This window comes from Halomonas sp. CnH100-B (assembly GCF_024124605.1).
Classification (GTDB): domain Bacteria; phylum Pseudomonadota; class Gammaproteobacteria; order Pseudomonadales; family Halomonadaceae; genus Vreelandella.
Genome location: NZ_JAMXRX010000003.1, coordinates 113,139 through 343,824, shown reverse-complemented (window position 1 = coordinate 343,824; position 230,686 = coordinate 113,139). Strand labels below are relative to the sequence as shown.

Sequence of the window (230,686 nt, the reverse complement as noted above, 5' to 3'; positions counted from 1 at the left end):
CAGCGTGACGACACGCATCGGGTTATCAGCAACCTCCACGTCGCCGTAGGCCGTCTCCAAGATGCGCGCTTGGGCAGTACCCACCAGCAAACCGCCGATCAACATTCCCAGTAAACCGCGCTGCAGTAACGTGTGTCGCATATGACTCTCCGGTGAAACGCTATGCCTAAATGATCCTCGCCGCTGATAATAACGATTCTCAAAAACACTTGCACCTATATTCCAACGAATCTCCCGTTGCATGTCCTGCAACGCTGGGTGGAACGGCACATGGCGCTTCTAACTCCATGGGCAGCTCAGCGTCTCTCTGCCAGCGATCGTTCCACTACTAGCAACGCCTTGTTCGATAAAACCATCTCGCAAGTGGGAACTTTTCTTCTTAGAATCCGCAACTCATTTGATAATCAGTTTCATTAACAAACAAGATTCATATCAGGGGATCGCCATGCCACGCTTTACTCGCACCACCCTCGCGAGCGCCATCGCGCTTAGCGTTACTGCGGTGGCTCATGCCCAAGAAGCCACCCAAAGCAGCACACCGCTCAACAATATGGTGGTCACCGCCGCCGGTTATGAGCAAACGCTGAACAATGCCCCTGCGAGTATTGCCGTGATTACCCGTGAAGAGCTGGAGCAACAACAGTTCTCTAACATCGCCGAGGCGATTGCCGATGTGCCGGGGGTCGATGTGCGCGCCGGGACGGGCAAAACCGGCGGATTGAACATCTCCATCCGCGGCATGCCTAGCGACTACACGCTGATTTTGATCGATGGCCGCCGCCAGAACACCTCAGGTAGCGTCACGCCGAACGGCTTTGGCGAAACCTCCACCAGCTTCATGCCGCCGCTCTCTGCCATCGAGCGTATCGAGGTCATTCGTGGCCCGATGTCGACGCTGTATGGCTCGGACGCCATGGGCGGGGTCATCAACATCATTACGCGCCGCATTGGTGACGACTGGGCGGGCTCGGTGAGTGTCGAAAACACCTTCCAGGAAGATCGCGATGCGGGCAACCGCTCGGCCATCAATCTCTACAGTGCCGGGCCGCTGGTAGAGAACACGGTCGGCCTGCAAGTACGTGGCCGCCTGTTCGACCGCGACAGCTCCGAACGCATGATCGAGAACAGCGCTGGTCGCGACCCGCGCCCTTCTGAAGCGCGCATTTACTCCATCGGCGGGCGTTTGAACGTCACCCCGGATGAAGCCAACGAGTTGTGGCTGGATGCAGAGCGCGCTCGTCAGGTGTACTCCAACGACGATAACCGCCTGGGTACCCAGGATGGCACCGACCGTGCCGGTCAGCCTTCGCCGGGCCGGGTCAACGGCTATAGAGACGAGCTGCGCTTCAACCGCGACCAGATCGCTATTGGCCACACCGGCCACTACAGCGCAGGCACCTGGGAAAGCAGCGTAACGCGTAACTTCACCGAAACCCTCGGCCGCACGCTGCCAGCAGGCAGCGCCCCGGATTACGGCTATGAAGCCCAGGGCGGTGAAGATCGCCTGCTGGAAAACCGCGATATTATCGTCGACACCAAATTTGTAGCGCCTTTAGGTGACCACATGGCCACTATTGGCGGCCAGTACATCGATGCCGAGCTGCAGGACGGCACCGCAGGCGATATTACCTTCGAGCAAACCAGCTGGGCGCTGTTTGCCGAAGATGAATGGATGCTGCGCGACGACTTAGCGCTAACACTAGGTGGCCGCTATGAACACCACGATGCTTTCGGCGGCCACTTTAGCCCACGGGGTTACTTGGTGTGGAACACCACGCCCGAATGGACGCTGAAAGGCGGCGTGAGCCGTGGCTACAAAACGCCGAGCCTGAACGACCTGCATAGCGGTATAAACGGTTTTGGCGGCCAGGGCACTACGGTCAACATTGGCTCGCCGGACCTAGAACCCGAGAAGAGCACTAACTACGAAATTGGCGCTATTTACGATAACCAAAGCGGCTTCTCGGCAGGGGCGACGGTGTTCTACAACCGGTTCACCGACCGTATCGCCGATGCGGCCGACATTCCTAACTGCCAGTTTGTGGATGGTAATGGCAATACGCCCAACGCCGGGCTGGCGAACTGCCTGAGCGTCGGCAACTTTACTCAGCAGGAGAGCTTTGGCCAGCTGACCAATATCGACGAAGCCGAAACCCGTGGCGTCGAGCTGAATGCCAGCTACCAGCTAGCGCCGGCATGGCGGGTCAGCGGTGGCTACACCTTCACCGATTCCGAAATCACCTCGGGGGCCAATGAAGGCCAGGTGCTGACCAACACGCCTGATCACAAGCTGACCGCTGATCTCACCTGGGCGATCAACGACCGCTGGAGCACTACGCTGGAAGGTGAGTACTACTCTTCCCGCGAGCGTTTCGTGGGCGAGGTAAGCGGTGAATCCGCCTCGCTGGTAGAGCAGTTGGGCAACAAGCTGGATGGTTACGAGCTGTTCAACCTGCGCAGCTCCTACCGCTTCAGCGACAACGTGCGCCTGACCGGCACCATCTACAACCTGTTCGATAAAGACTTCACCGGCGCGGATACCTTCGTGCACAACGGCGACACGCTGCTGGCTTACCGCTTTACCCAAACCGGCCGTTCCACCGACGGCGTAGCGCTGGATGGCCGCAGCGTCTGGGTCTCTGCCACTTACGACTTCTAACGCTTGAGGTTTCACTTACTGTTTCAATGCTGACTTGCTGCCCCGGCTACGCGCCGGGGCTTTTTTATGACGTGCTGTTCGTGACGTGCTTTGCGTGAAGCGCCACTACTGTAGCTTTCCTCTATGGCGATCATTCATGGTTTTAATCTATGTCAACGCATGCGCTTGGGTAGTATGGGCAAGGAACGTGACTTGCGCGCCTACGCCTTGACCACCCTTCACCTAAGTGAGGATACGACCTGTTATGACGGTGCCTATACTTGCCCGCCCGCTTCCATTAGCTCGCTTAGTGCTGCTACTGGCTTTTTCACTCGTTGCTGGCGACGCGCTGGCCCAATCGGCCCCACGGGTCGAACTGGCGAGTGTCCACCGTGAGCCCATTTATCAAGAGCTCAACCTAGTCGGCACGGTGAACTCCCTGGAGGATGCGCTGCTCTCCTCGTCGGTGGCCGGGCTGGTCGCGGCGATTAACGTAAACCCGGGCGACCGAGTCGATGCAGGCGACACGCTGGTGGCTCTTGATGATGATTTGGCACGCTACGAGCTCGCTGGGGCAGAAGCAGCGGCGGAAGAAGCGCGGGCCGCGCTTAGCGAAGCGCAGCGCCTGCTGCGCGAGGCGGAATCGGTCGGGGCGGGACGCAACATCGCCGCCACCGAAGTGAGCGCTCGGCGCAGCGCGGTAAGCGTCGCCAACGCCGCACTTTCCCGCCTGAACGCCGAACGATCACGGCTCGAGGCGCTACTGGAGCGCCACATCCTGACGGCACCGTTCAGCGGCGTGGTCAGCGAGCGAAGCGTCAATCTGGGCGAGTGGGTCACGCCAGGCGACAGCGTCGCCCGGTTGGTCAACCTAGACGCTCTGCGCGCTGATTTTCAGGTGCCCGAGGCGTTCTATACCGCCTTGGAGGAGAACGCCACACTCACATTGTCTGCGGGCGAGCAGAGCGCCGACGCCCGCATCGCCACCCTGGTGCCAGTCAGCGCCAGCGGTGCGCGCACGTTCCTGCTACGCGCCGAGGTGCCCGAAGCGCTGCCGTTCTACCCTGGCAATGCGGTCGACGCCGTGGTGCACGCCGCCACCGGGCGCGATGGGCTCACCGTCGCTCGGGATGCGCTGAGTCGCTACCCGGATGGCCGCGTAACGGTGTGGGTCGCCGTGCCTGATGACACCGGCACGTACCAAGTGCGCGAACAGCGGGTCGAGGTCGGCATTAACTTTGCTGAGCGCGTCGAAATCACCAGCGGGCTTTCCGGCAACGAGCAGGTGGTGATACGCGGCAATGAAGCCTTGGTGGAAGGCGTAAACGTCGAAGCCGTCTCGGAGGGTAGCGAATGATGTTTGCTGCCCTGCTGCGCCAGCAAACGCTGGTGACCGTGATTGCGCTGATTTTCCTGCTGCTGGGCATCGCCGCGACGCTGCGCATTCCGGTGCAGATGATTCCGGATATCGAAGCGCGCACCATCACCGTGGAGACGCGCTGGGCGGGCGCGACGCCCCAGGATATCGAAAAAGAGATATTGATCGAGCAGGAGCAGTATCTGCGCAACGTCCCCAATCTCACCCGCATGACGGCGGTGGCGGAAAGCGGCAGCGCCGAGATCGAGCTGGAGTTTCCATTTAGCGTGGACATGACCGCCGCGTTGATTCAAGTGAACAACGCGTTGAGCCAAGTCTCCTCCTACCCCAATAACGTCGACCAGCCCCGGGTGGTGTCGGCGGCGTTCTCCACCGATGCGTTTTTGCGTTTTCACGTTGGCACCCTGCCCGGCAACCCCAAGGCGCTGGATATCCAGCTGATGAGCGACTTCATCGAAGACCGCGTGCGCCCGCGTTTAGAGAGCATCGAAGGGGTCTCGGAAGTCGGTGTGAACGGCGGCGCCCAGCGCCAGCTACAAGTGTTGGTCGACCCCGCCGCCCTGGCCCAGCGCGGCGTCTCGCTGCTGGAGCTGCGCGAGGCGATCACCCAGCGCAATCGGGATATCTCCGGCGGCGAGCTGGACGCGGGCAAGCGGCGTTACCTGGTGCGCACGCTGGGCCGGTTCGATAGCGCCGAGGCCCTGGCGCAGCTGGTGGTGACGCGTGAAGGCGATAGCATCGTGCGGCTGGCCGACGTGGCGGAGGTTCGCCAAGGGCAGTCGCGGCTCAACCAGCTGTCGTTCTTCAATGGCGAGGCGGGGATCGGGATGGACCTGCGCCGGGAGAGCGGCGCCAATGTCATCGACATCAAATACGCAGTACAAGAAGAACTGGCAGCGATCAACGAGACCGTGCTCCGCCCTGCCGGTATGGAGATCGTCCTCACCGCCGATGACGTGCGCTACGTAGAAGCCTCGGTGAGCAACGTATGGAGCAACCTGCTGCTCGGGGCCGCCTTCGCGACCCTGGTAATGTACCTGTTCTTGCGCTCGGCCCGCGCCACCTTCATCGGCGTAATTGGCATTCCGTTCTGCACCATTGCAGCCTTCGTCGGCCTGATGCTGACCAGCCGCACCATCAACGTGATCTCCATGGCGGGCATTGCCTTTGCCATCGGCATGAGCGTGGATAACAGCATCGTGGTGCTGGAGAACATCGAGCGCTACCGCCGCCAGGGGCTGGACCGCATCGAATCGGCGTTGCGCGGCGTGCAGGAAGTGTGGCCCGCCACGCTCGCCTCCACCGCCACCACCATATTGGTATTCCTACCCATTCTGTTCATCGAAGAAGAGGCCGGGCAGCTCTACTCCGATGTGGCCATTGCGGTATCGGCGGCAATTTTTGCCTCCATGCTGGTGGCGGTCACCTTGGTGCCTTCGCTCTGCTCTCGTTTCAATTTTTCGATGCATCACGCCTCTAAACTCGACGGCGCTCTAGCGTCCGGCGACGAGCGACCTTCACGGCTGGGCGCACTACTTGAGCGGCTGATGGCGACCCCGCTGCGCCGCGGGGTGACCCTAGTGCTGACGCTGCTGATGAGTGGCTGGACGATACTCGTTCTGACACCACCCGCCGAGTACCTGCCCGAAGGCGAAGAGCCCAAAACCTTTGCCCGCATGAGCCCGCCTCCTGGCTACAGCCTGCAGGAGATGGCTGGTATTGCCGAGCAGGTTGAAGCGTACTTTCTACCCCATGTGCAGGCGGAGCCGGATGCCTTTTTAGCGGGCGATACCGAGGTGCCGCCGCTGGCTTACATGAACATGCGTGTGGCCCCCACGCAGCTTTTCATTGTTGCCGAAGCGGTCGACTCTTCGCATATCGAAGCATTGATGGAGGCACTCACGAACTACTACGAGCGCTTCCCCGGCATGCGCGCCTTTGCCTCGAAAGGCTCGATTATTTCCAGCAACGATGGCGGCACGCGCAGCATCAACCTGGATGTGGCGGGCCCGGACCTAGCCACGGTGTACGGCGCTGCCAATACGCTTTACCGGGAAGCCCAAACGCAGTTTGGCAATCCGCGTATTCAAAGCCAGCCTTCGTCGCTGTCGCTCGACCAGCCCTTGATTCAAATTCGCCCTAACTGGGCCAGGGTCGCGGAGCTGGGAATTTCCGCCGAGGCGGTGGGTTTTTCGGTCTCTGCTCTGGGGGAAGGGGCGTATGTGGATGACTTCTTTTTAGACGATGAGAAGATCGATATTTACCTCTATGGCCCGCAGGCGTCGCTGCCGTTAGACCAACTGCCAAACCTGCCGCTGCATACTCCCGATGGCTATACGCTGCCGCTATCGGCGGTGGCGCGTATCGATGAAACCATGGATACCAGCGTGATTCGCCGGGTAGACGGCAGCCGCACGGTAACGCTGAACGTGATTCCGCCTGCCAGCATTGCATTAGAGGCAGGCGTCGAGCAGGCCGAGGCGATGCTGGAGCGGCTGCGCCAGGAAGGCGTGTTGCCCTCGACGGTGGATGTTTCGATTTCCGGCGCCAGCGACCAGCTAAACGCCACCCGTGAGGCGCTTACCGGCAACTTCCTGATCGCTATCGTGATCGTTTACCTGCTGCTGGTGGCGATCTTCTCCCATTGGGGCTATCCGCTGCTGATTCTGACGTCGATACCGCTGGGCGTGGTGGGCGGCATCATGGGGCTGGCCGCCATGAACGGCGTGGGCAGCCTACTGCCATTGATCGGCGTAGCACCGCTCAGCCAGCCCTTCGATATGATTACCATGCTGGGCTTTTTGATTCTGATGGGCACGGTGGTCAACAACCCGATTTTGGTGGTCGACCAAGCCAGACGGCGCTTGCATGACAAAACGCTCAGCGTTCAGGAAGCGGTGTCTCAGGCGGTACAGACCCGACTGCGTCCCATCGCCATCACCACGCTGACCACCCTGTGCGGGCTGTCACCGCTGGTCTTTCTACCCGGCGAGGGCACCGAGCTGTACCGCGGCGTGGGGGCCATCGTGCTGTTTGGCCTGTTAGGCACGGCCATCGTCACAGTGACGTTCCTCCCTGCGTTGATGATCAGCGTGCTCAATATCACCGAGCGCTGCTCTGCTCGCTCGCAGGCATGAAAAAACGCGGCCACTTGGCGGTGGCCGCGTCCATTGACGACTTGCAGGATGATGAACGACGTTCGCGTTATTTAGAAAGCGACGTTCAGGCCCAACCATACCCGGCGGCCGTCATCCACGTAGCCATACTCATCGTAGGTGATGCGCTCGTCGAACAGGTTGTAGATTCCGGCATTCACCGTGGTGCTATCGTTGAGCTGATAGCCGATACCGGCATCCACGAAGGTGTAAGACGGCGCGACGATGGCGCTTTGCGAGGGCCCGGTGGTGGGCTGGCTCTCTTCTCCCCGGTAGGTCACTTTGGTCCACTGGCTAAGCCGTGCGTTCACGTCCCAATCCAGCGAGGCCGACACCTGATGGCGGGGCAGCTGGGTCAGCGGCTCACCGGCGTACTCGCCGCTTTTCTGTTCGGAATCGGTGAACGTGTAGCTGGCGGTCAGCGCCAGCGTATCGCTCAACGGTGCGCTCAGGCTGGCCTCGACCCCTTGGGTCACTGCGTCATCGATGTTGACGCGATACGTCGGGTCGCTGCCAAACTGATTCGCTCCATCGCGGCAAATATCGGTCGGGCAGGCAATGCGAGTGATTTTGTCTTCGAAGTCGTTGTGGAACAGCGTCAGGCTGCCGTTCAGGCCTGCGTCGTTACCGTAAAGCAGCGCGATCTCTTTGTTGAGCGAGGTTTCCGGCTCGAGATCCGGGTTGCCGTAAATATTACCGCCACGGCTGATTTGCCCCCAGTCCGGGGTAATTTCCCGCAGGTTGGGGGAACGGTAGCCGGTGGATACGCCGCCTTTCAGCGTCCATTCCGGTGTCATGTTCCATACGCTGTAAAGGCGCGGGCTCAGGTGGCTGCCGTAGTTGTCGTCATCGTCCAAGCGCAGCCCGCCGGTCAGTGCCCAGGCGTCGGTCAGCATCCACTCGTCTTCCACGAACAGCGCCCACTGGCTGTTTTCAATTGTCTGCCGGTCGGAGATTTGGTTGGTCGAGCTATCGTCCAGCGACTCCTCTTCCCAGCTCGCGCCGACGCTGAGCATGTGCATACCCAAGGGAATCAGGGCGCTGGTTTTCGCGGTGGTGTTGGTAATCTCGATATCCCGAGACTGGTTTTCGCTGCGCTCGCGCTGCACGAAGGTTTCGCTGGTGCCCCAATCGAAGCGTCCGCTGTGGGTCACCGCCACGTGGGTGTTGGTGTACTCGCCGATGCTGTCGGTGCAGCCACCACGGCAGCCGTCCACCGGCCCGGAGCGCCCCACCAGCGAGCGGCGGTCTTGCTCGGTAATGCCCGCTTCGGCGGTAAAGTCGTGATTGTCGCTAGCGGCCAGGCTTAGCCGTGCGGTCAGGCTTTGCAGGCTTTTTTCTTCGTAGCCGTACTCGATGTCGTCTTCGTCGCGCTCGGAGGTGCGGCCATAGAGCTGTAGCCCCAAGCGCTCGCCCACCAGCGGCCCGCTGAGGTAGAAGTTCGCTTGTCGGCTGTCGCCGGAGGCGCTGTCTTCCTGCAGCACCGTATCGAGCTGGATATTGCCGTGCCACGTATCCGCGACCTTGCGGGTAATCACGTTGATCACCCCGCCGATGGCATCGGAGCCGTATAGCGTTGACATCGGCCCGCGCACCACCTCGATACGCTCGATGGCCTGCAGCGGCGGCAGCCAATCCTGTTCAAAGCCCGCATCCCCATTGGGACGCGACTCTCGTGAGCTTTGCGGGCGTCCATCGACCAGAATCAGCGTGTATTGTGACGGCATGCCGCGAATGGAAATATCGTTGCCGTTATCGCCACGCCCGCCGCCAGTGACGACCACGCCCGGTACGTCGCGCAGTGCATCGGTGACGTTTTGGTAGTGACCACGCTCCAGCTCTTCACGGGAGATCACGCTGATCGAGGCGGGGGCGCTACTGATCTGCTGCTCGAAGCCGGAGGCCGTCACCACGATATCGTTAAGTTGGGGCGTTTCTTGAGCCACGGCTGCCCCGCAGGCGAGAGATGAAATAGCGCTGGCCAGCAGCGTACGGCGCAAACGAGAAGACATAGCGGGTTCCTTTGATATAAAGAGCACTTGCTTACAAATACGAATTATTAGCATTTATATTTTTGCATACTCTTTGCACAAAGGGGCGGGACGGTGCGTTCAACCAAGCGGAACACAAATGGCAATTATTTTCATTCAGCAAATTCGATGGCACAATAGCGTGACTCCGTTTCGCCAGTGGTCCCGACTATGTACGATTTTGATGAACTCGCCGCTTTTGCCGATGTGATGACCACCGGCAGCCTGACACGCAGCGCACAGAAGCTCGGGCTGGCAAAATCGACGTTGAGTCGCCGAATCAGCCAGCTAGAAGCCCGGCTAAACCAACCGCTGCTGCGTCGTCAGGCGAACCGTTTGATTCCCACCGAAGCGGGCCTGCTGTTTCATCAGTACTGCACCGAGCTGCTGGCCATGGCCGCCCACAGCCAAGAGGCGCTGGCGGAGCTGCGCGAGGAGATCAGTGGTAAAGTCACGCTCGAAGTACACGGCGCGCTGGCACGAGGCTGGATGGCAGGCGTCATGGATGCGTTCTTGACCCGCTACCCCAAGGTCGAGCTAACCCTGCATACCCGGGAGACGCCGCCCACCAAGATGCACAGCAACAGCGTGCACATTTGGCTAGGCGCCACCCATGAGTGCGGGCTGAATCAGGAGCGTTTGGGCCACCTCACCCGAGGCCTCTACGCCAACCCGCACTATTTAGCCCACGCAGGAACGCCGCAGCACCCTCAAGAGCTGGATGCGCATGCCTGGATCGACTTGTTGGATACTGCATCCAGCGGCCTACTGCTGCACCACGCCGAACACGCCGACTACCTGTTCAACGCACCCCGCTCGCGGCTCCGGGTGGATCTTACAGCGCTGCACATCGATGCCATCGCCTATGGCCAAGGGATCGGCCTGCTGCCCCACTGGGTGGTCGAGAAACGCGAGCGCCACCACCCTGGTGATCTGGTCAACTGCCTGCCCGGCTGGGAACCTGCTCCCCTACCCGTGACGCTGCTGTATGCCTACGGGCACCACTCCCGCCGGGTCAACGCGCTGCTGGACTTTCTGCGTGATCAGGTGCCCACCGCATGGCAAACCCGCACTGGCGCCGTGCGCACGCACTAGCGATTCACCTTGCCAGTTAGCCGCCTAATTACCCACAATAGGCGGCCGATGATCGTCAAGGAACGTTAATGCTCGCTGAACTCTTCGCCGTCATGGCCCCTGTATTGGCCGGTGCCGGGCTAGGCTTTCTATGGGTTCGCCTCGGCCAACCCTACCCCGTCGACTTTGTGACACGCCTCGTTTTCAATATTGGTACGCCCGCGCTGGTGCTGGCGTCGCTGTCTGGGGCAACGATCGATGCCAGCACGTTCGGTCAAGTCATGCTGGCTGCCGCCCTGGTGATCGTCGGCATGGGGGCCGCTAGTTTTGCCGTTGCCAAGGTGCTGCGCCGAGATTGGCGAGTGCTCATCGCGCCGATGATGTACCCCAACACGGGCAATATGGGGCTGCCGGTGGTGCTGTACGCCTTTGGCAGCGCGGGCTTTGCTTACGGCATTACGGTGATGGTGACGGTTTCGTTGTTTCAGTTCACCTTGGGGGCGGTGCTCAGTAGCCAGGGCAACCCGGTTAAAACTCTGCTCAAAACCCCGACGGTGTACGCCATCGCCATCTCCATGGCGCTGCTGCTGACCGATACCCCGCTGCCCCTATGGATGGCCAACACGGTCGATCTCATGTCGGGCTTCACCGTACCGCTCATGCTCATCACCCTCGGCGTATCGCTGGCTAGCATTCAGGTGAAAAGCCTGCGCTCTGGGGTTGGCTTTAGTCTCATCCGTATTCCGCTGGCCGCGGCGGCTGCGTGGCTCATCGCTGGCTGGCTAGGTCTGCCACCGCTGGCGCAGAACATTCTGGTGGTACAGATGTGCATGCCGGTGGCGGTCTTCAACTATTTATTCGCCCAACGTGCCCAGCGCGAACCGGCCTATGTGGCCAGCCTCGTGTTCTGTTCGACCTTGATGGCGCTGTTCTATTTACCGGCCTTGCTGGCGCTGCTGATGTAGCGCCGGGAACCCCCGCCCGTCGTTGGCAGTCACTGCTAGACTACTACTGACGTTGCGCCACTCGAGGACATACAATGCCAATGCGACACTCCCTGCCCGTTCGACCGCAAACGCCACACCCCCGCTCGCTCTGCCATCGCGCCGTTCGCTGGGTGGCCCCTTGCGTCACGGGGCTTCTGCTCGCCAGCGCAGCTCATGCGGACGTCGTTCACCAAGCATTAGACACCGAGCATCTAGCCCTCACCATCGAGCGCGTGGCCGACGGCCTCGACAACCCTTGGGCGGTGGCATTCTTGCCCGATGGCCGCTATCTGGTCAGCGAGCGCAGCGGGGGGTTGAACCTCGTCGACGCCGAGGGACGCATCGAGGCGTTGAGTGGCCTGCCCCGAGTCAGCCAAAACGGTCAGGGGGGCCTGCTCGATGTGGCGCTGCACCCTGAGTTCGGCGACGGCGAACACGATTGGATTTACTTCACCTGGAGCAAGCCAGAAGGCAGTCAAAGCCGCTCGGCGCTCTCGCGCGTCAAGTGGCAAGACGACGCTTTGGGCGAGGTCGAGCATTTGTTCGAGCAGGATCGCGCCTCCTCTCCCGGCCGGCATTACGGTTCACGCTTGGCGTGGCTCAAAGATGGCACGCTACTCATGAGCATTGGCGACCGCGGCGTCGACCCTTCCCGCGCCCAAGCCCGCGAGGACCACGCAGGCTCTACGCTGCGGCTCACCGAGACCGGCGACGTGCCAGATGACAACCCCTTCGTGGATGACGACGATACGCTGGATGAGATTTACACCCTAGGCAACCGCAATATTCAGGGCATGACCGTGCTAAGCAATGGCGAGCCCTGGGCCACCGAGCACGGCCCGCGCACCGGCGATGAGTTGAACCAGATCGTGCCTGGCAACAACTACGGCTGGCCGGAGGTGAGCCTGGGCAACGATTACGCCACCAACGAACCCATTGGCGTGGAATCCAAACCCGGCATGGAAGACCCGGTCTATCGCTTCGATGGGCGCTTTGCCCCTTCGGGCTTGGCCGAAGTGACCAGCGATGCCTTTGAGCCCTGGCAAGGAAGCCTGCTGGCGGGTGGCCTTGGCAGCCAAAAGCTGCTGCGCCTCACCCTCGACGAGGGCCAAGTGGCCGACGAAGAGCTGATTCTGGATGGCGAGATTGGCCGCATCCGCGACGTTCGCCAAGGGCCCGATGAGGCGATTTACTTGCTAACCGACGGCAGCCAAGGCAGCCTTTACCGCCTGACACCGACCCAGCGCTAATCTCGAGCCACCACCAGGAAGTACGATGCGACTACGTAACCTCATCATTTTAACGGTCATCGTACCGCTGTTCGTAATTCTGGTGGTGTTTAGTCTAGTGGCGATCAAATCGCTGGAAGACAACGTGCGCTCCAAGCTGCAAACCGAAGTCGAGATCATCACCCGCGCACTCAGCACCTCTCTGAGCTACGCAGTGGCCCGCGACAGCGCCACGCCGTTGGAAGAAGCGCTGCAATCGGCGTTTTCGTTTCACCGCATTTATGGCGCTTACGTATTCGACCCCCAAGGCCGAGAAATATACGGCCTGGGCCTGGGGAAAGATCTGTTCACGCCAGAAGAGATCCAACAGGTCATCGCCACCGACGACATGCACAGCAGCTACCGTCAGCAAGAGGGCTGGACCTACTACTCCGCGCTGACGCCCCTGCGCACCCAAGATGGCACCGTGCAGGGCGTGCTGCAGGTGAACCGCCTCAATACCGGCATCGAGAACTACACCGGGTTTATTAGCATCGTGGCCGTACTGGTCTTCGTGATTGGGGCAGCGGGCATCGTGTTCAGCATTTGGTGGGGATTTCGCCACTATATCGAGCGGCCGCTCAACCGCCTGCTGCGCGTCATGCTGCTGGTCGAAGATGGCGACCGCAGCCAGCGGGCCACGGCAGATGGCCCCACGGAGTATCGCCGCCTTGCGTCGGGCTTGAACGGCATGCTGGACGCCATGGCCGAAAAAGATCGCGACATCGATGCGCGACAGCGGCGCGAAATCGAGCTGGAAAAGCGTCTACGCAAGTCCAAAAAGCTCGCCGAACTGGGCGTGCTCGCCGCTGGGGTCGCCCACGAGATCGGCGCCCCTTTGACGGTCATCAATGGCCAAGCTCAGCGCTTGGCTCGCCGTCATACGATTGGCGACGATGAGCGGGCACGGCTTGGCCGCATTCGTGGCGAAGTGGAACGCATCGTCGAGATCGTCCGTCAGCTGATGGAACTTGGCCGACAACATAACGTGGAGAAAGGACACCAAGCGCTCGATCAGCTTATCATCAGTGCCAGTGAGCTGGTCGAAGAGGAGTTGGAACCACGAAATATCCATCTGGATATTGATCTTCCTACTCCGACCCCCCATTTATTGGTCAATGGTCAGCAAATCGTTCAAGTGCTGACCAATTTATTACGCAACGCCGCCCAAGCTCCCCAGGTCAGCCATATCCGTGTGCGCGCGCAGGCACACAGTGAAGAGTTGACCCTTTGGGTTGAAGACGACGGGCCCGGCATACCTGCATCGCACCATCATCAAGTGTTCGATCCATTTTTCACCACCAAGCCGGTGGGCCAAGGCAGCGGATTGGGATTATCGATGGTGCACCGCATTATTAACGACCACGGCGGGACGATTGGCGTATTTGACAGCGCGCTTGGCGGCGCTGGCTTTGAAATTACGCTGCCCCTTAGTGAAACCGCATCCGCTTGAGGACGACGTTTGTGACCCATCAGGAACACCTTTTACCGTTATTGGTGGTGGAAGATGACGCCGCTATCCGTGAGTTATTAGAGGAAGAGCTCAACGACGCGGGCTACGACACACTGGGTGTCCCCAGCGCAGAAGAGGCCATTGCTCTGCTGAGCCATACGCCGGTGGCCATGATGATTACCGATGTACGGCTACCGGGCATGACCGGCATTCAGTTACTTCAACAGCTCCGCCAGAGCGGCAGCGAGCTTGGCATCATCGTGATTACCGCATTTGGCACCATTGACCAAGCGGTTGAGGCCCTCAAGTTAGGGGCGGACGACTTTTTGACCAAACCTCTGGATTTAGACGCTATCCGCGAGGCCGTTTTTCGCGTACTGGAGCGCCAGCGTTTGTCCCTTTCCCATGATACGGAACTTAGCCATTTTCACGGCATCGTGGGCAAGAGCCCGGCCATGCAGTCGCTGTTTCACGATGCGTCGCGGTTGGCGAAAAGCGATGCGCCTATTTTGATTTTGGGTGAAAGCGGTACCGGGAAAGAGCTGCTGGCCCGAGCGATTCATCAGGAGAGCAGCCGCCACGATGCTCCGTTCGTGCCCGTGAACTGCGCCAGCATTCCTGCCGACCTGATGGAGAGCGAATTTTTTGGCCACGTGAAAGGCGCCTTTACCGGCGCTAACGAGGCCCGTAAAGGCCTGTTTCACAGCGCCCAGGGCGGCAGCCTGTTTCTCGATGAGATTGGCGAAATGCCGATCAATCTGCAGGCCAAGCTGCTGCGCGCCCTGCAAGAGAAAACCGTTCGCCCAGTGGGGGGCGAGCGCGAGGAGCCGGTGGACGTGCGCATCATTGCCGCCACTCACCGCCACTTGGAAAAAGAGATCGAGCAGGAGAACTTCCGAAGCGATCTGTTTTACCGCCTGGAAACGTTCTCACTGCGCATTCCACCGCTACGCGAGCGCGGCACGGATATCGAACACCTAGTCTTTGCGTTGATCGACAAACACGCGGAAGCCCAGGACAAACAGATCGAGCAGATCGAGCCGGAGGCCCTCAACAGCCTGTTGAACTACAGCTACCCAGGCAACGTACGCGAACTGGAGAATGCAATCATGCGCGCGGTCACACTAAGCGAAGCGGGCGTGCTGCAGCATCAGGACCTGCCCGAACGCCTACGCGAACAATCCAGCCAGCAAAAGAGCAGTGCCGACACCACGCCTACGCTCAGCGGTGAGGTGCTGCCCGGCACCCAGATCCCGGCACCCGCACCGGCCCGCTGGCCGAGCCTAGAAGAGGTCGAGAAGCGCTATATTCGCAAGGTGTTGGAAGCCACAGGTGGGAATAAACGGCGCACGGCCGAAGTGCTGGGGATTGCCCGCCGCACGCTCTACCGGCGGTTAGAAGATAGCGAAGAGTAATCCCATGCCGGTCGCCGTTCGACGACCGGCTTTTTAACGCCTACTCCGTGACGCCCTCACCGGGCGACTCCCGTGTCGCCTGGCCATCGTTCGCCATGGGCCCGGTATCCATGGGCTCTTGAGGTTCGTCTGCCGGTGCTTCTGAATCGGTGGTCGGTGCCTCTGAATCGCCGCACCCCGTCAGCACGCCTGCCATGAGCAGTGCGCTCAGCAGTAACGCCAACCCACGCGCGTTGCGTAATCGTGACATCATGTCGTTCTCCTTCCTTGATCATGGGCAAACAGCCGCCAAGGCAGCGACTGCTCCCCTAACCTTAGCGGCTGTCCGCGATCTTGCAAAACCGAGCGCCACCCGGCATGCACCGCCCGAAGGCAAAAAAAAGCCCCCGCGGGCGCGGGGGCGAAAAGGATGGTAAACCGCGTGGAGCAGCCGCAGGGAACAGACAGCTGGGTCGGCCTACCATCGTAGGGAGCGTTGACGACTATTGGCCGTTAGTCATGTCTTCCTCTTCATCGCCACTAGGGGCGTCATCGGTACCCGCTTCATCGGCACCGGGCATGGGGTCGGTACCTTCACCGAAACCAGGATTCTCTTCAGGATCGTTTGCGGACGCCGCCGATGTATTTTCTTCCGGCATGGGCGCCTGCTCATCAGGCATCGGCTCTTGCGCTGCTGCCGGGTCGTCACCCAGACCGGGGTCTTCGTTCATCGGCTCGTCTGCCATGGCAGGCTCGTTCTCAGCAGCAGGAGCGGTAGAGGTGGTGGCATCCTGCTCCAGCGTGTCGGGCTGCTGTGCCGGGGGCATCTCCTCGTCGCCATTACCACAGCCAGCCAAGGCTAGGGTGCTGACGGTTGCCGCTAACATACACAGCGTCAGTACACGTGGACGCTTACGCGGTTGGCTCACTTGCTTGTCCATAAGGGTTGCCTCCATTGACGACTAACGTGCTTGCGTCACTTGCCAAGCGTTTCTAAAACGATACTTTCACACTTCGTGCCAACATCCGCATAAAATAAATTTTAACTTTAAAAACAATATCTTAAAAACAAAACCAGGATGCCATCCGCTGTCATGACAGGGTCATAGGCGGGGGTTCAAAATGGCACATGTGGCGTAAATTGACGGGATGGACGGGAGCGTTGTGGCACATCCCGCTCACTTATGTATAATAATTTGTAATAATTTATCAAATATAATCTTAACTTCTACTTATGAACCGTTTTGTGTCGCTGCTTGCAGGAAGCACGTAAAGGCCGCAGGTAAGCGCATTGAGTAACGACACAAGGCTGCTCATTCAATCAAAAGGCACCGCTGATGGACGAGACACGCCCTGTCAAAATTCAGGTACGCGGCTTGAGCAAGGTATTTGGCAAGCAGCCCAAAAAAGCACTTGAGCTACGCGACCAAGGCCTCAAGCGCCCTGAAATTCTTGAAAAAACGGGCCAAACCCTGGGCCTTTCCAATATCTCCTTCGACGTTTACGAAGGCGAGCTACTGGTCATCATGGGCCTATCGGGTTCGGGTAAATCGACCCTGATTCGCTGCTTGAACCGCCTCATCGACACCACCGAAGGTGAGATCGTCATTGATGGCGAAAACATCCCAACGCTGGGCGAAAAGGCCCTGCTGGAGTGCCGCCGTCGCCACTTCTCGATGGTGTTTCAAAACTTCGCGCTCTTTCCTCACCGCACGGTTCAGCAGAACGCCGAGTTCGGCCTGGAAATTCGCGGCGTCGAAAAATCGGAGCGCCAGTCGATTGCTCATAACGCGCTGAAGCAAGTGGGCTTGGAAGGCTGGGAGGACGCCTACCCAAACCAGCTGTCGGGCGGCATGCAGCAGCGCGTCGGGCTTGCCCGCGCCTTGGCGAACGATGCCAGCGTTCTGCTGATGGACGAGGCCTTCTCGGCCCTCGACCCGCTGATCCGGAAAGATATGCAGCAAGAGCTTCTGCAGCTGCAAACCAAAATGCAGAAAACCACCGTCTTCATTACCCACGATTTAGATGAAGCACTCAATATCGGCGACCGCATCGTGCTGCTAAAAGATGGTGAAGTCGTACAAATCGGCACGCCGGAAGAAATCCTCACCAAGCCTGCCGATGACTACGTCCGCCGCTTTATCGAGGGGGTCGACCGCTCGCGCATTTTGACCGCCGAGAGCGCCATGCGCCCGGTGCGCACCACGGCACGGGACAGCGACGGCCCGCGAACGGCGCTGCACCGTATGCGCGATCACAGTATCGATTCCATTTACGTGACCGACCGTGACCGCCAACTGCTCGGGCTACTCGAAGCCGATGCGGCTAGCCGTGCCATCGAGGAAAAAGCCGAGACCATTACCCATCACCTGACTCAGGACTTCCGCAAAGTGCCGCCAGACGAGCCGCTGCAAAACCTCTTCGCCATGTTTAGCGAAAAGAGCTACCCGATTGCGGTGGTGGATGAGCAGCAGCGCCTGCTGGGCGTTGTGGTGAAAGGCGCGGTACTGGATGAACTGGCACGAGCAGGAGAGCAGTAATGGAGATCGCACGTATTCCTTTAGGTAGCTGGATCGAAAGCGGCCTGACGTGGCTGACCAGCGAATACTCCGTCGTGACGCGCGGCATTTCCCGCGTGACGCAAACAGGGATCAACAGCCTCAACGATGGCCTGATGTGGCTACCCGAGTGGGCACTGCTGGCGATCATTGCGCTGCTGTGCTGGAAACTCGCCAGCACTCGCTTGGCCATTGGTGCAGTTGCCGGGCTGGCGTTGATCTGGAATCTAGGGCTTTGGAACCCGATGATCGAGACGCTGACGCTGGTGGTGATTGCCACGCTAGTGGCGGTGGTCATTGCCTTGCCCGTGGGGATTGCCGCGGCGCTTTCCGAGCGGCTCTACCGACTGATCATGCCCGTGCTGGACTTCATGCAGACCATGCCCGCGTTCGTGTACCTGATTCCTGCCATTCCGTTCTTCGGGATTGGCTCGGTCTCGGCGATTTTCGCCACGGTCATCTTCTCCATGCCTCCTGCGATTCGTTTTACCACGCTGGGCATTCGTCAAGTGCCGACCGAGCTCATCGAAGCTGCCGACGCCTACGGTGCCACGCGGGGCCAAAAACTGTTCAAAGTACAGCTACCGCTTTCGCTGCCCACGGTGATGGCAGGCATCAACCAGACCATCATGCTGGCGCTGTCGATGGTGGTGATTGCGGCCATGATCGGTGCCGATGGCTTGGGTAGCGAAGTGTGGCGCGCCATTCAGCGTCTACGCCCGGGCGACGGCTTCGAAGCAGGGATCGCCGTGGTGATCCTGGCCATGCTGCTAGACCGCCTGACGCAATCGCTGCGCAAATCGCGCCGCTCATCATAGCGCTCGACGCTGCGTTGACCCGGGCACTTGAACCACCGGTCATGAGTGACCATGCTGAACGGGTCAACCGATCACTTAGGTTAAGACAAGAAAGACCTCTTCATACCGCAGTGGTGAGTGCCACTGCCCATCAACAGGGAGCAAGTGAATGAAAACGCATACGTTGAATCACCGCATCCGCCTCGCCTCTATGGCCCTGGTCGCCGGTACTGGCCTCGCCGCTGGCAGCCTGGCCCACGCACAGGACCAGGGCACGATCAACCTGGCCTACGTGGAGTGGTCGTCTGAAGTCGCCTCCACCAACGTCATGGCGGCGGTACTCGAGCAAGCAGGCTTCGAAGTGGAGCTGACGTCTCTGTCCGCGGCAGCAATGTTCCAAGCGCTCTCCACGGGCGATGCCGATGCCATCGTGGCCGCTTGGCTGCCCACCACCCACGCGGACTACATGGAGCGCGTCGGTGGCAATACCGAAGACCTGGGCCCCAACCTGGATGGCACCAAACTCGGCTTGGTCGTACCTGAGTACACCGATGTGGACTCCATTGCCGATCTGAACGACAACGCCGACAGCTTCAACGGCGAGATCATCGGTATTGACCCTGGTGCAGGCCTAATGGCACTCACCGAAGAGGTTGTGGATACCTATGACCTTGGGCTGGACCTGCGCAGCGGCAGCGGCGCCACCATGACAGCGGCCCTGGCCAGCGCCATCCAAAACGAAGAGGACGTGGTCGTCACCGGCTGGACTCCGCACTGGATGTTTGCTCGTTTCGATCTGAAATACCTCGAAGACCCGGAAAACGTCTACGGCGGTGCCGAGCAGATCCATACCGTGGTTCGTAGCGGCCTGGAAGAGGACATGCCCGACGCGTATGCCATCCTGGATGCCTTCGAGTGGACGCCCGAGCAGATGGGCGAAGTCATGCTGATGAACCAGGAAGAAGGCAGCGACCCCTACGACAATGCCAAACAGTGGGTAGAAGAGAACCAAGACGTGGTCGAGCAGTGGCTCAATAGCTAACGCCCTCTCACAAGCGTTTAATGACAGGGGGCTACGGCCCTCTGTTGTCGTTATAGTTATGTCGCTTTTTCGTGGTAATGTGCCCGCGCGTTGAATAAAGATTAAGCAACGTTTGCTACTGTTACTGATGTAATGCACGCCTGCTACCGCACCCATGGATGACCAGAGGGAAACCGCTGGTCCACCAACGTGCGTTTAGCGGTTTCTGTCCGACATGGAGAGGCTCCCGTGGATAATCCTGACTCTAAGCGTCCCGCTGATGAGCCGGTATCAGAAGGCATCCCCGCCCCTGATGGTCCGGCCAACCTGATCGATACCGATTACGTGATCGGTCAAGACAACATCACGACGAGTGCAATGGGCTTCAACCTTGACCTGCACGGCAAGGTATTCACCATTTCTGCGCTCATCGTGCTGCTGTTTGTGGTACTGACTCTTGCTCTGCAAGACATGATTGCACCGGTTTATGATGCCATCTTTGGCTTTTTGACCGGCAACCTGGCCTGGTTCTTCATTCTGGCCGCCAATATCTTCGTCATCCTCTGCCTGGGTTTGATCGTATCGCCCCTGGGTAAAATCCGAATTGGCGGGGCAGATGCCAAACCGGACTTTACCTACACCGGCTGGTTCTCGATGCTGTTTGCGGCCGGTATGGGCATCGGGCTGATGTTCTTTGGCGTCAACGAACCGCTGACGCACTTTGGCACCTCACTCGACGGTGGCGATTGGGCACCGTTGGCTGGCGCTGAAGGCGATACGGCGGGTGCGGCGGCACTCGGCATGGCGGCGACGATCTTCCACTGGGGTCTGCACCCGTGGGCGATTTATGCCGTCGTAGCGCTGTCACTGGCGCTATTCTCGTTCAACAAAGGCTTGCCGCTCTCCATGCGCTCGGTGTTCTACCCGCTGCTGGGTGAGCGCGTGTGGGGCTGGCCGGGGCACTTGATCGATATCCTGGCGGTCTTTGCCACGCTGTTTGGTCTGGCCACGTCGCTGGGCTTGGGCGCCACCCAAGCCGCTGCCGGTTTGACCTACCTGTTTGGCGCGCCGGAAAGCGACATCACGATGATTCTGTTGATCATCGGCATCACCATGATCGCGATCTGCTCGATCGTGGCCGGGGTCGATAAAGGCGTACAGCTGCTATCGAAAATCAACATTGCCATGGCCGCCGCGCTGCTGTTCTTCGTGATCGGTGTCGGCCCCACGCTGCTGATTGCCACTGGCTTCTTCGAGAACTTGGTGAACTACGTGGTTCACCTGCCGGCGCTATCGAACCCGTTTGGCCGTGAAGACGCGAACTTCAGCCAAGGCTGGACAGCCTTCTACTGGGCGTGGTGGATCTCCTGGTCTCCGTACGTCGGTATGTTCATCGCGCGGGTATCCCGTGGCCGTACCGTTCGTGAATTCCTGATCTCCGTACTGATCGTACCGTCGGTCGTTTCGGTTCTGTGGATGACGACGTTCGGTGGCACCGCCATCGACCAGTACGTCAGCCAAGGCATAGAAGCCGTGCGCGATGCGGGCGTGGATCTGCAGCTGTTTATCATGCTGGAGCAACTGCCGCTCTCGCAGATCACCTCGTTCATTGCCATCGTGCTGGTCATCGTCTTCTTTGTGACCTCGTCGGATTCCGGGTCGCTGGTGATCGACTCCATCACCGCAGGCGGCAAGGTGGATGCCCCGAAACCGCAGCGCGTGTTCTGGGCGATCATCGAAGGTGCGATTGCCATTGCGCTGCTGCTGGGCGGTGGTTTGACCGCACTGCAGACCATGGCCGTCTCTACCGGGTTCCCGTTCACCATCATTCTGCTGGTGGCGTGTTACGCCATCATCAAAGGCTTGATGAGCGAGCCCAAAGCGGTCTAACGATCTGCTTTACCTAGGTAAGACGCAAACGGGCAGCCCATGGGCTGCCCGTTTGCCTATCAGGGTGGAGAGATTCAAGCGTTAACACCACAGCGCTTTTAAGGGCGTGTCTGGCGTATAGCGATTGGCGATTTGCGCCTGCAAAAGCTCCGCGGTGGCCAGCGCGTCGACCAGCGCATGGTGCCCTTGATAGGCAGGCAAACCGTAGCGCTCACGACTGGCGTTGAGGCGAATCGATACCGGCGGCCGACCTAACCAACGGCGGAAACGAGCCCACAGAGTTTGACGATGCAGTCGCGCTTCCAGCGACATGGTATCGATCATTGGAAACAGCACCCCTTCGCCCCGGCGCGCCTTCACTGCCGCATCGAGAAAGGGGCGTTCGATGTTTCGAAAGTGAACCACCACGATACGCCCTGCCAGCACCGTCAACAGTTCATCCAACACGTCATCAAGGTCTGGCGCATCGGCGATCTCCGAGTGCGTGATGTGGTGATAAGCAATCGACGTCTCGTCCAGCGGCCGGGATGGCTTCACGACCCAGTAACGGCGTTGGGCCATGGGAATACGCCCCAACGTAAATGGTACGACGCCAATACTGACAATCGCATGGCGGCGCTCGTCGAGCCCAGTGGTTTCCATGTCCAGCGCCACCATGGGCACTTCCGACAAGGGGGTATCCGGGTGGGGTATGGGCGTGTGGAAAAAACGCTTCAACATCTCGTCTTGGGCCCGCTCGGCCCGGGCGGCCATATAGCTCTGCCAGTCGGCCTGGGTGACTTTTTGGCGCGGTCGTATGCCGTGCATATCAGCGCCCCTGCCGTTGGGTGGGAACGGGGTAGCGGAACTTCAAAAACTTCTGGGCATTGCTCAACACCTGAAACGCGTCTTTCAGGGTATGGCGTTCGCTATCTTCCACGTTCTCGGGCTCGATGTTGTTATCCGGCTCGCGCTCTTCCTGCAGGTCGATCATTTGATGGCGTATCCGCGACATGCACAAAAACTCGAACGCATAGTTCAGCTTGTCGCTGACACCCGTCGCCAGCAGCTGGGTTTTGCTGATGTCGTCCAGACGCTGGAAGGAGTTTTGCGCTTTGGAACCGCAGGCCAGTGCATGCACGCGAATCAAATCCACCATCGGTGCCGTACCGCGCCGCTTGAGATTGATGGAGTTATTGTGCTTGCCATCTTTCTCCATCACGAAGGTGCGGAAAAAGCCGAGGGGTGGGGTTCGATTGAGCGCATTGCGCGCCATGGCCGCCAGGAACAGCGGCGACTTGGGAGCGGTTTGGGCAATCAAATCCTGGAGCGTTTCGACGAACAAATCTTCCCCATAGATGCTATCCAGATCGAAAAAGATTGAGCTGTGCAGCAGTTTCTCGGGGGTTGGGTTCGCCATCCAGTCCTGAAAATAGCGCTTCCATACCGCCAGCGGCTGACGCCACTGGCGGTTGGTCGCCATCACGTCGCCCTTACAGTAGGTGTAGCCACAGGCGGCCAGACCATCGCTCACAAACGCCGCTAAGGCATGGAAGTACTCGTCATGCTCTTCGGGGACGAAGTCGTCAGAAAGAATCAGCGCATTATCCTGGTCGGTGACGATGCTCTGCTCATTACGCGCCATGGAGCCATTGACCATGTAGCAGTACGGCACCGGCGGCGGCCCGAGGGTATCTTCGGCCAGCTCTAGCAGTCGACGGGTGAAGCTGCGGCCGATGGTAGAGAGCGCGCTGCCCACCATTTGCGAGTTCGCACCCTCCTGCACCATGCGTACGAATGCCGCTCGAACGTCCGGTGCCAGCTTGGCCAGCCCCTGGGCGCTGGACTGGTTGAAGATATTGCTCACCAGATAAAGGCCGCTATGGGTTTCGTAGCGAATGATATCCGATAGGTGCACCACGCCTACCGGGCGCTGGCGATACAGCACGGGCAGGTGATGAACGTTGCTACGCAGCATGGTCAGCATCGCTTCATAGACCGAGGCATCGGACTGGATGGTAATGAGTCGTTCCGAAATCACCTCTCCGATGGGGGTCGTGGGCGATAGACCTTCGGCCACGACGCGCGTGCGAAAGTCGCTGTCAGTGAGAATGCCGCACATCTGCCAAGTTTTGCCCTCGCTATCCTGGAAGCTATAGCGGGGGTTATCGCTCCCCTCATTGATGACCAGCACCGCAGACGCTTGGGCGTCGATAATCTGTCGAGCTGCCTGCTGTACGCTGGTGGTGGATTCGACCATCACCGGGTAGCGAGTGACCAGTTTGCGAATGCGGGTCACCATCATGTCGTTCGACTTCTTCTGCTGCTCGGCGGCGGTCTCTAGCCGTGGACGCTCTAGCTCGACGAAATCGGCGAAGTCGTCATCCTCTTCGCATAGACGTTGAAACACTGCGTCGGGGATAAAGTAAATCAGCGTGTCTTCGATAGCCTTGGCGGGAAAACGCACCTTGTGGTTACGCAACAGGCTGAAGTGGCCAAAGATATCGCCCTCACCTAGGCGGTTATAGAGCTCGCCCTGGCGGCGATACACCTCAACCGCACCGCTGCGAATGTAGCAAAGCTCATTCAGCGTATCGTTCAGCGTCAGAATATCGCTATCCGTTTTGAAATAGCTGACTTCTACCTGCTCAGCAATGGCGTCCAGCAGCTCATCCGACAAACCATCAAACGGGGGAAATTGCCCCATGTGTTGGCGTATTTCTAATAACTCGACGTCCATACGCTCTCCTGCTGGGCGCTGACTCTATTGAACGGGCGGTGCTTTGACGAGAGTGGTGTCGTCAAGGGCTAAGTTTGTCGTGAACACTCGCCATGGACAACCCTTTGAAGGTGAAACGAAAGAGCGGGACGGACGGCCCGACACGAAAAAGCCCAGCGCACGAGCGCTGGGCTTTGGTCGACTTGCGGTGTGGCGGATACTTCGCACGTTAAGGAAAATCTGGCACTATCCGCATAGCCTTGGATGAAACATTCAACTCATGGCGTTTACGACTGGCTCGCCATTTCTTGAACGCGCTGCATCATTTCCGGATCTTGCTGGATGGATTGACCGATGGCGTTGAAGGTATCGACATCCAAGCCGCTGTCCTCGACGACTTCGATCATGCGGTCATTGGCTTCAGCGCGAACTTCCTGCTGTGCGGTTTCGTCTTCTGCTTCCTGCAGACGCTGTGTGTACTCTTGTGAGATCACGGCGATTTCTTGAGAAGCATCGGCGAACTGCTGTAGCTGCTGATCAGAAAAATCCTGAGCCGGGGCTTGCTGAGTGGCCATTGGATCTTGCGCTTGACCTTCAGCTTGTTGGGCGTGAGCGGTGCCCGCCATCAGACCCGTGGCGAGAAGTGCAGCAGAGAACAAAGCAGTCATACGTTGCATGGTAAGAAACCTCATTGGCGCGTTATGAATGTGCCCAGTGTGACGCGTCGTTTGGGCGCTGGTTCAATCTTTTATGTAAAACTCAGTAACAAAAAGAACAAAGCGTAAGTTATCTACCCCATGAATCATGCTATCCCAGGAGCACTATGTCTATTAATTTCAAAATGTTAGGAGAGAAAGACGCCGCCTCCCTTGGGCTGGCCGCCATGCCAGGGCTTTTCGTTCTGCTCTGGAGCACCGGCTTTATCGGCGCGAAGTTTGGCCTGCCCTACGCCGAACCTTTCACCTTTTTGTTCATCCGTTTCGTGCTCACACTGCTGCTGTTGCTGCCATTGACGTGGCTGATGCGCATTGCCTGGCCTTCATCACCTACGTTATGGAAACATATTGCGGTATCGGGTTTGCTGGTCCACGGCACCTATCTGGGCGGCGTGTTTTACGGCATTTATTTAGGCATGCCCGCCGGCTTGGCCGCCCTACTGGTTGGCCTACAGCCACTGCTCACGGCGGCCTGCGCGGGACCGTTGCTAGGCGAGCGGCTGACCAAACGACAGTGGTGTGGTCTGCTCTTGGGCTTACTCGGCATCAGTTTGGTACTGGGTAGCAAGCTGGAACTCGGCAGTACGCTTTTTAGCGGGTTCGGGGTTGGGGCGCTGGTGAGCGTGATGGCCGCCCTGATGGGTATTTCGCTGGGCACGCTGTACCAAAAGCGTTACTGCACCAGCATGCCGCTGCTATCGGGCGCGGTCATCCAGTACATGGCGGCGGGCGCACTGCTGGGGGTAGGTGCCCTGCTGTTCGAAAGCCGCGAGGTGGAGTGGAGCACGACGTTCATACTGACGCTTGGTTGGCTCGTGCTGATTCTGTCGATTGCCGCTATCCTGCTACTGATGGCCTTGATAAAGAAGGGGGAGGCTTCCCGCGTGGCGAGTCTCTTTTATCTCGTGCCACCGGTCACTGCGCTACAGGCGTGGTGGCTATTCGATGAGCGTTTGCCGCTGCTTGGCTTGGCAGGCATGGTCATCGCCATTATGGGCGTGGTCATGGTCGTGCGCCCCTCGACGACATAACCAATACGAAAAAAGACGAATCTTCCAGGGCTTGGAAAAATGACTGCACAACCTCACTGCGCCAGGGTCAACGGCGTCTGCAACCGGTGCGATACGCCGGTTCCCTTCGCCTTTACGATGGCCTTTCAACCCATCGTCGATGTCGCTCAGCGACAAGTGGTGTACTACGAAGCACTGGTTCGCGGCGTGAACGGTGAATCGGCGTTTTCGATCCTGGATCAAGTGACCGATGAACTCATGTATCGCTTCGATCAAGCCTGCCGCGTCAAGGCGATCGAATTGGCCAGCGAGCTGGGCATGAACGCGCGGCTGTCGATCAACTTTCTACCGAATGCCGTGTACGAACCAGAAGCCTGCATTCAGTCCACGCTCGAAACATCACACCGCGTGGGCTGGCCAGCCGAAAGACTCAATTTTGAAATTACCGAGACCGAGCGCGTGGTCGACCGCGCGCACATGCGTTCGATCATCGACTGCTACCGGCGAATGGGCTTCACCACATCGCTGGACGACTTTGGCAACGGCTACGCTAACCTGGATTTATTGACCGATCTTCGCCCCGATACGCTCAAAATCGACCGAGAATTGGTCATGGATTGCGACAGCAACGTGCGCCGTCAGGCCATCCTCAAAAGCATGGTGTCACTGGCTCGTACCTTGGGAACGCAACTTGTGGCCGAAGGCGTCGAGACCCGAGAAGAGTCTCGCTGCCTTCTGGCACTGGGTATTTCGGTGCAGCAGGGGTACTATTTTGCCCGCCCTCAAGTGGGCGAGCTCCCCACCGTGGCGCTAGAAAGATACGAGTAGCGCGGCGCTATAACCGTTCGAGGTAGGCAGTGCCGCCCAGGTTGCGCATCTGCTGACGAATCCACTGACTGCGACGCTCGACCTGGGCGTCGGGACGGGAGGCACTGCGGGTGCGCGGACTCGGTAGAATGGCAGCCAACAGGCTCGCCTGACGTTCGGTCAGCGCACTGCCTGAGGCACCGAAGTAGTGGCTGGCGGCCGCCTCCAGACCGAACACGCCGGTATCCCACTCGGCGACGTTGAGGTAGACCTCTAAGATCCGCTGTTTACCCCATAGCGTTTCGATCAGCAGCGTGAACCACGCCTCCAGCCCTTTGCGTATCCAGCTACGTCCACTCCACAAGAACACGTTTTTAGCGGTTTGCTGGCTCAAGGTACTGGCGCCACGCAGCCGCTCGCCGTCTCGGCTCGCTTCCCAGGCACGACGCATCTCGACGAAATCGAACCCGCGATGCTGGGGAAAACGCTGATCCTCGGCGGAGATCACCGCCAGCTTGGCATTGCTGGACAACTGCTCCCAACCACGCCACTGGCGCTGAATATCGATGGGCTCGCTGTTGATCCAGCTCTGCACTTTACGCTCGACCATCACCATGGAGCCAGGCGGGGGCACGAAGCGAAATAGCAGCACCAGGGCAACGGAGAGCACCACGAAGCCAAGCGCACCACGCCAGAGAAGACGCCATAACAGACGAAGAAAGCGGCGCAGCGCGCGATTGAGCATCTCGGAATCCTTAGCGTTTCATGAGGTGTTCCGCATGATAGCGCAAATGATCCTCGATGAACGAGGCGATGAAGAAGTAGCTATGATCGTACCCCGGCTGGCGACGCAGCGTCAGCGGATGGTCGTGCTCGTCACACACGGCTTCCAGGCGCTCCGGCATGAGCTGCTCTTCCAAGAACTGATCCGCTTCGCCCTGGTCGATGAACAGACGCTGGCGGGACGCCCCGTTGGCCACTAACTCGCAGGCATCGTACTGGCGCCAGCGCGACTGGTCGTCGCCCAAGTAGCTGGTAAAGGCTTTTTGGCCCCAAGGGCAATTCATCGGGTTCACGATAGGCGCAAAGGCGGAGACCGAGCGGAACCGGCCCGGATGGCGCAGGGCAAGAATGAGCGCGCCGTGACCGCCCATGGAGTGGCCGCTGATCGATTCGCGCCCGTTGACGGGAAAATGCTGGCGCACGACCGAGGGCAGTTCTTCGATCACGTAGTCGTACATACGGTAGTGCGACTTCCACGGCGCCTGGGTGGCATTCACGTAGAAGCCCGCCCCAGAGCCGAGATCGTAACTATCGTGCTCGCCGGGGAGATCGGTGCCACGCGGGCTGGTATCCGGACAGACAATCGCCACGCCTAATTCGGCGGCAATTCGGTGCGCGCCGGCCTTCTGCATGAAGTTTTCGTCGTTGCAGGTCAGGCCCGATAGCCACCACAGCAGCGGCACGCGCTCGTTTTCCGCTTGCGGCGGCAGGTACACGGCGAACACCATGTCGCAGTCCAGCGCCCGGGAGTAGTGGCGGTAGCGCTTGTGCCAGCCACCGCAGCTGCGGTTGGCCGACACCAGTTCTAAAGTTTCACTCATGCTCATGGGGCAGGCTCCTTAGAAGATGAAAACGCGGCGGGTCTCCCCTACCGCGTTCGTTTACCCGGTTTCTTAAGCTCGATGATACTCAGTAATGCAGCACGGTACGAATGCTCTTGCCCGCGTGCAGCAGGTCGAAGGCTTCGTTGATCTTCTCGAACGGCATATCGTGGGTAATGAAGTCGTCGATGTTGAGCTCGCCGTTCATGTAGCGCTCCACGTAGCCCGGCAGCTCGCTGCGGCCCTTCACGCCGCCAAAGGCGGAGCCTTTCCACACGCGGCCAGTAACTAGCTGGAACGGACGTGTGGAGATCTCTTCGCCAGCGCCTGCTACGCCGATGATGATCGATTCCCCCCAGCCCTTGTGGCAGCACTCTAGCGCCGAGCGCATGACGTTGACGTTACCGATACACTCGAAGGAGTAGTCGACGCCGCCATCGGTCATATCGACGATAACCTGCTGGATCGGGTCGCTGTAATCTTTCGGGTTGACGAAGTCCGTCGCGCCAAACTGCTTGGCCAGGGCGAATTTATCCGGATTGACGTCGATCGCGATGATCTTGGACGCTTTAGCCATCACTGCGCCCTGAATGACCGCCAACCCAATGGCGCCCAACCCAAACACGGCAATGGTCGACCCCGGCTCTACTTTGGCGGTGTTCAAGACGGCACCGATACCGGTGGTCACGCCGCAGCCCAGCAGACAGATTTTGTCCATGGGTGCTTCTTTGGACACCACCGCCAGCGACACCTCCGGCAGCACCGTGTACTCGCTGAACGTCGAGGTGCCCATGTAGTGATGCAGCATCTTGCCGTCTAGCGAGAAGCGCGACGTGCCGTCTGGCATGACGCCTTTACCCTGTGTGGCACGTACGCTGCCACACAGGTTGGTTTTACCCGAGAGGCAGAATTTACACTTGCCACACTCGGCGGTGTAGAGCGGGATGACGTGGTCACCCGGCTTTACGCTGGTAACGCCTTCCCCCACTTCTTGAACGACACCCGCGCCTTCATGGCCGAGTACCGCTGGGAAGTTACCTTCTGGGTCAGCGCCGGAGAGCGTATAGGCATCGGTGTGGCACACGCTGGTGGCGGCCATTTTGACCAGCACTTCTCCAGCCTTCGGACCTTCTACATCGATCTCCACCAGCTCGAGTGGCTTACCCGCTTCGAGCGCAACTGCCGCACGTGATTTCATGGTCACTCCTATGGATTCGCAGTGGGCGAGCACGCGGCGACGTGCTCGTCTAAAAAAGGGGGGGTGAGTTACTCGCTATCGCCAGAGACCGGCCCAAACTCGATGGGCAGCCAGCGGTAGCCTTCCTCGTCTTCGACGATATGACCAATGCCCGGGAACGGCATGTGAGCACCGGCCACCCAGTGCTTCTCATCGACCGCACTCTCTAGCACGGCTTCACGGGTGCGCACCGCCTGCTCAGGGTCGGAATCGAACTCGATGGCAACGCTGGGGTCGGCAAACTGCACGCCGTAGCTGTGGACGACATCGCCCCAGACCAACATGGCGTCGTCGTCACTGTTGAGCATAAAGCTCGCATGGCCCGGCGTATGACCGTGCGTATCCTGCGCGACGATACCCATCAGCAGCTCATCGCCCGGTGCAAAGGGGCTGAACTGGCCAGCCTCTTGATAGGGCGCCACGGCCTCTTGTGCCATGGTAAAGAAGGCACGCTCCTCCTCTGGAAGCGCTTGGGAGCGCTCTTCGTCCAACCAGAAGTCAGCGTCGCCTTGGCTGGCGCGCAGCTCGGCATTGGGGTAGACCGCCTCACCGTTCTCATCCACCAAACCGCACACATGGTCGGGGTGCAGGTGGGTCATCAAGATCGTATCGACCTGCTCCGGTGCATAGCCCGACGCGCGTAAATTCTGCTCGACTTGGCCCAGAGTGGGACCAAAGCACGCCGCCGACCCGGCATCCACCAGCACCAAGTTCTCACCGGTATGAAGCAAAAAGGCGTTCACGGCGGTTTGCATGCCGCTTTCGGCATCGATGAACAGCGCGTTGAGATGGCGCAGGATCTCATCCTGCTCCATGCCTTTCAGCAGCGACGTGTCCAGCGTGGTGTGGCCATCGTACAAAGCTGTCACCTCGACATCGCCCACCATCATACGGAACCAGCCCGGCGCCTGCTCTTGCTGCTGGGCAGGCACCTCGGCCTGAGCGGCAGCGACCCAGGCGGTGCCGATAGCAGCCACCAAAGCACGACGAGACCAGCGTGACGAGATCATCGACATAAGCAAGACACTCCATGGATACGCGAAAGAGACTAGCAGTGTAGGTCAGCTAGGCGAGAGGGATAAAGCGGGATACACTCACAAGATTATTGCTGCTGAGCAACAATCCATCCACTGAAGGGCGACGCATGCAGCGCTGGGATCGTATCGAAGCTTTCGTCGAGGTCGTCAGGCTGGGCACCTTTTCCGCCGCCGCTCGGCATCTGAAAGTCTCAACCTCGCACATCAGCCGTTTGGTGAGCCAACTCGAAAACCAGCTGGGTGTGCAGCTGCTCTACCGCACCACGCGGCAAATTCGTCTGACCGATGCAGGCGCGCTCTACGTGGAGCACTGCCGCCATCTATTCGATGGGCTGCGAGATGCCGAGCAGGCTATTAGCGAGCTTCAGGCCAGCCCCCACGGGCTGTTGAAACTCACCTCGGCCACGACCTTCGGCGAGCGCTACATCGCACCGCTGGTGAATGACTTTCAGCGCCTGCACCCCCAGTTGGAAGTGCATATGCACTTCACCAACCGGCCGGTCGAGCTGATCGAGGAGGGGTACGACATTGCCATCCGCATGGGTGTCCTCAAAGACTCTAGCCTGATTGCTCGGCGGCTCTGCGAGCGGCGGGAGTACGTGGTGGGGTCGAGCGCCTACTTTCGTCAGGCTCCCCGACCGCATACCCTTTCCGAACTGAGCCAACACCGCTGTCTGATCGGCTCTCGCCCTAATTGGCTCTTCGAAGTCAACGGCCAGCGTCGGGAAGTCAAGGTAGAAGGGTGTTGGAGCGGAAACTCCGGGCCTGCCCTTCTGGATGCGGCGCTAAAGGGGCTGGGGCTCGCTCAACTGCCGGATTACTACGTGGCACCTTACCTTGCCAGCGGCGAGTTGGTATCGGTGCTGGAACCGTTTCAGCACAACGATACGGCGGTTTGGGCGGTGTATCCTCGCCACCGCCATTTATCGCCTAAAATCCGCCAGCTGGTGGACTATTTGGTCGCCCGTATCACCACCCTTCTGCCGGCTACCTAACACTCGATGGCGTTGACTGCGAGGCCGCCTTTCGAGGTCTCTTTGTACTTATCCTGCATGTCACGGCCGGTATCGCGCATGGTGCGAATCACTTTATCCAATGAGACGAAGTGGTCCCCGTCGCCGTGCAGTGCCATGCGCGCGGCGTTGATCGCCTTCACCGAGGCAATCGCATTGCGCTCGATACAGGGAACCTGCACGAGCCCTGCCACCGGGTCACAGGTCAGCCCCAAGTTATGCTCCAGGCCAATCTCGGCGGCGTTCTCCACCTGCTTGGGCGTACCGCCCAACACTTCGGCGAGGCCCGCGGCGGCCATGGCACAGGCAGAGCCCACCTCCCCTTGGCAGCCCACTTCTGCGCCAGAAATGGAGGCGTTCTTTTTGCACAAAATGCCCATCGCGCCTGCCGCCAACAGAAAGTCCACGACATCGTCGTCGCAGGCGTCGGGCTCGAACTTTAGGTAATAGGCAAGGACGGCGGGCACGATGCCCGCTGCACCGTTGGTGGGCGCGGTCACCATGCGTTTACCAGCGGCGTTCTCCTCGTTCACTGCCAGGGCAAACAGGTTGACCCAATCCATGACCGTAAAGCTGGTCACAATGAGGCGCTGATGGTCGGGCGGAGTGAGCAGTTGCTGGTGCAGCGAGTGAGCGCGACGGCGGACGTTCAAACCACCCGGAAGCCGCCCAGTGGCCTTCAAGCCGTTATCGATACTCTGGCGCATGGCGTGCCAAATCGTTAATAGCGTTTGGCGAATCGTGGCTTCACTACGCCAAGCCTTCTCGTTTTCCAGCATTAGCGCGCTAATTCGCAGGCCGTGCCGCTGGCACAGCGCGAGCAGCTCATTGGCCGATTCGAACGGATACGGCAGCGCCGTTTTGTCCTCATCCAGCCCACCCCGGTCAGCGCAGGCCTGGTCCACGTAAAACCCGCCGCCAAGCGAATAATAGGTGTTCGTGCTGATCAGCGTATCGCCATGATACGCCGCCAGCACCATAGCGTTGGGGTGAAACGGCAAACAGGTGTCGTCCCACTCGATATCCCGCGCACGCTGAAACGTCAGCGACTGGCCGTGAGGCAGCGTCAGCGGCGTACCGTCATCCAGCGCGGTCAGCCGTGCGGCGATGGTATCCGGGTCGATCGCTTCCGGCGTTTCCCCCATCAACCCCATGACCACCGCGTTATCGGTACCGTGCCCCACCCCGGTAGCGGCCAGTGAGCCATGCAGCCTGACGACGAGACGAGTGATGTCCGGCGCAGTCAGCGCCATCACGAAATCCCTGGCTGCCCGCATGGGCCCCACGGTATGCGAACTGGATGGGCCGATACCAATCCGAAACAGATCAAACACGCTAATTGCCATAACGGTGCCCGCCCCTCAACGGTCCTACTGGGATAAACAGCGACCTGATACGTCGTCGCTTTGCATTTTCTCTCTTACCCCCACTTTGCAGCGTTATCGTCTGCCCGTCGAGCCATCGACAGAAGGTTAGACGTGCGAGCACAGAAAAGTGACGATATAATGAACATTCATTCCTGAATGTTTACTCCCGTCGCTTCCCCCCCGATAAGGATGTTGGTATGTCATCGTCTCCCCCCTGGGCGATCAGTTTTCGCACCGCCCTGCTTCGTGCCACGCTCTATACGCTCGCCATTGGCGGTATTGCCCAAGGTGGCTACCTCGAAGTGCTTTACCTGCCAGACGTGCGCTATACCGAGCTTGGCTTTACCGAGTTCACGCAAACGATGGTGCTGGCGAGCTGCTGTGCGCTGCTGGTCTATATCCGCCAAGTATTGAACGTATGGCCTACGGTGACGCTGCTATTACTAGCGTTTATCGCAGCCTCCCTGGTGCGCGAGCAGGACTACTTTTTGGATCACTATGTCGCCGAAAACACCTGGAAGTACCTCGTGGCACTGATCGTGTTACCCAGCCTTGCCTGGGTCATCCGGCATCGTCAGCGATTCCTGGATGAGTTTCGTTACTACAGCAATACGTTCGCTTTTGGCCTGTTTACGGCAGGTGTTCTGGTCACCTATATCTTTTCTCGTCTGTACGGTCGCCAAGAATTCTGGCGCGCCGTGCTAGCCGAACACTATATCCGTGACTTCAAAGATATCGCCGAAGAGGCCATCGAGCTACTTGGCTACAGTTTGATTCTGTTCGCCACCATCGAGCTTCTCTTTCTAGCACGACGCTTGCATCGCGCACGACTAACCCCCTAACCCTCGCTTCTTTATCGTTACTCAACGCCGCTGACTGACCGAGTCAGCGGCGTTTCATTTTTTACATCTCGCTATACGTAAAGCCATTTGCGCCTACTGCCCCATCAACGTAGTGTCGCGCGTAACACCTTAACAGGCATTTTTTGCTGAAAAATAACCTACCAACGATATAAACCTTATGACAAACCCACAAAATCGTGAAGAAAACCTGAAGCGCGGCGCATTTACCCGCTTCCTCGATAGCGTCGAGTGGCTGGGTAATCTACTCCCGCACCCGGTGACGCTGTTTGCCATTCTCTGTGTGTTAGTAGTGGTGGCTAGTGGCATCGCTGCTGCTCTGGGTGTTTCCGTGGCCGACCCACGCCCGGCTAACGAGGGCGAGTGGATCGCAGTGAACTCGCTCTTGAACGCGGAGGGGTTGCGCCGTCTCGTCACCGAGATGGTGACTAACTTCACCAGTTTTGCGCCCTTGGGCACGGTACTAGTCGCCATGCTAGGGGTAGGCGTTGCCGAACACTCTGGCTTACTCTCCGCCAGCATGCGCGCACTGGTGCTCAACCGCTCTCCCCGCATCGTGACCTATGCCGTGGTATTTGCGGGCATCATGTCGAACATGGCTGCCGAGCTTGGCTATGTCGTGCTCATTCCACTGGCGGCAATGATTTTCCACTCACTCGATCGTCACCCGCTAGCGGGCTTGGCAGCGGCGTTTTGCGGCGTCTCTGGTGGTTACAGCGCGAACCTGCTGATCGGTACAGTCGACCCGCTGCTCTCGGGTATCACCCAGGAGGCTGCACGCCTGCTCGACCCTACCTACTCCGTTGGGGCTGAAGCCAACTGGTTCTTCATGTTTGCCAGCACGTTCTTCGTCACACTGATTGGCGGCTTGGTCACCGAGCGGATCGTCGAACCCAAGCTGGGTAAGTTCGATTCTGCCTACGCCGATAGCGATATCGATCAGAACCGGATGGAGGGCCTGAGCGCGACCGAAAAACGGGCGCTGAAGGGTACCGGCCTAGCCACGCTAGCGCTGATAGCGCTGGTCGCCGTGATGGTCGTGCCGGAGAGCGGCATTCTACGCAATCCAGAGACAGGGCTAGTAAGCGGCTCCCCCTTCCTGCATGGTATTGTGGTCATCGTGGCGATTGCCTTCACCGTGCTGGGCTTTGTCTATGGCCGACTCGCGGGCACCATGCAAAACGATCGCGACATCGTCGATGCCATGGCCAAAAGCATGAGCAGCCTGGGGCTCTATATCGTGCTGGTGTTCTTTGCCGCTCAGTTCGTGGCGCTGTTCAACTGGAGCAACTTCGGCACCGTGACCGCCGTGGCGGGCGCTGACCTGCTGGACTCCCTTGGCTTGCGCGGCCCAGGCCTGTTTGCGCTGTTCATCCTCATGTGTGCCTTCGTCAACCTCTCGCTGGGCAGTGCCTCGGCGCAGTGGGCGGTCACTGCCCCCATCTTCGTGCCCATGCTGATGCTGATGGGCTACGCTCCCGAGGTCATTCAGGCGGCGTATAGGATCGGCGACTCCGTCACCAACTTGATTACACCGATGATGAGCTACTTTGGCCTGATTCTCGCGGTGGCGACCCGTTACCGTAACGACATGGGCATTGGCACGCTGGTGGCGCTCATGCTGCCTTATACGCTGTTCATGCTGATCGGTTGGAGTGTGCTGTTCTTTATCTGGGTGTTTATTCTTGGCCTGCCGGTTGGTCCAGGTTCTGCCACTTACTACACGCTCTAAGCTTTAAACGGCATAACATAAAAAGCCCGCCGTTCAGAGAACGGCGGGCTTTTCGATCTTCGTGGCGACTCTATTCACCACTCACTCTTCACTACTCGTGGCTTTACTCGTCCAGGAACGAACGCAACGGCTCTGAGCGGCTGGGGTGGCGCAGCTTGCGCAGCGCTTTGGCTTCGATCTGACGAATCCGCTCGCGGGTGACGTCGAACTGTTTGCCCACCTCTTCCAGCGTGTGGTCGGTATTCATGTCGATACCGAAACGCATCCGCAGGACTTTCGCTTCGCGGGCAGTCAAACCGCCCAGCACGTTGCGAGTCGCTTCGATCAAGCCTTCGCCGGTGGCCATATCGATCGGCAGCAGCATGGTGCCGTCTTCGATGAAGTCACCCAGGTGCGAATCGTCGTCATCACCAATCGGCGTCTCCATGGAGATCGGCTCTTTGGCGATCTTGAGCACCTTACGCACTTTGTCTTCCGGCATTTCCAGACGCTCGCCCAGCTCTTCCGGTGTCGGCTCGCGACCCATTTCCTGCAGCATCTGACGGGAGACGCGGTTGAGCTTGTTGATCGTCTCGATCATGTGGACCGGGATACGAATGGTCCGCGCCTGATCCGCGATCGAGCGAGTAATAGCCTGACGAATCCACCACGTCGCGTAGGTCGAGAACTTGTAGCCACGACGGTATTCGAACTTGTCTACCGCCTTCATCAAGCCGATGTTGCCTTCCTGGATCAGATCGAGGAACTGCAGGCCACGGTTGGTGTACTTCTTGGCAATCGAGATTACCAAGCGCAAGTTCGCCTCGACCATCTCTTTCTTGGCGCGACGAGCTTTTGCTTCACCAATCGACAGCTTGCGATTCACTTCTTTGAGGTCAGCCACCGAGAGCTGCACCATGTCCTCTTCGAAGGCAATCTTACGCTGAGAGCGGGCGATATCGGCACGCAGCGGCTCTAGGCGGTCAGCGTACTTGGGCTGCGCTTCTTGGAAGGCGTCCAGCCATGTCTGATCCGATTCGTGGCCCGGGAACGACTTGATAAACGTCTTGCGCGGCACCTTGGCTTTCTTGACGCACAGCTGCATGACCGCTTTTTCTTGGGCACGCACCTGTTCGACACTGATCCGCACTTGGCCAACCAGACGCTCGAAGTGTTTCGGCACCAGCTTGATCGGCGAAAACAGCTCGGCAAGACGCTCCTGCTCGAACTTCAGCTCGGCGCTGCCACGACCGTGTTTGGCCAGCGCGGCTTCCACCGCCGCATTTTGCTCGCGAATCTGTTCGAAGCGAGCCTTGGCCTCTTCAGGATCTGGGCCGCCTTCGCTAGCGGTGGTGTCGTCCTCATCGTCGTCCGCGTCGCTGTCGATATCGTCATCATCGCTCAGCTCGGTGTCGACTTCGGGCTCAGGCACCTCTGCTTCGGCAACCCCAGGAATACCTTCGTCAGGGTCGATAAAGCCAGAAAACAGATCCGATAGGCGCCCAGGGGCTTCTTCGTCCTGGGTGGCGTCGTAGGCTTCGAGGATCGAGGCCACCGCACCGGGCAGATACGCCAGTGCGGACATCACTTCCCGCGTGCCCTCTTCGATCCGTTTGGCGATCTCGATTTCGCCTTCACGGGTCAAAAGCTCTACCGTCCCCATTTCACGCATGTACATGCGTACGGGGTCGGTGGTGCGACCGACGTCGCTTTCCACGGCGGCGAGTGCCGCAACGGCCTCTTCCGCAGCGGACTCGTCCGTGGAGTGATCCGACATCATCAAAGTGTCTTCATCTGGCGCTTCTTCAACGACACTGATACCCATGTCGTTGATCATGCCAATGATGTCTTCCACTTGATCCGGGTCGGCGATATCCTCGGGTAGATGGTCGTTGACCTCGGCATAGGTCAGGTAGCCCTGTTCCTTGCCGCGCGCGATCAACTCCTTCAGACGTGACTGCTGCTGCGCATTTCCAGCCATAGAAACCCTATCTCGACGAAGAAGAATGAAACACCTGGGGCGCTGAATCGATTAAACTCAACAAGCCGAACAGTATAGCGTAAATAGCTGGATTTTTTCCAGCGAAACGTATTTGCGCGGTCATTCAGGTGTGTTAGGTTGTTCGGTTAGGCCAGCGCCTGGCGACTAACCCTGTATGTGGTGCTGAAGCGTGGTAATTCAACCCCGTAGTGCGAATTGCTTTGGCTAACGGCCGTCATGTGCGCTGAATCAGCTCCATCATCAGGCTCGCCAACCGCTGCCGCTGCGCCTTATCCAGCTTCTGCCCCGAGCGCTCCAGCGCCAATAGCGCATCGTACTCTTCCTGGGGTGAGCGCTTACGCTGCTTCTCTATCAAGTGTTCAACCAAACCGCTGAGTTCTGCTTCCCGAGTGCTTTTGGGAATCAGCAGCTCGCGCTGGGCCAGTTCGGCCAATACCTGCCCTTCATGGCTGCCCTGGAAGTGCGCCAGCACCACCTGTGGACTGCGATAGCGTCCGGCACGCAGTAGTGCAATCAACTCGCGGCACAGCGGGGCCTCTTCACTACTATCTGGCAGCCAATCCAGCGTCTCGGGCAGCGCCGTTACCAAACGCGGCTCATGCAGCAGTAGCTGCACGATCCGGCCCACCGTTGATAGCGTTTGCAGCGTTGTCCCTTGGCGACGGCCGCGAGCAGCCGGGCGGGAGGAGGCTTGCTCTGCCAGCATGGGCTCAGGCGCTGTCTCGTCCACTGGCGCCCATTGGGGGCTCGCCTGAGCGGCAGCCGTGCGTTTCTCCAACAGTGTTTGGAGCTGCGACTGCGCCAGCCCGCTGCGTTTGGCCAGCGACTCGAGCAGCAGCGATTTCAGCATGCCGTCTGGCACTTTGTTTAGCGCCTCCAACACCTGACTGGCAAAGCGCTCGCGCCCTTCCACCGTATTCAAATCGCGCCCTTGGGCGGCCTGCTCGAAGAGGAACTCCGACAGCGGCATCGCGCAGGTAACGCGATCTTGAAACGCCTCGCTCCCCTCTCGCCGTACCAGCGAATCTGGATCGTCCCCGTCAGGCAGAAATAGAAAACGCGCCTCACGACCGTCGATCATTTGCGGCAGAGCGGTCTCCAGAGCGCGGCTTGCCGCCTGACGACCCGCCCGGTCACCGTCGAAGCAGAACACCACTCGGCTCACCAGACGAAACAGGCGGCTCAAGTGATCTTCCGTGGTCGCGGTGCCCAAGGTAGCGACGGCGTTATGAATGCCGAATTGGGCCAGCGCCACCACATCCATATAGCCTTCGACCATCACCAGCTGCTCAAGTTTGCTGGACGCCTGGCGCGCCTCGTATAAACCGTATAGCTCTCGCCCCTTATGAAAGACAGGCGTTTCCGGTGAATTGAGGTATTTGGGCTGCTCATCGCCCATGACTCGGCCACCAAAGCCTAGCGTACGGCCACGCAAGTCGCGGATGGGAAACATTACCCGATCACGAAAGCGGTCATAGGTGCGCCCGGTATCTTCTCGATGGATCAGCAGCCCGTACTCGACTTGTACCGGCTCACCGATACCTTTTGCCGACAGGTGCTGTTTGAGCGCTTCCCAGCCACCCGGCGCATAACCGATACCGTAGGTGTCGATCACCTCCGGCGATAGACCGCGACCCTGCAGATAGCGCTGGGCACTCTGGCCCTCCTGCATTTTCAGCCGTTCACGATAGAAGCTGGCGGCCACTTCCAGCAGATTGACGCCCTCTTTACGCTTCTTCTCGCGCTGCTGGGCACGCGGGTCATCCGCTCCCTCACGGGGTACGTCGAGCCCTAGGCGTCCGGCCAACTGCTCTACCGCTTCGGGGAACGGCAGCTTGTCGTACTCCATCAAAAAGCGCAGCGCGTTGCCGTGAGCGCCACAGCCAAAACAGTGATAAAACTGCTTGTCGGCACTCACCGTAAACGACGGCGTTTTTTCTTGATGGAAAGGACACAAACCGGAGAAGTTACGGCCCGCTTTTTTGAGCTGCACGCGCTCACCGACCACTTCCACCACGTCAACGCGGCCAAGCAGGTCGTCAATGAAACGCTGTGGAATTTGGCCTGCCATGAACTGCGGGCATCCTCGCGCGAAGCGCTTATGGGCGGGTCTAACGTCATCAGGCAACGCGCCTGATCACCTTAAACCGCGCAAAACACACATCACAGAACGAAAAACAAACGGCCACCTAGTGGCGGCCGCTTGGCATCCCTCTTGAGATAACCGGCTAACAGCGCAGGCTATCCCCAGGTACGGATCAATAGAGCCGTTCGAAACGCTTACGCTCACGCTGCAATTTCTTAGCGTGACGTTTTACGGCAGCTGCCGCTTTGCGCTTGCGCTCAGCAGTCGGCTTCTCGTAGTGCTCGCGACGACGTACTTCAGAGAGAACGCCAGCTTTTTCGCAAGAACGCTTGAAGCGACGCAGGGCGACGTCAAACGGCTCGTTATCACGTACTTTTACAGAAGGCATTAAGCACTCACCTACCTTAAGGAGTCTTGAGTTCGGATAGTACGCACACCGAACACGACGGTGTACGACCCAGTTTTACAGCGCACAGTAGTCTAGTCGTGGTTGGCGATCTTTGCAAATGCTTACGCCCCTTCACTGCCATAATGCTAAACTAGACGGTTTCAAGCTTCTGCCTTACCACCTATACGAGTTCTTTTGCTATGCGCGTACTGGGCATTGAAACGTCTTGCGACGAAACCGGCGTCGCCATTTACGATACCGCGTGTACCGGTGGGCGCGGCCTGCTGGCCGATGCGCTGTATAGCCAAATCGCCATGCATGCGGAGTACGGCGGCGTCGTGCCGGAGCTGGCCTCCCGAGATCACACCCGCAAGTTGCTGCCGTTGATCGAGCAAGTACTAAAAGACGCCCAGCTCACCCGCCAAGACCTGGACGGTATCGCTTACACTGCCGGACCGGGCCTCGTCGGCGCCCTGATGGTGGGTGCCAGCACTGCCCACGGCATGGCCAAAGCGCTGAACATACCGGTGCTGGGCGTTCACCACATGGAGGGCCACCTGCTGGCCCCCATGCTGGAAGACGATGCCCCCGAGTTCCCGTTCGTCGCTCTTCTGGTCTCGGGCGGTCATACCCAGTTGGTGGAGGTACAAGGATTAGGGCATTACCAACTGCTGGGTGAATCGGTGGATGACGCGGCAGGAGAAGCCTTCGACAAAGCCGCCAAGATGCTTGGCCTTGCCTATCCTGGCGGCCCGCTGGTGGCCAAACTCGCCGAACAGGGCGACCCGAAACGGTTTCGTTTTCCGCGCCCGATGACCGACCGTCCGGGCTTGGACTTCAGTTTCTCTGGTCTCAAAACCCATACGCTAACGGCGATTCGCCAGCTAGAAGCCGCAGGTGAGCTGGATGAACAGTCGAAAGCCGATATTGCACGGGCCTTTGAAGAGGCCGTGGTGGATACGCTGGTGATCAAATGTCGCCGTGCGCTCGATCAAACCGGCCTAAAGCGCATCGTGATGGCAGGTGGCGTGAGCGCCAACACCCGCCTGCGTGAACGGCTAGCGTTGGAGACTCAAAAGCGCCAAGCCCGCGCTTATTACCCTCGCGGGCGTTTTTGTACCGACAACGGCGCCATGATTGCCTATGTCGGGGCGCAGCGCTTGGCGGCAGGCGAGCGGGATGACAACGGCGTGATGCAGGCCACGCCCCGATGGCCGTTGGATACCTTGAACGCCCCCGATTAATCGCCGCGCCTACCCACGCAGGTGCGGCTCGTCCCCTCGGCGCAAGCGGCGAATATTGAGGCCGTGTCGAGCCAGCACCAGTAGGCTAAAGCCCCCTACGACACTCACGTAACCGGGAGCCAGCCAGAGGCACAGCAGCGGCGCCAGCAGCGCACAGGCAAGCGATGCCGCTGCGGCAGTGCGCAGCCGCCACGCAAGCAGCGTCCAACCGAGCGCCGTCAGCAGCGCCACGCTGGGCACCAGCACCAGCAGCACGCCAAACGCACTGGACACCGACTTTCCCCCGCGAAAGCCATACCAAAGGGGGTAGCTATGCCCCAGCAGCACGGCGAGCCCCACGACTCCCTGGAGCCATACCGGCAGCGTTAGCCACTTGGCCGCCAGCACTGCGGGCACGCCTTTTAGCGCATCCAGCAGCAGCGTGGCGGCGGCCAGTCGCGGGCCATACAGGCGCAGTACGTTGGAAAACCCTGGGTTGTAGGAGCCACAAAACCGAGGATCGTCGACACCTGCCCAGCGGCACACGCTCACTGCCGCCAGCCAACTGCCGCTCAAGTAGCCGATCACTATCCATATCATGGCCTGCCCACCCTGGCATTGGCGGCCAACGCCGCTGCCTTACTGTCGTTTCTGGTCATCCTCAAGTACAATCGCCCGCTTGTTGACCCTGGGGGAAGGCCTGTGGACCGCATTTTGATCGAAGCACTCACCGTAGACACCGTCATCGGTGTGTACGACTGGGAACGCACGATAACGCAATCGCTGAGCCTGGATCTATCGCTGGCAACGGACATTCGGCCCGCAGCCGCCACGGATGATTTACGCTTGACGCTGGATTATGCCGCGATCTGCCAACGAATCCAGCAGTTCGCCGACGAGCATCAGTTTGCCCTGGTGGAAACCTTCGCGGAGCGTCTCGCGGCCTGCTTGCAACATGAATTCCCGATTCGCTGGCTGCGCATGACCGTCCGCAAGCCCGGTGCCGTCCCTCAAGCGGCCAGCGTCGGTCTGGAAATCACCCGCGGCACGCTGCCGGAGGCCACGTAGGACACGACGTTATGAATCTGGTGACCCTGAGCCTGGGCAGCAACATCAACCCCGACACCCATATCCGGCTCTGTCTGGATGCCCTGGAAGAGACGTTTGGCCCGCTGCAGATTTCGCGAATTTTTGAAAGCGAGCCGGTAGGCTTTAAAGATAGCCGTAACTTCTACAACCTGGTGGTCGCATTTTACAGTGATTGGTCGGTGAGCGACCTCCAAGCGTGGTCCAAAGCGCTCGAAATTGCCCACGGCCGAACGCCAGACATGAAGAAGTGCAGCCCCCGCGCGCTGGATATCGATTTACTGACCGTCGGCGATGCCTGCGGGATCATCGATGATGTCACCCTGCCCCGCGGGGAGATCACCCGCAATGCCTTCGTGCTTCAGCCACTGGCCGAGCTACTACCCAACACGCGTCACCCCGCCTGCCACACCTCCTATGCCACGCTTTGGAAACGCTTCACGTTGGGCGACCAGCGCCTTTGGCCCATTGATTTTCACTGGCGGGGCCGCTGGATTTCCCAAGCCGACCCGCAGCTTCGTGCGGCCATAGCGCGCTAACGCGACGCCCTTTCGCCTAGCGCACCTGCCACCGCCCTCTGGCGATACTGGCGCAGCGCGTCTCCCAAAGCGGCACCACGGTACCCTTCACCGAGCAGCGCCTGGGGGCTCACTGCCTGAGCTGCCTGCCATGCCGCCTCCAGCAGGGCTTGGTACTCAGGAGCCAAACGGCCGACGAGCTGCAACTGCGCAGCGACCTGCGCAGGTTTGCGCCAGCCATCCAAGCGCTCCAACCAGTGCAGCACTCGCTCATCGTTGAGCGGTACATCGAGTAGCGCTGTTGTCAGCGCGGTATGGCGGGCCAACTGCGCCACCGCGTTGGGTAGCCTCAGCCTGCCCGCTAACGCGTCGCGCTGCTCGTCACTGAGCACCGAGACCAGCAGCGCATAGCGCCAGTGGGCAAGCGCGGGTGAAGAGGTCTCAGGCGCGCTGGCTAGCGCGTCGAGGGCAGCGGCCAAGGTGTCGTCATCGTCAAGTTCCGGCCACCAAGTGGCGAGCGCCTGGCACTCGTTTAGCGTCGTGAAATAGCGCTCTGGATTGGTTTCTCCCAGCGCTTTTTCGGTCTCTACCCACACCCGCTCTGCGGCTAGGTGGCCAAGTTCGCCGCTGCCGCTGACGTGGCGCATCAGCGCGTGGGTGTCTGGGGCAATGGTAAAGCCCAGATGCGCATAGCGGGCTAAAAAGCGCGCAGTGCGCAGCACCCGCAACGGATCTTCGCTGAAGGCAGGCGATACGTGGCGTAAAAGTCGCTGCCGGATATCCTGCTGGCCGTGAAACGGGTCCGTCAGTTCCCCCTCGGGCCCCTGGGCAATGGCATTGATCGTCAAGTCACGCCGGGAGAGATCCTCCTCCAGCGTTACATCTGGGCTGGCATACACCTCGAACCCCCCGTAGCCGTGCCCGGATTTCCGCTCGGTGCGCGCCAGCGCATACTCTTCTGACGTATGGGGATGCAAAAAAACTGGAAAGTCGCGACCTACGGGCTTGAAGCCCCGCTGGCGCATGTCGTCCGGCGTTGCTCCCACCACGACCCAGTCGTGATCGACCACCGGCCAGCCCAGCAGCGCATCCCGCACCGCGCCGCCTACGCGGTATACCGACAACCCTTGGGTGAGCGCATCCTGTTGAAACACTTAACGACCTCCTTGCTGGCTAGGGACGCGGGTGCGCTCGCCGGTCTCCAGGTTCATCGCCGTCAAGGCCCCGCCCCATACGCAGCCGGTATCCAATCCCTCGACGTTGACCTTGGCGTGGGGAGTGCGCCCTTTCAGCGCGGCCCAGTGGCCAAACAGAAGGCGCAGATCATCCTGGCGTGGAAACTGAAACCAGGGAGCGAACCCTTCAGGGGCGCTATCGAGACCCTCTTTGGCCGCAAAATCGAGGCGCTCCTCGGCGTCGATGAAGCGCATCCGGGTCAACACATTGACGATACAGCGCAGGCGATCCATACCTTCCAAGTCGTCCCGAAAACGGTCCGGCTGATTGCCGAAAAGCTGGCTTAAAAATGCGCCTGAGTGCTCGCTTTGCAGCGCCGACTGCACTTCACCGCTTAGCGTCAGCGTCTGTTCGGCACTCCAACTGGGCAGCAGTCCGGCGTGGGCCATAAGCGTATTACCCTCATGCACGACCAGGGGCTGGCTCTGCAGCCAATCCAGCAGCGACTCCCGCTGGGAGGAGGCCAGAATATCGTCCAAGGTATCGTTCTTTTTCAACTTGCCGCCCCCACGAGCCACCACCAGCAGGTGAAAATCGTGGTTCCCCAGCACGCAGCGCACGGCGCTACCGAGGGCCTGAGCTTCTTGCAAGCAGGCAAGCGAACCGGGGCCTCGATTGATCACATCGCCCACCAGCCAGAGCGTGTCGTGGGTGGGGCTGAAATTCACAGCGTCCAGCAAGCGAACAAACTCGGCATGGCAGCCGTGCAGGTCGCCAATGACATAGGTACTCATGGGCATTCCCGACTAACAGAGTTCAGTGCAGTTGACGCGGCACCGCTAAACGAAACGGCGCAATGGGCACATCGAAGGCGCGCTGCGTGTAAGTATTGAGCAGCGTATAGGCACCTTCCATCACCCCGACCGGCGTTTGCAGAATCGCCCGACTGGTGTAGCGAAAACGCTGACCTGGGCCAATCAGCGGCTGCTGGCCCACCACGCCTTTGCCACGCACCTCTTGGCTATCGCCGCTGCCTTGAGTGATCTTCCAGTAACGCGCCATTAGCTGCACGCTGTGCGGGCTTTGGTTATGGACCGTTACGGTGTAGCTAAACACGTAGCGGGATTCGCTGTCGTTCGACTCTGCGTCACGAAACTCGGGCGTGACGCTGACCTCGATCTCCAAGCCACTCACGCCTCGTCGCCCCCCTGGCTGCCGTCGTCCGCAGTGGCCGCCTCGTTGGCCGCGACCTGATTGGCGATGGTGACGTACTCCGCCACCGTCAGAGTTTGCGGGCGTCGCGCCGGGTCGATGCCCAACGCTTCCAGCGTCTCGGCGCTGACTCGCCCTTTCAGGTTATTGCGCAGGGTCTTACGCCGCTGCCCAAAGGCCAGCTTGACCAGTTCGAACAGCAGGGCCGGGTCATCGGCGGTGTGGGGCAGGTGTTCATGGGGCGTGAGACGCACGATCGCGGAGTCCACCTTCGGGCGCGGCACGAAGGCCTCCGGTGGCACGATGAACAGCTGGTCCACTTGGCAGTAGTACTGCGCCATCACCGACAGGCGACCCCAGTCGGTGCTACCCGGCTCGGCGGCCAGGCGCTCCACCACCTCTTTTTGCAGCATGAAGTGCATATCGGCAATGGCGTTACCCATGCTCAGAAGGTGCACGATCAGCGGTGTCGAGATGTTGTAAGGCAGGTTGCCCACCACCCTCAGCGCCGGGCCATCGCCCTTGAGCTCGGCAAAATCGAACTTCAGCGCGTCGCCTTCATGAATCACGAACTCAGGGTAGTTAAAAAACTGCACCCGCAGGCCTGGAATCAGATCACGGTCCAGCTCGATCACCTCCAGCTTCCCCGCCGCTTCCAGCAGCGGCGCCGTCAGTGCACCTTGCCCGGGGCCAATTTCGACGAGACGGTCGCCTTCGCGTGGCCCGATGGCGCGGACGATACGCGAAATGATGCCGAGGTCACGCAGAAAGTTTTGACCGAAGCGTTTACGAGCACGGTGCTGCTGAGGCACTTGAGACATCTAACAGTGTTCCTTGGAGGGTTGATTCATGAAGCGGCCAGGGAGCTGGCACGCTGAGCAGCAAGGCGCTGCGCTAGGGCAAGCGCGACGCCCAGACTATTGGGGTCGGCAGTACCATGGCCCGCCAAATCCAGCGCGGTGCCGTGGTCCACCGAGGTACGCACCAGCGGCAGCCCCAGGGTAATGTTCGCGGCCTGACCAAAGCCGGCGTATTTTAGCACTGCCAAGCCCTGGTCGTGGTACATCGCCAGCACCGCATCGACTCCGGCTAGGCGACGCGGGGTGAACAGCGTATCGGCAGGCAGCGGCCCTTGGATATCCAGCCCGTCGGCACGCAACGCGTCGAGGGCAGGAATAATAATATCCAGCTCTTCGCGCCCCAAATGCCCCTCTTCCCCCGCATGGGGGTTGAGGCCGCATACCGCAATGCACGGATGCGAGATGCCGAATTGGCGCCGCAGGTCAGCGGCCAGTAAGCGGCTGATCTGGGTGACCCGCTCGAACGTGATGGCATCGGCCACGTCACGCAGCGGCAGGTGAGTCGTCACCAGCGCCACGCGCAAATCGCCGCTGCCTTGCCACAGCGGGTTCTTGGCATGCAGCGCGGCATCGGTCGCCAGCAGCATCACTACGTCATCCACGCCGCAGGCATCGCGCAGCCACTCGGTATGGCCGGTGAAGTGGGGAAAGCCCCCTTCGATGATGACCCCTTTATGTAGCGGCGCGGTGACCATCGCCGCGGCCTGCCCTGCTTGGCAGGCGTCTACGGCGATTTGCAGTGTCTCCAACACGTAGCTGGCATTGGCAGGATTGAGCACCCCAGGCGTGGAAGGCGCGCGCAGTGCGGCGGGCCACACCACCAAACGCCCTGGAGAGGATATATCCAAGCTACCCGGCGCGGCCTCGACGACCTCTACGGCCAGCCCGAGCAGCTCGGCGCGCTGGCGCAGCATCTGCGGGTCACCCACCGCCACCGTGTTGGCTAATTGCCCACGAGCGGCCAGCATCAGCGTCAGCTCTGGCCCGATGCCCGCAGGTTCACCGGTGGTTAACAGCAGCGGCCGCGTCATTAGAGACGAATATCCACGAAGGCCTGTTCGCGAATTTCACGCTGCCAGGTTTGCAGCTCTTCGTTGGCACGACGCTGGAAAATCGCTTGGCGCACCTGCTCACGACGGCTCTCTTCGGTCACGTCCTGGCGGCGACGCTCCAGCACTTCGATGACGTGATAGCCGAACTGAGAGCGTACTGGCTCGGAGAGCTGGTTCGGACTGAGAGACGTCATGGCTTCTTCGAACGCAGGCACCGTTTGGCCAGGGCGCACCCAGCCCAGGTCGCCGCCGTTCATGGCGCTACCACGGTCGTCACTGTACTCACGGGCCACCGACGCGAAGTCTGCGCCCTGCTGCAAACGCTGGCGAGCCTCTTCCGCGCGGGCGCGGGCTTGGTTCTCGTTACGCGTAGGCGTCAGCTCCACCAGCACGTGGCGGGCACGGGTCTCTTCGATAAACGCCTGCCCCTGCTGTTGGCTTGGCTGCTGGCTCAGGAAACGCTCCACATCGCGGTCGGAAACCGTGACGCGCTGGCTAATCTGGCGCTGCTGTACCTGGCGCATCAGCATTTCGCGGCGTACGTCTTCGCGCACGTCGGCCAGGGTAATGCCGTCGGCTTCTACCGCATCGGCAAACTGGTCCAACGTCATGTTGTTGGATTCGGCAATGCTGCGCAGCTGGCGGTTAAGTTCGGTGTCATCCACGCTCAGGTTGGCTTGGCGGGCCATCTGCAGCTGGATTTCATCCATGACCATGCGCTCCAGCACCTGCTGGGCCAGCTGATTACGCGGCGGCAAATTGCCGCCCTGAGCCGCTGCTTGCTGCTCCACCTGGGCAATGCGGTCATCCAACTCACTGCGCATGATGACGCCATCATTGACGACTGCGACGACGCTATCCAACTGCTGACGCTGGGCCGACTCGAAATTTTGCGCATGAACGGTCAGCGGAACCAGCGCCGCACCCGTGCCCAGGCAGAGCACCATCAGGCTGCCTGCGGACAGCTGGGTGGCTCGTTTCTTCAGCGCGCAGCTCAGCAAGGTCTTTCTGATCATCATAAAAAGTCTCTTTCAGTCGCTATTTTAAAGTGGTCGTTCATAGGGGCGTAGGGCGGTAGCCGGGAATCGCCTGTTCAAAGTAGCCGTCGGCCTCTTGACCCACGCCACCTAGACCACGAAACACGAAGCGCAAAAATAGCCCGCGGTCGTTGAAGTCATCGCCAACCCGCGCCGTATCGTTGTCGTCGATCCATTCACGCCATACCAGCTGTACCCCGTAGCAGCAGTCGTTCCACTGTAGGCCCGCGAGCTGTTCCAGGGGACGGTTGTTGGTTTGATCGTGCAGGTAGCGGCCAATCAAATCAATCCTTGGGCTCGCTTTCCACGCCAGCGAGAGATCCCACTCTTCGCGGCTGTAGTCGCGGAAACCGTCGTCGCCCGGCACCACGCTCGGATCGAACCCTTCGATCTCCCAACGGTAGCCAAGGTTCACTACGTGCCCTTCCGGGTGACGGTAGCGAACGTCCACGCTAGAGCGCTCGGTCTGCTCGCGTTCGTCATCGTAGAGCCATTCGTAGCCCGTACTCCAGCGATCCGATATTTGCCAATCCAGGCGAGTGACCAGCGGGGAGCGGTCGCGGGTGGCCTGATAGCGGCTTTCCGGATTCACCGAAGGGTCTTCACTGGGGCGCGCTGGCAGCGTGTCCGGGTCGCCTTCGCTATCGATGCGCCGCTCGGAGAAGTAGTAGCTCTGGCCGACGCCAAAGGTCAGACGATCACGCCCGGCACTATCTTCGATCAACCGTGATTCGACACCGAGCGATACGCGATTGAGATCCCCCACGCGGTCAGCCCCCGAGAAACGGTGCGGCGACCAGAGCTGATCCCATGAAAACGCCCGTTCACGGCTATCGAAATCGGGCAGCTGAGTCTGGTCGGTGCGCGGTACGTAGGCGTAGTTCACGCGGGGTTCGAGGGTTTGGCGATAATCGCGCCCGCCAAGCTCCAGTTCACGCTCGAAGACAAGGCCGCTGTCGATTGAGGTGATCGCGACGCTGCGCGAAGGCGATGTGGTGCGATCGGTCACTCGGTCGCCGTAATCCAGCTCGTAAGCCGTGTGCCAAAGCTCGGTGCGGGGTTCGATATAGCCCCAGGGCTGCTCGTAACGCCAGCCCACCGCCGGCGTGAGGTGCAGGCGCGACCCAATGGCCGCCTCACGTTCCGGCACCCGCCGCTCGTCCACGTCGCGCCAAAAATAGGTAGCGTTGGAGCGCCACTGCGTATAGAGGCCGTTGCCTAGCTGCCAATCGGAGTTGGCGGTCAGGCTGGGCAGGCGGTAAAACGGGCGATCGGTGTCGCTGAGCGGGTCTTCCAGGCGCTGAAAGCCCTGGGCCCGCGCATCGAGCTGCCAGCGTTCGCCGCGGTAATCGACCTGGGCCAGACGCTCCATACTGACCCGGTCGCTGTTGCCGAACTCGCCACCAAAGTCATCGAAGTAGCGCCCGTCGCTGGCCGCGCCGTAGCGCAGCCGGTAGTCGCTGCGCGGCGTGAGCCGTCCTGCATGCTGGGCGTCGATGTACCAGCGGTCGTCTCCCTCGAAGCGGTTATCACCGTTATTGGTGCCGCCGTCGCTATCGAGGTAGCCGCCCTCCACCAAGCCCTGACTCTCTTCGAGCAGGTAGCGGTATTCCCCATTGAGCAGCAGCCCCCGGTCCGACATCCAGCGCGGGGTAATGGTGGCATCCTGGTTCGGCGAAATGTTCCAGTAAAACGGCTGCGTATAATCGAAGCCATCGCTTGAGAAACTTACTGACGGCGAGAGCAGCCCCGTATGACGGCGATCATCGATGGGGAAACGCAGCCACGGCCAGTAAAATACCGGGACGTCTTTGACTTCCAGCCGCGCGTGGCGGGCAGTGCCGAATCCTGCCGCCTGATCGAGACGAATGTCGCTACCTACCAACTGCCAACTGTTAGCACCGGGGTCGCAGGTCGTGAAGGTGGCTTCCTGCAGACGGTACTGCTCCTCTCCGGTCTGTTGCAGCTCACGCGCCTGCCCACGCAGGTGCTGCTCGTAGAGCACATAGTGGCTGTTACGTAGCGAGGCGCGATCTTCGTTCAACATCAACGTGGCGTGTTCGCCGCGCACGAGGGCTTGACCATCGCGAATGGCGAGGTTGCCCTCGGCATCTACCCGCTGGCGATCTGCCGGGAGAAAGACACGTTCGGCCTCTAGCTCGGTATTGCCCCGGCGCAGTACCACATCGCCACGCAGCAGGGCTTCGCCGTCAGCGGCGTAGTCCACCTCTTCGGTTTCGACCGAAAGCGTTTCCGGGTTCTGTTCCGCTGGCAAGCGGTAGCCGGGCATCACATAGCGCCCCCGGCATAGCTGTTGCGGCGCTTCGTCTTGGCTCCAGGCCTGCCAGTCCAGCGCCTCTGCGGGCAGGGTTCGGTCCTGCGCCACCGCTGAAAACGAGGCGCCAGCGAGCAAACTGCCCAGCAGCGTATGCGCAACCGGTACGGTGCGCGAGATTCGCTTGCCCATGTTCGTTATCCTTGGCATCCAGAATCGGTATTATACAGCCCGCATGATGCCCGACCAGCAAGGAGCTTGCATGTCCTCTTCTCGGATCGACGCCCTCACTCAGTGGGCGGCGCAACAACACGGCCTTGATCACGCCACTCTTCGCCTCTCTGCTGCGGGCGGTGACGCCAGTTTTAGGCGCTATTTTCGACTAACGCTGCCGGATGGCAACACGCAAATCGTCATGGATGCACCGCCGGATCAGGAGGATTCCACGCCGTTTGTGGCCATAGGCCAGCGCTGGCATGCCGCCGGACTGCCGGTGCCCGCCATTCACGCCAGTGATCTGGACGCCGGCTTTTTGCTGCTGGATGATCTGGGCGATACGCCCCTGCAAGCCACCTTTACCGACCCGGCGCGCACGGAGGAGCACCACCACGCTGCGCTGTCGCTGATTGCCGAATTGCAAAACCGCGCCAACCCAGCCGCCCTGCCCGCCTACGACGCCGCCCTACTTGGCCGGGAGCTGGATCTTTTTCCCGAATGGTGCCTGGGCCGCTGGCTGTCGCTGCCGGTTCCGGATAGCTGGGAGGCGCTCCGCGGCACATTGATCGAGCGCGCCCTGGAACAACCGGTGGTGAGCGTTCATCGTGATTTCGATGCGATGAACCTGATGCTCCACCAGCAAACGCTTTACATGATCGATTTTCAGGACGCCGTGGCAGGTCCGCTCAGCTACGACGTTATTTCGCTACTGCGAGGCCGCTACTGCCGTTTCAGCCCTGACCAGTTTGCCACGTTTGTGAGCACCTTCTATCAGCAAGCCCGGCAAGAGGGTCGTTTGACCCGCTCGGTGAGCGAGGCCGCCTTTTTGGCCCAGTGCCACGCAATGGCCGCTCAGCGCTCGCTGAAAGTGCTGGGCATTTTTTGCCGGTTAACCCTGCGTGACAGCAAACAGGGCTACCTGGCCCGCCTGCCACACTTTTTAACCCACTTGGACGATAGCTTGGCAGCCCTACCCGAGCACGGTGACTTTGCCGACTGGGTCCGCGGGGTACTGCGCCCGGCCATTCTCCAGCGACTGGAGGCATCAGCGCCATGAAAGCGATGATCCTGGCGGCGGGCTTGGGCAAACGGATGCGCCCACTCACCGACCACTGCCCGAAACCGCTGCTGCCCGTGGCAGACAAGCCGCTGATCGTCCATCATCTGGAGCGCTTGAAGCGTGCGGGTATCGAGGAGGTGGTGATCAACGTGAGCTACCGCGCCGAGCAGATCATGGCCGCGCTAGGCGACGGCTCTGCCCACCAACTGCGCATTCACTGGAGCCAGGAGGCTAGCCCGCTCGAGACCGGCGGCGGCATTCAGAAAGCGCTGCCTCTGCTGGGCGAAGCGCCGTTTCTACTGATCAATGGCGATGTATGGTGCGACTACCTACCCAGTGCTGCCACGCTGGCAGAGGGCGACCTCGCCCACTTGATCCTCGTGGATAACCCTAACCACCACCCTGGCGGCGATTTTGCGCTCGACCGGGGCCGCGTTACGCAGACGGGCGAGTCACGCCTGACCTACTCGGGTATTAGCGTTCTGCGCCCTGACCTCGTCGCAAAAGAGCCACCAGGAGCGTTTGCACTGGCTCCGCTACTGAAGCGCGCCATGGCCGAACAGCGCGTCAGCGGTGAACATTACTGCGGCCACTGGGTCGATGTTGGCACCCCAGAACGGCTCACCGAACTGGAGCAGCACTTGGCTCAGGCTTGACCGCCATGACCAGCGCACGATGAAGCCGTGCGCTGTCGCCTAGAAATGTTATGCTGCGCGACTTACCTTTCGTCGCCAAGATGAGGAGAGCAACGTGAAAGCACGGGTAAAATGGACCGATGGTCGTCAGTTCGTCGCAGAATCGGGTAGCGGACACAGCGTTGTGATCGATGGCCCGCCCGACCACGGCGGTCGTAACACTGGCCCACGGCCGATGGAAATGCTGTTGATGGGCATGGGTAGCTGCACCGCCTTCGATATCTTGAACATCCTCGACAAAGCCCGCGCCGATGTCACCGACTGCGTGGCAGAGCTGGACGCCGAGCGCGCCGATGAGGTGCCGTCCGTGTTCACCAAGATCCACGTGCACTTCGTGGTGACGGGGCGTGGCTTGAAAGAGAAGCAGGTACAGCGGGCTGTGGAGCTCTCGGCAGAGAAGTACTGCAGCGCCTCGATCATGCTCGTCAACGGCGGCGTTGAGATTACCCACTCTTTCGAGATCGTCGACGCTTGAGCCCCACGCTGCGACACTTTCGCTCAGGTTCAAAAAAAGTAGTGTGGCCGGATGCAACCCGCGCCACGGGCGGGCATAATACGCCCGCTTGTTTTTCCCCCTACTGCGTAGTGCGGGGCCGCTCCATGCACAGCGGCTGCGTCAGCACGGTAACAAGTGTTTATCGGTTCCGGCGCTGGATCGTCGGGGTGTCTTCATCTGCCATAGGGAGGTTCGGACGTGTCAGATAATCTCCGACTCCACGGGTTCAACAACCTGACAAGCTCGTTGAGCTTCAATATTTACGACATCTGTTACGCCAAAACCGAGGAGCAGCGTGCGGCTTATATCGACTATATCGATGAGCTCTACAACGCCGAACGTTTGACGCAGATTCTCAAGGACGTGACCAATATCATCGGCGCCCACGTGCTGAATATTTCACGCCAGGATTACGAGCCGCACGGTGCGAGCGTCACCATCCTGATCGCCGAGCACGAGCTGGATGACCCCACGCCGGGTCAAACCGAGCCAGGCCCGGGCCCGCTGCCTGAAACCGTCGTGGCGCACCTGGACAAGAGCCACGTCACGGTGCACAGCTATCCAGAATCCCACCCGGACAACGGCATCAGCACCTTCCGATTGGATATCGACGTGTCGACCTGTGGTCATATCAGCCCGCTGAAAGCGCTGAACTACCTGATCCATAGCTTCGACTCCGACATCGTGACCATGGATTACCGCGTGCGCGGCTTCACGCGGGATGTGGACGGCAAAAAACTGTTCATCGACCACGACATCACTTCGATTCAGGACTACTTGGCAGAAGACACCAAGCAGGCCTACCAGATGATCGACGTGAACGTGTATCAAGAGAACATGTTCCACACCAAGATGCTGCTCAAGGACTTCGAACTGGATAACTACCTGTTCGGCACCTCGCGCCGCGACATCACCTTCGAAGAAGCGCGCGACATCGAAAGTCGTCTGCGCAAAGAGATGCTGGAGATTTTCTACTCCCGTAACTTCGACTGAGGCACGGCCTGCAGCCGCGTCGATGCCAATGAAAAGCTGCCCACGGGCAGCTTTTTTCTTACCTATACGGGCTAACGCTAGTAAACGCCCTCTTCACCCTCCGGGCGGGTCTTGAACCGTCGATGCAGCCACAGATACTGCTCTGGGTGCTTACGAATCGCCCGCTCGATAAAGGCATTCACCCGCGTGGCATCGGCCATTTCATCACCACTGGGGAAATCTTCGAAGGCAGGCAAACACTCGATGGTGTAGGTGTGATTATCCGGGTTGCGGTGGAACATCAGCGGCACCACAGGAGCGCCCGTCATGCGGGCGATTTTCGAGGTGAGACGAATCGTCGCCGCCTGCTGACCAAACAGCGGCGCAAAGACGCTGACATCGCGACCAAAATCCTGATCAGGTGAGTACCACACGATATGCCCCGCTTTGATGCGGCGTACCACGCCGCGCAAGTCATGGCGATCGATGGCTTGGCCAAAGATGCGTGAACGCGCACGGGTCATGAAGCGCTCGAACAGCGGGTTGTTATGGGGGCGGTAAACCACATCCGCCGGGAAAAACAGCGAGTGTAACGCCCCGCCTAGGTCCAGCGTCGAGAAGTGGATACCCACCACCAGCACGCCTTTGCCCTGGGCTTTGGCGCGTGCAAGGTGCTCTTGGCCGTGATAGGCCACTCGATGACGCAGCCCTTCGGCATCCCGACACCAGCCGGTTGCGGTTTCGACCAAACCAATCCCGTTGGCAATGAAGGTCTCTTTGACCAGTTGGCGCTGCTCATCGGCACTTTTTTCTGGAAAGCAGAGCGCGATGTTCGTGGCGGTGATGTGCCGACGACGCTTTACGAAGCGCCACGCCAGCAGGCCAATCGCTTTCCCCACCCAGAGCTTCACGCGCCAGGGGAGCCATGCGGCCACGTACATCAGGCCAATCGCCAGCCATGTCGGCCAGTAACGAGGGTGCGCAAAGGAGCGCGGATAAGACGCTTTAGACATACCGATAACCGTTTAAACGTGAGCCCCATGATAACGCCGTGGGGCTCTAGGCAGCACCCCCGTCAGCAGCGTATAGCTGATGGTATCGCAGTAGCGAGCCACTTCATCCACGGGCAACACGGCACCGTTGCTGGCCGCTCCCCATAGCACCACGTCACTGCCAATGGCCGCGTCAGGGACGTCGGTCACGTCCACCGTCAGCATGTCCATGGAGACCTTACCGGCAATCGGGCAGCGCTGGCCGTTGACCAGTACCGGCGTGCCATCGATGGCATGACGGTCATAGCCATCGCCATAGCCTGCGGCAACCACTGCAATGCGCGATGGGCGTGCTGCTTTCCAGCGCCCGCCGTACCCCACCTGTTCGCCGGTATCGAGTTCGCGCAGCGCGATGATCTCTGAGCGTAGCGACATGACCGGACGTAGCTGGCGGGTGATGTCGTTGGCCACTTCCAACGGGTCGCTGCCATAGAGCATCACGCCGGGACGGTTCCAATCCCCATGAGCGGCTGGCCACGCCAGCGTTGCCGGGGAGTTGGCCAAACAGAGCGGCGCTTTCAGCTCGGCCGCCAGTCCTTGCAGCACGCGCATCTGGCGGTTGAAGTAGCTGGGATCTTGCGCATCGGCATTGGCAAAGTGACTCATCAGATGCAGCGCCGTCACTTGAGGCGCATCGACCAGCCGCTGCCACACGCTGGGCGCTTGCTCCGGCGAGAACCCCAGCCGGTGCATACCGGAATCCACTTTCAGCCACACGGGAATTGGCTGCCGAGACGAATAGGCCAGCAGCGCCTCCACCTGCCAGACGCTATGGACGCTGATCCAGAGGCGGTGCTGGTCGACCAGCGCCAGCTCTTCAGCGCTGAAGATACCCTCGAGCAGTACGATGGGCGCTTGGATACCGCCTTCTCGCAGGCTCAGCGCCTCTTCGATGCAAGCCACGGCAAAGGCCGGCACGTCGGCTTCAAGCGCGCGAGCGCAGGCCAGCGCACCGTGACCGTAAGCATCGGCTTTGATCACGGCCACTGAGCGGCTTTGCGGGGCGCAGCGGCACGCCAGCTGATAGTTGTGACGCAGCGCGTCCAAATCAATATGGGCCACTAGCGGGCGCATAGCGTTCTCACTCTCCAATTGACTGTTTCATTGACTCTTTTCGTCACTCTGTCCGTCACGCGTTCATTCACTCAGGCTCCGATGGGCTGTGGCTCAGCAGGCTCGCCACATTGGGACGGTCAGCGGCCCAACAGCGGGGGGTGAAAAACCGTCTGCCCAAAAACAGCGCACCGAGTGGATAACTCGGTGCGCTATGGGTGTTGCCTTTGTTAACGTCGCTGAGCTCGGCCAGAATGGCTGACGTACCGCACGACCCTGGATTAACTCTCGAAAATCGCGTCGAGGGAGAGTCCCTGTTTTTCCAGCGAGCGGCGCAGCTTCTTTAACGCTTCTACCTGAATTTGGCGCACCCGCTCACGGGTTAGACCAATCTCCGCGCCAACCTCTTCCAGCGTCGCGGCTTCGTGGCCGCGTAGACCAAAGCGGCGTACCACGACCTCGCGCTGTTTTTCGCTCAGTTCATCCAGCCAATGGTCCACGTGCTCACGCACGTCGCCATCCACCAAACACGCTTCCGGACCGAGGACTTCGTCGTCAGTGAGCGTATCGATCAACGGCTTGTCGCTGTCACCGCCCATGGGGTAATCCACCGACGACACTCGTTCGTTGAGCCCCAGCATCTTCTTGACCGTCTCGACCGGCTTGTCGAGATGCTCGGCGATCTCCTCGGCGGTCGCTTCGTGATCCAGCTTTTGCGTCAGCTCACGAGCAGCGCGCAGATAGATATTGAGCTCTTTTACCACGTGAATGGGCAGGCGAATGGTACGCGTCTGATTCATTAGCGCACGCTCGATGGTCTGGCGAATCCACCAGGTGGCATACGTAGAGAAGCGAAACCCCCGCTCGGGGTCGAACTTCTCGACGGCACGGATCAAACCAAGATTCCCCTCCTCGATCAAATCGAGCAGCGTTAAGCCTCGGTTCAGGTAGCGCCTGGCAATCTTGACCACCAGGCGCAGGTTAGATTCGATCATCCTGGAGCGACCAAGCGCATCGCCCTTGCGTGCCAGGCGGCCGTAATACACTTCTTCTTCCGGCGTCAGCAGCGGAGAAAAGCCGATCTCGTTAAGGTAGATCTGTGTCGCATCCAAGCTTTGAGTCGATTGACGGTCTTCACGGCCCAGCGCTTTTTCAAACGCATCCTCCTCGGCCGTAACGTCGTCGTCGGCGTCGTCCAACGCCTCCTCAACTTCATCCAGGTCAATCTCCTGTAGGTCCTTCTCCAGCATACTCATGGTCATACCCCCGTGGTCTCGCCTATCCGCCATGTAAAAAAGTAAGGGTGGTCGCACTCCCTGTGCGCGTGCACCTTATTGTTATATGACGCCCTGGTTCAGCTATTCGGGTACTCCTAGCAGGCATCACTCTACACCTGCCAAGGGATGGCTAGCGAGATGGCAGATAGTCCAACGGATCTTGCGGCTGGCCATCGCGGCGCACCTCAAAATGCAGTTTGACGGCATCTGCATCGCTATCGCCCATCGTGGCAATGACTTCTCCTGCCTCGACGACATCATTCTCTTTGACGTTCAAGCTATCATTATGTGCATAAGCACTGAGAAACTGATCGTTATGTTTCAGTAGTATTAGGTTACCGTAGCCGCGCACGCCGCTACCGGCGTAGACCACGATGCCCGGGCCTGCAGCACGAACAGGTTGCCCCTTTTGCCCGGCGATATCAATCCCGGCGGTGATGCTGCCTCCTTGCCCAAATTCACCGGTCACTTGGCCATCGGTGGGCCAACGCCAGTCGATGTTTTCGGCCGGCGTGAAGGTCCGTGACGAACGATCGGTGCGGGCCGTCTGCGTAGGCTCAGCGGCAGGCGCTGGTGCGGCGGCCGGGGTCGGCTCAGGTTCCGGCTCTGGGGTAGGCTCGGGCGCGGGTTCTTGTTCCGGCTGAACGCTTGGCGTTTGAGGAGCTGCCTCCTCAGACGGCTCGGCAGCGGCAGCGACTTGTTGAGACGCCTCGACCGCCGTGCGCTCGGCACGCTCTGCCGTCAACCGCTGGTTGCGCTCGATGGCGCTCTCGTCCGGCAGCAGCCAGTCGAGCTCTTGGTCATTGCTCGCCACGGCGGTGGCTTGGGGCTGTAGCCCCGTGGCTACGGCACCGCTGGTGGCAGCGGGGGACCCGTTGCCGCCAGATGACGCCGCCATGCCTCCCGCGCCTTCCCGCAGCGCGATGGTTTGGCCGGGGTAAATTTGGTAGGGCGCATCGATATTGTTGATGGCGGCGAGCTGGCGATAGTCCAGATTGTGCTGCCATGCGATGCCGTAGAGCGTATCGCCCGCTTTCACCGTGTACTGCGGCGCGTTCTCCACCGCGCGCCGGGCGTCGCTCAAGTCGCGCACCTGGGGGGTGTTGGACTGCTGACTGGCACAGCCACTCACCGCCAGTGCGAGTACCGTCATCATGAAAACCTTACGCATGCAAACCCTACTCCTGTTCAACGCCGTGCTAGCGATCAATGGAATGACTGTCTGTTGAGTGATGCTGGGCATGAGTGGTCGCGCGACGGTTGAGTGCTACGACGAGTAGCGCGCCGACGACCATCAACGTTATCACGCCAGTTACCTGCGCCGACGCCCCTGTCAGCACGGCGTAATCGCTGGGTAACAAATAGCGGTAAGCCAGCGGAATCATCTGCCCATCAGGACCTAACTGGTAGCGTAACAGCTCCCGCCAGGGCCAGAGAACCGGCAGCGAGCCAATAATGAAGCCCAGCAGTAGCTGCAGCGTTGCGCCATGATACCGCCGTAGCAGCCATGACAGCAGACGCGACGAGAGCGCCAACCCCACCACACAGCCCATTCCAAACAGCATGATAATACCGATATCGAAGCTGCGAATAGCCCCCATGATGGTGCCGTAGAGCCCCATGGTCAGCAGTAAGAAGCTGCCCGACACCCCAGGCAGCAGCATGGCGCTGATCGCTATGGCCCCCGCCACGATGACGACCAGCGACTCGTTCCCCACCATCAGCACTAGCGGCATCATTCCCGGCAGCAGCTTTGCCAGCATCAAACCAATGAGCAGCGGCAGCAAGTACCACATTTTCCACCGCTCACCGGCTTGACCGACGACCAGTGCCGACGCGGCAACCAGCCCAAAAAAGAAGCCCTCCAGCAGCAGCGGATAGGCCTCCATCAGCCACAGCGCGAGATGGGCTACGCTGACCAAGCTCACCGCCACGCCCGACAGCAGGGGGATCAAGAACGCTACGTTCAGATGCCGTGCCAGCCCTGTCCAGCCGCCGCTGCGCCAGGCACCGAGAGCGCTGGGACCAAACTGCTTGATGGTATTGATGAGTTCTTCATAAATACCGGTGATAAAGGCAATCGTGCCTCCCGATACGCCGGGAACTGCATCGGCAGCGCCCATCCCGGCGCCTCTTAAAAACAGTCCTAGGGGTCGACGCTTCAATCCACCACTCCTTGCAATAAAGGTACGAAGCGCACGGGTTCTAGTCGGCGCTTTTCAAAGGCGGAGCCAATCCGCTTGATTTGCGTCAGCCACTGGCTACCGTCTGACGCTTCTAACGGTGCGATCATCACACCATCGGGACGTAACTGCTCGAGCAGCGCTTCCGGCAGCGTTTGCGCACAGGCGGTGAGCAGAATGACATCGAAAGGCGCCGCCTCCGGCCACCCCTCACCGCCATCCGCCACGGCCAGGGTGGCCGGTGCCTGCAGTCGCCACAACCGTTCGGCCGCGCGCTCGTGCAGCGTATAGATTCGCTCCAGGGAGTAAAGCGTTTCTACCAAACGCGATAGGATCAGGGTTTGATAACCTGAGCCGGTTCCCACCTCCAGCACGCGACGTGGCGAGGCGCGCAGCACCAATTCCGTCATTCGCGCCACCGTCAGGGGCTGCGAGAGCGTTTGACCGAAGCCGATGGGCAGCGCGGTGTCTTCATAGGCGCGGTGGGCAAGCGCTTCATCGACGAACAGATGACGCGGCTCGCTGGCCATGACGTCCAGCACACGCGGGTCGCTCACGCCCTGCTGCACAAGGCGCTCGATCATACGATCTCGGGTGCGCTGAGACGTCATACCACTACCGCGCAGCTCCCCAGGGGACAGATCAGGCAAAGGCATCCAACCAATCCTGCACATCGCGACGAGCCGGGTGGCGCGTTAAATCGGTTTGCAGCGGCGTGATCGATACATAGCCTGCTTCGATGGCGGCAAAATCGGTATCCTCGCCGTCATCCGCATTGGCGGCGACCGGCGCAATCCAGTAGCGCGTCCGCCCACGGGGATCCTGTACGGGTATCGGCTTTTCTGCTGGCCCGCGGTAGCCCAGGCGAGTGACCTTCACACCTTTGATCGCTTCCCACGGCACGTCCGGCACGTTCACGTTCAGGAGCGTGCGCGGCGGCAGCGAGAGCTGGTCGGCAGCGCCGATCAAGCTCGCGGCGAATTTGGCCGCCGTAGCAAAGTGCTGGGTGCCGCATAGCGACATGGCAATGGCCGTCATGCCGAGGTTACGCCCTTCCATTGCGGCGGCTACCGTGCCCGAGTAGAGTACGTCATCACCCAGATTGCTGCCGTGATTAATACCCGACATGACCAGATCCGGCCGCTCGTCCCACACGCCGTTGACACCCAGGTAGACACAGTCCGCGGGCGTGCCATCGACACTGTAAAAGCCGTTTTCTAAGGCGCTCAGCGACAGCGGACGCGACAGCGTGAGCGAATTGCTCGCGCCGCTGCGGTCTCGATCCGGGGCGACCACGCGAAGATGGGCGTGGGGCAAGAGCGCATCATACAGCGCGCGCAGGCCGGGAGCGTGAACACCGTCATCGTTGGAAAGCAGCAGTCGCCGCATCAGAATCTCCTTACCTCAGCATCATGCCGTATCGGGATGATGAATTAGTTCGCCAATCACCGCCGTGGCAAAGCTACCACGGGGCAGCGCGAATGAGAGTAGCACGGCCTCTTGCTCGAACGTGGCCTGGGGCGCGATCAGCCGGGCACGCAGCGCACGTTGGCCGCGTTTGACGCCACTCTGTTCGAGCCCAGCGCACAGCGCAGGGTGCTGGGCCGCCAGTTGCGCTTCGTAGCGGCCAGCGTCACCGCCGGCCGCCTCCCCCACGCCCCATAAGACGCCCGTGGGGTGAACATCCAGCGCGGCGGCACGCGCCACTAGGCTCTCCTCGACGTCATCGATGGTAAAGACGCTTTGGGTGCCGTCGAGCATGAGCGTATCGCCTGCAATGGGCTGGCACCAATTGTCATCCGCCAGCCGAGCGCTCAGCAGTTCGTTGAATAGAAAGCTGCGTGCCGTGGAAAGCATCATCCCCTGGCGGTCGTCCCGTTTACGCCAACCTTTGGCCAGCACGGCAGCGGCGCGCTGCAAGTTGCGCGCCCCGGCGCCGAAACGCTGGTGGCCAAAATAGTTGGGCACCCCCTGGGCACAGAGTGCTTCCCAGCGCGGGAGTAAGGCGTCTGGCCGAACCGCTTCACCGCTCAGGCGCAGCGTGAAATGGTTCGTACGGTGCACGCCCCGCTTCAATTTACGCGGATGGCGCGCCTTGGCCAGCACCGTGATGCCCGCCGCGCCGAGGGCGACGGATAAGTTCTCAGGCGCTTCGCGACCAGGCAAGTGAACGCTCAGCCACTGGCGCGCCACCGCCACGCGATCTTTCATGCCGGAGTAGCCGATATCGCGCGGGGTGACACCGCACAAACGGCTGAGCAGTTTCACCACATCTAACGTGGTTTGATTGCGCTTTTCAAGACGTAGCCACAGGTGCTCACCGTGGGCTTCCGGGGTGAAATCGAGCTGCTCATCGACGATGAAGTCTTCCGGCTGCGCGCGATACTGGCCGGGGGCGGGCGCGCCCAACGTGGGCGTCAAGCTGCGCTGCCACGCGGGGAGGTTAAGCATTCGACGCCTCTTGCGTGGCCAGCAGCACCACCGCTTCGGCGGCGATTCCTTCCCCTCGTCCGGTAAAACCAAGACGCTCGGTCGTGGTGGCTTTGACGTTGACCTGCCCCAGCGTCACGCCCAGTGTCTCGGCAATCGCGGTGCGCATGGCCTCGATATGCGGCGCCATTTTGGGGGCTTGTGCCATGATCGTGGCGTCCAGATTCACGACCTCGAACCCTTCGCCCCGCACCAGCGCGACCACATGACGAAGCAGGCCGCGACTGTCCGCGCCCTTCCATGCCGGGTCGGTATCGGGAAAGTGGCGGCCAATATCGCCTAGCGCGCAGGCACCGAGCAGCGCGTCGCTAATGGCGTGAAGCAGGACATCGCCATCGGAGTGGGCAACGAACCCATGGTCGAACGGCAGCTTGACGCCGCCGATGATCAAATGATCACCCGGCCCAAAGCGGTGTACATCGAAGCCGTGGCCAATTCGCATTAGAAACTCCTGTTACTCGTGCTGCGCTGGGCAGCCATGATGGCAGCGGCCAGCGCTAAATCGTCAGGGTGGGTGACCTTCATGTTGTCGCGCCGCCCACTGACGAGCTTGGGGGCCTCCCCCAGCGCCTCGACGGCGGAGGCTTCGTCCGTGACCACGGTGCCCTGCTGCTGGGCCTGGGTCAGCGCGTGATGCAGCAGCGCATAGCGAAACCCCTGTGGCGTCAGCGCGTGCCACAGGCCATCGCGCGGCTCGGTAGCGTGGCTCAAATGATCGCCCCGGTCGCGCTTCATGGTGTCAGCGACCGGCATGGCCAACAAAGCCCCACCCCGGTGGGCCTGGGCCGCATGATACAGAGCGCGAAGATCGTCGCGGGTGATGCAGGGCCGTGCGACGTCATGGACCATGACCAGATCGTCGTCATCGGCGGCCATGGCCTGCAGGGCGTTCACGACGCTGTGCATGCGCTCTTCGCCCCCAGGCACCCGCTGCCACTGGGCAAACGGCACCCAGTCTGGCTGAAACCAGCGATCCTCGGGATCCAAACAGAGCACTAAACGCGCCTGCGGAAAGGCGTCATGCAAACGCGCCAAGGTATGTGCCAAAATCGGTTGGCCCTCCAGATGGAGGTACTGCTTGGGCTTGTCGGCCCCCATGCGCTTACCCTGCCCGGCAGCGGGCACGACGAGCCAGAGTCGCGACGTCATGGGTGCACGTCCTCACCTTCGTCTGGCGGGATGACCCCAGGCTGAGCCACGAGCCCGGCATGGATGCCGACCAGCTCATTTTCGATGGCCACGCCCGGCACCCAGAAAAACTGCTCGTCGGTACGCACCATGCCCATATCGCTGCGGGCCCGCTCTTCGATGGCATCCAGCCCGGTTTTCAAGTCGGTGACCTCCGCCGCCAGCCGCGCATTGCGCTCACGCAGCGGGTCATTGGCAGCTTCCTGAATGGCGACCCGCCGCTCTACCTGCTGCAGGTCCTGCCAGCCGCCGTTTCCCAGCCAAAGCTGGTACTGCAGCAACCCCAGCACGGCCAGCAGCAGGCCTACGAGCCATTTGTGCATCACGGACATCCTTTGTGAAAGCGGAAACGGCGCGCATTATGCCATTAAGGGCTGAGTCCAGCGAGCCGCGACGCGGTGGGAGTTACTTAAACGGTAACGCCTCTTCGGCGGCGTGGCGATAGGCCATGATATGGACACCCTCTTGCTGACAAAACTGCGCCACGCCAGCGGCCAGCCCCGGGTGTGCCACATAGTGCAGCGAACGCACCCGTTGGGGGGCAAAGCCTCGCACGAGCTTATGTTCGCCCTGGGTGCCAGGGTCGAACAGCGTCAATCCTTTGGCCAAGCAGGCGTCGATGCCCTGGTAGTAACAGGCTTCGAAGTGCAGGCAATCGGCCACGACTTCGCTTCCCCAATAACGGCCATAGAGCGTGCTCCCTCCCTGAAAATAGAGCGCTGCAGCGACGGGGCGCCCCTCCAGCCGAGCCTGCACCAGCATCAGCGCCTCGGGCATCATTTGGCGCAACCGTTCGAAGAAGGCGTGATTGAGATAGGGCGGACGTCCGCGTTCGTGGTAAGTGATGGTGTAGCAGCGGTAAAAATGCGCCATGTCCACTTCGCTGATCTCCGCGCCTTCCAAGCGGTGCAGGGTAATCCCCTGGTCGGCCACTAAACGCCGCTCGCGCTTGATCATTTTCCGCCGTTTGGCGGTGAGGCTGGCAAGAAAACCGTCGAAATCACCGAAACCGCGATCCCGCCACTGAAACTGTACGCCTTCCCGAGCGATCAAGTCCGGACAGTGGCGCTGCCACGCCTCGACCTCCGGCTCGTCGGCAAACAGCAGATGCCAACTCGACAGCGCCATGGCGTCACACTGCTCCCGCCAGCCCATCGCCAACTGCGCTCGAACAGCGTCGGCATCGGCCTCGGGAGCGATCAAGGTGCGCGGACCTGGCACTGGCGTGAAGGGAATGGCGCTCAGTGCTTTCGGATAATACTTCCCACCCGCACGCTCCAGCGCCTCGGCCCACCCCCAGTCGAACACGTACTCTCCGTAGGAGTGATGCTTACGATACATTGGCAGCGCACCGACCAGCGTCTCGCCCTGCCAAACACATAGATGACAAGGCTCCCAGCCGGTCGCCGCGCTGACAGAGCCGCTAACCTCCAGCGCATGCAAAAAATCGTGACGCAGGAAAGGCTGATCGTCACGCACGAGCGCATCCCACTGACTTGCCGCAACGGCCTCAATGGCAGGTAGAATGGAGAAGGAGAGCGGACGTAGAGGCATAACATCTCCCGGGCACACTGGCACAAATGGCGGATGGCTTACTGTACCACTCCGGCCGCCTATGCGTATGAACCGCCTTCATTTATCAACCAGCGGGGATGCTGGGCAGAAGTGCGCCAACGCCGCTCACAAGCACGCTGTACCGACACCCGTGACTACAAGGAGAGGCCATGACTCGCGACTTGACGGATAGTTTACAGGCGCAGCGCCAAGCAGCCGGCCCCGCGCCTTTTCCAACGCTGGCCGTTCGTCGTGAACGTTTGGCACGCCTCGCCAGTATGACGAAACGCCACCAGCAGGCGATCGTACGGGCCATCCAGCGCGATTTTGGTCAACGCAGCGAGACCGAGATCCACCTGGCCGAGATCATTCCGATACTCCACGCAGCGCGCCACGCCCGCCGACACCTTTGGCACTGGATGCGACCTCGCCGCGCGGGCGTTCCTCTGCGGCTCTGGCCCGCTCGCGCCCACATTGCCCCGCAGCCGCTAGGCGTCGTGGGCGTGATGTCTCCCTGGAACTACCCATGGAGCCTCAGCTTGATGCCGGTCATCGATGCGTTGGCAGCGGGCAACACGGTCATGCTCAAACCCAGCGAGTTGACGCCCCACACCAGCGCGCTGCTCGCCAAGCTGGTGCCTCAACACTTCACGCCAGAGGAGTTCTGCGTGATTCAGGGCGGAATCGAGGTGGCCAGAGCGTTCAGCGCGTTACCGTTTGATCATTTGGTGTTTACGGGTTCGACCCACGTGGGCCGTCAGGTGGCGATGGCCGCCGCTGCGAACCTTACCCCCGTCACCTTGGAGCTGGGCGGTAAGTCACCGGTACTGGTGGCCAGCGATGCGGATCTCGACAGCGCCGCCGACGCGATTATCTTCGGTAAGGGTTTCAACGGCGGACAAACCTGTATCGCGCCGGATTACGTGATCGTGGAGAGCCGCCGCTTGGATGCGCTGACCCATGCCCTGGAGCGTGCCATTCGCCGCCAGCGACCCACAGACATCGAGGCGACCGGCTACGTCAGTGAGGCCCACCGGGTGCGGATCGACGCATTACTGAACGACGCCCGTGACCACGGCTGCCGCGTGATCGAGCATGGCGACCATGCACCGGCCCTCGTGATCGATCCGCACCAGCGCCTGCCATTGATGCAAGAAGAGATTTTTGGACGTGCGCTGCCTGTCATCAGCGTCAAGCGAATTGACGACGCCGTGCGGCTGATCAATCAACGTCCCCACCCTTTGGTGCTGTATGCCTTTACACACCAGACGACGCTGCAGGAAACCCTGCGCCGCGGCACCCGCTCCGGCGCGCTGGTATTCAATGACACCCTGATCCACCACGCCGTCCCTTCGCTCCCCTTTGGCGGCGTGGGCGAGAGCGGCAGCGGCGCGTATCACGGTCGACACGGCTTCGAACGGTTTAGCCATCTTCGCAGCATGTTTTACCAGTCCAAGCGCCCTAGCAGCCGCTGGCTACGACCGCCTTATCATCGCTGGCTGCTAAAATTACTTCGCCTTGGCTAAAGCTAGCGGGCTAATGTCCGATACTTCTCTAATACGTTTTTTTCATAAGCCCCTCACGTTTAGGAAACGCCATGCAAGCCGCCGAGCGACCGGAGAATGAATCACAGCGCCTGACAGCCTTGCATGCGTTACGCATCCTCGATACGCCCATCGACGACGCTTTCGAGCAGCTGACCCAGCTTGCCTGCGATCTCTTCGACGTTCCGACCGCGCTGGTGTCGCTCGTGGACGAGGAGCGTCAGTGGTTCAAATCGCATCATGGGCTTGATGCCTGCGAAACCCGTCGCGAGATCTCCTTTTGTGCCCATGCGGTCGCTGCCAATACGCCGTTGGTCATCGAGGATACCGGCGATGATCCACGCTTTGCCGACAATCCGCTTGTGCAAGGGATGCCCCATATCCGCTTTTACGCCGGGCATCCGCTCAGACCCACCGGCGAGCTGGCCGTGGGCACCCTGTGCTTGATCAGTGACCGGCCTCGCACTTTCTCGGCGCGAGACAGGCAGATACTGGCTCGCCTGGCAGGACAAGTGGACGAGCTGCTGCGCCAGCACCAAATGCGTCATACCCTCTCGCAGGTCACCCGGCGTTACGAGGCGTTGTTCAATGAGAGCGCAACCGGCATCGTGCGTATCGACCGCGAAGGCAAAGTGCTGGGCATCAACCCCTATGCACTCACGATGCTGGGCTATACCAAACAGGAGGTCGTTGGCCGTAACGTCTCGATGCTAACACCGCCCGCGATTCGCGCGGAGCACGACCACTTTATCGCGCGCTTTCTGACGGACAGCGACCCCAAGGTGATCGGTCGAGGCCGGGAAGTGGAGGCGCTGCATAAAGAGGGGCGTCTCGTCCCCGTTCATCTTGCGGTCAACGCCATTCACAACGAACAGGACGAGGTGGTGGAGTTTCTCGGCATTCTCACCAACCTGAGCGATGTGTACGACGCCAACCACCGAATGCATAAAGAGCAGAGCCTGTTGAAGGTGCTGCACCAGGGAATTACCGACTACCAAGCCTTGATGTCCGGCGAGCAGCTGTGGTCCTTCCTCATGGAAGCGCTGCGTGAGCTGACCGACAGCGATTATGCGCTGATTGGCGAAGTGCTGCCGACGAGCACCACGAACGCCCTCAAAATTCACGCCATCACTGATCTCTCCTGGAGCGATGAATCGCGCCATTTGATGGAGCAGCTACGCAGCGGGGATATGAGGTTGACCAACCCCGACTCGTTGCTGGGACGCGTATTCGCCCACGGCGACGTGGTGATCACCGACGACGTGTATCACCACGCCCAGCGTGGCGGCTTCCCTCCCGGCCATCCGCGAATCGACAACTACTTGGGTGCGCCGATTTTCAGCGGTGATAAGCTGATTGGCATGTTCGCCATTGCCAACAGCCAGCAAACGCTCAGCCAGACGCTGTTGGATTGGCTGCAGCCGTTTACCGACACCTGTGCCCTGCTGATCAATTTGTACCGGCAGATGGCCGAGCGTGAGCAGGTCACCCGGGATCTTGCTGCCGCTAGAGATCAGGCCGAACAGGCCAATAAGGCGAAAAGCGAGTTCCTGTCGTCCATGAGCCACGAGCTGCGCACACCGCTCAACGCCATCCTCGGGTTTGCGCAGCTATTGGGCAAAGGGCGCCGCGACCCGCTCAGCGAGAAGCAGCAGCGCCAGGTCAATCAAATCGAAAAGAGCGGGCAGCACCTGCTGAGCTTGATCAACGAAGTGCTTGATTTGGCCAAAATCGAGTCAGGCCACATGACGCTCTCCATCGAGCCCATTGCAATGGAGGGCGTGATCGACGACGCCTGCAGCACGCTGGAAGCCAGTATCGATGCCGCCGGGCTGACGCTTCAGCGCCCGCCGCTGGCCAAGCCATGGCAGGTGGCCGCTGACTACACCCGTACCAAGCAGGTGCTGCTCAACCTGCTCTCCAACGCCATCAAATACAATCGCCCGCAAGGTTCGATACGGATGACCGTCGAACAGCAGGGCAGCGAGCTGTGCGTTCGCGTGACCGATTCTGGGTATGGCATCGCGCCGGAGCGCCAACACGAACTCTTCGAACCGTTCAATCGGCTCGATGCCGAGCATGGCACCATCGAAGGCACCGGTATTGGGCTGGCGATCACCCGTGAGCTGGTGGAGCGCATGCAGGGGCAGATCGGTGTGACGAGCACGCCTGGGCAGGGCGCCACCTTCTGGTTCACGCTTCCGCTCACCAAGGCCAGCCCCCCGAATGAATCATCGGTGGCGAGAACGCTATCCAACGCCGCGGCGAACCCACGTCGCCTACACCTGCTGTATATCGAAGACAACCCCACTAACCAGCGTTTGATGGAAGAGATCATGGAGGATTTTGATCAAGTGCGGCTGCAGACCGTCACCAGTGCCGAGTTGGGGCTCGACATCATGCGCCATTCTCCCCCCGATTTGGTGCTGATGGACATTCATTTGCCCGGCATGAACGGCTATCAAGCGCTGGATGCGATTCAGCACGATCCGCGATTGCAGCATATTCCGGTGGTGGCACTCTCCGCGAACGCCATGGAGCGCGACCGAGCGCACGGTTTAGCCGCTGGGTTTGCCGACTATCTCACCAAGCCGATTGATATCGACCAACTCTCCTCGACACTGAGTCGCTACGTATCGGCAGCCTCTGTCACAGAAACACCAAGGAAGGCGCCATGACGTTTATGAACAAGCATCTACTGGTAGTGGATGACAACAGCATCAACGTCGAGTTACTGCTGGACCTGCTGGACGACCAGGGATTCGACAATGTGCACGGCCTCAGCGACCCGCGGCTTGTGCTGGCGCACTGCCAAGCGGCACTCCCCGACCTGATCTTGCTCGACATTCGTATGCCCTACCTCGATGGCTACGGCGTCATGGAGCAGCTGCAGTCAACGTTTGCCGAACATACGCCGCCGGTTATCGTGCTGACCGCACAAATCGATGACGAAACGCGTCACCGAGCGTTAAGCATGGGAGTGCGCGACTTTCTGACCAAACCCTTCAAGCATGACGAAGTGCTGCAGCGGATACGCAACACCCTAAGCGTGGAGCATCGCTATCAGGTGCGCGACAAGCAGGCCGAAACACTTGAGCAAATGGTCGCCAAACGCACCGAAGAGCTGGACCGCCAGTCGCGTACCGACCCCATCACCCAACTCCCCAACCGGCGGGCGCTAACGCAGTACCTGGCCGACGCGGCGCGACAGGGCCGCCCCACGGGGTTGTTGTTCATCGCGCTGGATCACCTCGATGATGTCGTCCGTTTACATGGCTACGGCATTGCCGACCAGCTCATGGTGCATATCAGCCATCGGCTCGACGATCAGTTGGAAGCGAGCAGCACGCTCGGGCTGTGGGGCGGCAGCGAACTCTTGGTGATCACCCCAACGGCCGAGCTGAGCGAGCTGCGCCAGTTGGCCTCGCGACTGTTGAGCTGCTTCGAGCACGATCAAACCTTGGGCGACCTGCTGCTACCGCTGAACGCCCGCATCGGCATCAGCTGGTCTCAAGGCCATTTCAAGACCGAGCGCTTGGTGCACATGGCCGCCCTGGCGCTGCCGCAAAGCGGCTCACTCAGGTTGCAAAGCTACAACGAAACCCTGGAAAACCAGCAGCGCCATCGGCTGCATCTGCAGCAGGCCATTCGTGGCGCGACCCAGCGCGGGGAAATGTCGCTCGCCTTTCAGCCCAAGCTCTCGCTCGAGACCCAGCGCGTGATCGGGGCTGAGGCGCTGCTACGCTGGCATCACCCAGAGCTGGGCCACGTCTCTCCCGGCGATTTCATTCCGCTGGCAGAGGCGAGCGGTGATATCCTCTCGATTGGCGAATGGGTGCTGGAAGAAGCCATGCGCTATATTGCCGACTGGCGGGCCAAGGGGCTACTGGACGACAATTTCCATATTGCCGTGAACGTGGCGGCGCGCCAGCTGGCGCGTAAGGACTTTGCCGAAAACCTGCTTGCTCGCTTGGCCAAGCACGGCATACCGGAGCGGTTTTTCGCCCTGGAAGTCACCGAGTCGGGCCTGCTTAGTGATATGCACAATGCGCGCATTCAGCTAGCGCAACTGGCCGAGGTGAACATAGCCGTGGCCATCGATGACTTTGGTACCGGGCACTCGTCGCTGGCATATGTCAAAACGCTGCCGTTCTCGACGTTGAAAATCGACCGTGCCTTCGTCATGGACATCGAAAAAGATCCAATCGACCGGCATCTAGCGCTCACCATCACCCAGCTTGCCCATGCCGTGGGCTGCGACGTGGTGGCCGAAGGCATCGAAACCGCCGCCCAGGCCGACTACTTACGTTCAATTGGTTGCGAAGCTGCACAAGGGTATTACTATGCTCGTCCGCTGCCCGCCGATGAGTTCTATCACTGGTGCAGGGAGTGGACACCCCATTCACATCTAACGCTTGCCACGGAGTCAGTTAATGGCGCATGACCTGCTAGACCGCTTACGGGAACGCTTGGAAGAATTGAACCGCTCTGAGCGTAAAGTCGCGAACGTCATCTTGGAAGATCCCGCAGCGGCCACCAGCCTGAGCATCGCCAGCCTCGCCCAAGCGGCGAGCGTCAGTGAGCCTACCGTCAACCGGTTCTGCCGTAATTTCGGCGCCAAGGGCTATCCCGATTTCAAAATCAAACTGGCCCAAAGCCTAGCAGGCGGCACGCCTTATGTAACCCGCGCCGTCGAACCCGGCGATACCGCCACGCAGTACACCCATAAAATCTTTGGGGCGACCATTGCCGCGCTTGATGAAGCTCAGCGGGAAGTGGACATGGCGGCCGTCGAGCGGATGGTGGATTATCTGACGCAAGCCAAGCAGATTCACTTTTTTGGGTTGGGGGCATCAGGCGCCGTCGCGCAGGACGCCCAGCATAAATTCTTCCGCTTCAACCTGCCGGTCATGGCGTACGTCGACGTGCTGATGCAGCGCATGGTGGCAGCGGCCTGCCATACCGGCGATGTGGTGGTGATCATCTCCTACACCGGGCGCACGCGTGAGCTGGTCGACATTGCCAAGGTAGCCAGAGAGGCTGGCGCCGTGGTGTTGGGGATTACCGCGCCAGACTCTCCGCTCTCGCAGGAGTGCACGGCCACGCTGGAAGTCGCCACTCCCGAAGATACCGACCACTACATGCCGATGACTTCTCGGGTCATTCAACTTACGCTGATCGATGCTCTCGCCACTGGGGTGACGCTTAGGCGCGGCGAAGATTTCTTGCCGCACCTAAAAAAGATCAAGGACAGCCTGCGCGATACTCGGTTTCCAGTGGAAAAACCCACCAAATAAGCGTCGCTAGGGTTACGCGTCCACCGCCGTCGTCACGGTAATCTCGACTTTCAACTCGTCGGCAGGCATTGGCGCGCATACGCAGGTGCGTGCCGGTGCATGACCTTCCGGTACCCAGGCATCCCATACCGCGTTCATGGCGGCAAAATCACCGCCATCTTTCAGGTAAATCGTGGCGCTCAGCAGCTGCTCACGGCTGGAGCCGATCTCTGTCAGCAGTGCATCGACCCGCGCCAGCATGCTCTCGGTCTGGGCGGTGATATCGCCATGGCGCGCGTCGGGGCCCGCCACCTGGCCGCACAAATAGGCCACGCCCTGATGAATCACCGCACGGCTCATGCGGGCTTTTGTATCATGACGCTGAATGCTCATGGTTCGTTCTCCTAGGTCGATGCAAAAAGGCAGTGTAAACCGCTACCCAGCCGCTGCCTATGCTTCGTTAGCCAGCGAGCATTAGGTCGGCACGGGGCGATGCTCGAACACACGGCGCAGTACGAAGCTCGTGTGGGCCCCGGTGACTCCTTCGATACGGTTGATCACGTGGAGGAGCAGGTGTTGGTAATCATCCATGTCCTTCACCAGAATTTTGAGCTGAAAATCCGCCGCTTGCCCGGTAATGATCAAACACTCCACCACGTTGGGAATGTTACGGATATGGCGTTCGAAGTTATCGAAGCGCTCGGGCGTGTGCTGGTCCATCGAGATATGCAAAAGCGCCATGAGCTGATACCCGAGCGGGCGCGCATCCACCACTGCCCGATATTGGGTAATCAGCCCATGCTCCTCCAAGGCCCGCACGCGCCGTAAACAGGGCGAAGGCGATAGCCCGATGCGCTCGGCAAGCTCCTGATTGCTGATGCGTCCCTCCTGCTGCAGGACCTCCAGAATACGGCGGTCGAAACGGTCGAGCGTCAAAGGCGTGGTAGCCATGCCGGTAACTCCTGCCAATTTAAAAATAGTTATTGATATATTCTGCCATTAAATCCTGTAAAAGCCATATTTTCGCAATAACCTGTCGCGACCCATGCCTTAGACTGTGTTGACTGCCACAAGCGGTCCTCGATTGACGCCTTACCCAGGCGTCCCCCAAGGCTCTTCTTACCCTGACAGAGCACGCTCGAGCGGCTTGCGCCACAAGCGGCCGCCCCCAACAACTCACCGTTTTCAGGAAACTCACCATGCCTGCTTTTGATCATCGCAAATATCGTCCTGCTCCACGGGTGCCCACGTTTGACCGTCAGTGGCCCGACCGGGAGCTGACCCAAGCGCCCATCTGGGTGAGCGAAGACCTACGCGATGGCAATCAGGCCCTGCTCGAGCCGATGACGGTCGAACAGAAACAGCGCTTCTGGCATCAGATCATCAAAGTCGGTATCAAGGAAGTGATGGTCGGCTTTCCCTCCGCTAGCCAGCCGGATTACGATTTCGTGCGCTGGTTGATCGAAGAGGATCAAATTCCTGACGACGTGACCATCGCCGTGCTCGTGCAGTGCCGGGAACACCTGATCGAAAAAACGTTCGCGTCATTGGTGGGCGTCAAGCGCGCCATCATCCACCTGTACAACTCCACGTCCACGATCCAACGAGAGCGGGTGTTCGAGATGGACCGCGACGGTATCACCGATATCGCCGTTCAGGGGGCGACGTGGGTGAAGACGTATGCCGAACAGTATCCCGAGGTTGACTGGCGCTTTCAGTACTCGCCGGAGAGCTTCTCCAGCACCGAAATCGATTTCTCGCTGGCCATCTGCGAAGCGGTGATGGATGTTTGGCAGCCCACCCCAGACAACAAGTGCATTCTCAATTTGCCCACCACCGTGGAAGTGGCAGGCCCCCACCATCACGCTGATCAGATCGAGTACTTCTGCCAGCATATTAGCCGCCGCGACAGCGTGATCATTTCGGTGCATACCCATAATGACCGGGGCGGTGCCGTGGCGTCCGCGGAGCTGGCGCTGCTGGCGGGGGCCGACCGGGTCGAGGGTACCTTGTTGGGTAACGGTGAACGCACCGGCAACATGGACATCGTTACGCTGGCCATGAACCTCTATAGCCAGGGTATCGACCCTGAGCTGGATCTTTCCAATCCCGACGAGATCATTCAAGTAGTGCACGAGTGCACCGGGATTGCGATGCACCCCCGCCACCCCTGGGTGGGTGAGATGGTGTATACCGCTTTTTCTGGCAGCCACCAGGATGCGATTCGTAAGTCGCTCAAACATCAAAAACCCGACGAACCGTGGCAAGTGGCCTATCTGCCCATCGACCCTCACGACATTAGCCGGGATTATCAGGCCGTCATTCGGGTGAACAGCCAGTCGGGTAAAGGCGGCATGGCCTTTCTGCTGGAGCGCGACTACGGCATCAACCTGCCTCGTTGGATGATGCTCGCGCTGGCTCCCTACGTGCAAAAAGAGAGCGAACGCCGTAATAGCGAGCTTTCCAGCGAGATGATTCGCCAAGTGATGTTCGATCATTTCTCCCATGGTGCGCCGCTCGCGCTGGCCGACTATCGGCTGTCGAAGGGGCAGCAGGAGGGGATCGACATCACGCTGTGGCAAGGTGCCGACACGCTACGTTTATCCGGCACGGGGAATGGCGCAATGTCCTCCTTCACCGACGCTTGGAAACGCCATACCGGCAGCCACGTCGCCATACTCGATTACAGCGAGCACTCGCTGGGCGGCGATAGTGAGGCCAACGCCATCGCGTTTGTGCAGCTCAACATCGATGGTCAGCGCGTATGCGCCGTCGCGGAAGATAGCGACACGGTGAGCGCGTCACTCAAAGCCGTGCTTTCTGGGATCAATGCGGCACAGCCTGCTCATGCTGCCCAGCAAGTGGCGACCAGCCTCGCTTGAATCGCACCGTTGGCCGCCGCCCGACGGCGCAGCGGCCAACGCCATGCGGCCCTCATGGCTCAGCGTAAAATCAAGACCGGCAAGTGGGCGTGACGCAGCATCGCCGTGGTGGTGCTGCCCACTAGCAAATGACGAATGCGCGAGTGGCCGTATGCGCCCATCACGAGAAGATCGATTCCCTGCTCCTCTTTATAGGCACGTAGTGCTTCTTCGACCTCCCCCGCACGAATCGCCCCCTCGGCTTGGTGCCCCGCAGAGCGAAGGGTCTCGGTAGCCCACTCAAGCTGGGAGCGGTTCTCTGCGGTGTCCGCCCCGACAATCACCACGTGACACTCTGCACCGTCAAAGAGCGGGCTTTTGGCCAGCATGTTCACCCCTTTGCGGGCCGTATTGCTACCATCGAAGGCCATGAGAATGCGCTTGGGCGGGGTGAACGCTTTGGTCACCATCAAAATGGGCCGATGAAGCTCGCGAACGACACGCTCGAGGTTAGACCCAAGGTGGCCGTTGGCCTGATGCGCCGTTTCTCCTCGCTTACCAAGCACCAGCAGTCGGATCTCTTTCTCATGTTCCGCCAGAATATCCACGAGGGTGCCGTTGCGCTGCATGCAGGGAGGTTCTGAAAAGCCGGCCGCCTCGCTTCGCTCCCTCGCGGCATTCAACATTAACCGCCCCTGTTCGCGGGCCAGTTTTCCGCGCTGCTCTTCGATGTCCGAGAGCTGTTCCAACAGGTGCTCCCGGGTGCCTAGGCCGAGATGGCCCGTCAGGTCAGGCTCTGCGACCTGGGCGTGATTGTCGACGGTGTGCAGAAAACGCAGCGGGGCTGAGAGTGCCGTGGCGGCCCACACCGCATAGTCACACACACTTTCTGAGTAGTGAGAACCGTCGATGGCTGCTAACACGTAATCAGACATAAGGGCGTCTCCTTGCGCGGGTGCATGAAAAGTTATCGTTATTCTGACTCTTTTGTACACGAAGAGGCGGATCGGCAACACCGTAGCGCCTGCTTTTTTGCTCGACTGCCGCTGTCTGCGCGCGCTCCCTTGCGGTGTTACACTTAGCCGCCTAGCGATTTTCACCAACACAGCGCGAGGCGTCATATGGGACATGGCATCACCAACGTCGTACTTGTCGGCTTGGGCGGCGCACTGGGCGGGATGGCACGCTTTGCCGTCTCCAATGCCATGGCCCATTTACTGGGTAAAGTCTTCCCGTGGGGCACGCTGCTTGTAAATGCCAGCGGTGCATTTCTTGCTGGAGGGCTGCTAGGCATTTACGGCGTGCCTAACGCACAGCCGTTTTGGCTATTTGCGATAGCGGGCCTGCTCGGTGGCTATACCACGGTGTCATCGTTTAGCTTACAGACCCTTGAGCTGTGGCAACGCGGCCAGGCGATGCGTGCCGCGCTCAACATGGTCGCTACGCTACTGCTGGGCATCACCATGGCAGCATTGGGCTGGTGGCTGGCCCAGGGTTGAAGAGGAGCCCTCGATGAACGTTAACGCCTATCTCGCCGTCGGCCTTGGCAGCGCTCTGGGGAGCGTGCTGCGCTATGGCGTCTCGCTGGTGTCGATGGCCGTGCTAGGTAGCCACTTCCCTTGGGGGACGCTGCTGGTCAACGTGTTGGGGTCCTGCCTCATCGGCTGGATAGCCGCGACGACGTCCCGCCTGCCTCGAGGCGCGCTGGCACGACAGCAACCGCTGCTGATAGCAGGATTTTGCGGCGGCTTCACTACCTTTTCGCTCTTTAGCCTAGAAACGCTGCACCTGACGCAGCAGAGCCACCTAGGGCTGGCGCTGCTTTACGGCGTAGGCAGCTTACCACTGTGCGTCGCCGCCGCCTGGGTGGGCGAGCGCCTGGCCTTTTTGAAAGCAACCGTGACCTAATCTCTTGAAACGCGAACAGCTCGAACAGCAGCAGTCATGGATCTATCTAGCGTTTATCGCGCTTGGGCTCTGCCTGGGCCTGCTGGAGCCAGAAGCGATGGCAGCGTTTGGGCAGGCGCTATGGCCGCTGCTCGGTTTCCTGCTCTTTGCCACCTTCACCCAAATCCCGCTGCTGCAAATAACGCAGAGTCTTCAAGATACGCGCTTCATGACGGCGCTGTTGGTAGGCAACTTTGTTGTGATTCCTGCGCTGCTGGGCGTGTTAGTGGTGTGGCTTCCCCTCCCGCCACCCGTGCTGGCGGGCATCCTATTGGTGCTACTGATGCCTTGCACCGACTGGTTTGTTACCTTTGCGCATTTAGGTAAAGGCGACGCTGCCCGGGCCATTGCCGCGACGCCCCTGTTGCTGCTCGTGCAGATGGCGGCACTACCGGCCTATCTATGGCTATTGCTAGGCAGCGAATGGTTGCGATTGACACTCTCCCCTGCGCTACTGAGCGCCTTTTTGAGCTTGATGGTGCTACCCCTGCTGCTCGCCTGGCTCACCGAGCGCGCAGCGCAGAAATTCGTCACCATCGAGCGGGCTACCCGTGCACTGGGTTGGATGCCGGTACCACTCTTGGCATGCGTGGTGCTGATCATTGCGGCTACTCAAGTCGCTCAAGTGTTGGCCTTGCGTCAGCTTCTCTGGCAGGCAGTGTTGATCTTCGTAGGCTTCTTGATCGTTGCAGCGTGGCTGGGCAAAGCGCTTGGTCACCTCTTTAACCTGCCGCCCACCAGCACTCGCACCCTGGTGTTTAGCTTCGGCACCCGTAATTCCTTCGTCATGTTGCCCATTGCGCTCACCCTGCCCAACGGTTGGCAAGCCGCGGTGGTCATCATCGTATGCCAATCGCTGGTCGAGCTGCTGGGTATGGTCGCGTACCTTCGCTGGGTGCCGAAGCGGCTAATTCCCAGCTCAGGCCACAAAAAAGCCGACGCTTACGGCAAGTAAGCGTCGGCGATGACAGGGTGCCCGTGAGGGTTAGTGGCCGCCCATCAGTTTATCGACTGCGACCGGGTCGTTATGAACGGCATAGCGGTCTACTACGGTAGCGCTGGCTTCGTTCAGGCCTATCAGCTCTACCTCGGTTCCTTCACGGCGGAACTTGATCACCACGCGATCCAGCGCCTGAACGGCGGTGACATCCCAAAAGTGCGCCTTGGAGAGATTGATGGTCACCTTATCGATGCTCTCTTTGAAATCGAACGCCGCCATAAAGCGCTCGGACGAGGCAAAGAACACCTGCCCTACCACTTGATACTCGCGCTGTGTGCCGGCCTCTATCTCTTTCGACCCCACGTACATGATGTTGCCGACTTTGTTGGCAAAGAACAGTGCTGCCAGCAGCACGCCCACGAAGACCCCGATGGCGAGGTTATGCGTTCCCACCGTGACCGCGACGGTCGCCAGCATGACGATATTGGTACTCATCGGATGCTTTTTCAGATCGCGAATGGAGGCCCAGCTAAAGGTGCCAATCGAGACCATGATCATCACCGCCACCAGTGCCGCCATGGGGATTTGCGATACCCAATCGGCCAAGAACACTACCATCAGCAACAGCACCACGCCCGCAATCAGCGTCGATAAACGCGTACGCCCCCCCGATTTGATGTTGATCACCGACTGTCCGATCATTGCGCAGCCAGCCATACCACCCATTAAACCCGCACCAATGTTGGCGACGCCCTGACCTTTACACTCGCGGTTCTTGTCGCTGGGCGTGTCGGTCAGATCGTCCACGATCGTGGCGGTCATCATCGATTCCAACAGGCCCACGACTGCCAGCATGATCGCATAAGGGAAGATGATCATCAGCGTTTCGAGAGTCAGCGGCACGTTCGGCCACAGGAAAACCGGCAGCGTGTCGGGCAGTTCGCCCATGTCGCCCACGGTGCGAATATCCATACCGCTCACCATATACACCACCGTCAGCACCACGATGCATACCAGCGGGGAAGGCACCGATTTACCAATCATCGGCAAATAAGGGAATAGATAGATAATCCCCAGGCCTGCCAGCGTCATGGCATACACGTGCCACGTCACGTTGGTCAGCTCCGGCAGTTGCGCCATGAAAATCAGGATCGCCAGCGCATTCACGAACCCAGTGACCACCGAGCGAGAGACAAAACGCATCAGCTCCGCCAGCCGCAGGTAACCCGCAATGATTTGTAGCACGCCGGTCAGCAGCGTGGCGGCCAGCAAATACTCGAGCCCGTGCTCTTTCACCAGTGTCACCATCAGCAGCGCCATCGCCCCGGTGGCCGCAGAGATCATGCCGGGGCGGCCACCGGTAAAGGCGATAACGACCGCAATACAGAACGAGGCATACAGCCCCACTTTCGGGTCCACGCCCGCGATAATGGAAAAGGCGATCGCTTCAGGAATTAGCGCCAGCGCGACGACAATACCTGAGAGCGTGTCGCCCTTAATGTTAGAGAACCACTCATGCTTACTGAAAAGTGCCATTCAGGGAGTCCATGGTTAGGGGGTTAAAGACATTGCGCGCCGCAGCCGCACACAAAGGCAGCACAAGAGCGCACGTTAGGAATAGATTGTCGGATGAATGCTACCAATCGAAGACGCACATGCGCCGATAGCTAAATAGCGGCAACGGGGTGCCATAGCACCGATATAACGCGAAGAGCGTTATGGCGCTGATAAGGAGGGGAAAACCTAGGGTGGAGTCATCAGCCCTGGTGTCGGCAGAGCAACGGCTGCCATGACATTGTTCATTACAGATAAACCTTGCTGTTCTATCATCGTTATTCAGGCGAGGAGCGGCAGCCAAGTGCGCTCCAGTCGTCTTGAGCGCGGTATTCTACCAGCAAACAGGCCCGTTCGCACCCGTCGCCCTAGACGTTTAGACGATGACCTTTCCCCCAAGCTTGGCTTACCATGGCACCCACACGGCGATACTACCGTCGCCTTCTCGACATCTTGATCTTCCCCACGCTACCGAACGAGAGGACCCGCACATGAGCCAGACAGTCGCAGTGATCAAAGGTGACGGCATCGGCCCTGAGATCATGGACGCCACCCTGCAAGTGCTCGACGCACTCGAGTGCGGGTTGACCTACGAATTCATCGATGCGGGCTTGGTCGCACTCGACAAGCACGGCACGCTGATTCCCCAAGCCTCGTTGGATGCCATCGAAAAGCACGGCATTGCCCTGAAAGGCCCGCTCACCACGCCGATTGGTAAGGGCTTTTCATCGATTAACGTGCAGCTACGCCGCCACTTTGACCTCTATGCCAACGTGCGCCCCGCCATCAGCTTTCCGGGCACCCGCTCCCGCTACGATGATATCGACATGATCACCGTGCGGGAAAACACTGAAGGGGCTTACCTCTCCGACGGTCAAGAAATGATCGATGACGGCAATACCGGCATCTCGGTGATCAAAGTGACCCGCCAAGGCTCCGAGCGCATCGTGCGCTACGCCTTCGAGCTGGCCAAGCAGAATGGCCGCAAGAAAGTCACCGCCGTTCACAAAGCCAACATTATCAAAACCAGCTCCGGCCTTTTTTTAGACGTAGCCCGCGACATCGCCAGCGAGTATCCCGAAATCGAATTCCAAGAGATGATCGTGGATAACGCCTGCATGCAGCTGGTCATGAACCCTCATCAGTTCGATGTAGTCGTCACCACCAACCTGTTCGGCGATATTCTTTCTGACCTGTGCGCTGGACTCGTGGGCGGCTTGGGCCTCGCCCCAGGGGCAAACATCGGTGAGAAAGCGGCGATTTTCGAAGCGGTACACGGCTCGGCGCCGGACATTGCAGGCAAGAAAATTGCCAATCCCTGCGCCCTGCTGCTTGCCGCCGCCCAGATGCTCGACCACCTCGGCATGACCGCCAAGGGGGATGCCATTCGTCAGGGGATTCGCGCCGTGCTAGAGAATCGCCGCGATATGGTCACGCCCGATATGGGCGGCACCGGCACCACCGATACCTTTGCCCAGGCGCTGGTGGAGCACTTAAAAGGCTGAGCCTAGCCCAGCCACACATCGAGAAACAGCATGATCACCAAGCCCATCGCTAGGCCAAACGTCGCTTTCTTCTGGTGGCCGCAGCGGTGGGTTTCGGGAATGATCTCATGGCTGATCACGTAGAGCATGGCCCCTGCCGCAAACGCCAACCCCCAAGGCAGCAGCACTTGAGACACGGTGACGACGCTGGCGCCAAACAGCCCGCCAATCGGCTCGATGAGCCCGGTCAGCGCCGCGATCGACCAGGAGCGCCACTTGGAGTAGCCTTCCCCCATTAGCGCGACGGCCACCGCTAACCCTTCCGGCATGTTCTGCAAGCCAATGCCAAGCGCCAGCGGCATCCCCCCCTCTAAGCCATTGGCACCGAAACCCACGCCGACCGCCAGCCCTTCCGGTAGGTTATGAATCGCAATGGCAAACACAAACAGCCATACGCGACGCAGCGAAGCGGCTTCCGGCCCCTCTCTCCCCTGCTGGAAGTGTTCGTGCGGCAAACCTTCGTTGAGCAGCGCAATGGCCCCCATGCCGAGCAAAATCGCAGTGCATACCAGCGCTGCGGGCACCGGCCCGCCGGCGTAATAGATTTCTGCGGCCTCCAGGGCAGGAATGATCAGGGAAAAAAACGAAGCCGCCAGCATCACCCCGGCCGCAAAGCCCAGCGCTAAATCACGAAACCCCCGACTTGGCGTTTTGCCCAGCAGCACGGGCAACGCCCCCACGGCGGTCAATAGCCCAGCCACCAAACTGCCTAAAAATCCTAATAACAGCGTATTTTCCATGAATATCGTAAACTCGATGTGCGATGAGAAGGAATGAACAACGACAAGGGGACACCGTGACCATCACCGCTTCGCTGGCCGCTACGCACTTCAGCCACATGCGCCCTCGCCTAGTCGCCTTTGCGCGCTTGCAGCTCAGAGATGCCGCCGCCGCTGAAGATGCCGTCCAGGAAACGCTGCTGACTGCCTTCGAAAAAAGCGCCACCTTCGAGGGCCGCTCAGAGTTCGAAACCTGGGTATTCGGCATTTTGAAATTCAAAATTCTCGATCAGCTGCGCCATCAAAAAAAGCAGGGGCGCTGGCAGCCGCTGAACGAGGATCTCGATGACGATACCTTAGACCGCCTGTTCGAAGCCAATGGGCATTGGCAACCCAACGCGCGACCCAACGACTGGGGGCAGCCTGAGCATGTGCTAGACAATCAACGCTTTTGGCAAGTGTTCGACGCCTGCATGCTCGCCCTCCCCGAGAACATTGCCCGTATCTTCAGCCTGCGGGAATTGATGGGGCTCTCCACTGACGATATCTGTAAGGAAACCGGCGTCTCCGAAACCAACTGTTGGGTTATTTTACACCGGGCTCGGCTGCGCCTTCGAGAGTGCTTAGAGCGCGGTTGGATTCGCGAGCAGGAGTAAATCCGTATGCTGATGTGCCGAGAAGCGACGCGCTTGATGTCGCTCAAGTTGGATAGAAAGCTGACCTTCAAAGAGCGCACGGCGCTGCGTGTACACCTCTCCATTTGTAGCGCCTGCCGAGCTTGCGCGCGCCAGTTCGATCTCATGCACGACCTAGGACACCGCCACCCTGCGGCCCCCGCCGGAGATGACCGCCATGACGCGTAGCCAAAGACCGAACCACACGCTGTCCTATGCGGCTTGGCAACGCTTGGTCATGGGCCTGGGCGTCAGCAGCGTCATCGCGCATGCGGCCTTGGCACAGGAGGTGCGCTTTACACCGGAGCGAATGATGACATGGCCAACGCGTAGCTTCGCTGGAGAAACGCAGTACCGGGTGGTGGAAAAATCCGGCCAGCGCGTGCTTCAAGCAGATGCCTTGGGGCAAGCCTCCGCTCGCTATCTTGAGCGAACCATCGACCTAAACGCCACACCGTATCTGCACTGGTGCTGGCAAGTGAGCGGTATCTACCCAGGATTGGACGAAACCACCCAAGCGGGCGACGACTATCCGGCGAGGGTGTACGTCGCCCGGAAAACCGGCCTGCTGCCTTGGCAAGTCGAATCCGTAAACTACGTCTGGGCGTCCCAACAGCCGCAAGGCACTCATTGGCCCAACGCATTCACCGACCGCGCCCATCTTCTGGCCCTACAAAGTGGCGAACACAACGTCGGCCAGTGGCAGGCAGAAGTCCGTGATGTGCGCGCCGACTACCGAACGCTGTTTGGCAGTGCGCCCGACGAGATTCACGGCATCGCCTTGATGAGCGACGGGGACAACGCAGGCGGCAGCGCCAGCGCCTGGTTTACTCATCTCGGGTTTTCCGCCACGGCGACCCCACCTACCTGCCCCTAATCGTTAACTTACGTTAAAACAGATACTTAACCTTACCATTGTGACATTTTGTGCCACACCGATACAAAACAGTGTTTTCTATAAGAAACTGGTCTATTCTAAGCGCATTTACAATACTGCGTTTGAGAGTCTGCCCCCATGTTCAGCCCCTTTTCCTCTGGAAATTTACGTGGCGCCCTGGCCCAGCACACGGCCTGTATCTACTTCTCTGTCGAGGGCATCATTCAGGATGCTAGCCCGCTATTTCTAGAAACGGTGGGCTACTCTCTGGACGAGATCAAAGGGCAGCATCACCGTATGTTCTGCTATCCAGAAGACACCCAGAGCGCAGCGTATACCTCCTTCTGGAAAGCGCTGGCCGCAGGAGAGGGTCAGCAAGGACGTTTTCGCCGTATCAATGCCTACGGTGAAGAGGTTTGGCTAGAGGCCACCTACGTTCCTATCAAAAATCGCCGAGGCAACGTCGTGCAGGTGTTCAAAGTGGCCAGCAACGTCACCGAGAAGCATCAGCGCGCCGCTCGTGAACGTGCCATCTTACAGGCGCTGGATAGCTCGATGGCGGTCATCGAGTTCACCCCCGATGGCTACATTCTGGACGCCAACCGCAACTTCGAGCAGGCCATGGGCTATTCGCTACATGACATCCGTGGCGAGCATCATCGTATGTTCTGCACGAAGGAGTTCTACCAGCAGCGCCCAGACTTCTGGAAGCAGCTCGCCAAGGGTGAGTTCAAGCAAGGCAAGTTCATGCGCTTGAATGCAAAGGGCCGCGTGGTATGGCTGGAAGCCACGTACAACCCCATCGTGGACGATGATGGCAAGGTGGTGAAGGTGGTGAAATTCGCCACGGACATTACCCGCGCCATGGAAGCATCCGAAGCCGCTCGCGCCACCGTGGGCAGCGCTCGTACCTCTTCCAATCAGACCGAGCGCATTGCACAAGAGGGGCTTGAGCATCTGCGTAAAGTCATCACTCACTTTCAGCATGCCAGCAGCACGCTGGGAGACGCGCAGCGCTTGATTAGCGATCTCAATACACAGGCAGAGCAGATCAATAAAACGGCCAACACGATTGCTCAAATTGCCAGCCAAACCAACTTGCTCTCTCTCAATGCGGCGGTGGAAGCCGCCCGGGCGGGCGAGCAGGGGCGCGGCTTTGCAGTCGTGGCTAACGAGGTGCGTCAGCTCGCCCGAGGCTCTAGCGATGCCGTCAACGAGATCACCCGAGTGCTCAAGGAGAATAGCGCCTTGGTGTTGCGCACCACTGAGGCGATGCAGCAGGTAGTGGAACAGGGACAAACCAGCCAGACCAGCGTGCAGGAGATCGAGTCGATCGTGAACGAAATTCTTCAAGGGGCACAGAGCGTTTCTCACTCCATTGAACGTCTGACGCTCGAACCTGCCTAACGGTGACGCCCTAGGAACACGAAAGCCCCGCCAGCTTGTGCTGACGGGGCTTTTTTAACGCGTACTATCTTTAACGCGTACTATCGGCGTGCTTAACGCAGCTTGGTCTTGCGCAGATAAGGCAGTACGGCATCAAACTCACCGAATTTCTGCTTGGCGTCTTCGTCTGAGACGCTGGGCGGGATGATGACATCCTGGCCAACCGTCCAATCCGCCGGAGTGGCAATGCCATGCTTTGCCGTGGTTTGCAGCGCGTCCAACGCGCGCAAAATTTCCGCAAAGTTACGGCCAACGGTCATCGGGTAGGTCATGGAAAGCTTGAGCTGCTTGTCTGGACCGATGATGAAGACCGAACGCACCGTAGCGCTGTCGGCGGGGGTGCGGCCATCGGGCAGGTAAGCATCTTCCGGCAGCATATCGAACAGCTTGGAGACCTTGAGACTCTCATCCGCAATGATCGGGAAGCCGACGCTGCTGCCGCTCACGGTTTCGATGTCGCCAGCCCAGCGCTTGTGATCCTCTACACCATCGACGGACACACCGATGACCTTGGTGCCACGCTTCTCCCACTCGGCACTCAGCGTTGCGACGGCGCCGAACTCCGTGGTGCATACCGGCGTGAAATCTTTTGGGTGTGAGAACAGAATCGCCCAGCTGTCGCCGATCCAATCGTGAAAACGGATCGGACCGTGGCTCGTCTCTGCTTCGAAATCAGGCACGACTGCATTGATACGTAATGACATCGTTGCTCCTCGTTAACGTGAAGTGGTTCTCATACCTTATATGACTTTCAACGCCTTCACTATAGAACGTTTAGCGCTAAAGACAATGAGATGACGGCGGCGTTCACTCTGCCGGTTTCACGTCTTTCTCTTCGCGTTTAATCCGCTTAACCCAGCGCTGTTTCGCGTAGTGGCGCAGGTTCGCCACGCTGTCGGTTTCATCGACGATATCTTGACCCAAGATAGTCTCGATAATGTCCTCCAGCGTGATCAGCCCCACGAAGGTGCCGTGCTCATCGTAGACCACTCGCATATGAAGGTGATCTTTCAACATGGAGGTGAAGACCTGCTCCACATTATTGGAGACGTCGACGCTGCCAATGGGATGCATCAACTCACGCATCGTTTTGGTGTCGTCGGCGTGGTACATATCGGCCTTATGCACATACCCAAACGCCTGCTCGCCGTTGTCCATCACCGGGAAACGGGTGAACGGTGCTTTCCCGTACTGCTCGTCGAATTCGCTGACGGTCATGTTCGGTGGCACGGTTTCGCACACGGTGCGCGGCGTCATGGCCTTGTTCACCAGAATATCGTGCAGGTTGAGCATGTTGATGATGGTGCGTGATTCGTCAGCATCCAGCACCTCCTCTTCGAGACCCACTCGCGCGAGCACTTTGATTTCGTCACGCAGGTCCACATCGTGCTCAGATTTGCCTAGGCGACGCGTAATTTGCTCCGACATCCAGATGAAGGGCAGCAGCCCAATGATCATCGGGTTCAAAAGCTTCGGCAACAGCGGAGCCAGGCCGCGCCAGTAGGTGGCGCCGATCGTTTTGGGGATGATCTCTGACAGGACCAGAATCAGCATGGTCATGACGGCAGAGACGATCGCGATGGAAGACTCGCCGAATACGACCGCCGCCTGGGCACCAACGGCCGTTGCACCAACCGTGTGGGCAATGGTGTTGAGGGTCAAAATCGCGGCTAACGGCCGGTCAATATTGGTTTTCAGCTTGGTCAGCGCTGTATGCAGCTTTGGATTGTCTTCTTTTTGCTTGGCAATGTAGCTCGGCGTAATCGACAGCAGCGCTGCTTCTAGAATAGAACACAGAAAGGAGAACGCGATTGAGAACGTAGCAATCGTGATGAGGAGGAACATGGAAGCTCTAGGTAGTGGGTGAAATAGCGTTATAGAGACTCGATCATCAGGTGTCAATCACTAGCCTAGGCAACTCACCGCTGCGCCGCCAGCCCACCTATGTAAAACTGGTCTCCTTACTCGGCATATGCCATCGAACGCGATTACGTCCCTCTTTCTTGGCGCGATACAGTGCCATATCGGCACGGCGAAGGTCTTCCTCCCAGTGCTCCGCGCTGCCTCTCGGCTTCACTTGGCAGGCACCAATGCTTACCGTGACATGTACTGCGCCTTCGCTGGTCAAGATGGGGGTCTCGGCGATCGCTCGGCGAAGTAGCTCCAACGTCGGGGCATCGTGGGTATCGTATAAACAGATACCAAACTCTTCGCCCCCAAGCCGCGCGACCAAGTCATCGGAGCGCAGCGAGTGACTTAAGCGGAACGCTACCTCTTGAAGCACTTCATCACCGACCTGATGTCCGTACTGGTCGTTAATCGATTTAAAATAGTCGATATCAATAACTGCAATAGAAAAAGTAAATTTAAGCTGAGAATAAAACGCCGATGTGCGCTCTATAAAAGCACGCCGATTGGGTAATTTCGTTAATACATCCGTTTCAGCAAGATAGCGCAACTGCTGTTCTGCATGGTGACGTGACTTTTCGACGTCCAAAGCATAAAACAGCGCACCCAATGTATCTAAAAGGGGCTGTAAAAACAGCGCATCCTCTTCGGTATAATCTTCTTCTTTATTGGCAAGCCCAATCATCCCAACGGTTTCATCGGCAATTTTGATCGGTAAACCCAAAAATCGCAGCAAGGGAGGGTGGCCTGCGGGTGTCCCGCGAGACGCATGATGCTGGCGAGGGCGATTGGCTAACACGACATGGCCACTGGTCACCACATGGCCAAACAGATTGTCTAGGTTGTTGAAAAATAGCTCGCCCCGTTGGTAGGCACGGTACTGCTCATTGGTCTCCTCGCTCCAGCTGATGTTCGAAAGCGCGTGGATGAACAGGGACTTCTCTCCGTCGCTTCGCACTTGCACCTGGCCGATCAGCCCAAACTGGCTCTCTGCGAGATGTAATAGCTCGTCGAAGATCAGCTCGCAGGAGTGGCGGATGTCTTTTTCGTGAAGAAAAACGCTCTGGGCGCGGTTCATGAAGTTGAGTAACTGCACCTGCTTTCGCTCACGCAGCTCGGCGCTCTTTTTGTCCGAAATATCCCGAGTCACGCAGGTTAAACGCAGTGGTCGCCCTGCGCTGTCGTTGGCGACCACTCGGCCGTAGGTGTTCACCCAGAGCCAATGGCCTTCGGCATGACGCATCCGATACTCGACGTTCAATACCTCGTCTTCCTGCGCCAAGTGCCGCCGAATGGCGTTGTTGACCGACGTAAAGTCGTCGGAATGAATCAAACTTTTCCAGAAGCTAGAGCGGCTCTCTACCTCATCGCTCTCCAGACCCAGCATCTCACACCAACGCTGGTTGAACACGTTGTGGTCGTTGGATATCTCCCAGTCCCAAACGCCTACGTCTGCGGACTCGATCATCATGGCGAAATCGCCATCGCTGATTCCCGCCCGTTGTTTATCAATCAGATGGATATAGTCGCTTATGAAATAGCTTAGCGACTCCAAAAAGCGCAAATCTTTGTCGGAGAGCGTATTAGGACGGCTGTCGATCAAGCACACGGCCCCCACTTCACGCCCACCTGCGGTCAGCGGAACACCCGCATAGAAGCGAATATGCGGAGCGGCTAGCACGAGCGGGTTATCACGAAAATCAGGATGCTGGCTGGCGTCCTCAATGACCAGCGGTGCCCTTAAGGCAACCACATGGCGACAAAACGCGTCCTCTAACGACGTGAAGTCCACGTCCAACCCCGACTTGGCGATGAACCACTGTTTCTGGCCGAGAACGGACACCAGCGCAATGGGGAACTCAAAAAAATCGGCGACCGACGCAATGAGCCTGTCCAATGCATCGTTATCGACGTCAGGGGATAATTTGTATTGACTGATGTGTTGCCAGCGTTTGTTGAGCATCACGTTATACCCTGGTGGCGCAGACTTCATTGCCCACATCATGAGCTTAGGTTTACTTTATCACGCGATGCAAGCAGCAGTGTCAATCCGTAAAAACCACTGCTTTTTCGGGGGCTATTAGTATCAATCACTTGAGTAAGAAAGTTTGCATTTTTTCACATTTTCCATGGGCCGATGCTTTAATTAAAACGTCTATAGTGGATAAAGGCTCGGCTTGAAAAAACATCGCGCACGGCTAATAAAAATTACCTTTCCAAGAAAAACCATGCCATGTTTATCTTAGGTGCCTCCCCTTGCGCCTCCTCCTGTATGGAACACTGAAAATAGAGAAGGCAACAATGCATACTCCTTTTTTAAATGCATCTCTTTATCAAGCGCTGCTTACTCACACTGCCTGTATCTTCTTTACACCGCAGGGAGTGATCAAACACGCCAGCCAGCCGTTTCTGGACGTCATGGACTGTCGGTTACAGGATATTAAGGGGCAGCACCACCGCATTTTTTGCGATGCCGCCGAAGCGCAACGACCAGAGTATCAGCAGTTTTGGCAAAAGCTTGCCAGAGGTGAAAGTCATCACGGCCGCTTTCGCCGTTTCAAAGAGAATGGTGACGAGGTATGGCTGGAAGCTACCTATCTACCGATTTGCTCGCGCTCTGGCAAAGTTACGGAAATTTTTAAAGTTGCCAATGAGGTCACCAGCAGCCACCAGGAAGCGCGACATCAAGATGCCTTGCTTCACGCCCTGCACCGCTCTATGGCGGTGATTGAGTTCTCTCCCGAAGGCTACATACTGGACGTCAACAAGAACTTTGAAAACGTCATGGGGTATCGTCGCGATACGCTGATTGGACAGCACCATAAGATGTTCTGCCGACCCGACTTTTACCGTCAACAGCCGAATTTTTGGCAACGCTTGGCTAAGGGGGAATTCAATAAAGGGCGGTTCGAGCGAGTAGATGCCCATGGTAAGACGGTCTGGCTGGAAGCAACCTATAACCCGGTGACGGATGCTGATGGCAATGTCGTCGAAGTCGTCAAGTTCGCCAGCGACATCACGCCACTGGTCGAAAAAGCCAATGCCACATCAGGCACCATCAGTTCGGCCCAGAGCAGCACCTCGCAAATCGAACGCACCGCCAAGGATAGCCTGGACCACTTGGATGAAATGGTGAAAGGCTCCGAGCAAGCTGCCCAAACCCTGGCAAAGGCGCAAGAGCTAATCGATGCACTGCATAAGCAGTCGCAAAGCATCAACACGATCACGGAGTCGATTGCCAAGATCGCTAGCCAAACCAATCTTCTGTCGTTGAACGCTGCCGTAGAAGCCGCTCGCGCGGGAGAGCAAGGTCGCGGCTTTGCGGTGGTCGCCAACGAGGTCCGCCAACTGGCGAAAGGGGCTACTGAAGCCGTCGACCAAATTACCCGCGTGCTCAAAGACAATAGCAGCCTAGTCGAACGCACCACGCAAGCCATGCAGCAGGTCATTCAGCAAGGCAAAGCCAGTCAGTCCAGCGTCAGCGAAATCGACGCCATTGTGAACAAGATTCTGCAAGACGCCAGAAGCGTCGCCCACTCCATCGAGCAGTTGGCGGCGGATACGCATATTTAGAGCGACCGATTTTCATGCACAGGGACGTGCACCCTTACACCAAAACGCCCCCATAAGGGGGCGTTTTGCATTCTGAATCGACGCAAGGCTGCTTACGCAAACACTTCCGTCCACTCACTGCGCTTGGCCAGCAGGCCTTTGGCGAGTTCTTGGGCGCCTTCCAGGCTGTGACTGGCGGCCCAGCCGCACTGCATTTCATTGCAGGCGGGTACTTCGGTAGCGGTGAGTACGTCGTTGAGGGTTTGCTCAATGATCGACAATACATCGTCGTAATCGTCGTGGTTGATTAGCGCGATGTAGAAGCCGGTCTGGCAGCCCATCGGGCTGATATCGACGACTTTATCGGTATGGTTGCGGGACATTTCCGCCATCAAGTGCTCCAGGGAGTGCAGCGCGGGCATCTCCATGTGCTCTTTGTTGGGCTGGCAGATCCGCAGGTCGTACTTATGGATACGATCGCCGTGTTGGCCCTCTTTGATGTCGGCCAAACGTACGTAGGGGGCTTTCACCTTGGTGTGATCCAGGTTAAAGCTTTCGACGTTCATCTTCTTTTCGGTCATGTTGGCTCCGTAGTCGCTCTCTTTCATTCGCCTATTCTACACGCTGAGCGTGAGTTACACCTTGGGAGCGTCGAAATTCCACGGCTCGTCGGTGTAAACGCACACGTTGGCGTCTTCGATATCGCCTTCTGGCGACTCGACATGCTTGGCGAAGAAGTCCTGAATTTCCTTACGCTGGCAGTGGGCTTCGAACTCTTCGCGACTGGCCCAAATCTCGTGGAACACGATCGGGTAGCTCGTGCCCTGGGCAAACGGGTTATCGATTTGGCGAGTCACCGTGTAGTGCAGACAGGCATCTTCGCGATGCGTATTGGGCTCCAGGGTCTGCAGCGCTTTGAAAACGGCTTCTTCTTTACCGGCTTTGGGTTTGAAGCTCGCGATGCAGTAGATTTTTTTCGACATGTCGTCTTCCAAGTTAAGAGTAAGGCTCACTTCCATTATGGGGCCGGTAGCGCGAGATACCAACCTAGCGCATCATCCGGTCTGCCAAGGTTTCAAGCTCGGGTACCGTCATATCGGGTTCAATCCCCCATGGATCGAACGGTGCATCGGAGTGGCGGCGTATCCAAGCACTGCGCAGGCCCGCGTGGGTGGCCCCAATCACATCGAACGGATTACTGGATACTAACCATGTTGCTTCCGGTCGCGTCTCCAGCCGCGTGCGGAGATAGGCGTAAACGGCCGGGTCGGGCTTGAAGCGCTTGATGGCATCGACACTCACCACGGCGTCCATATGGCTCTTCACCCCAGCGCGCGTCAGTAGCTGATTGACGGCCTCTTCGGTGCCGTTCGAGAACGCCACGCAGCGAATACCGGCATCGCGTAATCGATCCAGCGCTGGCACCACATCGGGGAAAGCGGGCAGCTCAGCATAAACCGCCATCAAATGGTCACGATCGTTATCGGACAGGCCGGTTTGTAGCGCGCGGTCCGTAAAGACCAGCGCTTCTCGTGTGCACTCGGCAAAAGGCACATACGCACCCATCAGGCTGTGCCGGAAGCTGTACTCCAACTGCTTTTCTCGCCAGCGCTTGGCGAACTCACCTGCCTTGCTGGCATCGCTCAGGCGGCGCTCCAGCTCGATGGTGACCCCCAGGGTGTCGATTAGCGTACCGTATACATCAAAAGCGAGTACCGGTTGCATAACGGGCTCCTTCTCAACGTTGATGGCTCCATGGAGTTAAGCGTAGCGGGCCGAGCGAAAACCTCCATTCATGTCGCGCGCCTCGCGTCTCCTCTTGCTAATAAGAATGTAAACAATCATTATTATCATTCACTGGCAAAATGCGTTTTCCAATTCCTCATGTCTGCCCCACAGCATCTTTTATTGATCGACGATGATCCCATCCTCGGCGAACAGCTGACCCATTTACTTAGCCAGCGGGAGTATCGTGTCACCCACTGCCTCGATGCCAACAGCGGCTTTCAACGCGCGCTAGAGGGCGACATTCACCTGCTGCTGTTGGACGTTCGGCTGCCCGGCATGAGCGGCTTAGAGCTGCTGTCAGCGCTGCGCAAAAATACCACGCTACCGGTGTTGATGCTGAGTGCCTGCGGTGCCGAAGAAGCGCGTATTCGTGGACTTCAGCATGGAGCGGATGACTACCTAGCCAAGCCGTTTCACCCACTGGAGCTGGTACTACGGATCGAAGCGTTGCTGCGCCGCACGGGGCTGCAGTCTGCCAACCTCACACACTGCTTGCAGGTGGATAGCCTCTCTTTCGACCCTGCACGGGTGGAACTCAAGGTATCAGGAACGCCCGTCGAACTCACTCCGCTACAGTTCCGTTTACTGTGGCTGCTGGCGCACCATCGAGGCCAAACGCTGAGTAAAACGTACCTGTATCATCGTTTATTTCAGCGCGATTACAGCCCGTATGACCGCAGTTTGGACATGCATGTGAGCCGTATTCGTCGCAAGCTCAGCGGCGCCGGTTTCGATGCGCTGAGACTGCAAACGCAACACGGGAAAGGCTACTGCTTACAATGAAACGGCGTTTGCTCTGGAAGGTGTGCGGCATCGTAGCGACCGGCGGCCTTGCCTTGGTGATCTCGACGTCGCTACTCGAAAAATGGGCAGAACGGCAAATGAGCGTGATTGCCCCGCATCATCAGCGCACCTTGGCCGACTGGGGAGCCACGGCCGAAGCGCTTTACCGCGCGGGCGATGACGCCGCATTGGCCGCTTGGTTAGAGGCTTTGCAAGCGCAAGAGAACACCTGGGCAGCGGTGGTGACCTCCAGCGTGACACCGGTGGCGGGGGGCACGCTGTCCGCCCAGTTCGAGGAGGGGTATCGGTTGGGCCGGTTGATCGAATGGCCAATCCACCTCTATTTTCCCGATAACCCCATCATGGACATTACCTTCGCAGGTGGCCACCGCCACTTCTTGATCACCCTACCCCAGCGTATGCGCCCCGGTAGCCATCTCAAGAGCATGATTTGGCTCGTCAATGGACTAATTCCTCTGTTGACGCTACTCGCTATTGGCTGGCTGCTATATCGACATATCAGCGGACCACTGCGCTACCTGCAGGATGCCACGACGGCCATTGCCGAGGGTCAGCCCCATGCCAACCGAAACCTACCGCCCCGGCATGACGAGTTAGGCGAACTGATGCTCCGGTTCGATGGCATGGCGAGCAAAACCCAAGCGACCATTACCGCCCAGCGGCAGCTGTTGGCCGACCTTTCCCATGAAATTCGTGCGCCGCTGACCCGTCTTAGCTTGGCGATTGAGCAAATGAAAGCGGGCGCTACCTCACCGGCATCGCTTGCCCGCCTAGAGCAGGAGAGCCAGCAGATGCGTCAGTTGGTCAACGACGCGCTGACGCTGGCCTGGCTCACCCACGAGACACCGGCGGTGGGCAACGACACGTTTGATTTGGTCGATTTGCTGGATGCTCTGCTGGATGACGTGCGCTTTGAGTATCCCGATCACCGCTGGTGCGTGTCGCTGCCCGAGAGTGCTCTGCTAATGCACTCCAACCAGCGAGCGCTGGGCCAGGCGCTGGAAAACCTTTTGCGCAACGCCTGTCACTATTCATCTGCGCCGCACGAGGTCGCCAAACCGCCGACGGTGACACTCACCTTAAGCGCCGGGCCACATAGCTATCAGTTAACGCTACGCGATAACGGCCCGGGGGTAGAGGCGTCGAAGCTTCCACACGTGTTTACGCCCTTCTACCGCACGGCGGAGGCGCGGCAATCGCGCCCAGAGGGTACCGGGCTGGGACTAGCGCTGGCACTGCGTCATATCCAGGCAGTGCAGGGGGGTATCAGTACGCGTAACCATCCCCAGGGCGGTTTGGAACACGTCATCACGCTGCCAAAGAACGCTGCCCAGCCGCACGTTGCATTCTCCTCCCGCCGCCAGTTGTAACAGTTGTAAAAACGGTAGCCAACGACACTCTCTCAAACGAGAATAATAATCAAATAGAAAAACATTGGGAGCCTCCTCGTTATCATGCCGTCAACCGCTCGTTTTCTACGTCACCCCCTCGGCCTGACGATCGCTGCGCTGATGAGCAGCGCGGCCTTTGCTCAGTCGTCGCCAACGCTAAACACCGTCCACGTCGTGGCGGAAGCGCTTCACCACAGCGATAGCGTGGTAGACGCCGACACGCTGGAGCGTTACCAAGCCGACGACCTAGGCGATCTATTTGACCAAGACCCGCAAATCAGTGTGGGGGGTTCGCTCGGTATTGCACAGAAGCTTTACGTGCGTGGCGTCGAAGACCCGCTGCTAAACGTCACCATTGATGGCGCGGCGCAAAGCGGCAGCCTGTTTCACCATACGGGACGTATTGGCGTCGACCCAGCTCTGCTCAAGCGTGTCGAAGTCACCACGGGTGCTGGTCGAGCTACCGACGGCCCAGGTGCCCTAGGCGGTAGCGTCCGCTTCGTCACCAAAGACCCGGATGACCTGTTACGCAACGGCGAGCGATTAGGCGGGCTATTGTCAGCGGGTGCGGGTACCAACCCAGAGAGTTACCGTATCAGTACCACGCTATTTGGACGCGTCAACGACCAGTGGAGCGCCATGGGCACGCTCGTCGAACGCGACCAGCAGCGTTATGAAGATGGCAACGGCAGCGAACAGGCCGGTACCGAGGCCAATCAACAGTTGGGGCAAGTGAAACTGCTAGGGGACTTTGGCGCCCAGCGTTTTACGCTCAGTCACGAGATTCGTCAGGACGAGGGCGAACGCGCCCAGCGCCCGCAGTGGATCGTGAGCGGTTTCAACCGCCTCTACACACTGGACGCCGAGCGCCAAACCAGCACGCTCAACTATCGGCTGCGCCCGCAAGGCCAACAGCGGCTCGACCTGGAGGCCACGCTGTACCACACCACCGCCGATGTGGAGCAAAACGTTGCCGACCGCTGGGGACGCTACTTTGGTGAATCCGCTTCCACCGGGCTGACCATCGCCAACACCAGCAGGGTAGGTAGCCATCGACTCACTTACGGCCTTGATTATCGTGACGACGAGGTCACGGCGGGCTATGCCGATAACCCTACCCAGGAGCGTGAAAGTGGCGACATTGCTGGCGTCTTCTTGCAAAACGCCCTACAGCTCACCGATGACGTTCAATTGGGGCTAGGCGCCCGCTATGACCGCTACCGCCTAACCGATAACAGCGGCCTCTCCTACCGCGAGGATGACATTAGCCCCAATATCGACGCCCAGTGGATGGTAACTGACCAGATCACCCTCAGTGCCGCTCATGCTCGCGCGTTCCGGGGCCCCAAAGCGCACGACGCGTTCAAGTTAGAGGGGGCAACCAATGCGCCGGACTTACGCGGTGAACACGCTCGCAACAGCGAACTCGCAGCGCGCTTCGAGCAAGGCCCCTGGCAGTTCAGCGCGGAGCTGTACCGCTCTACTATCGACGACGTCATTGCCGACCCGCTGGGTCGCCCCACGCGTTACCAAAACGTGGGAGATCTAGAGTCCAATGGTTATGTGCTCAGTGCGAATTACCAGTGGGCGTCACTCTCCGCCGGGCTCAGTTTCCATCACAACGACATCGAACTGAATGGCCAGCCGCTCACCGTCTATGAGTACAACGGTATTGGTAACACGGTGGGCGATACGTGGACGGCGCAGGTGGATTACCACGTCAACCGCGCTTGGCAGGTAGGCTGGCGGGGCCAGTTCGTCGAGGGGATCGACGCGCTGGATACCTCGGTAGGCACCATCGGTAAACCGGGATATGGCGTGCACGATGCCTACGTTCGCTGGCTACCCACCCAAAGCGACGACCTCGCCGTCACGCTGACCGTCAATAACCTGCTGGATAAACAGTACCTGGACCATGCTAGCAACGCCGACTTCGAGCACATCCCCGGTTATGAGGGCATCGTGGGGCTGGCAGAGCCGGGTCGCGATATTCGTCTCGGCGTCAACTACCGCTTCTGATGATGCGCTAACACGACACTGCCCGCAGCAAGCGGGCAGTGTGTGTTTCGCCAATCGGGTGATCGCTGGCGTTAGATCGTGAAGGCCGCTTCTTGCTGGCCCGTTTTCAGGTCGCCGGAGCGCACCAGCTCGTCGGTCACGCGGTCGATGGCACGTTTGGCGCGGCCGATCATGTCGTCTACTTCGCCACGGTTGATGGTCAGCGGCGGAGCAAAGCCAAGAATGTCGCCTTGGGGCATGGCACGGGCAATCAGGTTCTCTTCCATGGCCGCCGCAGCAACACGCGGGCCGACTTTCAGTGCGGGATCGAAGTGCAGGCGCTGCTTGGCATCCGGGGAGAACTCCAGCGCCGCCATCAGGCCAACGCCGCGCACATCACCCAGCAGCGGGTGGCCTTCGAACGTCGCTTTTAGCTGCTGCTGGAAGTAGGCGCCGGTTTCCGCCGCGTTACCCACCAGATTTTCGCGCTCGATGATGTCCAGATTCGCTAGGCCTGCGGCACAGCCCAGGGCGTGGCCTGAGTAGGTCCAGCCGTGGCCGATGGGGCCAAATTCACCGGTGCCCTGCTCTAGTACCTTCCATACTTTATCGCCAACGATCACGCCCGACAGCGGCTGGTAGGCGCTGGTCAGGCCTTTGGCGATAGTGATCAGGTCAGGCTTCATATTGTAGTGGTGGCTACCGAAGTCGGAACCGGTACGGCCAAAACCACACACCACTTCGTCGGCAATCAGCAGTACGTCGTACTTATCCAGTACCGGCTGAATCGCTTCCCAGTAGCCTTCCGGCGGCGGCACGATACCGCCAGTGCCAAGTACCGGCTCGCCGATAAAGGCGGCAACGGTGTCCGGGCCCTCTTCCAGAATCATCGCTTCGAGCTTATCCGCACAGTAGGCAGAGAATTCCCGCTCGGTCATGCCGTGCTGCTCGGCGGCGCGCAGGTAGTAGTGCGGCGCTTCGGTATGACGAATGGTTTCGATGGGCAGATCGAAGTGGTCGTGGAACGCTTTCAGGCCAGTGAGTGAGCCAGACGCGATGCCAGAGCCGTGGTAACCGCGCATGCGCGAGATAACCTTTTTCTTCTGCGGGCGACCCAGTACGTTGTTGTAGTAACGCACGATTTTGAGCTGGGTTTCGTTGGCGTCAGAGCCAGACATGCCGTAGTAGACTTTGGACATGTTGAGGCCTGCGATTTTCAGCACGCGCTCGGACAGCTCGATTTGCGGCTCGTTGGAGTGGCCTACGTAGGTGTGGTAGTAGGAGAGCTCCAGCGCCTGCTTATAAATCGCTTCTGCTACTTCGGTGCGGCCATAGCCGATGTTCACACAGTAAAGACCTGCAAAACCGTCGATGAACTCGCGGCCATCTTTATCAACAATATGAATGCCTTTACCGCCGGTGATGACACGGCCAGGCAAATCGCCATGGGCGAAGTCGCGCAGATGGGTAGAGGCGTGGAAGGTGACTTTGCGGTCGCGTTCGATCAGATCCTGATGCAAGCTCATAACGTTCTCTCTGTACGATAAACCTCCCCAAAAAGTGGAGAGGTTATTTAAATAGTGAAGGCTTCCGGCTGGTTAGGCACACACGAACACGCTGTAAACCCCTCCCTGGGCGCTCGGCTTTTTCATCTGACCGCCATGGATGGCGGGAATGCCGGAACTGCATGGAGCTCTTTCCGGCCCTGAAAAAGACGGTTCGCTTAGTACCTAACCAGCCTCCCTTGATCCTTAAGTATCTGCTCTCTTTTTTAACTACCCGATACGGAACCCAGCGCCCCAAGGCAGTAGTACTTCGTTTCCAGGTACTCATCGATACCCGTCGCGCCACCTTCACGGCCAAGGCCGGACTGTTTGACGCCGCCGAAGGGCACGGGCGGGCCGGTCATCTTCACGGAATTGACGCTCACCATGCCGTACTCCAGTGCGCGCATCAGCTTCCAAATACGACGAATATCGTGGGTGTAGATGTACGCGGCCAGGCCGTATTCGGTGTCGTTGGCCATCTCGATCACTTCGTCGTCGCTACTATAAGCGGTAATGCCGGCCACCGGGGCAAAGTTCTCTTCCCGCCATACTTTCATTTGCGGTGTCACACCGGTCAGCAGCACGGGCATAAAGAAGTTGTCGCCCGGCGCTTGGCTCTGGTCGCCCGCCACCATCGTAGCGCCTTGGGAGATCGCGTCGTCCACAATCGCGGCTGCTTTTTCGACCGCTTGGCGGTGAATGAGCGGGCCAAGATCGACTTCGCCGTGCAGGCCATTGCCCACGGTAAGGGCGGCCATACGCTCGGTGAACTGGGCCACGAACTCATCGTGAATCGATTCGTGTACCAGAATCCGGTTAGCGGCTAGGCAGTCTTGCCCAGCGGTTTGGAACTTCGCCGCTACCGCCGCATAGGCGGCTTCTTTCGGGTCCATATCTGGCCCGACGATAAACGGCGCGTTGCCCCCCAGCTCCAGCGAAAGACGCTTCACGGTGTTCGCGCTTTGCTCGATGAGCAGACGGCCAACGCGGGTGGAACCAGTGAACGAGAGCGCACGAACACGCGGCTCGCTGCACAAAATCTTGGATACTTCCGCAGGCTCGCCCAGCACCACGTTGAAAATACCTTCTGGAATGCCCGCTCGCTCAGCAAGCTCAGCCAGCGCCAGCGCCGAGAACGGCGTTTCGTTGGCGGGCTTCACAATCACCGGGCAACCTGCGGCCAGCGCGGCAGCGGCTTTGCGGGTGATCATCGCCAGCGGGAAGTTCCACGGCGTAATCATCGCGGCAATGCCCACCGGCTCTTTAATGGTGCCAAGCGATGCGTTAGGAATGTGGCTCGGGATGGTCTCGCCGTAGGTGCGTTTGCCCTCTTCCGCGAACCAGCGCACAAAGCTTGCGCCATACTCCACTTCACCACGGGCATCGGGCAGCGGTTTGCCCTGCTCCAGGGTCATGATGGTCGCTAGGTCTTCGCGGTTGGCTTGAATCAGGTCGTACCACGCCAGCAGGCGTTCGCAACGCTCGTCGGCGCGCAGTGCCCGCCAGTGAACGAAGGCCGCTTCGGCTGCATCCACCGCCGCAGTGATTTGATTCGCCTCCAGCAACGGAATATGGCCAATGGCTTCGTTGGTGGCAGGATCAAAGACGGCCTCTTCGCGGCCGCCTTCACCATGGGTCCACTTGCCGTTCACGTAGGCGTACTGCCGGAACAAGCGCGGGTCTTCCAGGCGTTTCACGAGCGTGGTCGATAGTGTGGTCATGGGAACCTCCCCAGGTTGCAGCCAGTACGATGAGGCCCATTAAGGGCGACACACCGTGCACATCAAAAGGGTTATCACAGCGGCCCAATGGCCGCGCTGAATTGATGTACTTAGCGTAAGGGAGAACCGCCTTGAAGTGTTTTTGAAAGCGCAGCTGATTTCAGCCACATTTTTTGTGGCGAGGCCATTTATAACGTTTTTTTTTGGTGATGACGCATGCCCGCAGTCATAGCGATCTCTGCAATGCCTTTAAACTACGAAAAATTGTGGCAGCCGCCTTTTACTTGCCCTTTTCTATTGATTCCCGGTTAAGCTGAAGTAGCCCTATAGGCCGGGAGATCATGTTGTGTACCGACCCACTTACTATCAACAATTGTCAACGCGCATGGGCGCGATGACGGTACGCGAGAAGTACGACATTGACCGCCATGATGAGCGGATCAAGACGTTGCGGCTGCTGACCACGCTTCTCGCTATCTTCTATTTCTCCTACACGTTGGTAGATATCTATCTGCTGCCAGATATTGCTCTGCGCTCGGTGCTGCTTCGCGGTCTGGTCATGCTTCCAGTGACATTTTTTCTCTTTGCCTACTACAAACGCCCTGTTTCGATTCGCCGTAAAGAGCTAGCAGCCGTCCTTGTCATTTGTTTATCAACGGTCGTGTGGTGCGCCATTTTGCTTGGCTCTGAGAATGAGCGAGTGCTCAGCTATTTTTATGCGGGCCTTGTCTTTCTTATGGTACTGACCATCGTTTTAACACCGCCTTTCGAACAGAGTCTCTATAGCTCGCTTTTCGTATTCGCTTGTCTTTACTCGTCTATTTGGTTTTTATCTGGCGCAACAAGCATTTACGTCATTAATCATTTATCGCTGGGCGCTCCTATGCTGGTGCTCACCTTGATTGCCAATTACCGCTTTTCTGCTGAATCTTTGCGGCTCTATTTAGAAAACGTCAGCGTGGAGCAGCTTCGCGAAGAGCTGGCAGCCCGCAATGCAGAACTCGAAAGGATTTCTCATATTGACCCATTGACGGGTCTGACCAATCGCCGAGGCTTGGCTCGCTACGCGGATGATTTACAGCAGCATCCCAACGCGCAACACTGCATTGCCGCCATTATTATCGATGTAGATCACTTTAAAGCCTTTAACGATTTTTACGGACATTCAGAGGGAGATAACTGCCTGCGCGACGTTGCTAATGCTATTCGTAGCGCCTGTCGATCGGACGATGTGGTATGTCGTTTTGGGGGCGAAGAGTTTTTAATAGTTCGATCAGATCAAAGCACCCAGACGAGCCATGTACTCGCCTTTGCAGAGAACATTCGCTCCAAGGTCGTAGAACTGGCCATCCCTCATCAGCCTACCCAGGAGAAAAAAGTGACTATTAGCATTGGCGTTTATATAGGCACACTGGGTACAGATACAGAACTAGGCCAGTTGATCAAGTCAGCGGATGCAGCCTTATATGAAGCGAAGCGACAAGGCCGCAACCGTGTTCGATTAAGTCAGCAACTTAGCGACGAATCCTCTCATCTGCCTAAGCGGTCTACCTTACATATGGATAATCCGCTATAGCGCAGCGTTTGTATCCGTTTCAATACCAATAGGCGCATGCTTTACGGTCTTCGTCACGATATACGTAAAGTAGCGCTCAATGCCCACCTCCGACACCAGCCATTTATCCATCAAGCGCTGGTAGCTATCGATGGTGCGGGCTTCGAACTTCACGAGATAATCGACGCCGCCACCAACGGCCACGCACTCGGTCACCTCGGGAGTTTGCATCACCAAGGCCTCAAAGCGGGCAAAGCTGTCGGCGTTGTGCTGTTTGAGCTCGATCTGTACCCACACGGGGTTGCGCGGCACCAACACATCGGCATTGATGCGCGCGGTGTAGCCCTCGATCACCCCGGCTTTTTCCAGGCGCTTCACCCGTTCCCAGCAGGGGCTGACCGAAAGGTTAATCGCCTCGGCAAGCTTCGATTTGGTGATGCGCCCGTCCCGGGAGAGGATATCGAGGATTTTGAGATCAAAACGGTCCAGTTTCATCATGCCGGGGGCTACGCCTCCAGGCGTTCGACAACATCGGCGATCACCGCCAGGGTGTCCCCCATATTGATCAACGACGGCGCACGGCGGGCCATAAGAATGCCGTCACGCTCAGCTTGGTAGGCCACCGGAGCCGTGCCGCTGCGGGTCATGTCGTAGACGTAGGCGATGGTTTGGCCTTTCTTCACTTCATCTCCCAGCGCCACTAACAGCTCCAACACGCCGGAGTGTTGGCTCTGCACGTAGCAACTGGCATCCGGCATATCGAGGTACATCTGCCCGCCTTTGGGCATCTCCACGTCACCAGCTACCAAGCCGTAATGAATTAAGAAGTTACGCACGCCACGCTCGGCAATGGCAATGCTTTGCGGCGTAGAGGTGCCGCCGCCGCCCAACTCAGTGGCCACAAACACTTTGCCCTGGCGCTCGCAGGCGGTGTCGAATAGCTTTTCGGCATCCAGCTCGAACATCACCATGGCGTAAGGTGCACCAAACGCTTTGGCACCTTCTAAGGCTGCCTGCTGCTGCTTTTTGTCGTCCAATACGTGAGACGCACCAAACGGCAGGATATCCAGCGTGCGGCCGCCGGAGTGCAGGTCGAGCACCACATCGCTCATGGGCACCAGCACGCGGGTGAAGTAGTCGGCAATTTGCGAGGTCACCGTGCCGTTAGGGTCGCCAGGGAAGCTACGGTTCAGGTTGCCTTTGTCCATGGGCGAGGTGCGTTTGCCCGCCATCACCGCGGGAGTATTCATACAGGGTACGATGATCACGCGACCGGTCACGTCTTCCGCTTTCAGCGTTGAGGAGAGCTTCAACAGCGAGGTGATGCCCTCGTACTCATCGCCATGGTTGCCGCCGGTGAGCAGCGCCGTGGGGCCTTCGCCATTCTTGACTACCGTGACGGGAATCATCACCGCGCCCCAAGCCGATTCATCGGTGGAGATTGGCAGCTTTAAAAAGCCGTGCTGCACGCCGTCGGCGTCGAAATCAACGGTGGCGGAAATGGGGCTTGGCCGCAGTTGGTTCGGTTGATGCGTCATTGTGTGTCCCTTGTCTTGTGCGCGGCTATTTAACGAACAGCTGGCGGGGAAAGTTTGCCAGGGTTTCGCAGCCGTCTTCGGTAATCAGAATGCTTTCGGTAATTTCCAGGCCCCAGTCATCGACCCAGAGGCCCGGCATGAAATGAAACGTCATGCCGGGCTGCAGGATGGTTTCATCCGAGGGGCGCAGGCTCATGGTGCGCTCGCCCCAGTCGGGCGGATAGGAGATCCCGATGGGGTAACCACAGCGGGCACCGCCACGGTCAAAGCCGTATTTATCCATCGCAGCACCCAGCGCCATGGCGATATCTGCCGTGCGGTTGCCGGGCTTGGCAACGGCTAAGCCGTTTTCGATCCCTTCCAATAGCGCCGATTCCGCACGAATGAAGTCGGTGGGAGGTGTGCCCAGAAAGACCGTGCGCGACATAGGGGCGTGGTAGCGTTTAAACACGCCAGCAATTTCGAAGAACGTGCCCTCTCCGGTACGAAACGGCGTGTCGTCCCAGGTTAAATGCGGGGCAGCTGCGTCTTTTCCGGTCGGCAGCATGGGCACGATGGCCGGGTAGTCACCACCGAATACTTTGCCGTTTTCGTCGATAAACCCTTCGATACCGACACGATAAATTTCTGATACCAGTTTGCTCTTGGGCAGGCCAGGTTCGATCACTTCAAGAATGCGCGAGTGCATCCCTTCGACGATCTTGGCTGCCACGCGCATGTAGGCAATCTCTTGGGGCGACTTGATCGCCCGGCACCAGTTGACCAGCGCGTTAGCATCCATAAACCGCGCATGGGGCAGCTCTTTCAATAGGCTCTGATACGCTTTGGCGGAGAAGTAGTAGTTGTCCATCTCCATGCCAACCACGCCGGTATGCCAACCACGGTCAGGCATGATCGATTGCGCCAGATACTCCATCGGGTGCATATCGGGGTTCTGGACGTAATAATCCGGGTAGTAGGTGATGTTGTCGGGATGAATCCAGCAAGTACGCAACGCGCCGTTGGCATCCATACGGCGACCAAACCATACCGGCTCGCCTTCCAGCCCCACCAATACGCACTGGTGAACGTAAAATGACCAGCCATCGTAGCCGGTCAGCCACGCCATGTTGGAAGGGTCGCTGACGATCAGTACATCGATGCCGCGAACGGCCATTTCAGTACGCACCTTCCACAGGCGGTTCGCATACTCTTCACGAGTGAAAGGCAGGGAAACCTCAGTCATCGGGCAACTCGCCATCAAAGATCACTAAGAACCAGCACAAGCCAAAGCGGCTTGCCGCGCTGGGCCACAGGATCGACCTGGCCACCGCCGCTGTTGGCCCGCCAATGTCGTCTTAAGCCGATACTAGCACCCACCCTTGGTTGCCGGTCAAAACCTTTATGACAAAAATTTCATATGCCGTTAACGCCCCCTTCATTCGAATGTTGACAGCGCCTTTACGAGGGCAACGTCAGGCATAGCGCGGGTTGCGCACGCCTATCGCTCTCACCCATGATAGTGGGCAACGGCATTGGGCAGATGATCAGGAGATGGTATGAAAATCGTGGTGCATATCGACGACGCAGAACAGTGGCAACACGCCATTGCCGAAGCGCTGCCTCAGGCGACCGTTCTCACCAGCGACGCGCCTGCTAGCGAGCGCATCAACGCCGACTACCTGGCCGTATGGAAAGCGCCAGCGCACCTTTTGCAGGAACAAACCCAGCTAAAAGGCATTATCAATCTAGGCGCAGGCGTCGACCATCTGCTCAAGACCCCCGGGCTGCCCAAAGACGTGCCCATCGTGAAATTGCGCGACGCGGGTATGAGCGAGCTCATGGCCGATTACGTGCTCTATGGCGTGCTGCACTTCTACCGCAGCATGGATCGCTACGCCGCGCAGCAGCCCACTGCTCGGTGGCAGCCCCATGCCGTGCCCGATAAAGCGAGCTGGCCAGTGGGCGTGTTGGGGCTAGGAGCCATCGGCAGCTATGTCGCCAGCGCTCTTCAACAGGCGGGCTTTCCCGTCTTGGGCTGGAGCCGCACGCCTAAAAAGATCAGCGGCGTGCGTTGCCTACACGGCGATGACGGGTTGAACGAGCTGTTGAGCCAAGTGCAAAGCGTGGTGACGATCCTGCCTGACACGGCAGCGACTCGGCACATTCTCGACGCCCAGCGGCTGGCCCAACTTCCCAAAGGGGCAAGTGTCATCAATCCTGGGCGCGGTAGCTTGATCAATGAGCAGGCGCTGCTGAACGCGTTGGGTTCGGACGAGCATTCAGGTCATCTGCGCGGCGCGCTGTTGGATGTCTTCCATGAAGAGCCCCTGCCCGCTGACCACCCGTTATGGCAACACCCCAAGGTCCTCGTCACACCCCATATGGCGGCGCCCACGCCACTGAACGACGCCATCGATCAGGTGATCTCGTACCTGCATGCTTTCGATGCAGGGGAGCCACTGGCCACCGTGAACCCGGCAATGGGCTACTGACGGCTCCCCCTGCGCTCGCTATACTCGCCCAAGGAACCAAGCGCTCGCTAAAGGCTCTTAGGACAACAGACTGGATGGAGGAAGGGCCTTTGCATCACACACTCGCTCGTGCCGCGCAACGCGGCTTGATTGGCGCTGCTTTGGGTGCCCTGCTGATGACAAGCACCGCTGCGCTTGCCGATGACGGCGCGTCATTGGTGTCTCCACAACCGTTCGAGGCGCAGTACCGGCTAGAGATTCGCGGCTGGCCCGGCGCGACCATCACGCATACGCTCACCAACGAGGGCTCGCACTGGTTGAGCGATATGAGCTTCTCCATTGCGGTGGCCCGCGGCCAGGAGCGCAGCCGCTTTTCGATTGACGACGACAGCACTCATTCACTGCTCTACAACAGCAGCTATTCGCTCTTCGGTGTGGGTGACAGCTATCAGCTCAACGAGGGCGATATTAGCTCCATCGACCGTCAGGCCGCGCTTTTCGACCTCTCCCGCCGGGCAGGCACCGAGGGCTGCACAGAAAGCAGCCCCTGTGATATCAGCTTCGTGGACCATCGCGGGCGGGACGAAAACTTTCAGTACTATGTGAATGCGCCCACCACAGCCCGCGTGCCTGCCGGTGAGTTCGAGGCCAAACAGGTCACGCTGATCGATGCCGAGAAACCTGATCGTCACCTGCTGATCAATTTTCATCCCGAATGGCCGGGACTCATCCTCTCTGCCACGTATGAGAAAGAGGGACGCAGACAAACGACGCTCACCATGACCCAATTCAACCCCGCCGGGGGTAACGCTCCCTAAATGCTTTCTGGCCTATTGATCGTTTTATTGCCGCTATTTTTGGGCTACTTGGTACGTGTCCGTTCGACCCGCTTGCTGAATCTGATTAACCGAGCCGTTAGCGGCTCGGTGTACCTGATACTGCTGTTGATGGGCGTGAGCCTCGCCGGGCTTGAGAATTTGGGCAGCCAGCTCTCTCGTCTGGGTGGCAACGCCCTACTGCTGTTTAGCATCACCACGCTGTTTAACTTAGCTGCACTATGGTGGCTTTCTCGGCGAGTGCGCTTAAGCGCGGGCGGCTCGCCGGTAGTGAAAGATGCCCCCACCAGCAAACTCGCCGCCATGCAGGGCTCGCTACTGCTGGTGGGCGTGGTGGCGGCGGGCGTCACCATGGGACTGCTGCTTGGGCCAATGGTTGGCGAGGCGCTGTTCACCACCGCTGACTGGCTAGCTGAGTGGGTGCTGTACCTGCTGCTGGTGTTGATTGGCTGCCAGTTACGCAACTCCGGTATGCCGCTGAAGCAAATTTTGCTCAACCGCTTGGGGCTCGCCATTGCAGTCACGCTGGCCGTTAGCTCGCTGCTAGCGGGCTTAGTGGCCGCCCCGCTGCTTGCGCTGAGCTGGAACGAAGGTCTGGCCATGGCCTCAGGCTTCGGCTGGTACTCGCTGTCCGCCATCCTGATTGGCGACCAGCTTGGCCCGCTGATGGGTGGTGTGGCGTTCTTCAACGACCTCACCCGCGAGCTGCTGGCGTTCATCCTGATCCCGCTGGTCATTCACCGCCACACCGCGCTGGCGATTGGCTACGGCGGGGCGACCTCCATGGATTTCACCCTGCCCGTCATTCAACAACACGGCGGCGTGGCCTGCGTGCCCATTGCCGTGGTGAGCGGCTTTATCCTCTCGCTGCTCTCCCCGCCGCTGATTCTGTTCTTTCTTTCGCTTTCGGGTTAGCACGCACGGGCGCTCCTTGGTTAGGATACGCAGCAAGCGCATACCCTCTTTTATGACCAAGGACGCCCACCCGCCATGCTCAACGGAATCTGGTTAAGCTTCTTTATTGCCGCCTTTGCGGCATCGCTCTGGCAGTGGCTGGTGGGTGGCGATAGCGACGTGTTTGCCCGCTTGGTGCAGTCGCTGTTCGATATGGCGAAAGTGAGCGTCGATATTATCTTGGTGCTGCTGGGCACCATGACGCTGTGGCTGGGGTTTCTTTCCATTGCCGAAAAGGCGGGATTAATACGACTGCTGGGGCGGGTACTCGACCCGTTGTTTAGCCGCTTGATGCCAGAAGTGCCCCGTGGCCACCCGGCCATGGGGCTAATCAGCATGAACTTCGCGGCGAACATTCTCGGCCTGGATAACGCCGCCACGCCGATCGGTATCAAAGCGATGCATTCGTTGCAAAGTCTTAATCCCAGCAGTGAGACTGCCAGCAACGCGCAAATCCTGTTTTTAGTGCTCAACACGTCGTCGCTCACCCTGCTGCCCGTCACTATTTTTATGTACCGCGCCCAACAGGGAGCCGCCGACCCGACGCTGGTCTTTTTACCAATCTTGTTAGCGACAAGCGCCTCTAGCCTGGCTGGGCTGTTGGCGGTAGCGGTGATGCAGCGTTTAAAGCTCTGGCACCCGGTCGTGTTGGCCTATTTAGTGGCGGCTGCGTTAGCGTTAGGGCTATTGATCACTACCTTGGCGGGGATGTCCGCTCAGGCGCTGGCGGCGGCTTCAACCCTGGTGGGCAATCTGACCCTGTTTAGCATTGTGATGATGTTTCTGGTGGTTGGCGCGCTGCGCGGAGTGAAGGTGTACGACGCCTTTATCGAAGGGGCTAAAGAGGGCATGAGCTTTACCATCACACTGCTGCCCTACCTGGTTGCCATGCTGGTCGCGGTGGGTGTGCTACGCGCCAGCGGCGTGCTGGATGCCGGGCTTGGCGGTATCCGCTGGCTGGTTGAGGGCATCGGCTGGGACACCCGCTTTGTGGATGCGCTGCCCACCGCCTTTGTGAAGCCCCTTTCCGGCAGTGGCTCCCGAGCCATGATGATCGAAACCATGAACACCTTTGGTGTCGATAGCTTCCCTGGGCTACTGGCGGCCACCTTCCAAGGCAGCACCGAAACCACGTTTTACGTGCTGGCGGTTTACTTCGGTGCCGTAGGCATCACCCGCATTCGCCACGGCTTGGGCTGCGCGTTAGTAGCCGACGCGGCAGGCATTACTACCGCCATTGTTGTGTGTTACTGGTTCTTTGGTTAAGAAGTGACTCCCACGCTTTCGTTCACTGGTGACAGCGTCTACCTTTCAAGGCCACGCCAAACCATTCATGGACGAAAGGTGAATCATGCCAGGCGCCAGCACGATGTTGATTGCGCTCGCGGCGCTCTTCTGGGGTATTTCCGGAGGCATCGCGGGGATTCTGTTAGATAGCGGCTGGGACGCTGCCGTGGTCTCGTTTTATCGCGGCTTTGTCGGGCTCGTCTTCGCACTGGTGTGGCTTGTATTGCAACGGGGCGGTCGCGGCTTGGCCAGCAGGCCGCTATGGTTCTGGTCAGTGGTGGCGGGCCTGGGGGTGGCGGGCAACTTTACCTTCTACTTTCTCAGTATCGAACACGGCAGCGTGGCGGTGGCGGCTACCCTGATGTACTGCGCTCCGGTGTTTGTCTATCTGGCTTCGTTTGCGCTCAAGCTTGAGCGCCCGACGGCCGTTAAGTGGCTGGCCATCGCGCTGGTCATGGTCGGCGTGGTGCTACTGACCAAGCTGTACGCCATTGGCGCAGGTGACCTGTCGTTGATGGGCGTCGCCACGGGTCTACTGGCGGGACTTTCCTACGCGCTGTTCATTTTTAGTTTCAAATACGCCGCGCCCCATGGCAGCCCCTCCGCCGTGCTTTCGATTGCCTTCACGGTGCTGGCCGTCGTTCTGATTGTGCCAGCCGATTTGTCTCAAACCATCAGCGTGGTCAGCGCACCAGAGCTTCCGCTGTTTGTGGCGTTGGGTATTTTGGGAGCGGGCCTGTCGTTTCTGCTTTATGCGGTAGGCATCAAACACGCCGCCCCGGCGTTAGCGTCCATGGTGGCCATGGTCGAGCCGGTCACCGCCACGCTGTTTGGGGTGGCGGTGCTGGGTGAAAATTTGGAGATGATTCAGATGGTCGGCATGGGGATTATCTTACTGACCGTGACCGCGCTGAGCGTGACATCCCGCTAACGGGCCGTCGCTTCACCGCGAATGGGCGCACTGAGCGCTTTGCGCAGCGCTGGCCCAGAAAGCCCTTGGCCAAGCAGCACGGTAAGCTTCGCGACGGCAGCTTCCAGCGTGATATCGCCCCCGGCGATCACGCCCGCTTGATTGAGTGCCGCCCCCGTGGCGTAGGCGTCTTGAACGACCTCCCCCTGGGCACACTGAGTGACGTTGAGCAGCGCCACCCCCCGTTCGTTAGCGGCTTGCATGGCGTTTAGCAGTTCACCTTCAAAGCTTGGCGGATTGCCCACGCCATAGCTTGAGATCACCAATCCTTTGAGAGTGGCATCCTCCAGCAGCGCTTTAGCACGCCTTAACGACATACCAGGATGCAGCGGCAGTACCGCCACCGCGTCGTCGTCTAGCTGAAGGGGTGAAAAACTGGGCTCCCCGCTGAGCAGCGCCGACGGTTGGGGAAAGCTAATGCCAATGCCTATCTCGGCCAGCCAAGGGAAGTTGGGAGAATCGAAGGCATCCAAACCTTGCGTGCGCACCTTGCGGGCGCGGTTGCCGCGCAGCAGCCGGTCATGAAAGAGCAGGCTCACTTCGCAGGGGGTGGCCGGATGAGCAGCCAGCTGTAGCGCGCTGGCCACGTTGTTCAGCGCGTCGCTTCTTGGCTCACCCAGCGGAATTTGAGAGCCGGTGAAGATCACCGGCTTGTTGAGCGCACCGAGCATAAACGATAGCGCCGCAGCGCTGTAGGCCATGGTATCGGTGCCGTGCAGGATGATGAACGCATCGTAAGCCTGCCAGTGGCTTTCCAGCACGGCCACGAGGCGATTCCACGCCTCGGGCATCAGTTCGGCGCTGTCGATCAGTGGCTGCATTTCCACCACATCGAAAGCAGGCAGCCGGTAAGGGTCGCCCAAGGCCAGCTGCGCCGCTAAGCGCTCGGCCAGCCCCGCGCTGGGTACATACCCCTGGGGCGATGGCTGCATACCAATGGTGCCGCCAGTGTAGAGCATGAGAACGCGTGGCATGAGCGCTCCTTACCTGATGTACAGTCGATTGAAAAAAACGAAGATTGAAAAAACGAACTTACTTCGCCGGCGCGCTTTCCAAGCGCTGCTTCAGCGCTTCGGCCTCTTCGGGCTCCAGTTCCCACGCTTTGGGGTCCAGGTCGAGATCCGGGTGCTGGTTGGCGTCGAAAATCGGCTGTTTGATGCCCTGACGGCGCTGGCTATCGAAATCGTTCATGATACGCAGGCCGCACTTGAACAGCAGAATCAGCGCCACCAGGTTCACCACCGCCAAGAGGCCCATGGTCACGTCGGCAAAGCCGAACACGGTGCCTAGATCCGTGGTCGCACCCCAGCACACCAGCAGCACAATCGCCACGCGGAAGGCGTTGAACAGGTTCTGGTTATCGCGGCTGAAGAAGTTCAGGCTGTTCTCGCCCAGGTAGTAGTTGTACAAAATGGTGCTGAAGGCGAACAGCAGCAGCGCCAGGCTCACAAAGGTACGACCCCACTCGCCCACGTGGTCTGCCAGAGCAGCCTGGGTCAGCGCAATGCCTTCAACGCCAGCACCGGCGGCCGGGTCGTATACGCCGCTGAGCAGAATCAAAAACGCCGTGGCCGAACAGATGATTACCGTATCGATAAACACCGAGAACGCCTGCACGATGCCCTGGTTGGCCGGGTGCGGCACGTAGGCAACGGCGGCCACGTTGGGCGCACTGCCCAGGCCCGCTTCGTTGGAGAACAGGCCGCGTTTCAAGCCCATCATGATGGCAGCGCCAATACCGCCGCCCACCAGCGGCTCCAGGCCAAACGCGCTCTTCACGATCAGCGCGATCACACCAGGAATCTCAGTGATGTTCAACGCAATGACCAGCAGCGCCACGGCGATGTAGCCCACGGCCATGAACGGCACCAGAAATTCGGAAATACGGGCAATACGCTTGATACCGCCAAAGATGATCAGCCCCACCAACATGGCCAGCGCGATACCGCTGTACAGCACCGGCACGCCAAAGGCGTCGCCAAACGACGTGGCAACGGCATAGGACTGCAGGGCCGTAAAGGCAAAGCCGAAGGTAATCAGCAGCAGCACCGAGTAGAACGCCGCCAGCCAGCGCCACTGCTTGCCCAAGCCTTTGACGATGTAATACGCCGGGCCGCCACGGTAGGTGCCGTCGCCCTCGGCCTCTTTATAGGTTTGCGCCAGCGTACACTCCAGAAAGCTGGTGGCCATGCCCATCAGGCCCACCAACCACATCCAGAAAACGGCACCGGGGCCGCCCAGCGTAATCGCCACGGCCACACCGGCAATGTTGCCGCCGCCTACACGTCCAGCCACCGACAGCACCAGCGCCTGGAAGGAGCTTAAGTGGCCGTGCTGATTACGCTTGAAAGCTTGTCCTGAGCCCAGGATGCGAAACATTTCACCGAAATAGCGAAACTGCACAAAGCGGGAGGCAACGGTAAAACCGATCCCCACTCCCACCAGTAAAACGAGTAGAACCTTCCCCCAGAGGAGGTCATTGAGCATATCGAGCATGGGATACTCTCCGCGTTATTATTGAGCGTTATGGAAGTTGCGTCGTTAACGACCGCGTCTTTTTGCTATTGAGATGCGCGAAGAGTGTTGTACCAAGCCAAGCCTGCCATGAAATTTGGCGCAGCGGTGCAGTTGGTTGCACTCACTGCGCCAATTACTGCACCAGAGTGCACCACATAAAAAACGGTGCGGGCCACTGAAGGCCACGCACCGCTGTTTTTGCTCACCGATAACTGCCGTTAGAAGCCCGCTTTTGCCGCCCGCGCTGCGTGAAGCTTCTTGTAGCTTTCGATCAGGCGCTGGTGGCGATCCAAGCCCTCTAACTGCATATTGGTGGGCGTTAGGCCGTGGAAGCGTACGCTGCCGTCTACTGATCCCACGACGGCTTCCATGGTCGCTTCGCCGAACATGCGCTTGAAGTTGGGCAAGTAGTCGTCCAGCTCCAATTCGTCGTCCAGCTCAATCTCCAGCACCGCGTTTACCGCCTGATAGAACAGGCCGCGCTCGACGGTGTTGTCGTTGTACTGAAGGAACATCTGCACACAGTCCAGCGCCTCTTCATGGCGGCCCAGTGCTAGGTAGACCAGCAGTTTCAGCTCCAGAATGGTCAACTGGCCCCACACGGTGTTCTCGTCGAACTCGATACCGATCAGCGTGATGATATCGGCGTGGTCGTCCATCTGGCTCTCTTCCAAGCGCTCGACGAGATCGGTGAGCTGGTCGTCATCCAGGCGGTGCAGGTTGAGGATATCTTCGCGGTAGTCCAGCGCCTTATTGGTGTTGTCCCAAATCAGGTCTTCAATCGGGTACACCTCGGAGTAGCCCGGCACCAGAATGCGGCAGACCGGCGCGCCTAAGTCTTCATGTACCGCCATGTACACTTCCGCGCCCAGCTCTTCGAAAATACCGAACAGGGTCTCGGCTTCCTCGTCGTTGCTGCCGGAGAAGTCCCACTCGCTGAACTCGAAGTCGGGCTTGGCACTGAAGAAGCGCCAGGAGACCACGCCCACCGAGTCGATGAAGTGCTCGACGAAGTTGTTGGGCTCGGAGACGGTCTGCGAGTTGAAGGTTGGCAGCGGCAGGTCGTTCAGGCCTTCGAAGCTGCGGCCTTGGAGCAGCTCGGTCAAGCTGCGCTCCAGCGCCACTTCAAAGCTTGGGTGGGCACCGAAGGAGGCAAACACGCCGCCGGTGCGCGGGTTCATCAAGGTGACGCACATCACCGGGAACTGCCCGCCCATGGAGGCATCTTTGACCAACACTGGGAACCCCTGGGCTTCCAGGGCGTTAATGCCCTCGACAATGCTCGGGTACTTGGCCAGCACTTCTTGGGGTACGTCGGGCAGGGTCAATTCCTGTTCGAGGATCTCCCGCTTCACCGCCCGCTCGAAAATTTCTGAGAGGCACTGCACCTGGGCTTCCACCAGGGTGTTGCCCGCGCTCATGCCGTTGCTGAGGAACAGGTTTTCGATCAGGTTGGAGGGGAAGTAGACCGTTTCGCCATCGCTTTGGCGCACAAAGGGCAGCGAAACGATGCCGCGATCTTCGCGGCCCGAGTTGGTATCAATCAGGTTCGAGCCACCCAGCTCGCCTTCCGGGTTGTAAATCGCCAGGCAATGCTCATCGAGAATGCCTTCCGGCAGCTCGTCATTCGGCCCTGGTTTAAACCACTTCTCGTTAGGGTAGTGAACGAATTCGCTGCCCGCGATCTCTTCACCAAAGAACTGATCGTTGTAGAAAAAGTTGCAGCTCAGGCGCTCGATAAACTCGCCCAGCGCCGAACAGAGCGCGCTCTCTTTGGTCGCGCCTTTGCCGTTGGTAAAGCACATGGGGGACGCCGCATCGCGGATATGCAGCGACCACACGTGGGGCACGATATTGCGCCATGAAGCAATTTCGATCTTCATGCCGAGGTCGGCCAAAATACCGCTCATATTGGCAATGGTCTGCTCCAGCGGCAGGTCTTTACCGGGGATAAAGGTGCTGCCTCCTTCCGGCGCGCCCATCAGCAGCGCTTGGGCGTCTTCGTCGATGTTTTCGACCACTTCGATCTGGAACTCGGGGCCGGTCTGAACGACCTTCTTCACTGTACAACGGTCGATGGAGCGCAGGATGCCTTCGCGATCCTTTTCCGAGATATCTTCCGGCAGCTCGACCTGGATTTTGAAGATCTGCTTGTAGCGATTTTCCGGATCAACGATGTTGTTTTGCGACAGGCGAATGTTCTCGGTGGGAATATTGCGCGCGTTGCAGTACACCTTGACGAAGTAGGCGGCACACATGGCCGACGACGCCAGGAAGTAGTCAAACGGGCCAGGGGCCGAGCCGTCGCCCTTGTAGCGAATCGGCTGGTCGGAGATGACCGTAAAATCGTCGAACTTGGACTCCAGGCGGAGGTTGTCGAGATAGTTAACTTTGATTTCCATAAGCGGGCGTCCGGAGTAATGAGTGTGCCTGAGCGCCAACGCATCAGGCGAATGGCGGCCATTATCCAGTTTTTTGCCCGCTTCGTCTTGGGCAGTCGCGTGAATCGCTTATTGCGGATCCAGCAAGAACGGCAGCGCTTCCTCTAACAGCACGTCAGGAATCTCTTCGGCGATATAGTGCCCGCAAGGCAGCGCCTTGCCTTCTACCTGGGTCGCTACCTTGCGCCACTCGCCCAGGGCATCAAAGCAGGCTTCAATCGCCCCTTGGGCACCCCACATCACGTTGATGGGGCAGGTCAGTTTCACACCCGCATCGATATCCGCCTGATCGTGCTCTAAATCGATAGTCGCGCTGGCGCGGTAGTCGCCGCAGATGCCGGTGGCCGTGCCGGGAAGCGCCAGGCAGCGCTCGTACTCTGCCAGCGCTTCTGGGGCGAACGGTGCCATGCCCGCGCTGCGGGCGCCCATCACGCTTTTTAAGTACTGAGCGGGATCGGCTTGAATCAGCATTTCTGGCAGCGGCTGGGGGCGAATCAGAAAGAACCAGTGCCAGTAGCTGCGGGCGAACGCCTCATTGGTGCCACGGTACATGGCCAGCGTGGGGGCGATATCTAAAAGCACCATGCGCTCGACCCGCTCGGCGGAGTCAACGCCTAAACGATGCGCCACCCGCGCGCCACGGTCGTGGGCTAGCACCTTGAAACGCTCGAACCCCAGCGCGCTCATCAGCTCCGCCATATCGGCGGCCATGGTGCGCTTGGCGTAATTGAAGTGCGCTGCGTCGTCATCCGGCTTACTGCTGTCGCCGTAGCCGCGCAGGTCGGCGGCAATCACCGTAAAGTGCTGGGCAAGCGTGCCCGCGACTTTGTGCCAAATCATATGGGTCTGCGGGTGGCCGTGAAGCAGCAGCAGCGCCGGGCCGCTGCCGCCCATCCGATAGGCAATATCGACGCCGTTAACGCGGCGTGTCTGTTTCTCAAACCCCTCAAACATGGCTAGCTCCTCGCGGATAGATAATGCTCTTCACTTGGCGTCCTCTTCTAACCGTTCGATCAGAAAGTCTTTCAGCGCGACCACAGCGGGCGTGAGCGACAGCCGATGCGGGCAGACGAGATACAGCGGCGCGGGCTCGGTAGAAAACGAGGCCAACAGCGCCACCAAGCGGCCTGCATCGAGGTCTGCCTGAACATCGAGGCGAGATTTATAGGCAATGCCCTCTCCCGCCAGCGCCCAGCGGCGTACACACTCGGCATCGTCGCTCACCCGATTGCCCTGCACGCTGATACGCTCACTGCCGAACTGCCACTGGTTGTGCACCCGCTCACCCAGGTTGAAGCAGAGGCAGTTGTGTTGGCATAGCGCCTCCGGCGTGGCAGGCTCGCCGTGGCGCGCGATATAGCTTGGCGCTGCGCACACTACCCGGTGGTTATCGCTTTTTAGCGGCAGGGCTACCAAGCTGGAATCCTCCGGCACGCCGTAGCGCAGGGCAATCTCCACCGGCTGGCGAAACAAATCGCTCACCCGGTCACTCACCCGAAGCCGCAGGCGCAGCTGCGGATGCCGCGCCATAAAGCGATCCAGCCAGCCCAGCAGCACGTTGCGGCCTAGATCAGACGGCATGGAGAGACTGAGCTCTCCCGCAATCTCTTGGCGCTCGCGGTGCAGCTCTTTCTCCCCTTCAGCAAGGGCACTCAGCGCCGTTTTCGCATGGACTAAATAGTGCGCCCCGGCGGGCGTTAGCCGCAAGCTGCGGGTAGAGCGAACCAGCAGCCGCGTGCCTAGCGCGTCTTCAAGCCGTTTGATCGCCACGCTAGCCACCGCTGGGGTAATCGCCAGCTCCCGCGCGGCGGCGGAAAGGCTGCCGTGCTCGGCGGCGTAGACAAGCACGTTTAGGTCATCGGTACGCATGGGTCGATGGCGCCCTTATTTTCAAAGAAAATGAGAAACTGTTAGCTACATTAGCCCTCTTTTTCATAAAACGACACCCAGGCATGATGACGCCATTCATCATCCCTCAGAGAGCCACTATGAAAGCATTTGCGTTTACCAAAAGCCTGCCGATCGACCACCCAGACGCCCTGCACGCCGTCGAGCTACCGCTGCCCACCCCCGAGCCCCACGATATTCGCGTCGCGGTGAGTGCGGTTTCCGTTAACCCGGTGGATGCCAAGGTGCGCAAGAGCGCGCTGCCCGAAGGCGGCGAGCCGCGCGTGCTGGGTTACGACGCGGTGGGCGTGGTCGATGCCGTGGGCAGTGCGGTCACTCGCTTTCAGCCGGGTGACCGGGTGTGGTACGCGGGCAGCATCGCACGCCAAGGCTCCAACGCTGAGTACCAGTTGGTCGATGAGCGCATCGCCAGCCTAGCGCCGAAGAGCCTCTCCGACGCCCAGGCCGCCGCCCTGCCGTTAACCGCCATTACCGCCTGGGAACTGCTGTTCGACCGCCTAGAGCTGGGCATGCGCGACACCAAAGGCAAAACCCTGTTAGTGGTAGGCGCTGCGGGGGGTGTTGGCTCGATTCTGATTCAGCTCGCCAAGCAGCTCACCGATATCACCGTGATTGCGACGGCCTCTCGCCCGGAAAGCCAAGCCTGGGTCACGTCGTTAGGCGCGGATGCGGTGATCGACCACCACCAGCCGCTGGATGAAGCGCTAAAAGGGGCAGGCTACGAGCAGGTGGATATGGTGATCAGCCTGAACCAAACCGACCACCACTTTGAGGCGATCATCAATGCCTTGAAGCCCCAGGGTAAACTGGCGCTGATCGATGACCCGGAGCTGATCGACGTGCGCAAACTCAAGCTCAAGAGCCTGTCACTGCACTGGGAGCTGATGTTCACGCGGCCGCTGTTTACCACCGAGGACATTGCCAAGCAGCACGACCTATTGGCTGATGTCGCCGCCATGGTGGATAGCGGCCGTTTAACCACGACGCTGGGCGAGGTGCTTGGCCCCATCACTGCCGATAACCTAACGCGTGCCCACGCGCTGATTGAAAGTAATCGCACCGTGGGTAAGTTGGTGTTAGAGGGCTTCTAACCACGCGCACCGCTTATTTTAAGCGGACGTAAAGAGCGAGCCGTTGCACTCTTGGGCGCAAGGCGGCACATTAGCCGCACCGCCACCGCCCAAGAGCCTCGAGTCTCGCCCATGCATGATGAATTTGTGGCCAATTTGCGCCTGCTGTGCAGTTACTACCCCTCCATTGCCGACGTGTGCCGTCGCCTGCCCATCAACCGGGCGCAGTTCAACCGCTACCTCAGCGGACGCTACTACCCCAGCCATGCCGCGCTCCAGCGTATTTGCCACTTTTTTGGCGTCACGCCAGACGACATTGCCCTGCCCCACCACGATTTTCGGGCGCTGGTACAAACCGGCCAGCTCAATGCCGACACCGCGAGCACCTCGCTGCCCTGGCCCAACGCGCTAATTCAGCGCGGCAGCGAAGGCATGGAGCGCTATCTAGGGCGCTATTTCGAGCTTTATCACTCTATGTCGCGCCCCGGCTATTTAATGCGCACGCTGGTGTGTTTGGAAGAGCGAGAAGGCGGCGTGGTGTATCAGCGCACCGAGCGAATGCAGGTGGTGCCGGGGAAACGCCCCTGCCATAACCGCTATGTCGGGGCGGCGGTCAAGCTAGCCGACCGGCTGTTTTTGGTCGACCACGAAACCCTCAACGGTCACGAGATCACCCAGACCATTCTATTCCCCAGCTTTCAAAGCCAGGTCACGCGGTTAACGGGCCTGAAAATGGGCGTGGCGGATAATAGCGAGCGCATGCCCTGCTGCGTGCGCGTGGTTTACCAACGTCTGGATGAACAGATCCGCTTACGCGACGCGCTGTCACAGTGCGGCTTGGTCGCGCTGGATGACCCGTCGCTGGATGCCTCCCTGCTCGCCGCCGTGAACAACGACGTGCCTAGCGGTGATTACCACTTCCGCGCTCGCCATTGATGTATCGCCTGCTAGCGGGGGGCCAGTACGTGATCGAACAAAATGGCCTCGAAGTGTTCCATAGGGGCCAGAGATTTGAGTGTTTTGGCCCGCAGAATCGCCCCTTCCCATCCGGAGAGAATAAAGCTGGCCAGCGCCTCAGGGGCAACGGCGGTATTGATCGTGCCGTCGGCCTGGGCTTGGCTCAAGCAGGCCACAAAGCGTTTTTCCCAACGCTGAAACACTAGATTCAGGGCATCACGGAAGGTATCACTCTGCCCGGAAAGCTCCTGACCCAGATTACCGATCAAGCAGCCGGTGGTGTGATCGCAGTCGAGCATATGGGCGCGCCCGGTGGCAAAGTAGCGGCGCAAACGCTCCAGGGGCGGCAGGTAGGGATCTTCCAGCAGCGCCGCTAACGACGCATCGTAATCGTCGGCGAAGCGCTCGATAACCGCCAAGCCGAAATCTTCTTTGCTAGAAAAGTAGTGGTAGAACGAGCCTTTGGGGACACCGCAGGTTTTTAATACAGCATTGATACCCGTCGCGTTATAGCCCTGCTGGGCAATCAGCTCGGCACCAGAATCAATGAGTTTGTCGCGGGTGGCGGTGTTTTTCATAACGTCATACAGACCAGGGAGTCTATGGCTTTTCACATGAATGATGGCAGCTATTGCTTGCTGCGTCAGCGTTTGGTGCAAAAAAGCCCCGTCACGTCGGGTTGCACACTTTTTGCACAAAGCTTACCTAATCGCTGCGTGGCAATCGGTGATGCTAGCATGATACGCGCTCTTTTCTGGAATTTTCGCTCTCAGCCAACGGATAACGCCCGTCCATGACCCCCTCTCGCTTTTACGCTTTTTCTCAGCAAGGTCGCATCGGCTTCGGTGCGCTGGCAGCGCTATTGGTGTTTGTCGGTGGTTTAGCTCTCGCTTGGTGGATCGTTAGCCAGCCACCCCGGGTCGAGCGCCGCCCGCCGCCACCGCCAACGCCGCCTGTGGTCGATGTCATCACTACGGAACAGCAGGTGCAGTCCCCCACTCTGAACGGCTTTGGCCGCGTTGAGGCAGAAAAATCCACCGAGCTTGCCAGCCGCGTAGCGGGCCAGCTAGAGCGCTTTGGCGATGGCGTGCTGCCTGGGCGAGTCGTGGAGCAAGGGGAGCCTGTGGCCCACATCGACCAAGCCGACCTGCGCTTAACGTTAGAAGACGCCGAAGCCCAGTTGGCAAATGCCCAGGCGCAGCTCGCCTTAGAGCAGGCCGAGCAGCAGCGCGCGCGCAGCGAGTACGAATCCTTTGGCCGCCAGCTCAGCGCCGAACGCCGCGCGCTGGTACTGCGTGAACCGCAGCTCCGTCAGGCCCAAGCTCAACTGACCCAAGCCCGCGTGGTGCGCGACCAAGCGGCGCTCAACCTAGAGCGTGCGACCTTAACCGCCCCGTGGCGGGCCATGGTGCAAGAGCGTTTGGTGGGCGCTGGCAGCCTGCTGAGCCAAGGCACTGCTGTCGCAAGCCTAGTCGGCGTTGAGCAGTTTTGGGTGCGCGCCTCGCTGCCGGGCGAAACGCTGGATTGGCTATCGCCGGGGGGGAGCGTCACGCTGACCAGCCAAGGCTGGCCAGAAGGCGCCTCTCGGGAAGGCACGTTGCTCTCTATTCTGCCCAACCTCGAAGAGAACGGCCTGCAGGCACAGCTGTTGATTGCCGTGGATGATCCGCTGGCGCTCAACCAGGACGGCCCCGCCCTGCGCTTGGGCGATGTGCTGCGCGTGGCGTTCCATACCACCGCCGAAGAGCCCTTGATTGCGCTGCCCTCAGCCGCACTACGCCCCGGCGAACAGGTGTGGTGGGTGGATGAGGATAATCGCCTGCAGAGCACCCAGGTCACGCTCGCCTATCGCGGCCAGGAAGAAGTGCTGATACGCAGCGGCCTGGAGCCAGGCCAGCGGGTGGTGACTGCCGGGCTGGCCCAACCCCGGGAGGGCCAGGAAGTACGGATTCGCCAGCGTGGCGATACCCCCGCTCAGGATGAGGGAGCGGCGCAATGATGCGTAAAGGCCCACTGGCGTGGATGGTCGATCACGGCGTCGCTCCTAACCTGATGATGGTGCTGTTTATCATCGGCGGGTTAATGGCATCGCTGGCGATTAAAAAAGAGGTCTTCCCTGAATTCGAGACCGAAATCGTTCAGGTCACCATCAGCTATCCGGGTGCCACGCCGGAGGATGTAGAGCAGAGCCTGCTACTCCCGGTCGAGGCCGCGATTGCCGATGTGGAAGGCATCGATGAACTGACCGCCAGCGCCAGCGAAGGCAGCGGGGTGGTGAGCGCCACGCTGATTGATGGCGTGGACGTGATGCGGGCGTATCAGGATATTCAGCAATCCGTGAACGCCATCACCACCCTGCCCGCCGCCGCCGACCCGCCCCGCTTCACCCTGGCAGGCCGCTCGCGCAGCGTGGTCAGCCTTCAGGTGTATGGCAACGTTGGCTTGGCCGCGCTTCACGACGCCGCCGAGAACGTACGCGCCGAGCTGCAGGCCACCAGCGGTATTTCCCGCGCAGAGCTTTCCGGCAACCGCGAACGGGAAATCCAGGTTCATTTGGATGACGAGGCCATCGAGCGCTACGGGTTGGATCATCAGCAGCTAGCCAGCCGCATCGCCGAGGAAGCGCTGGATCTTGCCAGCGGCCAGCTCACAACCGACGAGGGTGAGTGGCTGATTCGCTACCAGGGGCGGCGCAACAGTGCCGAAGAGTTTGCCGAACTGCCCATCTTGAACACAGCCCAGGGTGCGCCCGTTATGCTCGGCGATATCGCCAGAGTGAGCGAAGGCTTTGCCGAAACCGACCGGGAGGAGTTTTACAACGGCCAGCCGGGGCTATCGGTGGATGTGTATCAAATCGGCGACCAAACGCCCACGAGTATTTCTAATGCGGTTTACGGGGAGTTAGAGCGGCTGCAGGCCAACCTGCCTGAAGGCGTCAGCCTGGACGTTTCACGGGATAGCTCGGAAGTCTACGAAGACCGCCTCAGCCTGCTGCTGAAAAACGCCTGGATGGGCTTGGCTCTGGTACTGATTTTGATGGCGCTGTTTCTAGAGGCGCAGCTGGCCTTTTGGGTCACGCTAGGCATTCCCACGGCGTTTTTAGGGGCCATGCTGTTTCTGCCCTGGGTCGGCGTATCGCTCAATATGATGTCGATGTTCGCCTTTATCATCGCCCTCGGCATCGTGGTGGATGACGCCATCATGGTGGGCGAAAACATCTACAGCTACCGAGAGCAGGGCTACTCGCTGCGAGATGCAGCGGTTAAAGGCGCTCAAGAAATTGCCACCCCGCTGACCTTTGCCATCCTCTCCAATATCGTCGCGTTTCTCCCGCTGCTGTTCCTGCCGGGCTTTTTAGGGCTGATTTTTGCCACCGTGCCGGTGGTGGTGATTACCGTGTTTATTATCTCGCTAGTGGAAGCGCTGTTTATTCTGCCCGCCCACTTGGCCCACGCCAGCAAGCCCCGCCAAACGCCCGCGTGGCAGCGGCCTATAGAAGCGGTGCGACTCAGTATGCAGCGCGGTTTGCATCACTTCACCTATCAACAGTTTGAACCCCTGTTACAGCGCGCGCTCAATCAGCGCCTGCTGACCGTTTCCATTGGTGTCGCCATTCTCTGCGTGGCCATGGCCTGGGCAATGAGCGGGCGGTTGGGTTTTTCGCTGATGCCTCGGGTCGAGTCTGATCAGGTGCAAGCCACCGTCACCCTGCCGATTGGCAGCCATATCAGCGTGAGCCGCGAGCTAAGCCAACAGCTCCTCAATGCCGCCGCGCAGCTCAGCGAGCAGGAAGAGACGCTCACCTTCAGCAGTACCCGTAGCAGCCTAGATGGCGAAAGCCTGGAAGTGCGTTTGGATATCGCGCCGGAAAGCCTGGATGCCTGGCCCCCTTCTCGCATTGCCCAGGAGTGGCGGGATCTCACCGGGGATCTGTTAGGCGCGCAGTCGGTACGTTTTGAGTCTGACTTTGGCGGCCCCGGCAGCGGGGCGGCGCTGAGCCTGCGGCTCTCCCACCCCAATACCCAAGTACTAGAAGACGCCGCCGCAGGTTTGGCAGAACGGTTGGCAGAGTATGGCTTAACCGATATCGACAGCGGCCTGGGCGATGGCAAGCCGCAGCTAGAGATGCGTCTCTCCGCCGAAGGGCGTTCACTCGGGCTGACCGGCAGCGACCTCGCCCAGGCGCTGCGCGGCCCGCTGCAAGGAGCCACGGCGGTGGAGCAGTTTATCGGCCGCCAGGAGGTGAGCGTGGAAGTGCGCCTGCCGGAGCAGTCGCGCAACAGCCTTAGCGAGCTATACCGCCTGCCGGTCAGAACCCCCGACGGGATGAGCGTGCCGCTCTCTAGAGTCGCGGATATCACTCTGAGCCAAGCCTCTAGCAGCCTGCAGCGTATCGATGGGCGGCGGATTATCACCGTCACTGCCGATTCAGAGGGCGACCAAGCGATTAACCAAGTGCTCGCCACCCTTCAAGAAGAGGTCTTCCCCACGCTCAGCAACACCTGGCCAGGGCTTGAAGTGAGCATGGGCGGCCGTCAACAGGATACCGCCGACAACCTCGCCACCCTGCGTAATGCCATGTGGCTGATGTTAGCGGCCCTCTATGCGCTGCTCGCCATTCCGTTCAGAAGCTACCTGCAGCCGCTGTTGGTGATGGCCGCAATTCCGTTTGGTATCGTCGGCGCCGTGGGCGGTCATATGCTGATGGGCTTTGGGCTGTCGATCATCAGCCTATTAGGTATGCTAGCGCTCTCCGGCGTGGTGATTAACGATGCGCTGGTGTTGATCGACTACGCTAACCGTAAGCGACGGGAAGGCATGGCGCCTCGCGAAGCGATTGTGGCCGCCGCTACCCGTCGCTTGCGGCCGATTATGATGACCACGCTGACCACGTTCCTGGGGCTTGCGCCGATGATTTTGGAAACCTCACGCCAGGCACGCTTTATGATCCCCATGGCGATTTCGCTAGGCTTTGGCATGCTCTTCGCCACCATGATTCTGCTGCTGGTGGTGCCCTGCCTCTATTTAGGGCTGGAAAATCTGCGTGAACGGTTAAACGCGCCGCGCCAACCTAGCCAGCAGGGCGTGAACTAATGAGTAGATGGACCCGACTGCGTCAGTGGCGGCCCTCGCGGCTGGGGCTAAAGCTGTTCGTGGCGATTCTCAGCGTTAACGTGGCCATCGCGGCGAGCGTGTTTCTGGCGGTCTCGTACAGCATCGACCGCGGCTTTCTGGAGTATCTCAATCAGGCCCAGGAGCGGCGGGCCACGCTGCTCGCCGATGGACTGATTACCCGCTGGGAAACCCAGGGCGACTGGGCTTGGTTAGAAACGTCGCCTGATCGTTGGCCCTATATTGTGCGCTTTGAGCTCGGCCAGGAGCATCGCGACCGCCCCTCTCCCCTTGGCGAAGCCCAGGATTTCGCGCTGCGCGATAGCGACGGTGAGTATGTGGTGCCGCCAGCAGATGCACCGCGTGGCTCAATGGGCTGGCGCTGGCTGACGCTATACAGCGAAATGACCCCAAGCGGCCAGCGGGAAGCGATTGGCGCGCTGGGTTTTCGCCCGCCGCAGGAGATGATGGAGCGCATGGAGAGCCGCTTTCTGGAGCGCCAGCAGCGTAACCTCGTGCTTATCGTGATCTCGCTAGGGCTGGCCTCGCTGCTGCTGGCGGGCGGGCTCTCCTGGTGGCTGGGTCGGCGCACCCGCGCCTTGGCCGGGGCCACGCTGCGTTTGACCGAAGGCGACTACCACACCCGCCTGCCGGAGCGTGGCAAAGATGAGCTTTCCCGCCTCGCTCGCGATTTCAACGTGCTGGCTGCCACCCTCGAAGCCAGCCGTGAAGCCCGCGCCCGCTGGGTCTCGGACACCGCCCACGAGCTGCGCACCCCGCTGGCCGTGTTGCGCGGTGAAATTGAAGCCATGCAGGATGGCATCCGCCCGCTGAACCAGGAAAACTTAAGTTCACTGGCCCAGGAAGTGGCTCAGCTAGAGCGCTTAGTAGCCGATTTACGCCTGCTCTCCCAAAGCGATGCGGGCGCGCTGGATATCCAGCTTGCCCCCATGAATCTCAGCGAAAGCCTGGAAAGCCGCCTGAACGACGCCGACCGCTGGCTGGAAGAGAGCGGCCTGACCCTCACCACGGACCTGGCCGATGATGTGATGATTCGCGGCGATGCCCAACGGCTGCGCCAGCTGTGGAGCAACCTGCTGGATAACAGCTGCGCCTACACCCAACCGCCTGGCAAGCTAAACGTTGCCCTGACCTGCGAACGGGGCGACGCGGTGATTACCTGGCAAGACAGTGCCCCTGGCGTTCCCGAGGGAGAGCTGTCACGGCTGACCGAGCGACTCTACCGCGTGGAGGGTTCCCGCAACCGCGCCAGCGGCGGAAGCGGCCTAGGGCTTTCCATTGCCAGCGCGCTGGTAACGGCCCATGGTGGTACCCTCACCCCCAGCGCTTCGCCCCTTGGCGGCTTGACCTGGACCCTGCGGTTTCCGCTATTAACCGTCTCTTAACCCGACCCTAAGCGAGCTTGCGATGACCCAGCGTGCTGAACACCCCGAGGCTCTCGCCCAAGACGGTCTCTCTCAGGAGACCTCCCTACTGATCGTGGAGGACGAGCCTAAAATTGCCCGCCTCATGGCGGACTACCTGCAAAGCAATAACTTCGCTCCGACCATTATCAGCCATGGCAGTGACGTCATGCCCTGGCTGACACAACACTCGACGTCGCTGGTGCTGTTGGACGTGATGCTGCCGGGCAAAGATGGCCTGACGCTCTGCCGAGAAATTCGCCAACAGTGGCCGACCCTGCCGATCATCATGGTCACCGCCAAAGTAGAAGAAGTGGATCGTCTCCTCGGGCTCGAACTGGGTGCCGATGATTACATCTGCAAACCCTTTAGCCCGCGCGAAGTGGTGGCGCGTGTCAAAGCCGTGCTGCGCAGAAGCCATGCCGTCGCACAGGGCGATGCCCCAACCACCGCCAAGCATGCCCCGGTGACGCTGGACGAAGAGGGCTGGCAGGCGCTCGCCAATGGCCATGACCTAGGGCTAACCGCCGTGGAGTTTCAACTGCTGCGCGTGATGATGCAGTCGCCTGGCCGGATCTTCAGCCGCGAGCAGCTGATGGATCATATGTACCGCGACAACCGCATCGTGTCCGAACGCACGGTCGACAGCCACATCAAGAAGCTGCGTAAAAAGATCACCGAAGCCCTGCCCGACCAGGAGATCATCCGCTCGGTGTATGGGGTGGGCTATAAGTATCAGCCCGAGGGATAAGCCACTTACTCAGGCGCGACATGGCGGTTCAAGAACGCAATCCCCGCCTCGATGGCGCTTCCGCGCAGTAGGAAGCTCGTGACATGGCCACGCCCGCGCTGCAGGTAGAGTTCGCTAGGCGTCCCCTGGGCCTTCAACGCTGCGTAGAAGTCAGTGGCGTGATCGACCGGCACGAGCTGGTCCCAGCTGCCGTGAAACAGGAAAAACGGCGGTGCCTTAGCGGTGATTTGCCGGGCCGGAGAGGCCAGCGCGTAGGCCTCCGGCCGCTCGGCACGTGTGCCGCCGATAAAGTCGATCACGAGACGTCCATCGTCGAATTTCAACAGATCACTGGGTAACCCGCCCGCCAGCACTGCTGCCAAACGCGCATGCTCCCCGCCATAAGGCGCTGCCAACGGGCCTTCACTGCCAGCCAGGGCAAGCAAGCTGACCAAATGCGCGCCGGAGGAGAACCCGACACCGACGATGCGGTCGGTATCGATCTGCCAGTCAGTGGCGTTGTCGTGTATCCAGGCCATCGCCTGCTGGAGATCGTGTAGCTGCGCGGGGAAACGATAGTCAGGGGCAAAGCGGTGTTCGATATTCACCGTGACGTATCCCTGGGCCGCCAACTGCGCCGCGATGCCCTCCATATCCTCCGGCCCTCGATTACGCCACCCCCCACCGTGTACCACGAGCGCCGCAGGACGATGTGTGTCGCCTGACGTCTCGGGGAGCAGCACCTGGGCACGTAAGGTTTCGGGCCACGTCTCAGGCGTGTAGGGCTGAGGAGCTAGGCGGCTAAACGGCTGGGGGGCGCGCAGCGTGCCCTGCTCGATGGCAGGCTCCCCTTGGCTGACTTGATGCGTGGCACCGCAGCCGCTTAACCACACGGCTAGCGCGCTGACACTCACGATTCGGCGTAGACCACGAATATCTGGCATGCGTCTCTCCTTCTGACCAACGGTAGTGGCGTTTCCCCTCACCGCTCAACCGCCCCGTGCTCTATCTTGTCGTTTCGTCTCATCTGAGAAGGTCACGGTTGTTGCACACTTTGTGCAAACGTTTTACACCAAGCCCATGAATACTGACATCGTCAAATTACCATGTATTCACCGATGAGGTATGCCATGAAGATGTCACTTCGCCAACTGTTCGCGCCCGCTCTGCTGGCCGTCGCCCTGACACCGTTAGCCTTCACCGCACAAGCGGATCACCACGATGGCCAAGGCATGGATCGTGAGGCCATGAAAGAGCGCATGGAAGAGCGCCGCCAGGAAGTTTACCAGCGCGCTGAACTGAGCGAGGAGCAGCAAGCAGCCCTCAATGAGGCCCACGCCGAGCATCGTGAGGCCGTCCTGGCACTGCGTGAAGAGCATCAAGCCCGTGTCGCCGAGATTCTCTCCGACGAAGAGCAGCAGGCGCTGCGTGATGCCATGCACGACATGCACGCTGAGTACCGCCAGGAGCGTGGTCATAGTGGCCACGGCAAACGCGGTCACCATGACGATTCCACCCGCGACATGGACACCGAAGAGGCTGCTGCCGAGTAAGCGTTTATTTAGCGTCAAACACTCTCTCCGCGCCCAGCTTAGCTGGGCGCGTTTGTTTCTATACTCCTCCCGTAGCCCCTTACGCGCCCTGTCTCATGCGCCTCCCTCCTGGCTGGCCTGCTTGGCGCTCGACTTGAAGTGAACGCCTAAAGCGCGTATTTTATTTGAACGTTCATTCAAAAATAACGTGTTTCTCATCTTTGTCTTAACAACAGGAGTCCGCCTCCATGGCGAAAGACAACCCCGTCCTCCCCTCACGAGACCGCTTGAACCCCGTGGTTTTCCACGGCAGCGTCGCCGGTATTCTCGTGTTCTTGATCATGACGATGCTGTTCACCGAGCAAGCAGGCGCTTTCTTCGATGCAGGCCTTGCCTGGGTGAGCAAAACGTTTGGCTGGTACTACATGCTGGCGATTGTGGCGTATCTGGTGTTCGTGGTGATCATCGGCATGTCCCGTTACGGCAGCATCCGCCTTGGCCCCGACCACTCACGGCCTGAGTTCTCGCTACTCTCCTGGTCGGCCATGCTGTTTGCCGCAGGCATTGGCATTGACCTTTTGTTTTTCAGCGTTGCCGAGCCGGTTGCCCACTATTTGGCACCGCCGGATCTAACTCCTGAAAGCCAAGAGGCCATGCGCAACGCCGTGGTACAAACCTACCTGCACTGGGGGCTCTCCGGTTGGGGTCTGTACGTGCTGATGGGCATGGCCCTGGCCTACTTCAGCTACCGTCACCGTTTGCCGCTGGCGATTCGCAGCGCGCTCTATCCGCTGCTGGGCAAGCGCATTCACGGCCCGATTGGCAACGCCGTCGATATCACTGCCGTCATTTCGACCGTGTTCGGTATTGCCACCAGCTTGGGCATTGGCGTGATTCAGCTCAACTACGGCCTAAACTACATGTTCGACGTGCCGGAAACGCTGACGGTGCAGGTCATTTTGATCGTGCTGGTGGTCGTACTCGCCACGATCTCGGTAGTCACCGGCGTCGAGAAAGGCATTCGTCGCCTCTCCGAGTTCAACATGCTGTTGGCCCTGGCGCTGATGCTGTTCGTGCTCTTTTCCGGCGACACCCTGGTGGTGCTGGATAAGGTGGTCAACAACGCGGGCGACTATCTCTCTGGCTTCGTGGCTGCCAGCTTCGACACCTACGCCTTTGCCGATGAAGGCGCCCAAGAGTGGAAAATGTGGTGGACCATCTTCTTCTGGGGCTGGTGGATCGCCTGGACGCCTTTCGTAGGCCTGTTCCTGGCGCGTATCTCTCGCGGTCGTACCATTCGTCAGTTCGTGGCCGGTGCGCTGTTCATTCCGCTGTCGTTCATGATGGTGTGGATGTCCATTTTCGGTAACAGCGGTATCGAGCTGGTCGCCAACCAGGGCGTTGTCGAGCTGGGCGAACAGGCGCTGAACTCACCGCAAACCACGCTGTATACGCTGCTTGAGTACTACCCCTATGTGGGCATTACCGCCGCCGTCGTGACCGTGTTGGGTATCGTCTTCTTCATTACCTCGGCGGATTCGGGTGCGCTGGTATTGGCCAACTTCACCTCGATCTTAAGCGACGTGAACCACGATGCGCCGGTGAAGCTGCGCATCTTCTGGTCGGCCGTGATTGGCTTGATTACCGTGGCTCTGCTCATGGCAGGCGGCTTAAACGCGCTACAAAGCGCAGTCGTGATTACGGCGCTGCCCTTCTCGGTGGTGATCTTTGCCATCATGGTGGGCACCTATAAAGCGCTGAAGCTGGAAGGCAGCAAAGCCGACGCACGCCGCATGATTGCGGGCGGTGCCCCGGGCGGCGACTGGCGGGAGCGTTTGGATCGCGCGCTGGACACCTCCAACCGTGCCGGTGCCGCGGCGACCATTCAGCACTCGATTCGCCCCGCGATGACACAGTTTGCCCAGGAGCTGGAGAGCCGTGGTCAGGCCGCTAACGTCACCGAAGAGCAGGTCGAGGGGGAGTCGCTGCCCACGCTGACGCTTCAGGTCGATTTTGGTGACGCGACGAGCTTTGTTTACCAGGTTTGCCCGCACCGCATGCGGACACCGAGCTTTATTCCAGCAGACGATGACTTCTACGTGCGTCTGGATGTGTACCTTGCCGAAGGCGGTCAGGAGAAAGACCTCAATGGCTACACTCGGGGTCAGGTGATTGGGGATTTGGTGGCCGAGTACGAGCGCCACTTGCACTTCCTCACCCTGGCAGGTGGCCACGTACAGGCCATGCCGGGCACCATTGGCGAACCGCCAGAGGATGCTCAGCTGTAACGGCACTCGCCCAATAAGAAACCCCGGTCTATTGACCGGGGTTTTTTGTGCTTGCCGTACTCGAGCGCTTTAGAAGAATCCCAGCGGGTTGATATCGTAGCTCACCAGCAGATTCTTGGTTTGCTGGTAGTGCTCGAGTGCCATCTTGTGGGTTTCACGACCCACGCCCGACTTCTTGTAGCCGCCGAAAGCAGCATGGGCGGGGTACTGGTGGTAGCAGTTGGTCCAGACGCGGCCCGCTTGAATGCCACGGCCCATGCGGAAGGCCACGTTGATGTCGCGGCTCCACACGCCCGCCCCCAAGCCAAACTCGGTATCGTTGGCAATCGCCAGCGCTTCCTCTTCGTCCTTGAAGGTCGTCACCGCGACCACCGGACCAAAAATCTCCTCCTGGAAGACACGCATCTTGTTGGTGCCTTTCAACAGCGTTGGCTGAATGTAGTAACCGCTGTTGATGCTGTCATCCAGCGTCTCTTTATTACCGCCGGTGAGGAACTCGGCGCCCTCGTCCCGGGCGATATCCATGTACGACATGATCTTGTCGAACTGCTCTTGGGATGCCTGAGCGCCCACCTGAACGTCGGTATCCAGCGGGTTACCCCGTTTGATGGTTTTGGTGCGCTCGATGACTTTCGCCATGAACTCGTCGTACATGCTCTCTTGAATCAGCGCCCGTGACGGGCAGGTGCACACTTCCCCTTGGTTGAAGAAGGCCAGCACCAGTCCTTCTACTGCTTTGTCGATGAACGTCGGCTCGGCGTTCATGATGTCGGCAAAGTAGATATTGGGGGACTTACCGCCCAGCTCGACGGTAGAGGGAATGATGTTCTCTGCCGCACACTTCAGAATATGCGAGCCCACCGGCGTCGAACCGGTAAAGGCGATCTTGGCGATGCGCTTGCTGGTCGCCAGCGCCTGACCGGCTTCCGCGCCAAAACCGTTGACGATATTGAGTACGCCCGGCGGCAGCAGGTCGCCAATCAACTCGGCGACTTTCAAAATGGAAGCAGGGGTCTGCTCGGCGGGCTTTAGAACGACGCAATTACCTGCCGCCAGCGCCGGACCTAGCTTCCACGCTGCCATCAAGATCGGGAAGTTCCAAGGGATGATTTGCCCCACCACGCCCAGCGGCTCGTGGAAGTGATACGCCACGGTGTTGGCGTCGATATCGGCGGCGGTGCCCTCCTGGGAGCGCAGGCAGCCGGCGAAGTAGCGGAAGTGGTCGACGGCCAGCGGGATGTCCGCATTGAGGGTTTCACGCACCGCTTTGCCGTTATCCCACGTTTCGGCCACGGCCAGCATTTCGAGGTTTTGCTCGATGCGATCGGCGATTTTGAGCAGGATATTACTGCGCTCTTGTACCGAGGTCTTGCCCCACGTCGGAGCGGCTTTATGGGCCGCGTCTAACGCTTTTTCGATATCTTCAGCGCTAGAGCGGGGAATTTCACAGAACACTTTGCCGTTCACTGGGCTAATGTTGTCGAAGTACTGACCGTTCACCGGGGGGACGAATTCACCGCCGATGTAGTTGCCATAGCGCTTTTCGAACGACACAACAGAGCCCGCTTCACCTGGGTTGGCGTAGATCATGGTACTGCTCCTGAGTATTATGATTATTAAAAGGTGCCTACCCAGTGTTGGCCACTCACGCCATTCACGATATAGCCCGATGGCAGGACGCACCCTCATTCCTTGGTAGGAGACGCCATGTACTCGCTGTTAGTGGCAGATGACCATCCGCTGTTCCGCGATGCGCTGCACGCGGTAATTCGCAGCGGCTTCACCGATACGGAGCTGGTCGAAGCCGACAGCCTTGCCGCGGCCATCGCACGTATCGAAGCGCAAGAGGGGCTGGACCTGCTGTTGCTCGATTTGAGCCTGCCGGATGCCGACGGGCTAGAGGGGCTGAAAGCGCTTCGCGAGACGTTTCCCTGGCTGCCGGTCGCCATCGTTTCTGCCCATCAGGAGCGCCAGCTCGTACTCGATGCCATAACGCTAGGGGCAGTGGGCTATATCCCAAAATCGACGCCACGGGAGCAGCTGCTTGCCGCCCTGCAGCAAATCCTCCAAGGGCAGCTCTATTTGCCCGCCGAGATCATGCGCCGCCCTCCTCCCAGGCCTCCTTCGGCACCCGGCGCGACACTCTCGGACCACCGCCAGAGTCGCTTACCTCGGCTGACCGACAAACAGTTGGATGTGTTGAGCTGCATGAGCCAGGGCATGTCGAACAAGCAGATTGCCCGAGAACTTGCCATCGCTGAAACCACGGTCAAAACCCATGTATCGGCGATTTTGCGTAAGCTCGGCGCGAGCAGCCGAGTGCACGCCATTGTCATGGCTGGCGAGGAAGATCTAAGCGGTTATCTTGCGAAACGTCCGGTGCGTTAACGGCTCTCCAACAGCGTGCCCAGCAGCATTTTGAGACGCAGCGGTTTGAGCGGTTTTAGCAGACAGTGGATCCCTGCTTCGCGGGTAGCACGCTTCACCGCGGCCTCATGGTTGGCAGTGATCACCACGGCGGCTAACCCAGGGTAGCGTCGACGCAGTCGAGCAGCGAGGTCGATGCCGTTCTCTCGATGGTCGCCGAGATGGTAATCCACCAATAGAACGGCGGGGCGTTCACCGTCGCTAGCCGCTTCCAACGCGCTCACCGTCGCGGCCGCGCGTACCCGGCATCCCCAACTGCCCAGGAGCGCCTGCATGCCTTCGGTAATGGCCGGATCATCGTCCACCACCCACACGACGCACCCTTGCAAGGGATCGTCATCCCACTCGATGGACGTTCGCGAGGGCGCGGCGCTGTCCTCGCCGATGTCGGCATAGGGCACCAAAATGGAGAACAGAGAGCCGTGGCCCAGTCGAGAGGCCAACCGAACGGGGTGGCCCAGCATCGTGCTAATGCGATCCACGATGGCCAACCCCAAACCCAACCCGCGACTCTGGTTCGCCTGCGGCTGGCTGGCGCGGCGAAACTCCAAAAAAATCGCCTGACGCTGCGGTTCGGGGATACCCGGGCCGGTATCCCCAACCATGATCTCCAATCCGTCGCGGCGGCGGCGGCAACCTAACAGCAAGTGGCCATGTTCAGTGTAGCGCACCGCATTGCTGAGAAAATTACGCACAACCCGAGCCAGCAGCGCCAGGTCGGATTCCACCCACACCAGGGAGGGGACGTAGTGCAGGCTGAGCCCGCGAACCCCGGCCACTTGGCGGTACTCCTCAGCCAACGCATCCAGCAGCGTGTTGACGGCAAAGGGCGCTTTATCGGCGTGGAGCACTCCGGCGTCAAGACGGGAGATGTCCACCAGCGTTCCCAGCAGCCCTTCGACATCTTTCAGCGACCGGCCAATATGGCCGACCAGTGCTTGGGACGCTGCCGGCAGCGCATGGGCTTCCAGGGCACTGGCGAACAGTCGAGCGGCGTTGAGCGGCTGAAGCAGGTCATGACTGACTGCGGCCAGGAATTTGGTTTTCGACTCATTGGCCGCTTGGGCGTCGGCATGAGCGGCCAACAGCCGAGCGTTGACCTGACTCAACTCATCCAGCGTGCGGTGCAGCGCGTCGGTGCGCTCGCGCACCTGCTCGGCGAGCAGCACGGAGCGTTCGAACGCGGCGTAGGGCGCGCCGTTGGGAGCACCGCCAGCCTCCACCCGCTCCATGAGCGCCGTACACACGCTGCGCAAGCGCCGATTCTCTTCGCGCAGGGCTGCCACATCGTCGTCCCGTGGCGACGAATCAGAGAGCTGGAAGAGTGCCAAACGCCACCCCCGTAAAGGTTTGGTTCACATGCATGCCATGGTGCTGCTCGCCGTAGGTATTGAAACCGACCACCCTCGCCCGACGCAGCAGCGCGGAGGCTTGGTCGAGTTGATCCAGCGACTCCAGCGCCATGCGCCTTAAAAAGCAGTCGCAGCCAATGATGGCGGCAGGTTCGCCTAGACGGGCTTCTAGGCGCTGCAGCATACAGGCTAAATCGTCCAGCAGCGGCGTGGGCTGCATAGCGGTGAGCACGATGCCGTTCTCGACCGCGCAGTAGAAGCTTAGACTGCCGTCGTCATTGACCCGCTGAATCGAGCGAACGTAGTGCTGGCCGCCCAAGTGCACCGCCAGCGGGTGTCGGGCGAAGACCGCCGGTGCCAACGCCTCGACCGGACAGCCCACCAGAGCAGCATACAATTCGGCGGCGGGTACACCGTTGAGTTCAAGGACGCGGCGACGCTCCCGGTCCGCCCCGGTGACCACCAGCTTATGCTCGAGCGGCTCAAGATGGTGGGTAGAGAAGACGTCAAACGGCAGCCGAGTATTCATCATGACGACCACCGCCGCTCGGGTATGAAAGCGCCCGTTGGCATACACATGGGTGTGGGTGAGATGGTTATCGTCGCCTGCGGAACCTCCAAAGCTTGGAATACGCCCGAGTGCCGCATCCAACGTTGCCAGTACCTGCTCCTCGCGGCTTGAAAGGCCATCCAGCAGTGTCAGGGCAAAGCTGTGTTCGTTGACCGGAGCCACGGCTTGTCGGCGGCAGCGCTCCAAGAGCGCATCGACCAGCGGCTGCGCGACGGGTAAATCGAAATGATCCAGGTCATCGATCAGTGCGGTTTCGACGGCAAAAAAGCGTCGATCGAAGCAGATGGCAACGATCGAACCACGGTCATAGCCATCGGGCGTTAGCTCGCCCGCCGTGGTGCAGCCGCTGACGGGCAGCTCACCAAATGCCTGACAGAGTGCATCAGCCAGCCGATCCAGCGGGTACTCAGCGCTGCAAAAAAACAGCACGAAACCGGCGTGCTCATGACACAACTCGGCCGCCAGCGCATAGGCAGCCACCTGCGGGTCGGCCTCACGGCTCGCAGCCGCGATCAGGCCACGGTTAGTGAAGCTGGTGATCACGACGCCATGTCTCCAGCGTAGCGTGAGTACGTGCCGCACAGTGGCGGAGCGCGTTGAAACAGGCATCCAGCGACGCCAACGATGCCTCATCATGGGCAGCCATGGTTTCTAACCGCTTGGCCTGAACGGCAAGCAGCTCGGCACCTATGCTCACGGATTCCCCCCGTAACTGATGCGCCAGCCGCTGGACCTGATACCAGTGTTCGCGATCGGGCTGGCTACCGGGCGCAAAATAGCCCGCAAGCTGGGCGATGTAGTCGTTCACCTGCTGGTGGTAGAGCACCACCAGTTGGTTGACGCTGTCAGGGCCTAGCGAGCCAATGAGCGTTGCCAGTGTCGCCTCATTGAGCAGAGCCGCGTCATTCCCTTCCTGCGTGGACGCCAAGCGCGCGGGGGCGACGGGCGTCTGCGTGGGCGAGAGCTGCAGCGCCAACACGTTACCCAGGGCTAGCAGCGAGAGCGGCTTGGTGATGTAGTCATTCATGCCCGCAGCGAGACAGCGTCGACGATCATCCTCAGCGCCACCGGCGGTCATCGCCACGATGGGTACCTCGCTGCACCAGCCCCCTATCGCCCGCAATTGCCGCGTGACGGTGATGCCGTCGATATCCGGCAGTTGAATGTCCATGAAGATGAGATGCACCTGCTGACGCTGCACCATCGCCAGAGCGTCGCGGCCATTTTCTGCGCACACCACCTCGCAGCCCAACCGTGATAGTAGCCCCACCGCTACTTTGCGATTGACCGCGTTATCCTCTACCAAGAGCAGCGACGTGCCGCCAAAGTCCCGCGTAGGCTCGGCGGGCAGCGGTTTCGTGACAGGGGTCGCTTCGACGAGCGGCAACTCACACCAGAAAGTACTGCCCTGGCCCGGCGTACTGTTAACGCCCAGCCGCCCCTGCATGGCTTCACTCAACCGCTTACAGATGGCCAAGCCCAAACCGGTGCCGCCATAGCGACGTGCAACGCTTTCATCCGCCTGCTGGAAGGGTTCGAAAAGCGTTTCTTGCTGTTCGCTATTGAGCCCGCAGCCGGTATCGGTGATGTCGAACGAGAGATACTCGACGGTCGACGATACCCGAATCGAGACGCTGCCGTAGTCGGTGAACTTGATCGCATTGGCAATGAGGTTGAGCAGGATCTGCCGCAAACGCCCCGCGTCGATCATCACCCAGGCTGGCACCAGTGGGTCCACGTACAGCGACAGCTGAAGCCCTTTTGCCTGCGCTCTGGGTTCAAAGAGCGCCATGACCCCTTCTACCAGCGGCTTAAGCGCGGTCGGCGACGTTTCCAGGGTCAAATGGCCGGCCTCGATTTTGGAGAAATCGAGAATCTCGTTGATCATCGCGAGTAGCTGGTTGGCACTCTCGTGAATGGTGCGGGCGTAGTCTTCGACCTGGGCGGGACTGGCGGGCTCGCGCAGCAGCTCACTCATCCCAATCACGCCGTTGAGCGGCGTGCGAATTTCATGGCTGACCATGGCTAGAAAGTCCGATTTCGCATGGTTGGCGGCTTGCGCCTGCTTTGCCGTCACCTGAAGCTGTTTACTGAGCTGCTCTTGCTCCCGTCGCGCTGCTGCGCTCTCGCGCATCTCACGCACCAGAAAGACAATGACCGTCAGCACGGCGAAGCTCATTCCAATCAGCAGAGAAATCAGTAATTTATACAGCGTACTCAGAAGCGCACGCTCTTCGGTGGCAGACTCCGCTAAATAGCCGTTGATCGTAATCACCAAGCGCTCGGTCAGTCGAGTCAGCGCCTGTAGCTCGGTCTCCAACGCCGTGACGGGCAGCCGAGCCATGGACTCGTGAGGTTCGAACATGGGGTCGAGGGTGTCGAGCTGCTGCTGAATGTGGTCCAGCAGTTCACTGGCGGCACTAATACTTTGCAACAGCGAGCTGACTTCCCCTTCGCGTAGCAGGGTGATACGGCTGTAGAGCAGCTCGAAGCGGAGATTGAGCTCGTCCTGGGCGGCCGGTGATAAAGGGCCTCGGGTCTCTGCCAGCAAATGGTTGAGCAGTTGCACGGCGTCACGATCGAGCTTGTAAACCACCCAGGCGGTATCTTCACGCAGGCTTTGCGTCAAGTTGTCCTGGCGCCAAGCCGATAAGCCAGCCACCACCAACGCCGCCGCAAACAGCAGCACGGTAATGATGGCAACCAGCTTGAGGCGACGCGGGTAGCGCAGCAGGCGGGGCGCCCGTGCGGCAGACTCACTAGTGGACATGGATGTGCATGACCTGCCACACGGCTCTGAAGCGCATACGCTCACTCAACAGCGCTTCGTCATGATCGAAGGGGTAAAGCACCCATAACGGACCATATTCGCGGATGGGAATGGTCTGTCCGTCTCGCTCAAGGGCCAAAATCACGTCGTAGTCGTAAAAATCCTCGGTGGGAATCTCCGCTTCATAGCCATTCAACGCCGCCACGTTAATGGTATCGCCCTCTGCCCCGACGTGTTCGAGCAGCGTGCGCATCAACGGTCCACGGTAGTGGCTCGTGCCTTCGGTCCACGGCGTACCGGTGGTGAACTCATGCTGAGGCAAAGCGCTCAACATGGCACGATCGAAGTGGGCCTCATCGTCGACGTTGGCCGCTGTCATGTCTCCCTCTATCTTGAGAATCACCGGCCCGCTAGGCGTTGCCAGTGTTCCCGTCTCTGCCGCGTCCGCTAGCCCCGTATGGGGAATGCTGAACGCCAGCATAGTCCACCCCAATAACAACGCTTTCACTACCGACTCCTCGTATCGTAGTGCCTGAGCGACGCGACGGCTGTCGCAAGCGCAAGGCAATAAAAAAGAGATGGCGTTAGGGTACGCCATCTCGATTCATTGGTCAGTTGAATGTCGACTTTTTTGGTAAGCGGAGCGTAACGCGAAGGTTGCCTTCGTTAGGTTTTGAGTTTTTCCACCGGCTCGAACCGTACCAGTTCTTCGTAGGCGTGCCAGCTCGCGTGGCCGAGAACGGGCAGTATGAGCGCCAAACCGATATAGAACGTCATGACGCCCACCAGTACGCAGCCCGTCAGGATGGCGGCCCATAGCAGCATGGGGCGGAAATTGCGGGCCACACAGCGCACGCTAGCTTCGATGCCCTCCATAAACGTGAGGTCTTGATCCATGAGCGTAGGAATGGCGACGACGCTGATGGCAAAAGCACCAAAGGCCAGAACGCCACCGGCAACGGTGCCGACGGCAAGCATGCTAAGCCCTTCGGGCGTTGTGACCAGCGCCGTGTAGAGCGTAGCTGGGCTGGGCACTTCGAATCCGAAAAAGAGCGCAAAGAGCAGTGTGGCGAGACGTATCCATGCCAAAAAGAAGATCATCATCATCACGCCCATCATGGCGAGCTGACCCGCATGCGGCCGCCAACTACCGAACGCGTCGCCCAAGTTAGGAACTCGCCCGCGCTCAAGCGCTAAGCTGATACCGTAGGAGCCCACCGCCACGAGCGGCCCAATGAACATGAAGCCAGCAATCATGGGCAGCAACCAGTGCCAGTAGCCCAAGGTGTAGGCCCCCAGCGTAATGGCGATACTTAACCCCACCCAGAACATGCCGTAGGACAAGCTGATGGCCGAGGCACGGCGAAAATCTTCGACGCCTGCAGCGAGCCAGGCTTTGGGCCTGTCCATGCCGACCTTGTTGATGATGATTTTAACGTTGGGCGCATCGGCTGATTGGCCGTGAGTTTTTGTTGTTACTGCATTCATGGCGTAACTCCTATGATTTACCCCAAATGGCTGTCACTGACCCAAGCACCAAGGTAAATAGCTACCATGTGTGTTGACACCATTAATCCAACGTTAATGGCTTAATGTTCTTTTAATGTAGCTGAGCCAGTGTCACGTGAAGGGCTTTCCCGCCACTCAGTACAAAAAATCCTCCTCTGGCGCTCTTAACGACAATTAATTCGATGCGTTAGCGTGTCGTGATATTCACGACAAAAAAAAGCTCCAGGCCAATGGCCCGGAGCTTCGTGGGGTAGACGGCGTTCAGCGCACGATCATCACCGATATCTTGGCATGATGAACGACATGCTCCGCATTGGGGCCAAGCACGTAATCGACGAACTTACGTTTGGTGTGCGACGCCATCACGATCAGGTCGGCATCGATTTTCTTGCCGACTTTGATAATGGCCTCCCAAGGCGAGCCATCAACGATCACACTTTGGGTCTTGATCCCTTCCGGCACCTGCTCTTGAATGAACTTGTGCTGCGCCTCTTTCATGGCCACATGCGCTTTTTCAGAGAAGTTTTTCGGAAAATAAGCGCCCACCATGGGCATTTTGAATTCCGGCAGTACCGTCACCACGTGTAGCGATGCCCCAAAGGTTTGGCACAGGGTCACCGCCGTAGGCAGCGCTTTCTTCCATGACGCTTCTTCGTTCAAGTCCACGGGCAGTAGCACTTTATGGTACATGGCAACCTCCTTAGGCAGCGGCCACTTCGTTGGACTGCTCTTGACGCCGACGGCGGCGCTGCATCACCACGACCAAGCCAAAGATGCCCAGGGCAGGCAGCCACATCCACTCTTTGGTCCAGCGATCCACCGGGGCCAACACTTCGAGGATCTCTTGGTCGAAATCGAAGCCCAATTCGGCCGCTTGGCTACCAAACTCGACGAAATCGACCAGCGTTTGGTCACCGTCTTCGTAAAGCTCGATGCCCAGGTTCGCCATGCGCTCTTCCCCCGTGTCACCGCGCGGTACGGGAACGAGGACATAGGTGGTCATGGGCGCACCGAAATCGTCCTCACCGGCAATTTGCACGCGCAGGTTGCTTCCATCATCGACTCGGCCTAGTGCCTCAGCGAACTGAGCAGGCGGCACCGACTCGTAGGGGTCGTGGATCTTGTCCATCCAGAAGCCGGGACGGAACAGCGTAAAGGCAACCAGCAGCAGCAGCAGCGACTCGTACCAACGGTTACGGGTGAGCATGTAACCTTGGGTGCCCGCGGCGAAGATCAACATGGCGATAGTCGCGACGATGAACACCAGAATGCCCTGCACCACCGTGACATCGATCAACAGCAAATCCGTGTTGAAGATGAACAGAAACGGCAGGGCAGCAGTACGCAGGCTGTAGTAGAACGCCTGGAAGCCGGTGCGCAGTGGATCGCCTCCTGACACGGCCGCCGCCGCAAAGGAGGCCAGGCCTACGGGCGGTGTGACATCCGCCATGATGCCGAAGTAGAAAACGAACAGGTGAACGGCAATCAGCGGGACGATCAGGCCGTTTTGCTGACCCAGCAGCACGATCACCGGGGCCATCAGTGCCGACACCACGATGTAGTTCGCCGTCGTCGGCAAGCCCATGCCCAGGATCAGACTTAGCAGGGCCGTCAGCAGCAGAATCATCATCAGGTTGCCGCCGGAGAGAATCTCGACGACGTCCGCCAGTACCAAGCCTACGCCGGTTTGCGATACCGCACCCACCACGATACCGGCAGTGGCCGTCGCGATACCGATACCGATCATGTTACGCGCGCCGGTGACCAGGCCATCCCACAGGTCTTTAAAGCCTTCTTTGATATCGGCGGCCATCTGGCTGCGACCGCGGAAGATCGCAATGATCGGACGCTGAGTGACCATGATGAAGATCATGAACATGGTGGCCCAGAACGCGGACAGTCCAGGCGACAGACGCTCGACCATCAAGCACCACACCAGTACCACGACCGGCAGAATGTAGTGCAGGCCGACCATGACCGTCGGGCGGGTTTGCGGCAGTGTCACGACTTCGGAGTTGGGATCGTCCATCTCCAGCTCGGGGTAGTTGGCTCCCACTTTTAGCAGCGCCACATAGACGATCGCTAGACCGACGGAGACGACCCAAGGAGTCGCTTCACCCAGCACGGGTTTTAGCCAACCCAGGCCATAGTAAACGGCAATCGAGAGCCCCATGAGCAGCAGTAAGCCGGTCATGAAACCAATCACTTTATTTAGTAGAGGACGCGCCGGGTTGCTGGACGGCAGGCCTTTCATATTGGCCTTGAGCGCTTCCAAGTGAACGATGTAGATCAGCGCGATATAGGAGATCAGCGCTGGCAAGAAGGCGTGTTTGATCACGTCGACGTAGGGAATACCGACGTACTCTACCATCAAGAACGCCGCTGCCCCCATGACGGGTGGCATGATCTGGCCGTTCACCGAGGAGGAGACTTCCACCGCGCCCGCTTTCTCAGCGCTAAAGCCGACTCGCTTCATCATCGGAATCGTAAAGGTACCGGTCGTCACGGTATTGGCAATCGACGACCCCGAGATCAAGCCGGTCATACCAGACGCCACCACCGCCGCTTTGGCCGGGCCGCCTTTAAAGTGGCCAAGCAGCGAGAAGGCCACTTTGATGAAATAGTTACCGGCACCCGCTTTATCCAACAATGCCCCGAACAACACAAACAGGAACACGAAACTCGTCGAAACCCCCAGCGCAATACCGAACACGCCTTGGGTGCCCAGCCACTGGTGGTTGATCAAACCGCCGAGACTCACACCACGGTGAGCCAAAATGCCCGGCATGTAAGGGCCAAACAAGGAGTACGCAATAAACACCGCTGCCACGACCATCAGAGGCGGCCCCAGTGCACGACGGGTGGCTTCTAACAACATCAATATGCCAACGACGCCCACGACGATATCCTGGGTAATCGGCAACCCAGGCCGCTGGGCCAAATCGGCATAGAAAATGAATAGGTAGGCGCCGCAAAACGCCGCTACCGCTGCCAGGACCCAGTCGGCCAGCGGCACACGATCACGGGGCGAACGCTTGAAGGCGGGGTACGCCATGAAGGCTAAAAAGAGCGCAAACGCCAAATGAATCGAGCGCGCCTCCGTGGCGCTAAACACGCCAAAGCCAACGATATAGGGAAGTGGCGATGCAATCCATAGCTGAAACAGCGACCAGATGGCTGCAATACTCACGAGCAGCTTTCCAGGTACGCCTAGGGGTTTCCGTGCCCCTGTATCGCTGGAAGCGACCATATCCTCCAGGTCGTTCTCAGCGGCTGCCGAAGGGTGTTTGTCATCACGCATACGCTTGCCCTGCCTAATGGTCAGCGCTGACAATCAGCGCTCTCAACAAGAAGCGCGGACACCCAAGGTGCCCGCGCTTTGCAACTCAAAGCGACGCTACTCACCTTCCGTCAATAGCGTCACTCTTTTTACGACTTATTCGATCCAGCCACGCTCACGGTAGTAACGCGCTGCGCCATCGTGCAGCGGCGCGGTCAAGCCGTCAGAGATCATGTCTTCTTCGTTCAGGTTCTCGAACGCCGGGTGCAGACGCTTGAAGCGATCGAAGTTTTCGAAGACGGCTTTCACCGTTTCATAAACGATGTCTTCATCAACAGCGGTGGAAGAAACGAAGGTTGCCGCCACACCGAAAGTTTCGACGTCTTCGTCGTTACCACGGTAGAGGCCACCCGGAATCACGGAACGAGTGTAATAGGGGTACTCTTCGATCAGGCCGTCGATCTCTTCACCGGTGACGGAGACCAGACGCGCGTCGATGGTGGTGGTCGCTTCTTGGATAGAGCCATTCGGGTGGCCTACCACGTACACCATGGCATCGATGTTGTTGTCAGACAGGGCAGCCGCCTGCTCGGCAGCATCTAGCTGCGACGCCAGGGCGAAGGTATCTTCGTCCCAACCGAACGCATCCATGACGACATCCATGGTGTTACGCTGGCCAGAACCAGGGTTACCGATGTTGACGCGCTTGCCAGGGAAATCGCTGATGTTCTCGATACCGGAATCCGCGCGGGCCACCACGGTCAGCGGCTCGCCGTGCATGGTGAAGACGGCACGCATGTCTTCCCAAGCGCCTTCTTCTTCGAAGTTGGCTTCACCGTGGTAAGCACGGTACTGAACGTCGGACTGTACAACGCCCATGTCCAGCTCGCCGCTCTTCATGCCATTGACGTTCGCCACGGAGCCACCGGTGGACGGGGCGTTACAGCGGATGTTGTGCTCATCGCTGCCACGGTTGACCATGCGGCATACCGACTGGCCAACGACATAGTAAACACCGGTTTGGCCGCCGGTACCGATCGTGATGTAGCGCTCCTGGGCAACGGCCGGAGAGGCAAAGGTTGCCGCAGCAATGAACGCGCCTGAGAAGGCCGCGGTAGAAAATACATGGCGTTTCATGAACACACCTCTTTATCTTGATGTTGTGAGCGTTATGCGCTTTGAAGCCACCTGCAGAACGGTTCCCTTCAGGTGTTTCGGTTCCAAAACGTTGTCAAGACAGTCTGTTATCAACCTCGGCATTTAGTGCCGACTGTTCCTACTTTAGCGAAAAAAAAGCTAATTGGCGAAGCGCGATGCAATTTAGCGTGTCGTGCAGTGCAGCATTCACACCCGATGTTTCACGATTTCCATCGGCGGGCAATGCCACCATCGACATAGCTGGCAAAACGAAACGGGCAGCCCGCTTAGGCCGCATCACACTTACCATAGGCACGCTTGGCACTCTTCATTAGTTTAGCGGCCTGTAACGTTTAGTAAGCGTTAAACATCCTGATACGCGTATGCCTGTTCGGCATGGGCTATCACCCATCGTTTATCCGAGGCTCACACGTTATAACCCAGCACCGTGGGAAGCCATAGTGCAATGCCTGGAAAGATCGCCACGAGCGCCAGTGCACCACCCATCGCCACCACGAAGAGTAGCGCCCACCCAAGGGTATGTTCCAAACGAATCTTGGCGACTTCCGTCGTGACCATCAGATTCACCGCCACCGGCGGGGTAAACTGACCGATCGCAATGTTCATGGCCAGCAAAATACCGAACCACACCGGGTTCCACTCGAAATGCTGCATCACCGGAATCAGAATCGGCATCATGATCAGGTAAATGGAAATCGCGTCTAGCAGCATGCCTGCCACCAGCACCGCTAACATGACGAGGACCAGCAGTAGCACTCCATTGTCGGTCAAGCCAATGATCCACTCCGCCAAATGACGGAAGGTGCCCAGCATGGTGCCTGCCCAGGCAAAGATACCTGCCAGCGCAATGATCAGCATGACCACGCCCGAGATGATTGCGGCCTCCCCTAGCAGCTCCCATACATCGCGTAGCGTGAGTTCTCGCGTCAAGAACAAGCCCACTACCGCTCCGTAGGCAACGGCGACCACGGCGGCTTCCGTGGGGGTAAAGAGGCCTGAACGCAGCCCTCCTAAAATCAGCACCGGCGCAAACAACGCAGGCAGCGCTTCACGGAAGGTGCCTCGTACCGTCAGCCTGTCAGCTCCCTCTACCGGTGTTCCCTCCCAGCCATAGCGTTTGGCGGCCAACATGGCCGGCACCAGCAGCGCCAAACCTGCCAACACACCTGGAAACAACCCCGCCGCAAACAGCGCGCGAAGATCGACACCCGGTACCACGATCGAGTAGAGAATCAGTGCAACCGAGGGAGGAATCAAAATCGCCGTCGAGGCCGAAGCCGCGATCAGCGTGGCAGAGAACGGCTTGGGGTAGCCTGCCTTGGTCATGCTGGGTAGCATCACCATGGCCACGGCGGCGGCATCGGCGGGGCCCGAGCCGCTCATGCCGCCCATGATCATACATACTAACACCGCAACCAGCGCCAGCCCGCCGTGCCGTGGCCCAATCAATGCCTGAGCAAACCGCACCAAACGCAGCGCTACGCCTGCCCGCTCGAAAATCAACCCGGTGAGAATAAACAGCGGAATGGCAATCAAGGGGTACTTGGCGATGCTGTTATAGGTATTGGTACCCAGGGTGGCGAGCATGTCTGGCGATAGACCCAGCACGATGCCCACCGCACCAGAAAGCGCCAAGGAGAACGCTACCGGCACGCCGGCTATCAGCAGTCCGGCAAAGGCTAGAATCATCCAAATATCAGGCGTCACTGTTTATCTCCCCCGCCAATCGGTCACGGGTTTGCTGCACCAAGCGCCACAGCATGGCCGCAGATAATACGGGCAGCCATACCAAGTACCACCACTGCGGCAGCCCCAAGCCCGGCGACAGTGACTCCCACTGATACTCCTGCCATGCCAGCTTGCCGCCGTACCAAGTAATTAAACCCAATACGATCAGGCCACACAGGGCTTGAAAAAGAATCAGCGCGCCTCGCCACCGTGGCGGCAAGGCGCGCTCTAAAAAGCCAATGCGGATATGCCGGTCGCGACGCAAAGCAACCGACGCACCGGCGAAGGTCAACACGACCAATAGGAAAACGGAAAACTCTTCGGTAAACGAAAACGAGCCGCCTGTTAGGTAGCGGGTCACCACATTGCCCAGGCTAATCAACGCAATGACAATCAGCGCGAGCGCGCCGAGCCAGCGCTCGGGGCGCGCATCGGGGAAGCCTTTCATGGCAGCCTCACATCAGCAAGCTGCCGCCCTTGGCGGGCGGCAGTGAAAACACACGAACATCAACGGGCGTCGATAGCGGTTTGAGCGGCCTCGACCAGCTCTTCACCGATACGTGGGACCCATTTTTCGTAGACGGATTGAGTGGCTTCCACGAACGCTTGATACTGCTCATCGGTGAGTTCGGTGACGGTCACTCCGCGCTCTTGGATCGCGGCCAAACGCTCGCTCTCCTGCTCACGGGTCATGGCAATTTCCCAGGCACCCGCCTCTTCGGCCGTTTCGCGCAGCATCGTTTGCTGCTCGTCACTCAACGACTGCCAGACCTGCTGGTTAACGGCAAAAATCAGCGGATCGTTCATGTAGTTCCATAGGGTCAAATGCTCCTGGCCTACTTGATCGATACGTGCCACGTCAAAGACCGACAGCGGGTTTTCCTGGCCATCGACCGCGCCCGTGGTGAGAGCGGGTTGGGCGTCGGTCCAGCTCATCTGCGTAGGGTCAGCGCCTAAGGCGGAGAACGTATCCTGGAACAGCGGCGAGCCCACTACGCGGATCTTCAGGCCGTCCAGATCCTCCGGCTGGCTGATCGGGCCGCGGGAGTTGGATACCTGACGAAAGCCATTTTCACCCCAAGCCAGCGGAATAACGCCACGAGACTCGATCGCCTCGAACACCAGAGACCCCGCCTCACCACCCGTCACGGCATCGACGGCGGCCTCATCAGGAACAAAGAATGGTAAAGAGAACAGGTTCAGTTCCGGCACTTGAGGCGACCAGTTGATGGTGGACCCCACCGCGGCATCAATCAGGCCAGAACGCATGGCGGAAAACTCACGGGTTTGGTCACCCGACACCAGCTGAGAGTTGGGGTAAACCCGCAGGGTGAGTTCACCACCGCTGCGCTCTTCTACCAATTCCGCCCACTTCTCGGCGGCTTGGCCCCAAGGAAAGGCTTCTGAAAGCACGGTAGAGACCGAGAGTTCGCGCGCTTGCGCAGAAAACGCAGCCGAGAGCAGTGCAGCGCCAGCCAAGCCAGCGGTGAAACGAGCCATAGAGCGTGTCAGCGTCATTATTATCGATCCTTTTTTATCGGTTCTTATAAGGTGCCTAGCTTTTCAAAACCATCGGCACACCGCCCATTGTAGGCCGTTAGCAAGCGAAAGGAAGACGCCTAAGGTCGGTCTTGGCAATACAACGGTGCTAGCCCCACGACTCATCGCAAAACGCCCTGAATATCTTCAGGGCGTTGCCAGGGTTTGCATTAAATAGCTACTCACCAGCAGCCAGCCACGTATCGACTAACTCGCGGTTCTCGCCAATCCAGGTGCGCGCCCCTTCTACGGGGTCGCCCTGCTGTTCAATCGTCGCCATCAGCCCACCCAGCGTATCGTCATTCATATGCCACGTGTTCAGCACTTGGGTGAGCCACGGGTCGTCCTCCGCGAAGCCTTTGCGGGAGAACCAGAAAATATCGTCGCTTTCACCGAACACGCCCTGAGTATCTTCCAAGTACTTGAGATCATACTCAGCAAAGGCCCAGTGCGGGCTCCAGAGCGTCACGGCCATGGGCTCTTCACGCTGATAAGCATCATCGAGCGCCGCCATCATCGCCGGGTCGGAGCTGTACAGCTGACGCATCGGCAGGTCATAAGCATCGATGGCCTCGTCCGTCAGCCCGGCAATGGCAGAGCCGGAGTCAATGCCGACGATGGTCGGGCGGCCCTGGTAAGAGAACTGATCGGCGCTATCGCGCAACGCATCGATAGTATCGATATCGACATAGGTCGGTACTACGATGCCCAGCCCAGTGCCTTCGTACCACACGTCGTGCACATCGATCTCGTCTTTATAGGGCGCCAGGAACTCCTTGTCCGTGGTGGGCAGCCAAATTTCCAGCGAGATATCGAAATCATTATTGGCCAAACCGCTGTACAGCACGCTTTTGCCTACGTCGGTCAGCTCGATATCGTAGCCGTGCTCTTCTTCCAGCACGATTTTCCACATATTGGCGACGGCAATATTTTCAGCCCAATTATTGGTACCAATGACCAACTGCTTGTCGTTGGCGTGGCCGGAAGCCGCCACCAGCGCCATGCTCAGGCCTAACAACGTTGATGAGATTTTCTTCATAATCATTCCTCTGTTATTACTATTGATCTCGATACAACGACTGTTGCCGTCTTACTATAACACTATGTTTTGCTAAATCGTCGAAATGACCTTTTTCCGTTATAAAAGCGCTTTGCTATGAAGGCGCCTCACCCCTCACCGAGAGAACGCCGTGCCGCTTCGTGATGTGCTTCTGGGCCTGTTGGTCATTGTCATTTGGTCACTCAACATCATTGTGATCAAAGTGGGCGTGGTGGAGCTGCCGCCGCTACTCATGACTACGCTGCGTTTTGTGCTAGTGGCCGCACTGCTGGTGCCGTTTTACCCGGTTACCCGGGCGCAGCTGCCCTTTTTAGTGCTGCTCTCCATCACGTTTGGCAGCCTTCACTTTGCGCTACTGTTCATTGGTTTGGGGCAAGCGGAAGCTGGAACAGGCGCGCTGCTTGTGCAGATGGGCACACCGTTTGCGACGCTACTGGCGGTGGTCTTCTTAAAAGAGAAGCTGGAGCCTAAACGCTTGGCAGGCTTGCTGCTCTCGTTTGCAGGTGTCGTGGTACTGGCAGGAGGGCCAACGCTGCCCTCGCCGCTACCGTTAGCCATTCTGCTGTTGAGCGCGTTTGGCTGGGCGGTCTCCCAGCTATTGATCAAACGCGGGCCACCCATTGCACCGTTGGCGCTGGCGGGGTGGGTAGCGCTGTTTGCGGTGCCTCAGGTTGCGCTCGGCTCGTGGCTCTTTGAGCAACACCAGTGGCAGGCGATCACGCAGGCAAGCTGGCTGGGCTGGGGCGCGGTGGCGTATACCGCCATTATGTCGTCCATCGCCGCTTACGGCATTTGGTACGCGCTGCTGCGCCGCCACCCGGTAAATCGCGTAGTGCCGATGACACTCCTCACCCCTGTTTTCGCGGTGGGCTTAGGCGCGCTGCTGATGGACGACCCGCTTGGGGTGCATAAACTGGTAGGCGGAGGCTTAGTGGTCGCGGGAATCGCCCTGATTGTGCTGAAGTTTGGCAAACAGCGGCCAACCAGGGCGTAAGCGAGAGCGTTACTCGGGGCGGCAAAAACCGGCCAGCGCAGGCACCGAGACACAGTCGCCTACCTGTATGCCACGTTCCGCAAAGTAGCCCGCGTTAACCTCCAACGCCGCATGGTAGGCCGCCCCGGCAGGATAAGAGGGGCACTCCTGGGGGGTATCCGATTCGCAGGGCGGCATGGTATTAATCGCCACTATCCGCCCTTCGCCGTCGATATACGCGATATCCAGCGGAATCAGCGTGCGATACATCCAAAAAGCGTTACCGGCGGGCTGCTCGCTCTCAAACCGAAACAGCATACCGCGCGCTTCTGGCAGCTCCTCACGGCCCATTAAGCCACGTTGGCGCTGCGAGGCAGTTTCCGCCACTTCGACATCCAGACGGTGCGGGCCACCTTCGCTATGGATCGCCAGTGGCAAGGTATTGGCTGGCGCGGGTTCAGCCGCCCAGGCCGCCAATAGTGGCAGGGGTAAACAGGCGGCAAGCGAAACACCGACAGCGGTTTTCAGCAATTGGCGGCGTGTCAGGGTCATAACAGGTTCCTTTTGTTGTGTGATGCCGTGTGGGCACGCTGCGCGGGCATAAGATGAATCCCCTCGGCCAGCAGCGAGACGTGTACCCTTTCCCCCAAGCTAAGCTGATTACGTTTGGCCGCGTGGGTGGCGATGTCGAAACGTAGCATATCTCCGTGGGAAACACGCAGCGAGATTGATGTTATGCCGCCCAACACCACCATTTCGCTGACCGTCGCCGCCACCGGGTTTTCGCGTTCGCCTTGGGAAGGCCGCCCCCGACGATGCAGCACGATATCTGACGGCGGTAGGTACCAGGCCAACGGCTTGCCGGGTTCAACACGGTCTAGTCCTTCTGCCACTTCCAGCCACCACTCGCCCCACTGCAAGCGTCGCCCGGCGTCTGTCTCGACCACTTCCCCGCTAAAGACGTTGTGGCGATCCAACAGCCTAGCGACAAGCGGCGAAGTCGGTTTCCGAAACAACGCCTCAGGCGTGCCCTGCTGCAGGCTGACGCCGTTATGCAGCACGCAGATTTGATCGGCGAGCGCGGTGGCTTCTTCCAAGTCGTGGGTGACGAGAATAATGGGAATGGAGATCTGTTGGCGCAACAGCGCCAGCTCACGCTGCAAGCGGCGACGAGTCACCTGATCCACCGCAGAGAACGGCTCATCCAGCAGTAGCACTTGGGGCTCTCTGGCCAACGCACGGGCTAGCGCTACTCGTTGGCGCTGGCCGCCGGAAAGCTCGCTGGGGTAGCGCGCCTCCAGCCCCTGCAAACGCACTTTGCTCAACCACTGAGCGGCCTGCTCAAACCTTTGAGCGCGGGGCAGGTGCCCCATGGCGAGCTGCACATTCTGCAGCGCCGTCAGATGAGGGAACAGCGCATAGTCCTGAAATACCATACCAATCTGGCGCGCTTGCGGCGGCAGGGAGTGGCGCTGGCCGCTTTGGGCCAGAAACCACTCCCTGCCCGCGCAGCGCACGCTACCCTGCTGAGGCTGGTAAAGCCCGGCAATGGTGCGCAGCAAGGTGGTTTTACCACTTCCCGACGGCCCTACCAGCGCCAGCAGCTCCCCAGGGGCGCAGCGAAACGAGGCATTGAGTGGAATCGGGCGAGCCTGTTGGGCGGTCACTATCAGATCATCCACGTGACCACCTGCGCTTGCCAGCGAGCCCATAGACAAGGCCTAAGGTTGCCAGAGAAATGGCCAGCAAGAGGGCGGACATGCTCGCCGCGCCCTGCTCGTCAAAGGCCTGTACGCGGTCATAAATGGCAATAGAGAGCGTGCGGGTCTCGCCATCAATCGCACCGCCGACCAGCAAAATCACGCCAAACTCGCCCAGTGTGTGCGCAAAGGTTAGCGCTGCCGCCGACAAAATACCCGGCCACACCAGCGGAAATTCAATGCGCCATAGGGTTTGCCATGGGCTTAGCCCACTGCACCATGCCGCCTCACGCAGGTTCGCAGGCACATGCTCAAAGGCACGCTGAATCGGCTGAATAGCAAAGGGGAGATTGGCAATCAGAGAAGCCAACAAAATACCGCTAAAGGTAAAGTTGAGCCCGCCCCCTGTCAGCGCCGCCCAGGTACCGCCTAACGGCGCATCGCGGCCAAACTGCTGAAGCAGATAAAACCCCAGCACCGTAGGCGGTAGCACCAGCGGCAGCGCAATCAGCGCCTCACACAGGCCCTTGCCACGGAACTGTGTCGTCGCCAGCTCGCGTCCCCACCAAATGCCTAGAGGTAATAAGAAGAGACAGGTAAACGCTGCGAGCCGCAGCGAGACAGAGAACGCCGACCAGTCCATTAATCGGTACTAAATCCGTAGGTTTCAAAAATCGCTTTCGCGTCAGCCTGTCGCAGCCACTCGTAAAACGCGTGAGCCACTTCTCCAGCCTGCGGCGTTAACACCATGCGCTGGCGCAGCGGCGTATGCCACGTTTCAGGCATCAACACCGCCTCGCTGCGCTCCGCTAGTGCGGGCGCAACTGCTAGCGAGTAAGCCACTAAGCCACCTCGCGCCTCGTCGGAAAGGGCAAACTGCATCGCCTGGGAGACGTTCTCCCCTTGCACCCGCAGCGGTTCGCTGGCTTCCCACAGGCCCGCCTTTTGCAACACGTCTTGGGCGGCCATGCCGTAAGGGGCGTGTTCTGGGCTGGCAATAGCAACACGCAGCCGCTGCCCCTCTTCCCAGGCGGTAATGGCCTCCTGCACGCCGGCAAGCGGCGCTTGCTCACTGGGTAAGGAGTAACGGCCAGCCGGCTGTACCCAGGCTAGCCGTCCTCGGGCGTAAATCACGCCCGCGTTATCCACGTACCCTTCGTCGTACAGCGCCTGAACAAACCCTTCATCTGCTGACAAAAACAGCTCGAAGGGCGCGCCCTGGGCGATTTGACGACGAAAGTTGCCGGAGGAGCCGAAATTAAGCCGCAGCGCGTGGCCGGTCTGCTGGGTAAACTGGGCGGCGGCTTCCTCCAGGGCGAACTGCAGGCTAGACGCCGCCGCTACAATGGGCGCGCCCGCCATCACAGGCGCGCTTAGCAGCCAACCGCACAGGAGCAGCAGTGCGCGCATTCGTTTACGCCTTCGCGTTTTCGGCGTGCTGCTCGGTAATGGCCATCACTTTCATGGTGTTGGTGCCGCCGTGGGCGTTCATGTGGTCGCCACGGGTCAGGATGACGTGATCACCAGGCTTGGCGACGCCCTGCTTCACCAATAGCGTAAGGGCTTGGTCGTTAAGCTCGGTGGCGGTCATTTCCGAGGTATCGAAGGGAAGTGAGACCACGCCGCGGTACATGGCCATACGGCGCTGAGCAATCGGGTTGTGGGCCAAGCCAACGATGGGCAAGCCCGAGCGGATGCGCGAGGCAATCAGCGGCGTGTAACCAGAGGCGGTCATGCAGGCAATCGCCACCACGCCTTTCATGTGGTTAGCGGCATACATGGCGGAAAGTGCAATGGTTTCATCCGGGCGGGTAAAGCCTTCGTGGATACGGTGGCCCGACTCTTGGGCGACCCGCTCACGCTCGGCACCCAGGCACACACGCGCCATCGCTTCTACGGTTTCCAGCGGGTAGTCGCCTGCGGCGGTTTCCGCAGAGAGCATGACCGCATCGCTGCCATCCAGCACCGCGTTAGCCACGTCGAAGACTTCAGCGCGGGTGGGCAGCGGCGCGGAGATCATGCTCTCCATCATTTGAGTGGCGGTAATGACCGCGCGGTTAAGCGAACGGGCGCGTTTAATCATGCGCTTTTGCACGCCGACCAGTTTGGCATCGCCAATTTCCACGCCGAGGTCGCCACGGGCCACCATCACCGCTTCAGAGGCTTCGATAATGCCATCCAGCGTGGCGTCATCGGCCACGGCTTCGGCGCGCTCCACTTTGGCAACGAGGCCAATTTCCTTGCCCTCTTCACCCAGCAGGCGGCGGGCTTCCAGCATATCCTCCGCTGAACGGGGAAAGGAAATAGCCAAATAATCAACGCCAATCTCGACGGCGGTTTTCAGGTCGGTTTTATCTTTTTCTGTCAGCGCGGGAGCAGATAGCCCGCCGCCCTGCTTGTTAATGCCTTTATGATTAGAGAGCTTGCCGCCCACCACCACCTCGGTGTGAACCTGCTTGCCCTCTACGCGGGTAACATCCAGCACCACGCGGCCATCATCCAGCAGCAGGCGGTCACCCGCGGTTACATCGTCGGCTAGGGTTTTGTAATCGCAGCCGACGCTGTGGATATCACCGGCGTCACTGTCCATGGCCATATCCAGTACAAACGGCTGGCCCTCTTCTAAATACACTGCCCCCTCTTTAAAGCGGGCAACGCGAATTTTGGGGCCTTGCAAATCACCTAGCGCGGCCACGCTACGGCCTAGCTGAGCGGCGATTTCACGCACGCGGGCAAGGCGGCGACGATGGTCGTCGGCCGTGCCGTGGGAAAAGTTCAAGCGGACCACATCCACCCCCGCCTTCAACATGGCTTCCAGCACGCCTTCACGGTCGCTGGCGGGGCCGAGGGTCGCGACAATTTTGGTACGACGAAGGGGGATATGGGTGTTTGCGCTCATAAATGTCCTAACCGTTCATAGAGTGGAGTGTCAGCTTATCAGGATAACCCAACCAAGATGACACTCGCATGCACTTGCGGTGGGCTATTGCGCTAAAGTGACGGTAACATCCAGGGGATATTCGTCACAGTTATTGCCATCCCCACCGCGATCCACCACCAGGAATTCCCCTTCGCGCTCCAACACCGACTGAATCGCGTGCCAAGTACCGGCGCGGTAGTTCACCCCTTGGCGGCCGTCGGTCACAAACGCCTGCACCTCGTTTGGCGCAATGGTGTCGCCAGGCGGTGCCACCACCACAATAAAGCGCTCCTGATGCAGCGGAATAAACGCCTGACTGCCCTGGGGGTGGCGCTCTAAAAACGTGAGGTTGAGCGGCAGCGTCACTGGCTGGCTGACAAAAATATTGATCAGCGTGCGAGCGTTGTCGCCGAGGGTTTCCACCTTGGCGAGATCGTGATGACGCTGGGTGCGCCCGGCGTTAATCGGAAACGATGCGGAGGTGCGGGCATCGATGACGTCTCCAAAGGGCGCAAACGCCTCCGCCGTCAGCGGCTTTGCCGTCAGATTTAACATAGCATCATCCTAACGAGTGATCGTTGTGGTGGGCTTCCCAACTCAGATTTTGAGCGCCGCATGGCGGTTAACGTCTTTGTACAACAGGTAGCGGAACGGGCCAGGGCCGCCGGCGTAGCACGCCTGAGGGCAGAAGGCGCGTAGCCACATAAAGTCGCCCGCTTCCACTTCGACCCATTGCTGGTTCAAGTGATACACCGCTTTGCCTTCAAGGACGTAGAGACCGTGTTCCATCACGTGAGTTTCATCAAACGGAATCACGCCGCCCGGCTGAAAGGTGACGATATTGACGTGCATATCGTGGCGCACGTCGTTGGGGTCGACAAAACGCGTCGTGGCCCAGCGGCCTTCGGTGCCCGGCATTTCGATCGGCGCGATCTCTTGCTCGTTGGTCACGAAGGCTTTGGGCACTTCCAGACCTTCTACATACTCGTAGGCTTTGCGCACCCAGTGGAAACGCACAGGCTCGCGGGTTTCATTGCGCACCTGCCAGTGGCTACCAGGTGGAATAAACGCGTAGCCACCCGGCCCCATCGTATGGCGCTCGCCCGCTAAAGTGAGCGTTAACTCACCCTCCACAATAAACAGCACGCCTTCCGCCTGGGGGTCTAGCTCAGGCTTATCGCTACCGCCCTCAGGCTGCACTTCCATGATGTACTGGGAGAAGGTTTCCGCAAACCCTGACAGCGGACGCGCCAGCACCCATAACCGAGTGCCCTCCCAAAACGGCAGGTTGCTGGTCACGATATCGCGCATCACCCCTTTGGGGATCAGTGCATAGGCCTCGGTAAAGACCGCACGATCAGCGGTGAGCTGGGTTTGCGGCGGGTGCCCGCCGGTGGGGGCGTAATAGTGAGCGGGTTGGCGTGTTGTTGGCATTGTCTCTCCCTGGAGTGAGTGGCGTACTCAGCGGTCATGGCAGCATGAGGATGCTGCGCCTATTTCTTGTATACAATATTACGCGGTGCGACTTCAGACAAACCTTAAAGCACCGCAGAGATAAACTGCTTAAGCTCTGGGGTTTTAGGGTTACTGAACAGCTCGGCAGGCTCACCCTCTTCGTGTATGCGCCCCTGGTGCATAAACACCACGCGGTCAGCCACATCCCGAGCAAAGCCCATTTCGTGGGTGACCAAAATCAGCGTCATGCCTTCGGCCGCCAACGCTTCCAGCACGCGCAGTACTTCGCCGACTAACTCAGGGTCTAGCGCTGAGGTGACTTCATCACACAGCAGCACCTTGGGGCGCATGGCCAGCGCCCGGGCAATCGCTACCCGCTGCTGCTGGCCGCCGGAAAGCTGGGCGGGGTAAGCATCGTACTTATCACCCAGGCCGACTTTATCCAGCACCTCGCGGGCGACTTTCTCGACATCGGCACGGGCTTCGCCACGCACTACCACGGGTGCCAAGCAAACATTTTCACCCACGGTTTTATGGGGAAACAGGTTAAAGCTCTGAAACACCATCCCGACGTTTTCACTAAGCTCTTTGGGCGACATGGTACCGGCATCGAGCTGCTGTTCGGCAATGGTAATCTCGCCGCTATCGTGCTGTTCGAGCTGGTTCAAGCAGCGCAGCAGCGTGCTTTTGCCTGAACCGCTGCGGCCGATAATGGCGACCACTTCACCCTGGGCAACGTTGAGGTCGATCCCTTTGAGCACCTGCAGGTCGCCAAAGGCTTTATGAACGTTATTAACGCAGACCAGCGTCATAGAGCTTTTTCTCCAAATGGCGCGCGTAGCAGGAGAGCGGGTAGCACAGCGCGAAGTAAAAAAGGGCCACAAGAGTGAAAATAGTGAACGGCTCGAAGGTGGCGTTATTCAGCATCGTGCCCGCTTTGGTGAGCTCCACGAAGCCAATGATGGACGCCAGCGCGGTGCCTTTAATCACCTGAACCGAAAACCCCACCGTGGGCGGAATAGAGAGCCGAAGCGCCTGAGGAAGGATCACGTGGCGCATGGTTTGGAAGTAATTCATACCCAGCACGCGGGCACCATGCCACTGCCCTTTGGCCACGGCTTCCAAGCAGCCCCGCCAGATATCGCAGAGAAACGCGCTGGTAAACAGCGTGAGGGCAATCGAAGCCGCCCACCAGGCAGAGATGGGATGCCCCATGGCCGCCGCGCCGAAAAAGATCAAAAACAGCTGCATCAATAGCGGGGTGCCTTGAAACAGATCCACATACAGCGCGGTCAAGCGCTGCAACCAGCGGCGGCTAGAAAGGCGCATCAAGGTGAGCGCCAGCCCTACCGTAGCACCGCCGACAAAGGCAATCAGTGACAGTACGACGGTCCAGCGGGCGGCGAGCAGCAGGTTGCGTACGATATCCCACAGCGTGAACTCAATCATCGTTGCTCTCCTTGCTGATATGCGAACACACGCTTACCCACCAGCATAAAGGCGCGGCGCATACCGAACGCCAACAGCAAGTACACCAAGGTAATCAGCAGGTAGACTTCAAAGCTTCTAAAGTTGCGGGACTGGATGAAGTTAGCGGCGTAGGTCAGATCGAAGACGGAAATTTGCGATACCACCGCCGAGCCCAACATGACGATGATTGACTGGCTAATTAGCGAGGGATAGACCCTGGCAAAAGCAGGCACCAGCACCACATGTCGGTAACTTTGCAGGGTGCTCATGCCCAGCGCTCTGGCGGCTTCTAGCTGCCCTTTCGCCGTGGCGCTAATGCCCGCGCGTAAAATCTCGGCGCTGTAAGCAGCCAAGTTCAACGTCATAGCAATAAAGGCAGCCGTAATGGCGTCGATTTTGATACCGAGCCCCGGCAAACCAAAAAAGATAAAAAATAGCTGCACAATAAAAGGCGTGTTACGGGTGACTTCGACATAGCCGCCTAGCCCCCAGCGCATCCAAGGCTGCCCGTTCACACGTAAATACGCTACCGCTACTGCCAGCCCTAGCCCGGTCAAGGTGGTCACCACGGTCAGTGCGACCGTGGTGGTGAAGCCTTTGACTAGCTCGCCGACGTAGGGCAACAGGGTGAGAAAATCGAGTGTTGGCCCCATGCTACCTCTCAGCTACCGAAGTTGTCGGGGAGATCCGCACTGAACCAGCGCTGGGAGAACTCGTTGAGCGTGCCATCTTCCAATGCCTGAGCGATCAGGCGATTCACTTCTTCCAGCAGCGCTGGCTCATTCTTGTTCAGCCCCACGTAGCAGGGGGAGTCTTTCAGTTGATACATCAACGACGGCGCGCGATTGCTGTTACGTTCGGCGATTTCTGCTGCCACCACATTGCCTGTCGCCACGTAATCAACTTGGCCAGAAAGGAACGCCGAGATGGTCGTGGCGTTATCTTCAAAGCGCTGAATGGTGGTGGAGTCTGGCGCGACGTTGGAAAGCTCCATGTCCTCTACCGCACCGCGGGTCACGCCAATGGTTTTATCAGCGAAGCCTTCAGGGCCCTCTACACTTTCGTCTGCGTCCGCACTAAACACACCGAGGAAGAACGGCGCGTAGGCATCAGAGAAATCAATCGCCGCTTCCCGCTCAGGATTTTTACCTAAACTAGAAATCACCAAGTCCGCCTGCCCTGTTTGCAAATAGGGAATGCGGTTAGCGCTGGTCACGGTAATCAGCTCCAGGGTGACGCCCATTTCTTCGGCCAGATAGTTCGCCATATCAATATCGTAACCGCGCGGCTGTAGATCAGTGCCTACCGAGCCAAAGGGCGGAAAATCCTGCGGTACCGCAATACGAATCGTGCCGCGAGACTCAATAGCTTCCAGCGCATCGGCGTGAGCCGCTGTGCTAGCGCTCAGCCCACCCACAGCCAGAGTGGCCGCCATACCGGTGGCCACTACGCCGGTTTGAAGACGTTTTAAGTAGTGCTGAACCGAATCTTTAAAGCCCTGAGGGGTAGTTCCCATGACGCTCTCCTGAAAGTGAGTCGCAAGCCAATGCCGAGAAGAAAAATTTGTGCGTAGTGTGATGAAAGCTTTGTTGCACAAGGCAAAACAAAGAAACTTTCGTTTCACACTACAACCCGCATTTGCAATAACGAGACCAGCTAAAAGGAAAGCGGCTTAAGAACAGCGTGTTAGGTAACTATCAGGCAGGAAAGTGCGCCCAGCAGGCCGGGTGCACAGAGAATACGGCGGTTATCTTTGGTGCAGAGAGGGGGTAGGCCGCACCATTATTGATGGGCATCCCAGTCGACGCTCATGATGGGCGATGCCAGCTCGTTTAACTCAGCGTACTGGTCACCAATTGCGCTGATCCGTTCGCGACCATCCGCCAAGCGTTGGTGCAAAACGGCATTCGCCAACAGGCAAATCACGCTATTGGCGGTGGCGTAGCTATCAAACGCTGAAAGGCTCTCTAGCGGTACTTCTAACCACCACGTCACTTGTGAAGCAAACGGCGAGGCGGTGGGGTCAGCGATCAGCAGCACCTTGGCAGGCGAGCGCTCAAGGGCGGCCACCAACGCGGCAAATGCCGACGGACGGCGACGAAAGCCAAACAGCACTACGGTATCGTGTTCGGTTAAGTCCACCAGCTCTTCGGCCAACGACTGGTTGGGCTGCGGAGCCAAACGCACTTGGCCGCGGGCCTGAACGAGCTGCTGACGTAGATGCAGCGCCAACGGGTAGCTGTTGCGAAAGCCCACCACAAGCACCTGCTGCGCCCCTGCTAACGCATCCACCATGGCAGCAAAGTCGTGGTGGTCAAGATTGCCCAGGCAACGCTGCAGATTTTCCTGCTCCCGCTGGAGGTGGCGCTGGAACGGTGCTCCACTCTCGCTCTCCTCCTCCATGGCATGGGCATCAATCACCAGCGGTACACCTAAATTACGCAGCTGGCGAGCGTGGGTTTTTACCGTGCGGTAGCTTTCAAAGCCTAGGCGCTTGAACAAGCGGCTCACGGTGGATTTTGACACCCCGGTCAAACGCGCTAAATCGGCGGCACTGTACACCGCCAAATCATCAAAGTGATCGAGGATAAAACTCGCCACCCGCTGCTCTTGGGCGCTAAGTGCATCAAACTGGGCGGCAATCCGTTGTCCGATATGGGGTGTCATGGTGTCCTGTTTCGTTATTTGGGTGCGGGGTGATGCTCCGCCCAGTGGCGGGCGATATCGACCCGGCGAGCCACCCACACTCGGTCGTGGGCTTCAATATGGTCTAAGAAGCGCTGCAACGCGCGGAAGCGCCCGGGGCGGCCCAACAAACGGCAGTGCATACCAATTGAGAGCATCTTCGGCGCTTCTTCCCCTTCGGCATACAGTACATCAAAGGCGTCGCGCAGGTAGGTAAAGAAGTGGTCCGCCGTATTGAAACCTTGCGGGGCAGCAAAGCGCATGTCGTTGGTATCTAAGGTGTAAGGCACGATCAGGTGGTTATGCTCAGCCCCCTGGCTATCGCTCACCTTGGTCCAGAACGGTAGGTCGTCGCCATAGTAGTCGCTGTCGTAAAGGAAACCACCTTCGTCCAGAATTAAACGGCGCGTATTGGGGCTATCGCGCCCGGTGTACCAGCCTTCAGGCTTTTCACCATACAAACGCTGGAAGATCTCCATGGCTTTTTGCAGATGTTCGCGCTCGACATGCTCCGGGGTTTCTTGGTAGTGAATCCAACGGTAGCCGTGGCACGCTACTTCATGGCCCAGCTCTTTAAATGCTTGGGCCACATCCGGGTGGCGCTCTAGCGCCATCGCTACCCCAAATACGGTGAGCGGCAACCCGCGGCGCTCGAACTCGCGCAGAATACGCCACACGCCAGCGCGGGAGCCGTACTCGTAGATGGATTCCATGCTCAGGTGACGGTCTGGGTAGCTGGCCGCACCAATAATCTCGGACAAAAACTGCTCCGAGCCTGAATCCCCATGCAGCACGCAGTTCTCGCCGCCCTCCTCATAATTAAGCACAAATTGAACGGCGATCTTGGCCTTGCCTGGCCAGTTAGCGTGGGGCGGCGTGCGGCCATAGCCGATTAAATCGCGAGGGTAATGAGAGGTCATGGACAGGCTCCTTAACAAAGGCAGAGCGTTTTAGTTTGTATACAAAATAGCCATTTTGAACGGCCATCGCAATTCAACGCAGGGCTAATTAATTGAGATGACGACGCTTTTCGGCTCAATAGCACGCTAACCCTTTGAAACCTGAACACTTGGTCAACTCTACGAGCGCTAAACCGTTGCATGAAAGGGCTTGCGCATCGCAGAAAAGCGCCCTATTTTCGTATACAAGATAGAAAATATTGTTCACATGCGAGTATCACCCCGTGCATATACGCTTGATTAACCCCAACACCACGGCTGCCATGACGGCGACAATTCGACAAGCAGCCGAACAGTTAGCGGCCCCATCGACCACGGTAAGTGCCACTCAACCCGACGCTGGCCCGGTCTCAATCGAGAGCCACTTCGATGAAGCAGTGAGCGCAGTGGGCGTGGCCGAAGAGGTGCTGAAAGGCGAGCGCGAAGGCAATATTGATGCCTACGTAGTGGCCTGCTTTGGTGACCCCGGCTTGCTGGCTGCCCGCGAGCTGACCCGCGCCCCAGTGATTGGCATTGCCGAAGCCGCTTTTCACATGGCCACCTTGATTAGCACGCGCTTCTCGATTGTGACCACCCTAGGCCGTACCGGCATTATTGCCGAGCACCTGCTTGAGCAGTACGGCTTTAGCCACCACTGCCGCCGCATTCGCGCCGCTGAAATTCCGGTGCTGGATTTAGAAGACCACCCTGACGCTGCCTTTAGCCGCATTGTGCAAGAGTGCTGCCGTGCCCGCGATGAGGATGGCATCGGCGCGATTGTGCTGGGCTGTGGCGGGATGGCGAACCTCACCCACGCCATTAGCCGCGAAGTTGGCCTGCCCGTGGTGGAAGGGGTAAGCGCGGCGCTGAAGCTTGCCGAGTCGCTGGTGGGGCTGGGCTTACATACCAGCAAATACGGCGATTTAGACTACCCTCGCCCAAAACCCTTTACCGGCAAGTTCGCGGATTTTTCCAACCTAACCTTGCCACCCACACGCTAAAAAATCACGCACCATAAAACTATAACAACCGTACGAATACCGCCATTAGCACGCCACGCCGCAAGCGTCTCTTGGGCAGAGTCTGCCCAGGTTACCAATAACATCGATAATCTTGCGAGGACGGTAACATGAGCACTTCAACCTCTGCTCTTACCTCAGATGAACTACCGGGAGCGGCTAGCCCCGCCACCGCCAAAGCCGTTGGGGCGGAAAGCTTAGCTCCCCAAAGCACCCGCATTATGGGGCGCACCTCCTACTTTTTAGCCTGGTTTGGGGGGTGTGTCTCTATTGGCACCTTCGCCATGGGTTCGAGCGTAGTGGGCACGCTCAACCTGCTGCAAGCCACCCTGGCCATCGCCATTGGCTGCTTTGTGATTGGCGTGGCGCTCGCCATTAATGGGGCTGCTGGCTACAAATACGGCATTCCGTTTATGGTGCAGGCACGCAGCGCGTTCGGTTTTACCGGCACGCGTATTCCAGGCCTTGTGCGCGCCGTGCCTGCCATCGTCTGGTACGGTTTTCAAAGCTGGATTGGCGCAGGCGCCCTGAACATGGTGTCGGCGACGCTGTTCGGCTTCGATAACCTGATCTTCTACTTCATTGCTTTCCAGTGTTTGCAGATTGGCCTTTCGGTACTCGGCTTTCAGGGTATTAAGTGGCTGGAAAATATCGGCAGCGCCTTTATTCTCTGCTCGCTGATGTACATGTTCTACGCCACGGTGCAGCGCTACGGCGATGAGCTTTCCACCAGCCTGCTGACCATGGAAGGCTCTTGGGGGATGCCCTTCTGGAGCGCCACCATGCTGTTTTTGGGCATCTACAGCACCATGATGCTGAATGTGAGCGATTACTCCCGTGAGCATAAAAAAGGCACCGGCCAAGGGCTATTAACCACTATTTACGCCATGTCGATTCTGCCCTGCACGCTGTTTATGGGCCTGATTGGCTACATGGTGTCGCAAGCCACTGGCACCGCAGACCCCATCCAGGTGTTCGCCAACGCGGTGGATAACACGCCACTGCTGATGATCACACTGCTGTTTATCGCCTTCGCCCAGGTGACCACCAACGTACTGAATAACGTGGTGCCGCCCACCTACGTGCTGATGGACGTGTTCAAGCTCAAGTTCCCCGTCGCCACTGTTATTGTGGGCCTGCTCGCCTTCGCTACCTTCCCCTGGAAGCTGGTGCAGCCTGAATCGGCCGCAGGATTGCAGCTCTTTGTACAAACTTACTCCGCGTTCCTTGGCCCCATCTTCGCCATTCTGGTGGTGGACTACTACGTGATTCGCCGCCGCACGCTGGATATCGGCAAGCTCTACGATGAAAACGGCCCCTATCAAGGCATTAACCAAGCGGCGCTGATAGCGACAGCGGTAGGTATTGTCGCAGCGCTCTCGTTCTCGGCGGTCTCTTGGTACGCCAGCCTCATTCCTGCCGGACTGACCTACTACCTGCTGATGAAACACTGGCCCGCCTGCCAGCGCTTCACTCAGTAACTCGCCTTGCCAACGCCTGCCACCCTCGCGTGGCAGGCGACCATTTCCGGATAACGAGCCTTGCAATGAATGAACACCCCAGCCAAAGCGACCTAAACATCCAGCAGATTGATCCAACGCTCTATAACGAAGACCTCGCCCCGCTAAAGCCAGAGCACCGCACTTGGGGCGCTTTTGAGATTTTTAACGTTTGGTCTAACGATATTCAAAGCCTGTTTGGCTACACCCTGGCAGCGTCTCTGTTTCTCTCTTATGGCCTTAACGGCTGGGCCGTGATGGCCGCGATTATTCTAGCCGGGATTATCGTCATGTTTTTGGTCAACCTGACCGGCAAACCCAGCGTGAAATACGGCATTCCCTTCCCGGTCATGGTACGCGCCAGCATGGGCGTACGTGGGGCCAACCTGCCCGCCATGCTGCGCGCCATCGTGGGTATTTTCTGGTACGGCGTGCAGACCTACTTCGCCTCTACCGCCGTGGCGCTGCTGATTACCGCGCTGTTTGGCGTGGGCAACGGGGGTACGTTCCTCGGCCTTTCCGGGGTGGCGTGGCTCTCGTTCGTGATCGTGTGGCTGTTTCAGATCGCGATTTTTTGGCAGGGCATTGAGCGCATCAAACACTTCCTGAACTGGGCAGGCCCACTGGTCTATGGGGTGATGGTGGTGTTGATGATTGTGGTATGGGTACAAGCCGGTAGCGAGCTACTGCCCGCCATTGGCACCATCTTTAGCGGCAGCGGTGAGCAGGGCGGCCTAGGGGCGTTTCTCGCCATTGTGGGTACGATGGTCGCCTACTTCGCTGCAGTGGTGATCAACTTCGGGGACTTTACCCGTTTTGTGAAAACCGAACGCCAGATGAAGATGGGCAACCTGCTGGGCCTGCCCTTGAACGTGGCGTTCTTCTCGTTTATTGCGCTGATTATTACCGCAGGCACGCTGGTACTGTTTGGCGAAGCGCTCACCAACCCGGCGGATATTGTGGAACGCGTCGATTCGCTGCCGCTGACCATTGTGGCTGCTCTCACCTTCTTTGCCGCTACGGTGGGTATTAACCTCGTTGCTAACTTCATTCCCCCCGCCTACGACTTAGCCAACCTGTTCCCGAGCAAAATCAGCTTCAAAATGGGCGGCTTGATTACCGCCGTCATTGCCTTCTTCGTGGGTGCGCTGTGGATCTCGGTGATCAGCCAAATTGGCGTGCCGGGCTTTGTGAATGCGCTGGGCGCTATCGTCGCGCCGTTCTACGGCATCATCGTGGTGGACTACTACCTGATCAAACGCCAGCACCTCAATATGCAGGAGCTGTTTTCCTCAGCCCCCGGCAGCGCCTACTACTACGTCAACGGCTGGAACACTCGCGCTCTTATCGCCTTTGGCGTGGCGGCGATGTTCTCGCTTTCTACCGTACTAGTACCGGCCTTAGCCAGCTTAGGCGGCTACGGCTGGCTGATCGGCGCAGGTTTGGGTGGGGTGTTCTACTACGGGCTGATGAAGCGGTTTAAGGCAGCGCCCGTGATGGCTGAGCAGAAAGCGCACTAAGCCATGTAGTGATGACTCACTGCACAATATAGATAACCACCAAAAACGCCACCGGATAAGCTCCGGTGGCGTTTTTATGTTAGTGGGGAGTCTCGAGAAGCGGCTTAGCCGTCATTAAAGCTGAGCAGAGCTGAGTCGCTACGCGCCAAAAATCTGCTGCAGATCCGGGACGTTCTCTTCCTCTTCAACCATAGAGAGCGAGGCTTCGATGGCTTTGAGGTGGCGGCTCATAAAGGCTTTGGCGCGTTCGCCGTTGCCGGTTTCCAGGTAGCCAATCAGGTCGTCGTGGTCGTGGGATTCGCAGCCTAAGTGGCCGCGATGGCCGTAGACGGCGAGGATCAGCGAGGAGCGGGAGCAGAGGCGCTCGACGAATTCCGCCAGGGTGGCGTTGCCGGAGAGTTGGGCTAAGCGCACGTGAAAATCCGCCGAGAGACGAATCGCCACGCTCTGTTGACCGCTGCGTAGGGCTTGACGCTCTTGGCGGGCCATGTCGCGAAGCTCCGCCGCCGCCGCAGCGTTCATTCGCCTGGCCACATCGGGCATGAGGCCACACTCGATCAACTGGCGGGCATCGAACACGTCTTTCGCTTCATCGGCAGTGGGGCGCGTTACGCTTGCCCCACGACGCGGGGTCAAGGTAACAAGCTGCTCCAGCGCCAGCCGCTGAAGGATCTTACGAATCCCCGTGCGGCTAATACCGAATACTTCCGCTAGCGCATCTTCGCGCAGCCGAGCGCCGGGCTTAAGACGCTGCTCCACAATCGCATCGCTCACCGCCCGGTAAATCGCTTCGTGGCGCTCATCGCCCTCTTTGTCAGAAGGCCTCCGTTTTAACGCCGCCTGCGCATCACTCATAATGTCTCCTGTCTGCGACTCTGATTACTCCTCCCAGGCCGCAATGATATCGCGCTCTTCGTCACTCATGTTGGTGATATTACCAAGCGGCATGTAGCGACTGCCAACAACCTGTTGGATTTGCGCTTTGTGACCAAGAATATCGTCCCAGCTATCGAAGGCATAGCCTGCGGGCGGCGCGGAGAAACCGGCATGTTCAGGGTTGCGGGCATGGCACTGGGTACAGTGTTGCTTGATGAGTCCAGATATTTGCGCTTGCGTGGGCGCACCGCCAGCGCCTTCCACGGCGGCACGTGGGCTGGGCGCTGCCACCCAGAACGCGAGCAGAATCAGCCCAACGCCTACTGCAGGGTAGGCAGGCTGAATGTTACCGGCATGCATCAGCACAAAGAACTGACGAATCAGCGCTCCGGCAAAGATAAACAGCACCATCACCACCCAAGAGAGCTCGTGGGCGTAGATAAAGGAGTAGTGATTACTCACCATCAGCAGAACCACGGGCAGCGTGAAGTAGGTGTTGTGCACCGAACGCTGCTTGCCGCGTTTGCCGTCTAGCGGGTTGGGGGTCTCCCCCGCTTTCATGGCTTTTACCATGCGGCGCTGGCCGGGAATAATCCAGAAGAAGACGTTGGCCGACATCGCCGTGGCCATTACCGCGCCGGTGAGCAGAAATGCCGCCCGCCCGGTAAACATCTGAGTACTTAGGTAGGCCACCACCACCATCATCACCGCTACGGCAATACTCAGCAGTCCATCGCGCTCCATGTTGGGGCTGATGCGCTTACATAACTCGTTGTACACCACCCAGCCGCCTAGCAGGAACCCAAGCGCCAGCAGGTTCGCCTGCCAACCGGTGAGGTTAGCCGCCCAGGCCCAGTTGCTGTCCGGGTTCACTAAGTAGAAACCGGGGTTCACCATGTAGAGAATGACGAACAGTGCAAAACCCGATAGCCACGTCGTATAGGCTTTCCAGAATGACCAATGCAGGTCGTTGGGCAGCTTGGCCGGGGCCGTGGCATATTTCTGGTTATGATAGAAACCGCCACCATGCACAGCCCACATCTCGCCAAAAACACCCTTTTCACGATCTTCAGCGGCTTTGGGAGTGCGCAGGCCGTTATCCAGCATCACGAAGTAGATCGACTCGCCGATCCAGGCAATGGCCGCAATCACGTGCAGCCAGCGCAGCAGCAGGTTTACGAATTCAATGATGTACGCTTGCATGATCCGCCCTCTTAACTACCGCGGTAGGTCGAGTAGCCATACGGCGAGAGCAGCAGCGGCACGTGATAGTGCTGGCTTGCATCGGCTACGCCAAAGCGCAGCGGAATCACGTCTAAAAAGCGCGGTTCGACGGCGTCGACGCCCTGACGACGTAGATAATCCCCCGCGTGGAACACTAACTCATACTCACCGGATATGAGCGCCTCGCCCTCTAACAGGGGGGCATCGCAACGGCCATCGCTATTAGTGACGGTGGAGCCTAAGTGCTCGCGGCTGCCGCCCGCTAGCCGAAAGACCTCAATGGTAATGCCTTGGCCGGGCTGCCCTTTGGCGGTATCCAGCACGTGGGTAGTTAAGCGTCCCATCGTCACTCCTTACATTGGCGGGGTTGTTGGTGTTATGGATAGAGGGTATGTGTAGAGCTTGACCTATTGGTCAAAGAGTACCGTTGATGCTATTTATTGTATACAGCATTTCCCTTTTCGCACGCCTGGAGAGTTTTTGTGCCGACCGCTACCCCACTCACGCTATCCCCTGCCCCCAGCCAGTGCAGCCTGGAAGACTTCGTTTCCCACTATGGCGATGTGTATGAGCATTCGCCCTGGGTGGCAGAGGCTGCTTGGCAGCAAGGCTTGCGTCCAGAACATGACACCCCTGACGCACTGGCCGAACTGATGGGTTTGATGCTGCGACAGGCAACGCCCGAGCAGCAGATTGCCGTTATTCGGGCTCACCCCGATCTAGCGGGTAAGGCCGCACTGGCGGGAGAGTTAACGCACGACTCCACCAGCGAGCAGGCAGGCGCAGGGCTCGACCAGTGCTCGCCCGAGGAATTTGCCCGCTTTGAGCAGCTCAACGCGGCCTATAAAGAGAAATTTGGCTTTCCGTTCGTCATTGCGGTGAAAGGGCTGAACCGCTACGACATCCTCGCGGCATTCGAAGAGCGTTTGGAGAACGGCTTGGCCCAAGAGCGTGAAACCGCGATTCAACAAATTATTCGTATTGCACGCTTCCGGCTTCGGGCCCGTGCTGACGAAGCATCACGGTAATCTTTACGTCATCTCGACAAAAATGCCGCGCCCAGATTCGGTTCTGGGCGCGGCATTTTTTCACTCAAGCGGGATAATTACTGCTTGGCAGTCTCTACCGCTTTCTTGGTCGTTTCTTCGGCCATTTTCTGGCTGTCTTGCATGAAGCTCTGGCTGATAGAAGTGACTTTTTCAGAGTCGCCTTTCATGCGCTCCATCAGATCGGCAGCAGTTTTTTGCTGGCTCTCCATCGCTTTTTTGAAGCTATCCGCATCTTTCACGTCTAACCACGTACGCGCTTGAGCGATGGTCATGTCGGAGTAGGCACGGGCTGCATCCATCTGCGCGCCGACCAGCTGCTCGTAGTAGTTCAGTGCCGCCAACGTGTAGGAACGCATGGGGGACACGAATACCGACTCGAACTGCTGACTGGTTTTCTCTGCGGCCTTGTTCATCACGTAATCTCCTTGAGTGAGCTAGCGATTCGACCCGCGCCGAGGCAGGCCGGTAGTGGGCGTTTGCCGTTGCTACCCACAAAGCTAGCAGCGCTTTTTGTGCAGCGCAACATGATTTTTCAACATGCAGCGCTTGCCACACTTTCGCCCACTCAAAGGCCAGAAAAAGCCGTTGGATTAACGGTTGCCAAACAGATGCTTACGAGCTTCATCATCCATCGTGACTCCCGCTTGGGGATTGATATCTTCCACTAGCGCGTAGGCTTTACGCACCGCCGGGCGTTGGGATACCTCTTCGAACCAGCGCTCAAGGTCGGGAAACTCTTCCAGGGTCTGGCGCTGTTTCTCCCACGGCACGATCCAAGGGTAAATCGCCATATCGGCAATGGAATAGCGGTCACCGCCCACGTAATGCTGCTGGGAGAGCCGCTGATCTAATACGCTGTACAGTCGGTTGGTCTCGCGCACGTAGCGCTCAATGGCGTACTCAATTTTTTGCGGGGCGTAGTGGCAGAAGTGGTGGTTTTGCCCCGCCATGGGGCCAAGACCGCCCATTTGCCAGTGGAGCCACTGCAATACCACGTAGCGCTCGCGCCCTTCTGTTGGCAGGAACTGCCCCGTTTTGTCGGCGAGATATTCCAAAATGGCGCCTGATTCGAACAGCGCCATGGGCTGACCACCATCGTTAGGGGCGTGGTCCACGATGGCGGGGATCCGGTTATTGGGCGCAATCGTCAAAAACTCAGGGTCAAACTGCTCGCCACGGCCAATATTGATCGGCTTGATGCGGTAAGCCAGCTTTGCCTCTTCAAGCATGATGGAGATTTTGTGGCCGTTCGGGGTTGTCCAGTAATACAGGTCAATCATTGCCATCTCCTTACACACTAACGGCCTAAGCCGTTAGTGCTGCCTGTGGGTGTCAGGCGGCCAAGTGCCGCCCTACCTATTATAGATCACGAACCGTCAGGGCCTTCCCTGCCTCGGAGTCATGGACCTCGAGCATGCGTTGGAACCATGCGGCAACGGGGTCCTTGTCGTCCACCAACGTTTCCGTGGAGACGGTGTAAGCCCACATCATGCTGCCAAACAGCAGGTAATCGGCACCGCTAGGGACATCGCCATCTAAAAACGGACTCTCTTTCAGTTGAGCGCTCACCGGCACCAGCGCCTGCTTGAGCAGCTGACGCCCCTGCTCGGGATCATGAACGGCTTCCATGGTCGCGCCAAAACGCGCTTCACGGGTTTTACGGAAGTAATCACGATCATCGGGGTGGATCGCTGCCAATAAGTCTAAGGCCACGATTTTGAACAGCGCGGGGGTAATGCTGCGCTCGACCAGCTGCTTAAACAGCATTAAGCGCTGAAGGCTCACCCCTTCGCCCACCACCGGGGCCTCTGGGTAAGCGCGGTCTAGGTAGCACATGATGTCGAAGCTATCGGTGACCACGTTGTCGCCATCGGTCAGCACAGGCACTTTGTCGTAATCGGCAAACGCGAGAACGTCTTTCTCCTGGAAGCGCCAAGCCACGGTGGTGTACTCCAGCCCTTTATGGGCCAGCGCCATCCGCACACGCCAGCAGTAAGGGGAAAAACGCAGGCGCTCATCGCGGCCGCACAGGTCATATAAGGTAATCGCCATTGGATCGTACTCCTTTTGTCATGGTGAGTGCATCGCCACTACAGTGAGTCTAAGCGATCAACAACGCAAGCTGCGCGCTAGGCTCGCTGCGTGAAGGCTTGCCGCACTGTCTATTAGTCTAATGGGCACTGTCTGGCTAGCACGCTAACGTAAAGCTCAAAGCCTCACAAAAACAACGTCTTAATTTAAAACGACCGCTTGGTTTTTGCACTCACGAGCCAATCCACACTGGTAAGACCAATTTTCCAATGTAGTCATTCAGCCCGCCTGACCGTATCTTTCACGCTGACCCAACTATCATTGAAATGACAAGTTGGCTACTGCGGAGCACACCAAATCAATAACAAGGGGCCGTTCCTCCCATGAATGAAACTATACTCGCTCTTCTGGCATTTCTGCCGCTGTTGCTCGCTGGGATATTGCTCATAGGCTTCAAAATCCCGGCCAAAATAGCGATGCCGATTGTCTTCCTGACGGCAGCCATTATTGGTCTGACCGCTTGGGATATGTCGTTTAGCCGCGTGGCGGCATCCACCGTACAGGGGCTTATCCAGACCGCTGGCCTGCTGTGGATTATTTTCGGCGCGATCTTACTGCTCAACACGCTTAAACACTCAGGCGGCATCACCGCGATTCGCAACGGCTTCTCGGGCATCAGCCCTGACCGCCGTGTACAAGCGCTGATTGTTGCGTGGCTGTTTGGCTGCTTCATTGAAGGCGCGTCTGGTTTCGGTACACCGGCAGCCGTGGCAGCCCCGTTGATGGTGGCATTAGGCTTCCCAGCGTTGGCCGCCGTGGTGGTGGGCATGATGATCCAATCCACACCGGTATCGTTCGGCGCCGTGGGTACGCCCATCGTCGTGGGTGTAGGTAGCGGCTTGAACCGTGCAGACATTACCGCACAGCTTGAAGCGAACGGTTCTACCTGGGACGTATTCTTCCAGCAGGTGACCAGCTCTGTAGCAATCACCCACGGTATCGTCGGTATTTTAATGCCGCTGATTTTAGTCGTGGTGATGGTGCGTTTCTTCGGTGCCAACCGCTCTTGGAAAGAAGGGCTATCCATCACGCCTTTCGCGATCTTCACCGGTATCTCGTTCGTCGTGCCTTATATGCTGGTAGGCGTGCTGCTTGGTCCGGAATTCCCCTCCATGATTGGTGCGATGGTGGGCCTAGCGATTGTGGTACCTGCCGCACGTAAAGGCTTCCTGCTGCCCAAAGATACCTGGGACTTCCCAGAATCGACTGCCTGGCCGGACGAGTGGATCGGCAACCTGCAAATCAAGCTGGACGATGTGGCCGGTAAAGCACCGATGTCCACCTTTAAAGGTTGGGTACCTTACGTACTTCTCGCGCTATTTTTGGTGGCCTCACGCACCATTGAGCCGCTTAAAGCCGCGCTGACCTCCATCAATCTGAACTGGGCGAATATCTTTGGTGAAGCCGGTGTTAGCGGTGGCATTCAGCCGCTCTACCTGCCCGGCGGTATCATCCTTGCCGTCGTGCTGGTGACTTACTTCCTGCACCGCATGAACCCGCGCCAGTTAAGCGCTGCAGTATCCGAGTCGACCAAAACCATTTTTGGTGCGGGCTTCGTCCTGATCTTCACCGTGCCGATGGTACGTATCCTGATCAACTCCGGCGTCAACGGCGCGGATCTGGTCTCGATGCCCGTCATGATGGCACAAGCGGTGGCTAACGGTGTGGGCGGTATCTACCCGTTCTTTGCCCCGGCAGTGGGGGCCATGGGCGCCTTTATTGCAGGCTCCAACACGGTGTCTAACCTAATGCTGGCGGAGTTCCAGTTCAGCGTGGCCGAAACGCTTGGGCTCTCCACGGCGATGATGGTCGCACTACAAGCCGTGGGTGCGGCCGCAGGTAACATGATCGCAATTCACAACGTCGTGGCGGCGTCGGCTACCGTCGGCCTACTCGGCCGTGAGGGCACCACCATTCGTAAAACGATCATCCCGACCATCTACTACCTGGTCTTCACCGGCATTATCGCGCTGATCGCGTTTTATGTTTTGGGTGTGACTGACCCGCTGATGTAGCACTCTGCACGACCCTGTAAACTATTTACCCCCAGGCATTGCCTGGGGGTAAATGTTTTAGTGCTTTGCTTGCATATATTGCCTTTCGAACCTTGCTTCAGAAAATCCCTCAACCAATACGCTTCAGCGTTGTTGCATGCTGCTGTCCACGGATCACGTAGCTTTGCGCATTGAGCTTTAACGCTTCCACTGCCTCCGCTGAGAGCTCTCTGACCACTTTGGCAGGCGAGCCAACAATCAATGAGTTGGGCGGAAAGACAGCTCCCTCTTTGATGAAGGCTCCTGCCCCTACCAAGCTGTTCTCACCAATCACTGCGCCATTGAGCACCACCGCCTGAATGCCAATCAGGCAGCCATCGCCCACGGTACAGCCGTGCAGCATCGCCTGGTGGCCTACCGTGACGCCCTTTCCGACTTTTAATGGGTAGCCTGGGTCGGCATGCAGCACGGCACCGTCTTGAATATTGCTCTCTTCACCGATTTCCAGGTGGTCGCTGTCGCCGCGCAGCACGGCTTGGTACCACACGCTTGAGCGCGCTTTCAGAGTGACTTGGCCGATAACATCGGCCGTGTCGGCAATATACACATCGTCATGAATCGCGGGCTGATGCTCGCCAAATTGATAAATGGCCACGAGACGCTCCTTCTATGGGTTGTTGTGCTTAGGCTAGCGCCTGCGCCAGCAGGCGAGCAACATGAATGGCTTCGCGTCCGCTGCCATCATGAATTTGATGGCGGCAGCTGGTGCCATCAGCCACTAACACCGCGTCATCACTCGCGCTGCGCACGGCAGGCAACAGCGTCAGTTCGGCCATTTTCATGGAGGCCTCGTAGTGTTCGGCTTCATAGCCAAAACTGCCCGCCATGCCGCAGCAGGATGACTCAATCGTCTCGACTGCAACGCCTGGAATCCAGTTCAGCACTTGTTCGACTGGGCGCAGAGCATCAAATGCTTTTTGATGGCAGTGCCCATGCAACATGACGCGTTGGCCTTCCATGGGTTTTAGCTGCAGCGGCAACTCGCCCGCTGAGTGGGCGTGTACCAAGAATTCCTCAAACAGATAGGCAGATGCTGACAGCGCCTGCGCCTGCTCGCCAAAACCATACTGCAAAAACTCATCGCGCATGCTGAGCAAACAGGAAGGCTCGAGCCCCACCACCGCCACTCCGCGCTCGACAAACGGCATCAGGAAATCCAGCGTACGCTGTGCCTCTGCCTTGGCTTTCTCAAACTGGCCCGAAGAGAGATACGTGCGGCCACAGCAGAGTGGCCGCTGGCCTTTGGTCACGTTCAGGTGAACATGATAGCCCGCCGCCTCTAGCACACGCTTGGCAGCGGACGCATTATCGCCCTCCATGTAGTTATTGAAGGTATCAACAAACAGCAGCACTTCCCGCTCAGCGATTGCTGTGGTGGGCGAGGAGGAGGCCGTGGCTAAAAAACTACTGTTAAACACGGGTAACGATCTTTGCGGGGCAAGCTTCAGCGCTTGCTTAAGACGCTTTGCCAGAATGGGAACCCGCTCAACGCTGTTCACTACGCTGGAGAAGCGGCTAGCCCACGGCGCGTAGCGGGGCATTTCCCCCACCATACGGTCACGCAGCGAAAGCCCTTTGGAACGCACCTTCGCCGCCCGCGCTTCGATCTTGAACTTTGCCATATCGACGCCCGTGGGGCAGTCGCGCTTGCACCCTTTACAGGAAACGCATAGATCCAGCGCCTCTTTCACTTCATCACTGGCGAGCCCTTCATCGCCCAGCTGCCCCGAGAGCACCATCCGCAGCGTATTCGCTCTGCCCCGAGTCAGGTGCTGCTCTTCTTTAGTAATACGGTAACTGGGGCACATCGTCCCTGCGTCAAACTTGCGACAGTGGCCGTTGTTGTTGCACATCTCTACCGCCATGGCTAACCCATGGGTGGTGTCTCCGGCGCTGCCTGGCGGCGTTTGCTCACCGGTGAGCGGGTCGCGCTTGACGTTCCAGGGGGACCAATCAAACACAGGCGTCACCGGAATACGCTGATAGGTGGATGGAAAGCGGAAGTAGCGCTCATCATCCATTTTCGGGGTATCGACGATTTTCCCAGGATTGAACAGATTTTCCGGGTCAAAGAGCTGCTTTACTTCGCGGAAGGCATTGTTGATGGTTTCACCAAACTGCCAAGCGACCCACTCGCCACGGCAAATACCGTCACCATGCTCACCTGAATACGCGCCTTTGTACTCGCGCACCAGTGCGGAGGCCAACTCCGCTATTTCGCGCATTTTCTGCGCACCGTCGCGGCGCATATCCAAAATAGGGCGAACGTGCAGTGTCCCTACCCCGGCGTGGGCATACCAAGTGCCCTCGGTGCCGTAGCGGTTAAATACGTCGGTCAGTTTTTCGGTGTACTCGGCAAGATGCTCAAGGGGCACTGCGCAGTCTTCGATGAAGGAGACCGGTTTACCATCGCCTTTCATGCTCATCATGATGTTGAGCCCGGCCTTGCGTACGTTCCACAGGGCTTTCTGCTCAGCGGCTTCCGGCATATCCACCACACTGCCGGGCAGGCCTAAATCACTCATCAATTCATTAAGGCGGCGTAACGCTTCAAGCTGAGCATCCCGGTCCTGTCCGGCAAACTCTACCAGTAAAATGGCTTCCGGCTTGCCTATCAGCGCTTTCTCTATCACCGGCCTAAACGCATGATTTTCAAGCGAAAGCTCAATCATCGTGCGGTCAACCAGCTCGACGGCCATCGGCCCCAGCTTGACGATGTGCTGGGTGAAGTCCATGGCTTGATAGAACGTTGGAAAGTTAACAACGCCCAACACTTTTTGTTCGGGAAGAGGCGACAGTTTCAGCTTAATACGGCGGCTTACTCCCAGCGTGCCTTCAGAACCGATCAACAGATGCGCTAGATTAGCGCGCCCATCCGGGTCGTAGGGAATAGGGTTCTGACAATCAAACAGGTCGAGGTTATAACCGCCCACTCGGCGCAGCACTTTAGGGAAGTGGTCGCGAATATCACCACCTACCCGTTCGGCAATGGCTCTCACCTGTTGGGCGAGCTGCTGCTCCCGCGAACGGTCTGCAAACCCATCGACGAAGCTGAAATTCACTTCACAGCCATCGGCAAGAATAGCCTCAATGCCTTCGACGTTATGGACCATGTTGCCGTAGTAAATAGAGCGCGATCCGCAGGAGTTATTGCCAGCCATGCCGCCAATCGTACACTGGGCACTGGTGGATACATCCACCGGGTACCACAGTCCATGGGGCTTTAGCCAAGCATTCAGGTGATCTAGCACCATGCCTGGCTCCACCACGACGGTGCGTGCTTCTGGGTCAAACTCCACCACCTGGTTCAGCCAGCGCGTGGTGTCAATCACCAACGCTTCCCCGACGGTTTGACCGCACTGGCTGGTGCCTGCCCCCCGCGCCAATACGGGCACCTGGGCATCACGGGCAATATCCAGGGCAATTTTCAGGTCCTCTTGGTGGCGTGGGATCACCACGCCAACGGGCGTCACCTGATAAATAGAAGCATCAGTGGCATAACGCCCCCGAGTCGCCTGATCAAATAAGACATCGCCCGCGAGCTCTCGCGAAAGGCGGTCAGCTAGACCGCTGATCGGCTTAATCTTGGCATCTCTAGGCGCATATTGGTTGGTCAGTGACGTCATGACACTCCTCCCCTTTTTAACGCGCTTGATGGTCGCTGGAAGCTTGCAGTGGATGAGCTGCAAAGTAGTCCAGTGCTGCCAAGACACCGCTGCCGCGAAGTGACACTCCAGCCATCTTCATGCCCGCTTCGCAGCCGCCTAAGGTGGCAATCAACGTCAGGTCGTTACAATCGCCTAAGTGCCCGATGCGGAACATTTTGCCTTTCGCCTTACCAAGGCCCATGCCCAGCGAGAGGTCAAAACGCTCATAGATGATTTTGCGCACCGCATCAGCATCGACACCTTCCGGCATTACCACCCCGGTGAGCACGGGGGAGTAAAGCGTTGGGTCTTGGCACTGAATCTCTAGGCCCCACGCTTCAACCGCGGCGCGCACCCCGGCCGCCCAGCGCTGGTGGCGGGCCAACACCTGCGGCATGCCCTCATCCAGCAGCATATCGAGCGCTTCGTTAAGGCCGTAAAGTAAGTTGGTGCTGGGGGTATAAGGCCAGTAGCCGTTTTGGTTAGCTTCCAGAATTTCATCCCAGGCCCAGAAGCTCTTCGGCAGCTTGGCCTGCTTGCTCACGTCAATCGCTTTGGGAGAGAGCGCATTGAAGCTAATGCCTGGTGGCAGCATCAGGCCTTTTTGAGAACCAGACACCGTGACATCTACACCCCACTCATCGTGGCGATAATCGGCACTGGCAAGCCCGGAAATGGTATCCACAATCAATAAGGCAGGGTGCTTGGCCTCATCGATTGCTCGGCGTACTGCGGCGATATCACTGGTTACCCCTGTGGAGGTTTCGTTGTGCACCACGCACACCGCTTTAATCTCGTGCTCGGGGTCGTCTTTTAGCCGCTCTTTGATCATCTCGGCCTGCACCCCTTGGCGCCAGCCTTCATATCCCGGCAGGCCAATAAATTCGGGCGTCAGGTCAAGGCGCAGCGCCATCTTGTGCCACAGCGTGGCAAAGTGGCCCGTCTCAAACATCAGCACCCGGTCGCCAGGCGACATGGTGTTGGCCAGCGCCGCTTCCCAAGCGCCCGTGCCAGAGGCTGGGTAAATCACCACCGGGTGTTCAGTCTTGAACACCTTTTTGGTTTTTTCGAGCAGCTCGCGCCCAAGCGCGCCAAACTCTGGCCCACGGTGATCAATCGTCGGCAGACTCATGGCCCGTAGGATGCGGTCCGGCACCGGAGAAGGGCCAGGAATCTGCAAGAAATGTCGGCCGGAGGGGTGAAAATCGAGTTTTAACATAGTGTCGCTTCCTATTGTTGTTGTGGATGCGGTTGTCGCGAAATAGCACAGCGTTAAATTGGATAATGAATGCAAACAAGCCGTTTAAAAAACTACTTAATGCACCCTTCAGCGCGCAGCGTGTCACGCTCTTCACCCGATAGGCCTAATTGCTCAAGCACTTCATCGGTATGCTGAGCAAAAAGTGGTGCAGAAGAGCGAATCTGCGCAGGCGTGCGCGAGAACTTGCTGGGGAAACCAATGGTTTTCATTTTGCCGATGACAGGGTGGTCCATCTCTTCCACCATACCTCGGGCCAGATAGTGCTCATCCTGCATGGCTTGGGCGAAATCATTGATAGGCCCTGCAGGTACGCCTGCGGTATCACACAGCGCCAGCCACTCATCGACGGTCTGGTGAGCCATTAGTTCTTCCAGCAGCGATTCCAGCTCATCCACATGTTGGCCGCGGTCATGGTTGGTCAAAAAGCGCGGGTCCTCCATCAGCGAAGCGTGCTTTAACACATCACCGCAAAACCGTTCCCAAGTTCGCTGGTTGGCGCAGCCCAGCATCAAATAGCCATCTTTGGCTTTCACCGCTTGATAAGGCGCAGACACCCGGTGACGCCAGCCAGTGGGGCCAGGTACCGTGCCTTCAGAGAAGTAAGCCGCAGCCTCCCAGGTAAACCAGGGCAAGCCACACTCGGTAATGGCGATGTCGATGTGCTGGCCCTCTCCCGTCTTCATCTTGTGAATATGGGCCGCCAAAATAGAGTAAACCGCCGTAATCCCACCGCCGATGTCGTAAACCGCAATACCCGTTTTCAGTGGGCGCCGTCCTTCCTCACCGGTCATCGACATCAGGCCGGTCATGCCTTGCGCCACTAAGTCGAACCCACCTTTATGGCTATAGGGACCCGTTTGCCCGTAACCAGAAATGGAGCAGTAAACGATGCCTGGGTTGATCTCTTTGATCGTGTCGTAATCGATCGATAGCGACTTGGTAACTCCGGGGCGATAGTTCTCGACAATCACATCCGCGTCGGCTGCCAGCCGATAGAAAATTTGGCGGGCGCGCTCATCTTTCAGGTTCAACGAGATGCTTTTCTTGTTGCGATTGATTTGTGAAAAGCAGGTCGACTCGCCATTCACATAAGGCCCCATTTGGCGGCTATCATCACCGCCGTTGAGCTTCTCAACTTTGATGACCTCAGCCCCCATATCCGCCAGCACCATCGTGCAGTAGGGGCCTGCCATAATTTGAGACACATCAAGTACTTTTATATTTTGTAAAGGAAGCATGCGCTTTCCTCCTTAAGCCTGTGGTAAGCAGCGACGTGGAGCGTCAACAACGCTACTGGCCGCGCCACTCAAACGGCGTTTTATTGACAAACTTGTTCACGGCTGCCGAAAAGTCCTGGCTCATGTAGCAAGTGGCCACCCAATCATCGCTAGCGTCTGGGGAGAGCCGCCGCTCGGCTTGAACACGATTGATCAGCGCCTTACTCGCCTGAAGGGTAAGCGGCGCGCGCTTAGCAAACTCAGCAGCAATCTGGGCAACGTCTGAATAGATCGTTGTTGAGTCAAAGCGCTGATTCACTAACCCCACACTCAACGCCTCTTCAGTGGTGATAAGCCGTGCCTGCATGAGCACTTCTTTTGTGCGAGGAATGCCCACCATATCGACGAGCCGAGACACGTTAGTAATGGAGAGCGTATTGCCCAACGTTTTGGCAATAGGCACACCAAACTTCATCGAGTCAGTGGCGTAACGAAAATCGCATACCAGCGCTAGCGCCGCGCCGCCGCCGACACAGGCTCCTTCAATCAGCGCCAGCGTGGGTTTGGGGAAGGTTTCTAGCTTCCCCACTACGCGATCGATGCGACGCTCATAGCCAATGGCATCCTCCGGCTCGGCAAAGTGTGCGAACTGGGTGATATCAGTGCCAGCGACAAAGGCCTCGCCCCCCACTCCATGGAGCACTAGCGCATGAATATCGGCATCGTCTGCCAGCGTGTCGCAGTAGTACTCAAGCGCGTTATACATCTCCCACGTCATCGCATTACGGCTTTGCGGGCGGTTAAAGCCAACCCAGGCCACTCCGTCTTTCACCTCAAACCGAACGCTATCGGTGGTGGGTACTTGCGGTTGCTGTGTCATTTGCTCGTCCCTTAGCCGTAGATGAAGTTAACCAGCGCCAGTGCAAAGGCGGGGATATAGGTGTTGATCATCAGGATCGTGAACAGCACGCCAATAAACCAAAGATTGGTTTTAGACGTTGCCCAGATATCGGACTTCGCAATAGAGCAAGAGGCAATGAGCACACTCGCTACAGGCGGTGTTTGCTGGCCGATGGCTAAGTTCAGCGTCACAATCAAGCCAAAGTGCAGCGGGTCGATACCCACTTCCAGCACTAGCGGAAGAACGATAGGCACCACCAAAATGATGGCCGCCGCCGAGTGCAAGAAGATCCCCAGAATCAAGAAGATGACGTTCAGCAGCGCTAAGATCACGTACTTGTTATTGGTCAGCTCGCTGATTTGCAGCGCGATTTCCTGAGGAATGCGAGTTTCCGTTAGGTAGCCACCAACGACGGCAGACGCGGCCACCAGCAGCATGACAACGGCGGTTTGCACACCCGCGCTTTTGCAGGAGTCGATGAAGTTTTTGATGGTAAATTCACGATATACGACGGCGCTGATAAAGATGGCAACACAGACAGCCAACGCAGCCCCTTCCGTTGCCGTAACGAAGCCACCAAAAATGCCACCCAAAATAATGACCGGAATTAACAGGGCCCATACGGCCTCTTTTAATGCCGTCCACAGTTGAGAGAGACGAAACCGACCTTCCGAAGGGAAGCTATATTTACGCGCCAGGTAGTAGCACATGGCCGCTAAGCCCAGCGCCCCCAAAAGCCCTGGAAAAATACCCGCCACAAACATCTGAACCACAGACTCGCCCGACATTACCGCGTACAAAATCATCGGGATAGAGGGCGGCAAAATGATCGCCAAGCTGGCGGCAGATGACGAAATCGAAGCGGCAAACTCTTTTGAGTAGCCCTTTTTACGCATCGCGGGAATCAAAATACTGCCAATGGCAGAGACCCCAGCCACCGATGACCCTGAAATTTCCGCAAAGAACACCGATGCGCCAATGGTGACCATCGACAGACCGCCTTTAATGAATCCCACCATCGCCATGGCAAGGTCGATCAAGCGCCGGGAAATGCTGGAGGCGTTCATAATCGCGCCCGCCAGAATAAACAGCGGGATGGCAATCAGCGGGAAGTTGGTGGCCCCTTCAAACATGGTCATCCCTACGGTGGGCATGGCCATGCTGCCGTAGGTAATAAAGGTGGCGATGGTGCCCACGAGGGCCAACGCGACTGCGACGGGCACATTGATCAGAATCAACGCAATCAGTGCAATAAAGATATAGAGAATAATCATGGTGGTTACTTATCCTCGCGGCTGTGTGCTAACGGCTTCAATGTCATCGGCATCAATACCGGCCTCTTCCAACTCATGGTCGATAAAGCCTTTGCCGCGGGCACTTCTTAGAATGTCGGGTAGCCGTAGCAGCTCCGCGATGATGAACAATACCGATGCAATCGGAATGGCCGACTGAACCACCTGCATGGAAATCGCCGGCAGACTGACCATGTTCATGCCATCCAGAATCAGCATCACCTGATAGCTCGCCAGCCCCAGAAAGATGAAGAAACCAATCGTGATCGCTTCAGCCAATAACGCGACCGGCACACGAATCGAGGGCGGGCACATATTGAGTACGCTAGGGCACGTGATATGAGCTCCTTTCGCAGCGGCCAACGCTGTCCCGTAGTACGTCACCCAGGCCAGTAGCGCCGCCGCTAGCTCGTCATACCAACTCAGCGGAGAGCCTAAATAGCGAGAAATAAACCCAATGGTTACCACCCCCGCTAACGCAATCACCAGCACCACGACAACGCCTTCAAGAAACGCAAAATAGGCGTTCTTGAACTTGGTATAAGCGCTCATTGAAACCTCCTATAGATAGAGGCGGCGGCCTGATGGGCCAGCACGCCTCTAAGCGATGATGAAGAGTTTATTCGCGCAGGGCGGCAACCGAGTCCAACATCTCTTGGCCGCCTTCAACATCGTTAGCGAAGGTGTCGTAGATAGACTGAGAGGCGTTTACGAAGGCATCGAAGTCCACTTCATTCACTTCCATACCCGCATCACGCATCTGAACCAAGGTTTCATCATCTAGGCGCTGGCCCTCTTCAAGCGCAAAGTCTTCTAGCTCAAGAGCGACCTCCTGTAGCACGGTACGCACCTCTTCAGGCAGGCGATTCCAACTGGCACCAGCGGTTAAGTAAGCAGGGGTATAAACGTGATTGGAGATGGAAAGATAGTCTTGCACTTCGTGGAAGCGTGAGGAGTAGGTTTGAATGAGGGGGTTCTCTTGCCCATCCATCGCACCGGTTTGAAGGGCCACAAACACTTCAGAAAGCGACATTGGTGAAGGGGCTGCACCGTAGCTGCGGAACATCTCTATCCGCCAGACACCGCTTGGGGTGCGTAGCTTGATGCCATCAAGATCTTCAGGGGTGGTAATGGGCCGTACGTTATTGGTGATTTGCCGGAAGCCGTTTTCCCACACGGCAATGATATTAAAGCCCTTGGCTTGGGCCGCTTCATAGAGTGGGCCACGCACTACCTCATCTCGTACGCGCTTCATATGCTCGCGGTCTTTGATCAGATAGGGCATTTCAAACAGCGCGAACTCCTCAGCTTCCGAGCTCATCACCGTTGAAGGAATCGAAAGGTCCAGCGAGCCTAAGCGTAGGCGACGCATCATGGACTCATCGCTGCCCAGCTGGCTATTTCCGTAAACATTCACTTCGGCAACGCCATCCAGGCGCTCATTGGCCAACTCAGCAAATCGGTTAGCGGTAATTTCAAATAGCGAGCCCGGCCCGCCTACATGGCCAAGCCTGACCTCGACGTTCGCGCTGGCAACGGATGCGTGTAGTCCGAAAGTAACGGCGGCTGCCGCGAGTGCTATCTTGATAAATTTCATGTGGGTACTCCAAGTGAACCGTTGTTGTTGTTGGGTCTTCACCACTTCAATTTGAATTCAAAATTCAAAATTAGGTATTAAACTTTCGTATTGAAGCGCAGCTTCCTGCGTCAACCCATTGATACACAGCGTGTTTATAAAAACGTCACAAAAAAAAGCAGCGTCTCATCAACGCTGCTTATCTGGACGACCTACTGTTTGACCTAATTCTCTTCACCGCCGGGCGCTAATCCCCAGTTCAGATCAGCCGCTTTGATGCCGGCAATGGCAACTTGCTGATCCTCTTCAGACGAAGCCCCACTCACTCCCACAGCCCCGATCACACACTGCTGCGCATCTAAAATAGGCACCCCTCCGGCTACCGGTACACAATGGCCGTTAGATGCCGCTGCCACGCTGGCGAGAAACGCGGGGCGCTCGGTATTGCGCTCTCCAAGAATGCCGCTGGAAATACCCATACCCAGTGCGGCATATGCTTTCCCCTGAGCCACGGGAAAGCGTAGCGGCGCGCACCCATCTTCGCGCTCGGCAATCACCACATGCCCACCACCGTCTAGCACGACCAGCGTAAGCGGTGGCAAACCGGCTTCCCGCGCCTGAGCAACCGCTCCGTTAACGATGGACCTGGCCTTTTCTCGGCTTAACTGCACGCTACACATGAAAATATTCATTGCCATACATCGGCTCCTAAGTGGTTATTGATTGTTATGGGGAGCAGTGCGATCACTGCCGCCTACCTAGCATAGCTCGACTTATCACAATTGAATTCATAATTACTTTTGCAGATCATACAAAGAGTCGCCAATATATCCTTATGGCTTTGTGTTCAAATGGTGTTTACAAAGCGGCATCAGTCGCTTGGGGGGATACCAAGCGGACACACAATAAGGAACCGAGCAATGACGAAAATCTTACAGCGCAATCTTTACCGTGAAGTCGCCGACCGCATTGGTGAACTAATTGAGCACGGCGAGCTGGCACCCGGCGAGCGCATCTCAGAAAAGCAGCTTTGTGAACGGTTTGGCGTGTCACGTACACCGCTCAGAGAGGCGCTCAAGGTGCTGGCAACGGAGGGGCTTATTGAGCTTCTACCCAATCGGGGCGCGCGGGTGGTGCGTTTAACGTTTAAAAAAGTGAAGGACACCTATGACTTGATGGCAGCGCTAGAGGGTCTATCAGGTGAGCTTGCCTGTCAGCATATTAGTGATTCAGAAATTGCCGCCATTCGCGCTTTGCACGATGCCATGCTAGAGCACTATCACAACCGAGATCTGGCCACTTATTTTGAAATTAACCAGCAGATCCACGAAAGCATATTGGCCGCTTCCCGCAACGAGGTCTTGCAAGAGATGTATAGCAACCTCAGCCAGCGGGTAAAACGCGTGCGCTATTCGAAAAAAATGACGCAAAAGTTTTGGCGCCAAGCCGTTCAAGACCACGAAAACATGATGGCCGCACTTGAGGAGCGTGACAGCAAACGACTAGGTCAGATTTTACGCGATCACCTGTGCAACAAGCTGGAAGTGGCCACGCTGGCAGGCGTGATTGAAGATGACAGCTTAAGCGCAGCTACCGCTTAACCTGCTATTGCCACTGTTCCAGACGCATAGCAGAGCGCTCTAAACGGTCGTGCTCAGCCTCCAATTCACGTAACAACTCACTGATACTGGTTAGGTGTTCCAACGCAATGCCCCTTGCCTGCTCGGCATCGCCGCTTACCACCGCCTGATGCAGCCGCGCATGCTGCTGGTTAATCATTTCCCGAGGGCCAGGCCGATGATAGAGGTGTTTAACCGATGCAAACACAGAGCTGAGCAGCAAATCGGTCAGGCTTTGTAAGGTGTGAACCAATACAGGGTTATGGGAAGCCTGCGAAATAGCTAAGTGAAACGCATGGTCTAACCGAGCCAGCTGTTCCACTTCTAACTCGTCGGGTAAGGCTGCATAGTCTGCCATTTCGCGGTAGCGCCGAGTGATTAACACTCGGTCCATAGAGGTGCCGCGCCGCGCTGCTAGGTAAGCCGATTCCCCTTCCAGCAGGGCGCGCACTTCTAATAAATCAAACAGCGTGCGGGGATGATCGTTAAACAGATGCATCAGTGGGCTTTGCTGGTGCATGGGCAGCAGCGACGCCACGGTTGAGCCGTGCCCCTGGCGGGTATTAATAATGGCTTTACTGCGCAGGATGCGGAGCCCTTCTCGCAGCGAGGCGCGCGAAACGCCTAACCGTTCACAAAGACGACGCTCGGAAGGCAGCAATTGCCCAGGCCGAAAGACACCTTCCAGTATTAACTCTTCCAGACGAGCCGCCACATGCTCAGGCGTGCGCCGCCCCATAGAAATATCGTCTTTGTTAAACGCCATGTGACGCTCCTTTGAATCAACCGAGCCAACTTAGTTGGGTAAGACCATGTCATTCAGGCTCTCTGTTAGGCCCATTATCACCGTACTATCGACCAATTACTGGTCAGACCATTGCACCACAACCTAGACAGGCGCACAAAAAAAGCTCAAATTGAGCGCCATGGTGAAGCAACGCTACCGTTACTTTTAATGATAAAAACTTAGGGATGTCGTTATGAATATCCTTTACGACGAGCGCCTTGATGGTGAGCTTGTCCGCCGTGATAAAGCCGAGGTGCTTAGCGACCTGCAAGGCGCCGTGCCCTCATTAACGCTGCTGCATCGGGAAGAAGATTTACGCCCTTTCGAGTGCGATGGCTTAGCCGCTTACCGCGTGCTGCCGATGTTGGTGGCCTTGCCGGAAACGCTGGAACAGGTCGAAGGCCTGTTAAAGCGTTGCCATGCACTGGGCGTACCCGTGGTGACCCGGGGCGCAGGCACCGGCCTTTCCGGCGGCGCACTGCCGCTTGAGCAGGGCGTGCTGCTGGTCATGTCGCGGTTCAACCAAATTATTACCGTTGACCCCGACGCGCGCATTGCCCGCGTTCAACCAGGGGTGCGCAACCTTGCCATTTCCGAGGCGGCCGCCCCTTACGGGCTCTACTACGCCCCCGACCCCTCCTCGCAAATCGCCTGCTCAATTGGCGGCAACGTCGCCGAAAATGCCGGCGGCGTGCACTGCCTGAAGTACGGCCTCACCGTGCATAACGTGATGCGGGTGGATGTGCTGACCATTGAAGGCGAGCACATGACGCTGGGTTCTGAAGCCCTGGATGCGCCCGGCTTTGATCTCTTGGCCCTGATGAACGGTTCAGAAGGCATGCTTGGGGTGGTCACGGAAATCACCGTGAAGCTGCTGCCCAAGCCAGAAACCGCCAAAGTGCTGATGGCCAGCTTCGATGATATCGAAAAAGCGGGCCGCGCGGTGGGCGACATCATTGCCGCAGGCATTATCCCCGGTGGCCTGGAAATGATGGATAAGCTCGCCATCAAAGCCGCCGAAGATTTCATCAAGGCAGGCTACCCCGTGGAAGCCGAAGCCATTCTGCTCTGTGAGCTGGATGGTGTGGAAGCCGACGTGGACGACGACTGCGAGACCGTGCGCCGCGTACTGGAAAAGGCCGGAGCCACTAACATTCAACAGGCGCGGGACGAAGCCGAGCGCGCCAAGTTCTGGGCCGGACGCAAGAATGCCTTCCCTGCCGTAGGCCGCATGTCACCCGACTACTACTGCATGGATGGCACCATTCCCCGCCGCGAGCTGCCGCGCGTGTTGAAAGGCATTGCCGCACTTTCAGAAGAGAGCGGCCTACCCGTGGCCAACGTATTCCACGCGGGTGACGGCAATATGCACCCGCTGATCCTGTTCGATGCCAACAAAGAGGGCCAGCTTGCCCTGGCGGAAGACGTAGGTGGCAAGATCCTGGAGCTATGCGTAGCCGCCGGTGGCTCGATTACCGGCGAGCATGGCGTGGGGCGCGAAAAAATCAACCAGATGTGCAGCCAGTTCCAGCCCGATGAGCTGACGGTCTTCCACGCGCTGAAAGCGGCCTTCGACCCCAAACGGCTGCTCAACCCAGGGAAAAACATTCCCACCCTGGCGCGCTGTGCCGAATTTGGCGCGATGCATGTGCATAACAATGAGTTACCGCATCCGGAACTGCCACGCTTCTGATGCAATAAGGAACCACCATGACCGAACTAGCGATACACGCTGCCGACCGAGACATTGCCGACGAGCTGAGCGAACAGGTTCGCAGCGCCTACCACGACCGTACTCCGCTGCGCATCGTGGGGGGCAATACCCGAGCCTTTTATGGTCGTCCGGTGGAAGGCACGGAACTCAACGTCGCCGCCCACAGCGGCATCGTCTCTTACGATCCTATCGAACTCGTCGTCACGGTGCGGGCAGGCACCCGCTTGAGCGCGCTGAACGCGGCGCTGGCAGAAAAACATCAAATGCTGCCTTTCGAGCCGCCCATTTTTGGCGAAGCCAGCACCATTGGCGGTGCGGTGGCCACCGGTATGTCCGGCCCTCGCCGCCCTTGGGCAGGTGCTGCACGGGATTTTGTCCTGGGCACGCGGGTGATTACCCAAGAAGGCAAGCTGCTGCGCTTTGGCGGCGAAGTGATGAAAAACGTGGCGGGCTATGACCTGTCCCGCATGATGGCCGGTGCCCAGGGCACGCTAGGCGTGCTGGCCGATATCTCATTTAAGGTGCTGCCTATTCCCACCGCCAGCCACAGTCTGCGCCTTGAAATGGGCTTGCAAGATGCTTTAGCGAAGCTCTCTGAGCTTGGCCGCCAGCCGCTGCCTATCACGGCTGCGGCATGGCACGCGGGCGAGCTGTTTATTCGGCTGGAAGGCGGTGAAAGCTCCGTCAAGGCCACGAAAGAGCGCCTGGGCGGTGAAGCGCTGTCTGCGGATTTCTGGCAACAGCTTCGTGACCAGCAGCATGGCTTTTTCAGCCTCAACGAAGGGCAAGCACTGTGGCGCCTCTCGCTACCGCCCCATACCCCAGCGCTAAAGCTCGCCGTTGATGAAAGCGATATCTTCTATGATTGGGGCGGCAGCCAGCGCTGGGTGAAAACCGCACTACCCGCAGACACGCTGCGCGATGAATGCCAGAAGGCCGGTGGCCACGCGACCTGCTACACCCCGCATGCCCAAGGGGGCGCGGAGTCACCGTTTACTCCGCTGAATGCTGTGGTCGAGAAGTACCACCGCAACCTGAAGGCCGAGCTGGATGCCCACGGCATTTTCAACCCTGGTCGTCTTTATGCGGCATTTTAATCAGGAGAGCTGACATGCAGACGCACTTTACCGATGCCGACCGCCAAAAACCGCATATTCAGGAAGCCGAGCGCATTCTGCGTACCTGTGTGCACTGCGGCTTTTGTAACGCCACCTGCCCCACTTACCAGTTGCTGGGCGATGAGCGAGACGGGCCACGCGGGCGCATCTACTTGATGAAGGAGCTGCTGGAGAGCCGCGATGACGATGACCAAGTCACCGAAGAGACTCGCCTGCACCTAGACCGCTGCCTAACCTGCCGCAACTGTGAAACCACCTGCCCCTCCGGCGTGGAGTATCACAAGCTGCTGGATATTGGCCGTGCGGAAATAGACCGTCGTGTGCCGCGCCCGGCGGCAGAACGGGCTCAGCGCTATGCGCTGCGCAAAATGCTGGTCGACCCGAAACGCTTCAAAGCGCTGCTGGCCCTGGGGCAAACCTTCAAGCCTCTAGTGCCCGGCAAGCTGCGTAGCAAAATGCCGCCCGCACCGGTCGATGCAGGCCAGCGACCCGACAGCCAGCGCCATGCCCGCAAGGTATTGATTCTAGAAGGCTGCGTGCAGCCGGGCCTGTCGCCCAACACCAACGCAGCCACGGCACGCCTGCTCGATCGTTTGGGCATTAGCGTCACACCGATTAGTGAAGCTGGCTGCTGTGGTGCTATCGACTTTCACCTCAATGCCCAAGAGGCGGGCCGCGAGCGGATGCGCGCCAATATCGATGCCTGGTGGCCGCAAATCGAGCAGGGCGCGGAAGCCATCGTACAAACCGCCAGCGGCTGCGGCGCGTTCGTCAAAGAGTATGCCGACATGCTCAAGGACGACCCCGCCTACGCTGAAAAGGCCAAAAAAGTCAGCGCACTGGCAAAGGATATCGTCGAAATACTGCGCGACGAGCCGCTTGAAGCGCTGCAGCTTAAAGAGCACCAGCGCTTAGCGTTCCACTGCCCCTGCACGCTGCAGCACGCCCAGAAACTCAACGGCGCCGTGGAAGGCGTGCTTAGCAAACTCGGCTTTGCACTAACGCCCGTGAAAGATGCCCACCTGTGCTGCGGCTCGGCAGGCACCTACTCGGTCACACAGCCAGAGCTCGCCACTCAGCTGCGCGATAACAAGCTGAATGCGCTAGAGGCAGGCAACCCTGAGGTGATTGTGACCGCCAACATCGGCTGTCAGACCCATCTCGCCAGCGCCAACCGTACGCCGGTACGCCACTGGGTAGAAGTCGTGGACGCTGCCCTGGTATAACCCTTTACACTCGCTGCGCTTTCACAACGTATTAACGGTTGGGCGCAGCGCTTTCATCCCTATGATAAAAAGGATCCTTTGATGCAAACCAAAGCTGTTTTAGGCCAAGCCGACGTTATCCAAGTCCTCGACGCTGCACAGAAAGAAGCTGACGCCAATAGCTGGCCGGTCACCATTGCTGTCACCGACGATGGCGGCCACCTGCTGGCACTGCGCCGTTTAGACGGTGCTGCCCCGTTCAGCGCCGATGTCGCTACCCAAAAAGCGCGTAGCGCGGCTCTGGGACGTAAAGAGACCCAAGTGTTTGAAGAGATGATTAACGGTGGCCGCACGGCGTTTGTCTCTGCGCCGCTACAGGGCCTGCTGTCTGGCGGCGTGCCGATCATCGTGAATGGCCAAGTCGTCGGCGCTGTTGGCATCTCTGGCGTTAAGCCAGATCAAGACGTGCAAATTGCCAAAGCAGGCGTCAGCGCGATCGCCTAACGCTTACCTAGTCAGTAACAGAAGTAAGTAACAGCAGCGTGCAGCGCATTGACTGCACGCTGCTTGTTAGCGTGTTATGTACGCGCAATAAAAAAAGCCCGAATCTATGATTCGAGCTTTTTAGAATTTGTTCGGCTTTATCAATATGACTGCCGATGGGTGCTTAATGGCGGACCGGACGAGACTCGAACTCGCGACCTCCGGCGTGACAGGCCGGCATTCTAACCGACTGAACTACCGGTCCACTTTAAGACACACTAACCATTTAAATCATTTATTAAAGCGGTTCAGAGGCGCTAAAACATTGGCTTAAATGGTGGGTGGTACTGGGTTCGAACCAGTGACCCCCAGCTTGTAAGGCTGGTGCTCTCCCAACTGAGCTAACCACCCGGGGTATTGATAGCTTATTGCTTATCAATATTGCTACTTCTCAAGTTATCGTGGCGGACCGGACGAGACTCGAACTCGCGACCTCCGGCGTGACAGGCCGGCATTCTAACCGACTGAACTACCGGTCCGAATAGCGATAACTAATTGCAGACTAAGATGATGATGGCGGACCGGACGAGACTCGAACTCGCGACCTCCGGCGTGACAGGCCGGCATTCTAACCGACTGAACTACCGGTCCACAAATGCATCACTTAACTGCGTTACGTTTCCAGGGAACCAAATAAATGGTGGGTGGTACTGGGTTCGAACCAGTGACCCCCAGCTTGTAAGGCTGGTGCTCTCCCAACTGAGCTAACCACCCGCTGGTCACGTGGCGCTGCATTCTACAGAAGCCTGTTTGAATGTCAACACGTTGCGTTTAAATTTTTGATTTAAACCAGCGTACTGCACGTTCTCGCGGCAACCGCTTACTGAGCGCGGACGAAGGATGCCGCAACTATGGCTGCTTCGTCAATCAAAACCTGCTGATTGACACCAGAACGTCGCCGCGGCTTAAAGTCATGGTCGCCATCGGTTAGCCAATGAATGTGAAGAGCGTCTGGTAAATCATAGGCGGCCACCTCTTCACGCGTGCCAAACGGATCACGCTCCCCTTGCAGAATCAGCATAGGCGTAGCGATGTCAGGAAAATGATCGGTGCGAAGAGAGTCGGGCTTTTTGGGTGGGTGAAACGGATAGCCTGCTGCAACGACGCCTGCGCAGGGGTGCTGACTGGCAAACAGCGATGCCACACGCCCGCCCATGGATTTTCCTCCCACCCATAAAGGCGAACCACTGATGGACACGACCAGATCATACCAAGCGACGAAGTGCTCCAGCGTTTTCGTTACGGGCGGAGGCGGACGGCGCTTTGCCTGCTCGCTCATCTGCTGCATGTAGGGGAAATCGATCGCCCAAACTTGGAGCCCCTGATGGGCCAGCGTCGCGGCAAATTGCCGCATAAAATCTGACAGGTGACCGGCCCCAGCACCATGGGCTAGCAGAATTCGCCCCTGCTCGGGGGTGCCGGAGACGCTCACCGGCCCCATCCCTTCCACGAGAAACCGCTGAACAGCGGGGCTGGCGAGCCGTTCACGCAGCGCCTGTGGGGTGATGGTCACGAAACCATGGCCAGCGTAATAGGACACTTAGCCCTCCTAATAATTCAGCGTTACATCCATTGGCGTGTTCAGCTTAGGGCGCGGCTGCGATAGAATCTAGGCCGGATCTTGACCTGCATCATCAAGCGGGTGGCCGCACCCGTGCACAATGCGATGGCAACGTGCGATTGCAAAATGCCACGGGTTACCCCCTAACCGCGTTCGATGGGAACATGAAATGAGCACAGCATTGGAACACCCGACCTACAACTACAAGGTAGTTCGGCAGTTCGCGATTATGACCGTTGTGTGGGGCATCGTAGGTATGACGCTTGGCGTTATCCTTGCCTCCCAGTTGGTCTGGCCGCAACTGAACCTCGGCCTACCTTGGACGAGCTTCGGGCGTCTTCGTCCGTTACACACTAACGCCGTTATCTTCGCCTTCGGTGGCTCAGCGCTCTTTGCGACGTCGTATTACGTCGTTCAGCGTACCTGTCAGACACGCCTGTTCTCTGACAAGCTCGCAGCGTTCACCTTTTGGGGGTGGCAAGCGGTGATCCTGTCGGCGGTGGTTTCCCTGCCGCTGGGCTACACCACGACCAAAGAGTACGCAGAGCTCGAATGGCCGATCAACATCCTACTGGCGGTAGTGTGGATCAGCTATGCGATCGTGTTCTTGATGACAATTAAGAAACGCAACACGTCGCACATCTATGTGGCGAACTGGTTCTTTGCTGCGTTCATTCTGACTGTTGGCGTTCTGCACATCGTGAACAACGCCGCGATTCCCGTCACGCCCATGTACTCCACCTCCATTTATGCAGGTGCCGTCGATGCCATGGTGCAGTGGTGGTATGGCCACAACGCGGTGGGCTTCTTCCTGACGGCGGGTTTCCTGGGCATGATGTACTACTTCGTGCCGAAGCAGGCTGAGCGTCCGATCTACTCTTATCGCTTGTCTATCGTCCACTTCTGGGCGCTGATCATGATCTACATGTGGGCAGGCCCGCACCACCTGCACTACACCGCGCTGCCCAACTGGGCGCAGTCGCTGGGTATGATCATGTCGATCATTCTGCTGGCACCGTCTTGGGGTGGCATGATCAACGGCATGATGACCTTGTCAGGCGCTTGGCATAAGCTGCGCACCGACCCAACCCTGCGCTTCTTGGTGGTTGCCCTGTCGTTCTACGGCATGTCGACCTTCGAAGGTCCGATGATGGCGATCAAGACCGTCAACGCGCTTTCCCACTACACCGACTGGACCATTGGTCACGTTCACTCAGGTGCGCTTGGCTGGGTCGCGATGATTACTATCGGCTCCATGTACCACCTGATTCCACGCGTCTTTGGTCGTACCGAAATGTACTCCGTTAATCTGATCGCCGTGCACTTCTGGCTGGCGACTATCGGCACGGTGCTGTACATCGCAGCGATGTGGGTCAACGGCATCATGCAAGGCTTGATGTGGCGCGCCATCAATGCTGACGGCACGCTGATGTACACCTTCGTGGAATCGGTTGAAGCCAGTGGCCCCGGCTACTTCGTGCGCATGGTGGGCGGCCTCTTCTGGGTAACCGGCATGCTCCTGATGGCCTTCAACGTGTACATGACCGTGAAGCGCCGCGAAGCCATTGGCCTCACTGCGCCGCAAGCCGCTTAAACCGGGGAAGTTAAGACCAATGAAACACGAGATTGTCGAAAAGAACGTTGGCCTACTCGCCGTGTTGATCCTGGTTGTGATCAGCTTTGCCGGTTTGGCCGAAGTCGTTCCGCTGTTCTTTCAAAAGCAGACCACCGAGCCGGTCGAAGGGCTTCGCCCCTTGACTGCGCTCGAACTGGAAGGCCGCGATATCTATCGCCGTGAAGGCTGCGTTGGCTGTCACTCGCAGATGGTGCGCCCCTTCCGTGCAGAAACCGAGCGCTATGGCCACTACAACGTAGCGGGCGAACAGGTATACGAGCACAACTTCCTGTGGGGTTCCAAGCGTACCGGGCCTGACCTGGCGCGTGTAGGCGGCCGCTACAGCGATGATTGGCACCGTGCCCACCTGTACAACCCGCGCGATGTCGTGCCGGAATCGATCATGCCAGCCTACCCCTGGCTGTTTGAGCGTACCCTCGACGGCGAAGCCACACCGGATAAAATGCGCACCCTGCGTCAGCTCGGCGTGCCCTACACCGATGAGGACATCGCCAACGCGACCGCTGACGTACGCGGCACCCAGGAAATCACTGCCCTGGTCGCCTACTTGCAACAGCTAGGAACCGTGCTCGAGGGCACACGTTAAGTTATGGATACGGGAACTTTCCGCGGCCTGATCACGCTGATTTTGATCTTCGCTTTCATTGGCATCTTTTTCTGGGCCTACTCGAAGCGACGCAAACCAGATTTTGACGAAGCGGCCAACCTGCCCTTCGCCGACGATGATGAGCAGCCGACCCGTGATAAGCATGCTTCGACCGAAGACGAAGCGGATTCCCGCCACGACAGGGGAGATAAGAATAGATGAATAATTTATGGGGTGACTCCCTATCCAGCTTCTGGAGCGCCTGGATTATCGTCATCACACTGGGCACGATCGCGCTGAGCGTTTGGATTTTGTTAGCCAACCGCCGCACCGATAAAACGCCCGATGCCGATGGCAATGTCGAGACCACTGGCCACGCGGCGGATGGTATCGAAGAGTATGACAATCCGCTGCCGCAGTGGTGGTTCAAGCTCTTCATCCTTACCGTGGTGTTTGCCCTCGGCTACTTGGTGCTCTACCCAGGTCTGGGTAACTACGCCGGCATCCTGGGCTGGTCTCAGGAGAGCCAGTGGGAAGAGGAAGTGGCCGACGCGGAAGACCGCTTCACGCCGATCTTTGCCCAGTACCAGGAAGTGCCGATTCCAGACCTCGCGCAGGATGCCGAAGCCATGCAGGTGGCAGAGCGTATCTTCTTGAACAACTGCGCCGTATGTCATGGCTCGAATGCCCAGGGCGGCTACGGCTTCCCCAACCTGACCGACGACGACTGGCTCTACGGGGGCGAACCCGAAAACATTCTGACCACGCTGAACAATGGCCGTAACGGTCTGATGCCGTCCTGGCAGCAGCTCGGTGAGAACAATATCGAAAACCTGACTCAGTACGTGCTGTCGCTCTCCGGCGAAGAGCATGACGCCGAGCGTGCTGCCAGCGGTGAAAGCACCTTCCTGGCTGCCTGTGCGGCGTGTCACACGCCCAGCGGCACGGGGAACACCGCTCTTGGTGCGCCGAACCTGACCGACGACGTGTGGCTCTATCTGGCACCCGGCCAGAGCGTGGACGACTCCATTCGCCAAACGCTGCGTAACGGTCGTAACGGCCACATGCCTGCCCAGGCTGCGTACATCGGTGAAGAGCGCGTTCACCTCGTGGCCGCTTACGTGTACAGCCTACGTTTCAACGACTAACCCCGTTGATAGGCGTTTTAACGCCAGCGTGTACGAAGGGGTGCGGTTACATACCGCACCCTTTCTACATCCAGCATCCGCTCAGCCACCCGGCTATCCGTTACACTATTGTTTAGCAATGTGTGTATAGCGATTCGACATACAGCGACGCGATCTCCTTCACCAATGAAGGTTGCGTGAGCCAGGCTATCGTCCACTCCTGCCTATTGAGCTGCGATCACCGCCATGGAAAAAATACCTAGCCACGATATTACGCCGCCAACCGTTGGGCACCAAACGCCGGGAGACACCACCACGCAAGAGATGTACGCCAAGCGGCGGCATATCTACGTGCGGGAGATCAAAGGGCTGTTTCAAAAGGTACGACGCAGCGCGAACTGGGCGCTAATGATGGGCTTCTTTTTGCTCCCCTGGCTGAACTGGGGTGACCGCCCTGCCGTGTGGTTTGATCTACCGGGCCGTGAATTCCACATTTTTTCGGCCACGTTCTACCCGCAGGAGTTCATCCTTCTCTCGTGGCTGCTGATCATTTGCGCCTTTGGACTGTTTTTCATCACCGTGTTTGCGGGGCGTGTCTGGTGTGGCTACACCTGCCCGCAGAGCGTTTGGACATTTTTATATATTTGGCTTGAGCACCGCATCGAAGGCTCGCGCAATCAGCGCATAAAGCTGGATAATCAGCCGATGACTGCCAACAAAGCCTGGCGCAAGGGGGCAAAACACGCTGCTTGGCTGCTGATTGCCCTGGCCACCGGCGTGACGTTCGTCGGCTACTTTACGCCGATTCGTGACCTGGTACAGGAGCTTCCCACGCTAGAAGCCCATGGCTGGTCCTATTTTTGGGTAGGTTTCTTTTTAGTTTTTACCTACCTCAACGCCGGCTGGCTGCGTGAGCAGGTGTGCATTTACATGTGCCCCTATGCTCGCTTCCAGTCGGTGATGTTCGATCGCGATACGCTGATCGTTTCTTACGACGACGCCCGCGGCGAACCCCGCGGCCACCGCAAGAAATCGCTCAGCCATGCCGAGGTCCGAGAAGCGGGCCTGGGTGACTGTATCGACTGCGAGCTGTGTGTCCAGGTCTGCCCGACCGGCATCGATATCCGCGACGGGCTGCAGTACGAATGCATTACCTGCGCCGCCTGTATCGATGCCTGCGATAGCGTAATGGATAAAATGGGCTACCCCAGAGGGCTGATTCGCTACACCACCGAGAACGCCCTGGAAGGTAAAAAGAGCCACATTCTGCGCCCGCGCTTGATCGGCTATTTCGTGGCACTGGTGGTGATGGTGGCGACCTTTGCCTGGGCCGTGAACGACCGCACACCGCTAACCTTCGATGCCGAACGCGAGCGTACCCAGCTCTATCAAGTCACTCGCGATGGCCAGATAAGCAACGTCTACAGCCTCACCGTGCGCAATTTGGACGCCCAGGATCATACCTATGACATCAGCGCGGCGGGCCTGCCTAACCTGCAGCTAGATAACACCGCGCTACGCGTTCCCGCCGGTGAGTCGCGCATTCAGGTGATCACCGTGCTGGCGGACCCTGAGACCTTGAGCGAACCCAGCCACGCCATCACCTTCACGCTGCAGGCGCAGCAAGACGAGCAGATTCGTCAGACCCGCGAAGCGCGGTTCTTGAGTGATATTAGGAGATAAACGCGTCATGTCCGACACCCCGATTCCGCCTTGGTACAAACAGTTCTGGCCGTGGTTCCTGCTCGGGCTACTGTTTTCGTCCATTCTGTTCAGCATTGGCTTTGCGGTCATGTCGATCAAAAGCTACGACGGCATGGTGGTTCAAGAGGATTACTACGAGCACGGCAAAGCCATCAACATGGTGCTGGCGAAGCAGGAGCGCGCGCGTGAACTCAATTTGAGCGCCGACCTTCGCATCGACCCGCTGACGAGTGATATCGTCATCGACCTTGCAGGCGATGTTCGCCCGGACAAACTCTATCTGGACCTCATCTTCCCCACCGAAGATGACCGAGACCAATCCTTCGTACTGGAGCACGTCCGGGAAGGCCGCTACATCACCCAAGGGCCGGATAATCTGCGCTACCGCTGGTACCTTCAAATTCAGCCCGAGCAAGGTGATGACGCCGATTGGCGGCTGATCGGCGAAGCCCGCTTCCCGAATGAAGAGAGCGTTGCTCTACTGCCCGGAGGGCGCTCAGAAAGCGAATGAGCACGAACGCGCTAAGCTGCTACCACTGCGGCAGCCCGGTGCCCGACGGCGCACCGTGGCAAATCGTGGTGGACGACACGCCCCATTCATTGTGTTGCCCCGGCTGTGAAGCCGTGGCACACGCCATCGTCGACGGCGGGTTAGAGAGCTACTACCGCTATCGCACCGAACTGCCCGAGCGCCCCGACGAACGTCAAGCCGCCAAAGCGGAGACCTGGTCGGTGTTCGACGATCCAGGGCTGCAGGCGCAGTTCGTTCACCCAGACGGCGATGAGGGCCACGTCAGGGCAACGCTGGCCGTAGAAGGGATTACCTGTGCCGCCTGCGCGTGGCTCATCGAGCACCGCTTGAACGCGCTTGAAGGCGTTGTCTCCAGCGCAGTCAACCTGACCCATCACCGCCTACGCGTCGCTTGGGACCCTAACGTCATCAAGCTCTCCCAGCTCTTCGCCGAGCTCGCCGCTATTGGCTACGATGCGCAGCCCTACGAGCCGGACCACGCCCAAATGCGCTTGCAGCATGAAGAGCGCATGAACGTGCGCCGCTTGATCGTGGCGGCGGTGGGAATGATGCAGGTCATGATGTTCTCCATCCCCATTTACGTCTCGGGGCCTGGGGAACTCAGTGAGGACTTCTTTGCGCTGTTTCATTGGCTCTCGTTCGCGCTGGCCACGCCGGTGGTGTTCTTTTCGGCGCTGCCCTTCTTCCGTAACGCCCTGCGCGATCTCAAAACCGGCGTACTAGGGATGGATGTGCCTGTTTCACTCGCCATTGGTGGCGCGTATTTCGCCAGCAGCTACGCGGTGCTATTTAACGTGGGCGAGGTCTATTTTGACTCGGTCGCCATGTTTACCTTCTTCCTACTGTTTGGCCGCTACGTAGAAGGGCGCGCCAGGCGACGCAGCGGCCATAGCGGTAATGCCTTAAGTGGCGTGCTGCCGGTCTCTGCTACACGGCTGGAAGCTGACGGCAGCGAACGCATTCTGCCCGCTAGCGAGCTTGCCGCCGGCGACCGCGTGCTCATCAAGCCCGGCCACGGCGTCCCCGCCGACGGTATTATCGAAGATGGCGAGTCTAGCCTGGACGAGTCGATGCTGACCGGCGAGTACCTGCCCGTCACCCGCCGAGTGGGCGAACAGGTAGTAGGTGGCAGCCAAAACATGGAAAACCCGCTCACGGTGCGGGTGACTCATGCAGGCCACCATGCACGCGTGGCGGGCATCGTCGATTTAACCGACCGCGCCTTTGCCAGCCGCCCGCGCTTGGCGCAAATGGCGGCGCGCATGGCCCACCTGTTTGTACTGCGCCTGCTGGTGGTCACCGCTTGCGTGACCGTGGCGTGGTGGTTTATCGACCCTTCCCGCATGCTCTGGGTGCTACTCTCCGTCCTGGTAGTCACCTGCCCATGCGCGCTGGCACTCGCCACCCCGACGGCACTCACCGCAGGACACGGGCAACTGCGCCAGCGCGGCGTGTTGATCACCCGTGCCGATGCCATCGAGTCGCTCTCTAACGTCACGCGGGTGATTTTTGATAAGACCGGCACACTGACCCGCGGCGAGATGCAGCTCACCCAAACCTGCTCGTTAACAGCGCAGAGCAGTGAACAGCTGCGGGCCATTGCCGCCGCGCTGGAAGCTCACTCCGAGCACCCCATCGCCCGCGCATTTCGCCCGTTTCGGGACGCCACGTTGCAGGCGCGCCAAGTCAAAAGCGTGACGGGAAGCGGACTAGAAGGCGTGCTCAACGGTGCTACGTGGCGCTTGGGCAAGCCCGATTTTGCGACGACGAAATCACTCACGCCGCCCAGCAACGGCCAGTGGCTGCTGCTCAGTGAAGATGACGCTCCGCGGGCCTGGTTTAAGCTCCACGACGGTATCCGTGAAGACGCGGCGCAAACTGTAGCCGCCCTGCAGGCGAAGGGGCTTAACGTTGAGTTACTGTCAGGCGATACACAGGAAGCCGTAGAGAGCTTAGCCGAGCAGCTCAATATTGCGACGTGGCACGCAGGCAAGTCACCGGAAGGCAAGCTCGAACGGCTGCGTGAGCTGCAGGCACAGGGCGAATGCGTGGTGATGATTGGTGACGGCATCAACGATGTACCGGTGCTCGCCGGTGCTGATGTGGCCATTGCCATGAACGGAGCCACCGACTTGGCACGCACTCGGGCCGACGCGGTCTTGCTCAGCCCACGCTTAATGCGTATTTTCGAGGCCATTGAAATCGCCAGCGCCACGCGACGCATCATGCGCCAGAACATGATCTGGTCAGTGTGCTACAACTTCTCCGCGCTGCCCCTGGCTGCGATGGGGCTAGTCCCGCCGTGGTTGGCGGCGATTGGCATGTCGCTAAGTTCGCTGGTCGTGGTGGGCAATGCGTTACGCCTCACGCGCTGGCGTACCTCCCCCGCTCCTCAGATAGCCCCAGCCACACCGGTGACCGTATGACCATTCTCTATCTACTGATTCCGCTGTCACTGATTCTGTTAGGGCTGGCGGTGTGGGCGTTCTTCTGGGCGGTGAAGAATGATCAGTTCGACGACTTAGAAGGCCCCGCCCACCGCATCCTGTTCGATGACGATGAGAACGACTTTACCCCCGAGCAGCGCGCCGAACGCAAACAAGCCGCCAAGCCACCCCGCGATCGCGAGCCACCGCCATGAACCCCACGGGACTGGATCTGCCGCCGCTCATGGCGGCGTTCGTGTTTGGCCTGATGGGCGGGGCTCACTGCATTGGCATGTGCGGCGGCATTATGAGTGCCCTGACCTTCGCCGTGCCGCCCAGCATGCGCCACCCGGCGCGCATGGGGGGATTACTGCTCAGCTATAACTCGGGCCGTATCCTGAGCTATATGACGGCAGGAGCCTTGGTAGCCGCGCTCGGCACCTTGGTGTCGCTCTCTTCACAGGCGCGTATCGCTCTGCAGATTATCGCCGCAGTCATGCTGATCCTAATGGCACTGTACATCGCCAACTGGTGGAAAGGGCTATTGAAAGTCGAAGCCGTGGGGCGCAGGCTATGGCGCTTCATCGAACCCGTTGGGCGACGTTTGATGCCCGTGGTTCACCTGCCGCAAGCTTTTGCGCTAGGTGCCCTGTGGGGCTGGCTGCCTTGCGGGCTGGTGTACTCGATGCTCGCCTGGAGCTTGGCCATTGCCGACCCGCTACAAGGGGCGTTATTGATGGGTGCCTTTGGCATGGGCACCCTGCCCGCACTGCTGGCCACGGGCCTTGCGGCGCGCCAGCTAAGTCAGCTCATCCGCCATCCCGCCACGCGTAGCCTCGCCGCACTGACCATTATCGGCTTTGCCCTGTGGCAGCTCTGGGCACTTCTCTTTCCCACCGGGCATTGAACACAAGGACGGCTATTGCGCCGTTGCTTGATATAGCTCAACCCTTTGCGTGTGGGACCGGCGTAACATTGGCGCATCCGCTTTTCTGCTTGCCCTGTTACGTCGGAGCGCTTCCTATGCCCGTTAACGCCACTGCTGCCCTCGCTCACCCCTCTTCCGCAGCGGCGGAGACCACTGCCTGGGACGACGCACTGCTACGCCGTTACGACACCAGCGGCCCGCGCTATACCTCGTACCCGACGGCGCTCTCTTTTCATGACCAATTCACTGCTGACGATATGAGCCAGGCGCTTGCGCGCAGCAACGCCAGCCGAAAACCGCTCTCACTGTACGTGCACGTCCCGTTTTGTCGGAAAATTTGCTTTTACTGCGCGTGCAACAAAATAGCTACAAAAAATACCGCTCTGGCCGAACCCTACTTATCACGGTTGGATCGCGAGATGGTGCTCACTGCGCGCCATTTGGATACAAAGCGTCCGGTGCAGCAGCTGCACTGGGGCGGCGGCACGCCAACGTTTCTCACTCTGGCTCAGATGAGCGATTTGATCGACCGCTTAGACGCACGCTTTGGCCTCTCCAATGCGCCGGACCGTGATTACGCCATCGAAATCGACCCACGTGAGGCGGATGTCTTTACCCTGCGCCATTTGCAGTCGCTGGGCTTCAACCGCTTGAGCTTGGGCGTACAAGACCTCGATCCACAGGTACAAGCGGCGATCAATCGCGTTCAGCCCCGGGTGCTCACCGAAACGCTAATGGATGAAGCCCATCGGCTCGGCTTTCGCTCGCTCAACCTCGATTTGATTTATGGCCTGCCCTTACAAACCGAGAAGAGTTTCGCGGACACGCTGCGCCAAGTGATCGAGCTAGGTCCCGCACGGCTGTCGGTGTTTAACTATGCGCATCTGCCGACCCGCTTTGCGCCCCAACGACGCATCAAGGACGCCGACCTGCCCAGCGCCGATGAGAAGCTGGCCATGCTGCATACCACCATTGCGATGCTGACCCAGGCGGGCTATGTGCATATCGGCATGGACCATTTCGCGCGCCCCGACGACAGCTTGGCCAAGGCGCAGCGCAACGGCACCCTGCAGCGCAACTTTCAAGGCTATTCCAGCCACGCCGAGTGCGACTTGATTGGTTTGGGGGTATCGGCCATTTCTCGGATCAACGATAGCTACGCGCAAAACCCTACCCGGCTCGCTGACTATGAAGCGGCCTTAGATGAAGGTAGGCTGGCGACCGTGAAAGGGTTACGTTTAAATAAGGATGACCTAATGCGAAGAGAGGTCATCGAGCGGCTCATGTGCGATATGGCCATTGACCTCGACACTGTCGGCCAGCGCTGGCAGGTCGATGCCGCAGATTACTTTGCCAACGCCCTTGAGCGGTTGGAAATCGCCGAACGGGATGGCCTGTTAACGCGTCAGGGGCTTCGGCTCACCGCCACCCCGGTGGGGCGGCTACTCATTCGACACCTGGCCATGGCCTTCGACACCCACTTACAACGCCAGGATGGCCAGCGCTACTCGAAGATCGTGTGAGCGCCTTGAGCCACCTGCCCCCTGTACCCATGATGGCGAATAAGAAGGGAGACCCCCATGTCATATCCTGCCAGCCAACGACGTTCACTGCTGCAAGAAGCGCGCTGCCAAACCTGTAGTTTAAGCTCGCTGTGCTTACCGCTTGCCCTGGAGCTTGAGGATATGAGCCAGTTCGATGCCATCATTCGCCGTCGCTCGCCGCTGAAGAAGGGCGAACCGCTGTTTCGTCAGGGCGACGCGTTCACCAGCGTTTATGCCGTGCGCTCTGGCAGTTTGAAACAGGTGACCAGCGAAGGGAACGGTAACGATCAGCTCACCAACTTCTTTCTGCCCAGCGAGCTGGTCGGCTTGGACGGTATCGACGAAGAGCACTACCCCGGCACCGTGATTGCCCTGGAGACTACCACGGTGTGCGAAATTCCGTTTGACCGCCTGGACACCCTCTCAGAAGAGATACCTGAGCTGCGCGGCCAACTTTACCGCAGTATGAGTAAGGAGCTGCGCGATGACCGACGGATGATGCGCTTACTATCGCGCAAAACCGCCGACCAGCGGCTGGCCAGCTTTTTAATTACCCTCTCTGACCGCTTCCGTCGCCGGGGTTACTCCCCCTACAGCTTTCGGCTGTCGATGTCGCGGGCCGATATGGGCAACTACCTGGGTCTGGCGGTGGAAACGGTCAGCCGTATTCTCAGCCGCTTTCAGCAGCAGGAGGTGGTGGCCGTTTCGGGTCGCGAGGTAAATATTTTGGACATGCAGCGCCTCATCACCCTGGCAGAAGAGGAGGCGCAGACGATTACACGTTAAACGCCTGAATGCGGCTCTCCATCAGCGCCGCCTGCTTCGCTTCCAGACCGGCAAAGTCGAATAGCTCGCGGTCGGCAAGCTGGGAAGGGGCGACGTTGGTGACGGCTTTGAACATGCTCTCCAAACGGCCAGGGTGCTTCTTGTCCCACTCTGCCAACATCTCTTTGACGATCTGGCGCTGCATGTTGGGCTGTGAACCGCACAGGTTGCAGGGAATGATCGGAAACGCCATCAGCCGTGAAAACTCTGCAATGTCCGCCTCTTTGCAGTACGCCAGCGGGCGAATCACGATATTTTTCCCGTCATCAGAGAGCAGTTTCGGCGGCATGGCCTTCAGCGTACCGCCGAAGAACATATTCAGGAACAGCGTTTCCAGAATGTCTTCCCGGTGGTGGCCCAGGGCAATCTTGTTGGCGCCAATCTCGTCGGCAAACCCATACAGCGAGCCACGGCGCAGACGTGAACAGAGCGCGCAGGTGGTCTTTCCTTCCGGCGTTTTCTCCTTCACGACCGAATATGTATCACGTTCGAGAATGTGGTACTCCACCCCCAGCTTGTCTAAGTACTGGGGCAACACGTGCTCCGGGAAACCAGGCTGTTTTTGGTCCATATTGACCGCCACGAGCGAGAAATTGACCGGCGCGTTGCGCTGAAGATTGCGCAAGATCTCCAACATCGTGTAGCTGTCTTTGCCACCGGAGAGACACACCATGACCCGGTCGCCCTCTTCGATCATGTTGTAATCGATGATGGCATTTCCCACTTCGCGCCGCAGGCGTTTTTGCAACTTGTTGAATTCACGCTTCTGCTTGGCATCCTGCAGCTCATGCTGCTGGGCAAGGGACTCGTCAGACGCGCTGTCTGACGCAGTAGGGTCAAAGTAGTCAGGTTGTAACATGATCGTCGCACTGCCGATGGGTGAAGGAGCAGCGCGTATTCTAACAACACTCCGAAGCTCTACCCAATACAAACCCTAGGCCGTCAGGGCGATCTCACGCTGTAAACGCAGGTAGAGGAGCGCGCTGGCGGTGGCTTCACTGACCACGCTGGGCCAGATCAATGGCGGTAGCTGCCAGCGAGCCAACGCTACGCCAAGCGGGTCGAGGGTATCGATGTGTGGATGCAGCCGCCGCAGCTGTCGCCCATGCAACTTGGCAACGTCCACCTGGGCGTTGGGGAGACCAAACCCCAATACGCTTTTGAACAGCCCGTTCAAAGGTTCGAGGGTGTGCTCCAACTGCCAGCCGACCAGCGGCCGGTTGCCGATGAAGTCGGCCAACTCCGTCAGGCACTCGGCATCTGGCGTGCGCGGCGCGTCGGTGGCGTGTAGCTGGTGATGGCGTCGCAGGGTAGCAGGGACTAGCGCGGGCGATACCGACAACGTGGCCCACCACATACGACTGGTGTGCACACGGCGCGGGTTCAGTACCACCGCCGCTACGCTGATCACCGCTGGCTGACCCTCGCTCACCTGGCAGGCCATGGCCACGGACTCTTCCCCCATGTAGGGCTGAAATAGCCAGGCATACGGCGAATCGGCCCAGCGGCGACGGTCGCTTTCTCGCTGAAGCAGCGTTCTCAGCGAGCCGCTGAGCAGCGTCATGTGTCGGTCTAACAGGCGCATTCCGCTCACGAGTACTCCAAATGATAGCGGTGGGAAAGACGCTGCTTGAAGTCTTTCACGATGTGCAGGGCTTCGCGCAACAGGTCTCGTTCCAGTGAAGAAAGCTCTTGTACCACGACCCGATTGGTACGCTTGGCGTGGGTGCCCTCCATGTCCTGGAGCTGCTGGCGAAGACGCAACTCGGTGAATAGCGCCAGGGCTTCGCCGAGATCATCGGCAAACCGTCGATCCAACCGCCCATCGATGGCCAGGGCCTCCAGGCGATCCAGGGTCGACGTGGCCTTGATGCGCCGCTCAAGCGCCATGGTGCGCACGCCGTGCACGATAGGGAAGATGCCGCCTTTTTTGATATCGATACCGTGTTGGGGCTTCTTCAGCGAGCCAAATAGCGTCAGCGGCGTCGAGAAGCGCAGCGCTGCCCGAGCAAAGTAAGAGAGCAGCAGCTCATCGTGGGAGCAGCGCTCGAACAGCGCCTCACGTATTTGATCCAGTAGCGCGGGGTTACCTGCCACGCCGTGGGAGTCGAGCAGAATCGCCAGTTTCATCAAGCTGTCACCGTCCCGGGCGCTCACCCATTTGGCGATACGGCTCTTCCACTGCGAGACGGTGCCCACCCACTCGGGATTGGACACCATGATGTTCCCAGGACACGGCGGGTAACCCAACTGGATCAGCGTGTCGGTGAGCCCGCTCATCGCCTCGTGCACCTCGGGCCACTGGCAGTCGTCGGCCAGGATCAGGCCATTGTCCTGATCGGTTTTTAGAATCTGTTCGCCGCGCCCTTCGCTGCCCATCACCATCAGGCAGCTATGGCGGTGGTACTGCTCGGGCACCGTAAATCCCCACGCTTTGCTCATGATGCGACCATTGAGCGCCGCCAGTAACTCCATGGCAAAGCGCAGCTTCACGCCCTGGGCCATCAGCGCGTTGACCAACTCAGGCGTACGCTGGCTGGCGGCCGCCAAGGCTTCCAGGCTATTGGCTTGCTCGACCTGCAAGCTCACTACGTAGCTGCGGCTGGAGAAGAAGCTCAGCACGTCCATCAGCTCTACGACACCCCGAGCGCACTCGTCCTCCATCACCACGACCCGGGCGACCTTATGGCGAGTCATCAGTATCAGCGCTTCAAACAGGTACTGCTCGGGGGTCACGGTGACCAGCGCCTGGTTTGCCAACGCCTCTACCGGGGTATGCTGGGTGCTGTCCCCCAGCACTAAGCCATTGAGCAGATCGGTTTTGGTGACCATGCCCAGCGCGCCTTGCGTCCCTACCAGCAGGCTATCGGCGTGACTCTCGTTTAACTGACGCACGGCATCGCGAATACTTTTCGATGCGTCGATCAACAGCGGCTCACGCATGCACTCGTGCACCTTGGCTAGCATGAAGCCTGCCATCGTCACGCCCCCCTCGGCGCGCTTTTCGGTGAGCAGGCGCGCCTTATGGGAGAGCGACTGTTTGAAGAACTGCTCGAAAGGGGGATAGTGTCGGCAGAGCTGCACGAACAGCGCTTTAGGCATCACATAGCACAAGCACTCTTGTTCGGCCTGGAAACGGTAGCGGCTTTTACCGTTGAGAATGCTGATCGCCCCAAACAAGTCCCCGGCCGTGTAGTGGCCAATCCGCGCGCTGGCGGCGGGTAGCGTGGGGTCCAGCTCGGCGACCTCTCCCTTGTGAATGAGAAATACCGACTCGCCTGCCTGGCCCATCTCAAGAATGATTTCATCCCGGTCGAAGTAGGCAAGGTCCATACCGCGACGAACGTGATCGCGCCCCGCATCATCCATCAGCGAAAACGGCAGTTGGGAGAGATCCACGTCTACCATGGGCGACCTCACTTAAGGGCAGTGACTAAAGAGAACTAGAAACGGTTTGACGACCTGTAGACACATTGACTCATTATACTTTCCGCTATAGCGCTAACGTCTTAACGACGTTTGTTTAGCGACGAAAGTAGTGGCTTTTTTTACTCCCTTTTAAATCGACTAAACACCACTTGTTAAGGTAGCAAACATTGCTTTTAACCGAGCCATAGACCATTGTCCTATCACCGCCAGGAAGGCGTTTAAAGAACGCTGAAAGCTCATGAAAAATAATGCTTTATATTCATACAACTCCTGTTTGCCACGTGACTAAAAGCGCCTGATACCAAAGTCTGGGATTTATTTTCGGCGATTATTGCCCAGTATTATCAGCGAGTCATACAGGGTAATCGCACACCACCTGTCTAACGCACTTCAAGCCGCTGACGATAACTTGCCGATCACCCCTTAACGACACAAAACGGCTTAACAATAAGAAGGTGACGTGCTTGGCAACGCTGACTTACCGCTCACTCACCAGCGCGGTGTTCCATGCGGGGTTGCCCTGATGAACCACACGCTATCTTGAGTTCACTTTCCAACCCTAAAAATCACAACTGGAGAGCAACACAATGGCAGACGATAAATCCAATGCTGCTGAATACTGGAAGGCCAACGTCCGGCTGATCTTCGGATGCCTGGTGGTTTGGGCATTTGTCTCCTACGGATGTGCCATCCTGTTCCGTCCGCTGCTCGCGGGCATTCCCGTTGGCGGTACGGACCTGGGCTTCTGGTTTGCTCAGCAAGGCTCCATTCTTACCTTCATCGTGCTGATCTTCTTCTACGCCTGGAGAATGAACACGCTCGACAAAAAATACGGCCTGGGGGAGTAAGCCAGCATGAGCCAGTTTGCAATCAACTTACTGTTCGTTGGCGCCTCGTTCGCGCTCTATATCGGGATTGCGATATGGGCGCGAGCGGGCTCCACCAAAGACTTCTATGTCGCCGGCGGCGGCGTACACCCCATTACCAACGGTATGGCCACGGCAGCCGACTGGATGTCGGCGGCATCGTTCATCTCCATGGCGGGTCTGCTCGCGTCTGGCGGCTACGCGAACTCTACGTTCCTGATGGGCTGGACCGGTGGCTACGTCATCCTGGCGATGCTACTGGCCCCGTACCTGCGTAAGTTCGGCAAGTTCACCGTGCCTGACTTCATCGGCGATCGCTTCTACAGCAACACCGCGCGTTTAGTGGCGATTGTGTGCTTGATCATTGCGTCGGTGACCTACGTCATCGGCCAAATGACCGGCGCAGGCGTGGCGTTCTCCCGCTTCCTGGAAGTGAGCAATACCTGGGGTATCTGGATTGCCGCAGCGATCGTCTTCATGTACGCCGTGTTCGGCGGTATGAAAGGCATCACCTACACCCAGGTAGCGCAGTACGTGGTACTGATCATTGCCTACACTATTCCGGCGGTGTTCATCGCCATGCAGCTCACCGGCAACCCGCTGCCGATGTTCGGTATGTTCAGCACGCACACCGAATCCGGCGTTCCACTGCTGCAAAAGCTGGATGACGTGGTGTCGGCACTTGGTTTCCGCGACTACACCGCTGACGTGGACAACAAGCTGAACATGGTGCTGTTCACTCTGTCACTGATGGTCGGTACTGCGGGTCTGCCCCACGTGATCATCCGCTTCTTCACCGTACCGAAGGTCGCCGATGCGCGCTGGTCAGCGGGCTGGGCACTGGTGTTCATCGCCCTGCTCTACCTGACGGCTCCCGCAGTGGGCTCCATGGCACGCCTGAACCTGATGACCACCGTCTATCCGGAAATGGCAGGTCAAACCGAGAACTACGAAGAGGCCGCGCGTAACCCGATCCTCTATGCCGATCGTCCTGAGTGGTTCCGCACCTGGGAAGAGACCGGCCTGATCACTCACAACGACTTGAACGAAGATGGCCGGATTCAGTTCTACAACGGCGCTGCTGACTACGCAGACCGCGGCTGGGAAGGCAACGAGCTGGAGGTGAACAACGACATCCTGGTACTGGCGAACCCTGAAATTGCCAACCTGCCCGGCTGGGTAGTGGGTCTGATCGCAGCGGGCGGTATCGCGGCGGCGCTCTCCACCGCAGCGGGTCTGCTCTTGGCAATCTCGTCAGCGATCAGTCACGACTTGATCAAGACCATGATCAACCCGAAAATTTCTGAAAAAGGCGAAATGTTGGCAGCCCGTATCTCCATGGGTGGTGCGATCCTGCTGGCGACCTACTTAGGGCTCAACCCGCCCGGGTTTGCCGCTCAAACGGTCGCGCTTGCCTTCGGTATTGCCGGTGCCTCGCTGTTCCCTGCGCTGATGATGGGTATCTTCTCCAAGCGTATGAACAACAAAGGTGCGGTGGCCGGTATGCTGGCAGGCCTGATCTGCACCCTGCTCTACATTTTCACCTACCTAGGCTGGTTCTTTATTCCGGGCACCAACATGCTGGCCAACACGCCGGACAACTGGATGCTGGGTATTTCACCGCTCTCGTTTGGTGCCGTAGGTGCCGTGATCAACTTTGCCGTGGCCTTCGTTGTCTCCAACGCCACCGACGCGCCGCCGCAAGAAATTCAGGACCTGGTGGAAAGCGTACGCTATCCGAAAGGTGCTGGTGCTGCGGTTGATCACTAAGTCATAATCGTTCCACCCTATTGCGCCGTCGGCCAATAGCGAACGGAACCATCTTCCATCGGGCTTCCTTAGGGGAGCCCGATGGCTTTTCAGAAGGAAAACGTATGATTTGGCACTTAGTGGCCGCCGTGTTTGCAGGCCTTGCCGCGGCCGGGATTGGCCTACTGCTTCGCACCTTGAGCCGTAAACGACTTCCCAAGTGGATCGTGCCGGTGTTTGGCGGCTTGGGGATGCTGGGCTACCAGGTTCAGTTCGAGTACAGCTGGTATGAACACAAGCAGCAACAGTTGCCGGACACGGCCAAAGTGATCTCCAGCGACACCTCTAGCCAGATCTGGCGGCCGTGGACCCTGCTATTTCCCATGACCACGACCTTCAGCGTGGTGGATAGCGAAAACGTCCGTTCGCAAACCGTCGAGGGCGACGTGGTGGCCGAGTTCATTCTGTATCAGTTCGAGCGTCGCCATACGGACCTGATCACTACACAGCCCTACATCCTTAACTGCTCAAGCCGAGAGCTGGTTCCGCTAAACCCCGAGAGCGGCGAAGCGGATCTCGACGCGCTTCGATCTCTGCGGGAAACGTCACCGCTGCTAACTACCGTTTGCCAACTGGCCAACGAACGGCAGACGTAGCGCCCTCCCTTCGCCTAGAATGGGGCCCTTTGCTAGGCGACGTACGGCTTAGACGTATCGTCACAGGTACGATTGGTGAGGAGACACTATGTTTCATGGCGGGCTGCTGGTCGCGGTGTCACTGCTCTATATCGCAGTGCTGTTTGGTATTGCCTGGTTTGGCGACCGGCGTGCTCGTACCCACGGCGCCAGCCGCCGCCGACCCATTATTTATAGCTTGGCACTCGCCATCTACTGCACGTCATGGACGTTTTACGGCGCGGTGGGCCAAGCAGCCACCGCAGGCTGGTCGTTTGCCAGTATCTTCGTGGGGCCTATTCTGACGTTTTTGCTCTTCTGGCCCGTCCTGGCGAAGATGATCCGCGTTGCCAAGCACCAAAACGTCACCTCCATTGCCGACTTCATCGCCTCGCGCTACGGTAAGACCCAGTCTCTCGCCGCCTTTGCCAGCTTGGTCGCCCTGATTGGCACCCTGCCCTATATCGCGCTACAGCTAAAAGCCGTCTCGACGACCTTCAGCGTCTTGACCGACGCCCAAGACATGACACACGCCCCGCTGTTTGGCGATACGGCCTTCTACGTGGCAGTGGTCATGGCGATATTCGCCATTCTGTTTGGCACCCGGCACACCGATGCCACCGAACACCACGAAGGCTTGATTCATGCGGTCGCCTTTGAGTCGCTGGTCAAACTGGTGGCGTTTTTAGTGCTGGGCGCCTTCGTCACCTGGGGCATGTTTGACGGCTTAGGCGAGCTGATGGGTCACGCCGAAAGCCAGCTAGAGCTGCAGCGCCAGCTCGCTAACCAAGACTTCGGTCAAAGCTTCTGGGCGCAAACGCTACTCGCCATGCTCGCCATTCTGTGCCTACCGCGCCAGTTTCACGTGGCCGTGGTGGAGAATATTCATCCGGACGATGCCACCAAAGCGCGCTGGCTGTTCCCACTCTATTTGCTGGCGATTGCCTTTTTCGTGGTTCCTCTAGCGGCCGCTGGCCTGCTGCTGTTCTCTGAAAGCGGCGTGGAGCCGGATACCTATGTGCTTGCCCTCTCCATGGCGTCCGGCCAGCAGTGGCTAACGCTGCTTACCTTCATCGGCGGTTTTTCTGCCGCCACCGGCATGGTCATTGTGGCGGCGGTGGCGGTGTCCATCATGATCTCGAACGAGATCGTCATTCCCGCGCTCTTCAGGCTGCGCTGGTTCGATACCAAAGCCCGAGACTATGGCCGCTTGGTGCTGCGCGCCCGCCGCCTCACCATCGTGGCCGTGCTGGCCATGGCGTACGGCTTTTATCAGCTGATTGGCGAGTTCACCTCGCTGGCCTCCATCGGCATGCTCTCGTTTGCTGCAGCGGCCCAGTTTGCTCCGGCGCTGATTGGCGGGCTGTACTGGAAGCGCGGCAACCGCTTGGGCGTGATCGTGGGCATGAACGTGGGCTTTGCCATTTGGGCGTATAGCCTGCTGATGCCCGCCATGATTAACGCTGGCGTGCTGCCTCAAGCGTGGCTTACCGGTGGCCCGCTGGGACTTAATTGGCTGTCACCCACGGCGCTGTTTGGATTGAACCTGGGAGATACGTTTACCCACGGGGTCATGCTGTCGCTGGGTATTAACCTGTTCTGCTATATCTTTGTCTCGCAGGTCACCTCGCAGCGAGTCGTGGAGCGCATTCAGGCCTCGCTGTTTGTGGATAGCGTCGAAACCCGGCAAACCTCCGTGAATCGCCCCTGGACGGGGGCCACGACGGTGGGCGATTTGAAAGTGCTGTGTGAGCGATTCCTGGGGGCGGGCCAAGTCGATCGCGCCTTCGATGATTACGCACGCCGAGCGGGCAAGCCGCTAGATGACGGTACCCGTGCCTCCATCGACGTGATCCAATTTACCGAGCGGTTTCTCGCCTCTGTCTTGGGGGCATCGTCGGCGCGGATCGTAGTGAACTCTGCTCTTCAAGGGCGAGGCATCGGCATTTCCGATGTCATTTCGATTGTGGATGAAGCGTCTCAGGTGTTGGAGTTCAACCGCGCCCTGCTGCAGGCCACCATCGAGAACATCAATCAAGGCATTAGCGTGGTCGATCAGAACCTGCGCCTGGTGGTGTGGAATCAGCGCTATTTAGAGCTGTTCCGCTTCCCCGACCACATCATTCGCGTCGGCGCACCGATGGACCGTATCTTCCGCTATAACGCCCACAACGGTGAGTACGGCCCCGGCGACCCGGAAGAGCACGTGCAGCTACTGCTGGATAACATTCGCGATGGCCAACCCCACCGCTACGTACGCTACCGCCAGGACGGCAGCGTGCTGGAAGTACAGGGCAACCCGATGCCCGGCGGCGGCTTTGTCTATACCTACCAAGACATTACCCAACAGAAGCGCATCGAAGAGGCGCTGATCCGCTCGGAAAACAACATCCGTATCTATACCGATAACGTCCCGGCGCTCATTGCCTACTTCGATAAAGAGAGCCGCTACCTGTTTACTAACCGCGCCTACGAGCAGGCGTTCAACATCGATCGCAACGCGGTGATCGGGCGGCGCTACGAAGACGTGCTGCCGGTAAAACAGGCTGAAGAGCGAGTGCCCTGGGTACAGCGCACCCTGGCCGGTGAACGGGTGAGTTTTGAAGTCTCCATGCGGGTCAACGATGCCATGCGCTATATGCTGGTGACCTACACCCCGCACTTTGGCGATAGTCAGTCGATTCTGGGCTTCTTTGCGCTGTATCAAGACATTACCGAGCGCCGCCAGGCGGAAATTGCTCTGAAAGAGACCAATGAAACCCTGGAAGAGCGGGTGCGCGAGCGCACCCAGGCGCTGTCAGAAGCCAACGCGGCCCTGCGCCAGGAGAACCGCGTACGCGCCGAAGCGGAGCAGGCACTGCGCCAAGCGAAACAGCTCGCGGAAGACGCCAACGCCTCGAAAACCCGTTTCCTGGCTGCCGCCAGCCACGACCTACTGCAACCTCTGAATGCCGCGCGCCTGTTTACCTCGGCGCTGATGCAGAACGTCACCGCCAGCGACACTCAGCGCACCATTGGCCATATCGATAACTCGTTGCAAGCCGCCGAGGAGCTGCTGGGCACGCTGCTGGACATCTCCAAGCTGGATGCGGGGGCGCTGACGCCACGGCGTAGCCACTTCGCCCTGGCCGACATTTTCCGCCCGCTACGTGCCGAATTCGACGTGATGGCAGATGATCGTGGGCTCGATTTGGTCGTGGTGCCCACCCAGCAGTGGGTGGACTCCGATCCCCAGATGCTGCGCCGGATCGTGCAGAACTTTCTCTCCAACGCGATTCGCTACACCCAAGAGGGGCGTGTACTGCTCGGCTGTCGCCGTCAGGGGGGAAGGCTGCTGATCGAGGTGTGGGACAGCGGTCCAGGCATTCCTGAATCCAAGCTAACGGAGATCTTCCAGGAGTTCCGTCGACTCGACCAGGTGTCCCGCCATAAAGAGAGCGAAAAAGGCCTGGGGCTGGGCCTCTCCATTGCCGACCGTATGAGTCGCGTGCTGGATCACCCCATCAAAGTGCGCTCCTGGGAAGGGGTGGGCACGGTGTTTTCGGTCAGCGTGCCTATCGTGGCGGCCCGGGAGGCAACCGTCGCAGAACAGGAGCCCAGCGGCCGTCGTAGCGGTAATAAGCTGGCGGGCACACGGATTGTGTGTATCGACAACGAAACACTGATTCTGGAAGGCATGACCGCGATGCTCAGCGGCTGGGGCTGCGAGGTATTCACCGCCACCAGCATTGGCGGGGCGAAATCGATTCTACGCAATATGGACGGTGATCCTGACGCCATCCTGGCGGATTATCATCTGGATAACGAGGTCACCGGTCTGATGGCGCTAGAAGCACTGAGCGAGCGCTTCACCGGCGCCGTTCCCGGCATTGTGATTACCGCCGACCGTACCGAGGCCGTCGCCGAAGAGGTCAAGCGCGCTGGCTATCAGCTGTTATTGAAGCCGGTGAAACCCGCCGCCCTCCGTGCGCTACTAACCCGCACGCTGCAGGCCAGCCGCGCCAATCCCTAATCGCCAGCCCGAAAACAGCAGCGCCGCGCTTAGAAACATCTAAGCGCGGCGCTGTTCACCGGTCGTTAGCCGTTACGACTCGACTTTTGGCGGCTCCACTTCCAGCTTCTGCGCGGCAATGACGGCCTGGGTGCGCGAGTGCACGCCCAGCTTACGCAGAATGGCCGTTACGTGGGCTTTGATGGTTGCTTCCGAGACGTTCAGCTCATAGGCGATCTGCTTGTTCAGCAGACCTTCGGTGAGCATGTTCAGTACGCGAAACTGCTGGGGCGTGAGCGAGGCGATCGCCTCGGCAAAGCGCGACTCCTCTTCGCTGGTCTCTTCGAGGACGTTGGCCAGCGCTTCCGGTAACCACACCTCACCCTGCAGAATCTCACCCACCGCCTCGGCGATCAGCTGTAGCGATGACGACTTGGGAATAAAACCCGAGGCACCGTAGTCGATGGCACGGCGCACGACGTAGGGCTCATCGCTGCCGGATACCACGGCAACCGGAATATCCGGCATCTGACCGCGCAACTGGATGAGGCCCGAAAAGCCGTGGGCACCGGGCATGTGGAGATCCAGCAAAATCAAATCTGCATCGGGGTGTCGATTCACGACCTCAGTGGTGGCTTCCATGGTGTCGGCTTCGACAATCTCAGCCTGGGGGGCCAACTGGCGCAACGCCTGGGTGAGCGCTGCACGAAACAGCGGATGGTCGTCAGCGACGATAAACTTATGGGCTACTGCCATGGATATTCCTCCGGTTCCTCGAGCAGCGGGGTTGCCTGCCGCCGCGACGCTAGGCTCATACGGTTGAAGCATGGTACCCCATGGGCTTCATCATGCCCAAGCATCACATGCACAATTTGTCATTGAGACGTCATCCGAACGAAAACAGCAGTGCCGGCCCTATGGCCGGCACTGCATCGGATAAGCGCAGTTTGCCTGATCGTTAGACGCAAATGCTTGACGCCCGTCATTGAACGCCGCCCTCACTGCCGATGGCAGTGAGGGCGAGACGGTTATTGATTGGCCCGATGTTCGATCAGATCATCGACGACCGACGGATCGGCCAGGGTGCTGGTATCGCCGAGACCATCGCACTCGTTGGCGGCGATCTTGCGCAAAATACGGCGCATGATTTTACCCGAGCGCGTTTTCGGCAGTCCCGGTGCCCACTGAATCACATCCGGCGAGGCAATCGGCCCGATATCTTTGCGCACCCACTGAGTCAGCTCTTTCTTCAGCTCGTCCGTGGGATCGATACCGTCGTTCAGGGTCACGTAGATGTAGATGCCCTGGCCTTTGATATCGTGGGGGAAGCCCACTACCGCCGCTTCGGCCACGGCAGAGTGCGCCACCAGCGACGACTCGATCTCGGCGGTGCCCATACGGTGGCCGGAAACGTTCAGCACGTCATCCACACGACCGGTGATCCAGTAGTAGCCATCCTCATCACGACGGCAGCCGTCGCCCGTGAAGTACATGCCGTCGTAGGTGGAGAAATAGGTCTGAACGAAGCGCTCATGATCGCCCCAGATAGAGCGCGCTTGCCCCGGCCAGGAGTCCAGGATCACCAGATTGCCTTCGGTGGCACCTTCGAGCTTATTGCCCTCGTTATCGACCAGGGCAGGTTTGACGCCAAAGAAAGGCGTCGTCGCCGAGCCTGGTTTCAGGTCGGTGGCCCCCGGCAGCGGTGCAATCATGATGCCGCCGGTTTCGGTCTGCCACCAGGTATCCACGATGGGGCACTTCTCGTTGCCGATCACGCGGTAGAACCACTCCCACGCTTCCGGGTTGATCGGCTCACCCACCGACCCCAGCAGGCGTAGCGAATCCCGCTTGCTGGAGTCCATAACGCCATCACCGTGGGCCATCAGTGCGCGTACGGCGGTGGGCGCGGTGTAGAGGATATTGACCTGATGCTTGTCGACGATTTCACCCATTCGGCCGTGGGTCGGGTAGCTCGGCACGCCTTCGAACATCAGCGTGGTGGCACCGTTCGCCAGCGGGCCGTAGACGATATAGCTATGACCGGTCACCCAGCCCACGTCAGCCGTACACCAGTAGATCTCGCCCTCTTGGTAGTCGAAGACGTACTGATGCGTCATGGCGGCGTAAGTCAGGTAACCGCCGGTAGTGTGCTTCAAGCCTTTTGGTGCGCCGGTGGAACCGGAGGTGTAGAGAATGAACAGCGGATCTTCCGCGTTCATCGCCTCGGCCGGGCACTCGGTTGACTGCTTATCGACCAGCTCGTCAAACCAGATATCGCGGCCTTCCTGCCAGTCGATCTCGCCACCGGTGCGCTTCACTACCAGTACGTTCTTGCACACGTCGGTGCCATCACGCTTGAGCGCGGAGTCGACGTTCTCTTTGAGCGGTACGTGCTTGCCACCACGCACCGACTCATCGGCGGTAATGACCAGCTTAGAATCCGCACCGATGACCCGCTGGGCCACTGCGTCAGGCGAGAAACCACCAAAGACCACCGAATGCACCGCGCCGATACGGGCGCAGGCCAACATGGCCATAGCCGCTTCAGGAATCATCGGCATGTAGAGCGTGACGGTATCGCCTTTCTGAATGCCCAGCGACTTCAAGCCGTTGGCCAATTGATTCGTGCGCTCGTAAAGCTCGCGATACGTAATATGCTTGGATTCGTTGGGGTTATCGCCTTCCCAAATGATCGCCGTTTGATCGCCTCGCTTGTCTAGGTGGCGGTCCAGACAGTTCGCCGCCACGTTCAGCTCGCCGTCTTCGAACCAGCGAATATCGACGTTATCGCGGGCAAACGAGGTGTTTTTAATTTTGCTGGGCGTTTTGATCCAGTCGAGGCGTTTGGCCTGCTCGCCCCAGAAACCTTCCGGGTCGTCCATGGACTGCTGATACATTGCCGCATATTTATCTTTATCGGCCCATGCCTTGGCAGCGATGCTATCGCGCACTGGATAGACGTTTTTATGCTCGCTCATGAAGTTGCCTCTGTCCGTGAAGTTGCACTCTCTGGTAAGTGATGTCGGTTTTATTATTGGCTGCACCGACGCGCGTAATATTTACCTAGCATAAACCTGTCCCGAACGGCTTCCCTTTAGACATTGGTAGTAGCAATTTTTATTTAAAAAACAGTTACTTAAAATAATAATCACGGGCGTTCGAAAGCACGATAGACCAAGGTCTCATCACAATGACGGCAGCGGTAGCGTCGCCCCTTGACGACCAGGGCATGGCGGCGCGGTGTAAAACGGTGGGTCTGACAGCGACACTCATAGCGATAGGGGCGCGGCTGGGAGCGCTGAATATCGAAGCAGTGGGTCACCCGTGGCACGAGCCCGAACAGATCACGCATGACCGCCTGCCACTCGCGGCCGTGGGGCTTTAAGCGCGTGCCGTTGGCCAAATGAAAGACCAGCCAGTGGGCCATTTCGTGGGGAATCACTTCGTCGAAGAAGGCCTCGCGATTGTCTGCCAGCAGCACCGGGTTGAAACGCAGCCCGCCCCGCCCAAGATGCGCTTGCCCCGCCGATGCGCCCTTGAGGTCAAACCACACCTTGGGCGCAGGCAGCGCTGGATGCACCTCTCGGCAGCGTGCCAAGGCCTGTGCGACCCGCTCTTGGGCGGCCCGAAGAAGCGCCTCCTGGGAGCGCGCCATCAAATCATCGTGCGGCCAAGGGGGCAGTGGTGACGTCTTCATTAGTGATAAACTAGCCATTAGTGACGTTGCTCGATTGTGACGGATCGACAGCGGTTTTCAATGATGACGTTGACCACGAGGCTCCCTATGGCAGAGCGCAACACCGTGACCGAAGCTAACTCGCCCGACAGCACTCCGCCTCAGCCGCTGCTTGATGATGAACAGCTGGACAGGCTGGACGATTTTCTCGATTCAGAGCAAGTGGGCGAAGATGCCCTTGATCTAATTTCAGCTCACGGTTTTCTCGTCGCCCTGGCGGTTGCTCCTAGCGAGCAGCCCACCGAACAGTGGCTGGAAGAGCTCTTCCAAGGCGAACCCAACTACCGCGACGCCGCCGAGCGCGACGAGATCGTCCAACTGCTGACGCTACTGCGCGACAACGCCATGGCGGTGCTGGAGCAAGGTGGTCTGCCAGAGCTACCTTTCGAACTAACACTGGATGGCCTGCCCGCCGAAGAGACGCCGATTGGCGACTGGTGTGCAGGCTTTATGGAAGCGGTGTTCAGCGACGAAAGCGCCTGGTTCCAGGATGACGAAGAGGCTGCCGCCACGCTGCTGCTGCCGTTCATGTCGCTATCGGGGCTCTTCGACGACGAACCCGACATGGCCGAGATGGCCAGGGATCAAGCCAGCCAAGAGACCTTCGTTGCTCAACTGCCCGAGCTGGTGCTTGACCTTTACCTGCACTACCGCGTGCCGCCGGAAACCCCCAAGCCCAAACCGCGTAAAAAAACGCCCGCCAAGGCTAAAGGCAAAAAGCGCAAATAACCGCGCTATTTTAGACGCATCACAAGGCCATCCACGACGCCATACACCCACTCCTTGGCCCGCTGCCCCCAGGGGCGCGCGGCCCAGGCGGCGGCATCTACCTCTTGGCTGGCGGCAAAGTTACGCTCGAAAAGCGCCTGCACGTCGCTGGCGAATCCTGGATCGTCTATCTCCTGGTTGGCCTCTAAGTTCCAGTGCAGGTTCCAGTGATCGAAGTTGCAGGAGCCGAGACTAACCCACTCATCGGCCAGAACGAATTTGGCATGTATGAAGGTCGGCTGGAATTCGAAAATGCGTACGCCCGCTTTCAGCAACCCCTGATAAAAGCGCTGGCCCGCATAGCGCACGCCGGGATGATCGTGCTTGGCACCGGGCAGTAGCAGGCGCACATCCACGCCTTGCCGAGCAGCGCGGATCAACCGGCGGCGCAGCGCAAACGTAGGCACGAAGTAGGGCGTGCACAGCCACAGCCGCTGTTGGGCGCTACTCACCCGGGCATACAGCGAGTGGCGAATTGCTTGGTAGCGATAGCCTCTTGCCGACATCACTCGCCCCCGCACGCCATCGGCATGGGAGGTCGCGCTGCGCTGTGGCGGGAGCGGAAGGGGCGCTGGGTTACCCGACGCTTGGCGAGTCAGCCGGGAACGCCACAGACGGCGAAACAGCACTTCCCAGTCCGCAACGGCCGGGCCGTCGATACGTAGCGCGATTTCATACCATGCCTGCAGGAACTCATCCACTGCGCCAAAACCGCCGGTAAAGGCAATCTCACCGTCCACCACCACGATCTTACGGTGGTCGCGGCTGAGATTACGGGCCAGGGAGTGAAATCCAATCGGGTTGAACAGCTGCAACGCCACGCCAGCGGCCTCCAGGCGCTCACGGTCGCGTCGCTCCAATCCCATCGCGCCGTATCCGTCCAGCAGTAGGTAGGTTTTTACCCCTCGCTGCGTTGCGGCTTCCAATGCATCAATGACTTGGTTTGCGAGCTCGCCGGACTCCATCAAGTAGAGCTCCACCAGCACGTAATGCTGTGCCTGACTGACCGCTTCGAACATCGCCGGTAAAAAGCGCGACGCTTCCGGCAGCAGAATCACACGGTTTCCTTCTCGCCACTCGTGCTGCATAGAGACTCCTTCTCTGGCTACGCTGTGTCATCCACGCTCAGCGGCTGAGTGAACGATGAACGTACAGATCGTAGCGGCTCGTTTTGCCTTCCAGCGTGTGCTGCGGCGCGGGCCCCGCAATAGGTGGCGCTTTACGGGGGCGTTTCACCACCACCCGGTGAGTCGCCACGTCGAGCGCGGCTTCCAACAGCCGTGGGGCATCGTCGTCGTCCCCGGCCAGCTCGCGAAACACGCGCATCTCTTTTTTCACCAGCGCGGACTTCTCCCGATGGGGGAACATAGGGTCCAGATGAATGACCTGAGGGGCGAACTCGGCGTCTGCCACCAGTATCGCCAACTGTTCGGCGGCATCGCCATGACGCAGGCACATTCGCGCGGCAATCGCGGCGGTGTCCTCTGCGGCCGCCGCACGCGCGAGGCCATCGCTGAGCAAGGCGGCGATGGCCGCGACCCGCTCGATCATCAGCACCGGCGCTCCAAGGCTTGCCAAGACGAAGGCGTCGCGCCCCAGCCCCGCCGTAGCATCGATCACGCTCGGCGTCACGCCTTTGGCCAGCCCGCAGGCCTTCGCCACCAGCTGCCCACGGCCGCCGCCGAACTGACGGCGATGCGCGGCCTTTCCCGAGACAAAATCAACGCTGAGCGGCTTGCCGTACTCCCGCTCCTCCCCGATCAGGGCAAGCTGGCCCTCCACATAGCCCAAGGTTAGCCCCGTCGGCAGGAGAACCTCCGGTATCGGCTGGCTCATGCCGGTTTTTTCCACGCCACGTTATTACGCAGATACACCGGCTGTGCCGCGTGGGCCGCTTGGCCCAAGCCTGCGTCCAGGTCGCGCGCGGCCAGCCACGCCATCTCCTCTGCGCGCGGTTCTAAGTCCGTGAGATGTTGCGACATGCTGGCCTGCACGCCGACAGCAAACTCATCCCACAGGCTAAAGCCCGAGCCTACGCCTACCCAATCGGTTTCGTCGGCCGGCAAGCGGAATGCACCGGGCGCGATGACGACCTCGTCACTTTGTAAGCTTAAGGTATCGTTCAAGCAGTGCCAGGTGGCCGCATACACTTCGCCCATGCGCGCATCCAACGCGGTGACCACATGGCGAAAGTGATAACGCCGATGCGCTTGTAGCGCGAGCGCCTCCAAGGTCGAAATGCCGAGCAGCGGGCAGTCCAAGCCAAACGCCAGCCCTTGGGCAGCACCGGCCGCAATGCGCAGGCCGGTAAACGAACCGGGACCACGCCCGAACGCAATGGCGTTCAGCGCTTGAGGGGCAATGCCCGCATCAGCGAGCAGCTCATCCACCATCGGCATCAAGCGCTTGGTGTGCGCGCGTGGCGTCATTTCATAGCGCGCCAAACAGTCACGCTGACCGCCTGCTTGGCGGAGCAAAGCCGCAGAACAGGCGCTGGAGGAGGCATCCAGTGCCAGAAGGTATAACGACGACATAGCGGTGTTGCACTCCGTAAAAATAGGCCTCTAGTATACCGTCACATGCCTGAAACGACGATGGCCCGCAGGAAGCCTGCGGGCCATCGTGGCACGTGACGCTGCAGCGCGCTTAGCTCAGTGCTTCTTTCACCTGGCGCGTGATGTCCGCCACGCTGCCCACGCCTTCGACGCGGTGATACTGCGGCGCGGCGGCCGGGTCCTCTTTCGCCCACTGCTGGTAGTAGTCCACCAGCGGCGCGGTTTGGTCGTGGTAGACCGACAGGCGGTTACGCACCGTGGACTCTTGGTCGTCTTCACGCTGGATCAGCGTTTCGCCGGTGACATCGTCTTTACCCGGCTCTTTGGGCGGATTGTGCTCGATGTGATAAACGCGACCAGAGGCCGGGTGTACGCGGCGACCCGCCAAACGGCTGACGATCTCTTCATCCGGCACCGCGATTTCCAGTACGTGATCCAGTTTGACGCCGCCCTCTTTCATGGCGTCGGCCTGGGGAATGGTCCGCGGGAAACCGTCGAACAAGAAACCATTCTCGCAGTCCGGCTGGCTGATGCGCTCTTTGACCAGATCGATGATGATGTCGTCCGACACCAGACCACCGCTGTTCATGATCTCTTTGACCTTCAAGCCCAGCTCAGTGCCGTCCTTGATAGCGGCGCGCAGCATATCCCCGGTGGAAATTTGGGGAATCTTGAACTGCTCACAAATAAATTGAGCTTGAGTCCCCTTCCCCGCGCCGGGGGCACCCAACAGGATTAAACGCATGGCACTGCTCCTTGAATGATCGTCTTGAATGATAGTGATAGTTGAAATCAATGAATCGACAATAACCGTGCCGTTCAGGCGACACAACTCCCCAAAAGCCTGAGAGCACGATTATTTTGTGTTTTTTTGAGCAAAAACAGCAAAGTGGCCAACGTTAGTACTTTGGTCACCCTGTTTGCTTCAAACTGCCGTTTAAGTGGGCTTGCTATAAACACAAGCGGCGCCCATCAGGGCGCCGCTTGTGGCTTGCTCGTATGATCGCTTACAGCAGCAAGCGACGGATATCGGTGAGCACGTCCGCCAGGAAGGCGGTGAAGCGCGCTGCATCCGCACCGTTGATCGCGCGGTGATCGTAGGAGAGCGACAGCGGCATCATCAAGCGCGGCTGGAAAGCACTGCCATCCCATACCGGCTTCATCTGCGCTTTCGACACACCCAAGATCGCGACCTCAGGGGCGTTGACGATCGGCGTGAAGGCCGTGCCACCAATCGAACCCAGGCTCGAAATGGTGAAGCAGCCACCGGTCATCTCTTCCCGCTTGAGCTTCTTGGTTTGCGCTTTCTTGCCTAGCTCCGCCATCTCCTTGGCAATCTCGATCAAGGATTTCTTATCGGCGTCGCGCAGCACGGGCACCATCAGACCGTCCGGCGTATCCACCGCGATACCGATATGGACGTACTTCTTCCATACCAGCGTATCGCCGTCGCCTTTCAAGCTGACGTTGAACTGCGGGAACTTGCGCAGTGCAAAGGCACACGCCTTGACCAGGAACGGCAGCGGCGTGAGCTTGGCCCCTTGGGCTTCGGCTTCGGCCTTCATGGCCTTACGGAAGTTTTCAAGCTCCGTGATGTCGGCTTCGTCGAACTGGGTCACGTGGGGCACGTTGAGCCAGCTACGATGCAGGTTCGTCGCGCCCATCTTGAGCAGGCGACCCATCGGCTTCTCTTCCACCTCACCGAACTGGCTGAAGTCGACTTCCGGCACGGCGGGGATGCCTGCACCACCGCTGGCCGCAGGAGCGGCAGCCTGGGCTTTACCCTGGTTGGCAATCGCCTGTTTGACGTAGGCCTGCACGTCTTCTTTCAGCACGCGATCTTTCGGGCCGCTGGGCTTCACGAGGCCCAGATCGACGCCTAGCTCACGGGCCAGCATACGCACGGCGGGGCCCGCGTGTACCAGCTTGCCGTCGCGAGGCTTGTGAGACGCCATTTGCGCTTCGGGACTGGGGGAACCCGCCGGGGACGCCTGCTTGGCGTTGGGCGCGCTCTGCGGCTTGCTATCCGCTTTTTCAGGGGCCGCTTTTTTGGGTGCGGCTTTCTTGGCACCCGCGACTTCCATATAGCCGATCACGTCGCCTTCAGAAACGGTGTCACCCTCTTTGACGGTGAGCTCCAGAATCTTGCCCTTGAAGGGGCTCGGCACGTCCATGGAGGCTTTATCGGACTCCAGGGTGATCAGCGGATCTTCGACGTCGACCTCGTCACCGGCGGCAACGCCAATTTCGATAATCGGTACGTCAGATGAGCCTGACAGATCCGGCACGCGAATCTCTTTACGCTCTGGCTCGCCGCTGCCGCCTTCGTCGTCAGCCGTATCGTCTTCGGCTTCAGCTTCGGCAGAGTCGTTAGTGGAGGCAGACTCGTCGGCCTGGGCAGGCGCGTCCGCATCACTGTCATCATCGCCTTCACCCGCGATTTCCATCTGGCCAATCACATCGCCTTCGGACACGGTGTCGCCCTCTTTCACCGTCAGCGCGACGATCTTACCGCTGTGCGGGCTGGGCACGTCCATGGAGGCTTTGTCAGACTCCAGGGTGATCAGCGTGTCTTCGGCGTTGACTTCATCGCCTGAGCCGACGGCGACGTCGATGATCTCAACGTTGTCAGAGCCACCGAGATCGGGGACTTTGATGTCCACGGTTTGCTTGCCGCCGCTTGCTTTCTTTGGCGCAGGGGCCGCTTCTTGCTGCTTGGCGGGCGCTTCGTCTGGCTCAGACGCTTGGGAGTCGGCTTCCGGCTCGGCATCATCACTCTCACCGCCACCTTCCACTTCCAGCTCGACGATATCATCGCCTTCCGAGACTTTATCGCCCTCTTTGACCAACACTTTGATCACCTTGCCGCCTTTCGGGGCCGGTACATCCATGCTGGCTTTGTCGGATTCCAGAGTGATCAGGGTGTCTTCCGCTTCAATGACGTCGCCTTCTGACACCGCAATCTCGATGATTTCGACATCGGTATCCCCACCGATGTCGGGAACTTTGATGATTTCGCTACTCAAGGTCGCGCTCCTTCCAAATCGGATCGAGCCGGCGGGCATCTGCCCGCCGGGCAGCGGTTTAGCTGGTCAGCGGGTTCGGCTTGTTGGCATCGATGCCATACTTTTTCAGCGCGTCGCCGACATGCTTGCGATCAATCTCACCACGGTCGGCCAGGGCACGCAGCGCGGCGACGGTGACGAAGTAGCGGTCTACTTCGAAGAAGTAGCGCAGCTTCTCGCGGGTATCGGAACGGCCAAAGCCGTCGGTACCCAGCACGGTGTAGTCGTTCGGTACCCAGGCACGCACCTGGTCCGCGTACAGCTTCATGTAGTCGGTCGACGCAATGACCGGACCGTCACGGCCTTCCAGGCACTTGGTCACGTGGGGCTTGTTGGCCTCGGCATCCGGGTTCAGGAACGCTTCACGCTCCAGCAGCAGCGCTTCACGACGCAGCTCGTTGAAGCTGGTCACGCTCCAGATGTCCGCACCGATGCCCCAGTCGTTGGCAAGCAGCTCGGCAGCGGCTTCCACTTCGCGAAGAATGGTGCCCGAGCCCATCAGCTGAACACGACCTTTGTCACCCTTCGTCTCTTTGAGCAGGTACATGCCCTTGACGATGTCGTCGGCCGGTACGTTCTCAAGCTCGGGGTGCTCGTAGTTCTCGTTCATCACGGTCAGATAGTAGAAGCAGTTCTCTTGATCCGTGAACATGCGCTTCAGACCGTCTTGCACGATGACCGCCACTTCGTGTGCATAGGTGGGGTCGTAGCTGCGGCAGTTGGGGATGGTGGACGCCTGAATCAGGCTGTGACCATCCTGGTGCTGCAGACCTTCACCGTTGAGCGTGGTACGCCCGGCGGTGCCGCCGACCATGAAGCCACGTGCCTGCAGGTCGCCTGCGGCCCATGCCAAGTCGCCGATACGCTGGAAGCCGAACATCGAGTAGTAGATGTAGAACGGCAGCAGCGTGACGTTGTTATTGCTGTAGGAGGTCGCGGCGGCAATCCACGCCGACATCGCACCTGCTTCAGAAATACCCTCTTCGAGAACCTGACCTTTCTGGTCCTCGCGGTAGTACATGATCTGGCCTTTATCGACCGGCTCGTACTTCTGACCTTCAGAGGTGTAGATACCGAGCTGACGGAACATACCTTCCATACCGAACGTACGTGCTTCGTCCGGAATGATCGGCACGACCTGCTTGCCCAGTTTCTTGTCTTTCACTAGGCCGTTCAAGATACGCACGAACGCCATGGTGGTAGAGACTTCACGCCCTTTGGAGCCGCCCATTTGCGAAGCAAAGGTCTTGTCTTCCAGGGTCGGTATTTCCAGCGGCTCAAACGAGCTGCGACGGCTCGGCAGGTAACCGTTGAGACGCTCGCGCTGCAGGTGCATATACTTGAGCTCGGGAGAGTCCTCTTCCGGCTTGTAGTACGGCACGTCCTTGAGCTGCTCGTCGGTGAGCGGAATACCGAAGCGGTCGCGGAATTTCTTCAGCGCTTCGTACTCCATGCTCTTGACTTGGTGCGCTTCGTTGGCCGCTTCGCCATCACCGCTGCCCATGCCGTACCCTTTGATGGTGTGCGCCAGGATGACGGTGGGCTTGCCATTGGAGGTATTGACCGCTTCGTGATAGGCCGCGTAGACCTTGAACGGGTCGTGACCGCCACGGTTGAGCTTCCAGATATCTTCGTCGGAGAGGTCTTTGACCATTTCTTCGGTTTCAGGATACTTACCGAAGAAGTGCTCACGGGTGTAAGCACCGCCGTTCGCCTTGTAGTTCTGGTACTCGCCGTCGACCGCCTCGTCCATGCGTTTTTGAAGGATGCCTTTCTTATCCTTCTCGAACAGCGGATCCCAGTGACGACCCCAAACGACCTTGATCACGTTCCAACCGGCACCGCGGAAGACGCCTTCGAACTCGTCCATGACACGGGAGTTACCGCGTACCGGACCGTCCAAGCGCTGCAGGTTACAGTTGATGACGAAGATCAAGTTATCGAGGTTCTCACGGCCCGCCAGCGAGATCGCGCCCAGGGATTCCGGCTCGTCACACTCGCCGTCGCCCATGAAGCACCAGATCTTGCGGTCGTGCATATCTTTCAGCTCACGGTGATGCAGATACTTCATCACGTGGGCTTGATAGATGGCCTGAATCGGGCCAAGACCCATGGACACCGTGGGGAACTGCCAGTAGTCCGGCATCAGCCACGGGTGCGGGTAAGAAGAGAGGCCATCGCCGTCGACTTCGCGACGGAACTTGTCCATTTGCTCTTCGCTCAGACGGCCTTCCAGGAACGAACGCGCGTAGATACCCGGCGCCACGTGCCCCTGAATGTAGATCAAGTCGCCTTCGAAATCGCCTTTGGGAGCGCGGAAGAAGTGGTTGAACCCCACATCGTACAGCGTCGCGGACGACATGAAGCTTGCAATGTGACCACCCAGGCCCGGGTTGGCCCGGTTGTTACGAATCACCTGCGCAATGGCGTTGTAACGGATCAGGGAGCGGATACGACGCTCCATGAACAGATCGCCAGGCATGGGCGCTTCGCGGTGAACCGGGATCGTATTACGGTGGGGGGTTGTCACCGAGAAGGGCACCTTCATCCCGTCCCGGCGCAGGCGATCCGCCAGGCGGGTCATCAGGTAGCGGGCACGATCCTCGCCCTCACGATCCAGTACCGATTCCAGGGATTCCAGCCACTCCGTGGTTTCGACCGGATCGAGATCTTCTCTTGTCTCCAGACTCATAGAGGTCTCTCCGAATGACGATAAATGACAATGAGCCCCGCCAACCCTTCGGGCCTGGGGCGGCTGCGGTGTTTAGCCACCACAGGCCATACAATGGCACGACGCGTTTGCACCGTACGGGGGTTTTCGTTCTACATTCAACAAGCTACGCTCGTCTTGATGTAGTAAAGCTACACATAGAGAGTGAAAGTTAGCCTTTTGTATATGCGAAGATACCGCAAAGTCGCCACGCTGCCAATTCCAGTGAGCCGTAAAAGGCTATCCAAAACAAACTATTGCACTGCAACATAAGCACCTTTTAAGACCTTCGTCGCTGCGACGAACACCTTCAAAATGTAGTGAAACTACCGTTTTATTACCTGCCTCAAGAACTACTTAACGCTACTTTTTAACCCACGCTTTTATTGTTTAAAGGCCACCTGTGACAATCGCTGGCGGAAATACGCCCAATCGAAGGCGGGCCCTGGATCGGTTTTGCGCAGCGGCGCTACTTTGGCATGGCTGGTGATTCGCTGAGGCGTCAAAGCCGGGTAGCGAGCCATAAGCCACCCCACCGCGTCGACGAGGGCGGTGTACTGCGCTTGGGTAAAGGGAGTGTCATCATCGCCCTCGAGCTCGATGCCTACGGAAAAATCGTTGAGCCTGGATCGCCATGCGCCCAGCGCAGGGTCCCACCAGCAGGAGCGACCGGCATGCCAGGCACGCTGATCGGTATCGACGAACTGAACGCACTCGCCGTCGCGACGGATCAACAGATGGGCCGATACCCGCAGGTGGGCGATCTCGGCAAAGAAAGGGTGTCCGTCCGGGGGCAGTCGATTGGTGAATAGCGCCTCGATGGCATCGCCCGAGAACTGCCCTGGCGGCAGGCTAATGGCGTGCAAGAGCAGCAGTGAGACCTCCTGCTGGGGGCGTGCATCCTGGTTCGGTGATGGCACCTGCCGCGCCCTGGACCACGCTCCCGCCCTGTTTTCTTGGTTCATGCGCGCACGCACTCCTCTACGTTAGCCGTCTGTTTCACTATAATGCCCGTCATCGAAGACGACGCCCAGAGACCTCCCCCTATGGATTACCAAACTGCTCTTGCTGAAGAGATTCGCGCTTGCGCCGCCCGTCTGCTGGCGGAAGACGTGGGTGCAGGCGATATCACGGCTCAGCTGATTCCTGAGAGCCAATGGGCAACCGCCAAGGTGATTACCCGTGAAGCCGCAGTACTCTGCGGTGTTGCCTGGGTCGATGAGATCTTTCGCCGCCTGGATGGCCGCGTGACGCTGCGCTGGCAAGCTGCAGATGGCGACCTTTTGGCACCCGACCAGTGCTTTCTCGAGCTCGAAGGTCCGGCCCGCAGCCTGCTCACCGGCGAACGGGCCGCCCTCAACATGCTGCAAACACTGTCGGCTACGGCCACTGCCACGCGTCGCTACGTGGACTTGATCGAAGGCACCAGCGTGCGCTTGCTGGATACTCGTAAAACGCTTCCCGGGATGCGACTGGCCCAAAAATACGCAGTCACCTGTGGGGGCGGACATAATCACCGCATCGGCCTGTGGGATGCGTTCTTGATCAAAGAGAACCACATCGCCGCCTGCGGCGGCATTCAAGCCGCCGTGGCTCAAGCCCGCAAACTGGCCAGCGACCTACCGGTGGAAGTGGAAGTCGAAACCTTCGAGGAGCTAGATCAAGCCCTAGCCGCCGGTGCCGACATCGTTATGCTGGATAACTTCGCCATTGAAGACCTCCACGTGGCGGTGGAAATCAACGGCGGCCGCGCCACGCTGGAAGCCTCCGGCAACGTAAATGACTCTACGCTGAGAGCGATTGCGGACACGGGGGTCGACTGCATCTCCAGCGGCGCGCTGACGAAAGACGTCAAATCCATCGACCTGTCGATGCGGATCACCCAAACCTTCAACGTGTAGGCGTTAGGTTTCTACGGCGCTGAGCTGCTTCACCAGTCGGTAGCGACGCAGCATTTCACCGCTGCGCTCGACCCACTGCTCGCCGAGGTTATCGAAGCCTCGGCGCAGCAGGCGCTCATAGAGCACCAGGCTCGCCTCGATCTCTACGCTCGAAACGCCGTGCTCGAGTAGAATGCGTTCGGCGTGGATCAGTAGCGTGGTGCCAATACCACGCCCCGCCAGCGACGGCCAAACGTAGAGCGTTTCAATGCGGCCTGCGCTGATATTCAGCTCTAGAAACCCGACACAGCGGCCATCGCAAGCCGCCACCAGTGTGGTGTAGAGCGCCTGGCGCGCTGCCCAAGCGCTCGCCTCACGAGGCAGCGCATTCGCCCAGGCACGGCGTTCATCCAACCCATAGTGTGTGGCCGCGCCCTGCATGACCGCATGGTAAAAGACTTCCGCCTGATCGGCGGCATCTTTGGCCAGCGCCGCGCGATAGGTCACACGGGCAGTCGGCGCAGCAGAGGGTGCGCGTTCGTTCGTTTTCAACATGCTTCGCCTCAATGCGATTTAGCGGCTGGCAACGACAGCGGACTGTCTGTCACCCACTGGCTATTTTATACTCGTCGCCACGTTCCGAAAGCCCCACTTCATCGACCCCGTCGGTGTCGGTCAACCACAAGGCAGTGCCATGCATGATCGATCAGACAGCGCGTCATTTGCGCTGACGCCCATTGGCCATATCGTCAGCGACTACCCGGACAAGTTCGGCGTTCCTCGCCAGCCGGGACTTGCGCCAGCGGCCAGCGCAAGCTTGGTACTTACCGCACCGTTCGATGATCCTCTCACCGTACGGGGCTTGGAAGAGTTTAGCCACCTATGGGTGACGTTTATCTTTCATCACAGCCCGACCCGCTGGACGCCCTTGGTACGCCCACCGAGGCTGGGCGGTAACCGCAAAGTCGGCGTCTTTGCCAGCCGCAGCACCCACCGCCCCAATCGGCTTGGGCTATCGTTGATCGAGCTGTCTCACATCGACACCCGGCAAGGGGTGAGTCTGCATCTCGTCGGGTGTGACTTGATCAGCGGGACGCCAGTGGTCGATATCAAGCCTTACCTGCCCTGGGCCGAAGCCAAGCCCGATGCTCGGGCAGGCTTTGCACCCAGCGCGCCCTCACGGCTACCCGTACATTTTAGCCAGGCCGCCAAAGCAAGCCTTGCCGCCCGTGCCGATGGAGCGTCGCTCCATGCGCTGATCGAACAGGTATTGAGCCAAGACCCACGTCCTGCCTACCAGAAAGCCACGCAGAGTGACCGCCTTTACGGGGTGCGGCTGCGCGACGTAGACGTCAAGTTCCAGGCGATCGATGCCGCCTCTGAAAACGACGCCACCACCTTGACGGTGGTGGCAATCGATACACTGACTGACGAAACGCTCTTAGGCGGGAAAGGTAATCCCTAAGCGACGGCCGACTTCTTCATAAGCCTCAATAACGCCACCCAAGCCCTGGCGGAAGCGGTCTTTGTCCAGCTTCTCGCGGGTGTTGGCATCCCACAAGCGGCAGCCATCGGGTGAAAACTCATCCCCCAGCACGACCTCGCCGTTGAACACACCGAACTCTAGCTTGTAATCCACCAGCAGCATGTCACCCTCGGCAAACAGCTGCTTGAGGATGTGGTTCACCTTGAACGTCAGGGTCTTCATTTTGGCCAGTTGCTCGGGGGTTGCCCAGCCAAAGGTTTCTGCCAGCGACTCGTTGATCATCGGGTCGCCCTTCTCGTCGTTCTTCAAGAACAGCTCGAAGGTCGGCGGGTTTAGGGCAATGCCCTCTTCCACCCCCAAGCGCTTCACCAAACCGCCCGCCGCAATGTTGCGCACCACGCACTCGACCGGAATCATCTGCATTTTCTTGACCAGACTTTCATTGTTGGAAAGCTGCTTTTCGAAATGCGTGGGGATACCGCCCTCTTCCAAGCGCTCCATGATGAAGGCGTTGAAGATGTTGTTCACCATTCCCTTACGGGCAAGCGCCTCTTTTTTCTTGCCATCGAAAGCGCTGGTGTCATCACGAAAGTGCAGTACCAGAAGGTCAGGGTCGTCAGTGGTATAGACGGATTTTGCCTTGCCGGCATAGAGTTCTTGGCGCTTTTCCATGGGGGCTCCGTGAGAAAGTGAGAAGCAAAGGGTTAACGTAAGTAGCCGGAGACGCGCTCAAGCAACTCGCGCTGATCATCCGCACTGAAATTACGCTCGCTGGCGTTGATGGCACGCAGTACGGTTTGGTCGCCGTTGGGCTCGAGCGCCAAACGAATCTGCTGTGACATCCGGCGTACGTCTGGACTAAAGACGATCTGCAGCGGGTTACGTCCACGCTCGGTTTCGGTCATGTACTCCACCAAGAACTCGTAGTCATCAGCGGAGGTCGCGAGCAGGTCACGCTGCCCTTCTTGAGTGAAATCAAGCGATAGGTAGTGGTTCAACTCGGCCCAGACGCGGTCGATGGGCTGCGGAATGACCACTTCCCACTCGTCGCCCTGCTGACGCAGCTGAAGGGTCTGCTCGCTGGCCAGACGCTGGGCGGTCCACGAGGAGGAGCTGGCAGTGGCGCTACGAGCACCCAAGTACTGCTCCAAGGCCGCGAGACAGCTCTCGACGCTTTGACCGCTCTGATCACAGCGCACTTCGCTACTACCGGCGCGCAGGGCGCTCTGTAGGCGTAGCGTCGCCTGCGGGGTTACGATGACGCCTTGATTGGCACTGCTCTCTTGAACGGGGAGTTGGCGGCTACGCACGAAGGCTTCCAATTGCGGCCAAACGGTACCAGGGTCCGCAGCGACGACTAACCAGCTTTGGTCACCGACTTGGCGACGTTCGACGTAGTCAGGCTCCAGACCGCTGCCAATGGCCAGCGACTGAGGCGGTTCGACCTCGGCTGGCTCATCGAGCTGTGTGCCCTGCATGGCGACCTGGGGAACGGGCATCGCATCGCGGTAACGCTGGGTATTGCGGGACTCGGGCAACACCAAAGGCGGCGCCGGGGCCGCTTCGATGTAGTCCAGGTTGCGGTCGTGGTAGTACCCATCGCGTGCGCAACCTGCCAGTGTGACAGCGGCTGCGAGTGCCAGCGGTATCCATTTAAGCGCACGTTGTTCAAGCACAGAGCTCATCAAGCCACCTTAACAGTCAACAGATCAGTTACCCGGCCGGCGATGCCTTCACCGGGTAGCAAAAGGGTTTCGAGCGCCGGGTTACTCCTCTACGACACCCGCCAGCTGCAGCGCTTCACTGACCGTGCCGTGGTACTTCTCCGACAGCCACGTCAGCGGCAAGCGAATACCGGCGTCCATATAGCCCATGCGGTGCAGCGCCCACTTCACGGGAATGGGGTTGGATTCGATGCCCAGGTTCGTGTGCAACGGCATCAGGCGCGTATTGATTTGGTGCGCCTTGTCGGCGTCGCCCGCCACGGCAGCCGCGCACAGATCATGCATGGCTTTGGGGGCAACGTTGGCGGTGACGGAGATGTCACCATGGCCACCCATCAGCATGAAGTCACAGGCCGTCGCGTCGTCGCCGGAGTAGAGCATGAAGTCGCTGCCTTTCAGGCGTGAGATTAGATCCTCAGCGCGCTCAAGGTTCCCGGTCGCGTCTTTCAGGCCGATGATATTGTTCACTTCCGCCAAACGTACCACGGTCTCGTTGTAAAGATCGGAGCAGGTGCGGCCCGGCACGTTATACAGAATGACCGGCAGTTTGCTGCCTTCTGCCACCGCCTTGAAGTGCTGATAGAGACCTTCCTGGGTGGGCTTGTTGTAGTAAGGGCAAACCGACAGGCAGTAATCCGCGCCCACTTCGCTGGCGTAGCGTGCCAGCTCGACCGCTTCCGAGGTCGCGTTCGCTCCGGTACCGGCGATGACCGGAATACGGCCGTTGACCTCTTCCACCACGCTGCGAATCACGTCGAAGTGCTCGGCAAAAGACATGGTGGTGGGCTCACCCGTGGTGCCCGCAGCGACGATGGCATCGGTGCCATTATCGAGGTGGAAGTTCACCAGACGACGAAGCGCCTCCCAGTCGATGTCGCCATTGACCTTCATCGGCGTCGCCAGGGCGACAATGCTGCCTGTGATCATCCGTATTTTCCTCACCTGCAAAAAGTTGAAATCAAGCTGCCACGTGGGATGCAATGGCGTACATTACGTCAAGACGCGGCGTTGATGCCTTAAAGGAGCGCGATCACCCCTGCCCACAAACAGCAAATGGTACTCAGGCGATTCGAGCCTGTACAGCGTAAAGCACTGCGAGTTTATCGAACGCTTTGACAGCAGCGCAGCGCTTGCGTGTAATTCCCTATGAAAGTCACCCCGATAAGGAGCCTTTATGGCGATCGAACTTGGCCAGCCCGTCCCTGATTTTTCCGCCCCCGCCACGGGCGACACCACCGTCACGCTGTCGGCACTGCGCGGCAAGCAGGTCGTCATCTACTTCTACCCGAAAGCCAGTACGCCCGGCTGCACCACCGAAGGCGGCGATTTTCGGGATCGCAAAGCCGCCTTCGATGCGGCCAACACCGTGATCATCGGTGTCTCCCGGGATGGCCTGCGCGCCCAGGAGAACTTCAAAGCCAAACAGGATTTCAATTTCGAGCTGATTTCCGACAAAGACGAAACCGTTTGTCAGCTTTTCGACGTCATCAAACTCAAAAAGATGTACGGCAAAGAGCACCTAGGCATCGAGCGCAGTACCTTCTTGATCGACCAGGACGGCAAGCTTGCCCAAGAGTGGCGCGGCGTCAAAGTACCCGGCCATGCAGAAGAAGTGCTGAGCGCGGCGCAGGCACTTCACCGCCAGTAACAGCGGCGCACAGCGCGGTGCCCCTCGGATCGGGGCACCGTCGCCCTTAGGGTGAATCCTGTCCCAAGCGAGGCGGTTGCGCTGCCTGTCGACTTTCGAGCCCTCTGGGCCAAGCGTACACCAACGCCTTGAGCAGCGTGGCCAGCGGGATGGCGAAGAATACTCCCCAAAACCCCCAAATACCGCCAAAAAACAGCACCGCGACGATAATCGATACCGGGTGGATATTGTTGGTTTCCGAGAACAGCACGGGAGCCAGCACGTTGCCATCCAGCGCCTGAAGCACGCCGTAGGCCACCAGCACGTACACGAACTGCTCACTGATGCCAAAGTGGAACCCGGCCACCGCCGCCACGGGAAGCGTTGCGACCGCCGCGCCAATGTACGGCACCAAGACGGAAAATCCGACCAGCACCGCCAGCAGCGCCGTGTAAGGCAGTCCAAAAAAGGCGAACGTGATGTATGCCACCGTGCCCACGATCACGATTTCGATGGATTTGCCGCGAATGTAGTTGGCGATCTGGCGGTCCATCTCGTGCCAGATACGGGTGAGCAGCGTCCGCTTCTGCGGCAGCAACGAAAGCGTAAAACCCACCAGCGCCTCACGGTCTTTCAGCATGAAAAAGACCAGAATCGGCACTAGGACCAGATAGATGATCAGCGACATGATATTGCCCAACGAGGTCAGCGAGAGCGTCAACGCGCGCTGGCCAAGCTGGCTGATTTCCCGTCCGGCAACGCCAATCCAGCTCTGCATTTGATCGGGCGTCACGATATTGGGAAAACGCTGCTGTAACTGATCCAGCCACCCTTGGCCGCTGGCAAACATGCGCGGGGTCTCTTGAACGAGCCCCACCAGCTGATTCCAGATTAGCGGCATCAAAATGAACGCCAGCGTCAGCAGCACGCTGACAAACGCCAAGAACACCAAAATGACGGCCAACAGGTGCGGTACACGTCGCCGCGTCAGTGCGCTGACCACCCCTTGCAGTAAAAACGCCAGCACCAGCGCGGTAAAAAAAGGCGCAAGCATACGACCAAACCAGATGATCGCGGCGAACCCCGCCACCAGCACGAACAGAAGAATCAGCGCCTCTTCGTCCGAAAAGTAGCGTTCGACCCAACCTCTCAGGATGCTGCGCATGGTCATGAGTGGGCATTCCCTGCTTTACGGATCCAAAACACATATACATCGCCGCGCTGCACCCGCGCTTCCATGACATGGTCACTCAGCTCGGTAAATGCCGCCATATCCCGCCACGACCCAGCATCG

206 protein-coding genes and 5 tRNA genes (2 of these 211 only partly in view) are annotated in these 230,686 nt (G+C 58.9%); 86 read left to right on the top strand and 125 right to left on the bottom strand.

Annotated features, from left to right (window positions below):
* On the bottom strand, window positions 1-141 hold the 5' end (the start) of the coding sequence (locus NH398_RS08310; RefSeq protein WP_253017788.1) for an ABC transporter substrate-binding protein. 795 nt of this gene lie to the left of the window's left edge; only the first 141 of its 936 coding nucleotides appear in the window; the start codon lies at window positions 139-141; its stop codon lies off the left edge, out of view.
* Between the two features lie 304 nt (window positions 142-445).
* Between NH398_RS08310 and NH398_RS08305 the strand changes: the two genes are divergently transcribed.
* The 3 genes from NH398_RS08305 to NH398_RS08295 all read left to right on the top strand — a co-directional run bounded on the left by NH398_RS08305 (window position 446) and on the right by NH398_RS08295 (window position 7,153).
* Window positions 446-2,659 carry a TonB-dependent receptor gene (locus NH398_RS08305; RefSeq protein WP_253017786.1) on the top strand — a complete coding sequence of 738 codons (2,214 nt, stop codon included), beginning with the start codon at window positions 446-448 and terminating at the stop codon, window positions 2,657-2,659.
* A 244-nt stretch (window positions 2,660-2,903) separates the two neighbouring features.
* Window positions 2,904-3,995 carry an efflux RND transporter periplasmic adaptor subunit gene (locus NH398_RS08300; protein WP_253017784.1) on the top strand — a complete coding sequence of 364 codons (1,092 nt, stop codon included), beginning with the start codon at window positions 2,904-2,906 and terminating at the stop codon, window positions 3,993-3,995.
* Window positions 3,992-7,153 (top strand): efflux RND transporter permease subunit, encoded by a 3,162-nt coding sequence (locus NH398_RS08295; RefSeq protein ID WP_366070301.1) that lies wholly within the window; start codon window positions 3,992-3,994, stop codon window positions 7,151-7,153. The genes NH398_RS08300 and NH398_RS08295 overlap by 4 nt, the downstream gene beginning before the upstream one ends.
* A gap of 71 nt (window positions 7,154-7,224) precedes the next feature.
* Here NH398_RS08295 and NH398_RS08290 read toward each other — a convergent pair whose 3' ends face one another.
* On the bottom strand, window positions 7,225-9,183 hold the full coding sequence (locus NH398_RS08290; protein WP_253017782.1) for a ligand-gated channel protein: 1,959 nt from the start codon (window positions 9,181-9,183) through the stop codon (window positions 7,225-7,227).
* A 189-nt stretch (window positions 9,184-9,372) separates the two neighbouring features.
* Between NH398_RS08290 and NH398_RS08285 the strand changes: the two genes are divergently transcribed.
* The 5 genes from NH398_RS08285 (at window position 9,373) to NH398_RS08265 (ending at window position 15,397) form a co-directional block, all read left to right on the top strand.
* Window positions 9,373-10,296 carry a LysR family transcriptional regulator gene (locus tag NH398_RS08285; protein ID WP_253017781.1) on the top strand — a complete coding sequence of 308 codons (924 nt, stop codon included), beginning with the start codon at window positions 9,373-9,375 and terminating at the stop codon, window positions 10,294-10,296.
* 68 nt (window positions 10,297-10,364) lie between these two features.
* Complete coding sequence (locus tag NH398_RS08280; RefSeq protein WP_253017779.1) at window positions 10,365-11,240, top strand: AEC family transporter; 876 nt, start codon at window positions 10,365-10,367, stop codon at window positions 11,238-11,240.
* Between the two features lie 74 nt (window positions 11,241-11,314).
* Window positions 11,315-12,511, top strand: a complete 1,197-nt coding sequence (locus NH398_RS08275; RefSeq protein WP_253017777.1) for a PQQ-dependent sugar dehydrogenase — start codon at window positions 11,315-11,317, stop codon at window positions 12,509-12,511.
* 25 nt (window positions 12,512-12,536) lie between these two features.
* On the top strand, window positions 12,537-13,982 hold the full coding sequence (locus tag NH398_RS08270) for a HAMP domain-containing sensor histidine kinase (RefSeq protein ID WP_253017775.1): 1,446 nt from the start codon (window positions 12,537-12,539) through the stop codon (window positions 13,980-13,982).
* 11 nt (window positions 13,983-13,993) lie between these two features.
* A complete protein-coding gene (locus NH398_RS08265) occupies window positions 13,994-15,397 on the top strand; it encodes a sigma-54 dependent transcriptional regulator (protein WP_159342966.1) in 1,404 nt (467 codons plus the stop codon).
* Between the two features lie 40 nt (window positions 15,398-15,437).
* Here the strand turns inward: NH398_RS08265 and NH398_RS08260 are convergent, their stop codons facing one another.
* Complete coding sequence (locus tag NH398_RS08260) at window positions 15,438-15,650, bottom strand: hypothetical protein (RefSeq protein ID WP_253017773.1); 213 nt, start codon at window positions 15,648-15,650, stop codon at window positions 15,438-15,440.
* A gap of 229 nt (window positions 15,651-15,879) precedes the next feature.
* Complete coding sequence (locus NH398_RS08255; RefSeq protein WP_159342968.1) at window positions 15,880-16,317, bottom strand: hypothetical protein; 438 nt, start codon at window positions 16,315-16,317, stop codon at window positions 15,880-15,882.
* 396 nt (window positions 16,318-16,713) lie between these two features.
* Between NH398_RS08255 and NH398_RS08250 the strand changes: the two genes are divergently transcribed.
* From NH398_RS08250 to NH398_RS08235, 4 genes are all read left to right on the top strand, one after another.
* Complete coding sequence (locus NH398_RS08250) at window positions 16,714-17,916, top strand: glycine betaine/L-proline ABC transporter ATP-binding protein (RefSeq protein ID WP_159342969.1); 1,203 nt, start codon at window positions 16,714-16,716, stop codon at window positions 17,914-17,916.
* Entirely contained in the window at window positions 17,916-18,752 is an 837-nt protein-coding gene (locus tag NH398_RS08245) for a proline/glycine betaine ABC transporter permease (RefSeq protein WP_159342971.1), read from the top strand. Before NH398_RS08250 ends, NH398_RS08245 begins: the two co-directional genes overlap by 1 nt.
* A gap of 148 nt (window positions 18,753-18,900) precedes the next feature.
* Window positions 18,901-19,773: a glycine betaine ABC transporter substrate-binding protein gene (locus tag NH398_RS08240; protein ID WP_159342973.1), complete on the top strand. Its 873-nt coding sequence runs from the start codon at window positions 18,901-18,903 to the stop codon at window positions 19,771-19,773.
* A gap of 228 nt (window positions 19,774-20,001) precedes the next feature.
* The gene (locus tag NH398_RS08235; RefSeq protein WP_159342976.1) at window positions 20,002-21,642 is read left to right on the top strand and encodes a BCCT family transporter; all 1,641 of its coding nucleotides are present in this window, start codon (window positions 20,002-20,004) and stop codon (window positions 21,640-21,642) included.
* 81 nt (window positions 21,643-21,723) lie between these two features.
* Here NH398_RS08235 and NH398_RS08230 read toward each other — a convergent pair whose 3' ends face one another.
* The 3 genes from NH398_RS08230 to NH398_RS08220 form a co-directional block, all read right to left on the bottom strand.
* A complete protein-coding gene (locus tag NH398_RS08230; RefSeq protein ID WP_253017771.1) occupies window positions 21,724-22,449 on the bottom strand; it encodes a 3'-5' exonuclease in 726 nt (241 codons plus the stop codon).
* Between the two features lies 1 nt (window position 22,450).
* A complete protein-coding gene (locus NH398_RS08225; RefSeq protein ID WP_253017769.1) occupies window positions 22,451-24,361 on the bottom strand; it encodes a DUF294 nucleotidyltransferase-like domain-containing protein in 1,911 nt (636 codons plus the stop codon).
* A gap of 266 nt (window positions 24,362-24,627) precedes the next feature.
* Complete coding sequence (locus NH398_RS08220; RefSeq protein WP_159342979.1) at window positions 24,628-25,017, bottom strand: DUF4168 domain-containing protein; 390 nt, start codon at window positions 25,015-25,017, stop codon at window positions 24,628-24,630.
* Window positions 25,018-25,163: 146 nt separating this feature from the next.
* Between NH398_RS08220 and NH398_RS08215 the strand changes: the two genes are divergently transcribed.
* Complete coding sequence (locus NH398_RS08215; RefSeq protein ID WP_253017767.1) at window positions 25,164-26,087, top strand: DMT family transporter; 924 nt, start codon at window positions 25,164-25,166, stop codon at window positions 26,085-26,087.
* Window positions 26,088-26,204: 117 nt separating this feature from the next.
* Window positions 26,205-26,894, top strand: coding sequence for an EAL domain-containing protein (locus NH398_RS08210; RefSeq protein WP_159343809.1), 690 nt, complete (start codon window positions 26,205-26,207; stop codon window positions 26,892-26,894).
* A 7-nt stretch (window positions 26,895-26,901) separates the two neighbouring features.
* On the opposite strand, the gene mtgA is transcribed toward NH398_RS08210, so the two are convergent.
* The 4 genes from mtgA to NH398_RS08190 all read right to left on the bottom strand — a co-directional run bounded on the left by mtgA (window position 26,902) and on the right by NH398_RS08190 (window position 30,730).
* Window positions 26,902-27,618, bottom strand: coding sequence for a monofunctional biosynthetic peptidoglycan transglycosylase (gene mtgA / locus NH398_RS08205; protein ID WP_159342981.1), 717 nt, complete (start codon window positions 27,616-27,618; stop codon window positions 26,902-26,904).
* Window positions 27,619-27,628: 10 nt separating this feature from the next.
* A complete protein-coding gene (gene fghA / locus NH398_RS08200; protein WP_159342982.1) occupies window positions 27,629-28,483 on the bottom strand; it encodes an S-formylglutathione hydrolase in 855 nt (284 codons plus the stop codon).
* Window positions 28,484-28,565: 82 nt separating this feature from the next.
* Complete coding sequence (locus NH398_RS08195; protein ID WP_159342983.1) at window positions 28,566-29,675, bottom strand: S-(hydroxymethyl)glutathione dehydrogenase/class III alcohol dehydrogenase; 1,110 nt, start codon at window positions 29,673-29,675, stop codon at window positions 28,566-28,568.
* Window positions 29,676-29,743: 68 nt separating this feature from the next.
* Window positions 29,744-30,730 (bottom strand): MBL fold metallo-hydrolase, encoded by a 987-nt coding sequence (locus NH398_RS08190; protein ID WP_253017766.1) that lies wholly within the window; start codon window positions 30,728-30,730, stop codon window positions 29,744-29,746.
* Between the two features lie 128 nt (window positions 30,731-30,858).
* Between NH398_RS08190 and NH398_RS08185 the strand changes: the two genes are divergently transcribed.
* Window positions 30,859-31,746, top strand: coding sequence for a LysR family transcriptional regulator (locus tag NH398_RS08185; RefSeq protein WP_253017764.1), 888 nt, complete (start codon window positions 30,859-30,861; stop codon window positions 31,744-31,746).
* Here the strand turns inward: NH398_RS08185 and NH398_RS08180 are convergent.
* A complete protein-coding gene (locus NH398_RS08180) occupies window positions 31,743-33,110 on the bottom strand; it encodes an L-serine ammonia-lyase (protein ID WP_253017763.1) in 1,368 nt (455 codons plus the stop codon). The two genes, NH398_RS08185 and NH398_RS08180, sit on opposite strands and share 4 nt — an antisense overlap.
* A gap of 218 nt (window positions 33,111-33,328) precedes the next feature.
* Here NH398_RS08180 and NH398_RS08175 point away from each other — a divergent pair, with 218 nt between their 5' ends.
* Together NH398_RS08175 and NH398_RS08170 are read left to right on the top strand one after the other, a co-directional pair.
* Window positions 33,329-33,973 (top strand): hypothetical protein, encoded by a 645-nt coding sequence (locus NH398_RS08175; RefSeq protein ID WP_253017762.1) that lies wholly within the window; start codon window positions 33,329-33,331, stop codon window positions 33,971-33,973.
* Between the two features lie 178 nt (window positions 33,974-34,151).
* Window positions 34,152-35,723 carry an AbgT family transporter gene (locus tag NH398_RS08170; protein ID WP_253017761.1) on the top strand — a complete coding sequence of 524 codons (1,572 nt, stop codon included), beginning with the start codon at window positions 34,152-34,154 and terminating at the stop codon, window positions 35,721-35,723.
* A gap of 103 nt (window positions 35,724-35,826) precedes the next feature.
* On the opposite strand, the gene rpoD is transcribed toward NH398_RS08170, so the two are convergent.
* The 3 genes from rpoD to rpsU all read right to left on the bottom strand — a co-directional run bounded on the left by rpoD (window position 35,827) and on the right by rpsU (window position 40,178).
* Window positions 35,827-37,683, bottom strand: a complete 1,857-nt coding sequence (rpoD, locus tag NH398_RS08165; RefSeq protein WP_159342989.1) for an RNA polymerase sigma factor RpoD — start codon at window positions 37,681-37,683, stop codon at window positions 35,827-35,829.
* Window positions 37,684-37,918: 235 nt separating this feature from the next.
* Window positions 37,919-39,775 carry a DNA primase gene (gene dnaG / locus NH398_RS08160; protein WP_253017760.1) on the bottom strand — a complete coding sequence of 619 codons (1,857 nt, stop codon included), beginning with the start codon at window positions 39,773-39,775 and terminating at the stop codon, window positions 37,919-37,921.
* A 187-nt stretch (window positions 39,776-39,962) separates the two neighbouring features.
* Window positions 39,963-40,178 carry a 30S ribosomal protein S21 gene (gene rpsU / locus NH398_RS08155; protein ID WP_016416934.1) on the bottom strand — a complete coding sequence of 72 codons (216 nt, stop codon included), beginning with the start codon at window positions 40,176-40,178 and terminating at the stop codon, window positions 39,963-39,965.
* Between the two features lie 200 nt (window positions 40,179-40,378).
* Here rpsU and tsaD point away from each other — a divergent pair, with 200 nt between their 5' ends.
* A complete protein-coding gene (gene tsaD, locus NH398_RS08150; RefSeq protein ID WP_253017759.1) occupies window positions 40,379-41,422 on the top strand; it encodes a tRNA (adenosine(37)-N6)-threonylcarbamoyltransferase complex transferase subunit TsaD in 1,044 nt (347 codons plus the stop codon).
* Between the two features lie 9 nt (window positions 41,423-41,431).
* Here tsaD and NH398_RS08145 read toward each other — a convergent pair whose 3' ends face one another.
* Window positions 41,432-42,001 (bottom strand): glycerol-3-phosphate acyltransferase, encoded by a 570-nt coding sequence (locus NH398_RS08145; protein WP_159342992.1) that lies wholly within the window; start codon window positions 41,999-42,001, stop codon window positions 41,432-41,434.
* Window positions 42,002-42,103: 102 nt separating this feature from the next.
* Here NH398_RS08145 and folB point away from each other — a divergent pair, with 102 nt between their 5' ends.
* Together folB and folK are read left to right on the top strand one after the other, a co-directional pair.
* Window positions 42,104-42,469 carry a dihydroneopterin aldolase gene (gene folB / locus NH398_RS08140; RefSeq protein WP_253017758.1) on the top strand — a complete coding sequence of 122 codons (366 nt, stop codon included), beginning with the start codon at window positions 42,104-42,106 and terminating at the stop codon, window positions 42,467-42,469.
* A gap of 11 nt (window positions 42,470-42,480) precedes the next feature.
* The gene (folK, locus tag NH398_RS08135) at window positions 42,481-43,026 is read left to right on the top strand and encodes a 2-amino-4-hydroxy-6-hydroxymethyldihydropteridine diphosphokinase (protein WP_253017757.1); all 546 of its coding nucleotides are present in this window, start codon (window positions 42,481-42,483) and stop codon (window positions 43,024-43,026) included.
* Here folK and NH398_RS08130 read toward each other — a convergent pair.
* The 7 genes from NH398_RS08130 to NH398_RS08100 are packed head-to-tail and all read right to left on the bottom strand — an operon-like array spanning window position 43,023 to window position 50,809.
* Window positions 43,023-44,159, bottom strand: a complete 1,137-nt coding sequence (locus tag NH398_RS08130) for a polynucleotide adenylyltransferase (RefSeq protein ID WP_366070290.1) — start codon at window positions 44,157-44,159, stop codon at window positions 43,023-43,025. The genes folK and NH398_RS08130 overlap by 4 nt on opposite strands.
* Window positions 44,160-44,975, bottom strand: a complete 816-nt coding sequence (locus NH398_RS08125; RefSeq protein WP_253017756.1) for a symmetrical bis(5'-nucleosyl)-tetraphosphatase — start codon at window positions 44,973-44,975, stop codon at window positions 44,160-44,162.
* A 22-nt stretch (window positions 44,976-44,997) separates the two neighbouring features.
* On the bottom strand, window positions 44,998-45,375 hold the full coding sequence (apaG, locus tag NH398_RS08120) for a Co2+/Mg2+ efflux protein ApaG (protein ID WP_253017755.1): 378 nt from the start codon (window positions 45,373-45,375) through the stop codon (window positions 44,998-45,000).
* Window positions 45,372-46,214 (bottom strand): 16S rRNA (adenine(1518)-N(6)/adenine(1519)-N(6))-dimethyltransferase RsmA, encoded by an 843-nt coding sequence (gene rsmA, locus NH398_RS08115; protein WP_253017754.1) that lies wholly within the window; start codon window positions 46,212-46,214, stop codon window positions 45,372-45,374. Before rsmA ends, apaG begins: the two co-directional genes overlap by 4 nt.
* Window positions 46,215-46,240: 26 nt before the next feature.
* The gene (gene pdxA, locus NH398_RS08110) at window positions 46,241-47,284 is read right to left on the bottom strand and encodes a 4-hydroxythreonine-4-phosphate dehydrogenase PdxA (protein ID WP_253017753.1); all 1,044 of its coding nucleotides are present in this window, start codon (window positions 47,282-47,284) and stop codon (window positions 46,241-46,243) included.
* Entirely contained in the window at window positions 47,284-48,324 is a 1,041-nt protein-coding gene (locus NH398_RS08105) for a peptidylprolyl isomerase (RefSeq protein ID WP_159342999.1), read from the bottom strand. The genes pdxA and NH398_RS08105 overlap by 1 nt, the downstream gene beginning before the upstream one ends.
* Before the next feature lie 37 nt (window positions 48,325-48,361).
* Window positions 48,362-50,809, bottom strand: a complete 2,448-nt coding sequence (locus tag NH398_RS08100) for an LPS-assembly protein LptD (RefSeq protein ID WP_253017751.1) — start codon at window positions 50,807-50,809, stop codon at window positions 48,362-48,364.
* Window positions 50,810-50,879: 70 nt separating this feature from the next.
* Between NH398_RS08100 and NH398_RS08095 the strand changes: the two genes are divergently transcribed.
* The 4 genes from NH398_RS08095 (at window position 50,880) to speD (ending at window position 54,077) form a co-directional block, all read left to right on the top strand.
* A complete protein-coding gene (locus NH398_RS08095; protein WP_253017749.1) occupies window positions 50,880-51,890 on the top strand; it encodes a phosphotransferase in 1,011 nt (336 codons plus the stop codon).
* Window positions 51,887-52,549, top strand: coding sequence for an N-acetylmuramate alpha-1-phosphate uridylyltransferase MurU (gene murU, locus NH398_RS08090; RefSeq protein ID WP_253017748.1), 663 nt, complete (start codon window positions 51,887-51,889; stop codon window positions 52,547-52,549). The genes NH398_RS08095 and murU overlap by 4 nt, the downstream gene beginning before the upstream one ends.
* Before the next feature lie 94 nt (window positions 52,550-52,643).
* A complete protein-coding gene (locus NH398_RS08085; protein ID WP_159343003.1) occupies window positions 52,644-53,063 on the top strand; it encodes an OsmC family protein in 420 nt (139 codons plus the stop codon).
* Window positions 53,064-53,282: 219 nt separating this feature from the next.
* Entirely contained in the window at window positions 53,283-54,077 is a 795-nt protein-coding gene (speD, locus tag NH398_RS08080) for an adenosylmethionine decarboxylase (RefSeq protein WP_159343004.1), read from the top strand.
* A gap of 77 nt (window positions 54,078-54,154) precedes the next feature.
* On the opposite strand, the gene lpxL is transcribed toward speD, so the two are convergent.
* The 12 genes from lpxL to NH398_RS08020 all read right to left on the bottom strand — a co-directional run bounded on the left by lpxL (window position 54,155) and on the right by NH398_RS08020 (window position 64,853).
* The gene (gene lpxL, locus NH398_RS08075) at window positions 54,155-55,069 is read right to left on the bottom strand and encodes an LpxL/LpxP family Kdo(2)-lipid IV(A) lauroyl/palmitoleoyl acyltransferase (RefSeq protein WP_159343005.1); all 915 of its coding nucleotides are present in this window, start codon (window positions 55,067-55,069) and stop codon (window positions 54,155-54,157) included.
* 12 nt (window positions 55,070-55,081) lie between these two features.
* Complete coding sequence (alr, locus tag NH398_RS08070) at window positions 55,082-56,182, bottom strand: alanine racemase (RefSeq protein WP_253017747.1); 1,101 nt, start codon at window positions 56,180-56,182, stop codon at window positions 55,082-55,084.
* Window positions 56,183-56,442: 260 nt separating this feature from the next.
* Window positions 56,443-57,417: an RNA polymerase sigma factor RpoS gene (gene rpoS, locus NH398_RS08065; protein WP_159343007.1), complete on the bottom strand. Its 975-nt coding sequence runs from the start codon at window positions 57,415-57,417 to the stop codon at window positions 56,443-56,445.
* A gap of 151 nt (window positions 57,418-57,568) precedes the next feature.
* The gene (locus tag NH398_RS08060; protein ID WP_253017746.1) at window positions 57,569-58,609 is read right to left on the bottom strand and encodes a peptidoglycan DD-metalloendopeptidase family protein; all 1,041 of its coding nucleotides are present in this window, start codon (window positions 58,607-58,609) and stop codon (window positions 57,569-57,571) included.
* Window positions 58,610-58,637: 28 nt separating this feature from the next.
* Complete coding sequence (locus tag NH398_RS08055) at window positions 58,638-59,603, bottom strand: DUF368 domain-containing protein (protein WP_159343009.1); 966 nt, start codon at window positions 59,601-59,603, stop codon at window positions 58,638-58,640.
* The gene (locus NH398_RS08050) at window positions 59,600-60,277 is read right to left on the bottom strand and encodes a protein-L-isoaspartate(D-aspartate) O-methyltransferase (protein ID WP_159343010.1); all 678 of its coding nucleotides are present in this window, start codon (window positions 60,275-60,277) and stop codon (window positions 59,600-59,602) included. The genes NH398_RS08055 and NH398_RS08050 overlap by 4 nt, the downstream gene beginning before the upstream one ends.
* Window positions 60,264-61,010, bottom strand: a complete 747-nt coding sequence (surE, locus tag NH398_RS08045) for a 5'/3'-nucleotidase SurE (RefSeq protein WP_159343011.1) — start codon at window positions 61,008-61,010, stop codon at window positions 60,264-60,266. Before surE ends, NH398_RS08050 begins: the two co-directional genes overlap by 14 nt.
* Window positions 61,011-61,031: 21 nt before the next feature.
* The gene (locus NH398_RS08040; protein WP_253017745.1) at window positions 61,032-62,072 is read right to left on the bottom strand and encodes a tRNA pseudouridine(13) synthase TruD; all 1,041 of its coding nucleotides are present in this window, start codon (window positions 62,070-62,072) and stop codon (window positions 61,032-61,034) included.
* On the bottom strand, window positions 62,065-62,553 hold the full coding sequence (gene ispF, locus NH398_RS08035) for a 2-C-methyl-D-erythritol 2,4-cyclodiphosphate synthase (RefSeq protein WP_253017744.1): 489 nt from the start codon (window positions 62,551-62,553) through the stop codon (window positions 62,065-62,067). The genes NH398_RS08040 and ispF overlap by 8 nt, the downstream gene beginning before the upstream one ends.
* Entirely contained in the window at window positions 62,553-63,260 is a 708-nt protein-coding gene (gene ispD, locus NH398_RS08030) for a 2-C-methyl-D-erythritol 4-phosphate cytidylyltransferase (RefSeq protein ID WP_253017743.1), read from the bottom strand. Before ispD ends, ispF begins: the two co-directional genes overlap by 1 nt.
* Window positions 63,257-63,622 (bottom strand): cell division protein FtsB, encoded by a 366-nt coding sequence (gene ftsB / locus NH398_RS08025; protein WP_253017742.1) that lies wholly within the window; start codon window positions 63,620-63,622, stop codon window positions 63,257-63,259. The genes ispD and ftsB overlap by 4 nt, the downstream gene beginning before the upstream one ends.
* A gap of 82 nt (window positions 63,623-63,704) precedes the next feature.
* On the bottom strand, window positions 63,705-64,853 hold the full coding sequence (locus NH398_RS08020; protein WP_253017741.1) for a GNAT family N-acetyltransferase: 1,149 nt from the start codon (window positions 64,851-64,853) through the stop codon (window positions 63,705-63,707).
* 170 nt (window positions 64,854-65,023) lie between these two features.
* Here NH398_RS08020 and NH398_RS08015 point away from each other — a divergent pair, with 170 nt between their 5' ends.
* The 4 genes from NH398_RS08015 (at window position 65,024) to NH398_RS08000 (ending at window position 71,694) form a co-directional block, all read left to right on the top strand.
* Window positions 65,024-66,379, top strand: a complete 1,356-nt coding sequence (locus NH398_RS08015; RefSeq protein WP_253017740.1) for an aldehyde dehydrogenase family protein — start codon at window positions 65,024-65,026, stop codon at window positions 66,377-66,379.
* Between the two features lie 71 nt (window positions 66,380-66,450).
* Window positions 66,451-69,075 carry an ATP-binding protein gene (locus tag NH398_RS08010; RefSeq protein ID WP_253017739.1) on the top strand — a complete coding sequence of 875 codons (2,625 nt, stop codon included), beginning with the start codon at window positions 66,451-66,453 and terminating at the stop codon, window positions 69,073-69,075.
* Window positions 69,072-70,841, top strand: coding sequence for an EAL domain-containing protein (locus NH398_RS08005; RefSeq protein WP_253017738.1), 1,770 nt, complete (start codon window positions 69,072-69,074; stop codon window positions 70,839-70,841). Before NH398_RS08010 ends, NH398_RS08005 begins: the two co-directional genes overlap by 4 nt.
* Complete coding sequence (locus tag NH398_RS08000) at window positions 70,831-71,694, top strand: MurR/RpiR family transcriptional regulator (RefSeq protein ID WP_253017737.1); 864 nt, start codon at window positions 70,831-70,833, stop codon at window positions 71,692-71,694. The genes NH398_RS08005 and NH398_RS08000 overlap by 11 nt, the downstream gene beginning before the upstream one ends.
* 12 nt (window positions 71,695-71,706) lie before the next feature.
* On the opposite strand, the gene NH398_RS07995 is transcribed toward NH398_RS08000, so the two are convergent.
* Window positions 71,707-72,066 (bottom strand): RidA family protein, encoded by a 360-nt coding sequence (locus NH398_RS07995; protein ID WP_159343021.1) that lies wholly within the window; start codon window positions 72,064-72,066, stop codon window positions 71,707-71,709.
* A gap of 81 nt (window positions 72,067-72,147) precedes the next feature.
* Window positions 72,148-72,624 (bottom strand): Lrp/AsnC family transcriptional regulator, encoded by a 477-nt coding sequence (locus tag NH398_RS07990; protein WP_159343022.1) that lies wholly within the window; start codon window positions 72,622-72,624, stop codon window positions 72,148-72,150.
* A 248-nt stretch (window positions 72,625-72,872) separates the two neighbouring features.
* Between NH398_RS07990 and NH398_RS07985 the strand changes: the two genes are divergently transcribed.
* Window positions 72,873-74,555 (top strand): 2-isopropylmalate synthase, encoded by a 1,683-nt coding sequence (locus NH398_RS07985; protein WP_253017736.1) that lies wholly within the window; start codon window positions 72,873-72,875, stop codon window positions 74,553-74,555.
* A gap of 59 nt (window positions 74,556-74,614) precedes the next feature.
* Here the strand turns inward: NH398_RS07985 and NH398_RS07980 are convergent, their stop codons facing one another.
* Window positions 74,615-75,469 carry a universal stress protein gene (locus NH398_RS07980; RefSeq protein ID WP_253017735.1) on the bottom strand — a complete coding sequence of 285 codons (855 nt, stop codon included), beginning with the start codon at window positions 75,467-75,469 and terminating at the stop codon, window positions 74,615-74,617.
* A gap of 186 nt (window positions 75,470-75,655) precedes the next feature.
* On the opposite strand from NH398_RS07980, the gene crcB (NH398_RS07975) reads away from it, so the two are divergent.
* From crcB (NH398_RS07975) to NH398_RS07965, 3 genes are read left to right on the top strand one after another with little or no spacing between them, the layout of a single operon-like run.
* Complete coding sequence (gene crcB / locus NH398_RS07975) at window positions 75,656-76,033, top strand: fluoride efflux transporter CrcB (RefSeq protein WP_253017734.1); 378 nt, start codon at window positions 75,656-75,658, stop codon at window positions 76,031-76,033.
* Window positions 76,034-76,046: 13 nt separating this feature from the next.
* Entirely contained in the window at window positions 76,047-76,442 is a 396-nt protein-coding gene (gene crcB / locus NH398_RS07970; protein ID WP_253017733.1) for a fluoride efflux transporter CrcB, read from the top strand.
* A 4-nt stretch (window positions 76,443-76,446) separates the two neighbouring features.
* Complete coding sequence (locus NH398_RS07965) at window positions 76,447-77,436, top strand: arsenic resistance protein (RefSeq protein WP_253017732.1); 990 nt, start codon at window positions 76,447-76,449, stop codon at window positions 77,434-77,436.
* A gap of 30 nt (window positions 77,437-77,466) precedes the next feature.
* Here the strand turns inward: NH398_RS07965 and NH398_RS07960 are convergent, their stop codons facing one another.
* Complete coding sequence (locus tag NH398_RS07960; protein ID WP_253017731.1) at window positions 77,467-78,957, bottom strand: SulP family inorganic anion transporter; 1,491 nt, start codon at window positions 78,955-78,957, stop codon at window positions 77,467-77,469.
* Between the two features lie 509 nt (window positions 78,958-79,466).
* Between NH398_RS07960 and NH398_RS07955 the strand changes: the two genes are divergently transcribed.
* Entirely contained in the window at window positions 79,467-80,480 is a 1,014-nt protein-coding gene (locus NH398_RS07955) for an isocitrate dehydrogenase (protein ID WP_253017729.1), read from the top strand.
* A gap of 2 nt (window positions 80,481-80,482) precedes the next feature.
* Here the strand turns inward: NH398_RS07955 and NH398_RS07950 are convergent, their stop codons facing one another.
* Entirely contained in the window at window positions 80,483-81,259 is a 777-nt protein-coding gene (locus tag NH398_RS07950) for a ZIP family metal transporter (RefSeq protein WP_159343029.1), read from the bottom strand.
* A 56-nt stretch (window positions 81,260-81,315) separates the two neighbouring features.
* Between NH398_RS07950 and NH398_RS07945 the strand changes: the two genes are divergently transcribed.
* The 4 genes from NH398_RS07945 (at window position 81,316) to NH398_RS07930 (ending at window position 84,196) form a co-directional block, all read left to right on the top strand.
* A complete protein-coding gene (locus tag NH398_RS07945) occupies window positions 81,316-81,894 on the top strand; it encodes a sigma-70 family RNA polymerase sigma factor (RefSeq protein WP_159343030.1) in 579 nt (192 codons plus the stop codon).
* Window positions 81,895-81,900: 6 nt separating this feature from the next.
* Window positions 81,901-82,101, top strand: a complete 201-nt coding sequence (locus tag NH398_RS07940; RefSeq protein WP_253017727.1) for a zf-HC2 domain-containing protein — start codon at window positions 81,901-81,903, stop codon at window positions 82,099-82,101.
* The gene (locus NH398_RS07935) at window positions 82,091-82,789 is read left to right on the top strand and encodes a DUF3047 domain-containing protein (RefSeq protein WP_253017725.1); all 699 of its coding nucleotides are present in this window, start codon (window positions 82,091-82,093) and stop codon (window positions 82,787-82,789) included. The genes NH398_RS07940 and NH398_RS07935 overlap by 11 nt, the downstream gene beginning before the upstream one ends.
* Before the next feature lie 138 nt (window positions 82,790-82,927).
* The gene (locus NH398_RS07930; RefSeq protein ID WP_159343032.1) at window positions 82,928-84,196 is read left to right on the top strand and encodes a PAS domain-containing methyl-accepting chemotaxis protein; all 1,269 of its coding nucleotides are present in this window, start codon (window positions 82,928-82,930) and stop codon (window positions 84,194-84,196) included.
* Window positions 84,197-84,288: 92 nt separating this feature from the next.
* On the opposite strand, the gene NH398_RS07925 is transcribed toward NH398_RS07930, so the two are convergent.
* From NH398_RS07925 to NH398_RS07915, 3 genes are all read right to left on the bottom strand, one after another.
* Window positions 84,289-84,939, bottom strand: coding sequence for a peroxiredoxin (locus NH398_RS07925; protein WP_253017723.1), 651 nt, complete (start codon window positions 84,937-84,939; stop codon window positions 84,289-84,291).
* Window positions 84,940-85,042: 103 nt separating this feature from the next.
* The gene (locus NH398_RS07920) at window positions 85,043-86,080 is read right to left on the bottom strand and encodes a CNNM domain-containing protein (RefSeq protein ID WP_159343034.1); all 1,038 of its coding nucleotides are present in this window, start codon (window positions 86,078-86,080) and stop codon (window positions 85,043-85,045) included.
* A gap of 97 nt (window positions 86,081-86,177) precedes the next feature.
* Window positions 86,178-88,136: a diguanylate cyclase gene (locus NH398_RS07915; RefSeq protein ID WP_253017721.1), complete on the bottom strand. Its 1,959-nt coding sequence runs from the start codon at window positions 88,134-88,136 to the stop codon at window positions 86,178-86,180.
* Between the two features lie 308 nt (window positions 88,137-88,444).
* Between NH398_RS07915 and NH398_RS07910 the strand changes: the two genes are divergently transcribed.
* On the top strand, window positions 88,445-89,716 hold the full coding sequence (locus NH398_RS07910) for a PAS domain-containing methyl-accepting chemotaxis protein (protein ID WP_159343036.1): 1,272 nt from the start codon (window positions 88,445-88,447) through the stop codon (window positions 89,714-89,716).
* A 92-nt stretch (window positions 89,717-89,808) separates the two neighbouring features.
* Here the strand turns inward: NH398_RS07910 and NH398_RS07905 are convergent, their stop codons facing one another.
* The 3 genes from NH398_RS07905 to NH398_RS07895 all read right to left on the bottom strand — a co-directional run bounded on the left by NH398_RS07905 (window position 89,809) and on the right by NH398_RS07895 (window position 91,420).
* Window positions 89,809-90,276, bottom strand: coding sequence for an S-ribosylhomocysteine lyase (locus NH398_RS07905; protein ID WP_253017710.1), 468 nt, complete (start codon window positions 90,274-90,276; stop codon window positions 89,809-89,811).
* A 54-nt stretch (window positions 90,277-90,330) separates the two neighbouring features.
* Entirely contained in the window at window positions 90,331-90,678 is a 348-nt protein-coding gene (locus NH398_RS07900; protein ID WP_062360950.1) for an antibiotic biosynthesis monooxygenase, read from the bottom strand.
* A gap of 64 nt (window positions 90,679-90,742) precedes the next feature.
* Window positions 90,743-91,420, bottom strand: a complete 678-nt coding sequence (locus tag NH398_RS07895) for a haloacid dehalogenase type II (RefSeq protein WP_253017708.1) — start codon at window positions 91,418-91,420, stop codon at window positions 90,743-90,745.
* 159 nt (window positions 91,421-91,579) lie between these two features.
* On the opposite strand from NH398_RS07895, the gene NH398_RS07890 reads away from it, so the two are divergent.
* The 3 genes from NH398_RS07890 (at window position 91,580) to NH398_RS07880 (ending at window position 95,697) form a co-directional block, all read left to right on the top strand.
* Window positions 91,580-92,266, top strand: a complete 687-nt coding sequence (locus NH398_RS07890) for a response regulator transcription factor (protein ID WP_159343039.1) — start codon at window positions 91,580-91,582, stop codon at window positions 92,264-92,266.
* A complete protein-coding gene (locus NH398_RS07885; protein ID WP_253017706.1) occupies window positions 92,263-93,657 on the top strand; it encodes a sensor histidine kinase in 1,395 nt (464 codons plus the stop codon). Before NH398_RS07890 ends, NH398_RS07885 begins: the two co-directional genes overlap by 4 nt.
* 84 nt (window positions 93,658-93,741) lie before the next feature.
* Window positions 93,742-95,697 carry a TonB-dependent receptor gene (locus NH398_RS07880; RefSeq protein ID WP_253017704.1) on the top strand — a complete coding sequence of 652 codons (1,956 nt, stop codon included), beginning with the start codon at window positions 93,742-93,744 and terminating at the stop codon, window positions 95,695-95,697.
* 71 nt (window positions 95,698-95,768) lie between these two features.
* Here the strand turns inward: NH398_RS07880 and NH398_RS07875 are convergent, their stop codons facing one another.
* Window positions 95,769-97,202, bottom strand: coding sequence for an aspartate aminotransferase family protein (locus NH398_RS07875; protein ID WP_253017703.1), 1,434 nt, complete (start codon window positions 97,200-97,202; stop codon window positions 95,769-95,771).
* Between the two features lie 245 nt (window positions 97,203-97,447).
* Window positions 97,448-98,944 (bottom strand): NAD-dependent succinate-semialdehyde dehydrogenase, encoded by a 1,497-nt coding sequence (locus NH398_RS07870; RefSeq protein ID WP_253017701.1) that lies wholly within the window; start codon window positions 98,942-98,944, stop codon window positions 97,448-97,450.
* A gap of 346 nt (window positions 98,945-99,290) precedes the next feature.
* On the opposite strand from NH398_RS07870, the gene NH398_RS07865 reads away from it, so the two are divergent.
* A complete protein-coding gene (locus NH398_RS07865) occupies window positions 99,291-100,520 on the top strand; it encodes a diguanylate cyclase (RefSeq protein WP_253017699.1) in 1,230 nt (409 codons plus the stop codon).
* Here the strand turns inward: NH398_RS07865 and NH398_RS07860 are convergent.
* Genes NH398_RS07860 through doeA form a run of 3 tightly spaced genes read right to left on the bottom strand, consistent with a single transcriptional unit; the run spans window position 100,515 to window position 103,262 of the window.
* Window positions 100,515-100,997, bottom strand: coding sequence for an Lrp/AsnC family transcriptional regulator (locus NH398_RS07860; protein WP_253017697.1), 483 nt, complete (start codon window positions 100,995-100,997; stop codon window positions 100,515-100,517). The two genes, NH398_RS07865 and NH398_RS07860, sit on opposite strands and share 6 nt — an antisense overlap.
* Window positions 100,998-101,005: 8 nt before the next feature.
* Window positions 101,006-102,037 (bottom strand): N(2)-acetyl-L-2,4-diaminobutanoate deacetylase DoeB, encoded by a 1,032-nt coding sequence (gene doeB, locus NH398_RS07855; RefSeq protein WP_253017690.1) that lies wholly within the window; start codon window positions 102,035-102,037, stop codon window positions 101,006-101,008.
* Between the two features lie 25 nt (window positions 102,038-102,062).
* Complete coding sequence (gene doeA / locus NH398_RS07850; RefSeq protein WP_159343045.1) at window positions 102,063-103,262, bottom strand: ectoine hydrolase DoeA; 1,200 nt, start codon at window positions 103,260-103,262, stop codon at window positions 102,063-102,065.
* 313 nt (window positions 103,263-103,575) lie between these two features.
* Here doeA and NH398_RS07845 point away from each other — a divergent pair, with 313 nt between their 5' ends.
* From NH398_RS07845 to NH398_RS07825, 5 genes are all read left to right on the top strand, one after another.
* Window positions 103,576-104,511, top strand: coding sequence for a glyoxylate/hydroxypyruvate reductase A (locus tag NH398_RS07845; protein ID WP_253017689.1), 936 nt, complete (start codon window positions 103,576-103,578; stop codon window positions 104,509-104,511).
* A gap of 155 nt (window positions 104,512-104,666) precedes the next feature.
* Window positions 104,667-105,308 carry a hypothetical protein gene (locus tag NH398_RS07840; protein ID WP_253018139.1) on the top strand — a complete coding sequence of 214 codons (642 nt, stop codon included), beginning with the start codon at window positions 104,667-104,669 and terminating at the stop codon, window positions 105,306-105,308.
* On the top strand, window positions 105,309-106,241 hold the full coding sequence (locus NH398_RS07835; RefSeq protein ID WP_253017688.1) for a lysine exporter LysO family protein: 933 nt from the start codon (window positions 105,309-105,311) through the stop codon (window positions 106,239-106,241).
* Between the two features lie 75 nt (window positions 106,242-106,316).
* Complete coding sequence (locus NH398_RS07830) at window positions 106,317-107,546, top strand: spore maturation protein (protein WP_253017687.1); 1,230 nt, start codon at window positions 106,317-106,319, stop codon at window positions 107,544-107,546.
* 85 nt (window positions 107,547-107,631) lie between these two features.
* Window positions 107,632-108,498, top strand: coding sequence for a DMT family transporter (locus NH398_RS07825; protein WP_253017686.1), 867 nt, complete (start codon window positions 107,632-107,634; stop codon window positions 108,496-108,498).
* Here NH398_RS07825 and NH398_RS07820 read toward each other — a convergent pair.
* The 5 genes from NH398_RS07820 to NH398_RS07800 all read right to left on the bottom strand — a co-directional run bounded on the left by NH398_RS07820 (window position 108,495) and on the right by NH398_RS07800 (window position 115,364).
* Window positions 108,495-109,511 carry an asparaginase gene (locus NH398_RS07820; protein WP_253017685.1) on the bottom strand — a complete coding sequence of 339 codons (1,017 nt, stop codon included), beginning with the start codon at window positions 109,509-109,511 and terminating at the stop codon, window positions 108,495-108,497. The genes NH398_RS07825 and NH398_RS07820 overlap by 4 nt on opposite strands.
* A gap of 58 nt (window positions 109,512-109,569) precedes the next feature.
* The gene (locus tag NH398_RS07815; RefSeq protein WP_253017683.1) at window positions 109,570-111,033 is read right to left on the bottom strand and encodes an alanine/glycine:cation symporter family protein; all 1,464 of its coding nucleotides are present in this window, start codon (window positions 111,031-111,033) and stop codon (window positions 109,570-109,572) included.
* A gap of 239 nt (window positions 111,034-111,272) precedes the next feature.
* Window positions 111,273-113,456, bottom strand: coding sequence for an OsmC domain/YcaO domain-containing protein (locus NH398_RS07810; RefSeq protein ID WP_253017681.1), 2,184 nt, complete (start codon window positions 113,454-113,456; stop codon window positions 111,273-111,275).
* Between the two features lie 108 nt (window positions 113,457-113,564).
* Window positions 113,565-114,449, bottom strand: a complete 885-nt coding sequence (locus NH398_RS07805) for an alpha/beta hydrolase (RefSeq protein ID WP_253017679.1) — start codon at window positions 114,447-114,449, stop codon at window positions 113,565-113,567.
* Between the two features lie 30 nt (window positions 114,450-114,479).
* Window positions 114,480-115,364, bottom strand: coding sequence for a LysR family transcriptional regulator (locus tag NH398_RS07800; protein WP_253017677.1), 885 nt, complete (start codon window positions 115,362-115,364; stop codon window positions 114,480-114,482).
* 119 nt (window positions 115,365-115,483) lie between these two features.
* Here NH398_RS07800 and NH398_RS07795 point away from each other — a divergent pair, with 119 nt between their 5' ends.
* Together NH398_RS07795 and NH398_RS07790 are read left to right on the top strand one after the other, a co-directional pair.
* A complete protein-coding gene (locus tag NH398_RS07795; protein ID WP_253017667.1) occupies window positions 115,484-116,494 on the top strand; it encodes a zinc-binding alcohol dehydrogenase family protein in 1,011 nt (336 codons plus the stop codon).
* Between the two features lie 111 nt (window positions 116,495-116,605).
* Complete coding sequence (locus NH398_RS07790; protein WP_253017665.1) at window positions 116,606-117,409, top strand: helix-turn-helix transcriptional regulator; 804 nt, start codon at window positions 116,606-116,608, stop codon at window positions 117,407-117,409.
* An 11-nt stretch (window positions 117,410-117,420) separates the two neighbouring features.
* Here NH398_RS07790 and NH398_RS07785 read toward each other — a convergent pair whose 3' ends face one another.
* Window positions 117,421-118,008 carry a TetR/AcrR family transcriptional regulator gene (locus tag NH398_RS07785; protein WP_253017663.1) on the bottom strand — a complete coding sequence of 196 codons (588 nt, stop codon included), beginning with the start codon at window positions 118,006-118,008 and terminating at the stop codon, window positions 117,421-117,423.
* Window positions 118,009-118,223: 215 nt separating this feature from the next.
* Here NH398_RS07785 and NH398_RS07780 point away from each other — a divergent pair, with 215 nt between their 5' ends.
* The 4 genes from NH398_RS07780 to NH398_RS07765 are packed head-to-tail and all read left to right on the top strand — an operon-like array spanning window position 118,224 to window position 124,717.
* On the top strand, window positions 118,224-119,429 hold the full coding sequence (locus NH398_RS07780; protein WP_253017661.1) for an efflux RND transporter periplasmic adaptor subunit: 1,206 nt from the start codon (window positions 118,224-118,226) through the stop codon (window positions 119,427-119,429).
* Complete coding sequence (locus tag NH398_RS07775; RefSeq protein WP_253017659.1) at window positions 119,426-122,524, top strand: efflux RND transporter permease subunit; 3,099 nt, start codon at window positions 119,426-119,428, stop codon at window positions 122,522-122,524. Before NH398_RS07780 ends, NH398_RS07775 begins: the two co-directional genes overlap by 4 nt.
* The gene (locus NH398_RS07770) at window positions 122,524-123,948 is read left to right on the top strand and encodes an ATP-binding protein (protein ID WP_253017657.1); all 1,425 of its coding nucleotides are present in this window, start codon (window positions 122,524-122,526) and stop codon (window positions 123,946-123,948) included. Before NH398_RS07775 ends, NH398_RS07770 begins: the two co-directional genes overlap by 1 nt.
* A 22-nt stretch (window positions 123,949-123,970) precedes the next feature.
* Window positions 123,971-124,717: a response regulator gene (locus NH398_RS07765; RefSeq protein ID WP_253017655.1), complete on the top strand. Its 747-nt coding sequence runs from the start codon at window positions 123,971-123,973 to the stop codon at window positions 124,715-124,717.
* Between the two features lie 5 nt (window positions 124,718-124,722).
* Here the strand turns inward: NH398_RS07765 and NH398_RS07760 are convergent, their stop codons facing one another.
* Window positions 124,723-125,640, bottom strand: coding sequence for an alpha/beta hydrolase (locus NH398_RS07760; protein ID WP_253017653.1), 918 nt, complete (start codon window positions 125,638-125,640; stop codon window positions 124,723-124,725).
* A gap of 186 nt (window positions 125,641-125,826) precedes the next feature.
* Here NH398_RS07760 and NH398_RS07755 point away from each other — a divergent pair, with 186 nt between their 5' ends.
* Together NH398_RS07755 and betT are read left to right on the top strand one after the other, a co-directional pair.
* Window positions 125,827-126,249 (top strand): hypothetical protein, encoded by a 423-nt coding sequence (locus NH398_RS07755; RefSeq protein ID WP_253017651.1) that lies wholly within the window; start codon window positions 125,827-125,829, stop codon window positions 126,247-126,249.
* A gap of 227 nt (window positions 126,250-126,476) precedes the next feature.
* On the top strand, window positions 126,477-128,516 hold the full coding sequence (betT, locus tag NH398_RS07750; protein ID WP_253017649.1) for a choline BCCT transporter BetT: 2,040 nt from the start codon (window positions 126,477-126,479) through the stop codon (window positions 128,514-128,516).
* Window positions 128,517-128,585: 69 nt separating this feature from the next.
* Here the strand turns inward: betT and NH398_RS07745 are convergent, their stop codons facing one another.
* Window positions 128,586-130,106, bottom strand: a complete 1,521-nt coding sequence (locus NH398_RS07745; RefSeq protein ID WP_253017648.1) for an aldehyde dehydrogenase family protein — start codon at window positions 130,104-130,106, stop codon at window positions 128,586-128,588.
* A 117-nt stretch (window positions 130,107-130,223) separates the two neighbouring features.
* Here NH398_RS07745 and NH398_RS07740 point away from each other — a divergent pair, with 117 nt between their 5' ends.
* A complete protein-coding gene (locus NH398_RS07740; RefSeq protein ID WP_253017646.1) occupies window positions 130,224-130,904 on the top strand; it encodes a response regulator transcription factor in 681 nt (226 codons plus the stop codon).
* Here NH398_RS07740 and NH398_RS07735 read toward each other — a convergent pair.
* The 12 genes from NH398_RS07735 to NH398_RS07680 form a co-directional block, all read right to left on the bottom strand.
* The gene (locus tag NH398_RS07735; RefSeq protein WP_253017644.1) at window positions 130,901-132,274 is read right to left on the bottom strand and encodes a hybrid sensor histidine kinase/response regulator; all 1,374 of its coding nucleotides are present in this window, start codon (window positions 132,272-132,274) and stop codon (window positions 130,901-130,903) included. The genes NH398_RS07740 and NH398_RS07735 overlap by 4 nt on opposite strands.
* The gene (nosP, locus tag NH398_RS07730) at window positions 132,252-133,409 is read right to left on the bottom strand and encodes a nitric oxide-sensing protein NosP (RefSeq protein WP_253017642.1); all 1,158 of its coding nucleotides are present in this window, start codon (window positions 133,407-133,409) and stop codon (window positions 132,252-132,254) included. The genes NH398_RS07735 and nosP overlap by 23 nt, the downstream gene beginning before the upstream one ends.
* Window positions 133,390-135,636 (bottom strand): ATP-binding protein, encoded by a 2,247-nt coding sequence (locus NH398_RS07725; RefSeq protein WP_253017640.1) that lies wholly within the window; start codon window positions 135,634-135,636, stop codon window positions 133,390-133,392. Before NH398_RS07725 ends, nosP begins: the two co-directional genes overlap by 20 nt.
* Complete coding sequence (locus tag NH398_RS07720) at window positions 135,626-136,117, bottom strand: molybdopterin-dependent oxidoreductase (RefSeq protein ID WP_253018137.1); 492 nt, start codon at window positions 136,115-136,117, stop codon at window positions 135,626-135,628. The genes NH398_RS07725 and NH398_RS07720 overlap by 11 nt, the downstream gene beginning before the upstream one ends.
* A 185-nt stretch (window positions 136,118-136,302) precedes the next feature.
* Window positions 136,303-137,124: a DUF2189 domain-containing protein gene (locus NH398_RS07715; protein WP_159343069.1), complete on the bottom strand. Its 822-nt coding sequence runs from the start codon at window positions 137,122-137,124 to the stop codon at window positions 136,303-136,305.
* A 282-nt stretch (window positions 137,125-137,406) separates the two neighbouring features.
* Complete coding sequence (locus NH398_RS07710; protein WP_159343070.1) at window positions 137,407-137,835, bottom strand: universal stress protein; 429 nt, start codon at window positions 137,833-137,835, stop codon at window positions 137,407-137,409.
* Window positions 137,836-137,845: 10 nt separating this feature from the next.
* The gene (locus tag NH398_RS07705; protein WP_159343071.1) at window positions 137,846-140,446 is read right to left on the bottom strand and encodes a TRAP transporter permease; all 2,601 of its coding nucleotides are present in this window, start codon (window positions 140,444-140,446) and stop codon (window positions 137,846-137,848) included.
* 135 nt (window positions 140,447-140,581) lie between these two features.
* Complete coding sequence (locus NH398_RS07700) at window positions 140,582-141,562, bottom strand: TAXI family TRAP transporter solute-binding subunit (protein WP_159343072.1); 981 nt, start codon at window positions 141,560-141,562, stop codon at window positions 140,582-140,584.
* Between the two features lie 426 nt (window positions 141,563-141,988).
* The gene (locus tag NH398_RS07695) at window positions 141,989-143,290 is read right to left on the bottom strand and encodes a TRAP transporter large permease (protein WP_253017638.1); all 1,302 of its coding nucleotides are present in this window, start codon (window positions 143,288-143,290) and stop codon (window positions 141,989-141,991) included.
* The gene (locus NH398_RS07690) at window positions 143,280-143,759 is read right to left on the bottom strand and encodes a TRAP transporter small permease (protein ID WP_253017629.1); all 480 of its coding nucleotides are present in this window, start codon (window positions 143,757-143,759) and stop codon (window positions 143,280-143,282) included. Before NH398_RS07690 ends, NH398_RS07695 begins: the two co-directional genes overlap by 11 nt.
* A gap of 59 nt (window positions 143,760-143,818) precedes the next feature.
* On the bottom strand, window positions 143,819-144,829 hold the full coding sequence (locus NH398_RS07685; RefSeq protein WP_253017628.1) for a DctP family TRAP transporter solute-binding subunit: 1,011 nt from the start codon (window positions 144,827-144,829) through the stop codon (window positions 143,819-143,821).
* A 199-nt stretch (window positions 144,830-145,028) separates the two neighbouring features.
* On the bottom strand, window positions 145,029-145,889 hold the full coding sequence (locus tag NH398_RS07680) for a glycine betaine ABC transporter substrate-binding protein (RefSeq protein ID WP_253017627.1): 861 nt from the start codon (window positions 145,887-145,889) through the stop codon (window positions 145,029-145,031).
* Window positions 145,890-146,040: 151 nt separating this feature from the next.
* Here NH398_RS07680 and NH398_RS07675 point away from each other — a divergent pair, with 151 nt between their 5' ends.
* The gene (locus NH398_RS07675; protein WP_253017626.1) at window positions 146,041-146,904 is read left to right on the top strand and encodes an EamA family transporter; all 864 of its coding nucleotides are present in this window, start codon (window positions 146,041-146,043) and stop codon (window positions 146,902-146,904) included.
* 9 nt (window positions 146,905-146,913) lie between these two features.
* Here NH398_RS07675 and NH398_RS07670 read toward each other — a convergent pair whose 3' ends face one another.
* From NH398_RS07670 to puuE, 13 genes are all read right to left on the bottom strand, one after another.
* Window positions 146,914-147,435, bottom strand: a complete 522-nt coding sequence (locus tag NH398_RS07670) for a DUF192 domain-containing protein (protein WP_253017625.1) — start codon at window positions 147,433-147,435, stop codon at window positions 146,914-146,916.
* Window positions 147,432-148,565 (bottom strand): ABC transporter ATP-binding protein, encoded by a 1,134-nt coding sequence (locus tag NH398_RS07665; RefSeq protein WP_253017624.1) that lies wholly within the window; start codon window positions 148,563-148,565, stop codon window positions 147,432-147,434. The genes NH398_RS07670 and NH398_RS07665 overlap by 4 nt, the downstream gene beginning before the upstream one ends.
* Window positions 148,558-149,226 (bottom strand): molybdate ABC transporter permease subunit, encoded by a 669-nt coding sequence (gene modB, locus NH398_RS07660; protein ID WP_253017623.1) that lies wholly within the window; start codon window positions 149,224-149,226, stop codon window positions 148,558-148,560. The genes NH398_RS07665 and modB overlap by 8 nt, the downstream gene beginning before the upstream one ends.
* Window positions 149,226-149,993, bottom strand: a complete 768-nt coding sequence (modA, locus tag NH398_RS07655; protein ID WP_253017622.1) for a molybdate ABC transporter substrate-binding protein — start codon at window positions 149,991-149,993, stop codon at window positions 149,226-149,228. Before modA ends, modB begins: the two co-directional genes overlap by 1 nt.
* Before the next feature lie 4 nt (window positions 149,994-149,997).
* Entirely contained in the window at window positions 149,998-151,482 is a 1,485-nt protein-coding gene (pyk, locus tag NH398_RS07650; RefSeq protein WP_253017621.1) for a pyruvate kinase, read from the bottom strand.
* An 84-nt stretch (window positions 151,483-151,566) separates the two neighbouring features.
* Window positions 151,567-152,058, bottom strand: coding sequence for an ureidoglycolate lyase (locus NH398_RS07645; protein WP_253017619.1), 492 nt, complete (start codon window positions 152,056-152,058; stop codon window positions 151,567-151,569).
* Window positions 152,059-152,100: 42 nt separating this feature from the next.
* Window positions 152,101-152,937 (bottom strand): bifunctional allantoicase/(S)-ureidoglycine aminohydrolase, encoded by an 837-nt coding sequence (locus tag NH398_RS07640; protein WP_159343091.1) that lies wholly within the window; start codon window positions 152,935-152,937, stop codon window positions 152,101-152,103.
* Between the two features lie 104 nt (window positions 152,938-153,041).
* Window positions 153,042-153,770, bottom strand: coding sequence for an amino acid ABC transporter ATP-binding protein (locus NH398_RS07635; RefSeq protein WP_253017617.1), 729 nt, complete (start codon window positions 153,768-153,770; stop codon window positions 153,042-153,044).
* Window positions 153,751-154,407, bottom strand: a complete 657-nt coding sequence (locus tag NH398_RS07630) for an amino acid ABC transporter permease (RefSeq protein ID WP_253017615.1) — start codon at window positions 154,405-154,407, stop codon at window positions 153,751-153,753. The genes NH398_RS07635 and NH398_RS07630 overlap by 20 nt, the downstream gene beginning before the upstream one ends.
* The gene (locus tag NH398_RS07625; protein ID WP_159343094.1) at window positions 154,404-155,081 is read right to left on the bottom strand and encodes an amino acid ABC transporter permease; all 678 of its coding nucleotides are present in this window, start codon (window positions 155,079-155,081) and stop codon (window positions 154,404-154,406) included. The genes NH398_RS07630 and NH398_RS07625 overlap by 4 nt, the downstream gene beginning before the upstream one ends.
* 8 nt (window positions 155,082-155,089) lie before the next feature.
* Entirely contained in the window at window positions 155,090-155,944 is an 855-nt protein-coding gene (locus tag NH398_RS07620; RefSeq protein WP_253017613.1) for a transporter substrate-binding domain-containing protein, read from the bottom strand.
* 266 nt (window positions 155,945-156,210) lie between these two features.
* Window positions 156,211-157,095, bottom strand: a complete 885-nt coding sequence (locus NH398_RS07615) for a MurR/RpiR family transcriptional regulator (RefSeq protein WP_253017611.1) — start codon at window positions 157,093-157,095, stop codon at window positions 156,211-156,213.
* A 14-nt stretch (window positions 157,096-157,109) separates the two neighbouring features.
* Complete coding sequence (gene puuE / locus NH398_RS07610) at window positions 157,110-158,033, bottom strand: allantoinase PuuE (RefSeq protein WP_253017609.1); 924 nt, start codon at window positions 158,031-158,033, stop codon at window positions 157,110-157,112.
* A 263-nt stretch (window positions 158,034-158,296) separates the two neighbouring features.
* Here puuE and NH398_RS07605 point away from each other — a divergent pair, with 263 nt between their 5' ends.
* From NH398_RS07605 to NH398_RS07595, 3 genes are all read left to right on the top strand, one after another.
* The gene (locus NH398_RS07605) at window positions 158,297-159,052 is read left to right on the top strand and encodes an aspartate/glutamate racemase family protein (RefSeq protein ID WP_285262919.1); all 756 of its coding nucleotides are present in this window, start codon (window positions 158,297-158,299) and stop codon (window positions 159,050-159,052) included.
* A gap of 128 nt (window positions 159,053-159,180) precedes the next feature.
* The gene (locus tag NH398_RS07600) at window positions 159,181-160,551 is read left to right on the top strand and encodes an NCS1 family transporter (RefSeq protein WP_253017606.1); all 1,371 of its coding nucleotides are present in this window, start codon (window positions 159,181-159,183) and stop codon (window positions 160,549-160,551) included.
* Window positions 160,552-160,616: 65 nt separating this feature from the next.
* A complete protein-coding gene (locus NH398_RS07595) occupies window positions 160,617-162,089 on the top strand; it encodes an NCS1 family nucleobase:cation symporter-1 (protein ID WP_253017604.1) in 1,473 nt (490 codons plus the stop codon).
* Window positions 162,090-162,227: 138 nt separating this feature from the next.
* Here NH398_RS07595 and NH398_RS07590 read toward each other — a convergent pair whose 3' ends face one another.
* Genes NH398_RS07590 through uraH form a run of 3 tightly spaced genes read right to left on the bottom strand, consistent with a single transcriptional unit; the run spans window position 162,228 to window position 164,533 of the window.
* Entirely contained in the window at window positions 162,228-162,944 is a 717-nt protein-coding gene (locus NH398_RS07590; protein WP_253017602.1) for a GntR family transcriptional regulator, read from the bottom strand.
* A 24-nt stretch (window positions 162,945-162,968) separates the two neighbouring features.
* Window positions 162,969-164,168, bottom strand: a complete 1,200-nt coding sequence (locus NH398_RS07585; protein ID WP_253017600.1) for a urate hydroxylase PuuD — start codon at window positions 164,166-164,168, stop codon at window positions 162,969-162,971.
* 11 nt (window positions 164,169-164,179) lie between these two features.
* A complete protein-coding gene (gene uraH / locus NH398_RS07580; RefSeq protein ID WP_253017598.1) occupies window positions 164,180-164,533 on the bottom strand; it encodes a hydroxyisourate hydrolase in 354 nt (117 codons plus the stop codon).
* Between the two features lie 138 nt (window positions 164,534-164,671).
* On the opposite strand from uraH, the gene uraD reads away from it, so the two are divergent.
* Window positions 164,672-165,217, top strand: coding sequence for a 2-oxo-4-hydroxy-4-carboxy-5-ureidoimidazoline decarboxylase (gene uraD, locus NH398_RS07575; RefSeq protein WP_159343104.1), 546 nt, complete (start codon window positions 164,672-164,674; stop codon window positions 165,215-165,217).
* Window positions 165,218-165,294: 77 nt separating this feature from the next.
* Here the strand turns inward: uraD and NH398_RS07570 are convergent, their stop codons facing one another.
* The 3 genes from NH398_RS07570 to NH398_RS07560 form a co-directional block, all read right to left on the bottom strand.
* Entirely contained in the window at window positions 165,295-165,651 is a 357-nt protein-coding gene (locus tag NH398_RS07570; RefSeq protein WP_054640956.1) for a phasin family protein, read from the bottom strand.
* Between the two features lie 177 nt (window positions 165,652-165,828).
* A complete protein-coding gene (locus tag NH398_RS07565) occupies window positions 165,829-166,518 on the bottom strand; it encodes a glutathione binding-like protein (protein WP_159343106.1) in 690 nt (229 codons plus the stop codon).
* A 79-nt stretch (window positions 166,519-166,597) separates the two neighbouring features.
* Window positions 166,598-167,290, bottom strand: a complete 693-nt coding sequence (locus NH398_RS07560; protein ID WP_253017596.1) for a glutathione S-transferase N-terminal domain-containing protein — start codon at window positions 167,288-167,290, stop codon at window positions 166,598-166,600.
* A 362-nt stretch (window positions 167,291-167,652) separates the two neighbouring features.
* Between NH398_RS07560 and NH398_RS07555 the strand changes: the two genes are divergently transcribed.
* Complete coding sequence (locus tag NH398_RS07555) at window positions 167,653-169,344, top strand: L-lactate permease (protein WP_253017594.1); 1,692 nt, start codon at window positions 167,653-167,655, stop codon at window positions 169,342-169,344.
* A 109-nt stretch (window positions 169,345-169,453) separates the two neighbouring features.
* Here NH398_RS07555 and NH398_RS07550 read toward each other — a convergent pair whose 3' ends face one another.
* The 9 genes from NH398_RS07550 to NH398_RS07510 all read right to left on the bottom strand — a co-directional run bounded on the left by NH398_RS07550 (window position 169,454) and on the right by NH398_RS07510 (window position 179,975).
* A complete protein-coding gene (locus tag NH398_RS07550) occupies window positions 169,454-169,978 on the bottom strand; it encodes a gamma carbonic anhydrase family protein (protein ID WP_253017593.1) in 525 nt (174 codons plus the stop codon).
* A gap of 28 nt (window positions 169,979-170,006) precedes the next feature.
* Entirely contained in the window at window positions 170,007-173,009 is a 3,003-nt protein-coding gene (locus tag NH398_RS07545) for an FAD-binding and (Fe-S)-binding domain-containing protein (protein WP_253017591.1), read from the bottom strand.
* Window positions 173,010-173,025: 16 nt separating this feature from the next.
* Window positions 173,026-174,249 carry an aminotransferase class V-fold PLP-dependent enzyme gene (locus tag NH398_RS07540; protein ID WP_253017589.1) on the bottom strand — a complete coding sequence of 408 codons (1,224 nt, stop codon included), beginning with the start codon at window positions 174,247-174,249 and terminating at the stop codon, window positions 173,026-173,028.
* Between the two features lie 92 nt (window positions 174,250-174,341).
* Window positions 174,342-175,529 (bottom strand): CoA transferase, encoded by a 1,188-nt coding sequence (locus NH398_RS07535; RefSeq protein WP_253017587.1) that lies wholly within the window; start codon window positions 175,527-175,529, stop codon window positions 174,342-174,344.
* Window positions 175,530-175,581: 52 nt separating this feature from the next.
* Window positions 175,582-176,388, bottom strand: a complete 807-nt coding sequence (locus NH398_RS07530) for an enoyl-CoA hydratase (RefSeq protein ID WP_253017585.1) — start codon at window positions 176,386-176,388, stop codon at window positions 175,582-175,584.
* Between the two features lie 11 nt (window positions 176,389-176,399).
* Entirely contained in the window at window positions 176,400-177,683 is a 1,284-nt protein-coding gene (locus NH398_RS07525) for a TRAP transporter large permease (RefSeq protein WP_253017583.1), read from the bottom strand.
* 9 nt (window positions 177,684-177,692) lie between these two features.
* Window positions 177,693-178,253 carry a TRAP transporter small permease gene (locus tag NH398_RS07520; RefSeq protein ID WP_253017581.1) on the bottom strand — a complete coding sequence of 187 codons (561 nt, stop codon included), beginning with the start codon at window positions 178,251-178,253 and terminating at the stop codon, window positions 177,693-177,695.
* 67 nt (window positions 178,254-178,320) lie between these two features.
* The gene (locus NH398_RS07515) at window positions 178,321-179,298 is read right to left on the bottom strand and encodes a TRAP transporter substrate-binding protein (RefSeq protein WP_253017579.1); all 978 of its coding nucleotides are present in this window, start codon (window positions 179,296-179,298) and stop codon (window positions 178,321-178,323) included.
* 203 nt (window positions 179,299-179,501) lie between these two features.
* Complete coding sequence (locus tag NH398_RS07510; RefSeq protein ID WP_253017577.1) at window positions 179,502-179,975, bottom strand: heme-binding protein; 474 nt, start codon at window positions 179,973-179,975, stop codon at window positions 179,502-179,504.
* A gap of 222 nt (window positions 179,976-180,197) precedes the next feature.
* Between NH398_RS07510 and NH398_RS07505 the strand changes: the two genes are divergently transcribed.
* Window positions 180,198-180,878 carry a GntR family transcriptional regulator gene (locus NH398_RS07505; RefSeq protein ID WP_253017576.1) on the top strand — a complete coding sequence of 227 codons (681 nt, stop codon included), beginning with the start codon at window positions 180,198-180,200 and terminating at the stop codon, window positions 180,876-180,878.
* Between the two features lie 4 nt (window positions 180,879-180,882).
* Here the strand turns inward: NH398_RS07505 and glcC are convergent, their stop codons facing one another.
* On the bottom strand, window positions 180,883-181,662 hold the full coding sequence (gene glcC, locus NH398_RS07500) for a transcriptional regulator GlcC (RefSeq protein ID WP_253017574.1): 780 nt from the start codon (window positions 181,660-181,662) through the stop codon (window positions 180,883-180,885).
* 214 nt (window positions 181,663-181,876) lie between these two features.
* On the opposite strand from glcC, the gene glcD reads away from it, so the two are divergent.
* The 4 genes from glcD to NH398_RS07480 all read left to right on the top strand — a co-directional run bounded on the left by glcD (window position 181,877) and on the right by NH398_RS07480 (window position 186,224).
* Complete coding sequence (glcD, locus tag NH398_RS07495; protein ID WP_159343109.1) at window positions 181,877-183,376, top strand: glycolate oxidase subunit GlcD; 1,500 nt, start codon at window positions 181,877-181,879, stop codon at window positions 183,374-183,376.
* A gap of 17 nt (window positions 183,377-183,393) precedes the next feature.
* Complete coding sequence (gene glcE / locus NH398_RS07490) at window positions 183,394-184,494, top strand: glycolate oxidase subunit GlcE (protein ID WP_159343110.1); 1,101 nt, start codon at window positions 183,394-183,396, stop codon at window positions 184,492-184,494.
* A gap of 14 nt (window positions 184,495-184,508) precedes the next feature.
* Window positions 184,509-185,741 (top strand): glycolate oxidase subunit GlcF, encoded by a 1,233-nt coding sequence (gene glcF, locus NH398_RS07485; RefSeq protein ID WP_253017572.1) that lies wholly within the window; start codon window positions 184,509-184,511, stop codon window positions 185,739-185,741.
* Between the two features lie 81 nt (window positions 185,742-185,822).
* Window positions 185,823-186,224, top strand: coding sequence for a heme-binding protein (locus tag NH398_RS07480; RefSeq protein WP_253017570.1), 402 nt, complete (start codon window positions 185,823-185,825; stop codon window positions 186,222-186,224).
* A 167-nt stretch (window positions 186,225-186,391) separates the two neighbouring features.
* Here NH398_RS07480 and NH398_RS07475 read toward each other — a convergent pair.
* From NH398_RS07475 to NH398_RS07450, 6 genes are all read right to left on the bottom strand, one after another.
* A tRNA-Asp gene (locus tag NH398_RS07475) sits at window positions 186,392-186,468 on the bottom strand.
* Between the two features lie 70 nt (window positions 186,469-186,538).
* Window positions 186,539-186,614, bottom strand: a tRNA-Val gene (locus NH398_RS07470).
* 51 nt (window positions 186,615-186,665) lie between these two features.
* Window positions 186,666-186,742 (bottom strand) — tRNA-Asp (locus tag NH398_RS07465).
* 35 nt (window positions 186,743-186,777) lie between these two features.
* Window positions 186,778-186,854 (bottom strand) — tRNA-Asp (locus tag NH398_RS07460).
* Between the two features lie 47 nt (window positions 186,855-186,901).
* Window positions 186,902-186,977, bottom strand: a tRNA-Val gene (locus NH398_RS07455).
* Between the two features lie 106 nt (window positions 186,978-187,083).
* On the bottom strand, window positions 187,084-187,803 hold the full coding sequence (locus tag NH398_RS07450) for an alpha/beta fold hydrolase (RefSeq protein ID WP_253017568.1): 720 nt from the start codon (window positions 187,801-187,803) through the stop codon (window positions 187,084-187,086).
* A gap of 190 nt (window positions 187,804-187,993) precedes the next feature.
* On the opposite strand from NH398_RS07450, the gene ccoN reads away from it, so the two are divergent.
* The 11 genes from ccoN to fnr all read left to right on the top strand — a co-directional run bounded on the left by ccoN (window position 187,994) and on the right by fnr (window position 199,093).
* On the top strand, window positions 187,994-189,418 hold the full coding sequence (ccoN, locus tag NH398_RS07445; protein WP_253017566.1) for a cytochrome-c oxidase, cbb3-type subunit I: 1,425 nt from the start codon (window positions 187,994-187,996) through the stop codon (window positions 189,416-189,418).
* A 19-nt stretch (window positions 189,419-189,437) separates the two neighbouring features.
* On the top strand, window positions 189,438-190,046 hold the full coding sequence (ccoO, locus tag NH398_RS07440) for a cytochrome-c oxidase, cbb3-type subunit II (RefSeq protein ID WP_153842519.1): 609 nt from the start codon (window positions 189,438-189,440) through the stop codon (window positions 190,044-190,046).
* A 3-nt stretch (window positions 190,047-190,049) separates the two neighbouring features.
* The gene (locus NH398_RS07435; RefSeq protein ID WP_159343115.1) at window positions 190,050-190,268 is read left to right on the top strand and encodes a cbb3-type cytochrome c oxidase subunit 3; all 219 of its coding nucleotides are present in this window, start codon (window positions 190,050-190,052) and stop codon (window positions 190,266-190,268) included.
* Window positions 190,265-191,194 (top strand): cytochrome-c oxidase, cbb3-type subunit III, encoded by a 930-nt coding sequence (gene ccoP / locus NH398_RS07430; protein WP_159343116.1) that lies wholly within the window; start codon window positions 190,265-190,267, stop codon window positions 191,192-191,194. Before NH398_RS07435 ends, ccoP begins: the two co-directional genes overlap by 4 nt.
* A 225-nt stretch (window positions 191,195-191,419) precedes the next feature.
* Window positions 191,420-192,856: a cytochrome c oxidase accessory protein CcoG gene (ccoG, locus tag NH398_RS07425; RefSeq protein ID WP_253017564.1), complete on the top strand. Its 1,437-nt coding sequence runs from the start codon at window positions 191,420-191,422 to the stop codon at window positions 192,854-192,856.
* A gap of 7 nt (window positions 192,857-192,863) precedes the next feature.
* Entirely contained in the window at window positions 192,864-193,388 is a 525-nt protein-coding gene (locus NH398_RS07420) for a FixH family protein (RefSeq protein ID WP_159343118.1), read from the top strand.
* Complete coding sequence (locus tag NH398_RS07415) at window positions 193,385-195,835, top strand: heavy metal translocating P-type ATPase (protein ID WP_253017562.1); 2,451 nt, start codon at window positions 193,385-193,387, stop codon at window positions 195,833-195,835. Before NH398_RS07420 ends, NH398_RS07415 begins: the two co-directional genes overlap by 4 nt.
* Entirely contained in the window at window positions 195,832-196,050 is a 219-nt protein-coding gene (gene ccoS / locus NH398_RS07410; protein ID WP_159343120.1) for a cbb3-type cytochrome oxidase assembly protein CcoS, read from the top strand. Before NH398_RS07415 ends, ccoS begins: the two co-directional genes overlap by 4 nt.
* Complete coding sequence (locus NH398_RS07405) at window positions 196,047-196,742, top strand: sulfite exporter TauE/SafE family protein (RefSeq protein ID WP_253017560.1); 696 nt, start codon at window positions 196,047-196,049, stop codon at window positions 196,740-196,742. Before ccoS ends, NH398_RS07405 begins: the two co-directional genes overlap by 4 nt.
* Before the next feature lie 116 nt (window positions 196,743-196,858).
* Window positions 196,859-198,286 (top strand): oxygen-independent coproporphyrinogen III oxidase, encoded by a 1,428-nt coding sequence (gene hemN / locus NH398_RS07400; protein WP_253017558.1) that lies wholly within the window; start codon window positions 196,859-196,861, stop codon window positions 198,284-198,286.
* 57 nt (window positions 198,287-198,343) lie between these two features.
* Window positions 198,344-199,093: a fumarate/nitrate reduction transcriptional regulator Fnr gene (gene fnr, locus NH398_RS07395; RefSeq protein ID WP_253017556.1), complete on the top strand. Its 750-nt coding sequence runs from the start codon at window positions 198,344-198,346 to the stop codon at window positions 199,091-199,093.
* Here fnr and ttcA read toward each other — a convergent pair.
* The 3 genes from ttcA to NH398_RS07380 all read right to left on the bottom strand — a co-directional run bounded on the left by ttcA (window position 199,083) and on the right by NH398_RS07380 (window position 202,540).
* A complete protein-coding gene (gene ttcA / locus NH398_RS07390; RefSeq protein ID WP_159343124.1) occupies window positions 199,083-199,991 on the bottom strand; it encodes a tRNA 2-thiocytidine(32) synthetase TtcA in 909 nt (302 codons plus the stop codon). The genes fnr and ttcA overlap by 11 nt on opposite strands.
* Window positions 199,992-200,066: 75 nt before the next feature.
* Entirely contained in the window at window positions 200,067-200,717 is a 651-nt protein-coding gene (locus NH398_RS07385) for a DNA polymerase III subunit epsilon (RefSeq protein ID WP_253018133.1), read from the bottom strand.
* Between the two features lie 5 nt (window positions 200,718-200,722).
* A complete protein-coding gene (locus NH398_RS07380) occupies window positions 200,723-202,540 on the bottom strand; it encodes a putative nucleotidyltransferase substrate binding domain-containing protein (protein WP_253017554.1) in 1,818 nt (605 codons plus the stop codon).
* Window positions 202,541-203,148: 608 nt separating this feature from the next.
* Between NH398_RS07380 and NH398_RS07375 the strand changes: the two genes are divergently transcribed.
* The 4 genes from NH398_RS07375 (at window position 203,149) to NH398_RS07360 (ending at window position 209,862) form a co-directional block, all read left to right on the top strand.
* Window positions 203,149-203,409: a DUF4212 domain-containing protein gene (locus NH398_RS07375; protein ID WP_159343126.1), complete on the top strand. Its 261-nt coding sequence runs from the start codon at window positions 203,149-203,151 to the stop codon at window positions 203,407-203,409.
* A 6-nt stretch (window positions 203,410-203,415) separates the two neighbouring features.
* Complete coding sequence (locus NH398_RS07370; protein WP_159343127.1) at window positions 203,416-205,197, top strand: sodium:solute symporter family protein; 1,782 nt, start codon at window positions 203,416-203,418, stop codon at window positions 205,195-205,197.
* Between the two features lie 104 nt (window positions 205,198-205,301).
* Window positions 205,302-205,832 (top strand): hypothetical protein, encoded by a 531-nt coding sequence (locus NH398_RS07365; protein ID WP_159343128.1) that lies wholly within the window; start codon window positions 205,302-205,304, stop codon window positions 205,830-205,832.
* 88 nt (window positions 205,833-205,920) lie between these two features.
* A complete protein-coding gene (locus tag NH398_RS07360; RefSeq protein WP_253017552.1) occupies window positions 205,921-209,862 on the top strand; it encodes a NahK/ErcS family hybrid sensor histidine kinase/response regulator in 3,942 nt (1,313 codons plus the stop codon).
* Window positions 209,863-209,934: 72 nt separating this feature from the next.
* Here NH398_RS07360 and NH398_RS07355 read toward each other — a convergent pair whose 3' ends face one another.
* The 3 genes from NH398_RS07355 to NH398_RS07345 form a co-directional block, all read right to left on the bottom strand.
* Complete coding sequence (locus NH398_RS07355) at window positions 209,935-210,597, bottom strand: response regulator transcription factor (RefSeq protein WP_016916171.1); 663 nt, start codon at window positions 210,595-210,597, stop codon at window positions 209,935-209,937.
* 272 nt (window positions 210,598-210,869) lie between these two features.
* Complete coding sequence (acs, locus tag NH398_RS07350; protein ID WP_159343130.1) at window positions 210,870-212,819, bottom strand: acetate--CoA ligase; 1,950 nt, start codon at window positions 212,817-212,819, stop codon at window positions 210,870-210,872.
* A gap of 170 nt (window positions 212,820-212,989) precedes the next feature.
* Entirely contained in the window at window positions 212,990-213,496 is a 507-nt protein-coding gene (locus NH398_RS07345; protein WP_253017550.1) for a SprT-like domain-containing protein, read from the bottom strand.
* Between the two features lie 129 nt (window positions 213,497-213,625).
* On the opposite strand from NH398_RS07345, the gene NH398_RS07340 reads away from it, so the two are divergent.
* The gene (locus NH398_RS07340; RefSeq protein WP_253017548.1) at window positions 213,626-214,306 is read left to right on the top strand and encodes a YecA family protein; all 681 of its coding nucleotides are present in this window, start codon (window positions 213,626-213,628) and stop codon (window positions 214,304-214,306) included.
* Window positions 214,307-214,311: 5 nt separating this feature from the next.
* Here the strand turns inward: NH398_RS07340 and NH398_RS07335 are convergent, their stop codons facing one another.
* From NH398_RS07335 to ampD, 7 genes are all read right to left on the bottom strand, one after another.
* On the bottom strand, window positions 214,312-215,433 hold the full coding sequence (locus NH398_RS07335) for a phospholipase D-like domain-containing protein (RefSeq protein ID WP_253017546.1): 1,122 nt from the start codon (window positions 215,431-215,433) through the stop codon (window positions 214,312-214,314).
* 37 nt (window positions 215,434-215,470) lie between these two features.
* Window positions 215,471-216,181: a class I SAM-dependent methyltransferase gene (locus tag NH398_RS07330; RefSeq protein WP_253017544.1), complete on the bottom strand. Its 711-nt coding sequence runs from the start codon at window positions 216,179-216,181 to the stop codon at window positions 215,471-215,473.
* Window positions 216,178-216,879 (bottom strand): tRNA (adenosine(37)-N6)-threonylcarbamoyltransferase complex dimerization subunit type 1 TsaB, encoded by a 702-nt coding sequence (tsaB, locus tag NH398_RS07325; RefSeq protein ID WP_159343135.1) that lies wholly within the window; start codon window positions 216,877-216,879, stop codon window positions 216,178-216,180. Before tsaB ends, NH398_RS07330 begins: the two co-directional genes overlap by 4 nt.
* Window positions 216,880-216,991: 112 nt before the next feature.
* Complete coding sequence (gene adk / locus NH398_RS07320) at window positions 216,992-217,645, bottom strand: adenylate kinase (protein ID WP_159343136.1); 654 nt, start codon at window positions 217,643-217,645, stop codon at window positions 216,992-216,994.
* A gap of 262 nt (window positions 217,646-217,907) precedes the next feature.
* Window positions 217,908-219,926, bottom strand: a complete 2,019-nt coding sequence (gene aceF / locus NH398_RS07315; protein WP_253017542.1) for a pyruvate dehydrogenase complex dihydrolipoyllysine-residue acetyltransferase — start codon at window positions 219,924-219,926, stop codon at window positions 217,908-217,910.
* 58 nt (window positions 219,927-219,984) lie between these two features.
* Window positions 219,985-222,657 carry a pyruvate dehydrogenase (acetyl-transferring), homodimeric type gene (aceE, locus tag NH398_RS07310; RefSeq protein ID WP_159343138.1) on the bottom strand — a complete coding sequence of 891 codons (2,673 nt, stop codon included), beginning with the start codon at window positions 222,655-222,657 and terminating at the stop codon, window positions 219,985-219,987.
* A gap of 401 nt (window positions 222,658-223,058) precedes the next feature.
* Window positions 223,059-223,640 (bottom strand): 1,6-anhydro-N-acetylmuramyl-L-alanine amidase AmpD, encoded by a 582-nt coding sequence (gene ampD, locus NH398_RS07305; RefSeq protein WP_159343139.1) that lies wholly within the window; start codon window positions 223,638-223,640, stop codon window positions 223,059-223,061.
* 81 nt (window positions 223,641-223,721) lie between these two features.
* Here ampD and nadC point away from each other — a divergent pair, with 81 nt between their 5' ends.
* Complete coding sequence (gene nadC / locus NH398_RS07300; protein WP_253017540.1) at window positions 223,722-224,576, top strand: carboxylating nicotinate-nucleotide diphosphorylase; 855 nt, start codon at window positions 223,722-223,724, stop codon at window positions 224,574-224,576.
* Between the two features lie 3 nt (window positions 224,577-224,579).
* On the opposite strand, the gene NH398_RS07295 is transcribed toward nadC, so the two are convergent.
* Window positions 224,580-225,110, bottom strand: coding sequence for a GNAT family N-acetyltransferase (locus NH398_RS07295; RefSeq protein WP_253017529.1), 531 nt, complete (start codon window positions 225,108-225,110; stop codon window positions 224,580-224,582).
* Between the two features lie 139 nt (window positions 225,111-225,249).
* Here NH398_RS07295 and tsaA point away from each other — a divergent pair, with 139 nt between their 5' ends.
* Window positions 225,250-226,020 carry a tRNA (N6-threonylcarbamoyladenosine(37)-N6)-methyltransferase TrmO gene (gene tsaA / locus NH398_RS07290; RefSeq protein ID WP_253017527.1) on the top strand — a complete coding sequence of 257 codons (771 nt, stop codon included), beginning with the start codon at window positions 225,250-225,252 and terminating at the stop codon, window positions 226,018-226,020.
* On the opposite strand, the gene purC is transcribed toward tsaA, so the two are convergent.
* The 3 genes from purC to dapA all read right to left on the bottom strand — a co-directional run bounded on the left by purC (window position 225,997) and on the right by dapA (window position 228,692).
* On the bottom strand, window positions 225,997-226,713 hold the full coding sequence (gene purC / locus NH398_RS07285) for a phosphoribosylaminoimidazolesuccinocarboxamide synthase (RefSeq protein WP_159343143.1): 717 nt from the start codon (window positions 226,711-226,713) through the stop codon (window positions 225,997-225,999). The genes tsaA and purC overlap by 24 nt on opposite strands.
* Before the next feature lie 32 nt (window positions 226,714-226,745).
* Complete coding sequence (gene bamC / locus NH398_RS07280) at window positions 226,746-227,726, bottom strand: outer membrane protein assembly factor BamC (RefSeq protein WP_159343144.1); 981 nt, start codon at window positions 227,724-227,726, stop codon at window positions 226,746-226,748.
* Window positions 227,727-227,807: 81 nt separating this feature from the next.
* Window positions 227,808-228,692 (bottom strand): 4-hydroxy-tetrahydrodipicolinate synthase, encoded by an 885-nt coding sequence (dapA, locus tag NH398_RS07275; protein WP_159343145.1) that lies wholly within the window; start codon window positions 228,690-228,692, stop codon window positions 227,808-227,810.
* Between the two features lie 247 nt (window positions 228,693-228,939).
* Between dapA and NH398_RS07270 the strand changes: the two genes are divergently transcribed.
* Complete coding sequence (locus tag NH398_RS07270) at window positions 228,940-229,413, top strand: peroxiredoxin (protein WP_253017526.1); 474 nt, start codon at window positions 228,940-228,942, stop codon at window positions 229,411-229,413.
* Window positions 229,414-229,459: 46 nt separating this feature from the next.
* On the opposite strand, the gene NH398_RS07265 is transcribed toward NH398_RS07270, so the two are convergent.
* The gene (locus tag NH398_RS07265; protein WP_159343147.1) at window positions 229,460-230,563 is read right to left on the bottom strand and encodes an AI-2E family transporter; all 1,104 of its coding nucleotides are present in this window, start codon (window positions 230,561-230,563) and stop codon (window positions 229,460-229,462) included.
* Window positions 230,560-230,686 carry the 3' portion of a sulfurtransferase TusA family protein gene (locus NH398_RS07260; protein WP_253017524.1) on the bottom strand. 152 nt of this gene lie beyond the right edge of the window, so 127 of the gene's 279 nt are visible here — the last part of the coding sequence; its start codon lies off the right edge, out of view — the gene reads right to left on this strand; its stop codon occupies window positions 230,560-230,562. The genes NH398_RS07265 and NH398_RS07260 overlap by 4 nt, the downstream gene beginning before the upstream one ends.

Bases quoted from the DNA above. Each gene is read 5' to 3' on its own strand.
- NH398_RS07365 (WP_159343128.1), top strand. From the start codon at position 205,302: ATGATTTGGCACTTAGTGGCCGCCGTGTTTGCAGGCCTTGCCGCGGCC.
- NH398_RS08250 (WP_159342969.1), top strand. From the start codon at position 16,714: ATGGACGAGACACGCCCTGTCAAAATTCAGGTACGCGGCTTGAGCAAG.
- NH398_RS07405 (WP_253017560.1), top strand. From the start codon at position 196,047: ATGAACCCCACGGGACTGGATCTGCCGCCGCTCATGGCGGCGTTCGTG.
- NH398_RS08105 (WP_159342999.1), bottom strand. From the start codon at position 48,324: ATGATGATCAGAAAGACCTTGCTGAGCTGCGCGCTGAAGAAACGAGCC.
- NH398_RS07345 (WP_253017550.1), bottom strand. From the start codon at position 213,496: ATGGCGCGCTCCCAGGAGGCGCTTCTTCGGGCCGCCCAAGAGCGGGTC.
- glcF (WP_253017572.1), top strand. From the start codon at position 184,509: ATGCAGACGCACTTTACCGATGCCGACCGCCAAAAACCGCATATTCAG.
- NH398_RS07920 (WP_159343034.1), bottom strand. From the start codon at position 86,080: ATGTTCCTCCTCATCACGATTGCTACGTTCTCAATCGCGTTCTCCTTT.
- NH398_RS07375 (WP_159343126.1), top strand. From the start codon at position 203,149: ATGGCAGACGATAAATCCAATGCTGCTGAATACTGGAAGGCCAACGTC.
- NH398_RS07830 (WP_253017687.1), top strand. From the start codon at position 106,317: ATGCTCAACGGAATCTGGTTAAGCTTCTTTATTGCCGCCTTTGCGGCA.
- ispF (WP_253017744.1), bottom strand. From the start codon at position 62,553: ATGCGAATTGGCCACGGCTTCGATGTACACCGCTTTGGGCCGGGTGAT.
- NH398_RS08245 (WP_159342971.1), top strand. From the start codon at position 17,916: ATGGAGATCGCACGTATTCCTTTAGGTAGCTGGATCGAAAGCGGCCTG.
- NH398_RS08125 (WP_253017756.1), bottom strand. From the start codon at position 44,975: ATGAGTACCTATGTCATTGGCGACCTGCACGGCTGCCATGCCGAGTTT.
- NH398_RS07545 (WP_253017591.1), bottom strand. From the start codon at position 173,009: ATGACGTCACTGACCAACCAATATGCGCCTAGAGATGCCAAGATTAAG.
- ccoO (WP_153842519.1), top strand. From the start codon at position 189,438: ATGAAACACGAGATTGTCGAAAAGAACGTTGGCCTACTCGCCGTGTTG.
- NH398_RS07330 (WP_253017544.1), bottom strand. From the start codon at position 216,181: ATGAGCCAGCCGATACCGGAGGTTCTCCTGCCGACGGGGCTAACCTTG.
- NH398_RS08195 (WP_159342983.1), bottom strand. From the start codon at position 29,675: ATGAAATCACGTGCGGCAGTTGCGCTCGAAGCGGGTAAGCCACTCGAG.
- NH398_RS08280 (WP_253017779.1), top strand. From the start codon at position 10,365: ATGCTCGCTGAACTCTTCGCCGTCATGGCCCCTGTATTGGCCGGTGCC.
- NH398_RS08100 (WP_253017751.1), bottom strand. From the start codon at position 50,809: ATGGGCAAGCGAATCTCGCGCACCGTACCGGTTGCGCATACGCTGCTG.
- NH398_RS07845 (WP_253017689.1), top strand. From the start codon at position 103,576: ATGAAAATCGTGGTGCATATCGACGACGCAGAACAGTGGCAACACGCC.
- NH398_RS08210 (WP_159343809.1), top strand. From the start codon at position 26,205: ATGGCCTTTCAACCCATCGTCGATGTCGCTCAGCGACAAGTGGTGTAC.
- NH398_RS08015 (WP_253017740.1), top strand. From the start codon at position 65,024: ATGACTCGCGACTTGACGGATAGTTTACAGGCGCAGCGCCAAGCAGCC.
- NH398_RS07895 (WP_253017708.1), bottom strand. From the start codon at position 91,420: ATGCAACCGGTACTCGCTTTTGATGTATACGGTACGCTAATCGACACC.
- NH398_RS07905 (WP_253017710.1), bottom strand. From the start codon at position 90,276: ATGACCGAAAAGAAGATGAACGTCGAAAGCTTTAACCTGGATCACACC.
- NH398_RS07800 (WP_253017677.1), bottom strand. From the start codon at position 115,364: ATGCGTACCGATGACCTAAACGTGCTTGTCTACGCCGCCGAGCACGGC.
- NH398_RS07680 (WP_253017627.1), bottom strand. From the start codon at position 145,889: ATGAAGAAAATCTCATCAACGTTGTTAGGCCTGAGCATGGCGCTGGTG.
- NH398_RS07265 (WP_159343147.1), bottom strand. From the start codon at position 230,563: ATGACCATGCGCAGCATCCTGAGAGGTTGGGTCGAACGCTACTTTTCG.
- NH398_RS07380 (WP_253017554.1), bottom strand. From the start codon at position 202,540: ATGGTAGACGTGGATCTCTCCCAACTGCCGTTTTCGCTGATGGATGAT.
- NH398_RS08185 (WP_253017764.1), top strand. From the start codon at position 30,859: ATGCAGCGCTGGGATCGTATCGAAGCTTTCGTCGAGGTCGTCAGGCTG.
- NH398_RS07505 (WP_253017576.1), top strand. From the start codon at position 180,198: ATGACGAAAATCTTACAGCGCAATCTTTACCGTGAAGTCGCCGACCGC.
- pyk (WP_253017621.1), bottom strand. From the start codon at position 151,482: ATGAGCGCAAACACCCATATCCCCCTTCGTCGTACCAAAATTGTCGCG.
- NH398_RS07935 (WP_253017725.1), top strand. From the start codon at position 82,091: ATGACGCGTAGCCAAAGACCGAACCACACGCTGTCCTATGCGGCTTGG.
- adk (WP_159343136.1), bottom strand. From the start codon at position 217,645: ATGCGTTTAATCCTGTTGGGTGCCCCCGGCGCGGGGAAGGGGACTCAA.
- hemN (WP_253017558.1), top strand. From the start codon at position 196,859: ATGCCCGTTAACGCCACTGCTGCCCTCGCTCACCCCTCTTCCGCAGCG.
- crcB (WP_253017733.1), top strand. From the start codon at position 76,047: ATGAACGTTAACGCCTATCTCGCCGTCGGCCTTGGCAGCGCTCTGGGG.
- NH398_RS07740 (WP_253017646.1), top strand. From the start codon at position 130,224: ATGTACTCGCTGTTAGTGGCAGATGACCATCCGCTGTTCCGCGATGCG.
- bamC (WP_159343144.1), bottom strand. From the start codon at position 227,726: ATGAGCTCTGTGCTTGAACAACGTGCGCTTAAATGGATACCGCTGGCA.
- NH398_RS07955 (WP_253017729.1), top strand. From the start codon at position 79,467: ATGAGCCAGACAGTCGCAGTGATCAAAGGTGACGGCATCGGCCCTGAG.
- NH398_RS07715 (WP_159343069.1), bottom strand. From the start codon at position 137,124: ATGAATGCAGTAACAACAAAAACTCACGGCCAATCAGCCGATGCGCCC.
- NH398_RS07775 (WP_253017659.1), top strand. From the start codon at position 119,426: ATGATGCGTAAAGGCCCACTGGCGTGGATGGTCGATCACGGCGTCGCT.
- NH398_RS08040 (WP_253017745.1), bottom strand. From the start codon at position 62,072: ATGCTTAACCTCCCCGCGTGGCAGCGCAGCTTGACGCCCACGTTGGGC.
- acs (WP_159343130.1), bottom strand. From the start codon at position 212,819: ATGAGCGAGCATAAAAACGTCTATCCAGTGCGCGATAGCATCGCTGCC.
- NH398_RS07705 (WP_159343071.1), bottom strand. From the start codon at position 140,446: ATGCGTGATGACAAACACCCTTCGGCAGCCGCTGAGAACGACCTGGAG.
- NH398_RS07950 (WP_159343029.1), bottom strand. From the start codon at position 81,259: ATGGAAAATACGCTGTTATTAGGATTTTTAGGCAGTTTGGTGGCTGGG.
- purC (WP_159343143.1), bottom strand. From the start codon at position 226,713: ATGGAAAAGCGCCAAGAACTCTATGCCGGCAAGGCAAAATCCGTCTAT.
- ttcA (WP_159343124.1), bottom strand. From the start codon at position 199,991: ATGTTACAACCTGACTACTTTGACCCTACTGCGTCAGACAGCGCGTCT.
- fghA (WP_159342982.1), bottom strand. From the start codon at position 28,483: ATGAGCATGAGTGAAACTTTAGAACTGGTGTCGGCCAACCGCAGCTGC.
- NH398_RS07600 (WP_253017606.1), top strand. From the start codon at position 159,181: ATGAGCACTTCAACCTCTGCTCTTACCTCAGATGAACTACCGGGAGCG.
- modA (WP_253017622.1), bottom strand. From the start codon at position 149,993: ATGCGCGCACTGCTGCTCCTGTGCGGTTGGCTGCTAAGCGCGCCTGTG.
- NH398_RS07685 (WP_253017628.1), bottom strand. From the start codon at position 144,829: ATGACGCTGACACGCTCTATGGCTCGTTTCACCGCTGGCTTGGCTGGC.
- NH398_RS07435 (WP_159343115.1), top strand. From the start codon at position 190,050: ATGGATACGGGAACTTTCCGCGGCCTGATCACGCTGATTTTGATCTTC.
- NH398_RS07370 (WP_159343127.1), top strand. From the start codon at position 203,416: ATGAGCCAGTTTGCAATCAACTTACTGTTCGTTGGCGCCTCGTTCGCG.
- NH398_RS07870 (WP_253017701.1), bottom strand. From the start codon at position 98,944: ATGACCACACTATCGACCACGCTCGTGAAACGCCTGGAAGACCCGCGC.
- betT (WP_253017649.1), top strand. From the start codon at position 126,477: ATGGCGAAAGACAACCCCGTCCTCCCCTCACGAGACCGCTTGAACCCC.
- ccoP (WP_159343116.1), top strand. From the start codon at position 190,265: ATGAATAATTTATGGGGTGACTCCCTATCCAGCTTCTGGAGCGCCTGG.
- NH398_RS08170 (WP_253017761.1), top strand. From the start codon at position 34,152: ATGACAAACCCACAAAATCGTGAAGAAAACCTGAAGCGCGGCGCATTT.
- modB (WP_253017623.1), bottom strand. From the start codon at position 149,226: ATGGACTGGTCGGCGTTCTCTGTCTCGCTGCGGCTCGCAGCGTTTACC.
- pdxA (WP_253017753.1), bottom strand. From the start codon at position 47,284: ATGACGCGGCCGCTGCTGTTAACCACCGGTGAACCTGCGGGCATCGGG.
- uraH (WP_253017598.1), bottom strand. From the start codon at position 164,533: ATGGGACGCTTAACTACCCACGTGCTGGATACCGCCAAAGGGCAGCCC.
- nadC (WP_253017540.1), top strand. From the start codon at position 223,722: ATGGATTACCAAACTGCTCTTGCTGAAGAGATTCGCGCTTGCGCCGCC.
- NH398_RS08190 (WP_253017766.1), bottom strand. From the start codon at position 30,730: ATGTCGATGATCTCGTCACGCTGGTCTCGTCGTGCTTTGGTGGCTGCT.
- NH398_RS07990 (WP_159343022.1), bottom strand. From the start codon at position 72,624: ATGGCTACCACGCCTTTGACGCTCGACCGTTTCGACCGCCGTATTCTG.
- NH398_RS07755 (WP_253017651.1), top strand. From the start codon at position 125,827: ATGAAGATGTCACTTCGCCAACTGTTCGCGCCCGCTCTGCTGGCCGTC.
- NH398_RS07585 (WP_253017600.1), bottom strand. From the start codon at position 164,168: ATGCAAGCGTACATCATTGAATTCGTAAACCTGCTGCTGCGCTGGCTG.
- NH398_RS07825 (WP_253017686.1), top strand. From the start codon at position 107,632: ATGCCAGGCGCCAGCACGATGTTGATTGCGCTCGCGGCGCTCTTCTGG.
- NH398_RS08005 (WP_253017738.1), top strand. From the start codon at position 69,072: ATGACGTTTATGAACAAGCATCTACTGGTAGTGGATGACAACAGCATC.
- NH398_RS07690 (WP_253017629.1), bottom strand. From the start codon at position 143,759: ATGAAAGGCTTCCCCGATGCGCGCCCCGAGCGCTGGCTCGGCGCGCTC.
- NH398_RS07295 (WP_253017529.1), bottom strand. From the start codon at position 225,110: ATGTTGAAAACGAACGAACGCGCACCCTCTGCTGCGCCGACTGCCCGT.
- NH398_RS07785 (WP_253017663.1), bottom strand. From the start codon at position 118,008: ATGAAAAACACCGCCACCCGCGACAAACTCATTGATTCTGGTGCCGAG.
- NH398_RS08290 (WP_253017782.1), bottom strand. From the start codon at position 9,183: ATGTCTTCTCGTTTGCGCCGTACGCTGCTGGCCAGCGCTATTTCATCT.
- aceE (WP_159343138.1), bottom strand. From the start codon at position 222,657: ATGAGTCTGGAGACAAGAGAAGATCTCGATCCGGTCGAAACCACGGAG.
- NH398_RS07770 (WP_253017657.1), top strand. From the start codon at position 122,524: ATGAGTAGATGGACCCGACTGCGTCAGTGGCGGCCCTCGCGGCTGGGG.
- NH398_RS07630 (WP_253017615.1), bottom strand. From the start codon at position 154,407: ATGATTGAGTTCACGCTGTGGGATATCGTACGCAACCTGCTGCTCGCC.
- NH398_RS08260 (WP_253017773.1), bottom strand. From the start codon at position 15,650: ATGATGTCACGATTACGCAACGCGCGTGGGTTGGCGTTACTGCTGAGC.
- NH398_RS08060 (WP_253017746.1), bottom strand. From the start codon at position 58,609: ATGCGTAAGGTTTTCATGATGACGGTACTCGCACTGGCGGTGAGTGGC.
- NH398_RS07510 (WP_253017577.1), bottom strand. From the start codon at position 179,975: ATGGCAATGAATATTTTCATGTGTAGCGTGCAGTTAAGCCGAGAAAAG.
- folK (WP_253017757.1), top strand. From the start codon at position 42,481: ATGAATCTGGTGACCCTGAGCCTGGGCAGCAACATCAACCCCGACACC.
- NH398_RS07820 (WP_253017685.1), bottom strand. From the start codon at position 109,511: ATGCCACGCGTTCTCATGCTCTACACTGGCGGCACCATTGGTATGCAG.
- NH398_RS07670 (WP_253017625.1), bottom strand. From the start codon at position 147,435: ATGACCCTGACACGCCGCCAATTGCTGAAAACCGCTGTCGGTGTTTCG.
- mtgA (WP_159342981.1), bottom strand. From the start codon at position 27,618: ATGCTCAATCGCGCGCTGCGCCGCTTTCTTCGTCTGTTATGGCGTCTT.
- ftsB (WP_253017742.1), bottom strand. From the start codon at position 63,622: ATGCACAAATGGCTCGTAGGCCTGCTGCTGGCCGTGCTGGGGTTGCTG.
- NH398_RS07765 (WP_253017655.1), top strand. From the start codon at position 123,971: ATGACCCAGCGTGCTGAACACCCCGAGGCTCTCGCCCAAGACGGTCTC.
- puuE (WP_253017609.1), bottom strand. From the start codon at position 158,033: ATGACCTCTCATTACCCTCGCGATTTAATCGGCTATGGCCGCACGCCG.
- NH398_RS07875 (WP_253017703.1), bottom strand. From the start codon at position 97,202: ATGAGCTTGCATCAGGATCTGATCGAACGCGACCGCAAAGTCACCTTC.
- NH398_RS08175 (WP_253017762.1), top strand. From the start codon at position 33,329: ATGTCATCGTCTCCCCCCTGGGCGATCAGTTTTCGCACCGCCCTGCTT.
- NH398_RS07815 (WP_253017683.1), bottom strand. From the start codon at position 111,033: ATGCTCGATATGCTCAATGACCTCCTCTGGGGGAAGGTTCTACTCGTT.
- NH398_RS07835 (WP_253017688.1), top strand. From the start codon at position 105,309: ATGCTTTCTGGCCTATTGATCGTTTTATTGCCGCTATTTTTGGGCTAC.
- NH398_RS08225 (WP_253017769.1), bottom strand. From the start codon at position 24,361: ATGGACGTCGAGTTATTAGAAATACGCCAACACATGGGGCAATTTCCC.
- glcC (WP_253017574.1), bottom strand. From the start codon at position 181,662: ATGGCGTTTAACAAAGACGATATTTCTATGGGGCGGCGCACGCCTGAG.
- NH398_RS07570 (WP_054640956.1), bottom strand. From the start codon at position 165,651: ATGAACAAGGCCGCAGAGAAAACCAGTCAGCAGTTCGAGTCGGTATTC.
- NH398_RS07635 (WP_253017617.1), bottom strand. From the start codon at position 153,770: ATGACGCTGGTCTGCGTTAATAACGTTCATAAAGCCTTTGGCGACCTG.
- NH398_RS07985 (WP_253017736.1), top strand. From the start codon at position 72,873: ATGCCTGCTTTTGATCATCGCAAATATCGTCCTGCTCCACGGGTGCCC.
- fnr (WP_253017556.1), top strand. From the start codon at position 198,344: ATGTCATATCCTGCCAGCCAACGACGTTCACTGCTGCAAGAAGCGCGC.
- NH398_RS08270 (WP_253017775.1), top strand. From the start codon at position 12,537: ATGCGACTACGTAACCTCATCATTTTAACGGTCATCGTACCGCTGTTC.
- NH398_RS08145 (WP_159342992.1), bottom strand. From the start codon at position 42,001: ATGATATGGATAGTGATCGGCTACTTGAGCGGCAGTTGGCTGGCGGCA.
- doeB (WP_253017690.1), bottom strand. From the start codon at position 102,037: ATGACGCATCAACCGAACCAACTGCGGCCAAGCCCCATTTCCGCCACC.
- NH398_RS08295 (WP_366070301.1), top strand. From the start codon at position 3,992: ATGATGTTTGCTGCCCTGCTGCGCCAGCAAACGCTGGTGACCGTGATT.
- NH398_RS07795 (WP_253017667.1), top strand. From the start codon at position 115,484: ATGAAAGCATTTGCGTTTACCAAAAGCCTGCCGATCGACCACCCAGAC.
- NH398_RS07515 (WP_253017579.1), bottom strand. From the start codon at position 179,298: ATGAAATTTATCAAGATAGCACTCGCGGCAGCCGCCGTTACTTTCGGA.
- ccoS (WP_159343120.1), top strand. From the start codon at position 195,832: ATGACCATTCTCTATCTACTGATTCCGCTGTCACTGATTCTGTTAGGG.
- NH398_RS08300 (WP_253017784.1), top strand. From the start codon at position 2,904: ATGACGGTGCCTATACTTGCCCGCCCGCTTCCATTAGCTCGCTTAGTG.
- dapA (WP_159343145.1), bottom strand. From the start codon at position 228,692: ATGATCACAGGCAGCATTGTCGCCCTGGCGACGCCGATGAAGGTCAAT.
- rpoS (WP_159343007.1), bottom strand. From the start codon at position 57,417: ATGAGTATGCTGGAGAAGGACCTACAGGAGATTGACCTGGATGAAGTT.
- rpoD (WP_159342989.1), bottom strand. From the start codon at position 37,683: ATGGCTGGAAATGCGCAGCAGCAGTCACGTCTGAAGGAGTTGATCGCG.
- rpsU (WP_016416934.1), bottom strand. From the start codon at position 40,178: ATGCCTTCTGTAAAAGTACGTGATAACGAGCCGTTTGACGTCGCCCTG.
- NH398_RS07915 (WP_253017721.1), bottom strand. From the start codon at position 88,136: ATGAAGTCTGCGCCACCAGGGTATAACGTGATGCTCAACAAACGCTGG.
- NH398_RS07340 (WP_253017548.1), top strand. From the start codon at position 213,626: ATGGCAGAGCGCAACACCGTGACCGAAGCTAACTCGCCCGACAGCACT.
- rsmA (WP_253017754.1), bottom strand. From the start codon at position 46,214: ATGTCTCAAGTGCCTCAGCAGCACCGTGCTCGTAAACGCTTCGGTCAA.
- NH398_RS07560 (WP_253017596.1), bottom strand. From the start codon at position 167,290: ATGGCGATTACCTTATATGACCTGTGCGGCCGCGATGAGCGCCTGCGT.
- NH398_RS07615 (WP_253017611.1), bottom strand. From the start codon at position 157,095: ATGACACCCCATATCGGACAACGGATTGCCGCCCAGTTTGATGCACTT.
- NH398_RS07385 (WP_253018133.1), bottom strand. From the start codon at position 200,717: ATGCGCCTGTTAGACCGACACATGACGCTGCTCAGCGGCTCGCTGAGA.
- NH398_RS07590 (WP_253017602.1), bottom strand. From the start codon at position 162,944: ATGAGTGATGCGCAGGCGGCGTTAAAACGGAGGCCTTCTGACAAAGAG.
- dnaG (WP_253017760.1), bottom strand. From the start codon at position 39,775: ATGGCAGGCCAAATTCCACAGCGTTTCATTGACGACCTGCTTGGCCGC.
- NH398_RS07780 (WP_253017661.1), top strand. From the start codon at position 118,224: ATGACCCCCTCTCGCTTTTACGCTTTTTCTCAGCAAGGTCGCATCGGC.
- NH398_RS07525 (WP_253017583.1), bottom strand. From the start codon at position 177,683: ATGATTATTCTCTATATCTTTATTGCACTGATTGCGTTGATTCTGATC.
- NH398_RS07520 (WP_253017581.1), bottom strand. From the start codon at position 178,253: ATGAGCGCTTATACCAAGTTCAAGAACGCCTATTTTGCGTTTCTTGAA.
- NH398_RS08215 (WP_253017767.1), top strand. From the start codon at position 25,164: ATGTCTATTAATTTCAAAATGTTAGGAGAGAAAGACGCCGCCTCCCTT.
- NH398_RS07565 (WP_159343106.1), bottom strand. From the start codon at position 166,518: ATGATTGACCTGTATTACTGGACAACCCCGAACGGCCACAAAATCTCC.
- surE (WP_159343011.1), bottom strand. From the start codon at position 61,010: ATGCGGCGACTGCTGCTTTCCAACGATGACGGTGTTCACGCTCCCGGC.
- NH398_RS07535 (WP_253017587.1), bottom strand. From the start codon at position 175,529: ATGCTTCCTTTACAAAATATAAAAGTACTTGATGTGTCTCAAATTATG.
- NH398_RS08285 (WP_253017781.1), top strand. From the start codon at position 9,373: ATGTACGATTTTGATGAACTCGCCGCTTTTGCCGATGTGATGACCACC.
- NH398_RS07555 (WP_253017594.1), top strand. From the start codon at position 167,653: ATGAATGAAACTATACTCGCTCTTCTGGCATTTCTGCCGCTGTTGCTC.
- NH398_RS07595 (WP_253017604.1), top strand. From the start codon at position 160,617: ATGAATGAACACCCCAGCCAAAGCGACCTAAACATCCAGCAGATTGAT.
- NH398_RS08020 (WP_253017741.1), bottom strand. From the start codon at position 64,853: ATGCCTCTACGTCCGCTCTCCTTCTCCATTCTACCTGCCATTGAGGCC.
- NH398_RS07790 (WP_253017665.1), top strand. From the start codon at position 116,606: ATGCATGATGAATTTGTGGCCAATTTGCGCCTGCTGTGCAGTTACTAC.
- NH398_RS07860 (WP_253017697.1), bottom strand. From the start codon at position 100,997: ATGATGAAACTGGACCGTTTTGATCTCAAAATCCTCGATATCCTCTCC.
- NH398_RS07640 (WP_159343091.1), bottom strand. From the start codon at position 152,937: ATGCCAACAACACGCCAACCCGCTCACTATTACGCCCCCACCGGCGGG.
- NH398_RS07760 (WP_253017653.1), bottom strand. From the start codon at position 125,640: ATGCCAGATATTCGTGGTCTACGCCGAATCGTGAGTGTCAGCGCGCTA.
- ispD (WP_253017743.1), bottom strand. From the start codon at position 63,260: ATGACGTCGCGACTCTGGCTCGTCGTGCCCGCTGCCGGGCAGGGTAAG.
- murU (WP_253017748.1), top strand. From the start codon at position 51,887: ATGAAAGCGATGATCCTGGCGGCGGGCTTGGGCAAACGGATGCGCCCA.
- tsaD (WP_253017759.1), top strand. From the start codon at position 40,379: ATGCGCGTACTGGGCATTGAAACGTCTTGCGACGAAACCGGCGTCGCC.
- NH398_RS08240 (WP_159342973.1), top strand. From the start codon at position 18,901: ATGAAAACGCATACGTTGAATCACCGCATCCGCCTCGCCTCTATGGCC.
- NH398_RS07420 (WP_159343118.1), top strand. From the start codon at position 192,864: ATGTCCGACACCCCGATTCCGCCTTGGTACAAACAGTTCTGGCCGTGG.
- NH398_RS07710 (WP_159343070.1), bottom strand. From the start codon at position 137,835: ATGTACCATAAAGTGCTACTGCCCGTGGACTTGAACGAAGAAGCGTCA.
- NH398_RS07415 (WP_253017562.1), top strand. From the start codon at position 193,385: ATGAGCACGAACGCGCTAAGCTGCTACCACTGCGGCAGCCCGGTGCCC.
- NH398_RS07540 (WP_253017589.1), bottom strand. From the start codon at position 174,249: ATGTTAAAACTCGATTTTCACCCCTCCGGCCGACATTTCTTGCAGATT.
- glcE (WP_159343110.1), top strand. From the start codon at position 183,394: ATGACCGAACTAGCGATACACGCTGCCGACCGAGACATTGCCGACGAG.
- NH398_RS07745 (WP_253017648.1), bottom strand. From the start codon at position 130,106: ATGATCTACGCCAACCCAGGTGAAGCGGGCTCTGTTGTGTCGTTCGAA.
- alr (WP_253017747.1), bottom strand. From the start codon at position 56,182: ATGCGCCCGCTAGTGGCCCATATTGATTTGGACGCGCTGCGTCACAAC.
- lpxL (WP_159343005.1), bottom strand. From the start codon at position 55,069: ATGTCTAAAGCGTCTTATCCGCGCTCCTTTGCGCACCCTCGTTACTGG.
- tsaB (WP_159343135.1), bottom strand. From the start codon at position 216,879: ATGTCGTCGTTATACCTTCTGGCACTGGATGCCTCCTCCAGCGCCTGT.
- NH398_RS07645 (WP_253017619.1), bottom strand. From the start codon at position 152,058: ATGTTAAATCTGACGGCAAAGCCGCTGACGGCGGAGGCGTTTGCGCCC.
- NH398_RS07810 (WP_253017681.1), bottom strand. From the start codon at position 113,456: ATGGAAATCAAAGTTAACTATCTCGACAACCTCCGCCTGGAGTCCAAG.
- ccoN (WP_253017566.1), top strand. From the start codon at position 187,994: ATGAGCACAGCATTGGAACACCCGACCTACAACTACAAGGTAGTTCGG.
- NH398_RS07995 (WP_159343021.1), bottom strand. From the start codon at position 72,066: ATGAGCATTCAGCGTCATGATACAAAAGCCCGCATGAGCCGTGCGGTG.
- NH398_RS07980 (WP_253017735.1), bottom strand. From the start codon at position 75,469: ATGTCTGATTACGTGTTAGCAGCCATCGACGGTTCTCACTACTCAGAA.
- crcB (WP_253017734.1), top strand. From the start codon at position 75,656: ATGGGACATGGCATCACCAACGTCGTACTTGTCGGCTTGGGCGGCGCA.
- NH398_RS07930 (WP_159343032.1), top strand. From the start codon at position 82,928: ATGTTCAGCCCCTTTTCCTCTGGAAATTTACGTGGCGCCCTGGCCCAG.
- NH398_RS07890 (WP_159343039.1), top strand. From the start codon at position 91,580: ATGTCTGCCCCACAGCATCTTTTATTGATCGACGATGATCCCATCCTC.
- ampD (WP_159343139.1), bottom strand. From the start codon at position 223,640: ATGAACCAAGAAAACAGGGCGGGAGCGTGGTCCAGGGCGCGGCAGGTG.
- NH398_RS07840 (WP_253018139.1), top strand. From the start codon at position 104,667: ATGACAAGCACCGCTGCGCTTGCCGATGACGGCGCGTCATTGGTGTCT.
- NH398_RS07725 (WP_253017640.1), bottom strand. From the start codon at position 135,636: ATGTCCACTAGTGAGTCTGCCGCACGGGCGCCCCGCCTGCTGCGCTAC.
- NH398_RS07335 (WP_253017546.1), bottom strand. From the start codon at position 215,433: ATGCAGCACGAGTGGCGAGAAGGAAACCGTGTGATTCTGCTGCCGGAA.
- NH398_RS07960 (WP_253017731.1), bottom strand. From the start codon at position 78,957: ATGGCACTTTTCAGTAAGCATGAGTGGTTCTCTAACATTAAGGGCGAC.
- NH398_RS07885 (WP_253017706.1), top strand. From the start codon at position 92,263: ATGAAACGGCGTTTGCTCTGGAAGGTGTGCGGCATCGTAGCGACCGGC.
- NH398_RS08230 (WP_253017771.1), bottom strand. From the start codon at position 22,449: ATGCACGGCATACGACCGCGCCAAAAAGTCACCCAGGCCGACTGGCAG.
- NH398_RS08050 (WP_159343010.1), bottom strand. From the start codon at position 60,277: ATGCCTTTGCCTGATCTGTCCCCTGGGGAGCTGCGCGGTAGTGGTATG.
- NH398_RS08180 (WP_253017763.1), bottom strand. From the start codon at position 33,110: ATGGCAATTAGCGTGTTTGATCTGTTTCGGATTGGTATCGGCCCATCC.
- NH398_RS08275 (WP_253017777.1), top strand. From the start codon at position 11,315: ATGCCAATGCGACACTCCCTGCCCGTTCGACCGCAAACGCCACACCCC.
- NH398_RS07625 (WP_159343094.1), bottom strand. From the start codon at position 155,081: ATGGGGCCAACACTCGATTTTCTCACCCTGTTGCCCTACGTCGGCGAG.
- NH398_RS07530 (WP_253017585.1), bottom strand. From the start codon at position 176,388: ATGACACAGCAACCGCAAGTACCCACCACCGATAGCGTTCGGTTTGAG.
- NH398_RS07700 (WP_159343072.1), bottom strand. From the start codon at position 141,562: ATGAAACGCCATGTATTTTCTACCGCGGCCTTCTCAGGCGCGTTCATT.
- tsaA (WP_253017527.1), top strand. From the start codon at position 225,250: ATGCATGATCGATCAGACAGCGCGTCATTTGCGCTGACGCCCATTGGC.
- NH398_RS08000 (WP_253017737.1), top strand. From the start codon at position 70,831: ATGGCGCATGACCTGCTAGACCGCTTACGGGAACGCTTGGAAGAATTG.
- NH398_RS07925 (WP_253017723.1), bottom strand. From the start codon at position 84,939: ATGTCATTACGTATCAATGCAGTCGTGCCTGATTTCGAAGCAGAGACG.
- NH398_RS07355 (WP_016916171.1), bottom strand. From the start codon at position 210,597: ATGGCAGTAGCCCATAAGTTTATCGTCGCTGACGACCATCCGCTGTTT.
- NH398_RS08305 (WP_253017786.1), top strand. From the start codon at position 446: ATGCCACGCTTTACTCGCACCACCCTCGCGAGCGCCATCGCGCTTAGC.
- NH398_RS08095 (WP_253017749.1), top strand. From the start codon at position 50,880: ATGTCCTCTTCTCGGATCGACGCCCTCACTCAGTGGGCGGCGCAACAA.
- NH398_RS07360 (WP_253017552.1), top strand. From the start codon at position 205,921: ATGTTTCATGGCGGGCTGCTGGTCGCGGTGTCACTGCTCTATATCGCA.
- ccoG (WP_253017564.1), top strand. From the start codon at position 191,420: ATGGAAAAAATACCTAGCCACGATATTACGCCGCCAACCGTTGGGCAC.
- NH398_RS07480 (WP_253017570.1), top strand. From the start codon at position 185,823: ATGCAAACCAAAGCTGTTTTAGGCCAAGCCGACGTTATCCAAGTCCTC.
- NH398_RS07805 (WP_253017679.1), bottom strand. From the start codon at position 114,449: ATGTTTGAGGGGTTTGAGAAACAGACACGCCGCGTTAACGGCGTCGAT.
- NH398_RS08220 (WP_159342979.1), bottom strand. From the start codon at position 25,017: ATGCAACGTATGACTGCTTTGTTCTCTGCTGCACTTCTCGCCACGGGT.
- NH398_RS07720 (WP_253018137.1), bottom strand. From the start codon at position 136,117: ATGCTGGCGTTCAGCATTCCCCATACGGGGCTAGCGGACGCGGCAGAG.
- doeA (WP_159343045.1), bottom strand. From the start codon at position 103,262: ATGACTGAGGTTTCCCTGCCTTTCACTCGTGAAGAGTATGCGAACCGC.
- NH398_RS07910 (WP_159343036.1), top strand. From the start codon at position 88,445: ATGCATACTCCTTTTTTAAATGCATCTCTTTATCAAGCGCTGCTTACT.
- NH398_RS07900 (WP_062360950.1), bottom strand. From the start codon at position 90,678: ATGTCGAAAAAAATCTACTGCATCGCGAGCTTCAAACCCAAAGCCGGT.
- NH398_RS08255 (WP_159342968.1), bottom strand. From the start codon at position 16,317: ATGGACAAGCAAGTGAGCCAACCGCGTAAGCGTCCACGTGTACTGACG.
- NH398_RS08010 (WP_253017739.1), top strand. From the start codon at position 66,451: ATGCAAGCCGCCGAGCGACCGGAGAATGAATCACAGCGCCTGACAGCC.
- NH398_RS07880 (WP_253017704.1), top strand. From the start codon at position 93,742: ATGCCGTCAACCGCTCGTTTTCTACGTCACCCCCTCGGCCTGACGATC.
- NH398_RS07940 (WP_253017727.1), top strand. From the start codon at position 81,901: ATGCTGATGTGCCGAGAAGCGACGCGCTTGATGTCGCTCAAGTTGGAT.
- NH398_RS07270 (WP_253017526.1), top strand. From the start codon at position 228,940: ATGGCGATCGAACTTGGCCAGCCCGTCCCTGATTTTTCCGCCCCCGCC.
- glcD (WP_159343109.1), top strand. From the start codon at position 181,877: ATGAATATCCTTTACGACGAGCGCCTTGATGGTGAGCTTGTCCGCCGT.
- NH398_RS07620 (WP_253017613.1), bottom strand. From the start codon at position 155,944: ATGGGAACTACCCCTCAGGGCTTTAAAGATTCGGTTCAGCACTACTTA.